This window comes from Streptomyces sp. NPDC088246 (genome assembly GCF_044741025.1).
Taxonomy (GTDB): Bacteria; Actinomycetota; Actinomycetes; order Streptomycetales; family Streptomycetaceae; genus Streptomyces.
Genome location: NZ_JBIURV010000009.1, coordinates 1 through 226395 on the forward strand (window position 1 = coordinate 1; position 226395 = coordinate 226395).

195 protein-coding genes, 8 pseudogenes and 1 riboswitch are annotated in these 226395 nt (G+C 69.7%); of the genes and pseudogenes, 83 read left to right on the plus strand and 120 right to left on the minus strand.

Annotation, left to right across the window (positions count from 1 at the left end; all coding sequences use genetic code 11):
* Window positions 1-257: 257 nt before the first annotated feature.
* The 3 genes from ACIPEK_RS14595 to ACIPEK_RS14605 all read right to left on the minus strand — a co-directional run bounded on the left by ACIPEK_RS14595 (window position 258) and on the right by ACIPEK_RS14605 (window position 1232).
* Window positions 258-569 carry a hypothetical protein gene (locus tag ACIPEK_RS14595; protein WP_401995267.1) on the minus strand — a complete coding sequence of 104 codons (312 nt, stop codon included), beginning with the start codon at window positions 567-569 and terminating at the stop codon, window positions 258-260.
* A gap of 46 nt (window positions 570-615) precedes the next feature.
* On the minus strand, window positions 616-750 hold the full coding sequence (locus tag ACIPEK_RS14600) for a hypothetical protein (protein WP_401995270.1): 135 nt from the start codon (window positions 748-750) through the stop codon (window positions 616-618).
* Window positions 751-905: 155 nt separating this feature from the next.
* Window positions 906-1232 (minus strand): hypothetical protein, encoded by a 327-nt coding sequence (locus ACIPEK_RS14605; protein ID WP_401995855.1) that lies wholly within the window; start codon window positions 1230-1232, stop codon window positions 906-908.
* On the opposite strand from ACIPEK_RS14605, the pseudogene ACIPEK_RS14610 reads away from it, so the two are divergent.
* Window positions 1122-1631 (plus strand): annotated as a pseudogene (locus ACIPEK_RS14610) (transposase); the annotation flags it as partial. The gene ACIPEK_RS14605 and the pseudogene ACIPEK_RS14610 overlap by 111 nt on opposite strands.
* 359 nt (window positions 1632-1990) lie before the next feature.
* Here the strand turns inward: ACIPEK_RS14610 and ACIPEK_RS14615 are convergent.
* Window positions 1991-3232, minus strand: a complete 1242-nt coding sequence (locus ACIPEK_RS14615) for an MBL fold metallo-hydrolase (protein ID WP_401995273.1) — start codon at window positions 3230-3232, stop codon at window positions 1991-1993.
* A gap of 100 nt (window positions 3233-3332) precedes the next feature.
* Complete coding sequence (locus ACIPEK_RS14620; protein ID WP_401995276.1) at window positions 3333-3773, minus strand: PPOX class F420-dependent oxidoreductase; 441 nt, start codon at window positions 3771-3773, stop codon at window positions 3333-3335.
* A gap of 422 nt (window positions 3774-4195) precedes the next feature.
* Here ACIPEK_RS14620 and ACIPEK_RS14625 point away from each other — a divergent pair.
* The 5 genes and pseudogenes from ACIPEK_RS14625 to ACIPEK_RS14645 all read left to right on the plus strand — a co-directional run.
* Window positions 4196-5074: pseudogene (locus tag ACIPEK_RS14625) on the plus strand (thiamine pyrophosphate-binding protein); the annotation flags it as partial.
* A gap of 235 nt (window positions 5075-5309) precedes the next feature.
* Entirely contained in the window at window positions 5310-5762 is a 453-nt protein-coding gene (locus ACIPEK_RS14630; protein ID WP_401995843.1) for a thiamine pyrophosphate-dependent enzyme, read from the plus strand.
* The gene (locus ACIPEK_RS14635) at window positions 5759-6979 is read left to right on the plus strand and encodes a Glu/Leu/Phe/Val dehydrogenase dimerization domain-containing protein (RefSeq protein ID WP_401995279.1); all 1221 of its coding nucleotides are present in this window, start codon (window positions 5759-5761) and stop codon (window positions 6977-6979) included. Before ACIPEK_RS14630 ends, ACIPEK_RS14635 begins: the two co-directional genes overlap by 4 nt.
* Window positions 6980-7144: 165 nt before the next feature.
* On the plus strand, window positions 7145-10873 hold the full coding sequence (locus ACIPEK_RS14640) for a S8 family peptidase (protein ID WP_401995282.1): 3729 nt from the start codon (window positions 7145-7147) through the stop codon (window positions 10871-10873).
* A 103-nt stretch (window positions 10874-10976) separates the two neighbouring features.
* Window positions 10977-11588: a TetR/AcrR family transcriptional regulator gene (locus tag ACIPEK_RS14645; protein WP_401995285.1), complete on the plus strand. Its 612-nt coding sequence runs from the start codon at window positions 10977-10979 to the stop codon at window positions 11586-11588.
* 19 nt (window positions 11589-11607) lie between these two features.
* Here the strand turns inward: ACIPEK_RS14645 and ACIPEK_RS14650 are convergent, their stop codons facing one another.
* The 3 genes from ACIPEK_RS14650 to ACIPEK_RS14660 all read right to left on the minus strand — a co-directional run bounded on the left by ACIPEK_RS14650 (window position 11608) and on the right by ACIPEK_RS14660 (window position 15859).
* Window positions 11608-12981, minus strand: coding sequence for an MFS transporter (locus ACIPEK_RS14650; RefSeq protein WP_401995288.1), 1374 nt, complete (start codon window positions 12979-12981; stop codon window positions 11608-11610).
* 138 nt (window positions 12982-13119) lie between these two features.
* Window positions 13120-14289: an acyl-CoA dehydrogenase family protein gene (locus ACIPEK_RS14655; protein ID WP_383072154.1), complete on the minus strand. Its 1170-nt coding sequence runs from the start codon at window positions 14287-14289 to the stop codon at window positions 13120-13122.
* A 13-nt stretch (window positions 14290-14302) separates the two neighbouring features.
* Window positions 14303-15859, minus strand: coding sequence for a long-chain fatty acid--CoA ligase (locus tag ACIPEK_RS14660; RefSeq protein ID WP_401995291.1), 1557 nt, complete (start codon window positions 15857-15859; stop codon window positions 14303-14305).
* Between the two features lie 111 nt (window positions 15860-15970).
* Between ACIPEK_RS14660 and ACIPEK_RS14665 the strand changes: the two genes are divergently transcribed.
* A complete protein-coding gene (locus ACIPEK_RS14665) occupies window positions 15971-16612 on the plus strand; it encodes a TetR/AcrR family transcriptional regulator (RefSeq protein ID WP_383072152.1) in 642 nt (213 codons plus the stop codon).
* Window positions 16613-16663: 51 nt separating this feature from the next.
* Window positions 16664-16927 (plus strand): hypothetical protein, encoded by a 264-nt coding sequence (locus ACIPEK_RS14670; protein WP_401995294.1) that lies wholly within the window; start codon window positions 16664-16666, stop codon window positions 16925-16927.
* 30 nt (window positions 16928-16957) lie between these two features.
* Here the strand turns inward: ACIPEK_RS14670 and ACIPEK_RS14675 are convergent, their stop codons facing one another.
* Together ACIPEK_RS14675 and ACIPEK_RS14680 are read right to left on the minus strand one after the other, a co-directional pair.
* The gene (locus ACIPEK_RS14675) at window positions 16958-17959 is read right to left on the minus strand and encodes a DUF6745 domain-containing protein (RefSeq protein ID WP_401995297.1); all 1002 of its coding nucleotides are present in this window, start codon (window positions 17957-17959) and stop codon (window positions 16958-16960) included.
* 94 nt (window positions 17960-18053) lie between these two features.
* Window positions 18054-18380 carry a hypothetical protein gene (locus ACIPEK_RS14680; protein WP_383072149.1) on the minus strand — a complete coding sequence of 109 codons (327 nt, stop codon included), beginning with the start codon at window positions 18378-18380 and terminating at the stop codon, window positions 18054-18056.
* Window positions 18381-18663: 283 nt separating this feature from the next.
* Between ACIPEK_RS14680 and ACIPEK_RS14685 the strand changes: the two genes are divergently transcribed.
* From ACIPEK_RS14685 to ACIPEK_RS14710, 6 genes are read left to right on the plus strand one after another with little or no spacing between them, the layout of a single operon-like run.
* Window positions 18664-19620, plus strand: coding sequence for an STM4015 family protein (locus ACIPEK_RS14685; RefSeq protein ID WP_401995300.1), 957 nt, complete (start codon window positions 18664-18666; stop codon window positions 19618-19620).
* 6 nt (window positions 19621-19626) lie between these two features.
* The gene (locus ACIPEK_RS14690) at window positions 19627-20598 is read left to right on the plus strand and encodes an STM4015 family protein (protein WP_401995303.1); all 972 of its coding nucleotides are present in this window, start codon (window positions 19627-19629) and stop codon (window positions 20596-20598) included.
* Window positions 20579-21733 carry an STM4014 family protein gene (locus ACIPEK_RS14695; protein WP_401995306.1) on the plus strand — a complete coding sequence of 385 codons (1155 nt, stop codon included), beginning with the start codon at window positions 20579-20581 and terminating at the stop codon, window positions 21731-21733. Before ACIPEK_RS14690 ends, ACIPEK_RS14695 begins: the two co-directional genes overlap by 20 nt.
* A gap of 37 nt (window positions 21734-21770) precedes the next feature.
* Window positions 21771-22586 (plus strand): STM4013/SEN3800 family hydrolase, encoded by an 816-nt coding sequence (locus tag ACIPEK_RS14700; RefSeq protein WP_401995309.1) that lies wholly within the window; start codon window positions 21771-21773, stop codon window positions 22584-22586.
* The gene (locus ACIPEK_RS14705; RefSeq protein ID WP_401995312.1) at window positions 22583-23947 is read left to right on the plus strand and encodes an STM4012 family radical SAM protein; all 1365 of its coding nucleotides are present in this window, start codon (window positions 22583-22585) and stop codon (window positions 23945-23947) included. Before ACIPEK_RS14700 ends, ACIPEK_RS14705 begins: the two co-directional genes overlap by 4 nt.
* 8 nt (window positions 23948-23955) lie before the next feature.
* Window positions 23956-24834, plus strand: coding sequence for an STM4011 family radical SAM protein (locus ACIPEK_RS14710; protein WP_401995315.1), 879 nt, complete (start codon window positions 23956-23958; stop codon window positions 24832-24834).
* 48 nt (window positions 24835-24882) lie between these two features.
* Here ACIPEK_RS14710 and ACIPEK_RS14715 read toward each other — a convergent pair whose 3' ends face one another.
* The 3 genes from ACIPEK_RS14715 to ACIPEK_RS14725 form a co-directional block, all read right to left on the minus strand.
* A complete protein-coding gene (locus ACIPEK_RS14715) occupies window positions 24883-25728 on the minus strand; it encodes an SGNH/GDSL hydrolase family protein (protein WP_401995318.1) in 846 nt (281 codons plus the stop codon).
* A 189-nt stretch (window positions 25729-25917) separates the two neighbouring features.
* The gene (locus ACIPEK_RS14720; protein WP_401995321.1) at window positions 25918-26874 is read right to left on the minus strand and encodes a peptidoglycan DD-metalloendopeptidase family protein; all 957 of its coding nucleotides are present in this window, start codon (window positions 26872-26874) and stop codon (window positions 25918-25920) included.
* Between the two features lie 5 nt (window positions 26875-26879).
* A riboswitch (cyclic di-AMP (ydaO/yuaA leader) is annotated at window positions 26880-27034 on the minus strand.
* Between the two features lie 296 nt (window positions 27035-27330).
* The gene (locus ACIPEK_RS14725; RefSeq protein WP_401995324.1) at window positions 27331-29427 is read right to left on the minus strand and encodes an alpha-galactosidase; all 2097 of its coding nucleotides are present in this window, start codon (window positions 29425-29427) and stop codon (window positions 27331-27333) included.
* Window positions 29428-29652: 225 nt separating this feature from the next.
* On the opposite strand from ACIPEK_RS14725, the gene ACIPEK_RS14730 reads away from it, so the two are divergent.
* The gene (locus tag ACIPEK_RS14730; RefSeq protein WP_401995327.1) at window positions 29653-30465 is read left to right on the plus strand and encodes a tyrosine-protein phosphatase; all 813 of its coding nucleotides are present in this window, start codon (window positions 29653-29655) and stop codon (window positions 30463-30465) included.
* Between the two features lie 23 nt (window positions 30466-30488).
* On the opposite strand, the gene ACIPEK_RS14735 is transcribed toward ACIPEK_RS14730, so the two are convergent.
* The 19 genes from ACIPEK_RS14735 to ACIPEK_RS14825 all read right to left on the minus strand — a co-directional run bounded on the left by ACIPEK_RS14735 (window position 30489) and on the right by ACIPEK_RS14825 (window position 51635).
* Window positions 30489-30656, minus strand: a complete 168-nt coding sequence (locus ACIPEK_RS14735; protein WP_164495316.1) for a DUF6126 family protein — start codon at window positions 30654-30656, stop codon at window positions 30489-30491.
* A 33-nt stretch (window positions 30657-30689) separates the two neighbouring features.
* Complete coding sequence (locus tag ACIPEK_RS14740; RefSeq protein WP_383072138.1) at window positions 30690-31298, minus strand: helix-turn-helix domain-containing protein; 609 nt, start codon at window positions 31296-31298, stop codon at window positions 30690-30692.
* Window positions 31299-31385: 87 nt separating this feature from the next.
* Window positions 31386-32783 carry an aspartate aminotransferase family protein gene (locus ACIPEK_RS14745; protein ID WP_401995330.1) on the minus strand — a complete coding sequence of 466 codons (1398 nt, stop codon included), beginning with the start codon at window positions 32781-32783 and terminating at the stop codon, window positions 31386-31388.
* Complete coding sequence (gene dxs, locus ACIPEK_RS14750) at window positions 32780-34681, minus strand: 1-deoxy-D-xylulose-5-phosphate synthase (protein WP_401995333.1); 1902 nt, start codon at window positions 34679-34681, stop codon at window positions 32780-32782. The genes ACIPEK_RS14745 and dxs overlap by 4 nt, the downstream gene beginning before the upstream one ends.
* A 26-nt stretch (window positions 34682-34707) precedes the next feature.
* Entirely contained in the window at window positions 34708-35874 is a 1167-nt protein-coding gene (ispG, locus tag ACIPEK_RS14755) for a flavodoxin-dependent (E)-4-hydroxy-3-methylbut-2-enyl-diphosphate synthase (protein WP_401995336.1), read from the minus strand.
* Window positions 35875-35878: 4 nt separating this feature from the next.
* Complete coding sequence (gene hpnH / locus ACIPEK_RS14760) at window positions 35879-36898, minus strand: adenosyl-hopene transferase HpnH (RefSeq protein ID WP_401995339.1); 1020 nt, start codon at window positions 36896-36898, stop codon at window positions 35879-35881.
* A gap of 5 nt (window positions 36899-36903) precedes the next feature.
* Complete coding sequence (locus ACIPEK_RS14765; protein WP_401995342.1) at window positions 36904-37563, minus strand: 1-hydroxy-2-methyl-2-butenyl 4-diphosphate reductase; 660 nt, start codon at window positions 37561-37563, stop codon at window positions 36904-36906.
* A complete protein-coding gene (shc, locus tag ACIPEK_RS14770) occupies window positions 37563-39563 on the minus strand; it encodes a squalene--hopene cyclase (protein ID WP_401995345.1) in 2001 nt (666 codons plus the stop codon). The genes ACIPEK_RS14765 and shc overlap by 1 nt, the downstream gene beginning before the upstream one ends.
* 107 nt (window positions 39564-39670) lie before the next feature.
* Window positions 39671-40774 carry a polyprenyl synthetase family protein gene (locus ACIPEK_RS14775; RefSeq protein WP_327271583.1) on the minus strand — a complete coding sequence of 368 codons (1104 nt, stop codon included), beginning with the start codon at window positions 40772-40774 and terminating at the stop codon, window positions 39671-39673.
* Window positions 40771-42159 (minus strand): hydroxysqualene dehydroxylase HpnE, encoded by a 1389-nt coding sequence (hpnE, locus tag ACIPEK_RS14780; RefSeq protein WP_401995349.1) that lies wholly within the window; start codon window positions 42157-42159, stop codon window positions 40771-40773. Before hpnE ends, ACIPEK_RS14775 begins: the two co-directional genes overlap by 4 nt.
* 118 nt (window positions 42160-42277) lie before the next feature.
* Window positions 42278-43198, minus strand: a complete 921-nt coding sequence (gene hpnD / locus ACIPEK_RS14785) for a presqualene diphosphate synthase HpnD (protein ID WP_401995352.1) — start codon at window positions 43196-43198, stop codon at window positions 42278-42280.
* Between the two features lie 29 nt (window positions 43199-43227).
* Window positions 43228-44148 (minus strand): squalene synthase HpnC, encoded by a 921-nt coding sequence (gene hpnC, locus ACIPEK_RS14790; protein ID WP_401995355.1) that lies wholly within the window; start codon window positions 44146-44148, stop codon window positions 43228-43230.
* A gap of 445 nt (window positions 44149-44593) precedes the next feature.
* Window positions 44594-45379 carry an ABC transporter ATP-binding protein gene (locus ACIPEK_RS14795; protein WP_401995358.1) on the minus strand — a complete coding sequence of 262 codons (786 nt, stop codon included), beginning with the start codon at window positions 45377-45379 and terminating at the stop codon, window positions 44594-44596.
* Window positions 45372-46301, minus strand: coding sequence for an ABC transporter permease (locus tag ACIPEK_RS14800; RefSeq protein ID WP_401995361.1), 930 nt, complete (start codon window positions 46299-46301; stop codon window positions 45372-45374). Before ACIPEK_RS14800 ends, ACIPEK_RS14795 begins: the two co-directional genes overlap by 8 nt.
* Before the next feature lie 107 nt (window positions 46302-46408).
* Window positions 46409-47281, minus strand: a complete 873-nt coding sequence (locus ACIPEK_RS14805; protein WP_401995846.1) for a glycosyltransferase family 2 protein — start codon at window positions 47279-47281, stop codon at window positions 46409-46411.
* A gap of 8 nt (window positions 47282-47289) precedes the next feature.
* Complete coding sequence (locus tag ACIPEK_RS14810) at window positions 47290-48075, minus strand: CDP-alcohol phosphatidyltransferase family protein (protein ID WP_189279352.1); 786 nt, start codon at window positions 48073-48075, stop codon at window positions 47290-47292.
* Window positions 48053-49114 (minus strand): iron-containing alcohol dehydrogenase family protein, encoded by a 1062-nt coding sequence (locus ACIPEK_RS14815; RefSeq protein ID WP_401995364.1) that lies wholly within the window; start codon window positions 49112-49114, stop codon window positions 48053-48055. The genes ACIPEK_RS14810 and ACIPEK_RS14815 overlap by 23 nt, the downstream gene beginning before the upstream one ends.
* Entirely contained in the window at window positions 49102-49854 is a 753-nt protein-coding gene (locus ACIPEK_RS14820; protein WP_401995367.1) for a sugar phosphate nucleotidyltransferase, read from the minus strand. Before ACIPEK_RS14820 ends, ACIPEK_RS14815 begins: the two co-directional genes overlap by 13 nt.
* The gene (locus ACIPEK_RS14825; RefSeq protein ID WP_401995370.1) at window positions 49851-51635 is read right to left on the minus strand and encodes a DUF5941 domain-containing protein; all 1785 of its coding nucleotides are present in this window, start codon (window positions 51633-51635) and stop codon (window positions 49851-49853) included. The genes ACIPEK_RS14820 and ACIPEK_RS14825 overlap by 4 nt, the downstream gene beginning before the upstream one ends.
* Window positions 51636-51909: 274 nt before the next feature.
* Between ACIPEK_RS14825 and galE the strand changes: the two genes are divergently transcribed.
* The 4 genes from galE to idi all read left to right on the plus strand — a co-directional run bounded on the left by galE (window position 51910) and on the right by idi (window position 56220).
* A complete protein-coding gene (gene galE, locus ACIPEK_RS14830) occupies window positions 51910-52890 on the plus strand; it encodes a UDP-glucose 4-epimerase GalE (RefSeq protein WP_401995372.1) in 981 nt (326 codons plus the stop codon).
* A gap of 166 nt (window positions 52891-53056) precedes the next feature.
* A complete protein-coding gene (locus ACIPEK_RS14835) occupies window positions 53057-53998 on the plus strand; it encodes a cation diffusion facilitator family transporter (protein WP_401995375.1) in 942 nt (313 codons plus the stop codon).
* 210 nt (window positions 53999-54208) lie between these two features.
* Window positions 54209-55477: a bifunctional class I SAM-dependent methyltransferase/N-acetyltransferase gene (locus ACIPEK_RS14840; RefSeq protein ID WP_401995378.1), complete on the plus strand. Its 1269-nt coding sequence runs from the start codon at window positions 54209-54211 to the stop codon at window positions 55475-55477.
* A gap of 149 nt (window positions 55478-55626) precedes the next feature.
* On the plus strand, window positions 55627-56220 hold the full coding sequence (gene idi / locus ACIPEK_RS14845) for an isopentenyl-diphosphate Delta-isomerase (protein WP_327271596.1): 594 nt from the start codon (window positions 55627-55629) through the stop codon (window positions 56218-56220).
* A gap of 39 nt (window positions 56221-56259) precedes the next feature.
* Here idi and ACIPEK_RS14850 read toward each other — a convergent pair whose 3' ends face one another.
* Entirely contained in the window at window positions 56260-56715 is a 456-nt protein-coding gene (locus ACIPEK_RS14850; protein ID WP_327271597.1) for an ATP-binding protein, read from the minus strand.
* Between the two features lie 134 nt (window positions 56716-56849).
* A complete protein-coding gene (locus ACIPEK_RS14855; protein WP_401995381.1) occupies window positions 56850-57473 on the minus strand; it encodes an HdeD family acid-resistance protein in 624 nt (207 codons plus the stop codon).
* Between the two features lie 80 nt (window positions 57474-57553).
* Here ACIPEK_RS14855 and ACIPEK_RS14860 point away from each other — a divergent pair, with 80 nt between their 5' ends.
* Window positions 57554-58312 (plus strand): enoyl-CoA hydratase/isomerase family protein, encoded by a 759-nt coding sequence (locus tag ACIPEK_RS14860; protein WP_401995384.1) that lies wholly within the window; start codon window positions 57554-57556, stop codon window positions 58310-58312.
* 11 nt (window positions 58313-58323) lie between these two features.
* On the opposite strand, the gene ACIPEK_RS14865 is transcribed toward ACIPEK_RS14860, so the two are convergent.
* Both ACIPEK_RS14865 and ACIPEK_RS14870 read right to left on the minus strand, forming a co-directional pair.
* Window positions 58324-58962: a DJ-1/PfpI family protein gene (locus ACIPEK_RS14865; RefSeq protein WP_401995387.1), complete on the minus strand. Its 639-nt coding sequence runs from the start codon at window positions 58960-58962 to the stop codon at window positions 58324-58326.
* 54 nt (window positions 58963-59016) lie between these two features.
* Entirely contained in the window at window positions 59017-59979 is a 963-nt protein-coding gene (locus tag ACIPEK_RS14870) for a GlxA family transcriptional regulator (RefSeq protein ID WP_401995390.1), read from the minus strand.
* A 134-nt stretch (window positions 59980-60113) separates the two neighbouring features.
* Here ACIPEK_RS14870 and ACIPEK_RS14875 point away from each other — a divergent pair, with 134 nt between their 5' ends.
* Window positions 60114-60977 carry a hypothetical protein gene (locus ACIPEK_RS14875; RefSeq protein ID WP_401995393.1) on the plus strand — a complete coding sequence of 288 codons (864 nt, stop codon included), beginning with the start codon at window positions 60114-60116 and terminating at the stop codon, window positions 60975-60977.
* A 124-nt stretch (window positions 60978-61101) separates the two neighbouring features.
* Window positions 61102-63528: a Tex family protein gene (locus ACIPEK_RS14880; RefSeq protein ID WP_401995396.1), complete on the plus strand. Its 2427-nt coding sequence runs from the start codon at window positions 61102-61104 to the stop codon at window positions 63526-63528.
* 135 nt (window positions 63529-63663) lie between these two features.
* Here the strand turns inward: ACIPEK_RS14880 and ACIPEK_RS14885 are convergent, their stop codons facing one another.
* The 5 genes and pseudogenes from ACIPEK_RS14885 to ACIPEK_RS14905 form a co-directional block, all read right to left on the minus strand.
* Window positions 63664-65301 carry an ABC-F family ATP-binding cassette domain-containing protein gene (locus tag ACIPEK_RS14885; RefSeq protein ID WP_401995399.1) on the minus strand — a complete coding sequence of 546 codons (1638 nt, stop codon included), beginning with the start codon at window positions 65299-65301 and terminating at the stop codon, window positions 63664-63666.
* Window positions 65302-65411: 110 nt separating this feature from the next.
* Window positions 65412-66236: pseudogene (locus tag ACIPEK_RS14890) on the minus strand (BCCT family transporter).
* Window positions 66237-66257: 21 nt separating this feature from the next.
* Window positions 66258-66407, minus strand: a complete 150-nt coding sequence (locus ACIPEK_RS14895; RefSeq protein WP_401995407.1) for a hypothetical protein — start codon at window positions 66405-66407, stop codon at window positions 66258-66260.
* Window positions 66408-66482: 75 nt separating this feature from the next.
* Window positions 66483-67790: a M14 family metallocarboxypeptidase gene (locus ACIPEK_RS14900; protein ID WP_401995410.1), complete on the minus strand. Its 1308-nt coding sequence runs from the start codon at window positions 67788-67790 to the stop codon at window positions 66483-66485.
* Window positions 67787-69799 carry a Xaa-Pro dipeptidyl-peptidase gene (locus ACIPEK_RS14905; RefSeq protein WP_401995413.1) on the minus strand — a complete coding sequence of 671 codons (2013 nt, stop codon included), beginning with the start codon at window positions 69797-69799 and terminating at the stop codon, window positions 67787-67789. The genes ACIPEK_RS14900 and ACIPEK_RS14905 overlap by 4 nt, the downstream gene beginning before the upstream one ends.
* A 210-nt stretch (window positions 69800-70009) precedes the next feature.
* On the opposite strand from ACIPEK_RS14905, the gene ACIPEK_RS14910 reads away from it, so the two are divergent.
* Together ACIPEK_RS14910 and ACIPEK_RS14915 are read left to right on the plus strand one after the other, a co-directional pair.
* The gene (locus ACIPEK_RS14910) at window positions 70010-71512 is read left to right on the plus strand and encodes a M1 family metallopeptidase (protein WP_401995416.1); all 1503 of its coding nucleotides are present in this window, start codon (window positions 70010-70012) and stop codon (window positions 71510-71512) included.
* Window positions 71513-71672: 160 nt separating this feature from the next.
* The gene (locus tag ACIPEK_RS14915; protein WP_401995419.1) at window positions 71673-72716 is read left to right on the plus strand and encodes a LacI family DNA-binding transcriptional regulator; all 1044 of its coding nucleotides are present in this window, start codon (window positions 71673-71675) and stop codon (window positions 72714-72716) included.
* Here ACIPEK_RS14915 and ACIPEK_RS14920 read toward each other — a convergent pair.
* Window positions 72679-73596 carry an oxygenase MpaB family protein gene (locus ACIPEK_RS14920; RefSeq protein ID WP_401995422.1) on the minus strand — a complete coding sequence of 306 codons (918 nt, stop codon included), beginning with the start codon at window positions 73594-73596 and terminating at the stop codon, window positions 72679-72681. The genes ACIPEK_RS14915 and ACIPEK_RS14920 overlap by 38 nt on opposite strands.
* A 290-nt stretch (window positions 73597-73886) precedes the next feature.
* Here ACIPEK_RS14920 and ACIPEK_RS14925 point away from each other — a divergent pair, with 290 nt between their 5' ends.
* Window positions 73887-74837, plus strand: a complete 951-nt coding sequence (locus ACIPEK_RS14925; protein ID WP_401995425.1) for an oxygenase MpaB family protein — start codon at window positions 73887-73889, stop codon at window positions 74835-74837.
* 450 nt (window positions 74838-75287) lie between these two features.
* On the opposite strand, the gene ACIPEK_RS14930 is transcribed toward ACIPEK_RS14925, so the two are convergent.
* The 4 genes from ACIPEK_RS14930 to ACIPEK_RS14945 all read right to left on the minus strand — a co-directional run bounded on the left by ACIPEK_RS14930 (window position 75288) and on the right by ACIPEK_RS14945 (window position 80468).
* The gene (locus ACIPEK_RS14930) at window positions 75288-76478 is read right to left on the minus strand and encodes a serine/threonine-protein kinase (protein WP_401995428.1); all 1191 of its coding nucleotides are present in this window, start codon (window positions 76476-76478) and stop codon (window positions 75288-75290) included.
* A gap of 717 nt (window positions 76479-77195) precedes the next feature.
* A complete protein-coding gene (locus ACIPEK_RS14935) occupies window positions 77196-77828 on the minus strand; it encodes a TetR/AcrR family transcriptional regulator (protein WP_383072914.1) in 633 nt (210 codons plus the stop codon).
* A gap of 283 nt (window positions 77829-78111) precedes the next feature.
* On the minus strand, window positions 78112-78588 hold the full coding sequence (locus ACIPEK_RS14940; RefSeq protein WP_401995431.1) for a macro domain-containing protein: 477 nt from the start codon (window positions 78586-78588) through the stop codon (window positions 78112-78114).
* Between the two features lie 44 nt (window positions 78589-78632).
* Window positions 78633-80468 carry an AMP-dependent synthetase/ligase gene (locus tag ACIPEK_RS14945; RefSeq protein ID WP_401995434.1) on the minus strand — a complete coding sequence of 612 codons (1836 nt, stop codon included), beginning with the start codon at window positions 80466-80468 and terminating at the stop codon, window positions 78633-78635.
* Window positions 80469-80635: 167 nt separating this feature from the next.
* Here ACIPEK_RS14945 and ACIPEK_RS14950 point away from each other — a divergent pair, with 167 nt between their 5' ends.
* Window positions 80636-81367, plus strand: a complete 732-nt coding sequence (locus tag ACIPEK_RS14950) for a MerR family transcriptional regulator (protein ID WP_401995437.1) — start codon at window positions 80636-80638, stop codon at window positions 81365-81367.
* A 21-nt stretch (window positions 81368-81388) separates the two neighbouring features.
* On the opposite strand, the gene ACIPEK_RS14955 is transcribed toward ACIPEK_RS14950, so the two are convergent.
* The 5 genes from ACIPEK_RS14955 to ACIPEK_RS14975 all read right to left on the minus strand — a co-directional run bounded on the left by ACIPEK_RS14955 (window position 81389) and on the right by ACIPEK_RS14975 (window position 88404).
* Window positions 81389-83596, minus strand: a complete 2208-nt coding sequence (locus tag ACIPEK_RS14955) for a 3-hydroxyacyl-CoA dehydrogenase NAD-binding domain-containing protein (protein WP_401995439.1) — start codon at window positions 83594-83596, stop codon at window positions 81389-81391.
* A 237-nt stretch (window positions 83597-83833) separates the two neighbouring features.
* Window positions 83834-85048 carry an acetyl-CoA C-acetyltransferase gene (locus ACIPEK_RS14960; RefSeq protein WP_401995442.1) on the minus strand — a complete coding sequence of 405 codons (1215 nt, stop codon included), beginning with the start codon at window positions 85046-85048 and terminating at the stop codon, window positions 83834-83836.
* A gap of 35 nt (window positions 85049-85083) precedes the next feature.
* On the minus strand, window positions 85084-86226 hold the full coding sequence (locus ACIPEK_RS14965) for an acyl-CoA dehydrogenase family protein (protein ID WP_401995445.1): 1143 nt from the start codon (window positions 86224-86226) through the stop codon (window positions 85084-85086).
* Between the two features lie 10 nt (window positions 86227-86236).
* Window positions 86237-87262, minus strand: coding sequence for an LLM class F420-dependent oxidoreductase (locus ACIPEK_RS14970; RefSeq protein WP_401995448.1), 1026 nt, complete (start codon window positions 87260-87262; stop codon window positions 86237-86239).
* Window positions 87262-88404 (minus strand): CaiB/BaiF CoA transferase family protein, encoded by a 1143-nt coding sequence (locus ACIPEK_RS14975; RefSeq protein WP_401995451.1) that lies wholly within the window; start codon window positions 88402-88404, stop codon window positions 87262-87264. Before ACIPEK_RS14975 ends, ACIPEK_RS14970 begins: the two co-directional genes overlap by 1 nt.
* Window positions 88405-88608: 204 nt before the next feature.
* Between ACIPEK_RS14975 and ACIPEK_RS14980 the strand changes: the two genes are divergently transcribed.
* Entirely contained in the window at window positions 88609-89799 is a 1191-nt protein-coding gene (locus ACIPEK_RS14980; protein ID WP_401995454.1) for a saccharopine dehydrogenase family protein, read from the plus strand.
* 101 nt (window positions 89800-89900) lie between these two features.
* On the opposite strand, the gene ACIPEK_RS14985 is transcribed toward ACIPEK_RS14980, so the two are convergent.
* The 3 genes from ACIPEK_RS14985 to ACIPEK_RS14995 all read right to left on the minus strand — a co-directional run bounded on the left by ACIPEK_RS14985 (window position 89901) and on the right by ACIPEK_RS14995 (window position 91098).
* Window positions 89901-90047, minus strand: a complete 147-nt coding sequence (locus ACIPEK_RS14985) for a hypothetical protein (protein WP_401995457.1) — start codon at window positions 90045-90047, stop codon at window positions 89901-89903.
* A 180-nt stretch (window positions 90048-90227) separates the two neighbouring features.
* The gene (gene mmpA / locus ACIPEK_RS14990; RefSeq protein WP_401995460.1) at window positions 90228-90371 is read right to left on the minus strand and encodes a morphogenic membrane protein MmpA; all 144 of its coding nucleotides are present in this window, start codon (window positions 90369-90371) and stop codon (window positions 90228-90230) included.
* Window positions 90372-90420: 49 nt separating this feature from the next.
* Complete coding sequence (locus tag ACIPEK_RS14995; protein WP_401995463.1) at window positions 90421-91098, minus strand: endonuclease V; 678 nt, start codon at window positions 91096-91098, stop codon at window positions 90421-90423.
* A gap of 112 nt (window positions 91099-91210) precedes the next feature.
* On the opposite strand from ACIPEK_RS14995, the gene ACIPEK_RS15000 reads away from it, so the two are divergent.
* Window positions 91211-91510, plus strand: a complete 300-nt coding sequence (locus ACIPEK_RS15000; RefSeq protein ID WP_401995466.1) for a YciI family protein — start codon at window positions 91211-91213, stop codon at window positions 91508-91510.
* 100 nt (window positions 91511-91610) lie between these two features.
* On the opposite strand, the gene ACIPEK_RS15005 is transcribed toward ACIPEK_RS15000, so the two are convergent.
* Window positions 91611-92711 carry a WD40/YVTN/BNR-like repeat-containing protein gene (locus ACIPEK_RS15005; RefSeq protein ID WP_401995469.1) on the minus strand — a complete coding sequence of 367 codons (1101 nt, stop codon included), beginning with the start codon at window positions 92709-92711 and terminating at the stop codon, window positions 91611-91613.
* A 184-nt stretch (window positions 92712-92895) separates the two neighbouring features.
* Here ACIPEK_RS15005 and ACIPEK_RS15010 point away from each other — a divergent pair, with 184 nt between their 5' ends.
* From ACIPEK_RS15010 to ACIPEK_RS15020, 3 genes are all read left to right on the plus strand, one after another.
* Complete coding sequence (locus tag ACIPEK_RS15010) at window positions 92896-93312, plus strand: SsgA family sporulation/cell division regulator (protein WP_383848488.1); 417 nt, start codon at window positions 92896-92898, stop codon at window positions 93310-93312.
* 404 nt (window positions 93313-93716) lie between these two features.
* Window positions 93717-96008, plus strand: a complete 2292-nt coding sequence (locus tag ACIPEK_RS15015) for an ATP-binding cassette domain-containing protein (protein ID WP_401995472.1) — start codon at window positions 93717-93719, stop codon at window positions 96006-96008.
* 238 nt (window positions 96009-96246) lie between these two features.
* Window positions 96247-97221, plus strand: coding sequence for an acyl-ACP desaturase (locus tag ACIPEK_RS15020; protein ID WP_401995475.1), 975 nt, complete (start codon window positions 96247-96249; stop codon window positions 97219-97221).
* 122 nt (window positions 97222-97343) lie between these two features.
* Here the strand turns inward: ACIPEK_RS15020 and ACIPEK_RS15025 are convergent, their stop codons facing one another.
* The 3 genes from ACIPEK_RS15025 to ACIPEK_RS15035 form a co-directional block, all read right to left on the minus strand.
* On the minus strand, window positions 97344-97844 hold the full coding sequence (locus tag ACIPEK_RS15025) for a tetratricopeptide repeat protein (RefSeq protein ID WP_401995478.1): 501 nt from the start codon (window positions 97842-97844) through the stop codon (window positions 97344-97346).
* A gap of 113 nt (window positions 97845-97957) precedes the next feature.
* Window positions 97958-98212, minus strand: coding sequence for a WhiB family transcriptional regulator (locus tag ACIPEK_RS15030; protein ID WP_383072897.1), 255 nt, complete (start codon window positions 98210-98212; stop codon window positions 97958-97960).
* Between the two features lie 73 nt (window positions 98213-98285).
* Window positions 98286-99086: a VOC family protein gene (locus tag ACIPEK_RS15035; protein WP_401995481.1), complete on the minus strand. Its 801-nt coding sequence runs from the start codon at window positions 99084-99086 to the stop codon at window positions 98286-98288.
* Window positions 99087-99407: 321 nt separating this feature from the next.
* Here ACIPEK_RS15035 and ACIPEK_RS15040 point away from each other — a divergent pair, with 321 nt between their 5' ends.
* On the plus strand, window positions 99408-100274 hold the full coding sequence (locus ACIPEK_RS15040) for a hypothetical protein (RefSeq protein WP_401995484.1): 867 nt from the start codon (window positions 99408-99410) through the stop codon (window positions 100272-100274).
* A gap of 63 nt (window positions 100275-100337) precedes the next feature.
* Here ACIPEK_RS15040 and ACIPEK_RS15045 read toward each other — a convergent pair whose 3' ends face one another.
* The 7 genes from ACIPEK_RS15045 to ACIPEK_RS15075 form a co-directional block, all read right to left on the minus strand.
* Complete coding sequence (locus tag ACIPEK_RS15045) at window positions 100338-101411, minus strand: LLM class flavin-dependent oxidoreductase (RefSeq protein WP_401995487.1); 1074 nt, start codon at window positions 101409-101411, stop codon at window positions 100338-100340.
* A gap of 1 nt (window position 101412) precedes the next feature.
* Entirely contained in the window at window positions 101413-102300 is an 888-nt protein-coding gene (locus ACIPEK_RS15050; protein ID WP_401995490.1) for an ABC transporter substrate-binding protein, read from the minus strand.
* Complete coding sequence (locus ACIPEK_RS15055) at window positions 102301-103059, minus strand: ABC transporter ATP-binding protein (RefSeq protein WP_401995493.1); 759 nt, start codon at window positions 103057-103059, stop codon at window positions 102301-102303.
* Window positions 103056-103886: an ABC transporter permease gene (locus tag ACIPEK_RS15060; protein ID WP_383072892.1), complete on the minus strand. Its 831-nt coding sequence runs from the start codon at window positions 103884-103886 to the stop codon at window positions 103056-103058. The genes ACIPEK_RS15055 and ACIPEK_RS15060 overlap by 4 nt, the downstream gene beginning before the upstream one ends.
* Window positions 103883-104905, minus strand: coding sequence for an NrtA/SsuA/CpmA family ABC transporter substrate-binding protein (locus ACIPEK_RS15065; protein WP_401995496.1), 1023 nt, complete (start codon window positions 104903-104905; stop codon window positions 103883-103885). The genes ACIPEK_RS15060 and ACIPEK_RS15065 overlap by 4 nt, the downstream gene beginning before the upstream one ends.
* Window positions 104906-104926: 21 nt before the next feature.
* Entirely contained in the window at window positions 104927-105949 is a 1023-nt protein-coding gene (locus ACIPEK_RS15070) for an ABC transporter substrate-binding protein (protein ID WP_401995499.1), read from the minus strand.
* 374 nt (window positions 105950-106323) lie between these two features.
* Entirely contained in the window at window positions 106324-106434 is a 111-nt protein-coding gene (locus tag ACIPEK_RS15075; RefSeq protein ID WP_383072889.1) for a putative leader peptide, read from the minus strand.
* Window positions 106435-106633: 199 nt separating this feature from the next.
* Here ACIPEK_RS15075 and ACIPEK_RS15080 point away from each other — a divergent pair, with 199 nt between their 5' ends.
* The 3 genes and pseudogenes from ACIPEK_RS15080 to ACIPEK_RS15090 form a co-directional block, all read left to right on the plus strand.
* Complete coding sequence (locus ACIPEK_RS15080; RefSeq protein WP_401995502.1) at window positions 106634-107416, plus strand: IclR family transcriptional regulator; 783 nt, start codon at window positions 106634-106636, stop codon at window positions 107414-107416.
* A gap of 871 nt (window positions 107417-108287) precedes the next feature.
* Window positions 108288-109469 (plus strand): annotated as a pseudogene (locus ACIPEK_RS15085) (DEAD/DEAH box helicase); the annotation flags it as partial.
* Window positions 109418-109840: pseudogene (locus ACIPEK_RS15090) on the plus strand (hypothetical protein); the annotation flags it as partial. The pseudogenes ACIPEK_RS15085 and ACIPEK_RS15090, both read left to right, overlap by 52 nt.
* Here ACIPEK_RS15090 and ACIPEK_RS15095 read toward each other — a convergent pair.
* The gene (locus ACIPEK_RS15095) at window positions 109732-110841 is read right to left on the minus strand and encodes a multicopper oxidase domain-containing protein (RefSeq protein WP_401995505.1); all 1110 of its coding nucleotides are present in this window, start codon (window positions 110839-110841) and stop codon (window positions 109732-109734) included. The pseudogene ACIPEK_RS15090 and the gene ACIPEK_RS15095 overlap by 109 nt on opposite strands.
* 297 nt (window positions 110842-111138) lie before the next feature.
* Between ACIPEK_RS15095 and ACIPEK_RS15100 the strand changes: the two genes are divergently transcribed.
* A complete protein-coding gene (locus tag ACIPEK_RS15100) occupies window positions 111139-113631 on the plus strand; it encodes a ThuA domain-containing protein (RefSeq protein ID WP_401995508.1) in 2493 nt (830 codons plus the stop codon).
* Window positions 113628-115859: an OmpL47-type beta-barrel domain-containing protein gene (locus tag ACIPEK_RS15105; protein ID WP_401995511.1), complete on the plus strand. Its 2232-nt coding sequence runs from the start codon at window positions 113628-113630 to the stop codon at window positions 115857-115859. Before ACIPEK_RS15100 ends, ACIPEK_RS15105 begins: the two co-directional genes overlap by 4 nt.
* A gap of 15 nt (window positions 115860-115874) precedes the next feature.
* Here ACIPEK_RS15105 and ACIPEK_RS15110 read toward each other — a convergent pair whose 3' ends face one another.
* Window positions 115875-116954, minus strand: a complete 1080-nt coding sequence (locus ACIPEK_RS15110) for an ABC transporter permease (protein WP_401995513.1) — start codon at window positions 116952-116954, stop codon at window positions 115875-115877.
* Window positions 116951-117961, minus strand: a complete 1011-nt coding sequence (ligD, locus tag ACIPEK_RS15115) for a non-homologous end-joining DNA ligase (protein WP_401995849.1) — start codon at window positions 117959-117961, stop codon at window positions 116951-116953. Before ligD ends, ACIPEK_RS15110 begins: the two co-directional genes overlap by 4 nt.
* Before the next feature lie 98 nt (window positions 117962-118059).
* Between ligD and ACIPEK_RS15120 the strand changes: the two genes are divergently transcribed.
* On the plus strand, window positions 118060-119127 hold the full coding sequence (locus ACIPEK_RS15120; protein WP_401995516.1) for an ATP-dependent DNA ligase: 1068 nt from the start codon (window positions 118060-118062) through the stop codon (window positions 119125-119127).
* On the opposite strand, the gene ACIPEK_RS15125 is transcribed toward ACIPEK_RS15120, so the two are convergent.
* The 14 genes from ACIPEK_RS15125 to ACIPEK_RS15190 form a co-directional block, all read right to left on the minus strand.
* Window positions 119110-120318 (minus strand): lytic murein transglycosylase, encoded by a 1209-nt coding sequence (locus tag ACIPEK_RS15125; protein WP_401995519.1) that lies wholly within the window; start codon window positions 120316-120318, stop codon window positions 119110-119112. The genes ACIPEK_RS15120 and ACIPEK_RS15125 overlap by 18 nt on opposite strands.
* A 22-nt stretch (window positions 120319-120340) precedes the next feature.
* Window positions 120341-121081: a hypothetical protein gene (locus ACIPEK_RS15130; protein WP_401995522.1), complete on the minus strand. Its 741-nt coding sequence runs from the start codon at window positions 121079-121081 to the stop codon at window positions 120341-120343.
* Between the two features lie 50 nt (window positions 121082-121131).
* A complete protein-coding gene (locus tag ACIPEK_RS15135) occupies window positions 121132-121662 on the minus strand; it encodes a hypothetical protein (protein ID WP_401995525.1) in 531 nt (176 codons plus the stop codon).
* A gap of 71 nt (window positions 121663-121733) precedes the next feature.
* Complete coding sequence (locus ACIPEK_RS15140) at window positions 121734-122333, minus strand: hypothetical protein (protein WP_401995528.1); 600 nt, start codon at window positions 122331-122333, stop codon at window positions 121734-121736.
* Between the two features lie 19 nt (window positions 122334-122352).
* Entirely contained in the window at window positions 122353-122871 is a 519-nt protein-coding gene (locus tag ACIPEK_RS15145; protein WP_401995530.1) for a hypothetical protein, read from the minus strand.
* Window positions 122868-124124, minus strand: a complete 1257-nt coding sequence (locus ACIPEK_RS15150) for an MCE family protein (RefSeq protein WP_401995533.1) — start codon at window positions 124122-124124, stop codon at window positions 122868-122870. Before ACIPEK_RS15150 ends, ACIPEK_RS15145 begins: the two co-directional genes overlap by 4 nt.
* The gene (locus ACIPEK_RS15155; protein ID WP_401995536.1) at window positions 124121-125365 is read right to left on the minus strand and encodes an MCE family protein; all 1245 of its coding nucleotides are present in this window, start codon (window positions 125363-125365) and stop codon (window positions 124121-124123) included. Before ACIPEK_RS15155 ends, ACIPEK_RS15150 begins: the two co-directional genes overlap by 4 nt.
* The gene (locus tag ACIPEK_RS15160; RefSeq protein WP_401995539.1) at window positions 125362-126486 is read right to left on the minus strand and encodes an MCE family protein; all 1125 of its coding nucleotides are present in this window, start codon (window positions 126484-126486) and stop codon (window positions 125362-125364) included. Before ACIPEK_RS15160 ends, ACIPEK_RS15155 begins: the two co-directional genes overlap by 4 nt.
* 1 nt (window position 126487) lies before the next feature.
* On the minus strand, window positions 126488-127507 hold the full coding sequence (locus ACIPEK_RS15165) for an MCE family protein (RefSeq protein ID WP_401995542.1): 1020 nt from the start codon (window positions 127505-127507) through the stop codon (window positions 126488-126490).
* Window positions 127504-128535 (minus strand): MCE family protein, encoded by a 1032-nt coding sequence (locus tag ACIPEK_RS15170; protein ID WP_401995545.1) that lies wholly within the window; start codon window positions 128533-128535, stop codon window positions 127504-127506. Before ACIPEK_RS15170 ends, ACIPEK_RS15165 begins: the two co-directional genes overlap by 4 nt.
* Window positions 128532-129833, minus strand: a complete 1302-nt coding sequence (locus tag ACIPEK_RS15175; RefSeq protein WP_401995548.1) for an MCE family protein — start codon at window positions 129831-129833, stop codon at window positions 128532-128534. Before ACIPEK_RS15175 ends, ACIPEK_RS15170 begins: the two co-directional genes overlap by 4 nt.
* Complete coding sequence (locus ACIPEK_RS15180; RefSeq protein WP_327271656.1) at window positions 129830-130633, minus strand: ABC transporter permease; 804 nt, start codon at window positions 130631-130633, stop codon at window positions 129830-129832. Before ACIPEK_RS15180 ends, ACIPEK_RS15175 begins: the two co-directional genes overlap by 4 nt.
* 6 nt (window positions 130634-130639) lie before the next feature.
* A complete protein-coding gene (locus ACIPEK_RS15185; RefSeq protein WP_401995551.1) occupies window positions 130640-131494 on the minus strand; it encodes an MlaE family ABC transporter permease in 855 nt (284 codons plus the stop codon).
* Window positions 131491-132480 (minus strand): ABC transporter ATP-binding protein, encoded by a 990-nt coding sequence (locus tag ACIPEK_RS15190; protein WP_401995554.1) that lies wholly within the window; start codon window positions 132478-132480, stop codon window positions 131491-131493. The genes ACIPEK_RS15185 and ACIPEK_RS15190 overlap by 4 nt, the downstream gene beginning before the upstream one ends.
* Before the next feature lie 948 nt (window positions 132481-133428).
* Here ACIPEK_RS15190 and ACIPEK_RS15195 point away from each other — a divergent pair.
* Complete coding sequence (locus ACIPEK_RS15195) at window positions 133429-134361, plus strand: hypothetical protein (RefSeq protein ID WP_401995557.1); 933 nt, start codon at window positions 133429-133431, stop codon at window positions 134359-134361.
* Window positions 134362-134899: 538 nt separating this feature from the next.
* On the opposite strand, the gene ACIPEK_RS15200 is transcribed toward ACIPEK_RS15195, so the two are convergent.
* Both ACIPEK_RS15200 and ACIPEK_RS15205 read right to left on the minus strand, forming a co-directional pair.
* The gene (locus ACIPEK_RS15200) at window positions 134900-136399 is read right to left on the minus strand and encodes a DUF6801 domain-containing protein (RefSeq protein ID WP_401995559.1); all 1500 of its coding nucleotides are present in this window, start codon (window positions 136397-136399) and stop codon (window positions 134900-134902) included.
* Window positions 136400-136538: 139 nt separating this feature from the next.
* Window positions 136539-137156, minus strand: coding sequence for a hypothetical protein (locus ACIPEK_RS15205; protein WP_401995562.1), 618 nt, complete (start codon window positions 137154-137156; stop codon window positions 136539-136541).
* Between the two features lie 773 nt (window positions 137157-137929).
* Here ACIPEK_RS15205 and ACIPEK_RS15210 point away from each other — a divergent pair.
* From ACIPEK_RS15210 to ACIPEK_RS15230, 5 genes and pseudogenes are all read left to right on the plus strand, one after another.
* Entirely contained in the window at window positions 137930-139144 is a 1215-nt protein-coding gene (locus ACIPEK_RS15210; RefSeq protein ID WP_401995565.1) for a helix-turn-helix domain-containing protein, read from the plus strand.
* 220 nt (window positions 139145-139364) lie between these two features.
* Complete coding sequence (locus ACIPEK_RS15215; RefSeq protein ID WP_383072865.1) at window positions 139365-139628, plus strand: hypothetical protein; 264 nt, start codon at window positions 139365-139367, stop codon at window positions 139626-139628.
* A 117-nt stretch (window positions 139629-139745) separates the two neighbouring features.
* Window positions 139746-139929, plus strand: a pseudogene (locus ACIPEK_RS15220) (acyl-CoA dehydrogenase family protein); the annotation flags it as partial.
* Between the two features lie 190 nt (window positions 139930-140119).
* Entirely contained in the window at window positions 140120-140947 is an 828-nt protein-coding gene (locus ACIPEK_RS15225) for a hypothetical protein (RefSeq protein WP_401995568.1), read from the plus strand.
* Window positions 140948-141005: 58 nt separating this feature from the next.
* Window positions 141006-143081, plus strand: coding sequence for an MDR family MFS transporter (locus ACIPEK_RS15230; RefSeq protein WP_401995571.1), 2076 nt, complete (start codon window positions 141006-141008; stop codon window positions 143079-143081).
* 26 nt (window positions 143082-143107) lie between these two features.
* Here the strand turns inward: ACIPEK_RS15230 and ACIPEK_RS15235 are convergent, their stop codons facing one another.
* Together ACIPEK_RS15235 and ACIPEK_RS15240 are read right to left on the minus strand one after the other, a co-directional pair.
* Window positions 143108-143557: a YchJ family protein gene (locus tag ACIPEK_RS15235; protein WP_401995574.1), complete on the minus strand. Its 450-nt coding sequence runs from the start codon at window positions 143555-143557 to the stop codon at window positions 143108-143110.
* Between the two features lie 30 nt (window positions 143558-143587).
* On the minus strand, window positions 143588-144553 hold the full coding sequence (locus tag ACIPEK_RS15240) for a GlxA family transcriptional regulator (RefSeq protein ID WP_401995577.1): 966 nt from the start codon (window positions 144551-144553) through the stop codon (window positions 143588-143590).
* 52 nt (window positions 144554-144605) lie between these two features.
* On the opposite strand from ACIPEK_RS15240, the gene ACIPEK_RS15245 reads away from it, so the two are divergent.
* Together ACIPEK_RS15245 and ACIPEK_RS15250 are read left to right on the plus strand one after the other, a co-directional pair.
* A complete protein-coding gene (locus tag ACIPEK_RS15245; protein ID WP_401995580.1) occupies window positions 144606-145022 on the plus strand; it encodes a cupin domain-containing protein in 417 nt (138 codons plus the stop codon).
* A gap of 59 nt (window positions 145023-145081) precedes the next feature.
* Window positions 145082-146575, plus strand: coding sequence for a membrane-associated oxidoreductase (locus ACIPEK_RS15250; RefSeq protein WP_401995583.1), 1494 nt, complete (start codon window positions 145082-145084; stop codon window positions 146573-146575).
* Between the two features lie 18 nt (window positions 146576-146593).
* On the opposite strand, the gene ACIPEK_RS15255 is transcribed toward ACIPEK_RS15250, so the two are convergent.
* From ACIPEK_RS15255 to ACIPEK_RS15265, 3 genes are all read right to left on the minus strand, one after another.
* Window positions 146594-147403, minus strand: a complete 810-nt coding sequence (locus ACIPEK_RS15255; RefSeq protein ID WP_401995586.1) for an SAM-dependent methyltransferase — start codon at window positions 147401-147403, stop codon at window positions 146594-146596.
* Between the two features lie 73 nt (window positions 147404-147476).
* Window positions 147477-147713 carry a DUF397 domain-containing protein gene (locus tag ACIPEK_RS15260; protein WP_401995589.1) on the minus strand — a complete coding sequence of 79 codons (237 nt, stop codon included), beginning with the start codon at window positions 147711-147713 and terminating at the stop codon, window positions 147477-147479.
* Entirely contained in the window at window positions 147713-148573 is an 861-nt protein-coding gene (locus ACIPEK_RS15265) for a helix-turn-helix transcriptional regulator (protein ID WP_327271674.1), read from the minus strand. The genes ACIPEK_RS15260 and ACIPEK_RS15265 overlap by 1 nt, the downstream gene beginning before the upstream one ends.
* A gap of 207 nt (window positions 148574-148780) precedes the next feature.
* Here ACIPEK_RS15265 and ACIPEK_RS15270 point away from each other — a divergent pair, with 207 nt between their 5' ends.
* Complete coding sequence (locus tag ACIPEK_RS15270) at window positions 148781-149239, plus strand: ATP-binding protein (RefSeq protein WP_401995592.1); 459 nt, start codon at window positions 148781-148783, stop codon at window positions 149237-149239.
* Window positions 149233-149673 (plus strand): hypothetical protein, encoded by a 441-nt coding sequence (locus tag ACIPEK_RS15275; protein WP_401995595.1) that lies wholly within the window; start codon window positions 149233-149235, stop codon window positions 149671-149673. Before ACIPEK_RS15270 ends, ACIPEK_RS15275 begins: the two co-directional genes overlap by 7 nt.
* A 51-nt stretch (window positions 149674-149724) precedes the next feature.
* Here the strand turns inward: ACIPEK_RS15275 and ACIPEK_RS15280 are convergent, their stop codons facing one another.
* Window positions 149725-150054 (minus strand): carbohydrate-binding protein, encoded by a 330-nt coding sequence (locus ACIPEK_RS15280; RefSeq protein WP_401995598.1) that lies wholly within the window; start codon window positions 150052-150054, stop codon window positions 149725-149727.
* On the opposite strand from ACIPEK_RS15280, the gene ACIPEK_RS15285 reads away from it, so the two are divergent.
* Genes ACIPEK_RS15285 through ACIPEK_RS15310 form a run of 6 tightly spaced genes read left to right on the plus strand, consistent with a single transcriptional unit; the run spans window position 150017 to window position 160730 of the window.
* Entirely contained in the window at window positions 150017-150322 is a 306-nt protein-coding gene (locus ACIPEK_RS15285; protein WP_401995601.1) for an NAD(P)-dependent oxidoreductase, read from the plus strand. The two genes, ACIPEK_RS15280 and ACIPEK_RS15285, sit on opposite strands and share 38 nt — an antisense overlap.
* 50 nt (window positions 150323-150372) lie before the next feature.
* On the plus strand, window positions 150373-154026 hold the full coding sequence (locus ACIPEK_RS15290; RefSeq protein WP_401995604.1) for a DUF4132 domain-containing protein: 3654 nt from the start codon (window positions 150373-150375) through the stop codon (window positions 154024-154026).
* Window positions 154023-155156, plus strand: coding sequence for an AAA family ATPase (locus tag ACIPEK_RS15295; protein ID WP_401995607.1), 1134 nt, complete (start codon window positions 154023-154025; stop codon window positions 155154-155156). Before ACIPEK_RS15290 ends, ACIPEK_RS15295 begins: the two co-directional genes overlap by 4 nt.
* The gene (locus tag ACIPEK_RS15300; protein WP_401995610.1) at window positions 155156-157516 is read left to right on the plus strand and encodes a DUF5682 family protein; all 2361 of its coding nucleotides are present in this window, start codon (window positions 155156-155158) and stop codon (window positions 157514-157516) included. The genes ACIPEK_RS15295 and ACIPEK_RS15300 overlap by 1 nt, the downstream gene beginning before the upstream one ends.
* Window positions 157513-158706 carry a VWA domain-containing protein gene (locus ACIPEK_RS15305; protein WP_401995613.1) on the plus strand — a complete coding sequence of 398 codons (1194 nt, stop codon included), beginning with the start codon at window positions 157513-157515 and terminating at the stop codon, window positions 158704-158706. The genes ACIPEK_RS15300 and ACIPEK_RS15305 overlap by 4 nt, the downstream gene beginning before the upstream one ends.
* Window positions 158703-160730: a hypothetical protein gene (locus ACIPEK_RS15310; protein ID WP_401995615.1), complete on the plus strand. Its 2028-nt coding sequence runs from the start codon at window positions 158703-158705 to the stop codon at window positions 160728-160730. Before ACIPEK_RS15305 ends, ACIPEK_RS15310 begins: the two co-directional genes overlap by 4 nt.
* On the opposite strand, the gene ACIPEK_RS15315 is transcribed toward ACIPEK_RS15310, so the two are convergent.
* The 6 genes from ACIPEK_RS15315 to ACIPEK_RS15340 all read right to left on the minus strand — a co-directional run bounded on the left by ACIPEK_RS15315 (window position 160727) and on the right by ACIPEK_RS15340 (window position 166858).
* Window positions 160727-162073 carry a 6-phospho-beta-glucosidase gene (locus tag ACIPEK_RS15315; RefSeq protein WP_401995618.1) on the minus strand — a complete coding sequence of 449 codons (1347 nt, stop codon included), beginning with the start codon at window positions 162071-162073 and terminating at the stop codon, window positions 160727-160729. The two genes, ACIPEK_RS15310 and ACIPEK_RS15315, sit on opposite strands and share 4 nt — an antisense overlap.
* 149 nt (window positions 162074-162222) lie before the next feature.
* Window positions 162223-163815 (minus strand): cytochrome P450, encoded by a 1593-nt coding sequence (locus ACIPEK_RS15320; protein WP_401995621.1) that lies wholly within the window; start codon window positions 163813-163815, stop codon window positions 162223-162225.
* 68 nt (window positions 163816-163883) lie between these two features.
* A complete protein-coding gene (locus tag ACIPEK_RS15325) occupies window positions 163884-164498 on the minus strand; it encodes an ATP/GTP-binding protein (protein WP_382216167.1) in 615 nt (204 codons plus the stop codon).
* Window positions 164479-164850 (minus strand): DUF742 domain-containing protein, encoded by a 372-nt coding sequence (locus ACIPEK_RS15330; protein ID WP_401995624.1) that lies wholly within the window; start codon window positions 164848-164850, stop codon window positions 164479-164481. Before ACIPEK_RS15330 ends, ACIPEK_RS15325 begins: the two co-directional genes overlap by 20 nt.
* On the minus strand, window positions 164847-165254 hold the full coding sequence (locus ACIPEK_RS15335) for a roadblock/LC7 domain-containing protein (RefSeq protein WP_093896207.1): 408 nt from the start codon (window positions 165252-165254) through the stop codon (window positions 164847-164849). Before ACIPEK_RS15335 ends, ACIPEK_RS15330 begins: the two co-directional genes overlap by 4 nt.
* Window positions 165251-166858 carry a sensor histidine kinase gene (locus ACIPEK_RS15340; protein WP_383072847.1) on the minus strand — a complete coding sequence of 536 codons (1608 nt, stop codon included), beginning with the start codon at window positions 166856-166858 and terminating at the stop codon, window positions 165251-165253. The genes ACIPEK_RS15335 and ACIPEK_RS15340 overlap by 4 nt, the downstream gene beginning before the upstream one ends.
* A 429-nt stretch (window positions 166859-167287) precedes the next feature.
* On the opposite strand from ACIPEK_RS15340, the gene ACIPEK_RS15345 reads away from it, so the two are divergent.
* Genes ACIPEK_RS15345 through ACIPEK_RS15355 form a run of 3 tightly spaced genes read left to right on the plus strand, consistent with a single transcriptional unit; the run spans window position 167288 to window position 168382 of the window.
* A complete protein-coding gene (locus ACIPEK_RS15345; RefSeq protein ID WP_401995627.1) occupies window positions 167288-167485 on the plus strand; it encodes an SDR family NAD(P)-dependent oxidoreductase in 198 nt (65 codons plus the stop codon).
* Window positions 167431-168186, plus strand: coding sequence for an IclR family transcriptional regulator (locus tag ACIPEK_RS15350; protein ID WP_401995630.1), 756 nt, complete (start codon window positions 167431-167433; stop codon window positions 168184-168186). Before ACIPEK_RS15345 ends, ACIPEK_RS15350 begins: the two co-directional genes overlap by 55 nt.
* A gap of 43 nt (window positions 168187-168229) precedes the next feature.
* On the plus strand, window positions 168230-168382 hold the full coding sequence (locus tag ACIPEK_RS15355; RefSeq protein WP_401995633.1) for a hypothetical protein: 153 nt from the start codon (window positions 168230-168232) through the stop codon (window positions 168380-168382).
* A 311-nt stretch (window positions 168383-168693) separates the two neighbouring features.
* On the opposite strand, the gene ACIPEK_RS15360 is transcribed toward ACIPEK_RS15355, so the two are convergent.
* Together ACIPEK_RS15360 and ACIPEK_RS15365 are read right to left on the minus strand one after the other, a co-directional pair.
* Complete coding sequence (locus ACIPEK_RS15360; RefSeq protein WP_327271690.1) at window positions 168694-169200, minus strand: MarR family transcriptional regulator; 507 nt, start codon at window positions 169198-169200, stop codon at window positions 168694-168696.
* Window positions 169197-170921, minus strand: a complete 1725-nt coding sequence (locus ACIPEK_RS15365; RefSeq protein WP_401995636.1) for an FUSC family protein — start codon at window positions 170919-170921, stop codon at window positions 169197-169199. The genes ACIPEK_RS15360 and ACIPEK_RS15365 overlap by 4 nt, the downstream gene beginning before the upstream one ends.
* 148 nt (window positions 170922-171069) lie before the next feature.
* Between ACIPEK_RS15365 and ACIPEK_RS15370 the strand changes: the two genes are divergently transcribed.
* Window positions 171070-171837 (plus strand): VOC family protein, encoded by a 768-nt coding sequence (locus tag ACIPEK_RS15370; RefSeq protein ID WP_401995639.1) that lies wholly within the window; start codon window positions 171070-171072, stop codon window positions 171835-171837.
* Window positions 171838-172091: 254 nt separating this feature from the next.
* A complete protein-coding gene (pcaB, locus tag ACIPEK_RS15375; protein ID WP_401995642.1) occupies window positions 172092-173459 on the plus strand; it encodes a 3-carboxy-cis,cis-muconate cycloisomerase in 1368 nt (455 codons plus the stop codon).
* 49 nt (window positions 173460-173508) lie between these two features.
* Here pcaB and ACIPEK_RS15380 read toward each other — a convergent pair whose 3' ends face one another.
* A complete protein-coding gene (locus tag ACIPEK_RS15380; RefSeq protein ID WP_401995645.1) occupies window positions 173509-174117 on the minus strand; it encodes a GNAT family N-acetyltransferase in 609 nt (202 codons plus the stop codon).
* Window positions 174118-174369: 252 nt separating this feature from the next.
* Between ACIPEK_RS15380 and ACIPEK_RS15385 the strand changes: the two genes are divergently transcribed.
* The 4 genes from ACIPEK_RS15385 (at window position 174370) to ACIPEK_RS15400 (ending at window position 177648) form a co-directional block, all read left to right on the plus strand.
* Window positions 174370-174828, plus strand: coding sequence for a hypothetical protein (locus ACIPEK_RS15385; protein ID WP_401995648.1), 459 nt, complete (start codon window positions 174370-174372; stop codon window positions 174826-174828).
* Between the two features lie 87 nt (window positions 174829-174915).
* Window positions 174916-175566 carry a DUF3105 domain-containing protein gene (locus ACIPEK_RS15390; RefSeq protein WP_401995651.1) on the plus strand — a complete coding sequence of 217 codons (651 nt, stop codon included), beginning with the start codon at window positions 174916-174918 and terminating at the stop codon, window positions 175564-175566.
* On the plus strand, window positions 175563-176207 hold the full coding sequence (locus ACIPEK_RS15395; protein ID WP_401995654.1) for a DUF305 domain-containing protein: 645 nt from the start codon (window positions 175563-175565) through the stop codon (window positions 176205-176207). The genes ACIPEK_RS15390 and ACIPEK_RS15395 overlap by 4 nt, the downstream gene beginning before the upstream one ends.
* Before the next feature lie 199 nt (window positions 176208-176406).
* Window positions 176407-177648 (plus strand): ROK family protein, encoded by a 1242-nt coding sequence (locus ACIPEK_RS15400; protein ID WP_401995657.1) that lies wholly within the window; start codon window positions 176407-176409, stop codon window positions 177646-177648.
* A gap of 230 nt (window positions 177649-177878) precedes the next feature.
* On the opposite strand, the gene xylA is transcribed toward ACIPEK_RS15400, so the two are convergent.
* Window positions 177879-179048: a xylose isomerase gene (xylA, locus tag ACIPEK_RS15405; RefSeq protein ID WP_401995660.1), complete on the minus strand. Its 1170-nt coding sequence runs from the start codon at window positions 179046-179048 to the stop codon at window positions 177879-177881.
* A 271-nt stretch (window positions 179049-179319) separates the two neighbouring features.
* Between xylA and xylB the strand changes: the two genes are divergently transcribed.
* The 5 genes from xylB to ACIPEK_RS15430 all read left to right on the plus strand — a co-directional run bounded on the left by xylB (window position 179320) and on the right by ACIPEK_RS15430 (window position 185507).
* Window positions 179320-180801, plus strand: a complete 1482-nt coding sequence (gene xylB / locus ACIPEK_RS15410) for a xylulokinase (RefSeq protein WP_401995663.1) — start codon at window positions 179320-179322, stop codon at window positions 180799-180801.
* A 179-nt stretch (window positions 180802-180980) separates the two neighbouring features.
* Window positions 180981-182258, plus strand: a complete 1278-nt coding sequence (locus tag ACIPEK_RS15415) for a VWA domain-containing protein (protein WP_401995666.1) — start codon at window positions 180981-180983, stop codon at window positions 182256-182258.
* Window positions 182258-183103: a hypothetical protein gene (locus ACIPEK_RS15420; RefSeq protein WP_401995669.1), complete on the plus strand. Its 846-nt coding sequence runs from the start codon at window positions 182258-182260 to the stop codon at window positions 183101-183103. The genes ACIPEK_RS15415 and ACIPEK_RS15420 overlap by 1 nt, the downstream gene beginning before the upstream one ends.
* A gap of 260 nt (window positions 183104-183363) precedes the next feature.
* Window positions 183364-184731 (plus strand): cytochrome P450, encoded by a 1368-nt coding sequence (locus ACIPEK_RS15425; RefSeq protein ID WP_401995673.1) that lies wholly within the window; start codon window positions 183364-183366, stop codon window positions 184729-184731.
* Window positions 184732-184970: 239 nt separating this feature from the next.
* Complete coding sequence (locus tag ACIPEK_RS15430; RefSeq protein ID WP_401995676.1) at window positions 184971-185507, plus strand: DUF4232 domain-containing protein; 537 nt, start codon at window positions 184971-184973, stop codon at window positions 185505-185507.
* 58 nt (window positions 185508-185565) lie between these two features.
* Here the strand turns inward: ACIPEK_RS15430 and ACIPEK_RS15435 are convergent, their stop codons facing one another.
* From ACIPEK_RS15435 to ACIPEK_RS15460, 6 genes are all read right to left on the minus strand, one after another.
* Entirely contained in the window at window positions 185566-187623 is a 2058-nt protein-coding gene (locus ACIPEK_RS15435; RefSeq protein ID WP_401995679.1) for a phosphocholine-specific phospholipase C, read from the minus strand.
* A gap of 240 nt (window positions 187624-187863) precedes the next feature.
* Entirely contained in the window at window positions 187864-189126 is a 1263-nt protein-coding gene (locus ACIPEK_RS15440; RefSeq protein WP_401995682.1) for a cytochrome P450, read from the minus strand.
* Window positions 189123-190436 (minus strand): cytochrome P450, encoded by a 1314-nt coding sequence (locus ACIPEK_RS15445; RefSeq protein ID WP_401995685.1) that lies wholly within the window; start codon window positions 190434-190436, stop codon window positions 189123-189125. The genes ACIPEK_RS15440 and ACIPEK_RS15445 overlap by 4 nt, the downstream gene beginning before the upstream one ends.
* Window positions 190437-190542: 106 nt before the next feature.
* On the minus strand, window positions 190543-191367 hold the full coding sequence (locus tag ACIPEK_RS15450; protein WP_401995688.1) for an SAM-dependent methyltransferase: 825 nt from the start codon (window positions 191365-191367) through the stop codon (window positions 190543-190545).
* Between the two features lie 181 nt (window positions 191368-191548).
* Window positions 191549-192610, minus strand: a complete 1062-nt coding sequence (locus ACIPEK_RS15455) for an alpha/beta hydrolase (protein ID WP_401995691.1) — start codon at window positions 192608-192610, stop codon at window positions 191549-191551.
* A gap of 24 nt (window positions 192611-192634) precedes the next feature.
* On the minus strand, window positions 192635-193894 hold the full coding sequence (locus tag ACIPEK_RS15460; RefSeq protein ID WP_401995694.1) for an esterase/lipase family protein: 1260 nt from the start codon (window positions 193892-193894) through the stop codon (window positions 192635-192637).
* A gap of 487 nt (window positions 193895-194381) precedes the next feature.
* On the opposite strand from ACIPEK_RS15460, the pseudogene ACIPEK_RS15465 reads away from it, so the two are divergent.
* Window positions 194382-195523 (plus strand): annotated as a pseudogene (locus ACIPEK_RS15465) (MarR family transcriptional regulator).
* Window positions 195524-195565: 42 nt separating this feature from the next.
* Here the strand turns inward: ACIPEK_RS15465 and ACIPEK_RS15470 are convergent.
* A complete protein-coding gene (locus ACIPEK_RS15470; RefSeq protein ID WP_401995696.1) occupies window positions 195566-196009 on the minus strand; it encodes an ATP-binding protein in 444 nt (147 codons plus the stop codon).
* Window positions 196010-196370: 361 nt separating this feature from the next.
* Here ACIPEK_RS15470 and ACIPEK_RS15475 point away from each other — a divergent pair, with 361 nt between their 5' ends.
* Window positions 196371-197228 carry a Scr1 family TA system antitoxin-like transcriptional regulator gene (locus tag ACIPEK_RS15475; RefSeq protein WP_401995699.1) on the plus strand — a complete coding sequence of 286 codons (858 nt, stop codon included), beginning with the start codon at window positions 196371-196373 and terminating at the stop codon, window positions 197226-197228.
* Window positions 197225-197410: a DUF397 domain-containing protein gene (locus ACIPEK_RS15480; protein WP_401995702.1), complete on the plus strand. Its 186-nt coding sequence runs from the start codon at window positions 197225-197227 to the stop codon at window positions 197408-197410. Before ACIPEK_RS15475 ends, ACIPEK_RS15480 begins: the two co-directional genes overlap by 4 nt.
* An 89-nt stretch (window positions 197411-197499) precedes the next feature.
* Here ACIPEK_RS15480 and ACIPEK_RS15485 read toward each other — a convergent pair whose 3' ends face one another.
* Window positions 197500-199200, minus strand: coding sequence for a competence protein CoiA family protein (locus ACIPEK_RS15485; protein WP_401995705.1), 1701 nt, complete (start codon window positions 199198-199200; stop codon window positions 197500-197502).
* A 422-nt stretch (window positions 199201-199622) separates the two neighbouring features.
* Here ACIPEK_RS15485 and ACIPEK_RS15490 point away from each other — a divergent pair, with 422 nt between their 5' ends.
* Together ACIPEK_RS15490 and ACIPEK_RS15495 are read left to right on the plus strand one after the other, a co-directional pair.
* Window positions 199623-200102 (plus strand): hypothetical protein, encoded by a 480-nt coding sequence (locus ACIPEK_RS15490; protein WP_401995708.1) that lies wholly within the window; start codon window positions 199623-199625, stop codon window positions 200100-200102.
* A gap of 170 nt (window positions 200103-200272) precedes the next feature.
* A complete protein-coding gene (locus ACIPEK_RS15495) occupies window positions 200273-202078 on the plus strand; it encodes a hypothetical protein (RefSeq protein WP_401995711.1) in 1806 nt (601 codons plus the stop codon).
* Between the two features lie 27 nt (window positions 202079-202105).
* Here ACIPEK_RS15495 and ACIPEK_RS15500 read toward each other — a convergent pair whose 3' ends face one another.
* Both ACIPEK_RS15500 and ACIPEK_RS15505 read right to left on the minus strand, forming a co-directional pair.
* A complete protein-coding gene (locus ACIPEK_RS15500; RefSeq protein WP_401995714.1) occupies window positions 202106-204238 on the minus strand; it encodes a tetratricopeptide repeat protein in 2133 nt (710 codons plus the stop codon).
* A 156-nt stretch (window positions 204239-204394) separates the two neighbouring features.
* Window positions 204395-205216: a maleylpyruvate isomerase family mycothiol-dependent enzyme gene (locus tag ACIPEK_RS15505; RefSeq protein WP_401995852.1), complete on the minus strand. Its 822-nt coding sequence runs from the start codon at window positions 205214-205216 to the stop codon at window positions 204395-204397.
* Between the two features lie 370 nt (window positions 205217-205586).
* Here ACIPEK_RS15505 and ACIPEK_RS15510 point away from each other — a divergent pair, with 370 nt between their 5' ends.
* The 4 genes from ACIPEK_RS15510 (at window position 205587) to ACIPEK_RS15525 (ending at window position 209750) form a co-directional block, all read left to right on the plus strand.
* Window positions 205587-206315, plus strand: coding sequence for a response regulator transcription factor (locus tag ACIPEK_RS15510; RefSeq protein ID WP_401995717.1), 729 nt, complete (start codon window positions 205587-205589; stop codon window positions 206313-206315).
* Window positions 206293-208386, plus strand: a complete 2094-nt coding sequence (locus ACIPEK_RS15515; protein ID WP_401995720.1) for a sensor histidine kinase — start codon at window positions 206293-206295, stop codon at window positions 208384-208386. The genes ACIPEK_RS15510 and ACIPEK_RS15515 overlap by 23 nt, the downstream gene beginning before the upstream one ends.
* A gap of 124 nt (window positions 208387-208510) precedes the next feature.
* The gene (locus ACIPEK_RS15520) at window positions 208511-208939 is read left to right on the plus strand and encodes a hypothetical protein (protein WP_401995723.1); all 429 of its coding nucleotides are present in this window, start codon (window positions 208511-208513) and stop codon (window positions 208937-208939) included.
* Between the two features lie 154 nt (window positions 208940-209093).
* The gene (locus ACIPEK_RS15525) at window positions 209094-209750 is read left to right on the plus strand and encodes a class F sortase (protein ID WP_401995726.1); all 657 of its coding nucleotides are present in this window, start codon (window positions 209094-209096) and stop codon (window positions 209748-209750) included.
* Here ACIPEK_RS15525 and ACIPEK_RS15530 read toward each other — a convergent pair.
* From ACIPEK_RS15530 to ACIPEK_RS15540, 3 genes are all read right to left on the minus strand, one after another.
* Window positions 209725-211872: an MMPL family transporter gene (locus ACIPEK_RS15530; protein ID WP_401995729.1), complete on the minus strand. Its 2148-nt coding sequence runs from the start codon at window positions 211870-211872 to the stop codon at window positions 209725-209727. The two genes, ACIPEK_RS15525 and ACIPEK_RS15530, sit on opposite strands and share 26 nt — an antisense overlap.
* A 177-nt stretch (window positions 211873-212049) precedes the next feature.
* Window positions 212050-212694, minus strand: a complete 645-nt coding sequence (locus tag ACIPEK_RS15535) for a response regulator (RefSeq protein ID WP_401995732.1) — start codon at window positions 212692-212694, stop codon at window positions 212050-212052.
* Window positions 212658-213947, minus strand: coding sequence for a sensor histidine kinase (locus ACIPEK_RS15540; RefSeq protein ID WP_401995735.1), 1290 nt, complete (start codon window positions 213945-213947; stop codon window positions 212658-212660). The genes ACIPEK_RS15535 and ACIPEK_RS15540 overlap by 37 nt, the downstream gene beginning before the upstream one ends.
* A 241-nt stretch (window positions 213948-214188) precedes the next feature.
* Between ACIPEK_RS15540 and ACIPEK_RS15545 the strand changes: the two genes are divergently transcribed.
* The 5 genes from ACIPEK_RS15545 to ACIPEK_RS15565 all read left to right on the plus strand — a co-directional run bounded on the left by ACIPEK_RS15545 (window position 214189) and on the right by ACIPEK_RS15565 (window position 217714).
* Complete coding sequence (locus ACIPEK_RS15545) at window positions 214189-214326, plus strand: hypothetical protein (RefSeq protein WP_401995858.1); 138 nt, start codon at window positions 214189-214191, stop codon at window positions 214324-214326.
* Window positions 214327-214608: 282 nt separating this feature from the next.
* Window positions 214609-215133, plus strand: coding sequence for a ricin-type beta-trefoil lectin domain protein (locus ACIPEK_RS15550; protein WP_401995738.1), 525 nt, complete (start codon window positions 214609-214611; stop codon window positions 215131-215133).
* A 725-nt stretch (window positions 215134-215858) separates the two neighbouring features.
* Window positions 215859-216482 carry a hypothetical protein gene (locus ACIPEK_RS15555; protein WP_401995741.1) on the plus strand — a complete coding sequence of 208 codons (624 nt, stop codon included), beginning with the start codon at window positions 215859-215861 and terminating at the stop codon, window positions 216480-216482.
* 9 nt (window positions 216483-216491) lie between these two features.
* Window positions 216492-216884, plus strand: coding sequence for a tyrosine-type recombinase/integrase (locus tag ACIPEK_RS15560; RefSeq protein ID WP_401995744.1), 393 nt, complete (start codon window positions 216492-216494; stop codon window positions 216882-216884).
* Window positions 216884-217714: a helix-turn-helix domain-containing protein gene (locus ACIPEK_RS15565; protein ID WP_401995747.1), complete on the plus strand. Its 831-nt coding sequence runs from the start codon at window positions 216884-216886 to the stop codon at window positions 217712-217714. Before ACIPEK_RS15560 ends, ACIPEK_RS15565 begins: the two co-directional genes overlap by 1 nt.
* 589 nt (window positions 217715-218303) lie before the next feature.
* Here ACIPEK_RS15565 and ACIPEK_RS15570 read toward each other — a convergent pair.
* The 4 genes from ACIPEK_RS15570 to ACIPEK_RS15585 form a co-directional block, all read right to left on the minus strand.
* Window positions 218304-219143 carry a RimK family alpha-L-glutamate ligase gene (locus ACIPEK_RS15570; RefSeq protein ID WP_401995750.1) on the minus strand — a complete coding sequence of 280 codons (840 nt, stop codon included), beginning with the start codon at window positions 219141-219143 and terminating at the stop codon, window positions 218304-218306.
* Entirely contained in the window at window positions 219140-220075 is a 936-nt protein-coding gene (locus tag ACIPEK_RS15575; RefSeq protein WP_401995753.1) for a RimK family alpha-L-glutamate ligase, read from the minus strand. Before ACIPEK_RS15575 ends, ACIPEK_RS15570 begins: the two co-directional genes overlap by 4 nt.
* 644 nt (window positions 220076-220719) lie before the next feature.
* Window positions 220720-222171 (minus strand): MFS transporter, encoded by a 1452-nt coding sequence (locus ACIPEK_RS15580; protein ID WP_401995756.1) that lies wholly within the window; start codon window positions 222169-222171, stop codon window positions 220720-220722.
* Window positions 222168-223115: a nucleoside hydrolase gene (locus ACIPEK_RS15585; protein WP_383079873.1), complete on the minus strand. Its 948-nt coding sequence runs from the start codon at window positions 223113-223115 to the stop codon at window positions 222168-222170. The genes ACIPEK_RS15580 and ACIPEK_RS15585 overlap by 4 nt, the downstream gene beginning before the upstream one ends.
* Before the next feature lie 426 nt (window positions 223116-223541).
* On the opposite strand from ACIPEK_RS15585, the gene ACIPEK_RS15590 reads away from it, so the two are divergent.
* The gene (locus ACIPEK_RS15590; protein ID WP_401995759.1) at window positions 223542-224594 is read left to right on the plus strand and encodes a LacI family DNA-binding transcriptional regulator; all 1053 of its coding nucleotides are present in this window, start codon (window positions 223542-223544) and stop codon (window positions 224592-224594) included.
* 228 nt (window positions 224595-224822) lie between these two features.
* Here the strand turns inward: ACIPEK_RS15590 and ACIPEK_RS15595 are convergent.
* From ACIPEK_RS15595 to ACIPEK_RS15605, 3 genes and pseudogenes are all read right to left on the minus strand, one after another.
* A pseudogene (locus ACIPEK_RS15595) lies at window positions 224823-225094 on the minus strand (RbsD/FucU domain-containing protein); the annotation flags it as partial.
* An 11-nt stretch (window positions 225095-225105) separates the two neighbouring features.
* Window positions 225106-226026: a ribokinase gene (locus ACIPEK_RS15600; protein ID WP_401995762.1), complete on the minus strand. Its 921-nt coding sequence runs from the start codon at window positions 226024-226026 to the stop codon at window positions 225106-225108.
* Between the two features lie 29 nt (window positions 226027-226055).
* A complete protein-coding gene (locus ACIPEK_RS15605) occupies window positions 226056-226277 on the minus strand; it encodes a hypothetical protein (protein ID WP_401995765.1) in 222 nt (73 codons plus the stop codon).
* Window positions 226278-226395 lie beyond the last annotated feature (118 nt).

Genomic DNA, 226395 nt, shown 5'->3' on the forward strand with positions numbered 1-226395 from the left:
TGTGCGGCGCGGGGGCGGCGGGGGGGGGGGCGGGCGGGGGGCGCCGACACGCCCCCCCCCCCCGGGGCGGGGGGGGGGGGGGGGGGCCCCCCCCCCCCCCCCCACACCCCCACATGGGCTGCTCACGGCTCGTTCTGCGGCGGCTCTGGGGCCGTCACCGGCCCGGGCGGGCCGGTTTCACGAGCCTCCCGGTCATCCCGGGGAACCCGTGTTCCCGGCCGCGTTCCACGTGCGGCCGGTTGCGAAGCGCATCCTGCTCAGGCGGAGCGTGGGGCCCGGAAGGTCCTGGTGGCCGCTACGACCGCCTTCACCAGGAGCACGTTCAGCACTCCTCCGACCAACGCATATCCGAGATCGGAAACGACCTGCCCCACAGCAGGAGGGATTCCGATGAAGGCCAGCGCGGGAGCCACCACGAAGTAGAGAAGCGGTGACGTGAGGATGGAACACGGAACGGTTATCGCAAGACAGACGAGGAACGTCACGTCCTTGTCGAATATCCCGCCGGCGTGGACCAGTCCGGCAATGAGGACCACTGCCAGATAGATCTTGATCGTTTTGATGGGCATGTTGTGCACTCTCGATGGAGGGCGGGGGGTTGTGAAACCGATGTCTTCAGAAATTCTTCTTGATGGTGTTGCGGAGGCTCTTGGCCAGCTTGTCCCAGTACGGCTTGGCTCTGGCCTGGTTGAAGCTCCGGTCGGCGATGGCCGCCAATCCTCCGAGGTAGCCCCGCACCTCCCACTTCATTCTCGCCTTCTTCTTGAAGAGGTCGAAACCTATCCAGCCTCCGCGCCCGTCCGGATGCCCCGGCCGAACGCCCAACTGGAGATGGCTCTTCGTAATGCTGTTGACCTTCACCGGGAACTACAGATGCTGGCGACGACGGGCCGAGGCGTGAACTTCTACCCCTTCTTGGTGATCTTCCCGGGGCGGCCGGGAATGGGGAAGATGGATTTGAAGTGGCTTTTCCAGTAATTGAAGGCGCTCTTGTCGCTGGTCTCTGTCTTTCCGAGGTCGTAGTTCAGGTTGCAGCTGGCGAACCCGTCGATGTCCTGGCAGTTGACGCCGTCGCAGTACGCGCAGGCGTTGGCACCTCCACCGTACTCAGGGTCCTGCTGGAAGAATCGGCCGGTTCCCGGCTCGTAGAGCTGGCGAAGGAGGTCGTGGCCCTCAACCAGAAGGTCGCCGAGCTCGACAAACTCATCGAGGCCCGGTTTCGCGACCACCACACCTTCGAGGTGATCACCAGCATGCCCGGCCTGGGTGTCATCCTCGGCGCCGAGTTCCTGGCCGCCACCGGCGGCGACATGGCCGCCTTCGGCACGTCCGACCGCCTCGCCGGTTTCGGCGGGGTCGCTCCGGCTCCACGGGACTCCGGGAAGATCAGCGGCAACCTGCGACGCCCTCAACGCTACAACCGCACACTCCAGCGCGTCCTCTACACCTCTGCGCTGTTCAGCATCCGACGGTGCGAGGAATCCCGCGGCTACGATCGCAAACGAGCCGAGGGCAAGCGCCACACCCAGGCCACCCTCACCCTCGCCCGCCGCCGTGTCAACGTCCTCTGGGCCCTCCTGCGCGACGGACGGTACTACGAGCCCGTGCCTCCCACCGCTCTCGCAGCTTGACAAACGGCATGAGGAATCGGTGCGACAGGACACCGGGTCCCGCAAAACGACGGACGAAGAATTCGACAACCCCGCGTCCACACCGCACAGGTTAAAGATCAAGTCAGTTATACGGAAGCCCCACCCCGCTGTTTTGGCCGGAAGGGTGGGACCTCGGTGTCAGGACCTGACGATCCGCGTCTCGACTTGGATGCCGGATGGCTTTCGTGAAGTGGGCAGTGGGATGTACTGCCGCGCCTCAGCAGCCCTCCCCCGTCGAGGGGGACCGTCGAGCGCCTGGATCGCCTGCTTTTGTTCGGCCTCCGTCAAATTGGCGAACACCTGTGTCATTGCGTTCAGGCTTTCATCCCTGCCCCGAGTCACCGCTCACCTGCGAGATCAAGATCGCGATTGTCCTGCCCCTGAGCCACGTCCGTTGTTTTGGGACGGCGCCAGGGGTGCGCAATCGGGGCAGCCACGGAACGCCACCAGGGATCGAGGGGAAGCCTTCCCGCGGGTTCGAAGGGCTCACCCGGCCGGGGAAATGCGGCCGGCTGCTCGGCTTCCTCGGCGGCGTCCTTAGTCCACTCGCCGGGCTCTGCCCACGGGTGCATGGAGAGGGTGAAGGTGCCCCAGTGGATGGGCATCATGACACCGTGCGGCTTGCCCCCTTGCAGGTCGAGGTGCGCCTGGATCCCCTGAGCGGGCGTCATGTGTATGTCGGGCCACCCACCGGGGAGTGGAGTACAGTCCGTGTGGTTCTTGGGCCAGTACTCGGAGTACGCGCCGATCTGGATCATCGTCGCGTCGAACGGGCCGTGTTCGGCGCCGATGTCCTTGAAGCCGGAGAAATAGCCGGTGTCACCGCTGTGGTAGATCCGGTGCTCGGGCCCCGCGACGGCCCAGGACGCCCAGAGCGTGTGCTGCTGGTTGCGCAGACCGCGGCCGCAGAAGTGCCGCGCCGGGGTGGCGGTCAGGCTGATCCCAGCGATCTTCGTGGTCTCGTTCCAGTCCAGTTCGCGCATCCGGTCGGCGGGCACGCCCCACCGCTCCAGATGGGCGCCGACACCGAGCGGGACGGCGAACACCGTGTCCGTGCCCGCGAGGGCGCGGATCGTCGGCAGATCGAGGTGGTCGTAGTGGTCGTGGGAGATCACCACCGCGTCGAGGGGTCCGAGCGCGGCGAGCGGCAACGGCACGGGGTGCAGCCGCTTGGGCCCGGCGAAGGCGAAGGGCGAACAGCGCTCGCCCCACACCGGGTCGAAAAGCACCCGTCGGCCGTCGATCTCGGCGAGCACACTGGAATGGCCCATCCAGGTGAGCCGCAGCCCGGTGGCGGGAGGTTCGGCGAGGTCGGCGTAGGTGGTGGCGTGAACGGGCATGGTGCCGACCGGCGCCCTGCGCGCCCGCTCCTCCTTGCGGAAGTAGACCTTCGCGAACTCCAGGGTGGATCCGGACGGTCTGGTCCGTGCCCCCACCGGGTTCTGGAAGACGCCGTCGGCGAAGTTGGGCGAGCGGCGGATGCGCTCCATGCGGGCACCGCCCGGATCGGCGCCGAATGCGGCGGGGCGCAGCAAACGCAGCCGGGTGCGGAGCGGAGGCAAGGGGTCAGCGCCGGTCACAGCATCTCCTGAGGGAGTCGGTGTCGTCTCATTATGGGCGGGGGGTACGACAGTGCGAGAACGGAACGGCCCGGCGGGCTGATCGCCGGACCTGGCTCCGTCAGCCACGCGGCTGCCCGTACGCGTGCTCGATGCGCAGCCGCAGTACGACCCGGCGGTCCCGGACCATCGCAGTGCGGTAGTCGTCCCAGTCGGGGTGTTCGCCCTGGACGTCGCGGTAGAGCGTGATCAGCTCCTCCACCGTCGCGTCGTGCGGATCGGCGGCGACCGGGGTCAGCTCGGCCGTGCCGTCCACGACCGTCCACGCCCAGCGGTCCGCGCTGGTGACGTGGTAGCTCGCCCGCGGGTCACGGCGGAGGTTCTTCGTCTTCGCCCGGTCCTCGGTGATCGAGACTCGGACGATGCGCTCTTCGGGGTAGTAGGAGTGATTGACATTGGACAGCTGGGGCGTGCCGTCCCGCCTGAGCGTCACGAGTACGCCGCCGTTCTCCTCACCGAGCAGCCCGAGCAGCGCGTCCTGCTGTGCATCGAATCCCGTCATGCCGAATCCAACGTCCGTGCCCGCCAGAGGATTCCGCATTCGGCCGTGCTCCCGCGTCACATCCGGCGGACCCCCGTCCGTCACACCCGTGAACGCGGCCCGCCGGCGGCGTCCCGCGGCGCCGCCGGACGGCATTCGAAGGCGCCGGCCGTCATCGCGTCCTCGGCCACCGTCGGCTGCAGCTGGTACATGGGCTTCGGCTACGGGACCGGTGTGAGGTGCAGCACTCCGCAGGCCGCTGACCGATGCGGTCCGGCCACTGAACGACGATTCAGCAGTGGCCGCATTGACAGGGGTGCCTCCACCTTCCGATACTGACCGGCGATTCAGTAAATCGACCTGTTGGTATCGGCTTGTCAGTGGAGGGAGCCGGCGTGCTCGAACAGCCGGGAAATGCGTCGCTGACCGGCGGCGAGGCCGTGGTGCGCGCCCTGGCGGCGCACGGGGTCACCAGGGCGTTCGGAATTCCCGGAACGCACAACCTGGAGATCTACCGGCATCTGGCCCCGTACGGCATCGCACATGTCACGCCCCGGCACGAACAGGGCGCGGGATACGCGGCGGATGCGTACGCACGGGTCACCGAGCGGCCCGGGGTGGCGATCACCACCACCGGGCCGGCCCTGCTCAACATCACGGCAGCGGTCGGTCAGGCGTATTCGGACAGCGTGCCGCTGCTGGTCGTGTCGCCCGGGATGCCGTTGCGCCACCCCCGGCAGCCGACCGGTCTGCTGCACGAGATGCGCAGCCAGACCGAGGCACTGCGCGCGGTCGCGGCGTTCAGCCACCGGGTGTCGACGGTCGAGGAGATCGGCTCGGCGGTGGCGCGTGCGTTCACCCTGTTCCGTACCCGGCGGCCGCGCCCGGTCCATATCGAGGTACCGCTGGATCTGCTGGAGACGGCGCAGCCCGCGGGACCGGTGCGGCTCACGCCACCGCTGTCCGCCCAGAGCCCGGCCGGGCCCTCGCTCCGGGACGCGGCCCGGGTCCTGCGCTCGGCCCGGCGGCCCGCCGTGGTCCTCGGCGGAGGGGCTCGGTCCGCGTCCGCCGGGTGCCGGGCACTCGCCGAGGCCCTGGCCGCCCCGGTCGTCACCACCGCCAACGGCAAGGGGATCGTCGACGAGACGCATCCACTGTCGCTCGGAGTGTCGCTGCACAGCCCGTCCGTACAGAAGTGGCTGGCCGACTGCGATGCGGTGCTCGCGGTCGGCACCGAGCTGGCCGAGTCCGATCTGTGGTCCGCGCCGCCGCCGCTCGTCGGCACGCTGATCCGGGTCGACATCGACCCCGCCCAGATGTACGCGGGACTGCCCGCCGATCTGGCGCTGGTCGGCGCGGCGCGCCCCACACTGGAGGCGCTGCGGGAGGCGCTGGAGGAGGCAACCGGGGAATCGGGTGCGCGGGAGGGTGCCGCCGCGGTGCGGGCGCTGCGCGCTGCACGGGACGCCGAGACCGCGGAGCGCGACGCCCGCTGGGTGCCGTATCTGCGAGCTGCACGGGCCGTGCTGGACGCCGACGCGATCTGGACCTCGGACAGTGCGCAGTGCTGCTACTACGGCGCCCTGCCCCACCTGCCCGCGCGGGCGTTATCTGCATCCGACCGGCTTCGGCACCCTCGGCTACTCGCTGCCCGCGGCGATCGGCGCGAAGACCGCGTACCCGCACCGGCAGGTCGTGGCGCTCAGCGGCGACGGAGGGCTGCAGTTCTCCGTGCAGGAGCTCGCCACGGCCGCCCAGCTGCGGCTGCCGCTGCCCCTCGTGGTGTTCGACAACGGGGGCTACGGGGAGATCCGCGACGAAATGACTGCGCGCGGCGACACCCCCACGGGCGTCGATCTTCCGTCCGTCGACCTGCCCGCTCTGGCGCGGGCGTACGGCGGCCACGGCACCCGCGCCGACACCCCTGAGGCGCTCGCCCGCGCCCTGTCCCTGGCCCTGACCACCCCCGGGCCCACCGTGATCACTGTGACCGAGGAGACCCCCCGATGACGACACCTGCGGTGTCCCATCCTACCGCCCCGTCCGCCCCCCTGATCTCGCTCACCTGGACCGACCACATCACCGGCCGTCAGGGGCACCTGGTCGTCGACCGGCTGGTGCGCGGCGTGTCCAGCGGCGGGCTGCGGATGCGGGCAGGCTGCACGCTCGACGAGGTCGCGGGGCTGGCCCGCGGCATGACGATGAAGGAGGCCCTCCACTTCAACGCCGATGACACGGGGGCCCGTTACATACCGCTCGGCGGCGCGAAGGGCGGCATCGACTGCGACCCGCGCGACCCGGAGGCTTACGGCGTTCTGGTGCGCTATCTGCGGGCCGTGCGCCCGTACATCGAGAACGTGTGGACGACGGGCGAGGACCTGGGGCTCACCCAGGACATCGTGGACCGGGCGGCGGCCGAGGCCGGGCTCGTCTCCTCGATCCAGGCCGTCTATCCCCTGCTCGACGACGAGACGGCGGCCCGGCAGCGTCTCGCCGACGCGTTCGCCGTCGAGGTGGACGGCATCGGGCTCGACGAGCTGGTCGGTGGCTGCGGTGTCGCCGAGTCGGCGCTCGCGGCGCTGGACCGGGCGGGCGTCCCGTACCGGGAGGCCCGGGTCTCCGTACAGGGGCTCGGCACCATGGGCGGGGCGACGGCGCGGTTCCTGGCGCGGGCCGGGCTGTCGGTGGTCGCCGTGGCCGACGTCAAGGGAACGATCGCCAATCCGGCCGGCCTGGACGTCGAGGCGCTGCTGGCCGCCAGGGACGGGTACGGAACGGTGGACCGCGGCGCGCTCCGGGACGGCGACCGGGAGCTGCCCGCGGACGCATGGCTGGAGCAGGAGGCCGAGATACTGGTCCCGGCAGCCGTTTCGTACGCGATCGATACCGCCAACCAGGCGCGGATACAGGCACGTTGGATCGTCGAGGCGGCGAACATGCCGGTGCTTGCGGAGGCGGAGGCACTGCTCGCGGCGCGCGGGATCACGGTGTTGCCGGATGTGGTCGTCAACTCCGGTACGAACGCCTGGTGGTGGTGGACGCTGTTCGGTGACATCGGTGCTGACGCCGACGAGGCGTTCGGGCACACCCGCCGCTCGATGCGGGCCCTGATCGACCTGATGCTGGCCCGCGCCGAGGCCGACGACTGCACCCCGCGGGCCGCCGCCCATGCCATCGTAGCCGACCGGCTGCCGGTGATGGCGCAGCGGTTCGGCTGGTACCGCTGAACCCAACTGCACTGCCGGTCAAGGCTGTTCCGGCCGACCGTCCACGTGTACGGCGTATAGCTGCCATGGCAGCTTCCCGCCAGCCCCGACCCAGCTCCAATCCGCCATGCTCCTGACACTCTCACCTCACCACCCCCTGAAAACACACGAGTTCACGAGGTGAGAATGAGACGGACCAGATGGGCGGCGGTCTGCGCCACCGCGCTTGCCGCCGCCCTTGCCGGTGGAACACTGCCCGCCGCTGCCGACAACACACCCGCCTTCGCCGCTCCGTCCACATCCCCGGGAACGGCCGGCGGGAGCAGCACCGTCACCCTGCTGACCGGCGATGTGGTGACGTACTCCGGCCGTGGGGACGGCGTACAGATCAGCTCGATCGTGCCGGGAACCGGCCGCGAGGGCATGGGCTTCACCCGCTTCCGGGCCGGGGGCCACGAGTACGCGGTACCGATCGACGCCATGGGCCAGATCTCCCGGGGCCGTGTGGACCAGCGGCTGTTCGATGTGACCGAGCTCGTCGCCTCGGGCTACGCGGATGCCGATACGGACTCGCTGCGCATCCTCGTCGGCGGTGCCGCATCGTCGTCCGGGAGCCCCGACGCCCCGAAGGGCGCACGGGTCGTCGCGGCATTCCCGACCACGCAGACCACCGCGCTGAATGTGCCGAAGAAGTCGGCCGACACCGTCTGGAAACAGCTCGGCACCCAATCGCGGGCCCGCACCGAGGGCATCGGCAAGGTCTGGCTCGACGGCAGGGTGCGGGCCACGCTCGACAGGTCCGTACCGCAGATCGGCGCCGACCGGGCGCATCGTGCCGGGATCACCGGGAAGGGCACCAGAGTTGCCGTCCTCGACACCGGCTACGACCGGGACCACCCCGATCTGAAGAGCGCCGTCGTCGCCTCGCAGGACTTCACCGGAGACGGCGATGTGCAGGACATGCAGGGCCACGGCACCCATGTGTCCTCGATCATCGCCGGTTCCGGGGCCGCCTCCGATGGCCGGTACGCGGGTGTCGCACCGGGTGCGGAGCTCGTCGAGGGCAAGGTGCTCGGCAACGACGGCTACGGCTACGACTCCTGGATCCTGGCGGGCATGCAGTGGGCCGTCGACCAGGATGTCAGGGTCGTCAACATGAGCCTCGGCTCGACCGTGGCATCCGACGGCACCGACCCGCTGTCCGCCGCCGTCGACAAGCTCTCCGCCGAGCACGGCACGCTCTTCGTCATCGCCGCGGGCAACAGTGGCGACCGGACGATCAGCGGGCCCGGTGCCGCCGACGCCGCTCTGACGGTCGGCTCGGTCACCAAGTCCGGTGAGATGTCGGCGTTCTCCTCACGCGGACCGCGTCAGGGCCGGCCCGCCGTCAAGCCGGAGATCTCCGCCCCCGGCAGTGACATCGTCGCCGCGCGTGCCGCCGGCACCCTGGACGACGCCGCCGTCACCGAGCGGTACGCCTCGCTCTCCGGTACGTCGATGGCGAGCCCGCATGTGGCGGGCGCCGCGGCCCTGCTGGCGCAGCGGCACCCCGACTGGTCCGGCGCCCGGCTGAAGGCGGCACTGATCGGCAGCGCCGCGCCGGTGGACGGTGCGACAGTCTCCGACACCGGATCGGGCCTCGCCGACGTACCGGCCGCACTGGCCACCGCGGTGCTCGCCGAACCCGCCACCCTGGCCGCCCGCACCACGTACCCGAACGCCTCCGCCGAGCCCCAGAGCCGCGAGCTGACCTGGACGAACACCACTGACAAGCCCGTGAGGCTGAGGCTCTCCGCGGGGCAGGGCGGTGCGGTGCGTCTCGACGCACAGACGCTGACCGTGCCGGCGCGTTCCTCCGCCGTCTCGACGGTCACGCTCGAACCGTCGCGGGTCGAGGCAGGCACGACGTACGGCGGTGCCGTGACGGCGACCTGGCCGGGAGGCGGACGGGCGACCGTGCCCGTCTCGATCCAGGCCGATCCGCAGACGTACACCCTCACCCTGACCGGACCCGCGCCGCGTGAGGGCAGCGAGAACACCTCGACGGGCGTGGTTCTGCAGAACGAGAAGACCGGCGCGTCCCAGCTGATCGGGCTGACAGGCACCACCCCGAAGAAGGTGACGCTGCCGCGCGGCAGTTACCGGGCCCTCGGGCACACCTGGGAGTACGACAAGGTGGGCAATACCGTCGTCGGCACCACGGCGATCCATTTCGCCCGGCGGGTGACGGTGGATCAGGACACCTCGGTCGCATTGGACACCAAGGACGCGAAGCCGGTACGGATCGGGGTGGACGACGGGTCCGCCCGGGTGACCCTCCAGTCGGCGACCGGAATCGTCTCGCGGACAGGCACCGGCTCCGGCGCCGTGGACAGCGGTCTGGTCGCGCCGAGTTCCGCCGGTCAGTACCGCGTCGAGGCCGTACCCACCACCGGGGCGGCACTGGACGGGCTGACATTCTTCGGCGGGCTCAGCTGGCAGCAGCGTGAGGTCGACGCGCACGAGCCCGGCTCCTCGGCGAACGCGCTGAAGCTGCTGCTGTCGCAGTACAGCATCTACAGCTGGCTGGGCACCGCCACGGGCGAGGTCGTCGACATCGGCACCGGGGCCGACACCGACCCGGCGGCGATGGACCTCAAGGGCAAGATCGTGCTGTGGACACCGGCGACCAGCCAGACCTCGTTCAACAACGCGCTCTACCAGAAACTGACCGACGCGGGCACGGCCGCCATCATGTACGTCGGCTACGGGCTCTCCGTCTACCGGCCGACGCCGGTGCTCCGGCTGGACGAAGCCAGCGTGCCCCCGCTGCGGGACCGGCTGGCCGAGGGGCCGCTGACCCTGACGCTCGACGGCGTCAGCACCGGGGCGGACGCCTACTATCTGCACCACTCGGTCGACGGCCGGGTCCCGGCCGGGGCCGACTGGTTCGACCGGCGGTCCGGGCTGGCCAAGGTGCGGACGACACAGCGCACCCATGGCTACCCGTCCGACCCCAAGGGCATGTACGCCTGGACCACCTGGCACGGGCTGACGCTCTATCAGCAGCTCACCCGCTACCGTCCGCCGTCCGAGCAGACGCTGTACTTCACCCCGGACGTGGCGTGGACGACGGCCACCTTCCACTACCAGTACGACGTCGGCGACCGCGTCTACCCGCTGGGGACGCTGAGCGGTCCGCCCACCGTGTACCGCAAGGACGGTGACTACCGGGACGACTGGATGTCCGCCCCCTTCAACCCGGCGCTCGGCAAGCAGGCCGGTGCCGCCCAGGTCGTCAGGGAGGGCGACAAGCTGAAGGTGGCACTCCCGGTGTTCTCCGACGCGGCCGGGCACCGGGCCGAGACGGCACCGGGTGCGGACAGCGGAAGCACGGTCCTGGCGGACGACAGCGGAAAGGTGCTGGCCCGCAACGCCGCACCGGGACGCGCCACGTTCGACCTGCCGCGCAAGGAGAGCTGGTACCGGCTGACCGTCGATGCCACGCGTACGTCGCCGGATCCGGTGACCTGGATGCTCGGGACCAGGATCACCAGCGAGTGGCGTCTGCGTTCCGGGCACGAGAACTCGGCCGCACCGGCCCGGCTGCTCGACCTCGACTACCGGCTGCCGCTCACCGGCGAGAACGCGGCCGACCCCGCAAAACCGCTCGACTACACGGTCGGTCTGTCCGCGCAGGGCAGCCGGAAGGCGCTTCCCATCGCCTCACTGAAGGTCTGGTACGCAACGGACGCCACCGACTGGAAGCAGGCCGCGGCGGCTCGCGGGGCGGACGGCCGCTGGAAGGTCACCGTGCCGGCCCTCGGGACCGCCAAGGTCGATCTGAAGTCCACCGTCACCGACACCTCAGGTGCTTCGCTGACGGAGACCCTGATCGACGCGTACAACTCCGGCTGCGCCGACACCTGGTGCTGACGGTGCAGGCCGGCGCCCCGGGCGTCGGATGAACAGGGGGCGGGGCCGTACGCGGCTCCGCCCCCGGCCTGCCCGGGCCCCGCACATTCGTTAGGGTGACGCCGTGGCAAGAGTGCGGTTGAGCGTGGCGGAACGGCGTGAGGAGCTCCTGCGCGCTGCCGTCGAACAGATCGAGGTGCGGGGGGTCGCAGCGGTACGGATCGCCGACGTGGCTGCCGTGCTCGGTGTGAGCAATGCGCTCGTGCTCTACCACTTCTCGACCAAGGAGAAGCTGGTCGCGGCCGCCTTCGCGCATGCCGCCGAGGCCGACCTCGCCCATCTGCGCAAGCTGCTGAGCCGCCGCACCAGTGCGGTACGGCGGCTGCGCGCCGCGGTCCGCTGGTACGCCCCGACGGGCCAGGCCAAGGGCTGGCGGCTGTGGATCGAGGGCTGGGCGGCCTCGCTGCGCGACCCGGCTCTGCGCAATGTGGCCGGCGATCTCGACCAGCAGTGGAAGGCGGAGCTGGCCGAGGTCATCGAAGAGGGCGCCGCCGCCGGTGAGTTCCACTGCGACGACCCGATGTCCGTGGCCTGGCGGCTGACCGCCCTGCTGGACGGCCTGGCCGTGCAGATGACGTCGTACGCGGGTCCGCTTTCCCGGGCCACGATGCTGGCCTGGACCGACGAGGCCCTCGCCCGGGAACTCGGTATCGAGCGTGCGGCACTGACGGCCTGAAACGCCTCCCCCGCCGGAATCACCCCGGCGCGCCGGCTTCCCGGCGGTCCGGGTGGGGGATGCCGAGCCGTACGGCGTCGCGTTCGGGCCGGATGGCTGCGATGGCGAAGACTCCGGCGGTGAGCATGACCGCGGCGGCGATGAGGAAGGCCACGAGGTAACCGGCCGATTCCGAGCCTGCGGTGTCGATGATGCGACCCGTGAGGAAGGGTGCGACGAGGCCGGGCAGCGTGCCCGTGGCCGCGACGATGCCGAACAGTGCTCCTCGTTGGCGCGGGGGTACGACTTCCGCGGTGGTCATGTAGTGCAGGGGGATGGCGATGGCGTGTCCGCCGAAGGCCACCCCGATCAGCACGAGGCGCGGTCCGGACGCATCGACGAAGGGGAAGACGGCCATCGCGGTACCTGCGACGACCACGGCGGCACCCTGCAGGACACCGCTGGACCAGCGGCTGGACACCCCGCGCGATTTCAGGGCGTCGACGAGCGGGGAGAGGGTCAGCAGGAGGACGAGGCTGAAGGCGGAGATGACGCTGATGGTGGTGGCCGCGCGGGCGGGCGTCATCTCCAGCTGTGTTCTCAGATAGACGGGGAGCCAGGCCTGGCTGAGGGAGAGGGCCCAGGCCGCGCCGAAAGCACTGGCTATGGAGCCGAGTACGGTCCCGTTCAGCAGGAGTCTGCGATAGGGCGGGCGACGGCGCGACGGCGCGATTGCGGCGGCCGCGGGTTCGGGGGCGTGTCCGAAGGAGCCGTCCTGCCCGAAGGGACCGTCGTGACCGAGCCTGAACCAGGCCAGGCTCCAGACGACACACACCAGCGCGAGCACCGCGTACGCCGAGCGCCAGCCGAAGTCGCTGATGAGCCAGGTGAGCAGGGGCGCCGATATGAGTGTGCCGAGAGCTGCTCCACCGATCTGGAGCGCGGAGGGCAGTCCGCGTCTGGTGGTGGGGAACCACTTGTACAGGGCGTGCATGGACATCGGGGCCGCGGGCCCTTCGGCGGCTCCCAGCAGCACGCGGCCGGCAATGAGCGTGGGAACGGTGGCCACGAAAAGGACCGGCAGTTGGGCGACGGCCCACACGATGGTCAGGGTGAACAGGAGCATCCGGCTCGATATGCGGGACGCGGTGAAGCCGACGAGCAGCCCGGAGAGGCTGAACAGGAGATAGAACGAGCTGGAGATCAGACCGTAGGTGGCGTTGCTGATGTGGAGTTCGTCCATGATCGGGACGGCGGCCAGGCCCAGGACGGACTTGTCGGCGTAGTTGATGACCATGAAGGCCACGATCAGAGCAGTGATCAGCCAGGCGCGGCGGGGGTTGTAGCCGGGTTCGGGCATGCTCGGGTGCGGGGCTGCGCGGCTGGTGACGGGCTCGGTGGGGCGGGTGACCATGGGTGACTCCTGCGCGGGTGCGGGGGTGCAGATGGGCCCAGCTGGTGTGTCGAGGGGCCGCACGAGCCTGTGCCGTGCTCGTGGGCAGGTGGTGAGCCGGTGGGCGGGCCGGGGCCCGGGAGCTCCCGGCCCGCCGGGTCACACGAGCGATTTGGCGATGGCGTTCTTGTGGATCTCGGTGGTGCCGGTGACGATGCGGAACATGCGCAGCGTGCGGAAGATCTGCTCGACCTCGTGACCGTGGGTCAGTCCGGCCTTGCCATGGATCTGTACGGCCTGGTCGGCGACGCGGAAGCAGGACTCGGAGGTGAACAGCTTGCACATGTTCGCCTCGACACCGATGCCGGCGCCCCCGTCGGCCCTGGCCGCGGTGGTCATCACCATGGAACGGGCGGCGTAGATGTCGGTGGCCATCTCGGCGAGCTTGTGCTGGATGGCCTGGAGGGCGAGCAGTGGGCGGCCGAAGACGACCCGGTTCTTGGAGTAGTCGACTGACAGGTCCCAGGCGCGGCGGGCGGCGCCGATCAGGGAAGGACAGTGCAACAGGCGGTTGAGGGTGATGCGTCCGATGCCGATGCGCAGTCCCTGTCCGATCTCGCCGAGGAGGTTCTCGGCGGGTACCCTGCAGTTCTCGAACAGGAGGTCGCCCTCCATCTGCTGGCCGGACATGGGTATTTCGCCGTCCAGCACCTGACAGCCCGGGGTGTCTAGGTCGACGAGGAAAGCGCTGTACGACTCCTCGGTGCCGGCCATTCTGACGACGACGACGGCGAAGTCCGCGAAGGGGGCGGCGGAGCTGAACACCTTGCGTCCGTTGAGGACGTAGTGGTCGCCGTCCGGGGTCGCGGTGGTGGTCATGCGCCGGACGTCGGAGCCCGCGTCGTCCTCGGTGATGGAGAAGCAGCAGGCACGCTCGGCGCGGATCACGGGCAGGAGGTAGCGCTGCAGCTGGTGTTCGGTGGCATGGTGAAGGATCGCTCCGGCACGCAGCGGGCCACCCATGTCGCCGAGGACCGAGTGGGACAGGGCGGCGCCCGAGGCGGTCAACTCCTCCTTGAGCGCGCACAGTTCGACCAGTGACAGGCCCTGCCCACCGTACTCCGGCGGCAGGTTGATGCCGTAGAAACCGAGTTCACGGCTTCGCTTCCACACCTGTTCGAGGACGGACCGGTCGACCTTGGTCTCGGGGGTGATGCCCCGTTGCTGTTCGAAGGGGATCAACTCGTCGCGCAGGTGGGTGCGGAGCCTTTCGACGAGCTCCTGCAGACGGGGGTTGTCGTCGTACGACGGTTCGAGGGTGAAGGTCATGAGTGGTGTCCGTTCAGTGCACGCGGCGTTCGGCGCCGGTCCAGTAGCGTTCGCGGATGGCACGGCGGTCGATCTTGCCGTTGGGGTTGTGGGGAAGGGCGTCAGCGAAGTCGATGGAGCGGGGCTTCTTCATGCGGGCAAGCCGGGACGCGCAGAAGTCGATGAGCCGGCTCTCCTGAAGCTCCGCGCCGTCGCGCAGGACGACGACGGCCTTGACGGCTTCGCCCCATTCGGAGTCCGGGATCCCGACGACAGCCGCCTCGAACACGTCGGGGTGCTGGTGCAGGGCGGATTCGACCTCGACGGCGTAAATGTTGAAACCGCCGGAGATGATCATGTCCTTCTTGCGGTCGACGATGAAGATGTAGCCGTCGCCACGACGCCGCGCGAGGTCGCCGGTATGGAACCAGCCGTCGTGGAAGGTCTCGGCGGTCAGGCGGGGTTCGTTGAAGTAACCGGGTACGACGTCGGGGCCCCGGACGGCGATCTCACCGATCTCGCCGTCGGCGACCTGGGCACCGGATTCGTCGACGATCCTGATCTCGGCCTCGGTGAGGGGGCGGCCGCAGGACAGCAGCAGCTCCTCGTCCTGGCCCTCGATCGCGCGCCGGTGATCGTCGGTCGACAGGAACAGCACGCCGGAGGTGGTCTCCCCGCAGCCGTATCCCTGGGAGAGCACGGGTCCGAACAGCTGCCACGCCTCGCGGATCCGCGCCGGTGACATCGGTGCGGCACCGTACATGAGCTGGCGCAGGCTGGAGACGTCGTAGGCGCCCCGGCCGGGCAGTGCGAGCACCGTATTGATCATGGTCGGTACGACGAACGCGTGTGTCGCGCGTTCCCGTTCGACGGTGGCGAGAAAGGCTTCGGCATCCCAGCGCTCCATGACCACGGCGCATCCACCGGCGAAGAAGATGCCCATCAGAGGCATGCCGGAGGCGTGGGTGACGGGGCCGGCCAGGATCTGCTTGTCCCCGGGGCCGACCCGGGTGTGCGCGTTCATCACGGATTTGCGCATCAGGGCGAGACGGTTGCCATACGTCTGTGTCGCCGCTTTGAGTTTGCCGGTGGAGCCGGAGGTGAAGTGCAGGACGGCCGTGTCGTCCTCGTCGCAGTCGACATCGACCGGCTCGCGGTGGGTGGCGGCGAGGACCTCGGCGTAGCCGGGACCGAGCTCGCCCGGTCCGTCGAAACCGATCACGCTCTTCACCTCGCTGCCCGGCACGGCCTGCCGGGCCGCCTCCACGTGGGCGGCGTCCACGAGAAGCACCCGGGCGTGCGACTCGCGCAGCAGATGGGCCACTTCCTGGACGCCGAGGCGTGCGTTGACGGGGGCGCGTACAAGTCCGGCCTTGTACAGGGCCACTTCGGTGACGACGAGTTCGGCGCGGTTGGCCGCCAGCGTCGCGACGCAGTCTCCGGCCGTCAGGCCGAGGGCGCGCAGCGCGGCGGCGAGCCGGTCACTGTGCTCGTCGAGGGCGGCATAGGTGAGCCGCGTGCTGCCGCAGACGACGGCTTCGGCTTCGGGATGGTGGCTGCTGGTCCTGCGCACATATCGCCCGAGGTTCATGACGACTCCGTAACTGAACAGACTGTCTGTTAACGATCTCGATGGCGGGAAACGTAACGCGCGGCAGCCTGCCGGTCAACGGTTCGAAAGGAAGACGCAATAATCCAGGGCATGAAGACTGCAGGTGACCGCCGCGTCCGCCGCACCCACCGCGCCCTGCGCGCGGCCCTCGTCGACCTCGTCCTGGAGAAGGGATTCCACGCGCTCAGCGTCGAAGAGATCGCCGAGCGCGCCGATGTCGCCCGCGCGACCTTTTACGCGCACTACCGGGACAAGGAGGACCTGCTCCTCGGAATCGTCCGGGATCTGGCAGAGGACCGCGAGCGCCTCCTGCCCGCAGTCGAACAGGCGCAGACGCAAGGCTTCACCGGCCTTCCGGTGCTCTACATCTTCCGGCACGCGGAGCAGGAAAGACGGGTCTACCAGGTCATTCTCCGAGGAGAGGGCGACGGGCGCGCCCTGCGCGAGTTCTCCGCGATCATCTGCAAGCGCGTCGAGACCGTCTTCCGGGAGCGCGCGGCGCAGCTCGGCGTCACGCCACGCATCCCGTTCGACGTCATCGCCCGGGCCTGGACCGGCGAGCTCATCGGCGTACTGACCTGGTGGGTCGAGAACGACACCGGTTACAGCGCCGCAGAGATCACCGGACACCTCCGGGACCTGTCCGTGTACGGCCGTGTCTGGGCCTCCGGACTCGCCCCGTCCGACGCCCCGGGCGCCTTCGACCCTCCGGCGGCCGAGTCGGGCGCATAGGTCTGCCGACCGGAACGGGCCTGGCCACGTTTCTGGACACGCTGTACGGTAATGCTCAGTTGGCAGCACCGACAGGAGTGGGCGCATGACCGAAACACCTTCGCTGACCGAGCTGACGACCTCTGGTGGGTCCTGAACGACCCCTACGAGTCCTTCATGGCCAGCGGCATCCACGGGCAGCGCCTGTTCATCTCCCCCAAACTGGACCTGGTCATCGTGCACTTCGCCTCCCAGGTCATGTCGCCCTCGGTCCCCCCGGCGCCGCTGGTCCAGGCCTTCATACGGATCGGCACCCACCTCGACGCCGGGATCTGAAAGGCGCTCCGCCTGCTCGGCCGACGAAGATCAGGTCTGGCGCAGGGGTGCGTATGCATCCCCCTGAAGTCCGAAGGTCCAGGCCACACCTTCCTTCGCGGTCCTCATGCCGGGCGGCACCCGGAGCCAGTAGGTGCGGTGGGTTCCGTCCGGCTCCGGGGTGGAGTTGACGACCTCGACCATCACCACGTCCTCGTCGCCGTCCAGCGCGATCCGCCAGAGGACGCCCGTCTCGTCCCGATGGACCGGCTCGGCGCCCGACTCGGTGAGGTAGCGGTCGTAACCGTAGAACTCCAGCATCACGCGGCGCAGTTCCGCGTTCTCCTCCTCACGTATCCGCTCGGCGGTCAGGGAGTTCAGTTCCGCGAGGAATTCGGCAGGCACGGGCATGCCCCGCCAGGCGTGGAGCGCGAAACCGTCGCGGTAGGCGAGCGCCGGGCCGTCCCCGCGGTCGAGCCGGCCCGCCTCGTCCCGGTGGAGCGCTTCGGGGCGCTCGCTGATCACCACTGCACGCTCGTACGGCCACCACCAGCCCGCGTGCCTCGCGACCTCGGCCAGACCGTCAAGCCGCTCGCCCCGGCCGTCGAACGCGGCGAGCCAGGCCGCGTCATGCTGACCCAGGACCGCGTCGAGCAGCACCAGCCGGACATCGGACTCGTCCTCGGGGCGTTCCGTGAGGTCTGCTACGACACCGGCCCTGATCCGCTCGGCGAGCGCCGCCGTGGTCTCCCAGAGCTGCGCCCCCGTGGCGGACCACAGGGCGGACCAGCCCGCCGGGCCCAGCTCGTCGTACATCCGGCGCCGCTCCTGCGCCCAGGGCCGGGTCCGCACCTCGTCACGCACCGAGCGTCCGGCGTCGACGAGCTTCTCGACGGCCTCCACGGCGGCCCTGGGCGAGTCGACCCAGACGATCCGCTCCGGCTCGGCAAGTCCTGCACTGCGGTAGGCGAGCCGCAGCCCGTCCTCGGCCGCGGCCCGGTCCGCCGCGCCGGTCGCCGCTGCCACGGCCCGCCATGAGTCCACGTACTGCATCGGTCTTCCCCGTTCCCTGATTCCATGTCGTTCGGTGTTCTGTGTCTGCGTGCTCCGGCACGCTGATCCGCTGCTGCCCGGGGGCCCGGCGGCGTCAGTCCGCGACGATGCGGACCGCGCCCGGGGCGTACTCCCGCTGGCGCACCACTCGGTACCAGCCCTTCGACAGCGGTATCGCCGCGTGCTCCTCGTGAACCACCCGCCCGCCTTCGGGGAGATGGAGCAGCATCGGCCCGAAGGCACCCGCCTCGCGCATCAGCCGGCCCGGCCCCTGAACCGCATGGGCATGGCCGGTGACCTCGCCCAGCGCGAGGACCATCCGCCCCCGGCCGTCCCTCGGTTCGCCCGGCGCGTCCGCAAGATGCGCGGGCACCGCCGACTCCTCCAACGACACGATCAGTACATCGCCCTGCCGGTACACAGAAGTCTCCCCTCGATGGCCGCACCCGCTGTGCCGGCCACGAGGAAAACGCTAGAGGGAGGGTCTGACATTGATACTCGTAGCGGGTTCCGGTGGTCGTGGCTCAGGGTCTGACTGACGTCCTGCTGGGCTGTCCTGCGAGTGTTCTGTCCAATCGATCGGCGACCGGCTCCCACGGTCGTCGGTGGACATGTCACGGACCGTCCCCGGTCACGCCGTTGTCAGTGCGGCTTGATAAACCTTGCGGACATCAGCCGTCCCCCAGTACCAGGAGCGCAGGGTCATGTCCGGTGTGGACCATCTGCACGAATTGCTCGGCCTTCCCGCCGTCGACTTCCAGCACGCGACGAAGGAAACACCGGTGCAGGCCGCCGATGCGGCGGCCTGGCGCATCACGGTCGATCCGTACGACGACGAGTGCGAGATGACCTGGGAGGAGGCGTTCCAGGCGTTTATGACGGCGGTTGACCCGACCGGTGTGCGGGCGCTCATCATCGGTCAGTGGGGCGAGTCGTACGAGGAGACGTCGTCCTACCCGATCGATCTGGTCATCGCCGCGGCAGACCGGCTGACCGCGCTGGAGGCCGTCTTCGTCGGCGACATCACCCCGGAGGAGAACGAGATCTCCTGGATCGAACAGTCCGATGTCACCGCACTGCTGACCGCGTTCCCCGGTCTGCTGGAGCTGGGCGTGCGCGGCGGCACGGGTCTGGTCTTCTCCCCCACGAAGCACGAGCGGCTGCGTTCGCTGACCATCGAGACCGGTGGCCTGCCGGTCGGAGTGATCCGCGGCATCCTGGACAGCGAACTGCCCGCGCTGGAGCGGCTCGACCTCTGGCTCGGCGTCTCCGCGTACGGGGGCGACGCCGATGTGGCGGACCTGGCACCCCTGCTCTCCGGCTCCCGCTTCCCCCGCCTCCGCCACCTCGGTCTGCGCAACAGCGAGGTGCAGAACGAGATCGCGGCCGCCGTCGCGGGTGCCCCGGTCATCGCCCAGCTCCGCACCCTCGACCTGTCGCACGGCACGCTGGGTGACGAGGGCGCGGCGGCGCTGCTGGACGGCCAGCCGCTCACCCATCTCGAACGGCTGGATCTGCACCACCACTTCATGACCGAGCCGATGGAGCGCCGGATCACTCAGGCGCTGGAACCCCACGGGGTACAGGTCGATGTGTCGGAGCGCGAGGAGCCCTGGGGCGGCCGCGGTGCCGAAGGCCGCTACACCGCGATCTCGGAGTGATGCGCGATGACTGACATCGAACACCCGGAGGTCTTTCACAGCCTGCCGGTGCTGACCCTGCCGGGGCCGGCCGAGCCGAGCACCGCGCCGCTCCCGGCGGCCGACGCGGTCGCATGGCGGCTGGAGAGCGCCTGGCGGGACAGTCTGACGTTCGCCGCGCTGTGGCAGCACTTCCTCGACACGGTCGACACCTCGCGGGTGCGGGCGCTGCTGATCGGTCCTTGGTGGCAGGAGGAGTACGAACCCTTCGCGCCCGTCGTCGAGCTGCTGGCCGGTCATGCGGATCGCTTTCCGGCCCTGAAGGCGCTCTTCCTCGCCGATGTCGTCAGTGAGGAGTGCGAACTTTCGTGGCTCGAGATGTCCGACATCACCCCGGTGATCGAGGCGTTCGGACAGTTGGAGGAGTTGACGGTACGCGGGTGCGGCGAGCCGGCCGGCGGCAGGGAGACGCTCGGCCTGCAGCCGGTGCGGCACAAGGCGCTCAAGTCTCTGCGGTTCGAGTCGGGCGGACTGCCGTCCGGCATCGTGCGGGCGATCGGAGCGTCGGAGCTGTCCGCGCTGGAGCACCTCGAACTCTGGCTCGGCGTCACCGAGTACGGCGGGGACGTGACGGTCGAGGACCTCGCGCCGCTGCTGTCGGGTGCGGTGTTCCCGGCACTGCGCCATCTCGGGCTGCAGAACAGCGAGATCCAGGACGAGATCGCGGCCGCGGTTGCCTCCGCCCCGGTCGTCGCACAGCTGGAGTCGCTCTCCCTCGCGATGGGAACCCTGGGCGACGAAGGCGCCCAGGCGCTGCTCTCGGGCCAGCCGCTCACCCACTTGACCACGCTGGATCTGCACCATCACTACATCAGCGACGCGTTGGTGGACCGCCTCAGCAATGTGCTCGGTTCCGACCGGGTGAACGGCGAGATCCATGAGGTCGAGTACTGGGATCCGGAAGAGGACGACGACCGCTATGTCGCCGTCTCCGAGTAGTACGGGCGGCCCGGCGCCGCGCTTCGCCGTCGTGGGTGTGCCCGGCAACCGCCGGGTCGCACTCTTCCAGGACGCCGTGCGCGCCGCCGGGCTGCCACCCGCGCGGGTCGTGCCCTGGCTGAACGTCCTGCGCGGCGAGGCCGCATTCCGGCCGGGCGAGACCGTACGGATGGACTCGCCCGGTGAGGACGCCGAGGTGGAGCGGCTGCTCCGGGCGGTCGGCGATCCGGCCAGGGTCGAGGGGACCGCCCTGTGGTACGCCCGGTTCACCTCGGCTGTACGGGCAGTGGCGCGGACGGCAGCCGCTTCCGGTGCCGTTCTGGTCGACGACCCCGGCGATGTCGCGGTTCTGTTCGACAAGCGGCTCTGCCATGCCGTGCTGGAGGGCGCCCAAGTGCCCGTACCCGCGTCGCCGACCTCGGGGGCCGCGGCCACCGAGGTGCGCGACTGGGCCGACGTACGCGCCCGGATGGCGGCCCATGGCATGCCCCGGGCCTTTGTGAAGCTCGCGCACGGCTCGTCCGCCTCGGGGGTCCTGGCCGTGGAGACGGCCGGGCCGGGCCGGGTCAGGGCGACCACATCGGTGGAGCGCGACACGGCCGGTCGGCTCTTCAACTCGTTGCGGGTGCGCCGCTGTACGACGGAGCGGGAGGTCGCGGCGATCGTCGACGCACTCGCACCTGACGGGCTGCACATCGAGCGCTGGCTGCCCAAGGCCACCCAGCGCGGCCGCGCGGCGGATCTGCGGGTCGTGGTGGTGGCCGGCCGGGCCACCCATGCCGTCGTGCGCACCAGCCACTCCCCCATGACCAATCTTCACCTCGGTGGCGAGCGCGGAAGTCTCGACGACGTCCGCGCGGCCGTCGAGGCCGCCGGCGGCAGCTGGGCCGAGACCCTGGCCGTGTGCGAGCGGGCAGCGGCCTGTTTCCCGGACACGCTGTGTGTGGGCGTCGATCTGCTGCCCGCGACGGGCTGGCGGCGCTTCGCCGTCGGCGAGGTCAACGCTTTCGGCGATCTGCTGCCACGGCTGACCGGACTTCCCGGCAGCGGCGCCGAGGGCCTGGACACCTATGGGGCGCAGGTCGCCGCCGTACTGAACAGAGCAAGGAACCACCGTGCAACCGCCATCTGCTGACACCGCGCCCGCCCCCGCGGACGCCCGGAACCCCGACATGAGCGAGATCGTGGGCAGCCACGACCTGCTGCTCATCACCCTGGACACACTGCGCTACGACGTGGCGGCGGAGCTCGCCGCCACCGGACGCATCCCGCATCTGGCGCGCCATCTGCCGGACGGTGTCTGGGAGAAGCGGCATGCGCCCGGCAGCTTCACCTACGCATCCCACCAGGCGATCTTCGCGGGATTTCTGCCGACACCGGCCGGCCGGGGGCCGCACCCCCGGCTGTTCGCTGCGCGTTTCGCGGGCAGTGAGTCCACCGCTTCGGGCACCTTTGTCTTCGACACCCCCGATCTGCTGTCCGGCCTCGCCGATGCGGGCTACCGCACGGTCTGCATCGGCGGCGTCGGCTTCTTCAACCGGCAGGGGCCGCTCGGCTCCGTACTGCCCGGCATGTTCCAGGAGAGCCACTGGGAACCGGAGTTCGGCGTCGCGTCGCCCACTTCCTTCGAGGCGCAGGTGGCCCGTGCCGAGCAGGTGGTCGCCGAACTCCCCGCCGAGCAGCGGCTGTTCCTCTTCGTCAATGTGGCCGCCATGCACCAGCCCAACTGGTTCCACCAGCCGGGGGCCACGCGCGAGGCGGGCGATTCCCGCGCCACCCATGCCGCCGCCCTGGAGTACGTCGACGCCCACATCGGCCGGCTCTTCGCCGCCGCGAGCAGCCGCCGACGCTGTTTCGCCATCGTCTGCTCCGACCACGGAACGGCGTACGGGGATGACGGCTACACCGGTCACCGGCTCGGTCACGAGTCCGTCTGGACCGTTCCGTACGCGCACTTCTTCCTGGAACCGGGGGTCACCGCACCATGAGCCGCACCACGACCGTCGCACAGACCACCCGCCCGTACCAGAGCTATGTCTACGCCTATCCGCACAAGACCGCCTATCGCCCTCTGACCGACCGGCCGGCGTTGCGCGAGCTGTGGGCGGGAGAGCGCAAGGACGCGCTCTCGCTCTATCTCCACATACCGTTCTGCGAGGTCCGCTGCGGCTTCTGCAATCTCTTCACCCGGATCGGCGCTCCCGACGAGCTGACGACCCGGTATCTCGATGCTCTGGACCGGCAGGCCACCGCCGTCCGCGACGCGCTGGGAGACGCCGAGCCGGTGCGTTTCGCAGCGGCGGCGTTCGGCGGAGGCACTCCCACGTTCCTGACCGCGGCGGAGCTGGAGCGGCTCTGCGACATCGCGGAGAAGCGGATGGGCGCCGATCTGCGGTCCGTCCCGCTGTCGGTCGAGACGTCTCCGTCGACCGCGACGGCCGACCGGCTGGCCGTCCTCGCCGACCGCGGGACGACGAGGATCAGCATCGGCGTGCAGAGCTTCGTCGAAGCCGAGGCGCGTGCCGCTGTGCGACCGCAGCGCCGCGCGGATGTGGAGGCGGCGCTGGACCGGATACGTGATGCCCGCATCCCGATCCTGAACATCGACCTGATCTACGGCATCGACGGGCAGACCGAGGACAGCTGGCGCACCTCACTGGACGCGGCGCTCGGCCGGCAGCCGGAGGAGCTGTATCTCTATCCGCTGTATGTCCGCCCGCTGACCGGTCTCGGGCGGCTCGGCGCCGACGGCGAAGCAGCCGCGGACGCCGCCTGGGACGAACGGCGGCTGCGGCTGTACCGCACGGGCCGCGACCATCTCCTCGCCCACGGCTACGAGCAGGTGTCCATGCGGATGTTCCGCCGCGCCGACGCCCCGCGGACGGACGGCCCCGACGACTACGCCTGCCAGACCGACGGCATGATCGGGCTGGGGTGCGGCGCCCGTTCGTACACCTCGAAGCTGCACTACTCCTTCGACTACGCCGTGAAGATGCGTGAGGTGCGGGCGATCATCGACGGCTACACCGCGACCGAGGACTTCTCGCGCGCCGAGGTCGGACGGTACGTCGACGGCGACGAGGCGCGCCGCCGCCACCTCCTGCAGTCCGTCCTCCAGGCCGAGGGGCTGCAACCGGCCGACTACCGGAAGCGGTTCGGCACCTTTCCGGCCGACGACTTCCCCTCTGAACTGGCCCGGTTCGAGGAGCGCGGCTGGCTCGACGCGACGGCCGGGGCGTCCGGCCCGCTGCGGCTCTCCCCCGAGGGCCTGGCCCACTCCGACGCGCTGGGCCCCGAGCTCTTCTCCCCCGGCGTACGGGCCGCGATGGCCGCGTACGAACTGAAGTGAGCGCGCCCATGGACCTGACCATTCTCTACCGCGGTCCGCTCGCGTCCTGCGACTACGACTGCCCGTACTGCCCGTTCGCCAAGCGGCGCGACAGCCGGGAGCAGCTGCGCGCCGACCGCGCCGCGCTGGAGCGGTTCACGGCGTGGGCCGCGGCGCAGACCGGCGACCGGATCTCGGTCCTGTTCACCCCGTGGGGCGAGGGTCTGGTCCGCTCCTGGTACCGGCGTGCGCTGGTCGAGCTGGCGCAGTTGCCGCACATCGGCCGGGTCGCGATCCAGACCAATCTCAGCACCCGCACGGGGTGGCTGGCCGAGGCAGGTGACGCCGGACGCGAGAAGATCGCGCTCTGGTGCACGTACCACCCGGGGCAGACGCCGTACGAGCGGTTCCTCACCAAGTGCCGGGAGCTGACCGCGCTCGGCATCCGCCACAGCGTCGGTGTCGTCGGCCTCGACGACCATCTCGCCGAGGCGCGGCGGTTGCGGACCGCCCTGCCGGACGAGGTCTATCTCTGGGTGAACGCCGCGGAGGGGCACACCTATACGGACGAGGAAGCGGATCGGTGGACGGGCCTCGACCCGCTCTTCCCGTACAGCCGGCATCCGCACCGGTCGGCCGGGCTGCCGTGCCGGACGGGCGAGTCGGTCATCTCGGTGGACGGCGACGGCACGGTGCGGCGCTGCCATTTCGTCCCGGCGGAGCTCGGCAATCTCTACGACGGGAGCTACCGGCGCTCTCTCGGCCCGCGGGCCTGTCCGCTGGCTGTCTGCGACTGTCACATCGGCTATGTGCATCTGGAGACGCTGCCGCTGTACGACGTCTTCGCGGGCGGTGTGCTGGAACGGATACCGGCGTCCCCGTTGTCGCCGCTCGCCGGACCGGCCTGAACCTCCGGCCCGTCCGGCGAGCGAGGGCGCTGCGGTGCCGGACGCCGCCTAGAGCGGCAGGAGATCCGGCCGCTTCGCCTCGACATGGTCGCCGGAGGACTCGCCGCGCAGCCGCCGGCCGATCCACGGGACCAGGTACTCGCGCGCCCAGTGGATGTCGTCGCGCCGTACTTCGAGCGTGCCGCGCTGTGCCTGCGGGGGCCATTCCTGGTCGGGGTCGGCCGGCACATCGATGCCGAGGACCTGGGCGGCGCGCAGCGCGACCCTGGTGTGTCCTTCGGGCGACAGATGGAGCCGGTCGCCGTCCCAGGCGCGCCTGTCCTGGACGGACCGCAGCGACCACAGGTCGAGGACCGGGCAGTCGTAGCGGTCGGCGATGGACCGCACATGGGCGGTGTAGGTGGCGATCTTGCCGCGCAGATGGCGCAGCACGGGAACGCCTCGGGTGTCGAAGCCGGTGGTGACCAGGACGGTGCCGACCGATTCGGTCAGCTCGGCGACCGCGCGCTCGAAGCGCTCGGCCACGTCGTCGGGGTCGGTGCCGGGCCTGATGATGTCGTTGCCGCCCGCGCAGAAGCTCACCAGGTCGGGTGCGAGCTCCTTGGCGCGCGGCACCTGCTCCTCGACGATCTGGTCGAGGAGGCGTCCACGTACGGCGAGATTGGCGTACCTGAAATTCCCGTGAGTGGAGCCTTCGGTGCTCGTCCCCGCATCGGAGTCCGGGAGCTGGTCCGCGAGAAGTACCGCGAAACGGTCCGCCCAGCCGACGAAGGTTCCGTCCGGGCCGGGGTCGCCGACTCCCTCGGTGAAGCTGTCGCCAATCGCTGCGTACGACCCGATGACGCCATGTCGGTTGATGACGCCACGTTGATTTTTTCTCGAATCGTCTGCCACAAACGCTTATCCTGCACCGCCGAATGTGACCTACGCGACCGTATTAAGGGGTTGACGGGTGGTGAGATAGACCACCCGGTCAGGTTTTGGTAAAGGGGGAATAAGCAGAAGGGGCGGTGCGCCGCCGCGCACCGCCCCTTCTGTGTTGCTCAGTTCATGCTTTGTTGCTCAACTGCCCGGCCGTTCGGCTCAGACGTAGATGCCGTGCGAAGCCAGGTAGGCGATCGGGTCGATGTCCGAGCCGTACGCCGGGCCCGTGCGGACCTCGAAGTGCAGGTGCGGGCCGGTGGCGTTGCCGGTGGCGCCGGAGAGGCCGACCTGCTGACCGGTGCTCACGGCCTGACCCGCGGAGACGGAGATCGAGGACAGGTGACCGTACTGCGAGTAGTGGCCGTCGGCGTGCTTGACGACGACCTGGTTGCCGTAGGCACCGCCCCAGCCGGCGGTGACGACGGTGCCGGAGGTGATGGCCTTCACGCTGGTGCCGGTGAAGACGGGGAAGTCGATGCCGGTGTGGCTGCCGCTGGACCAGTTGGAGCCGGAGGCGCGGTATCCGGTGGTGTGGTTGCCGGGGACCGGGTGGCTGTAGCCGGAGCTGTTGCTCTGTCCGGCCGGGGCGGAGGTCTTGGACTCCGTGACCGTCGAGACCTTGACCGGGGCGGACTTGGCCGGGGCGGACTTCTCCACGATCGACGAGGGCACCGAGGGGGCCTTCGACGGGAGGGCCGCACCGGCGCCGGCGCCGGTGGACGCGGCGTCACCCGACGCCTTGCCGCCGAGCGTCAGCTTCATGCCCGGGAGGATCAGGCTGGGGTCTTCACCGACAACCTTGCGGTTGTCCTGGTAAAGCTTCTGCCAGCCGCCCTTGACCTTGTGCTCGGTGGCGATCTTCGACAGGTAGTCGCCGGAGACGACGGAGTACGTCGTGGTGGCGGCCTGCTTCTGCGCGACCGGCTTGGCCGGGGCGGCGTGCGTGGCGGCGGAGGCCGACTGCGGCACGGCGGTCGGGGCCGACTGCGGCGCGGCCTGGGCACCGGTGGCGCCGAGCAGCGGCAGTGCGATGACGGCGCCACCGGCGCCTGCGGCGGCGATGCCACGGGCGATGGCGCTGGACTTCGTACGACGATGCTTACCCGATATGGGCATGACGTGCTTCCTCTCCGGCGCCTGCGAGGTGAGCTGTCGGGTTCGGGCTGGAGATGCCCGGCCGCGCCGAGCGCGACTTCACCCCTAGCCGGCCGGATTTCTCCGATCGGCGGCCTACCTGGTTCCCCCGCTCCTGCCACGCGATGAGTGGGTGCGAATTCCGGGCGGCGGCAGGATTAGGCGGTCCGTCCGGATTGACGGTGACCGTAAGCGAGTCGGGACAGCGATAACAAGCCACTGGTTCCGCACCGGAATCCGCGCTCGGAAATCGGCGCGGAATTCCGGTCACACTCCGTGGATTAAGGATCTTGCCTTTCCGTGCCGCGCACGGAATACCCGACTGCCCCGCCAGCACACACCGTCACGGATATGATTCCGCTCACGAGAAGGCGACCATCTCCCATATAAGCGGGGCATATTGAGTTAAATGCACCTATTACGGACACGTCGCGCTCATCATTCGCGTCGGAGCCTCAGCACCCTCGCATCGAGATCCCCCCGAAGCCCGGTGTGCAGCCCCTGATGCAGCAGTACCGAACCGTGGTGCACCGCCCCCGTGTCCAGGCAGGTATACGTCGCTGCGGGGTCGATCCCGCGCAACCGCAGGGCCGGGGGCCGCTCCCCGTACCTCTGCGCCTCCAGCCACATCAGGACCACGGTCTCGTCCCCGTGGACGTACTGGACCGCGCTGAGTCCGTCGCGCGGGGCGCGCAGCCGGTACAGCGCGCCGTGCTGCACCACCGGCCGGATCTCCTTGTAGAGATCCACCCAGGTCCGCGCCTCGGCCAGCTCGTCCTCGCTCCAGTCGGCGAGGTCCCCACCGACCCCGAGCACACCGGCCATCGCGCTCACGAAACGGAACCGCAGCGAGCTGACCCTGTCGTTGAGCTGGACATTCGGGCTGTCGGTGACCCAGGCGGCCATCACCCGGGCCGGATGGATCTGACCGAAGCCCTCCTGGATGGTGAGGCGGTCGAGCGGGTCGGTGTTGTCCGAGGTCCACACCTGGTCCGTACGGGACAGAATCCCCAGGTCGATCCGGCCACCGCCGCCCGAGCAGGACTCGAAGGCGACGGAGGGGTGCGCGGCCCGGAGCCGGTCGATCAGCGCGTACAGGGCGTCCACATGCTCGACCCAGAGCTTCTGCTGATACTCCTCACCCGGCCAGCCCGCATCGGTGAAGCTGCGGTTGAAGTCCCATTTCACATAGTCGACGGGCGTACTGGAGAGCAGCGTGTCCAGTTGCTCCCACAGATAGTCCTGCACATCGGTGCGGGCCAGATTGAGCACCAGTTGATTGCGGAACTCAGTCCGCGCCCGCCCGGGAAAATGCTGCACCCAGTCGGGGTGTGCGCGATAGAGATCGCTGTCGGCATTGACCATTTCCGGCTCGACCCAGATACCGAACTGCATGCCGAGTCCGTGCACTTGGTCGGCGAGCGGCTTCAGTCCGCCGGGAAAGCGGTCGGGATTCGGCGTCCAGTCGCCGAGCCCGGCCCGGTCGCTGGTGCGCTGCCCGAACCACGCGTCGTCCACGACGAACAGCTCGACGCCCATCACGGCGGCGCGCTCGGCGAGGGCGCGCTGCTGCTCCTGCGAGATGTCGAAGCCGGTCGCCTCCCAGGAGTTGTAGAGCACCGGCCGCAGGCTCTGTGCGTCCGGGATCACATGGGCCAGCTGCCAGGCGTGCCAGGCCCGGCTCGCCCCGCCGAACCCCTCCGCACTCCACAGGCCGGCGAAGACGGGGGTGGTGTACGACTCGCCCGGCGCGAGCAGCAGCAACCCCGAGTCGTCGTAGCCGGCGCCGCCGGTGATCTGTACGAGCCCATCGGGGAGCTGCTGTACGGAAATCCGCCACGACCCGGACCAGCCGAGCGCGCAGCCGTACACCTCGCCGCTCTCCTCGGTTGCCGCACCGTCGGCGTCGAGTGCGACCCACGGCAGGTACTGGTGCCCGGTGTGGCCGCGCCTGCTGGAGATGACACTCTCGCCGTACGTCAGCTCCGCCCGTGCAAGCTGCGACTCCGCCGCCCAGCGTCCGTGCAGCCGGCTCAGCCGCCAGCCGTCGCGGGCGGGCAGCACCCAGGCTGCCGCGTCGGCGCGCAGCAGTTCCAGCGGCGGACCGTCCGGCCCGGCGTGGGCGACGTTGGCCCAGCGCTCGATCACATCGGAGTCGTCCCGCATCCGGTAGTGCAGGGTGAGGACGAGCCGGTGCACCGAGTCGGTGAATCCGATACGGAGTTCGTCTCCGTCCACCGTGGCGTCGGCAAAGGCCCACTCGGTACCGCGGACCTCAGGGGTGCGTACCGAGAGGGCCGGGCGGACGAACCGGGGGCCGCCCTCCACGGGGTACTCCTCGCGGCCGTCGAGCTGTGACTCGAAGCCCCTGAAGGGTGGCTCCGGTGCTGCGGCCAGGGCCTCGGCCGCAGTAAGGGGGATCCGCGGCCCCCAGTGCAGATGGACCAGCTCGTCCCGCTCGGTGAGTCGCAGTGCGTAGCTGCTGCTCGCCCCGGTGAGCAGCCAGGTCCGGCCCTTGTCGCCAGTCTCGATCATCGCATCCCCACATTCCAACAGTCCCGCACATCATCGACCATTGCCGGTGGGTGGGCAACGGCCTTGCAAGGAATTCACCGGGCGGATTTGCCGCAGGAGTACCGGGGTTGGCGGAAGTATCGACAAGCAATGACCAAGATGATTGCCTGAGGAATCAATGTCGTATCGTCGCGGGAGTGGCCTTGTCGGCGACTCGCGCCGGCGCCAGACACTCCAGGAGTCACTGTGACGCAGCAGTTGCCGCAGATCCCGTCGACGGAACCCGAGCTGGCGGGTGTCCGGAACTTCCGCGATGTGGGCGGACTGCCCACCGTGGACGGCCGGCGGGTGCGGTACGGGCGGCTCTTCCGCAGTGGTCACCTCGCGCACGCCACCGCCGAGGACGCCGCCTTCCTGGGCGGTCTCGGTCTGCACACGGTCTTCGACTTCCGCAATGCGGCCGACCACCGGCTCGACGGCCTGGATGTGGAGCTGCCTGGCGTACGGAATGTGAGCATCCCGCTCTCCGACCCCGCCGACGGCGCCGAGTTCTGGCGGATGGTCCGCGACGGCGACCTCGACCAGCTGCGCTCGATCCTGGCCGACGGCAAGGGAACGAACCGGATGATCTCCTCCTACCGCGCGATCATCCGGGACCGTACCGCCGAGCACAGCCGGGTTCTGCACGCCCTGGCCGAGGACAGCGTTCCCGCGTTGATGCACTGCGCGGCGGGCAAGGACCGGGCCGGTCTGTCGATCGCGGTGTCCCTCCTCGCGGTCGGTGTCGAGCGCGACGCCATCGAGGCCGACTACCTGAAGTCGAACGACGCCCACCGCCGCTACAAGGTGCGCCGCAACGACACCTCGGCGGACGGCATGTCGGCCGAGGTGATGGAGCTGCTCAATCCGCTCTTCGGCGCCCACGCCGACTACCTCGCGGCGGCCTTCGCCACCATCGAGGAGACCTGGGGCAGCACGGACCGCTACTTCTCCGAGGGCCTGAAGCTCACGCCCGAGACCCGTGAGCAGCTGCGCGGCCGGCTCCTCGACGAGGCATAGCCACACCTGCCCGTCGGCGGTGGTCAGCCCTTGCCGGCCACTGCGAAGAGCAGGTAGAGGAAGGCCGCGAAGATGTGTCCGGCGATGAGGTAGGCAAACAGTCGGATCACCACGCCGCGCGGAAACTTCCGCTCCTGGGCTTCGTAGTTCTTCTTGGACCCGAGCGGGTCGAAGTTCTCTGAATCGGACATGACAGTCCTCTCTGGTGACCGGACGGACCGGTCTCAGCGATGGTGGATGCCGCTGCCGAGGCACAGCTCGGCGGCGGGGCTCTGCAGCAGGGTGTGGACGAAGAGCAGCTCGGCACCGTCACGGTCGACGGCCGCGATCCGGTGCGGGGTGAGCGAGTCGAAGTGCGCGCTGTCACCGGGGGCGAGATCGTGCACGGTGTCCCCGAGCGTGACCCGGAGGTGTCCGGCGAGCACGTACAGCCACTCCTCGCCGGGATGGACGCGCACGAGATCACCCTGTGCGCCGTACGGAACCCGGACGCGGAGCGCCTGCATCGCCCGGCCGGAGCCGCCGGCCTGCTGATACATCCAGCCGTCGGCCTCGGCCCCCTCGTACTTCCCGCCGCGGATGACCGCCCCCCGTTCAGGGGGCGTCTCGCCGAGCAGTTCGGAGACCGTCGTACCGTAGATCCTGGCAAGACCGAGGAGCATCGGCAGCGAAGGCTGCCGACGGCCCGTTTCGAGCCGGGAGAGATGGGCGGGTGAGAGCCCCGCCCGCTGAGCGGCGGTCTCCAGGGTGAGACCACGGCTGCGGCGCAGATCGCGCAGGCGTTGCGCGACTCCCGGCAGCTCGTCGGCCACCCCTCCGTCTGGAGTGTTCATATACCCATTGGGCCAGGAACTTTCCTCGGAGGCAAATTTCTTGCCTCCGAGGTAAATGGGGTAAACCTTGCAGGGCCGCCCGCGGGATCAGCGGTTGGCGACGGCCTGTTTCACCAGCGTCCTGCCGAAGTCCCACATCAGCCCACCGCCGCTGTGCGCCTCGTCCATCACCGCGGTGAACGCCGTGACGAACCGGTCGACGTCCGGCTCCCCGATCACCAGCGGCGGAATCAGCTTGATCACTTCCAGTTGATCGCCCGAGACCTGGGTGAGGATGCGGTGCTTCTGCAGCAGAGGCACCACCACCATCTGCGCGAAGAGGCCCTTGCGGGCCGCCTGCAGCATGGTCCAGCGGCTGCGCAGCTTCAGTGACGACGGCCGGCCGAACTCGATGCCGATCATCAGCCCGCGCCCGCGCACCTCGTGCAGCAGCTCATAGCGGTCGACCAGTGCGGCCAGCCGCGCGCGCAGCAGATCACCGGTGCGGCGCGCACCCGCGACGGTCTCCTCATCCTCCATCACCGCGAGGACCGCGAGCCCGGCCGCCATCGCCTGGGCGTTGGAGCCGAAGCTCGCGGAGTGGACCAGGACCCGGTCCATCGACGAGTAGACGCGTCTGAAGATCCAGTCCTTGCCGAGGGTCGCCCCGACCGGCACATAGCCACCGGAGAGAGCCTTGGCGACACAGACCAGATCCGGTTCGACACCCTCCTCGTGCTGGTACGCGTAGAAGTCGCCGGTCCTGCCGAGGCCGGTCTGCACCTCGTCGGCGATAAGCAGTGCCTTGTGCTTGTGCAGCAGTTCCTGCGCATCCCGCAGGAAGCCGGACGGCGCTGCGTGGACGCCCTTGCCCTGGATCGGCTCGACGACCAGTGCCGCCACATCACCGCGCTTCAGTTCACGGCGCAGTGCGTCGAGATCCCCGAGCTCTAGGGCGGTGTCCGGCAGCAGCGGTGCGAAGCCGTCCCGGAAGCCGCTCTCCCCGTTGACCGAGAGCGAGCCGGTCGTCAGCCCGTGGAATGCGTGGGTGCAGTAGAGAATCCTGGGCCTGCCTGTGGCGTACCGGGCGAACTTCAGGGCGGTCTCGACAGCCTCCGTACCGCTGTTGCCGAAGAAGACCCGGTCCAGGTGCGGGCTGTGCATGAGCAGCTTCTCGGCCAGCAGCCCGGGCAGCGGTTGGCAGTCGAAGCGGGTGAGATCGGCGAGCGAGGCGTCCAGGACGTCGTGCAGGGCCTTGCGTACGACGGGGTGGTGCCGGCCGAGGCCCATCACGCCGAACCCGGCGAGCATGTCGAGGTAGTCGTTGCCGTCCGCATCCCAGAAGTGCGCGCCCTCGGCCCGTTCGTAGACCTTGTCGAAGCCGATGGTGTGCAGCATGCGGGGCAGCTGGTGGTTGAGGTATTTCGTGTGCAGCTCGTAGCGCTCGCCGCCGCGCTCCGCGAGGAGCTGTGCCAGGTCGAAGCCCTTGGGCCCGTCGTCCTTCATGCCCCGCTCTCCTCGCTCCTTGTCGCTGCTTCCCTGCCGGCCAGTGCGGCGCTGATGCGCCCCGCGACCTCGACAGGGGTGAGCCCGATGTCGGCCAGCACTTCGGCGCGCTTGCCGTGGGCGAGGAACTGATCGGGGATGCCGAACGTCCGCAGCGGTACGTCGACCCCGGCATCCCGCAACGCCTGCCCGACCGCCGAACCGACACCCCCTGCCCGGCTGTTGTCCTCGACGACGGCGACCAGCCGGTGCCGTTCGGCGAGCGGGGCCAGCTGTTCGTCGACCGGCTTGACCCAGCGCGGGTCGACGACGGTGCAGCGGATGCCGCCGCCCGCCAGCAGGTCTGCGGCCTTCAGACAGACCGGGGCGAGCACACCGACGGCCACGAGCAGCACATCGGGGTCGTCCGCCCGGTGCAGTACGTCCATTCCGCCGATCCGGTCGATGGCCGGGATCGGCTCCCCCACCGACTCCTTGGGGAACCGGATCACGGTGGGTACGTCGTCGATGTCGACGGCCTCGCGGAGCTCGGCGCGCAATTCGTCGGCGTCGCGCGGGGCGGCGATCCGCAGCCCGGGGACGACCTGCAGCATGGACATGTCCCACATTCCGTTGTGCGAGGGCCCGTCGGGACCGGTGACTCCGGCCCGGTCGAGGACGAAGGTCACCCCGCACTTGTGCAGCGCGACATCCATCAGCAGTTGGTCGAAGGCCCGGTTGAGGAAGGTGGCGTAGACAGCGACGACCGGATGCAGTCCGGCGGTGGCGAGTCCCGCTGCGCAGACCGCCGCGTGCTGCTCGGCGATCCCGACGTCCCAGACCCGGTCGGGGAACGCCTCGGCGAACTTCGTCAGTCCGACGGGGTGCAGCATCGCCGCGGTGATGGCCACGACATCCGGCCGCTCCGCGCCGATCGCGGCGATCTCGTCCCCGAACACCGAGGTCCAGGAGGGCGCTCCGGACGGGGCGAGCGGTGCGCAGGTCAGCGGGTCCATCGCGCCCACGGTGTGGAAGCGGTCGGCCTCGTCCCGGAGCGCGGGCGGGTAGCCACGGCCCTTCTCGGTGAGGCAGTGCACCAGCACCGGGCCGTGGAAGCGCTTCGCCCGGTGCAGTGCGGATTCGACGGCCGCGATGTCATGGCCGTCGATCGGCCCGACGTACTTGAGCCCGAGGTCCTCGAACATGCCCTGCGGGGCGAAGGCGTCCTTGAACCCCTTCTTCGCGCCGTGCAGCGACTCGTACAACGGCTGTCCGATGACGGGCGTCTGCTGGAGCACGCCCTTGCCCCAGGAGAGGAAGCGTTCGTATCCGTCGGTGGTGCGGAGGGTGGCGAGGTGGTTGGCGAGGCCGCCGATGGTGGGGCCGTAGGAGCGTTCGTTGTCGTTGACCACGATGACCAGCGGCCGGTCTCTCGCGGCCGCGATGTTGTTGAGCGCCTCCCAGGCCATCCCGCCGGTGAGGGCCCCGTCACCGATGACGGCCACGACATGGTCGCTCCGCCCCAGCACCTGATGGGCCTTGGCGATGCCGTCGGCCCAGCCGAGGACGGTCGAGGCATGCGAGTTCTCGATGACGTCGTGCTCGGACTCCTCGCGGGAGGGGTAGCCGGAAAGGCCCCCCTTGCCGCGCAGCTTGGAGAAGTCCTGCCGCCCGGTGAGCAGTTTGTGCACATAGCTCTGGTGCCCGGTGTCCCACAGGATGCGGTCCACGGGCGAGTCGAAGGCCCGGTGCAGGGCGATGGAGAGCTCCACCACCCCCAGGTTGGGCCCCAGATGACCGCCGGTCCTCGCCACCGCCCGGACGAGGAACTCTCTGATGTCCTCGGCGAGTTCTTCGAGTTGTGCTTCGCTCAGCGCCTTGAGATCGTGCGGCCCCCGGATGCTCTCCAGAATCGTCACGCTCGGGCCCCCTCTCTGGTTCCGTTTCAGCTCACGGTGACGGCGGGAACCCCCGATGGTGTCCCCGCGTCGTCCATGCCCTCGGCGATCTTCAGGGCTTCTTCGATCAGCGTCTCGACGATCTTCGACTCGGGCACGGTCTTGATGACCTCGCCCTTCACGAAGATCTGCCCCTTGCCGTTCCCGGAAGCGACACCCAGGTCCGCCTCACGGGCCTCACCCGGACCGTTGACGACACAGCCCATCACGGCCACCCGCAACGGCACCTCCATGCCCTCAAGACCCGCACTGACCTGATCCGCCAGCTTGTACACATCCACCTGCGCCCGGCCGCACGACGGACACGACACGATCTCCAGCCGCCGCTGCTTCAGATTCAGCGACTCCAGAATCTGCAGCCCGACCTTGACCTCCTCGGCCGGCGGCGCCGACAGCGACACCCGGATCGTGTCCCCGATCCCCTCACTCAGCAGCGCACCGAACGCCACCGCCGACTTGATCGTCCCCTGGAACGCCGGCCCCGCCTCCGTCACCCCCAGATGCAGCGGATAATCGCACTGCGCCGCCAGCTGACGGTACGCATTGACCATCACCACCGGATCGTTGTGCTTCACCGAGATCTTGATGTCCCGGAAACCGTGCTCCTCGAAGAGCGACGCCTCCCACAACGCCGACTCCACCAACGCCTCCGGAGTCACCTTCCCGTACTTCTTCAGCAGCCGCGCATCCAGCGAACCGGCATTCACACCGATCCGGATCGGCGTACCCGCATCCTTCGCCGCCCGCGCGATCTCCTTCACCTTGTCGTCGAACTGCTTGATGTTCCCCGGATTCACCCGCACCGCCGCACAGCCCGCATCAATCGCCGCGAACACATACTTCGGCTGGAAATGAATGTCCGCGATCACCGGAATCTGCGACTTCCTCGCGATCGTCGCCAGCGCGTCCGCATCGTCCTGCGTCGGACACGCCACCCGCACGATCTGACAGCCCGACGCCGTCAGCTCCGCGATCTGCTGCAACGTCGCACCGATGTCCGACGTACGCGTCGTGGTCATCGACTGCACCGACACCGGCGCATCCCCGCCGACCGCAACCGACCCGACCCGGATGCGCCGCGAGTGACGGCGCATCGCGAGCGGCCGGGCCGGCAGCTCGGGGAGACCCAGTGCGACCGGTTCTCCAGCGGTCATGACGTCACCCGTTCCCGGAGACGGTTTCGCGCATGGCGCGCAGGGATTCCTTCAGCGATCCCATGGTGGCGAGGACGGCGGTGGGCTCGTAACCGCAGTGCGCCATGCAGTTGGCGCAGCGCGGGTCCTTGCCCCGGCCGTACTTGTCCCAGTCGGTCTCCTCGATGAGTTCGCGGTACGTCGGGACGTACCCGTCACTCATCAGATAGCAGGGCCGCTGCCAGCCGAAGAGCGAGTAGTTCGGGATCGCCCACGCGGTGCACGGGAAGTCCGCCTTGCCTTCCAGGAAGTCCAGGAACAGCGGCGAGTGGTTCAGTCGCCAACGGGACCGGTTGCCGCCCGCGAACGACTTCTTGAACAGTTCTCGGGTCTGCTCGACGCCGAGGAAGTGCTCCTGGTCGGGTGCCTTCTCGTACGCGTAGGCGGGCGAGATCATCATCTCGTCGACCTTCAGATCGTCATTGAGATAGTTCAGGACCTCGATGACGGTCTGCGGGGTGTCGGTGTTGAAGAAGGTGGAGTTCGTGGTGACCCGGAAGCCACGGCGCTTGGCCTCCTTGATCGCCGCCACCGCCTCGTCGAACACGCCTTCCTTGGCGACCGATTCATCGTGCCGTTCGCGCAGCCCGTCGATGTGCACTGCGAAGGCGAAGAACGGCGACGGGGTGAATTTCTCGATCTTCTTACGCAGCAGCATCGCATTGGTGCAGAGGAAGACGTACTTCTTCCTTTCCACCAGCTGCCGCACGATTTCGTCGATCTGCGGGTGCATCAGGGGTTCGCCGCCCGCGATGGAAACCATCGGGGCGCCCGATTCCAGTACCGCACCGACGGCCTGGGCCACCGGCATACGCTGCTTCAGAACTCCGGCCGGATGCTGGATCTTCCCACAGCCCTCGCACGCCAGATTGCAGGCGAACAAAGGCTCCAGCTCGACAATGAGCGGGAACTTGTCCCGCTTGCGGAGCTTCTGTTCAATGAGGTACGTCGCAACCTTGATGGTCTGGCGGAGCGGCATGGCCATCTAGCTCACCTCCTGGGGAGCAGCAGAGATCGGTGCCATTCGTAGAAAGCCGGTAGGACGGCACGGAGAACACGGAAAGCCGATATTCCACCGCGTATCGTGCCGATGCGGACGAGCTCATGCCCGGGAGCGTCCACGACCACCCGTACGGCGGCAACCGGGCGTGGCCCGGACCGCAGGGCGGCGCGGAGAGTGGCGGCGGACTCCATGTCCACCGCGATCGCTCCGGTGGCCCGCAGCTCGGCCCGCTCATGTCCGCGTACGACATGGGAGGAGCCGGTCAGCGGACCGGTGTGGACGGTGCGGCCGGGCACCGCACCGGCGAGGGCCTCGGCAAGCAGGCCCGTGCCGGTGCAGACCGTCGAGTCCCCGGATTCCCTGGTCTCGGCGGCGACCACCAGGTCCCCGGGGTGCATGCCGGGTGACAGCCCGGCGCAGAATCCGGAGGCGAGCACCGCTGTGCCGGGCGCCCGGTCCTGACCGAGCGCCCGTGACACGGCCGCCTCCGCGGCCTTGGGGCCCATGCCCGTACGGAGTACGGTCACCGGGCCCGGCGCGTCACCGGCCCTGCCTCTGCCGCTGCGCAGGGCGAATTGCTCGATGCCGAGCGCACAGGCGATCAGCAGCGGCGCTGCGGGGCGGGCCGGCCCCGGACCATCGCCCATCAGGCCCCCTTGCGGGTGACCGTGCGGTCGGCGAACGGTTCGCCATACACGTACCGTCCGAGTGCGGTGAGCGGGAAGACCTGTCGGTAGAGGTGGTAGTTGATGGAGAAGTCCCAGGGGAAGCCGGTTCCGGTGAAGTACGGCTCGTCCCAGGATCCGTCGGCCAGCTGCGTCTCGCTGAGCCAGGACACTCCCCGCTGCACGGCCTTGTTGTCCCGCCGTCCTGCGGCAAGCAGTGCGAGCAGTGCCCACGCGGTCTGGGAGGCGGTCGAGGCGCCGTGCCCGATCCACTTGTCCTCCTGGTACGAGCGCAGGTCCTCGCCCCAGCCGCCGTCGTCGTTCTGTACGGACTCCAGCCAGCCGACCGCGCGGCGGATCGCCGGATGCGTGACGGGCAGTCCGGCGGCCACCAGTGCGGGCACCACCGACCCTGTGCCGTATACGTAGTTGACGCCCCAGCGGCCGAACCAGCCGCCGCTCACGTCCTGTTCGGCGAGCAGCCACTCGACACCGCGCCGGGTGGCGGGGTGCCCGGACCGCCCCTCGACGGCGAGCATCTCGACCACGTGCCCGGTGACATCGGCGGACGGCGGGTCGATGACCTCACCGAAGTCGCAGAAGGGCAGCCGGTTGGGGAACGCGCTGGTGTTGTCCGCGTCGAACGCGCCCCAGGCCCCGTTGCGGGACTGCATGCCGAGGTTCCAGCGCACTCCGCGCCTGATGGCGGCCTCTATGCGTGCCTTGTCGGGGTGGCGGACCCGGCGCAGCGCGAGGACCACCTCCGCGGTGTCGTCGATGTCCGGGTAGTTGTCGTTGTGGAACTCGAACGCCCAGCCGCCCGGGTTGAGCCGGGGACGGCGCACGGACCAGTCGCCGGGCCGCACGATCTCCTCGCCGAGCATCCAGTCCGCGGCCTTCACGAGCGCCGGGTGGTCCGGGCTGACCCCGGCGTCGGCGAGGGCGATGGTGGCGAGGCAGGTGTCCCAGACCGGGGACTGACAGGCCTCGATCATCCGGGCGCCGTCCTCGCGCCAGACGGCGAAGCGGTCGAGCGAGGCGAGTCCGGCCCGCATCACCGGGTGGTCCAGGTCGTAGCCGAGCAGGTGCAGGGCGATGACGGAGTACACGGCGGGCGGCTGGATGCCTCCCCAGCAGCCGTCGTTCTCCTGGCGTTCGATGATCCAGCGGGCCGCGGCGTTCATGGCGGTCCGGCGCAGCTTGCGAGGTGCGATCCGGTGGTACGCGTGCAGCGCCTTGTCCAGGCGCTGGAAGACTCCGTCCCAGCTCGCCGCCGGAGCGGCGGACCTGGGCGGGTTCGGGTGGCGTGGGTCGGTGTGCAGCTCGTCGAGGGCGAAGGGGGCCGGGCGTACCGGCCGTTTGGCCGAGACGATGGTGAGCGGCACGATGGTCTGGCGGGCCCAGCAGCCGAAGTCATAGATGTTGAGCGGAACCCATTTGGGAAAGAACATCAGCTCGGGCGGGAGTTCCGGCAGGTCGTCCCATTTCCACCAGCCGAAGAGGGCGAGCCAGATCCGTGTGAAGACGCGGCTCGCCGCGATTCCGCCCTGTTCCCTGATCCATCCCGAAGCGCGGGCCATATGCGGTTCGTCCGGCCGGTCTCCGGCCAGCCGCAGTGCCACGTACGCCTCGATGGTGGTGGAGAGTTCGCCGGGGCCTCCGTGGAAGGTGGCCCAGGTGCCGTCGCCGCGCTGTTCGCCGCGGATGAAACGGCCGGCCGCCTGGACGGTGGCCTGGTCCTGAATGCCGAGGAACTGACGGAGCAGCAGGTCCTCGGCGTCCATAGTGACGTTGGTGGCAAGGTCGCCCTTCCACCAGCCCTGCTCGTCCTGCCTGCCGAGGAGATGCTCCACCGAGCGTTCCGCGGCCCGCCGCGCGGCGGCGAGTACGTCGTCCGCGACGATGGTTGTATCGGTCGGATTACTGGCCGAGGCTGCGCGGGGGCTCACAGCCCCGGTGCTTCCGTCGGTCGTCGCTGTCATGGCTTCCCCTTCGTGCAGTTGTTCCTCTGCTGTGCTGGGGTCTCCGTCGGCCGGCGCCCGGGACGGACACCGGCCGGCGACTGCGAGTCATATGGAGCAGATGGCGATCATCTCTTTCGTACGACGACGAAGTCCGCGAGCGCTGTGAGCTGCGCCCGCACGGTTTGCGGCATGTCGACCCGGTGCAGTGCCTCAATGGCGACCGCATGCTGTCGACGGGCCTCCTGGGCGGTCCATTCGCGGCCGCCCGCCTCCTCGATGAGCGCCGCACGGGCGGCGAACTCCTCTTCGGAGAAGCTGTCGAAATCACTGCTCTTGGCGTCGGCGGCGAGCAGTTCGCCGAGGCGCTCCGAGGCCGGTCCGCCCGCTGCGAGCGCGGCGACGACCGGCAGGGACTTCTTGCGCTGGCGCAGATCGCTCCAGGTCTGCTTGCCGGTGGACTCGGGGTCGCCCCAGATGCCGAGCAGATCGTCGACGGCCTGGAAGGCGAGGCCGAGGTGGTAGCCGTATGCCTCCAGGGTGTCGGCGGTCCGGTCGTCGGCGCCGCCGAGGACCGCGCCGATGGAGCAGGCGCAGGCGAGCAGGGCGCCGGTCTTGTTGCCCTCCATCTCCAGGCACTCCTCGACGGTGACCCGCTCGCGGTGCTCGTAGGAGATGTCCTGGGCCTGCCCGTCGATGAGCTTGCGGGTGGCGACGGTCAGCCGACGGGCCGCGCGGCCCGCCTCGACGGTGCCGAGCTCCAGCAGGATCTCGTTGGCGAGCGCGAAGAGCGCGTCGCCGACCAGGATCGCCTGGGCGGGGCCGTGCACCTTCCAGACGGTGTCGCGGTGGCGGCGCTGTTCGTCGCCGTCCATCAGGTCGTCGTGCAGCAGCGAGAAGTTGTGCACGAGTTCGACGGCCACGGCGCCGGGGATGCCGGCCTCGGCGGCGGCGCCGGCCGCCTCCGCGGACAGCAGGGCGAGCGCCGGACGCACGGCCTTGCCGCCGTCGCCGTCGGAGGGCCGTCCCTGGGCGTCGATCCAGCCGAAATGGTAGGCGGCGACGGTGTCCATGGGTGGTGCGAGCCGGTCAACGGCGGCCCGGAGCACCGGCGCGGAAAGGGCCCGTCCGCGCTCCAGAAGCGCGGTGACGTCCGTGGTGTCGGCCACGGTGTCGAAAGCCGGATTCGCCGGGGTCACTGACTCTCCTCTTGTTCCGGTGGTACTGCTCATGCCGCCTCCTGCAGCGGATGTTCATGGGTGCGGCCGAGCGTCCGGAGCGCGGCGTCCGCTGCGCTGAACCCGCTGCGGACGGCACCCTCCATCGTCGCGGGCCAGCCGGTGGCCGTCCAAGCTCCGGCCAGACTCAGGCCGGGAGTACGAGTGCGGGCGCCGGGCCGCAGTCGGCCGACGCCGGGGGCGGGGGCGAAGGTCGCCGTGCGCTCCCGGGTGACGAAGAAATCCCTGATTCCGGCCCCGCGTGCGGCCGGAAGGAGCCGCTCCAGCTCGGGCAGGTAGCGCTTTCGCAGCTCGGCAACGGGGAGGTCGATCTCCTCGTCCGCGGCGGACTGGGACACGGCGAGGTACTGCCCGGGGCCGGTAAGACCCGAGGCCTGAGTGCGGTCGAAGACCCACTGGACCGGGGAGCCGAGCGCGGCGAAGAACGGGCGGCGCAGTACCTTGCGGTCGTAGACCACGTGCACATTGAGGATCGGCGATGTGCCGATGTCGAGCAGCCGCTCCGGCTCGTCGAGTGCGCCCTCGGGCAGCAGGTCGTGGGTCTCGCGCTGCGGGACGGCGAGGACGACGGTGTCCGCCTCGATCCGTTCACTGCCGGTGTCGACGATCCAGCGGCCGTCCTCCGTACGGGTGATGGAGGATGCCTTCGTACGCAGCTCGGTGCGTACCCCGGCGGAGTCGAGAGCCTTGCGGGCCAGTGTGTCGTGCACCTCGCCGAGCGGCACGCTCGCCCATCCGATGTCGGCGGCGCCGGGTTCGGAGAGGAGTCCGGTCTTGAAGACCTTCGCGGCAAGGGCCAGCGAGGAGTTCGGCGCGGTGGCGTTGAGTGTGGCGACGCCCACCAGGTCCCAGAGGGCCTCGATGGTGCGCGGCGACTGCCCGTGACGGGCGAGCCAGCTGCCGAAGTCGACGGCGTCGAGCGCGGGGTCGTCCGGGTCCAGTCGGCCCAGCGCCAGTGCGGCGCGTCCGACGCTCGCCCGCTCGGTGAGCGAGAGATGCGGATAGCCGGCGAGTCCGGCGGCTAGGTGGAACGGCACCGGCAGTGCGTTGCGGCGCAGCCGTCCCAGCCGGGGGCCAAAGGGGCGCCCGACATCGAGAACAGGCACGTCCAAACGGTTTTGCAGTGGTGCCTGCCGCGTCCCGTCCACGCGGTCGAGGAACCAGCGGTAGGCGGTGCAGCAGCGCAGATAGACATGCTGTCCGTTGTCGACCGTCAGTTCGCCGCGCCGGAAGGAGAAGGCGAGTCCGCCGAGCCTTGGCCGCCCTTCGAGAAGGGTCACGTCAAGCCCGGCGTCGGCGAGACGCAGGGCCGCGGTGATGCCGGCGAGTCCGCCGCCGATCACGACCGCGCGGGAGGAACGCGGGGCGTCGTCCGTCATGCGTCCTCCTTTCGCCAGGTCACTTCAGTCAGGGACGCGTCAGTACACCAGGGGGTTGACCGCTGATCGAAGCGACTCACCGTGATGCGCATGTTGCACGAGATGTCCGTACGGTGCATCAGACACGCCCCCTGGCCGTGCGGCGGGAGATGTATCGCGCGTCGAGGCCCGACAGTCCACGCACCGCGACATACGCCTTCTCGTGGCCGGGCAGCGAGACCCGGCCGCGCAGCACCGCCTCGGGGTCGCGCTCGATCCGGTCGAGCAGCCGCCGGTAGATGCCCGCCATGGCCGCGACGCAGGCGCCGCTGCGCCGGTCCAGCATGGGCAGCAGCCGGTATCCCTCGGCGAACAGTGCGCGGGCACGGCGTACCTCGAAATGGACCAGGCCGGCGAAGTCGGCTCCGGGCGGCGGGGTGGCCCGATGGAAGCCTGCCGAGCAGCCGAACTTGGCGAGGTCGTCGGCGGGCAGATACGTACGCCCGTTGCCCGCGTCCTCGCGTACGTCGCGCAAGATGTTGGTCAACTGGAGCGCGAGGCCGAGCGTGTCGGCGTACTCCGCGGCCCGGTCGGCGCCGGGCGCGCCCGGTTCCGTACCGAAGACGCCCAGACTGAGGCGGCCGATGGCGCCCGCGACACAGCGGCAGTAGACCTTGAGGTCGTCCCAGGTCTCGTACGTCGCACCGCGCACATCCATCAGCACGCCGTCGATGAGTTCGTCGAGCCCGCCGAGCGGGAGCGGGAATCTGCGCGCGGCGTCGGCGAGCGCGACGGCCACCGGGTCGGTGTCGTCCTCGTCGATCACGCCGTCGCGGATCCGGTCCAACAGTGTGCGGGTGCTCTCCAGGCGGGTCCGCTTGGCCTCCGGCTCCAGCTCGCCGTCACCGATGTCGTCGACACGACGGGAGAAGGCGTACAGCGCCGACATGGCCTGCCGCTTCTCGGCCGGCAGCAGCCTGATGCCGTACGCGAAGTTACGCGCCTGCTGTCCGGTGACCGCCTCGCAGTAACTGTATGCGGCCTGTACCGGTGCCGACATATACGTCGTCTGTCCCTCCACGGTCCGGCTCACCCCTCTCTACGCGCTCTTCGCAAGACAACTCCCACTTCGCGCAGCAGGCTGGGCTTAGTGGGCTTGGGCGGTCCGGGCAGTACGTCGAACCCGGCGGCCGCGATCGCGGTGAGGGCGGCACGCCCCCCTCCCACGAATCCGGCGAGAAGCAGCTTGAGCCTGCCGTGGACGCTACCCACCAGGGGGGTGCCTTCATTCAGCAGTTCCCGAGCGCGTTCTGCTTCGTACGCAACCAGTGAACGCACCGATGCGCCCCCCGACGGGGCGGCCAGATCGGTTTCGCGGACATGGAACCGGGCCATGTCGTCCGCGGGCAGATAGATCCGGTCGCGGCCGAGGTCCTCGGTGACGTCCTGGAGGTGCTCGACGATCTGCAGGGCCGTACAGACGGCGTCGGAGCGGCGGATGCGTTCGGGGCTGGCGGTTCCGGTGATCTGCAGGACAAGCCGGCCCACGGGATTGGCGGAGAGCTCGCAGTAGGAGACGAGGTCCTCGTACGTCCCGTAGCGGCGGACCTTCTGGTCCTGCCGGTTCGCCTCGATGAGGCCGAGGAAGGGATCGGGAGTCAGCGCGCAGCGCCGCACAGTGGGGCGCAGGGCACGCAGCAGGGGGTGGCGCGGGCCGTCGCCCGCGCTGTCGAAGACCCGGTGCAGATCGGCCTCGAAGGCATCGAGCATGGCGAGCCGGTCCTCGGTCTGCGCCGGGTCGAGCCCGAGATGGCGGGCGTCCGCGCCGCCGGGGGCGAGATCGCCGTCGCCGATGTCGTCGACGAGACGGGCGTAGCCGTAGACGGCCATCAGGTCGTCGCGCCAGGCGCGCGGCAGAAAGAAGGGTGCTACGGGGAAATTCTCGTCCGCGGCCTTGTCGAGGGTGCTGGGCACGGCGGCATCGGGGTGCACCTGCTGGGTACGGGTCACCACCGACCGCCCGGCGCTGGGACGGCGTGAGCACCTCGGAGCTGGAGATTTTCCGTCATAGCCGTCACATCTCCCGTTCTACACTGCTGACCTAAAACATCCCATTCCGGACACGCCGCCCGCTCTACCGAGTGCGGAGCACGCCGCCAGGCCGTATGGCCAGGCACTATCGCCCCACTTGCAACGAATCAGCACCGCTACAGCTTACGTTGTACAACGCTCATCGATACGCCGGGGTGTTACGCGCAGAAGAACAACGCGCCCTGCCCCGCCAACCTTCCCCGTGCGCAAGGAAATTGACGTCATCCGACGGGAGGAGATCTTGTGCTGGGCGTACCGCCGGGGGTGGTGGCCGCCGCCGGGAGTCCACGATCCGGACGCCGAGGTGGCCTCCGCCGGAACTCTCCGGCGGAGGCCACCTCGGCGTCACGAGACCTGGGAGCAGCTATTTCCCGGTCTCGCGCTCGTACGCCTTGAGGACCTCGTCCGTCGGTCCGTCCATCAGCAGCTCGCCCTTTTCCAGCCACAGCACCCGGTCACAGGTGTCCCTGATGGACTTGTTGCTGTGGCTGACCAGGAAGACGGTGCCCGCTTCCTTGCGGAGCTCCCTGATGCGCTTCTCGGAGCGGATCTGGAACTTGCGGTCACCGGTCGCCAGCGCCTCGTCGATCATGAGGACGTCGTGGTTCTTCGCGGCGGCGATGGAGAAACGCAGCCGCGCGCCCATTCCGGAGGAGTACGTCCGCATCGGAAGGGTGATGAAGTCGCCCTTCTCGTTGATGCCGGAGAAGTCGACGATGCCCTGGTAGCGCTCGCGGATCTCCTCGCGCGACATGCCCATCGCGAGACCGCCGAGCACCACGTTGCGCTCGCCGGTCAGATCGCTCATCAGCGCCGCGTTCACACCGAGCAGCGACGGCTGGCCGTCCGTGTACACCTTGCCGTGCTCGGTCGGCAACAGACCGGCAATGGCCCGCAGCAGGGTCGACTTGCCGGAGCCGTTGGTCCCGATCAGGCCGATGGCCTCGCCCCGGTAGGCGGTGAAGGAGACTCCGCGGACGGCGTGCACCTTCCGCACACCGCGCGACTCGCCCTTGCCGCGGCGCAATATCCGGCTCAGTGCCGCAGTGGCGCTGCCCTTGCCTCCGCCCGCGCCATTGACCCGGTACACGATGTGCACATCGTCGGCGATGACGGTGGGGACGCGCCCCGAAGTGTTGTCGTCAGCCACGGCCGTACCGTTCCTCTGCCTTCCAGAAGTACACAAAGCCCACGACGCCGACGAGGACCGACCAGGCGAGCGCCACGACCCAGATGTGCGACGGCAGGTTCTCCGAGCCGTAGCCGTCGATCAGCGCGAAGCGGATCAGGTCCATGTAGATGGCCGCCGGGTTGTACTGGAGCACGTCGGCGATCCAGTCCGGCTTGTCCTTGAGCATCACCGGGATGGAGAACATGACGCCCGACGCGTACATCCAGGTCCGCATGATGAACGGCATCAGCTGGGCGAGGTCGGGGGTCTTGCTGCCGAGCCTGGCCATGATCATCGCCAGGCCGGTGTTGAAGAGGAACTGCATCACCAGCGCCGGGATGATCAGCAGCCAGGAGGGACCCGGATAGCTGCCGAAGGCGACGGCCACGACCGCGAGCACGATCATCGAGAACAGCAACTGCTGGAGCTGCTGCAGCGAGAACGAGATGGGCAGCGAGGCGCGCGGGAAGTGCAGCGCCCGGACCAGTCCGAGGTTGCCGGAGATGGCCCGCACACCCGCCATCACCGAATTCTGGGTGAAGGTGAAGACAAAGACACCGGTCACCAGGAACGGGATGAAGATCTCCTGGGTCATTCCCTTCCTGGTACCCAGGATCAGCCCGAAGATCAGGTAGTAGACCAGGGCGTTGAGCAGCGGTGTGGCCACCTGCCACAGCTGGCCGAGCTTCGCCTGGCTGTACTGGGCGGTCAGCTTCGCCCTGGAGAACGCCATGATGAAGTGGCGGCGGCCCCAGAGCTGTTGGATGTACTCGAAGAGCCCTGGCCGGGCGCCGCTCACCGTCAGGCCGTACTTGGTGGCCGTCTCGGCCGCGCTCAGGCCGTCGTCGGCGGATGGTGGGGTGCTCAGTGCGACCGCACCATCATGGGTTGTGTCACTCACCAGATGAAACTCTCGTATTCAGGATGCGCAGCCAGTCGCGGGCGCGGCTCGGAGCGGACAGGTCCCGTGGAGAAAACGTACGACTCATGCTCTCAGAGGAGAGCCTCTCAGATCACGGGAGGGCGGCCTAGTCTGGTCAGCCGCCATACCGTGCGCCACCTCATCGGACGGCGGGTTCCGCACGGCGTGGACCAGCCTTCCCGGAAGCCGCCGAACCATGCCTTGAGGGCCGGCCCGGAGGGCTTGCGCAGCAGGGTCAGCAGCAGCCACACACCCAGGTAGACGGGGACCAGCGGCGCCGGCAGATTGCGCCGGGCCAGCCAGACCCGGTTGCGGGCCACCATGCGGTGGTACACCGCGTGCCGCGACGGGGCGGTCGTCGGATGGTTGAGAACCATGTCCGCGCGGTAGTCGATCATCCAGCCGGCGTCCAGTGCCCGCCAGGCGAGATCGGTCTCCTCGTGCGCGTAGAAGAACTGGCCGGGCAGCGGCCCGACCTCGGCGATGACCTTGCTGCGCACGGCGTTGGCGCCGCCGAGGAAGGTCGTCACGCGCGAGGAGCGCATCGGGTCGGAGGCACGCAGCCGTGGCACGTGGCGGCGCTGGGTGACGCCGGTGTCGGGGTCGGCGATACGGAAGCTGATGATGCCCAGTTCGGGATCGGCCTCGAACGCCTGTCGGCACAGCTCGGCGGTGTCCGTGAGCGGCAGCAGTCCGTCGTCGTCGAGGAAGAGCAGAGCGTCCACATCGGCGCCGGACGGGCCGAAGGCCTCGATCCCGACGTTGCGACCGCCGGGGATGCCGAGGTTCTCGGGCAGCTCGACGGTGCGTACACCCGCGGGGACGTCCGGTACGGGGGCGCCGTTGCCGACGACCACCACTTCGATCCGGTCGCCGTCCTGCTCGGCGACCGAATCGAGGAGGGCGCGCAGCTCTTCGGGGCGGTTGCCCATCGTGATGACGACCGCGCCGAGCTTCATGGGGGTGCTCACTTCAGCCTGCTCGACGCCAGGATCGACACGAGGTGCAGAAGGGTCTGGACGATGGCGATGCCGGCCAGGATCGCGATGCCGAGACGGCTGAAGAACAGGTCGCCGTGGACCACATCGAGGATCGCGGCCACCAGAATGAAGAGGCTGGCCTCGATGCCGCCGACGAGGCGGTGGAACTTCAGCGCGGCAGCGGCGCGGCGGGCGAGCGCCAGGCCGGAGGAGCGCGGCACGGACGCCTCGTCCTTGACGGCGGGCAGTCCGCTGCGCTGACGGGCGACGTCGACCAGGTCGGTCTCGGCCTTGATCAGGATCGCGCCGAGCGCGGCGAGCGTCCCGAGGAACGCCCACAGCCAGTTGGTCGAGGTGCCGTTCTGGTGGAAGACGTCCGCACCCCGGATGCCGAAGCCGACCAGAAGAGCCGCCTCGCAGAGGTAGTGGCCGATCCGGTCGAGGTAGACACCGGTGATCGAGGTCTGCTTGCGCCAGCGGGCGACCTCTCCGTCGACGCAGTCGAGCAGGAGATAGATCTGGAACAGCACGACCGCGAGGATAGCGCCGGTCAGCCCCGGGATCAGCAGGGCTGCGCCGCCTATGACACCCACGACCACCATGAGGTAGGTGAGCTGGTTCGGCGTGATCTTCGTGTTCACCAGGTACGGGTCTATGTGCAGCGAGATCTCCCGCATGTACATGCGCCCGGCCCAGTGCTCACCGCTGCGCCGGTCCTTCACACCGTCCGGGTGAACGACCGGGCGGAGTTCAGCTACTGATGGTCTTGGCATAGTCGGCGTACGCGTCCCTGATCTGGTCGGTGGACAGGTTGAGGTGTTCCAGGATCGTGAAGCGTCCCGGGCGGGTCTGCGGGGCGTAGTCGACGGCCCTGACGAACTCGTCGGCGGTGAAACCGATGTCTTCGGGCAGGACGGGCAGACCGTGGCGGCGCAGTACGTAGGAGAACAGCCCGGACTGCTCATGGGCTCCGCGCAGATGCATCGCGAAGGCAGCGCCGAGGCCGACCTGCTCGCCGTGGCTCGCGGCCCGCTTGGGGAAGAGCAGGTCGAAGGCGTGGCTGATCTCGTGGCAGGCGCCGGACGACGGGCGGGTGTCGCCGCTGATCGAGATCGCGATGCCGGAGAGCACGAGCGACTCGGCGAGGACAGTGAGGAACTCGTCGTCGGCAATGGTGCCGGGGTGGCGCAGGACGGCTTCGCCCGCCGTACGGGCCATGGCCGCGGCGAGTCCGTCGATCTGCTCGCCATTGACCTGGTGCGAGAGTTCCCAGTCGGCGATCGCCGAGATATTGGAGATCGCGTCACCGATGCCGGAGCGTACGAAACGGTCCGGGGCATCGCGGATGACGGAAAGGTCGATGACCATCGCGATCGGCGTCGGGACACCGTACGAGCCGCGGCCGTTGTCATTGTCCAGCGTCGCGACCGGCGAGCACAGGCCGTCGTGGGCGAGGTTCGTGGCGACGGAGACCAGTGGCAGGCCGACCCGGGCCGCGGCGTACTTCGCGACATCGATGATCTTGCCGCCGCCGAGGCCGACCACGGCGTCGTACCGCTTGCCCTTGATGTCGTCGGCCAGCTTCACGGCCGCGTCGATGTTGCCCCCGGCCACGCAGTACCAATCGGCGCCGGGCAGCACCGGCGAGAGCTTCTCGCGCAGCGCCCGCCCCGAGCCATCGCTTATGGCGATGGCAAGCCTGCCGGAGTTGGAGATCCGCTGGTCGGCAAGGAGACCGGCCAGATCGTCCAGAGCGCCGCGGCGGATGTCGACCACGACCGGGGACGGGATGAGCCGGGTCAGTACTGGCACGCGATCTCACGGCCCTTCGCGAGGTCGTCGTGGTTGTCGATCTCGACCCACGTCACTTCGCCTATGGGGGCCACGTCGACGGTGAAGCCGCGGTTCACGAGCTCCTGGAAGCCGTCCTCGTAGTAGAGGTCGGGGTCGCGCTCGAACGTCGCCTTCAGGGCGTCGGCGAGCTCCGCGGCGGCCTCCGGTTCGATGAGGGTGACGCCGATGTACTCACCGGTCGCGGTGGCCGGGTCCATCAGCTTGGTGATGCGCCGCACACCCTTGTCGCCCTCGGTGATGACCTTCATCTCCTCGTCGGCGAGGTGCTTCACCGTGTCGAGGGCGAGGATGATCTTCTGGCCGTTGCCCCGGGCGGCGAGCAGGGTCTTCTCGACGGAGACCGGGTGGACGGTGTCGCCGTTGGCCAGGATGACGCCGCGCGTCAGGACGTCACGGGCGCACCACAGGGAGTAGGCGTTGTTCCACTCCTCGGCCTTGTCGTTGTCGATCAGGGTGAGGCTCACGCCGTACTTCGCCTCGAGCTCGGCCTTGCGGTCGTACACGGCTTCCTTGCGGTAGCCGACGACGACGGCGACCTCGGTGAGGCCGATCTCCGCGAAGTTCGCCAGCGTCAGGTCCAGGACCGTCTTCGCAGCGCCGTCCTGTTCAGGGCCCACAGGCACGAGAGCCTTCGGAAGCGTGTCGGTGTAGGGGCGCAGACGCCGTCCTGCACCGGCTGCCAGTACGAGGCCGATCATGCGGGTTCTCCTTCGTCGTGTACGGCGGGTGCTCCGGAGGACACCCAGAAGCGGATGGACTCCACGAGCACCACCAGTGCCACAGCCACCGCGAGAGCGGTGAGCGCCACGGTGAACGCTGAATGCTGAGTGAGCACGGCGGCGAGTACGGCCACCACCAGAGTGCGGCCCTCGTGCCCACCGATCGTGCGTACCAGCCACTGGGGCGGCGCGCCGGTGCCGCCGCGAATGCGGTACACCGTGTCGTAGTGATGGTAGGCGACGGCCGAGACCAGCCCGAAGGCTGCGGGAAGGGCTCCCGCGACATCGCTGCGGGCGGCGAGAACGAGGATGGTGCAGTACTCCGCCGCCCTGAATATCGGGGGTACGAGCCAGTCGAGGGCGCCCTTGAGGGGGCGGGCCACGGCCATGCCCGAGCAGATCGCGTAGAACACCGCGGCAAAGATCATCTGCGTGCTGCCGAACGGCTGCTGGAGGGCGGCGGCGATCAGTGCCCCCGCGCCGACGAGCGCGATGACCGGTGCGCTCCAGGCGCCCCCGATCCGGGGGCCCCGTGCCGCCACGATCTGGGCGATGGGACCGGAGTCGGCCAGGTCGGCCAGTGCCCGGGCGGCGCGGTCGGTGCGCTGCGCCTTCCGGGTCAGCGAGCGCAGCAGGCGGCCCGCGGTGGTGTAGCAGGCCGCGAAGGCGCAGCCGATGAGCAGGGCGTAGAAGACGATCCGGGGCGTGGTCACCGCGGTCAGCACCGCGATCATCGCCCAGCGCTCGCCGATCGGCAGCACTATCATCCGGCGCAGCCAGACCGTCCAGCCGACACTGTCGAGCCGGTCGGAGAGGGCTGCCGTGGGGCTCGAATTGGCCACCGCGTCATGGTTCGCCTCGTTGAACGAGAAGTCGATGACATGGCGGCAGGCCTGGAGCACCATCGCGCCGAGGGCCAGTGCCCATACGTCGTCACCGCCGCGGGCGGCGCCGAGCGCGAGGCCTGCGTAGTACGCGTACTCCTTGGCCCGGTCGAAGGTGGCGTCCAGCCAGGCACCCATCGTCGAGTACTGCAGCGAGTAGCGGGCGAGCTGCCCGTCGGTGCAGTCCAGGACGAAGGAGAAGAGCAGTAGCAGTCCGGCGGCGATGTAGCCGCCGCGGGTGCCGGTCGCCGCGCTGCCCGCCGCGATCAGCGCGGTGAGCAGGGATGCGGTGGTGACCTGGTTCGGAGTGAGACCGCGGCGGGCGCACCAGCGGGCGATGTAGCGGGAGTACGGGCTGATGAAGAACGTGGTGAAGAAGCCGTCGTGGGCCTTCACGGCGCTGCGCAGCCGTACCGCCTCGTCGTCGACTGCGGTGACGGCGCTCTGCGCGGTGGTGCGTGCGGACTCGTCGGCCGGGACGGCGGCGACCAGCGAGCCGAGCTCGGGGCGCTGCACAGCGGTGCCTTCCGCGTCCATGGTGACGGCGAGGCGGCCCGGCACGGTGCGGTCGGTGACCGTCGTCGTGGTCGCGCCCGGGCCGGTCGGGACGCCCGCGCCGACGGCCGCGGCGGTGGTGCTCAGAGCGCGGACGAGCGCGGGGCGCGCCTCCGGCTGCGCGGTGAGCGCACCGGTCACGGTGGCGGCGGGGAAGCGCGGGTCGGTCAGCCCGAGCCGGAGGGCATGGACATGGCCGACGAAACGGGGGTCGACCAGTGCGACGCGGCGGTCGGCGGGGACGGCCGAGAGCAGCAGTGCGGCCTCGGTCACATCGGCGGCGATCTGTACGTCGAAGCCCAGTGACCGCAGATCGTCCACGAGCGACGATCCGGGTACCGGTGCACCGGTGAGGATGGCGGTCGACAGACGAACTCACTCCTTGGTGCTGACGGGGCCGGCGCGCGACATTGAGGCCCACAAGCGGGCCGGCGGCACGTCGGCAGAGGCTATCGGATGAACGGAAGCGGGAGTTCACTGCCCGTTTGTGCTCCGTTCGGGGTGGACCGGCATCATGCGACGCCGTCCGCGATCATCATCGTCGATCCCCGCCTCGGCTGACAAAACGCGATGGCATACACCTAGGCTGACCCGCATGACATGGCTGATCACAGGCGGAGCGGGATATATCGGTGCACATGTAGTGCGGTCCATGGCGGGTGCCGGTGAGCGGGTGGTCGTCCTCGACGACCTTTCGACCGGTGTCGTCGAGCGGCTCCCGGCGGATGTTCCACTGATCCGGGGCTCGGCCGCCGACCGTGCGCTGCTCGACCGGGTGCTGGCCCAGTACGACGTGAGCGGTGTGGTGCATCTCGCAGCGAAGAAGCAGGTCGGCGAGTCCGTCGAGAAGCCGTTGCTGTACTACCGGGAGAACCTGGCCGGGCTGACCGTCCTTCTGGAGGCCGTCGTCGCCGCCGGTGTGCGGCGCTTCCTGTTCTCGTCCTCGGCCGCGGTGTACGGCGTACCGGATGTGGAACTCATCACCGAGGACACTCCGTGTGTTCCGATCAATCCGTACGGTGAGACCAAGCTCGCCGGGGAGTGGCTGGTCCGGGCGACCGGGAGGGCGCACTCCCTGTCCACCGGCTGTCTGCGCTACTTCAACGTGGCCGGAGCGGCCGCGCCGGAACTGTCGGACACCGGTGTCTTCAATGTGATTCCGATGTTCTTCGACCGGCTGACCCGCGGCGAGGCCCCCCGGATCTTCGGTGACGACTACCCGACACCCGACGGCACCTGCATCCGCGACTACATCCATGTCGCGGACCTCGCCGACGCGCATCTCTCCGTCGCCCGGAGGCTGGCCGAGCAGGACGCCGGGGACCTGACCGTGAACATCGGCCGCGGCGAGGGCGTCTCGGTGCGTGAGCTCGCCGATCTGGTGGGCGAGGTCAGCGGCCGGCCGGAGAAGCCGGAGATCGAGGCGCGCCGCCCCGGCGACGCGGCAAAGGCCGTCGCGTCCGCCGTCCGGATTTCCGAGGAGCTCGGCTGGACGGCCCGGCGCGGGGTACGCGAGATGGTCGAGTCGGCCTGGCAGGGCTGGTGCCTGCACCACCCCGAGGCACGCGGCAACTGAGCCGTCAGCGATCGCCCCACAGCCCTGACCTGCAAGCATTTCCGCAGGTCAGGGCATATGACAACGGTGTTCAGTGCCGTGTTGCCGGATACCCCCCACCCGTAGTTCACTGGCAGTGCTCGGGCGGATCGCGTCCGAGTCCGCGAGACGACCGGGAGGCGTCCCCATGGGGGCAGGGCACGACCACGGGCACACACACGGCGGACCACCGCCCACCGGCACGGCAGCTGCCGCATACAAGGGACGGCTGCGGATCGCGCTGTGCATCACACTCACCGTGATGGTCGTGGAGATCGTCGGCGGACTGCTCTCCGACTCACTCGCCCTGATCGCCGACGCGGCCCATATGGCGACCGACGCCCTGGGTCTGGGCATGGCACTGCTGGCGATCCACTTCGCCAACCGGCCGGCCGGGCTCAATCGCACCTTCGGCTTCGCCCGCGCCGAGATCCTCGCCGCCCTGGCCAATTGTCTGCTGCTGCTGGGTGTGGGCGGCTTCCTGCTCTTCGAGGCGATCCAGCGCTTCATCACCCCGGCCGAGACCAGGGGCGGACTGACGATCGTCTTCGCCCTGGTCGGCATGGTCGCCAACATGATTTCCCTGTCGCTGCTGCTCCGCGGCCAGAAGGAGAGCCTCAATGTGCGCGGCGCCTATCTGGAGGTGCTCGCCGACACACTCGGCTCGTTCGCCGTGCTGATCTCGGCGGGAGTCATCCTGGCCACGGGCTGGCAGGCCGCCGACCCGATCGCCTCGCTGGTGATCGGCCTGATGATCGTCCCCCGCACGGTGAAGCTGCTCAGGGAGACGCTCAATGTGCTGCTGGAGGCGGCGCCCAAGGGCGTCGACATGGCTGAGGTACGTGCCCACATCACCGCCCTGCCCGGAGTGCTGGACGTCCATGACCTGCATGCCTGGACGATCACGTCGGGAATGCCGGTGCTCTCCGCCCATGTGGTGGTGCGTCAGGACATGCTCGACTCGATCGGTCACGAGAAGCTCCTCCATGAACTGCAGGGCTGCCTCGGTGTCCACTTCGACGTGGAGCACTGCACATTCCAGCTGGAGCCGAGCGGCCATGCCGAGCACGAGGCCAGGCTCTGCCACTGAACTGCCGTTCAGCAGGGCCGTGTAGGGTATTCGCCGAGGTGTATGGGCCTCCCCGTGTCCGAGAGAGGAGCTGAGGTTGATGACCGTCGCGACGGCGCCTGCCCGGCGCAGCATCCGGTCCCTCTTCATCTCCCGGGTTCTCGGCTGACGCCCCGACTCGCACCGGGTCGACACGTTGGCCGGAGCCCTCACACGCAAGGGTTTCCCACGTTGACCGACAACGATCACGCCATCCGTTCCGAGGCGTTCTTCTCCCTGCACCACAACCTGCCCCGGCAGAGCCCCGGCTCCGATGCCACCACCCGGCGGCTGCTGGAGCTCACCGGCCCGTTGCCACGCCGTCCGCGCGTCCTGGACCTGGGCTGCGGTCCCGGCCGCGCCGCACTGCTGCTCGCCGCCGAGGCGGGCGCCGAGGTGACCGCCGTCGACCTCCACGAACCGTTCCTCGACGAACTGCGCGAGGCGGCCGAAGCCCGTGGGCTCGGCGACCGCATCCGTACGGTCCGGGCCGACATGGCCGAGCTCTGCGGCCCCGACTTCCCGGACGGGTCGTTCGATCTCGTCTGGGCCGAGGGGTCCGCTTACATCATCGGTTTCGACACCGCACTGCGTGACTGGAAGCGGCTGCTCGCCCCGGGCGGCTCCCTCGTCGTCAGCGAGTGCGTCTGGACGACGGACACGCCGACGGACGAGGCCCGCGCCTTCTGGGAGCAGGAGACTGCGCTGCGCCCCGTGGCGGCCAACACCGCGGCAGCCGTGGCGGCCGGTTACCACGTCCTCGGGGTGTGGGTGCAGCCCGACAGCGACTGGGACGAGTACTACGTCCCGCTCGCCGAGCGTGTCGAGGCCGCCGACACGTCGGCTCCCGGTATGGAGTGGGCGCTCGCGGCGAGCCGCGAGGAGCTGGCCATGCGGCGCGACCACGGTGCGGAGTACGGCTACGCCTGCTACGTACTGCGCCCTGCCGACCCGCGCTGGACGACCCGGCCGGAGACGGCGGCGGACATCGAGGCCATGCACGCGGTCAATGCCGCCGCGTTCCCGACGCCGGACGAAGCAGCTCTCGTCGACGCGCTGCGCGCCGATCCGGCGGCCTGGCTGCCCGGCCTCGGGTACGTCGCGCTGGACGGCCCGGACGGCGGGATCGCGGCGTACGCGCTGCTGACCCGCTGCCGGGTCGGGGACGCGCCGGTGCTCGCGCTGGCCCCTGTGGCGACGGCCCCGGACCGTCAGCGGCAGGGCGCCGGACAGGCCGTGGTGCGGGCCGTGCTCGACGCGGCCCGGCTGCGGGGCGAGCCGCTCGTCCTGGTGCTCGGTCATCCCGAGTACTACCCGAAGTTCGGTTTCGTACCGGCGTCCCGGTACGGGATCCGGCCGGGCTTCGACGTCCCGGACGAAGCGATGATGGCTCTGGTGCTCGACGACTCCGCTCCGGTGCCGCGGGGCACGATCCGTTACCCGGCGGCTTTCGGCGTCTGACGTGCCGTCCGGCCCCGCCGTGCCCCCGGGGTGCGGTGGGGCCGGACATGCCAGGACCCCGAAGTGCGGACAAGCGGCTTTTGTACGGCAGACTTGAGCGGACTCGACGGGACCGGCGCACGGGGCCGGGACCATAGCGAAGGATGGGTATGCCGACCACACCAGCCACCGCGGCGAACAGCTCGTCGAACGGCACAGCAGAAGCGATCATGCTCGAACTGGTCGATGAGAACGGCACCACCATCGGTACGGCGGAGAAGCTCGCCGCCCATCAGCCGCCCGGTCAACTGCACCGGGCCTTCTCGGTGTTCCTCTTCGACGAGCAGGGCAGGCTGCTGCTGCAGCGCCGCGCGCTCGGCAAGTACCACTCCCCCGGTGTCTGGTCGAACACCTGTTGCGGCCACCCCTACCCGGGTGAGGCGCCCTTCGCCGCCGCCGCCCGGCGTACGTACGAGGAGCTGGGGGTTTCTCCCTCCCTGCTGGCGGAGGCGGGCACGGTCCGCTACAACCACCCCGACCCGGCCTCCGGCCTGGTGGAGCAGGAGTTCAACCATCTCTTCGTGGGAATGGCGCAGGACCAGTTGCACCCGGACCCGGAGGAAGTCGGCGAAACCGCGTTCGTGACAGCCGACGAGCTGACCGAGCAGCATGCCCGGGCGCCGTTCTCGGCCTGGTTCATGACCGTGCTGGATGCCGCACGACCGGCGATCAGGGAGCTGACCGGACCGTCCGCCGGCTGGTAGCGAGCGGAGGGCACCGGGTGCCGCAGCGAATGCGGGTGGTCAGAGCTGCGGGCGCAGCGGCAGTGCCGCCCAGATGATCTTTCCGCCGCCTGCGGTGTGTTCCACATCGCAGGCGCCGCCCGCTTCCCGGGTGATCTCCCGGACCAGGAGCAGGCCGCGCCCGCCGGTCTGCGCGTAGTCCGTCTCCAGGGCCGTCGGACGGTAGGGGTGGTTGTCCTCGACGGACACTCTGACCCATTCCGCGCCGACGGCCACCTCGACGGCGAGTTCCGGCGAGAGCAGCGCGGCATGTTTCACGGCGTTGGTGACCAGCTCGGAAACGATGAGCAGCAGGCCCTCGGCGATGTCGTCGTCCATCGGCACGCCCTGGCGGTTCAGCAGGTCGCGTACAGCGTGCCTGGCCTGCGGTACGGAGACGTCCACGGCCGGGGCGGTGAACCGCCAGACTCCCTCGTACGACACGGGCCGGGCGGGGACACTCCCGCGGCTCTCCATAGTCCGGTACCCGCTCTCGACTCGATGGTGACTGCACATCGAGTACAGAGTGCGGGGCGTAGTTGGCCCGGGCCGTGCTACTGCACAAAAGTCGACTTCTATCGACAGGTTTTGACCGGACAAGCTCGAAACCATCAGCTCCTGGACCGGTCCTGATCCTCGCCGGTGGGCGCGTCCGGCAGCTCTCCGGCCACTTGTTGATCCGAGACCATGGAGACGATACGGCGGCCGCCGACCCCGATCGCGATCAGGCCGAGCCCGTCGAAGAGCAGCGCCAGCGAGAAGAAGAGGCCGAGCACGTAGAGGCTGCTGTGCGGCCAGTCGAAGAGCACCAGCAGCCCCAGCAGCAGGCCGAAGGCCCCTTGCAGCAGCGTCCAGCCGAACTGCGGACCACGCACCACGACGCTGCCCACCAGCCGGAACACCCCACCGGTCAGGAAGAGCAGCGCGGCGAACATGGTCAGCGCCTCGGCCGTGCCGTGCGGATGGCGCAGGACGACGACTCCGGCGGCGATGTTCAGTGCGGCCACCACGACGCCCAGCCAGAAGTAGTTGGTGCCGCGGGACTCGATGGCGTGGAGCAGCCCGACGAGGCCGCCGATCAGCAGAAGCCAGCCGAAGAGGAGCATCGAGGTCAGCGTAGCGACGCCGGTGTAGACGAGGCCGACCAGCCCGGCCACGACGAGAAGGGTGCCGAGCAGCGCCAGCCGGCCGAAACTACGGCTCAGCTTCTTGCCCTCGGCTGCGGGATCGGCCACGGGAAGCTCCTCACGGTGCGTGCCTGTCCGGGGACCCCTTCTTGATCATAGGTTCGAACCGTACGGATAGCATCCGGCGCATGGACCGTACGGAACCCCGGCTGGAGCACACCGTCGCGGGCGGTGTCGCCACTGTCGTCATCAGCAACCCCGCCAAACGCAATGCGATGACGGCCGCGATGTGGAGCGCGCTGCCCGGTCTGCTGCAGCGGCTGGCCGCCGACCCTGCGGTCCGGGTGCTCGTGCTGACGGGCGCCGGCGACACCTTCTGTGCCGGTGCGGACATCTCCTCGCTCCGGGATCCGGCGGGCGATCCGCAGGCGCTCGCCCTGGTGGCCGAGGAGGCGCTGGCCGCCTTCCCCAGGCCGACGCTGGCGGCGGTCCGCGGCTACTGCGTGGGGGGCGGCAGCCAGCTCGCGGCCGCCTGTGATCTGCGGTTCGCCGAGGATGGTGCGTCGTTCGGCGTGACACCGGCCAAGCTCGGGATCGTGTACGCCGCGTCGTCGACCCGGCGGCTGGTGGCGCTGATCGGGCCGGCCGCCGCGAAGCATCTGCTGTTCTCGGGAGAGCTGATCGACACCGCACGGGCGCTGCGGACCGGTCTGGTGGACGAGGTGCTGCCGGCCGGTGAGCTGGACAAGCGGATCGACTCGTACGCACGGACCCTGGCAGCACGCTCGCAGCTGACGCAGGCGGCGGCGAAGGAGTTCGCCACAGGACGCGAGGACCGGGACGCCTACTGGGCGGAGCAGGCGCGGCGCAGCGGCGACACCGCGGAGGGTGTCGCCGCGTTCCTGGAGCGGCGCGCGCCGCGCTTCACCTGGACGACGGGGTCCTGACGCCCCCTCGGCTACTGCTCGAGGACGAAGCGGCTCTTGGTGCGGAACTCCTCGACCAGTGCCGCCGGGGCCTTCGCCGGTGAGCCCGCGTCGTACGGCGGCTGCGGGTCGTACTCGGTCAGCAGTTGTACGGCCATGGCGTGCTCGTCGTTCGCGATCCGGCCGAGCAGGGTGAGCCCCATGTCGATGCCGGACGAGACGCCCGCTGCCGTGACGTACTTGCCGTCGACGACAACGCGTTCGCCGGTCGCGTCCGTGCCGAAGCCCTTCAGGATGTCCAGCGCGAGCCAGTGCGATGTGGCGCGGCGGCCCTTCAGCAGTCCGGCCGCGGCGAGCAACAGCGAACCGGTGCAGACGGAGGTGGTCCAGGTGCTGGTGGCGTCGGCCGTGCGCAGCCAGCCGAGCAGTGTCTCGTTCTCCATCTGGTCGCTCTGGCCGGGGCCGCCGGGGACGACGATCACATCCGGTGCCGGTACGTCGGCGAAGGTCTTGTCGGCGACGAGCGCGAGGCTGCCGTTGTCGTTGCGCACGGGTCCGGTCCGTTCGGCGACGAACACGGTCTCGGCGCCGGGGGTGCGGGCGAGCATTTCGTAGGGGCCCACGGCGTCGAGTGAGGTGAAGCGGTCGAAGAGGACGATGGCGATCTGCATGGGGTTCCTTCTCGTCGGTCGGTGACGTCGGTCGGACGTCGGCGGAGCGGTCGGTCAGCCGATGGCGGGCTGGGTCCGGAAGCGTCGGCGGTATTCGGCGGGTGCCGTGCCGAGGGCCTTGATGAACGCGCGGCGCATGGCCTCCGGGGTTCCGTAGCCGCAGGCGCGTGAGATGCCGGTTACGCCATCGGTGGTGTCCTCCAGCAGCCGACGGGCGTGTTCGAGGCGTACCCGGTCGACGTAACGGCCCGGTGTGAGGCCCGTCTCGGCCTGGAAGGCGCGGGCGAAGTGGCGGGGCGAGAGGCGGGCACGGGTGGCGAGCGCCTCGACGGAGAGATCGTCGCCGGGGTGCTCGGTGATCCAGTGCTGGACCTCGCGCAGCGGTTCGCGCCGGGCGGTCTGGGCGGTGAGCTGGGCGCTGAACTGGGCCTGGTTCCCGGGTCTGCGCAGAAAGACCACCAGGTGGCGGGCGACGGTGAGCGCGATGTCCCTGCCGTGGTCCTCCTCGACGAGTGCGAGGGCGAGGTCGATACCGGCGGTGACTCCGGCGGAGGTGGCCAGCCTGCCGTCGCGTACGAAGATCGGGTCCGGGTCGACCTCGACCGCCGGGTAGCTGCGGGCGAGGTGCTCGCAGACCGTCCAGTGCGTGGTCACCCGGTGCCCGTCCAGCAGTCCTGCCGCGGCGAGCAGCAGCGCACCGGTGCAGACGGAGACGAGCCGTTCGGCGTGTGCGGCGTGGTCCCGCAGCCAGCCGACGAGCGCCGGGTCGGGGGTTCGGGTGCCCTCGCCGCCCGGGACGAGGAGGGTGTGCGGCGGTTCGGCGTCGGCGAGGCCGCCGTCCGGGACGAGGGTCAGGCCGCTGCTGGTACGGACCGGGGCGCCGTCGAGGGAGGCGGTGCGCAGTTCGTACCCGGCCCCGGGGAAGTGGGAGGCCCCGGCGAAGACCTCCACCGGGCCGGTCACATCGAGGCTCTGGACGCCGTCGAAGAGGACGACGAGTACGGATCGCTGCGTCATGACTGCCATCCTGGGCAACCAGGAGCAAGGCCGCAATGACGAAAAGCCCACCTTTTCTGCCATGTCGGGGCTCGCACGGATTGGGCGTCGCCCCGGGGTTACGGGACGTACCGACCAGTCGGTAACGTTCTCGTATGAGTACTCTGCCGCCGCGCTTTGGACGCCGCTGCCACAACGCCATCAACCCGTTGCACTCGACGGTCTACTTCTCCCCCGACCTCGGCAAGGAGCTCGCAGAGCTCGGCATCGACGACTCGAACGCCGCCTACTTCGCCGCGCGCGGGGCGGCGCTGGGCGCCGTCGGCCCCGGCACGGTCACCGCGGCCTTCTACAACTTCAACCACGACCTCGTCGCCCGGCACCTGCCCGCCATATGGTCCGTCGCCTCGCCGCAGGCGGTCCTGGACGCCCGGCTGCGCGCCGCCGACTCCACGCTGCGCCGACTGCTGGGCGAGGAGATCATCACCTCCCCCGAACTGGCCGAGGCGGCCGGACTGGCGCTCCGCGCCGCCGAGGCGTGCACCCGACACGCCCGGCCGCTCTACGCCGCCCATGCCGATCTTCCGGTGCCCGAGCAGCCGCATCTGGCGTACTGGCACGCGGGGGCGCTGCTGCGCGAACACCGCGGCGACGGCCATCTCGCAGCTCTCCTCGCTGCCGGTCTCGACCCGGTGGAGGCCCTGGTCAGCCACACGGCGACCGGTAAGGGAATGTCCCCGCGCTGGGTCCTCGCCACCCGCGGCTGGCGCCGCAGCGACTGGGAGGAGGCCTCCGAGCGGCTGCGCGGGCGTGGACTCCTGGACGGCGAGGGCGAATTGACGGAGGCGGGTGTCGCACTTCGGGCGGATCTGGAGGACGCCACGGACCGGATGGACCAGGCCCCGTACGAGCATCTGGGCGAGGAGGGTGTGGCGCGGCTGACCGAGCTGGCGCGCGGATTCCTGTTCACGGCGGCCTCGGCGGGCGCATTCCCGGCCGATCTGATCGGCAAGGGCTGAGCCGCCGACCGGCGGACAAGTGGGGTGGTCGGGCGACACGGCGCCCGACCACCCGGCACAATGCAGGCGAAGGGGCCCCGCCCCGGTAAGCACAGCCAGTACGAGAAGGCGAGTCGGTAGAACCGTGACGACGTCCATCGAAGGCAGGATCGCCGAGGAGCTCGGCGTACGCGAGCGGCAGGTGAAGGCGGCCGTCGAGCTGCTCGACGGCGGGTCGACCGTGCCGTTCATCGCGCGCTACCGCAAGGAAGCGACCGAGATGCTCGACGATGCGCAGCTGCGCACGCTCGAGGAGCGGCTGCGGTATCTGCGGGAGCTGGAGGACCGTCGTACGGCGATCCTCGACTCGGTACGCGAACAGGGCAAGCTGGACGAGGCGCTGGAGGCGCAGATCCGGGCCGCCGACACCAAGGCGCGCCTTGAGGACATCTATCTGCCATTCAAGCCCAAGCGGCGCACGAAGGCTCAGATCGCCAGGGAGGCGGGGCTCGAACCGCTCGCCGACGGCCTGCTCGGCGACCCGTCGGTGGAACCGCTCGCCGCCGCAGCCGCCTTCGTCGACGCCGACAAGGGCGTCGCGGACGGTGCGGCCGCACTGGAGGGGGCCCGCGCCATCCTCACCGAGCGGTTCTCGGAGGACGCCGATCTGATCGGTGAGCTGCGTGAGCGCATGTGGTCGCGCGGGCGGCTGGCCGCCAAGGTGCGGGACGGCAAGGAGGAGGCGGGGGCGAAGTTCGCCGACTACTTCGACTTCACGGAGCCGTTCACCGCGCTGCCCTCGCACCGGGTGCTCGCGATGCTGCGGGGCGAGAAGGAGGACGTACTCGACCTGGTCATGGAGCCGGAGGAGCCCTCCGAGACGCCCGGCCCTTCGACGTACGAGAGCATGGTCGCCCGGCGCTTCGGGGTCGGCGACCGCGGCCGCCCCGGCGACAAGTGGCTCGGCGACACCGTGCGCTGGGCCTGGCGGACCCGGATCCTGGTGCACCTCGGTATCGATCTGCGGCTGCGGCTGCGTACGGCGGCGGAGGACGAGGCGGTACGCGTCTTCGCGTCGAACCTGCGCGATCTGCTGCTTGCCGCGCCGGCCGGGACTCGGGCCACGCTGGGGCTCGACCCCGGTTTCCGCACGGGTGTGAAGGTCGCCGTCGTCGACGCGACCGGCAAGGTCGTCGCGACGGATGTCATCCACCCGCACGTCCCGGCGAACAAGTGGGACCAGTCGCTGGCCAGGCTGGAGCAGCTGGTGAAGGCCCACGCCGTCGACCTGATCGCGATCGGCAACGGTACGGCGTCCCGCGAGACCGACAAGCTCGCCGGTGAACTCATCGACAAGCACCCCGAGTTGAAGCTCACCAAGGTGATGGTGTCGGAGGCGGGCGCGTCGGTGTACTCGGCCTCGGCCTTCGCCTCGCAGGAGCTCCCCGACATGGACGTGTCGTTGCGCGGCGCCGTCTCGATCGCGCGGCGGCTGCAGGACCCCCTCGCAGAGCTGGTGAAGATCGACCCGAAGTCGATCGGTGTCGGCCAGTACCAGCACGACCTGTCCGAGGTGAAGCTGTCGCGCTCGCTGGACGCGGTCGTCGAGGACTGTGTGAACGGTGTCGGTGTCGACGTCAACACCGCGTCGGCTCCGCTGCTTTCACGGGTCTCGGGAATCGGATCGGGGCTGGCCGAGAACATCGTCGCGCACCGTGATGCGAACGGGCCGTTCCGGTCCCGCAAGGCACTCAAGGACGTGGCGCGGCTGGGCCCGAAGGCGTACGAGCAGTGCGCGGGCTTCCTGCGCATCCGGGGCGACGATCCGCTGGACGCGTCGAGCGTGCACCCGGAGGCGTACCCGGTGGTCCGGTCGATGGTGAAGCGGACAGGCAGTGACGTCGCCTCGCTGATCGGTAACACGAGTGTGCTGCGGTCGCTGCGGGCCGACGACTTCGTGGACGAGAAATTCGGTCTGCCGACCGTTACCGACATCCTGAAGGAGCTGGAGAAGCCGGGGCGTGACCCGCGCCCCGCGTTCAAGACGGCCACCTTCAAGGAGGGCGTCGAGAAGATCGGTGATCTGGCGTCCGGGATGGTGCTGGAGGGCGTCGTGACCAATGTCGCGGCGTTCGGTGCGTTCGTGGACATCGGTGTGCATCAGGACGGCCTGGTGCACGTATCGGCGATGTCGCGCACCTTCGTGAAGGACCCGCGGGACGTCGTGAAGCCGGGCGACATCGTGAAGGTCAAGGTTATGGATGTCGACATTCCGCGGAAGCGGATCTCACTGACGCTGCGGCTGGACGACGAGGCGTCGGCGGGGGGCGCGTCCCAGGGCGGCGGGCCCAGGCGGGAGCGGGGCGAGCGAGGCGGCCAGGGTGGTGGCCAGGGTGGCCGGCCGCCGCGGCAGCGGCAGGGGCAGGGCGGTCAGGACCGGGACCGGCGCGGTGGCGGTGGCGGTGGCGGCGGCTCTGCCCGTCCGGCGCCGGCGCCGGTGAACAGCGCGATGGCGGATGCGTTGCGGCGGGCCGGGCTGGCGGATCCGAAGCAGGGCGGTAAGAGGGGCTGACGTCGGGGGTGGGTGGGGGTGGGGTGCGGTCCGCTGTGCGGGGCCCTCCCTCCCCCGCCCCTTCCCGAAGCCGTGGCTCAGCCCCGGACCCAGCTCCTCAAACGCCAAACGGGCTGACAATGCCCGAGGAGCCCCTCACAGCTCCTTCACCTTGCCGTCCACCACCTCGACGCGCCTCGTCGTCCGTACCGCTTCCAGCATTCGGCGGTCGTGCGTGACCAGCAGCAGCGTCCCCGTGTACGACTCCAGCGCCGATTCCAGCTGCTCGATCGCGGGCAGGTCGAGGTGGTTCGTCGGCTCGTCCAGGACGAGGAGGTTGACGCCCCTGCCCTGGAGCAGGGCGAGCGCCGCCCTCGTGCGTTCGCCCGGTGAGAGTGTCGTCGCAGGACGCGTCACGTGGTCCGCGCGCAGGCCGAACTTGGCGAGCAGCGTGCGGACTTCAGCCGGTTCGGTGTCGGGGACGGCCGCGCAGAACGCCTCCAGGAGCGACTCCGAGCCATGGAACAGCTTGCGCGCCTGGTCGACCTCTCCGACCACCACTCCCGAGCCGAGCGTCGCGTGCCCGGCATCCAGCGGCAGGCGGCCCAGAAGTGCGGCGAGGAGGGTGGACTTGCCCGCCCCGTTGGCACCGGTGATGGCGACCCGGTCCGCCCAGTCGATCTGCAGGGATGCCGGGCCGAAGCTGAAGTCGCCGCGTACGACCTGCGCTTCGCGGAGAGTTGCCACGACCGAGCCGGAACGGGGTGCGGCAGCGATCTCCATCCGCAGTTCCCACTCCTTGCGCGGCTCGTCGACGACATCGAGCCGTTCGATCATGCGCTGCGTCTGCCTGGCCTTCGCGGCCTGCTTCTCGCTCGATTCGCTGCGGAACTTGCGGCCGATCTTGTCGTTGTCGGTGGCCTTGCGGCGAGCGTTCTTGACGCCCTTGTCCATCCAGCCGCGCTGCATCTGCGCGCGGCCTTCGAGGGCGGAGCGTTTGTCGGCGTACTCCTCGAACTCCTCACGGGCATGCCTGCGAGCCCGCTCGCGCTCCTCCAGATAGGCCGCGTATCCGCCGCCGTAGAGGTTGATCTGCTGCTGGGCCAGGTCCAGTTCGAGGACCTTGGTGACCATACGCATCAGGAATTCGCGGTCGTGGCTGATGACGACCGTGCCTGCGCGCAGCCCGGAGACGTAGCGTTCCAGCCGCTCCAGGCCGTCCAGGTCGAGGTCGTTGGTGGGCTCGTCGAGCAGGAAGACGTCGTAGCGGGAGAGCAGGAGGGAAGCCAGGCCCGCGCGGGCTGCCTGGCCCCCGGAGAGTGCGGTCATCGGCAGGTCGAGGCCGACGGTCAGTCCGAGGTCGGCGGCGACCTCCTCGGCGCGCTCGTCCAGGTCCGCCCCGCCGAGAGCCAGCCAGCGTTCCAGCGTCTCGGAGTACGCGTCGTCCGCGCCCGGCGCCCCGTCGACGAGAGCCTGCGTCGCCTCGTCCATCGCGGTCTGGGCGTCGGCGACGCCGGTGCGGCGGGCCAGGAACTCCCGCACGGTCTCCTGCGGACGCCGCTCCGGCTCCTGCGGGAGGTGGCCGACGGTGGCGGTGGGCGGGGAGAGCCGCAGCTCGCCCTCCTCCGGCCGGTCGAGTCCGGCGAGCAGCCGGAGCAGGGACGATTTACCGGCACCGTTGACACCGACGAGACCGATCACATCACCGGGCGCGACGACGAGGTCGAGTCCGGCGAAGAGTGTGCGGTCGCCGTGTCCGGCGGCGAGGTCTTTGGCGACGAGAGTGGCAGTCATCAGGGTGTCGATCCTAATCGGCGGCCACGGAGGGCGGAGCAGCCCGGCCGGTCACGGTTCGCGGAGCAGGTGCGGGCGCGGGCGCGGACGGTGGGGGCGGCGGGCCGTCGTCAGTCGTCCTGTGGGCTTGGTGGGCTTGCGGGGCCCGGCCTGGGGCCCTGGCCCTCGTGGAGCCCGGTGGTGATCCGGCTGCCGCCCGGGCCGATCCGGATCTCGAAGTCGCCGGCATACTTCGCGTGCCCTTCGATGACCGCTGGTTCGACGGCTTCCACGCCGAACTCGTGTCGTACGATCAGCGGGTCCTGACGCAGGTCCCGCATCAGCGCCACACACATAACGATCGTCACGAAGGTGAACGGCGCGGCCACCAGGATCGTCAGGTTCTGGAGTCCGGCGAGCGCATCGCCCTCGCCGTTGCCGATGAGCAGCATGATCGCCGCCACCGCTCCGGTGACCACGCCCCAGAACACGCCCCAGAAGACGACGATCCACTTGGCCGGTTCGAGGATGCCCTTCCGGGAGAGCGTGCCCATCACGATGGACGCGGCGTCCGCGCCCGAGACGAAGAAGGTGCCGACCAGGATCATGACCAGCAGGCTCATCGCCGTTGCGATCGGGAACTGCTGGAGCACTCCGAAGAGCTGGGCCTCCTGGGTGACGGCGGTGCAGAGCTTGCCGCCCTCCTGCGGGCTGATCGTCGTACCGCCGAAGATCGCGAACATCAGGCCGATGCCCATGCCGACGCTGGACATCATGGCGACCCAGGACACGGTGTGGAATTCGGGCTCCTCCCCTTCCTGCCCGAGTGCGATCTTCCCGTAGCGGCTGATGGCGAGTCACAGGGCGAACACCACGAAGCCGGACGCGGCGAGCATGAAGGCCCAACCACCATTGTGGATCGGAGCGTTGAGCATGGAGCTGGAGGAGTCCGCCAGCGAGTCGGCGGCCGCGGCTCCTCAGACCACGAAGGCGGGAGCGAGGACGGCGGTGACCGAGAACACCACCTGGTCGGCCGTGGGGTGCCGGTCCCGGTCCGGGGCACCGGGGAGGTCCGCCGTCACCGGCAGATCCCCCCGGCCACCCATTCGCTGTTCGTCCAGCGACACGAATGGCACCTTCCACGGACGGCCGCGATTTCACTCTCCGTAGACAGTGCCACACGTGGCGCTCACCTCATGGGATCAACAAGCTGTGTCGGCTTGACCGTTTGTGAGGTGATATGTCGCCCGCTCGTCCAGGAGGAGCGGGATCAGATTCCGGGCCTGCTGCCGCAGCGGTACGTACGCTCCGTCACCGTCGGGCCGGGAGGTGACGCCGTGCAGGGCGAGTTCGTCCTTGATGTCGTCGAACTGGGCCTTGGTGAGCCGGTATCCGCACGGCGGGTCCTGAAGGACCTGACCGGCTTGGGGTGACTCGTTGTCGGCGCCGCCGAGATAGATGGGACCGCGGTCCTTGAGCCCCGCGGCGCGGGATGCGGCGGTGGCGGCCTCGATCCGGCCGCGCCGCTCGTCGGTGAAGGCGAACAGACCGTCCAGTGCGGCGAGTTGCGAGTTCACGCGGCGTCGGCTGTTGAGTGCGGGGTCGGCCTTCTCGGCGTCGGTGAGCGCGTCGACGCGGGATTCGATGAGCAGGCCGACGGCGTGCTTGATACCGGAGGTGTTGCGCAGGATGCGCTCCTGTCCGTCGCCCGCGGTCTGTTTGATCGGCTCGCCGGTGACCGGGTCGGTCCAGATGCCGTAGAGGCCGCTGCTGTAGCCGGCTTCCTTGGCGGTGGGGCGTACATACCCTTCGGCGAGGGTCTGCGATTCACCGTGCACCCGGTCGGAGGCGTTGAGGTTCCGGGGCCACAGGACGAAGAGGTCCTTGTCGTAGTACGGCGGGGTGGCCCCGTACTCGTGCAGGTCGTAGATCACATCGGGCTTCCGGTCGCGGATGACCGCCGCCATGGCACGGGCCTCGGCGGTCTGCAGCGCGATGTGGTCGCGGTTGATGTCGACGCCGTCGGAGTTGCCGCGGGTGTTCGCGGCGCGCCCGTCGGGGTTGGCGGTGGGCACGACGAGGACATTGGTACGGGAGAGGAAGGCGCGGGTCGACCGGTCCTGGGCATAGGCCAGATCGCGAATGGTCGTCAGACACGCTTCGCGGCCGGACGGTTCGTTGCCGTGCTGACTGCAGATCAGCAGCATCGTGTCGGCGGTGGGTCGGTGGTTGCCGATGCGGACGAGCTGGAGCGGGCGGCCCTGCTTCGTCGTGCCGATCCGGTCGACGGAGACCCGGTCGCTGCCCCGGTCGACGGTTGCCAGGAAGGACTGTTCCTCCGGCTGGCTGGTCCAGCGGGCCCCGTTGCTGATCTCGAAGCCGGTGCGGGGCTGGGCGTGCGCGGCCTCGGCAGGCACGGTGACCAGGGGTACGGCCAGAACGGCGGCCGCGACCGTCAGGACCAGGTTACGGCGGACGGGCCGGCGGGCGGACGGGATACGGGGTGTCATGAGCGGCTGCCTCCCGGGATGCGATGGGCGGGACGCGGCGGCGCCACGCCCTCGGAGTGGACTGCGCGGGGGGTGGCTGTCGCGGGTGCGGAACCCGCGGTGGCACGTACGAAGGCTCCGGCGCCGCCGACGAACGGCAGCTTCGCGGACGTACGGGCCAGGTCGAGGGTGAGCGAGGGCTCGGAGTCCGGCGGGTCGATGAGGTCCCGGTCGGTGCCGGCGACGATCAGGGCGAGGCGGTGTCCGGCCGGGACGACATGGTCGGTGGCCGCCAGATCGATGGTGATCGTGTAGGCCCTGCCCGGGGTGAGGGGGCGACCGTGTCCGGCGGAGGCGTAGGTGCCGAGGTCTGCCCAGCCGCGGCTGATGACGGTCAGGTCGACCGTGACTGTGTCGGCCCGGGTGTCCTTGAAGCAGGAGCTGTCCCCGGTCGTGCTCGCGCCCCAGCAGGTGCGGTCGTCGAGAGTGGTGATGCCTTCGCCGGACGATCCGTAGTCGCGGACGGTGTCGGGGCCGATGTCCACGAGGACCGCGGAGAGATGGGCGGTCGATGTGGTCGGGGTGGCGGTGACGGTCACCGTGGACGATCCGGAGAGCCGAAGGTCCCGGGTGAGCGGCGCGGTGCGGAATCCGGCCTTGTCGCCCGTGGTCCGGTCCAGGTCGGCGGCCCACTCCGTCTCGCTCTGCGCCGGATCGTCGGTGAACGTCTCGCCGGCGCCGGGACGGGCGGGCTTCAGGGCGAGGGTGCCGACGCCGGGCGCACTGCCGGAGCCGGGGCGCACGGTGGTGGTGTGCGTGGTGCGGGGCGGCCAGACCCTGTCGGTGGACCACTGGTCGGGGTGGCGTTCGATGTCGGCCATCGGTTCACGGTCGATGCCGTTGTCGTAACCGAGGAGGTAGTGGTCGAACCAGCGGTGCAGTGTGTCGACCCATTCGGCGCGCCGGTAGTCGAACGGGTCGACGTGTCCGGTCTGCGAGAGCCAGATCTTGCGCTCCACGCCCTGGTCCGCGAGGGCGTCCCACCACTGGCCGAGATGCTTGGCGCGGACGTTGAGGTCCTGCATGCCGTGTACGGCGAAGACGCTGGCCCGCACTTTGCGGGCGTCCTTCACGTAGTCGCGGTCGCTCCACAGCTTCGTCAGGTCGCCGGTGCGCGGCGCCTCGTCGACGAGCTGCTGCTGGACGGCGGCGCAGCGCCCGCGCGCCTCGGGGCTCTCCACATAGTCGGAGAGCCAGTCGGGGCCGCTGTTGTAGAGAGGGGCGCCCTGGGCGAAGTAGTAGTCGTACCAGGACGAGATGGCGCTGATCGGCACGATGGTCCGCAGCCCGTCCACTCCGGTCGCCGCGACACCGTTGGCGATGGTGCCGTCATAGCTCTTGCCGATCATTCCGGTGCGGCCGTTGGACCAGCCGGCCGTGGCGCGGTCGCCGCCGGTGCGGGTGGTGTATCCGCGGGCGCGGCCGTTCAGCCAGTCGATGACGGCCTTGGCTGACTGCACATCGGAGCGGCCGCCGACGTCGATACAGCCGTCGGAGCGATTGGTTCCGGCCAGATCGACGGCGACGAAGGCGTAGCCGCGCGGCACGAAGTAGTTGTCGTAGTAGAGGGGGAACTGGACGGGTCGGCCGTCGGCGTCGTACGTCTTGAGCTGGCTCTCGTTGCCGCGGCCGCAGCAGGAGTAGTAGGGGCTGGCATCCATGATCACGGGAATCTTCCGGCCCTGCAGGGCGGGTTCGCGCGGCCGGACGACGTCGACGGCGACGCGGTCGCTCTTCCCGTTTCCGTCGCCGTCCAGCCCGGTGTCGACCCAGACGGATTCACGGACGGCGTTCTCGTACGAGTAGACGGGCCTGCTCTCCAGGGGTCCGGATTGCTGGGCGCTGTTCTCCGGGGGCCGTGCGGCGCCCTGTGCACCTGCCGGTGAGAGCAGGACGGTCATCAGGGCGGCGACGGCCGCCACCACCAGCGATCTGTACGTCAAGCGGGTGCCCCGCGCACGTATCGGCATGGGCGGAAGGTACCCCGGTCAACTCCTGTGCAACAGGGGGCGATCAGTGGTGAACATTACGTGCCCATGCCGTATCGCTACCGTGTGCCATGTCGGCCGAATGACGATCATGTGACAGCTATGGCCATGGACACGACTGATGCGACAGTCGCTGAATAGTGTCGACGTGACGGTTCGAAAGATCATTCGCCCCGACGAATTGGAGCATTCGTGCACCGCAGATTCATCGTCCCGAGCGCACTCGCGGCCTCCCTGCTGCTGGCGATCCCGGCCTCGGCCGCCGAAGGCACCGCGGGCGCCCCGGGCATCGGCGACCCCTACTACCCGGCCAGCGGCAACGGCGGCTACGACGTTTCCCACTACGACCTGCGGCTGAAGTACCAGCCCGCCACCGACCTGCTGGAGGGCACGGCGACGATCCTCGCCACGACCACCCAGGAACTCTCCCGTTTCAACCTCGACTTCGGGCTGGACGTCTCCGAGGTGCGGGTGAACGGCAAGAAGGCCGGTTACGCCAGGAGCGGCGAGCAGGAGCTCGAGATCACCCCGGCTGCAGCCCTGGCGAAGGGCAAGGCCGTCTCGGTGGTCGTGCGGTACGCCGGAAAGCCGTCGGAGGTGAAGATCAACGGCTGGACCTCCTGGGTCCGTACGCCGGACGGCGCGGTGGCCGCGCAGGAGCCGGAGTCGGCCGCGTGGTGGTTCCCCAGCAACGACCACCCGCTCGACAAGGCGACGTACGACATCTCGGTGTCCGTGCCCGACGGCACCCAGGCGATCAGCAACGGCACGCTCCAGTCGCAGAGTTCGAAGCTCGGCTGGACCCGCTACAACTGGCGCTCCGCAAAGCCGCAGGCGACGTATCTGACGACGCTGGCCATCGGCAAGTTCGACATCACCACCGACACCACGTCGGACGGGCTGCCGGTCGTCAACGCGTACAGCAGGGATCTCGGCGCCAACGGCGGTGCGGCACGCGCCAGCATCGAGCGGACCACCGAGGTCGCCGAGTGGCTGACGGAGGTCTTCGGACCGTATCCCTTCGATGCGCTCGGCGGTTACTCCCCCAATGTGAAGAGCGGTTTCGCGCTGGAGACGCAGACCAGGCCCTTCTACAGCCCGAAGCAGTTCGCGAACGGTGCGAACGTCTCGGTCGTCGTCCATGAGCTGGCGCACCAGTGGTACGGCGACAGCGTGTCCCTCAAGGGCTGGAAGGACATCTGGATCAACGAGGGCTTTGCCCGCTACAGCCAGTGGCTGTGGTCGGAGAAGGAGGGCGAGGGCACCGCGCAGGAGCTGGCGGACTACACCTACGCCCAGCATCCGGCGGACGACGCCTTCTGGACGGTGAAGCCGGGCGACCCGGGCCCCGACAACCAGTTCGACGCGGCCGTCTACGACCGGGGTGCGCTGGCGATCCAGGCGCTGCGCGACAAGGTGGGCGACAAGACGTTCTTCGAGCTGCTGAAGGGCTGGCCGGCCGAGCATGCCTACGGGAACGCGAGCGTGGGGGACTTTGTGACGTACGCGGAACGGGTCTCGGGCCGGCCGCTCGCCGACTTCTTCGACAGCTGGCTGTACCAGCCGACGCGGCCTCAGGCCCCGGCGGCGGTCGCGGCGCGCTCCTTGCGCACAACCACGCAGCCCGCGCAGCCCGCGCAGCCCGCTTCATGGAAGCAGATCGCGGCCACGAACACGATTCACGACCACCGCTGACGGTCCGCGGATCGGCTCCGGTCACCGTCGCCCCGCTCTCCTCGGCGGGGCGACGGTGACCGGCGGACAGCCGGGGCGGACGGTTAGGCTGATGGCGTCGGTGCTGTCCGGCCGGCCCCGGCCGTATCCGGCCCGATCCCGCGCGTACGAGGAGCGTCCCTTGCCCGGTCCGACCCCCGATTCCCCTCGCGATGTCCGCCCCACACTGGAAGCCGTGGCAGCCCTCGCCGGGGTCTCACGGGCGACGGCCTCCCGCGTGGTGAACGGCGGGGCGGGGGTGCGGCAGCCGCTCGTGGAACAGGTACGCAAGGCGGTCGACGAGCTCGGCTACGTTCCGAACCACGCCGCGCGGACCCTGGTCACCCGGCGCAACGGCGCGGTCGCCGTGATCATCGACGAGCCGGAGTTCCGGATCTTCTCCGACCCGTTCTTCTCCCAGCAGATCCGCGGCATCAGCCGCGAACTGAACGTGTACGACGCCCAGTTGGTACTTCTCATGGTGGAGGGAAGCGGGGACTTCGACCGGGTCGCCCGCTATCTGGCCGGCGGCCATGTGGACGGCGCGCTGGCGTTCTCGCTGCACATGGACGACGAGCTCCCTTCAATCATCCGCCGGTTCCGGGTGCCCACGGTCTACGGCGGCCGCCCCGGCCGGCCGGGGGCTGCGTCCGAACTGGCCGTTCCCTACGTCGACTGCGACAACCGGGGCGGCGCAGCGGAGGCCGTACGCCATCTCGTCTCCCTCGGCCGTCGGCGGATCGCGCACATCGCCGGACCGCGCGACCAGACATCGGCACTCGACCGGATCGACGGCTACCGCGATGTGCTGCCCGAAGGCGATCCCGCACTGCTCGCGGAAGGCGACTTCACCGTCGAGGGCGGTGCACGGGCGATGACGCAACTCCTTGAGCACCAACCCGATCTCGACGCGGTCTTCGCCGCCAACGACCTGATGGCCTCGGGTGCCCTGCGGGTGCTGCGCGAGCGTGGTCGCAGGGTGCCGGAGGAGGTGGCCCTGGTCGGCTTCGACGACATGGTGTCGATAGCCGAGACCACCGAGCCCCCGCTGACGACGGTCCGTCAGGACATCGAGGGAATGGGCAGGTTGATGGTGCGGATGCTGATGCGGCGGCTGAACGGCGATGGCGACGAGCTCGAGTCCGTGATCACGCCGACCCAGCTGGTGCGCCGGGCTTCCGCCTGAGCTTCCCGTCGCCCCGGACGGCCTCGCGGTGCGCCACCCGCGCCCGGCGCGCGTACGGCAGATAGCGCAGCCGCTCGGGCAGCGCGGGCACGACGCGCCGAACCACCCCGCAGAACCGCCGCAGCTTCCGCTCCTGCGCGTCCGTCCACTCGAGCCCGATCGCCGCCCGTGCGTCCGGCGGCATCAGCCCGATGGTCACGAAACGGCGGAACCGGGCCAGTGGCGGGAGCAGCACCGGCCACAGCGCCTTCAGCAGCAGCCGGACGGGCAGCGGCCCACGGTCCGGCGGAGGTACGGGGCGGTCGGTGGCGATCAGGTCCTCGACGACGACGGTCAGCTCGATCTCGTCGGCGAGCACCTTTCGGAAGTACGGCCAGAATTCCTCGATCGTCTGCGGCATGTCCCGGTCGTGAATGCCGAGAATCCTGCCCACCTGGAGCCACTCCCGGTACAGGGCCCCTTCCTGCGCGTCGGTGAGCGGCCGGACGAGATAGCGCGCGGCGTGCTGGTAGACGGGGAAGCCCGTGGCGTGCACCCACGCATAGTTCGCGGGGGACAACGCATGGTAACGGCGCCCCCGGGTGTCGGTGCCCTGGATGGTGCGGTGGAGCTTGCGGAGCCTGCGGCCTTCCTCGGCGGCCGCCTCGCCCCCGTACACCCATAGCTGGAGCGATCGCAGCGACCTCTCGCCGCGCCCCCATGGGTCCGTACGGAAGACGGAGTGTTCGTCGACGCCCGCACCGACCGCCGGGTGGGCGACCTGGAGAGTGAGGGCGGCAGGCAGCATCAGGAGGGCGCGGATGTCGCCGGAGAGGCTCCAGAGCACGCCGCCGGGCGGCGGCGGGGCGGGTATGCCACCTCCAGCTGCTTCGGTGTTCATGCGGTGCTCCCGACGGTCGACGGGGCGTGCGGCTCGGCGCCCGCCCCTTGTGCGATCCAGTATGCGATCGCTTCCGGGCCGGTGCGCACGGGCCCCTGGGATGCCTTCTCCGGCGCCTGCGCGTCGACGGTGCTGACGCGACTGATGAAACAAGTCGATAGTATTTGTATCTTTGACTCCTCGGATTCGACGATCCATCAGATTCCTTGTAAATCAATGGAGTTGGGCAAAAGAGGAGACGAAAGAAGCAGGGCTCGCACGAACTCGGCACCCGGACAGGAGGGCGCACCATGGGCCGTTACAGCCGTCTGCGCGAGATCCGCCGGATGGATCCCGCGCGCGATTACGCCGAGATCCTCCGACTGATCTCGCAGTACGAGTTCCCCTGGGACTACCGGCAGGGCGTGAGCGTCGCGTTCCTCCGCGACTACGGAGCCCCCCGGATCTCCGTGCTCCTCGACCGCACTCAGGAGTTCGAGCGGTCCGGGCAGAAGCGGTACGACGACACGGTGCTGCTCGGGTACGAGATGGCCGCGGACGGCTTCGACTCCGAGCGCGGCAGGGCCGCGGCGCGTCATCTCAATCGGATCCACGGCAAGTACCGCATCCCGAACGAGGACTTCCTCTATGTCCTCGCGACAACGGTCGTGGGCCCGAAACGCTGGATCGACCGGTTCGGCTGGCGCCCGCTGTGCACGCACGAGGTCCAGGCACTGGCGGAGGCCGGCCGGAAGACGGCGGCGATGATGGGCATCGAGGGGGCTCCTGAGTCGTACGAGGGGTTCGAGCGGCTCCTCGACTCGTACGAGGAGCGGATGTTCGCGTACGACCCGGCCAACCGACGGGTTGCGAACGCCACGTTCCGGATCATGGCCGGCTGGTATCCGCGGCCGTTGCGCCCCCTCGTGGCGCGGTTCTCGCTCGCTGTGCTGGACGAGCGGCTGCTCGTGGCGCTGGGCTTCCGTCCGCAACCGCACTGGGTGCGGTCGTCGGCCGCGGGAGCTCTGCGGCTGCGTGCGCGTTGCGTACGGTGGCTGCCGGCCCGGCCGCACTGGCTGCCCTCGCGCCCGCAGCCTCGTTCGTACCCCTTCGGCTGGCGGCTCGACGACCTCGGCCCGCACTGGGCGCGCAGCCGTCCTCTGGAGCCCCTGCCCGACGAGACGGGCTCCCTCCCCACCGCCGACGGCTCCAGGGCGATTCTTTCGGATCATCCGAGGGCCCGGCCGACGACGGACGCGTGAAGCCGCCGAGACCCGCTCGGCGGTCGGCCCGGAGGCAGTCGTCGTACCGGCCGCGTACATGAACCCGCTGGTGACACGGTCGTCACCCGAGGACCGCATCTCGACGGAACCGCAGGGACAAAGCGCCACGTGATCAGCCGGTTCCGGCTGTGATCCAGACGAAGGGACCTAGTAGTACTGCAACCGCATCTGGAGGTTGTGGCCTCGGCGTTTGCGGAGGCATAGGCCAGGAAGGTGCCGATCTTGAAGGTGTGGCACTGCCTGGCGCGTTTCAGGGCGCCCGGGAAGGCCGACAGGGCCATCAGGGTCCCGGCAGCGGAGGTGAAGTGCCCCTTGTCCTTGCCGTCGTCGTAGCCGCTGAACCCGACCCGGCGCCCGACATCGGGAGGCCCGTGGGAGGCCCGTGGGAATCCCGGGCAGCGGCCGGCCGTACGGGGCGGCGTGCGTGCGTCAGACGAAGCACTCCAGGATCAGCGGCAGATCCTTCAGCCACTCCTGGAGGCGGGCCCGCCTGCGAGCGGCGAGCAGGGACTGGTGGGTGGTGCCGTTGTGGAGGCGGACGGTGACCTTGAGGTGTTTGGGGCCCTCGACCGCGTACTCGACGGTGCTGATCTCCGCCCAGGTGAACGCCTGGTCCCCGGCCTTCGAGCCGAGCACGACACCCCCGGCGTCGACCAGGAGGGAACTCTCCGGGGCAAGCGCCACGAAGGCGAGGTCGCTGTCGTCCGGTGCGTCGCCCACGGGGGCGGCCTCGGTGGGCGCCTGGTGCAGGGGGACGGCGCTGGACGGTGCGTAGGCGGGCAGCGGGGGAATCGCCACGGTGGGGGAGTACGTCGTACCGTCCGGCACCAGCAGGTCCAACACGCCGTCCGGTGTGGGCCGTTGGTCCGGTTCCTTGGCGAGGCACGCCGCCAGGACCGGCCGCAGGCCGTCCGGCACCGCGGCCAGGTCCGGTGCCTCGTGCACCGACCGGTACATCAGGCCCATCGGCGTACCCGCACCGAACGCGCTGCCGCCCGCCGCCGCGACGAGCACCGCCCCCAGCGCGAACACATCCGCGGCGCCGCCGACCTCAAGCCCCTGCGCCTGCTCGGGCGCCAGGAACCCCGGCGTCCCGAACGCCACACCCGTGGCCGTCAGACGGGTCGACTCCAGCGCCCGCGCGATGCCGAAGTCCAGGACCCGCGGGCCGTCCGCGGCCATGATGATGTTGCCCGGCTTCAGATCACGGTGCACCAGGCCGCAGCCGTGGATCGCCACCAGCGCCTCGGCGAGCGCCGCGCCCAGCTGCCGCAGCCGCGCCTCGTCCATCGGCCCCTCGGCTTCGAGCAGCGCGGCGAGCGTGGGCCCGGGAACGTACGCCGTGGCCAGCCAGGGCGCCACCGCCGCCGGGTCCGCGTCCACCACCGGGGCGGTGTGGAAGCCGCCCACGCTGCGCGCGGCCGCGACCTCGGCCCGGAACCGCTCCCGGAAGTGCGGGTCGGCCGCGAGCTCCGGGCGCGCCACCTTCACGGCCACCGCACGCCCGCCGCGCGAACGCGCGAGATACACGGTGCCCATCCCGCCGGCCCCCAGCTCCCGCTCCACCGCATACCCGCCGATACGATCCGGCAGGCCCGCACCGTTCACCCCGTACCCCATGCGCTGTAAGCCTTCCCCTGTGCTCGGCGCATCAGTATGACTCAGCGCCCGGGGCCCCGGCGCCGCGGGGCCCCGGCGCCGCGGGGCCCCGGCGCCGCGGGGCCCCGGCGCCGCGGGGCCCCGGCGCCGGTGGTGCGGGCGGTACGGGTGGTACGGGTGGTACGGGCGGTGCGACGGTTGCCCTGTGACGAGACCTTCACGGCTGTGTCCCGGCTGTGTGCCACCCGTCGGTCGGCCGAAAATCGATGATTAGCCTGGCGACGCTCAAGGGACCCCTGGGGGACGTCGGAGCAGCTGGACGGAAGTGGGAACAGACATGGGCGGTCGTGACGGACACGTGGTGTCAGCTCAGATACTCAGGCCGGCTGGGACCGGGTTGGGGCTGGCCGTCTTCGGGGCCGGTGTCGTGGGGTGCGGTCCCGAGGAGGAAACGGATATTTCGGCGGGGGTAAGAGCGGTGACACCTTTGCCACCCCTCCGCCGGGCACCGCGCCCGAGCCGCTGTGGCGGGCGGCTGCCGCGAACACCAGCCTGTCCGGCAACGAAACGCTCGCGGTGATCGGGAACGTGGCCTGGTGTCGGGCGACGGGCGAAGCGGGCATGGAACCCGGCTATCCCCTCGGACCATGACTCGACCTGCTCCATCGTCAACGCATCAGCACACAGTCACATCAACGACAGCGACCAAGACCCGTCACGCCAGATGCGGTTGCACTACTAGCCCGCGGCAAGCAGCGGCACCAGATATCGGCGTGCGAACGCCCGCACCTGCGCGTCGTCGTCGAGCTCGAAACAGCTGACGGGGTTGAGGAGGAAGGAGACCGTGATCCGCACCATCAGCTCGGCGACCGGTGTCGGATCGCTCACCGGCCGGCCTTCCGCACGCCGGGCATGGCGCAGCCGGTCGGCCAGGTACTCACGGATGGCGAGGAAGGCCGGCCCGCTCTCCAGGGTCAGAAAGGGAAGCATGGTCTCGGGCTCCAGCCTCAACAGTCCACCGATGAGCGGATGTTCACGAATGTGCCCGAGGACGGCGGCGAAACCCTCGACGAGCCGGTCCTCCGTCGTGGGCAGTGCGGCGACCGCGTCGTCCACTTCCACGACGAAGCGCCGGTACTCGCGCAGCAGACAGGCCGAGACCAGGCTGTCCTTGTTGCCGATCCGCCGGTACACGGTGACCCGCGAGACCCTGGCGCGTTTGGCGACGTCATCGACGGTCGAACGGCGCAGCCCGAAGGTCATGAACTGCTCACGCGCGGCGTCGAGGATCTGCTCGCTCAGCGCGTCGGACGGCGGCGTCTCGCTGAGCGCCCGGGCCAGCAGCGTCTCGCTCGTTCTCGGTGCCGCCATGGGCCCTCCCCGTTCCGCCGCTTCCACCCCACCATAGAAGCCGATACACAGTGACCTGCCCCGTTTCTCTGTAACTCTCCCCCGCTCCAGGGCTCTTCCCCCTGAAGGCTGCCCTGCACTCCGCAGGGGGCGCCCGGCGCGAACGAAGACGCATGGACACCGGCTGCGCGCCGGGTGTCCCGCGGGGTCGTCCCGCACGGTTCAGATCCCGGCCGGCCTGCGGCCCGCCACGCAGCAGCGAACCGGCCGACCGTCGCGAACCTCTGCTCCGGATGGCAGTGCACTAGTCGAAGTCATACACCGTCACCGCTATTCCCCGGCTCAGCAGCCGCTTCTCTATCAGCGGCTCGATCCGGGACCACTTTCCGCCCGCCAACCCGCAGCCGATCCGCGGCATATGGACCGGAGCCGCCAGCTCGACGGCCCGGTCGGCCACGGCCCCCAACGCCGTGTCGATCGCCTCGTAGCGCACGGGTACCCCCTTGCTGCCCGTGCGCATCCCCCGCTGGCCCACCATGTTCGCCACCCAGAGGTACGGACTCACCTGGACGAACTGCGTCGCACCCAGGGCGAAGTCGTTGTCCGCGCGCTCCCGGTGCCAGTGGCGGTAGGCCGTCTCCGGTTCGGGCCAGCGGCGCGAGACGGCCAGGACGAAGCCCTTGCCCCAGCCGCCCAGGTCGTTGCAGACATGCGCGATCAGCCTGACGCCCTTGCCCTGTGGGGCGGTGGCGTCCCCCCGTACATACGTGATCTCCGACATGACACCAGCGTAGGAGCCACCACTGACAAGTGCCCGGGACCCGGTCAGTCCCGGCCGCCCTCCCCGTACAACGCGTCGATCAACTCGCCGTACTTGTCGCGGATCACCCGTCGGCGCAGTTTCAGCGAGGGGGTCAGCTCGCCTGTCCCGGGGCCCCATTCCTCCGGGAGCAGCCGGTAGCGCTTGATCTGTTCCGTGCTGTTGAGCCGGGCATTGGCCGCCTCGACCGCTCGGGCGATCTCCTCCCGTACGGCTGGATGGCCGGCCAGTGCGGACGGATCGGCGTCGATGCCGTGGGCCGTCGCCCAGGCAGGCGCCGTCCCGGAGTCCAGGACCAGCAGCGCGACCAGGTAGGAGCGGCCGTCGCCGTGGACGAGGGCCTGGCCGATCAGGGGATGTTCCTTGAGGGTGTTCTCGACCAGGGCCGGCGAGACGTTCTTGCCCGTCGAGGTGACGATCATTTCCTTCTTGCGGTCCTTGAGCCAGAGGTAGCCGTCCTCGTCGATCCGGCCGATGTCCCCGGTCGCGAACCAGCCGTCCTTGTCGCGGGCGTCGTCCACCGTCCCGTCGGCGCGCAGATAGCCGGTGAAGACCGTCTGCCCGCGCACCAGGATCTCGCCGTCCTGCGCGACCTTCAGTTCCAGGCCGCCCAGGGGCCGCCCCACCGAGCCGAGCCGGAAGGCGGACGGGCTGTTGCAGGTGCAGACCCCGACCGTCTCGGTCAGCCCCCACGCGTCCATGATCACGATGCCGAAGCCGGCCCAGAAGCGGACCACGTCGAGTGGCATCGGTGCGGATGCGCTCGTCGCCCACGCCAGCCGGTCCAATCCGGCCGGCGCCAGCAGCGGGTCCAGGATCGTGGACTTGGCCTGCTGGTAAGCGGCTTCGAGCGCCGCCGGCGGCTGTTCACCGCGCTCCCGGTACGCAACATGCTGCCGGGCCGTCCCGCCCGCGGCATCGACCGCCGCACGCTGCTCCCCCGGCAGGGTGGCAAGGGCGGCCTGCAGGGAGGCTGCGAGCTTCTCCCAGACTCGCGGTACGCCGAAGAACTGGGCCGGGTGCAAGGCTCGTGCCGTGGCCGCGACGGCTGCCGGGTCGGAGCAGAGATGGACGTGCGAGGCGCGGAGGACCGGCAGATAGATGCCGAGCATCCGCTCCGCGATATGGGCGAAAGGCAGGTAGCAGACGTGCTCGACGTGGTCGGGGAGCTCGACGACCCGGTCCAGCGCGAGGGCATTGAGGACCACGCTGCGGTGGGTGACCGGGACGGCCTTGGGATCGCCGGTCGTCCCGGACGTGTAGACGACGGTGAGCAGGTCGTCGGCGCGGGACTCCCGCCAGGCCTTCTCGAACTCGTCGGGCCGGTGCAGCCGGGCGCCCGTGGCCGGCAGTGATCCGTACGCACGATGGGGTCCGGCCTCGGCCGCCTCCACGACGACCAGCTTCTCCAGCCGTACGGTGTCCTCCGCGAGCAGCGGCTCCCAGCGCTCCAGTTCGCGGCTGCCCTCGACGATCGCGAACCGGGCGCGGCTGTGCCGGGCGATGTGCGCGATCTGTTCGGGGGCCGCGGTGCCGTACACGCTGACGGGGACCGCCCCCAGGTGGGTGAGGGCCAGGTCGGACAGCCAGTGTTCGGGCCGGTTGCCCATCATCATGAGGACCTGTTCGCCACGCTCCACACCGAGTGCGCTGTAGCCGGTGGCGAGTACGGCGGTCCTGCGCCGTACCTCCTGCCAGGTGAGGGTCGTCCATTCCGTTGCGTCGCCGCCGGCCCGCCAGGAGAGCGCGGGGCGGTCGCCGTGGTCCTCGGCGTTGCGCAGGAGGAGAGCGGGCAGGGTGAGTTGCCCGGGTTCCGCGGGGAGTCGCAGGATCGTGGTCACGGCCGCCTCCTGTCACCATCGGCCGGACCGTGCGGGTCCGTACCGGAGGGGGACTGCGCTTGGATGCTGCCGGACACTTTCACAACAGTGGTGAGACAGCAATACTGTTGAACCTGATTGGTGCAGACGCAGCAGTTCGCCGCTGGGTCGGAACGCGAGGAGCAGACATGGCGACCGGGACCGAGGACCCGACGCTCACCGTCGACGAGCTGGCGGCGCGCGCCGGTGTCACCGTACGCACCGTGCGTTTCTACAGCACTCGGGGTCTGCTGCCGCCTCCGGTGATCGGGCCGCGTCGCGTCGGGCACTACGGGCATGAGCATCTGTCCCGGCTCGCGCTCATCGAGGAGCTCCAGCACCAGGGCATGACGCTGGCCGCGATCGAACGCTATCTGGAGCAGCTGCCACCGGATCTGAGCGCACACGATCTGGCGATCCACCGGGCGCTGGTGGCGTCCTGGGCGCCGGATTCGGCGGAGGACGCGACGCGGGCGGAGCTGGAGCGGCGTGCGGGGCGGGCGCTGAGCGAACAGGACATAGCGCGGTTGGCAGCCATGGGGGTGCTGGAGCGTGCGGAGCCGGCCGATGGCAGCTACCGGGTGGACCCGGGGCTGCTGCGGCTCGGGGTCGAGCTGCTCGGTGTACCGATCGCGCACGAGACGATTCTGGCCGCGCGCACGGTACTGCTGGAGCACTCCCGGTCCGCCGCGCAGGAGCTGACCCGCCTGTTCCGGGACGAGGTGTGGGATCCGTACCGGGAGCGGGAGTCGGACCCGGAGCATGTGGCGGCGATGAAGTCGCTGTCGGCCGATATGCAGCCGATGGTGCTGCAGGCGCTGGTGACCGCGTTCCAGCGGTCGCTGAAGGAAGAGCTGCGGGCCGCGTTCACTGCGGAGTGAACGCGGCCCGGGGTGCTGCTGTCAGTCGTGGAAGGTCTCGCCCTTCTCGGCCTTCTCCAGGAGCAGCGCGGGCGGCAGGAAGCGGTCGCCGTACTTCTCGGCGAGCTCCCGGGCGCGGGCTACGAAGCCGGGCAGGCCGCCCTCGTAGCCGTTGATGTACTGGAGTACGCCGCCGGTCCACGGCGGGAAGCCGATGCCCATGATGGAGCCGATGTTGGCGTCGGCGACGGAGATGAGGACGTTCTCCTCCAGGCAGCGGACGCTGTCCAGTGCCTCGGAGAACAGCATCCGCTCCTTCATGTCGATGAAGGGGATGTCCGTGTCCGGCTTCGTGCCGTGCTCACCCGCGGGACGACCCCCAAAACCCCCGAAATGCTCCCGCAGGCCGGGCCAGAGACGGGTGCGCCCGCCGGCCTCGTCGTACTCGTAGAAGCCCGCGCCGCCGCTGCGTCCCGGGCGGTCGAACTCGTCGACCATCCGGTCGATGACCGCGTCCGCCGGGTGTCCGGCCCAGGTGCCACCGGCCTCCTCGACGGCCCGCCTCGTCTCGTTGCGGATCTTGCGGGGCAGGGTGAGGGTCAGCTCGTCCATCAGGGAGAGCACCTTGGCCGGGTAGCCGGACTGTGCCGCGGCCTGCTCGACCGATGCGGGCTCGATGCCCTCGCCGACCATGGCGACGCCCTCGTTGATGAACTGGCCGATGACGCGCGAGGTGAAGAAACCCCGGGAGTCGTTGACGACGATCGGCGTCTTCTTGATCCGGCGGACCAGGTCGAAGGCGCGGGCCAGGGCCTCGTCGCCGGTCTGCTCACCCTTGATGATCTCGACCAGCGGCATCTTGTCCACGGGCGAGAAGAAGTGCAGCCCGATGAAGTCGGCGGGGCGCGAGACGCCCTCGGCGAGGACGGTGATGGGCAGGGTCGAGGTGTTGGAGCAGAGCAGGGCGTCCGGCTCGATGATGTCCTGGACCTCCTGGAACACCTTGTGCTTGAGCGCCGTGTCCTCGAAGACCGCCTCGATGACGGCGTCGCAGCCCGCCAGATCGGCCGGGTCGCCGGTCGGGGTGATGCGGGCCAGCAACTCCTCGCGCTCGGCCTCGGTGGTACGGCCCCGGGAGAGCGCCTTGTCGAGGAGCTTCTCGCTGTACGCCTTGCCCTTGGCGGCGGCCTCCGCGGAGATGTCCTTGAGGACGACGTCGATGCCCGCGCGGGCGCAGGAGTACGCGATGCCCGCGCCCATCATCCCGGCGCCGAGGACGGCGACCTTGCGGACCTGGCGCTCCTCGATGCCCTTGGGGCGGCTGGCCCCGGAGTTGACGGCCTGGAGGTCGAAGAAGAACGCCTGGATCATGTTCTTCGAGATCTGGCCGGTGACCAGCTCGGTGAAGTAGCGGGCCTCGATGGTCAGCGCGGTCTCGAAGTCGACCTGCGAGCCCTCGACGGCGGCGGCCAGGATGTTGCGGGGCGCGGGCATCGGGGCGCCCGCGATCTGCTTCTTCAGGTTGGCCGGGAAGGCGGGCAGATTCGCGGCGAACTTCGGGTTGGAGGGGGTGCCGCCGGGGATCTTGTAACCCTTGACGTCCCAGGGCTGCTGGGATTCGGGGTGGGCGTCGATGAAGGCGCGGGCCTTGTCGAGCATCTCCTCACGAGTGGCGGCGACCTCGTGGACCAGGCCGTTCTCCAGGGCGCGCTGCGGGGTGTACTGGGTGCCCTGGAGGAGGACCTTCAGCAGTGCGTCGGCGATGCCCATGAGGCGTACGGTGCGGGTGACACCGCCGCCCGCGGGCAGCAGGCCGAGGGTGACCTCGGGCAGGCCGATCCGGGAGCCGGGCGCGTCGAGGGCGACGCGGTGGTGCGATGCGAGCGCGATCTCGTAACCGCCGCCGAGCGCCGCGCCGTTGATGGCGGCGACGACGGGGATGCCGAGGGTCTCGATGCGGCGCAGCGAGTTCTTGATGGCGGTGCCGGTGTCGAAGGCCTGCTGGGCGTTCTCGGGACCGACCTTGATCATGTCCTTGAGGTCGCCGCCCGCGAAGAAGGTCTTCTTGGCGGAGGTGTAGATGATGCCGCGGATGGAGTCCCTCTCGGCCTCGGCGCGGTCGGCGATGGCCGCGATGGAGCCCTTGAAGGCCTGGTTCATCGTGTTGGCGGACTGGTTCGGGTCGTCGAGTACGAGGGTGACGACGCCGGTCTCGTCCTGTTCCCAGCGGATGGTCGTGCTCTCGGTCATTGCTTTTCTTCTCCGTAAGTGAGGGGCCGGCGGTGGGTGGCGTGGGTGAAGGAGCGGGGCCGGGGTGCGTGGATCGCAAGGCGGAGGACCGGTCCATGGCGAATGGGGCCTCCCCTGCTCGAGCGAAGCCGAGAGCTCGGGGAACATGGTGAGGGACGACAACGCCGCGAGGCGCGTGCCCCGGCCCCGCGACGCCACGCCACCCACCGCCGGCCCCTCCCGGGTGGCCGGGGACGCTCAGAGACGCTCGATGACGGTGGCGATGCCCATGCCGCCGCCGACGCAGAGGGTGGCGAGGCCGTATCGCTTCTCGCGCCGTTCCAGTTCGTCGATGAGGGTGCCGAGGATCATCGCGCCGGTGGCGCCGAGCGGGTGGCCGAGCGCGATCGCGCCGCCGTTGACGTTGATCTTGTCGAGGGAGAGCCCCATGTCCCTGGCGAAGCGCAGCACGACGCCGGCGAATGCCTCGTTGATCTCGACGAGGTCGATGTCGTCGATGGTCAGCCCGGCCTTGGCGAGGGCCTTGCGGGTGGCCGGCGCGGGGCCGGTCAGCATGATGGTGGGCTCGGAGCCGGAGACGGCGGCGGAGACGATCCGGGCGCGCGGTGTGAGTCCGTACCGCTCACCGATCTCCTTGTTGCCGATCGCGACGAGCGCGGCGCCGTCGACGATGCCGGAGGAGTTGCCCGCGTGGTGGACGTGGTCGATCTTCTCGACCCAGTGGTACTTCTGCAGCGCGACCGCGTCGAAGCCGCCCATCTCACCGATCGCGGCGAAGGACGGCTTGAGCGCGGCGAGCGAGTCGGCGGTGGTGCCCGGCCGCATGTGCTCGTCGTGGTCGAGGACGACGAGGCCGTTGCGGTCCTTGACGGGGACGACGGAGCGCGCGAAGCGGCCGTCCTTCCACGCTTCGGCGGCGCGCTCCTGGGAGAGCGCGGCGAACTCGTCGACGTCACGGCGGGAGAAGCCCTCGATGGTGGCGATGAGGTCGGCGCCGACGCCCTGCGGGGCGAAGCCGGTGGCGAAGTTGGTCATCGGGTCCATCGCCCAGGCACCGCCGTCGGAGCCCATCGGGACGCGGGACATCGACTCGACGCCGCCCGCGAGGATCAGGTCCTCCCAGCCCGAACGGACCTTGGCGGCGGCCAGGTTGACGGCCTCCAGGCCCGAGGCGCAGAAGCGGTTCTCCTGGACGCCCGCGACCGAGTCCGGGAGGCCGGCCGCGATGGCGGCGATCCGTGCGATGTCGGAGCCCTGGTCGCCGAGCGGGCTGACCACGCCAAGGACGATGTCGTCGATGGCCGCCGGGTCCAGGCCGGGGAAGCGGCTGCGGATTTCGTGGATGAGGCCGACGACGAGGTCGATCGGCTTGGTGCCGTGCAGGGCGCCATTGGCCTTGCCGCGGCCGCGCGGGGTGCGGATCGCGTCGTAGACAAACGCTTCGGTACTCAAGACAGCAGCCTTTCGAAGGTGTTGTGCGTCAGGGGTCAGGCGAGCAGCGAGCGGCCGATGATCTCCTTCATGATCTCGGTCGTGCCGCCGTAGATGGTCTGGATACGGCCGTCGGTGAACGCCCTTGCGACCGGAAATTCCGTCATGTAGCCGTAACCGCCGTGCAGTTGGAGGCAGCGGTCGGCGACGCGTTTCTGCAGCTCGGTGGCCCACCACTTGGCCATCGCGGCGTGAACGGCGTCGAGCCCACCGTCGGAGTGGTCGACGATGCACCGGTCGATGAAGGTGCGGGTGACGGTGCACTCGGTGGCCATCTCGGCGATCTCGAACCGGATGTGCTGGAGCTTGGAGAGCGGCCGTCCGAAGGCCTCGCGCTCCTTGACGTACTGCGTGGTGATCTCCAGCAGATGTTCGGCGGCGGCGATTCCGGCGACCGCTATGCCGATGCGCTCCTGCGCCAGGTTGGTCATCAGATGGATGAAGGCGCCGTCCCGCTCGCCGAGCAGATTCTCCTTGGGGACACGGACGTCGTTGAAGAACAACTCGGCGGTGTCCTGGGACTTCTGGCCGATCTTGTCGAGGTTGCGGCCCCGCTCGAAGCCCTCCGCACCGCGTTCGACGACGATCAGCGAGAGCCCCTTCGCACCGCCCTGCGGAGTTGTCTTCGCCACGACGACCACCAGGTCGGCGAGGATGCCGTTGGAGATGAACGTCTTGGAGCCGTTGAGCAGCCAGTGGTCGCCCCTGTCCTCGGCGGTGGTGCGGATGCCCTGGAGGTCGGAGCCCGCGCCGGGTTCGGTCATCGCGATGGCGGTGATGATCTCGCCGCTGCAGAAGCCGGGCAGCCAGCGCCGCTTCTGCTCGTCGGTGCCGAGGCCGGTGAGGTAGGGGCCGATGATGTCGTTGTGCAGCCCGAGCGCGAGTCCGGGGGCACCGGCCCGGGTGAACTCCTCGGCGAGGACGGCGCTGTAGCGGTAGTCGGTGTTGCCGCCGCCCCCGTACTCCTCGGATACGGCGAGGCCGAGCAGTCCCTGCCGGCCGGCCGCGAGCCAGGCCTCGCGCGAGACGATGCCGTCCTTCTCCCACTGTTCGTAGTGTGGGAGGACCTCCTTGGTGAGGAAGGTACGGACGGTCTCGCGGAACGCGTCGTGCTCCTGGGTGAAGATCTGCCGCTGCACTGCGAGCCTCCTAGAGCCAGTTCTTGACGGTGGAGATCAGCCGGGCCGGTTCGGGGCCGACGGGGGTGACGTTGAGCATCGTCACGCCGGCCTCGCGGAAGACCTCGATGCGGTCGCGTACGTAACCCTCGGGCCCGCACAGCGACATGAGCTCGCAGAATTCGTCCGGGACGGCGGCCTCGGCCTCCTTCTTCCTCCCACAGAGGTAGAGCTCCTGGATGAGTGCGGCTTCCTTCTCGTATCCGTAGGCGACGGCCAGGTCGTTGTAGAAGTTCTTGCCCCTGGCGCCCATGCCGCCGACGTACAGCGCGATCTGCGGGCGTGCCCGATCCCGGAGCGCGGCGGCGTCGTCTCCGATGGCGAGGAGTCCGCCCGCGACGGTCCGGAGGGGGCCTCGTGCCGGGTCGCGCTTCGCCGCGCCTTCGGCGAGAGCCGTGCCCCACACCTGCCGGGCCTTCTCCGGAATGTAGAGAGTCGGCAGCCAGCCGTCGGCGATCTCGGCGGTCAGCCGGACATTGGCGGGGCCCAGGGATGCGATGTAGAGCGGGATCTCCTCGCGCACCGGCCGGGTGAGGATCTTCAGCGGTTTGCCGAGCCGGCCGCCCTTCTCCTTCGGCAGCGGCATGTCGGTGATGCCGTGGTGATCGATGATCTCGCGGCGCCAGATCCGGCGGCAGAGTTCGACGGTCTCGCGGGTCCGGCCGAGCGGCTTGTCGTACGCCTTGCCGTGCCATCCCTCCACGACCTGCGGCCCGGACGCGCCGAGCCCGAGCAGCGCCCGGCCGCCGGAGATCGCGTCGAGTCCGGCGCCGGTCTGGGCGATCAGGGCGGGGGTGCGGGAGTAGACGTTGAGGATGGCCGCACCGATCTTCATGCGTTCGGTACGGGCGGCCAGATAGCCCATGAGGGTGGGCGAGTCGAAGCCGTACGCCTCCGCGACCCAGACGGCGTCGAGTCCGGCGGACTCCAGGGCTGCGACCTGGTCGCAGGCCTCGCGCGGGTCGCCCGCGTAGCTCAGCGGCAGGGAGAGTTCCATCAGTCGGCAGTGTCCTTCCGGGGCCGGTGCATGCTCGGTACGTCCCAGTCGCGGGCGACGTCTTCGGTGTCCGCGCCGGGCTGCGCGGGTCCGCTGCGTACGGAGACGGGTGTGGCGGAGAAGCGGGGTGCGGGGGCGGGCTGGGTGAGGCCGCCGTGTTCGACGAAGGTGGAGCGGGCGGCGATGTGCGGATGGCGGGGCGCCTCACGGAGCGAGAGGACGGGGGCGACGCAGGCGTCCGTGCCCTCGAACACCTCGGTCCACTCCGCGCGCGTACGGGTCCTGAACCGGTCGGCGACGAGCGTGCGCAGCTCCTCCCAGCGGGCGATGTCCGCCCGGTCCGGGGCCTCGTCCTCGATTCCGAGGAGCTTGCTGAACTCGTCGTAGAACCGCTGCTCCAGCGGGCCCACCGCCATGTACCGGCCGTCGGCGGTCTCGTACGAACCGTAGAACGGGCAGCCGCCGTCCAGGAGGTTGGAGCCGCGCCGGTCCTGCCAGCCGCCGGCCGCCAGCATGCCGTGGATCATCGTGGCGAGATGGGCGGCGCCGTCGACGATCGCCGCGTCCACGACCTGGCCTGTGCCACCGGGCGTCCGGGCGAACTGGAGGGCGGCGAGGACGCCGACGACGAGATAGAGCGAGCCGCCCGCGTAGTCGCCGACCAGATTGGCCGGGACGGTGGGCGGCTCACCGGGCTTGCCGATCACGGAGAGGGTGCCGGTGAGGGCGATGTAGGCGATGTCGTGCCCGGCTCGTTCGGCGAGCGGTCCGTCCTGGCCCCAGCCGGTCATCCGTCCGTAGACGAGTCGCGGATTACGGGCCAGCGCGGCGGCCGGTCCGACACCCAGGCGTTCGGCGACGCCCGGCCGGTAGCCCTCGATGAGGATGTCGGCGCGCTCGACCAGATCGAGCACCTTCGCGGCCCCGTCCTCGGCCTTGAGGTCGACGAGCACGGAGCGTTTGTTGCGGTTGGTGAGGTCGTACGCGGGGTCGATGCCGAGCCCCGGGCCGCCGGGCCGGTCGACCCTGACGACATCGGCGCCGAGGTCGGCCAGGAGCATCGCGGCGAACGGGCCGGGGCCGATGCCTGCCAGCTCGACCACGCGCACGCCTGCCAGCGGGCCGTGCTCTGTCGTTGCCATCAAACCCCCAGCGGTGTGACACAACTGATGTAACAGCGATGATGCTAAGAAGGCATCGCGCTCCGCACAACCCTTTGGGCCGAGCAAGCGCTTAGTTCTTTCCCCTGGATCCTCCCCCACGATCGCCGCCCGGCTGCACACCGCCACGAACCCCTCCGCTAACCTCTGCCTGCCACATCGGCGCCGGCCCCTGCGGAGGCACTCGTGAACAGGCAGAACGGGGCGCAACGCCCCTATGACGTAGTCCTCTTCGGTGCCACCGGCTTCGTGGGTGCCCTCACCGCCGAATATCTCGCCGCCCACGCACCCGCCGGCTGCCGCTGGGCCATGGCCGGACGCAATCGGGCCAAACTGGAGCGACTACGCGAACGTCTCGCCGCGATCGACCCGCGCTGCGCGGATCTCCCGTTGCTGCACGCCGACGCCGACGACGAGCACTCGCTGCGTGAACTCGCCGAATCCGCCCATGTGGTGGCCACGACGGTCGGCCCCTACGTCTGGTACGGCGAGCAGCTGGTCGCGGCCTGTGCCGAGGCCGGGACGGACTATGCGGACCTCACCGGCGAGGCGGAGTTCGTGGACCGGATGTATCTGGAGCATGACGCGCGGGCCCGCGAGTCGGGAGCTCGGCTCGTGCACGCCTGCGGATTCGACTCGGTACCGCACGACCTCGGGGCGTACTTCACCGTCCAGCAGCTGCCGCAGGACGTGCCGCTGACGCTCGACGGATTCGTCCGCAGCAACGCCGTCTTCTCCGGCGGTACGTTCGCCTCCGCGCTCACCGCGATGGGCCGCGGCCCTCACATGCTGCGCGCCGCGCAGGAACGCCGGCTCCATGAACCCCGTCTGGTGGCCCGCCGCGCCCGCGCCCGGCTCGGCGCCCCGCACTTCAGTACGGAGACCGGCACCTGGGCGCTGCCGCTGCCGACGCTGGACCCGCAGGTCATCGAGCGTTCGGCGCGGGTGCTCGCCCGGTACGGCCCCGACTTCCGCTACCGCCACTTCGCCTCCGTGGAGCATCTGCCCGTGGCGCTGGGCGGCGCGGCCGCGATCGGCGCCCTCCTGGGTGCCGCGCAGGTACCGGCGGCGCGGTCCTGGCTGATGGACCGGTACGAGCCGGGCGAGGGCCCGGACGCGGAGCGCAGGCGGCGCAGCTGGTTCACCGTGCGCTTCGTCGGCAGAGGCGGCGGGCACCGGGTCTTCACCGAGGTGTCGGGCGGCGACCCCGGCTACGACGAAACGGCGAAGATGCTCGCCGAGTCCGCGCTCTGCCTCGCCCTGGACGAGCTTCCGTCGACATCGGGGCAGGTCACCACGGCCGTCGCGATGGGTGACGCACTGCTGGAGCGGCTGCGCGCGGCCGGGCTGCGTTTCCGGGTCGCGGCGGCTCACTGAGCGGACCGGCGCCCAGCCGGGGTGGGTGCGGTCGGCATGCCGGTGTCCGGCCGCCCCGGGCGGGGTGGCCGGACACCTGTCCTGCCTTCTGCGGATCGGGGTCAGCGGGACCAGCCGCAGCGCACATGGCGGCTGTGTCCGGCGTTGCCCGGGCCGAGCACCTCCTGCGCACCGAGCTTCTTGCAGGCCGTCATGAGCTGCTTGTGCGGGGGCCCGAGGCCGTCAAGGCGGTGCAGTACCTGCTCCACAACGCGGGGGTGCCGGCCGACACCACCGGCGCGTACACCGTCTCGACCATGCGGTCGGTGAAGGAGTTCCAGGCGTCCCGGGACCTGCCCGTGGCAGGCATCGGGGACGCGCGCTGCTCAACGCCCAGGGCCCGGACCAGCACAAGTAGCCGCGGCGGCGGGGCGGCGCGCCCTCTCTGGTCAGAGTGCCCAGGACACCAGCGTGCAGACCATCGAGACGGCCCAGACCGCTCCCGCGAGCATGCCGAGAGTCATCCCCACCGCGACCCGGCGCTGAGCGAGATAGACGGTTCCTGGTCGTGTGGACGTTCGATGTTCGGTCATGTGTACCAGTCTGCACGTCACGATCGACGGGCGTTATCCGTACACATACTCAGGCGGTCGCTTCCCGCAGGGCCTGACGGCAGAGCGCGTCGGCCCTGCGGGTGGTCTCCGGCTGACGGAAGTCGCGGGCCAGCAGCAGGGTATGGGCGCAGGCGTTGTCCAGGCCGGTCCGGTGCCCGACGGAGACGAAGACCGGCTTGATGCCGTCCTGGGTCCGCAGCGCCCGGCCCACCTCCTCCTCGCCGTCGAGCAGCGGCGACCAGTCGCCCCGGCGGGGGCCCGGCTGCTCGTACGAGAAGGTGAACGGGTTCTTGGCGACGCCGATCACTGGCAGTCCGGTGAGTACCCCGAGGTGACTGGCGAGTCCGAAGCGGCGCGGGTGCGCCAGGCCGTAGCCGTCACAGACCACGAGTCCGGGGTCGGTCGGCAGGGATTCCAGCGCGGCCAGCACGGTCGGGATCTCCCGGAAGGCAAGGAGTCCGGGGATGTACGGGAAGGTGACCCGGCCGACGGCAGTGGCCTCGGCGACCACGTCGAGCGTCGCCTCGTCGAGGACGACCGCTGCCGCCACGACGACATCGCGCTCGTCGTCATAGGCGACGTCGACCCCCGTGACCCGGCCGGTGCCGGACGGCGGGCCGGGTTCGTCGAGCACCACCCGGGGGCGCAGGGCGTCCTGAAGGGCTCGGGCTTCGGCCTCGTCGGCGGGCATCGGGAGCGTTGTCATAGTGCTGACAAGTTTAGGCAACGGGCGCGGCGGGCGGCTCGGCAGCGGGCCGGTCGGGACTTCGCGGACACGGCCCGGGGCCGGCGCGCCCTCGTCCCGTAGCCTGGAGATCATGTTCGTACTCGAGTTGACCTACACCGCGCCCGTCGAGCGTGTCGACGCGCTGCTGCAGGACCATGTCGCCTGGCTGGACGCGCAGTACGCGGCCGGGGTGTTCATCGCGTCGGGCCGCAAGAACCCGCGCGACGGCGGGGTGATCCTGGCCGTCGGGGACGACCACGCGCAGATCGAGAAGATCGCGGCGGAGGATCCGTTCACGGCACAGGGCGTGTGCACATACCGGATCACGGAGTTCATCGCGACGAAGACCTCGGACGAACTCGCCCCGTACCGGCAGCAGTTGCCCGGGTAGCGGGTATTCGCAACCCGGGTACCCGGACACCGCTCCTCGATCGCCGGACGGGCCGGAGCGGCGATCCTCCCGACCCTGATCCGATGGGCGCCTCTCCTGACTAGAACCCCGCGCGTGCCACTCGTCCACTCTCGCCCGCGGCCCAGCAGCCGCCGTCCGGTGTGCAGTCGACCGTGTCGTACGACCCCGTTTCGACCGTGCGCCAGGTGCGGCCGCCGTCCACGGTGAGGTCCGTGCCGGTCGGCCCGACCGCCAGCGCACCCGACCTGCTGTGCGGGAGCCAGGCGACGCCCGAGCGGTAGGCGGCCGGCGGGGTGGCGGACTGCTGCCAGCTGCGGCCGGCATTGCCCGTCACCGCCGCAGCGTTCGGTGACGGCAGGCCGGCCCGGTAGTCGCCGCCGACCGCGATGCCGTGGTGGCGGTCGCGGAAAGCCAGGCCGAAGACGCCGCGTGCCGGGTCGCCGGCCGGGATCGTGGATTCGGTCGCGGTCCAGGTCAGCCCTCGGTCGGCGGAATGCAGCACCCGTGCCGTGGCGGCGCCCCCGGTCGCCAGCCAGACATCCTCGGAACCCGATGCGACCAGGCACTGACCGCTGGCGGCGAACCCCGCCTCACCGGCCTGGGCTTCCGGCATGCCCGCGCTGGGCAGCACCCGCCAGCTCCGGCCGCCGTCAGCGGTCGACAGGATGCGGTACTTCCCGTCGACGGGATCGCTCATCGCGAGTCCGTGCCGGCTGTCGAAGAAGGTGAGGCAGTCGTAGAAGGCGCGGGCATCGGTGTTACGGAACGACTCCGTCCAGGTCGCTCCCCCGTCGTCCGTACGGAACACCCTGGAGGCCTCGCCCTCCCCGATGGCCAGTACCACCGCACGCCGGGCGTCAAATGCCTCGATGTCACGGAACTCCAGCGCCTCCTGAGCCGCACCGGGCGGTGACACATCGCGCCAGTGACGGCCGCCGTCCGAGGTGCGCAGCACCGTGCCCTTCGAACCCGCGACCCAGACGGTGCGACGGTTGACGGCGGCGAGGCCGCGGAAGCGGGCGTCGGTCCCTGTCTCGGTGAGCGTCCAGGCCGGCCGTTCGCCGGGCCGGTGCCGCTCCCCCGGCGCAGCCGCGGCTGCCGGTGTGGCCAGTGTTGCGGTCAGCGCCGCCGCACAGAGCCCCCATGACATCAGTCGTCTCGTCTTCCCCTTGACCCTCATGGCGCTGGAAGCTAGCCCACGAGCTGTGCTGCGTCCAGGGTGCACCGGCGGTGAGTGGGCACTCGATCGGCGTGGCGGCGTGCGGTGATACAGCTCACGCCATCTTCCGATGCACGGATGAGGGAGTTTGGTCGTCTCCATCAGTGCCGGGAGCCGTTCATCTGGCCGAGAAAGGGAGCAGGTCTTGTCCACCGTTATCGAGCAGTCCGTGCAGGCCCGCATGGTCGCATCCGCACCGCGGATGGAGACCCTTCCCGCCACCCTGCAGTACGACCGGAGGGACCCGTTCGCCGTACGCATGGCGTTCCCCGCGACGGCAACCCTGGAGGGCACCGATGTCTCCTGGGAGTTCTCCCGCGAGTTGCTCGCGGCGGGAGTGGACGCGGCCGCCGGTGTCGGGGACGTGCGCATCAGGCCGTTCGGATATGACCGCACGGTCCTGGAGTTCCATGCCACCGAGGGAATCGCGATGGTGCACGTCCGCACCGCGGAGCTGCGCCGTTTCCTCGAGCGGGCGCAGGAACTGGTGCCGGCCGGCGACGAGCACCGCTTCCTGGATCTCGACCGGAGCCTGACCGATCTGCTCGGCGGGGCCTGCTGACGGCACGTCGGGCGGGAGGCGATTTCGTACGGCGCAGGTGGCACTGCTGCCCGGCAGGAGTTGAGTGACATCACGGCCGAGGAGGGACGCGCGGGAGTGTGATCGGTGGGGGACGAGGTCGGTGCGGGGTCACCGGTGGAGTAAGGCCCAGGCCTTGCAGCCGCCGGACGAGGTCAGCGCGGGGGTCAGTCCCCAGTCCCCGCCGTGCGGATCGACCGCGGCTGCCGGCAGCCACATGCTCCGCCCGGCCCGGCCGTGCACCGCGCCCCCGTGCGCGTCCGCTCCGAGTACGCCGACAGCCCTGAGCGCTCCGCCGACGGGGGCCGGCCAGGCCCCGCAGTAGATCCCGATCGCCCGGAAAATCCAGACAGAAGCTGTCCGGTATCGCGGTTAGCTTCGGCGGCATGGATCGGAACACGGACCGGAGCATCGTCATCACCGGGGCACGCGCGAACAATCTGCGTGATGTCTCCCTCACCGTCCCCAAGGGGCGGATCACCGTCTTCACCGGAGTCTCCGGGTCGGGCAAGTCGTCGATCGTCTTCGACACCATCGCCGTGGAATCGCAGCGGCAGCTGAATGAGACCTTCACCTGGTTCATCCGGAACAGGCTGCCGAAGTACGAACGGCCCCATGCCGACGTCATCGACGACCTCTCCGTGGCAATCGTCGTCGACCAGAAGCCGCTGGGCGGCAATGCCCGCTCCACCGTCGGCACGATGACCGATATCTGGTCCGTGATCCGGGTGCTGTTCTCGCGGTACGGGACGCCGAGTGCGGGCCCGGCGACCTCGTACTCCTTCAACGACCCCGGCGGGATGTGCCCGGAGTGCGACGGCGTGGGGCGCACGGTCCGCCTCGACATCGACCGGGCGATCGACGTCACGAAGTCGCTCAACGAGGGTGCACTGCTGCTGCCGGGGCTCTCGGTGGGCAGCTGGGAGTGGCAGCTGTACGCCGGTTCGGGACGCTTCGACAACGACAAGCCGCTCGCGGAGTTCACCGAGGAAGAGCTCCAGCTCCTGCTGTACGGCGGCGGGTTCACCGTCCGGCTGGAGCTGAAGTCGACCTCTGCGGACATGCGGTTCGAGGGGATCGCCGAGCGGTTCACCCGGCTCTTCCTCAATCGGGACACCGAGGCGCTCTCCGAGCGGCGGCGCGAGGCCGCCCGGCGTTTCACGACCGAGTCGGTGTGCGCGTCCTGCGGCGGCGCCCGGCTGAACGCGGCCGCGCTGGCCACCCGTATCGACGGGCTCTCCGTGGCCGACTACGGCAGGATGGAGGTGGCCGATCTGGTGGGCGTCCTGGCCGGGATCGACGATCCGGTGGCCGGTCCGATCGCCTCGGCCGCCCGCGAACGGGTGGAGCGCCTGGTGGGCATCGGGCTCGGCTATCTCAGCCTGGACCGGGAGACCACCACGCTGTCGGGCGGCGAGGGGCAGCGACTCAAGATGGTCCGGCATCTGGGCAGTTCACTGACCGGGCTGACGTTCATCTTCGACGAGCCGAGCGTGGGCCTGCATCCGCGTGATGTCAGCAGGCTGAACGATCTTCTGGTACGGCTGCGCGACCGGGGCAACACCGTCATCGTCGTCGAGCACGACCCGGATGTGATGGCTGTCGCGGACCACATCGTCGACATGGGCCCGAGAGCGGGCACCGACGGCGGACATGTCGTGTTCGAAGGCCCGGTGGACCGGTTGCGCGAGGCGGACACCCTCACCGGCCGGTGCCTGCGCCACCGGACACCGCTCAAGGAGACCTTCCGCTCCCCCACCGGACGGCTGCCGGTGACGGACGCCGCGCTGCACAACCTCAAGGGCGTGGACGTGGCGTTCCCCGAAGGTGTGCTGACGGTCGTGACCGGGGTGGCCGGATCCGGCAAGTCGACGCTGGTCTCCCGGGTGTTCACGGCGGCGTACCCGGACGCGGTGGTCATCGACCAGGGGGCGATCACCGCGTCGTCCCGCTCCACGCCGGCCTCGTACCTCGGAGCACTGGACTCCATCCGCAAGGTCTTCGCCAGTCAGAACGGCGTCGAGCCCGGCCTGTTCAGTTTCAACTCCTCCGGGGCGTGCGGGCATTGCTCGGGCCGCGGCATCATTTTCACCGATCTCGCATTCATGGACCCGGTGACCACCACCTGCCAGGTGTGCGAGGGGCGGCGCTTCCAGGACCACGTGCTGAAGCACCGGGTGGGCGGCGCGTCGATCGTCGACGTACTGGAGATGACGGCCGCTCAGGCGGCCGAGCTCTTCGACGACCGGGCACTGCTGCGGAAGCTGCACACGCTCGACGACGTCGGCCTGACCTATCTGACACTGGGGCAACCGCTCAGCACGCTCTCCGGCGGCGAGCGCCAGCGCATCAAGCTCGCCACCAGGCTGCACCGGACGGGCAGCGTGTACGTCCTGGACGAGCCGACCACCGGACTGCACATGGCGGATACCGGCACGCTCGTCGACCTGCTGGACCGGCTGGTAGACGCGGGCAACAGTGTGATCTGCGTGGAGCACAACCTCGAGGTGCTCAAGCGCGCGGACTGGGTGGTCGACCTCGGCCCCGAGGGCGGCAGAAACGGCGGCGAGCTGGTCTTCGAGGGGACCCCGGCGGCGCTGCTCGGCCATCGCACATCGTTCACGGCCGAGTATCTGCGCCGGGATCTGGCCCTGGAGCGCCCCGGCGCCGGGACTTGAGGGCGATTCTCCGACTCCACAGAGACCGACACGGCCACATATTGGTGGATATGAGGGAGTTCAGTACGCCCGGCAGCCGGGCAGGCCGTCGACCTCCACACCCCCGCGACCTGCGTGCATAACGTTACGTAATCGGGCATCGGAGGGGCGGGCTTGGCGATGGCCTTACTGCCGCTTTAACCTACGGTCTCGTAACCTACGTGTCCGTAGGTAATTCTCCCGTCCCCAGGAGTCCCCCGTGACGATCACCGCTCCCCACCTCGGCAGCCCGAAGGCGTGGACCGACGCCCAGCTGCTGTACGCCCTGGAAGAGGTGGTGGAGAAGGAGCTCAACCGCCATCTCAAGGTCGCCAAGGACTGGATGCCCCACGAGTACGTGCCGTTCTCCGATGGGCGGAACTTCCCCGGCGTCTTCGAGGACGGTGAGGCCTGGCAGGCCGATCAGTCCAAGGTCACCGACATCGGCAAGATCGCGCTGGTCGTGAATCTGCTGACCGAGGACAACCTCCCCAGCTACCACCACGAGATCGCCTCCCTCTTCGGCCGCGACGGCGCGTGGGGCACCTGGGTGCACCGCTGGACCGCGGAGGAGGGACGGCACGGCATCGTGATGCGCGACTATCTGCTCACCTCGCGCGCCGTCGACCCGGACAAGCTGGAGCAGTTCCGGATGGCGCACATGGCGGAGGGCTTCGAGTCCGACAACCGTCACTCGATGCTGCACTCCGTGGCGTACGTCGCCTTCCAGGAGCTGGCCACCCGTGTCTCGCACCGCAACACCGGCCACCAGTCGGGCGACCCGGTCTGCGACCGCATGCTGGCGCGGATCGCGACCGACGAGAACCTGCACATGGTCTTCTACCGCAACCTCCTCGGTGCGGCCTTCGAACTCGCTCCGGACCTGACGATGCAGGCCGTGCGCGATGTCGTCGTCAATTTCCGGATGCCCGGTCACGGCATGCCGGGCTTCGAGCGGGCCGCCGCGCAGATGGCGATCGGCGAGATCTACAACATGCGCATCCACCACGACGACGTGATCCAGCCCGTGCTGCGCTACTTGAAGGTCCTCGACATCGACGGCCTGGGTCCCGACGGCCTGAAGGCGCAGGAGGAGCTGGGCCTGTACATGGGCGGCCTGGACAGCGAGGCGTCGAAGTTCGACGAAAAGCTGGCGGCCCGCAAGGCCCGGGTGGCAGCGCGCGCCCTGGCCTGACGGCCCGCACGGCTGTCATCGGCCGCCGGCCGGGCCACTGCTCCGCAGCCCTGTCCGGCGGCCGAGGGCCTGTCCGACCCCGATCCGCCGGACGGGCCGTGGGGCACAGCGCCCCGCCGGGCTCACATCGTTTCGTGCAAGTCCTGCGCGTAGTGCTCGATCGCCCGTCGATACTGCCGCACATGCGGGTCCTCGCTGGTGGCGGCGAGCAGTCTCAGCAACAGTTGCATGGACTCATGGTGCTCACCGGTGTTGAAGAGCGCCATGGCGAGGAACGTCCGCAGCGCCCCGTCATCGGGGAACCGCTCGACACCGCTGCGCAGGACCTCGACGGCTCTCTCGTACTGTCCGAGCACCCGATGGGTGCTTCCGAGGCCGAGCAGCGCACCCCGGCGGTCCTCCTCCGACAGCCCCGTCCCGTCCAGGCAGCGTTCGTAGAACGGCACGGCCTCGGCTTCCAGACCGAGCACATCGTGGACCCAGGCGGTCTGGTAGGCCACTTCGGCATCGGCGGGGAAGGCGGCGGAGAGGGACAGCAGCTGCTGTCGGGCCTCCTCCGGCCGTCCGTCGGTGCGCAGCCGCACCGCCGCCGCGAGCAGAGCGTTCCTGTCGTGATCATTCATGCGGACATCGTCCCAGGCCGGCAGGGCCCGTCCGGCCGTGGGAGCTCCGGCCCGGACGCGCGGGTGCGGCCGGCGCCCCGGGCGGACCGGATCGTTGCGCGGGCAGGGTGGGTTCAGGCCCGTTCGCGACCGGTTCTGCGCAGCCGGTCCCGCTCCTTCTCGGAGAGGCCGCCCCATACGCCGAAGCGCTCGTCGTTGGCGAGGGCGTACTCCAGGCAGGCCTCGCGCCCTTCGCAGGCGTTGCAGAGCTGCTTGGCCTCACGGGTGGAGCTGCCGGGAGCAGGGAAGAAGAACTCGGGCCCCGCCTGCGCGCACAGCGCTGTCTCCTGCCAGACGAACGCGGGGTCGGACACGGTGTTGATCAGCATGGAAGTCACAGTGCCCGGTCGCGATAAACGACTGATCAACACTTCATCAATGCGGCGCGCCGATGGCTTCCGGTCAGCCTTCCGGCGTCTGCGCGCTCTTGATCAGAGCGAATTCCGCTCCGTCCGGATCGGCGACGTCGGCGAACTTGCCCACGCCCTCCATCTCCATCGGTTCCAGCGTCAGTTTGCCGCCCAGCCGCTCCACGTCCGCGACGGCCGCGTCGCAGTCGTCGACCTCGAAGTAGGGCAGCCAGTGCGGCCCGGCGACCGCTTGTGCCGCAACGGCGTTGAGCGGCACCAGACCGCCGAAGCTCGCGTCCTCGCCGCCGCCCTTGGTCCGGATCACCGTATAGGACCCGCCGCCTCCCGGGAACGGCACCTGCGCGGTCTCCCATCCGAACACGGTGTCGTAGAACGCGGCGGCCGCCGGGACGTCCGGTGTGTACAGCTCGGCCCAGCACAGGGAGCCCGCGACACCCACCACACCGAGGCCCGGATTCTCCTTCGGCTCCCAGATACCGAAGAACGCGCCCGCCCGGTCCTTGAAACCGGCCATCCTGCCGAAGTCCAGGACATCCATCGGGGCAAACGGCACCTCGCCGCCGGCCTGCTCGACCGCTTTCGCCGTGGCGTCGGCGTCCGACGACTGGAAGTACACGGACCATGACGCCTTCGCCTGCTCCTCGGTGACCGTCATCGCGCCCCCGGCCGTCCTACCGTCCAGCATGAACATGCCGTAGCCGCCGGTCTCCGGGCCTCCGGCCAGATACTCCCAGCCGAAGAGACCGGTGTAGAACGCGATGGCCCCGTCGAGGTCGGGCGTGCCCAGATCGATCCAGTCGGGCGCTCCGTTGACAAAACGGGTGGTGAGCATGGTGAGCTCCTTCGATGAGGCCCGTTCTTTCGGTGGCAGGGATCCGTCCTGACGTTCCGAGTCTTGCACCGGGCACCGACAACCGCAGCACGCGGCCTGCGGGCGGGCCGCGCTGCCGTACGCCGTACAACGGCGGCACACGGATGGCGAATATCCGCCGCCGCATTGCGTACGAGCGCCGGCCCCATGGATGATCTCCCCCATGACCACCAGAAAGGCTCATGCCTCGTAGGCGCCCCTTCCTCCGGCCCTCGGCCAACGCGCCGCCGGTCCCTGCGGATGTCCGCAGCCGACCGTTCACGCAATCTGCCGAGGAGCACCATGCAGTCCGTCCGTCTGACCGAGTACGCCCGCATGCCGCGTACATACAGACGACTGCACCTGTTCGACAGCACCGTCGATGCCCACGGCCGCGCACACTGGCTGTTCCGCGAGCGCGCGCCCGGGCCGGGACCGGTCGATCCGTACGACGCCGTGGTCGTCACCGCGGACGATGGCCATGTGTACGAGACCCATCTCAGTGCGGTCCAGCCGCACTGTCCCAAACTGGACGCCCTGCCGGACGGCGGCTTCGTGCTCGCGGATGCCCGCAGCAAGACCGACGAGCAGCATGTGCAGGTCTTCGACGCGCTCGGACGGCCGTCGTGGACGTTCCGGATGGGCGACGGTATCGAGCATCTGCTGGCCGACGTGTCGGGTGATCTGTGGGTTGGCTACTTCGACGAGGGGGTGTACGGGAACGACCCGCTCAGCCACCCAGGTCTGCGGCGCTGGAGCAGCACGGGCGAACCGCTCTGGTCGTTCGGCCCCGGGCCCGGACCGATCGACATGTCCGACTGCGTGGCGCTCAATGTGGACGGCACGACGGCTTGGGCCTGCCCGTACATGCACTACCCACTGATCGAGGTCCGCCCCGACGGCACCGTAAGGGTCCGTACGACGCGGATGAGGGGCGTGCGCGGCATAGCGCTCGATGGCGAGCGCGTGGCGTTCCTGCACGGGGTGGGCACGCTGACGTACGGCCGGATCACTGAGGCGACCGTCGAGCCGGAGCAGGAGTCCGCGCAGCTGGTCCGGCCCGACGGCAGCGCGTTGGCGAACAATGGCACGGTGTGTCGCGGCACGCGTATCCACGTCCGGGAGCGGAAGGGGACGGACTGGTGGGTGCTCGACATCGCCAGGAGCTGACGAAACAGGGCCGATACCGTACGGCGGCCCCCGGCCACCGTACGGAGCATCGGCCGCCGCGTGTCAGCCCTTCACCCCCAGCGCCGGAAGCACCGTCTCCGCCACCCGGTATGCCTCCTCCAGCAGCGGATTGCCGGAGAGGATGAAGGTGTCGACGCCCAGGTCCTCGAACTCCTTGAGGCGTTCGATCACCTGGGCCGTCGAGCCGACGACCGCGGTACCGGGGCCGGGGCGGAAGAGGCTCATGCCCGGCCACATGTTGGGGTGCACCTCCAGCTCCCGTGCGTGCGCGGGGACCTTGCCGCCGTGCTGGCGGAACTGGCGCTGCCAGCCCACCCCGTCCTCTCCTGCACGGTCGCCGAGTTGACGGGCGTACGTCGCGTCGCTCGTGACGTCCAGGAGCCGGTCGGCCGCCGCCCAGGCTTCGTCCTCCGTGTCGCGGACGATGAGGTGCAGGCGCAGTCCGATCCGGAGTGTGCGCCCGTACGCGGCGGCGCGCGCCCTGACCTTCTCCAGTTTCTCCTTGAGCAGGTGCGGCGGTTCGCCCCAGGTCAGGAAGGTGTCGACGTGCTCGGCCGCCATCTCGATACCGGGGTCGGAGGAGCCGCCGAACCAGAGCGGGATGTGCGATTCCTGGACCGGCTTCAGCTCTCTGAAGGAGGCGCCCGCGTTCTTCAGGTCGTAGAAGCGGCCCTTGTGGTCGAAGACCTCACCGGCCGTCAGCCGCTTCACGATCGACCAGTACTCGGCGCTCAGTTCGTACCGCTCGTCGTGCTCCACGTGGAGTCCGTACTCCTGGAGCGACTTGGTCGAGCCGTTGACGACGTTGAAGCGGAGACGGCCGCCGAAGAGGGTGTCGAAGCTGAGGGCCATCTTGGCGAGCAGGGTGGGCGAGATCAGGCCTGGGTGGACGGCCAGCAGGGGCTTGAACCTGGTGCTGGTGGAGGCGGCCAGCGCGCTGCCGAGCGGCCAGACGTCGTACAGGTCGGTGGCGAGCAACGCACCGCTGTAGCCCAGGCGTTCGACCGTACCGGCGAGCTGGGTGAGGTAGCCGAGGTCCACGGGCCGCCGCCCTTCGGGCTCCCAGGGGTAGGCGCCTTCGCGCGGGATGACGTACCAGAGGACTTCGGTCGCCATGTCACGCCGCCTTGTCCGCGGCGGCACCGGCCCGGGCACGGGCGACGGTGACCGGCCGGTCGATGAAGCCGGTGCGGTGGAAGATGTCGGCCGCTTCCTGCTGCTCGGCGATGAAGGCGTCCGTGACGGGCTCGATCTGCCAGGGCAGGGTGCGCAGCGCGGTCTCCCAGTCGTCGGCGGATCCTCCGAGGTCGGCGGCGGCGATCGCGGCCGCCTGGCGGGGATGGGCGGCCGCCCAGTCGTCGGCGCGCTGCAGGGCACGGGTGAGCGCCTCGATGACTTCGGGGCGGTTCTCGGCCAGGTCGCGGCGGGCGAAGAAGACGGAACGGTCGGTGATGACATCGCCGGTACGGACGAGGGTGCGCAGCCCGCCGGTGCGGCGGGCCGCGGCCAGCTGGGCGCCCTGCGCGACCCAGGCGGCGATGGCACCGGTGCGCAGCAGCTCCTCGCTGTCGTCGTTGCCGCGTACGGCGGTGATGTCATCGGCGTAGGAGAGCCCCGCGTCGTCGAGCGCCTTGGCGATCAGATGGGTCTGCCAGGAGCCGATCGCGAGGTGGACGGTGGTGCCCTTGAGGTCCGCGATCGTACGCACGGGGCTGTCCTCGGGGACGAGGAGCGCACCGTGTTCGGGGCGCGGGGCGGAGACGGCGGTGTACACGATGTCGTGCCCGGCGGCCTGGGCGGTGACCGGCGGGGTGGAGCCGGTGCCGCCGAAGTCGATGACGCCCTGGCTGAGGAGTTCGCCGGTGCGGACGCCGTTGGTGTACGGGTGGAAGACGACGCTCTCGCCGAGCGGGGCCAGTTCCTCCTGGGCGAGGCCGAGCCGGGAGAGGTGGTACAGGTGGTAGAGGGACGGGTTGCTGCTGTGCACACCGATGGTGATGGTCATTCAGGTCACTCCGGCTTCGGTACGTTCGGGGGCTGTTGCGGGTTGCTGGGTCGTCTCGACCCCGAGGTCGTCGAGGAGTCGTCGGCGCAGGGCTGCGAACGCGGGGTCGCCGGGGTCGCGCGGCCGGTCGACGGTGACGGGGTCGTCCGTGATGAGCCGGCCGTCGCGCAGGACGGCGACCCGGTCGGCGAGCCGTACCGCCTCGTCGACGTCATGGGTGACGAGGAGGACGGCGGGCCGGTGCTTGCGGCACAGCTCCCCCACCAGGTCCTGCATCTTCAGCCGGGTCAGGGCGTCGAGTGCTGCGAACGGCTCGTCCAGCAGCAGCAGTTCGGGTTCGCGCACCAGGGCGCGGGCGAGCGCGACCCGCTGGGCCTCGCCGCCGGAGAGGGTGGCGGGCCAGGCGTCGGCATGCCGCTCCAGGCCGACTTCGGCCAGGGCACGCAGCCCGTGCTCGGAGCGGTTGCGCGGCAGGGCCACCGTCACATTGGCGAGGACTTTCTTCGACGGTACGAGGCGGGGTTCCTGGAAGACGACAGTACGGGCCTGAGGGACGAGGACCTCTCCCCCGTCGGCGCCGTCGAGTGCGCCCAGGATGCGCAGCAGGGTCGTCTTTCCGCTTCCGCTCGCGCCGAGCAGGGCTACGAACTCGCCCCGTGCGATGTCGAGTCGCAGTCCGTCGAGCACGGCACGGTCGCCGAAGACGCGGCGCAGTCCCCGTACCCGCACCGCAGGTGAATGAGGGGTCCGATCGCTCATCGGGTGGCTCCCTGCGGGGTGCGCCATGGCATCAGCATGCGTTCCAGCAGCCGTACGACGATGTCGGCGGTGAGTCCGAGCAGCCCGTAGATGAGGATGCAGACGGCGAGGATGTCGGTGCGGGCGTAGCTCTGCGCCTGGGACATCAGATAGCCGATGCCGGCCGTAGCGTTGATCTCCTCGGCGGCGATCAGTGCGATGACGCTGAGTGTCATGGAGAGCCGCAGCCCGGCGAGCAGGGACGGCAGGGCTCCGGGAAGGACGACTTCGCGTACGAGAGCGAGCCGGCCCATGCCGAAGCTGCGCATGGCTTCGATGAGCTTCGGGTCGGTGTTGCGCACCCCGCTCGACGTGGACACATACATCGGGAAGGTGGTGGCGACGGCGATGAGCAGGATCTTCGCGGTCTCGTTGATCCCGAACCAGACCATGAACAGGGGCACCAGGGAGAGGAACGGGATGGTGCGCAGGGTCTGGAGGGAGGAGTCGAGGAGTTCGTCGCCCAGGCGCGTGAATCCGGTCGTGATGCCGAGGGTCAGCCCGGCGGCGAGCCCGATGAGGAGGCCGAGTCCGGAGCGGGTGAGGGAGGTGGTGAGCGCGTCGGTCAGCTGCCCATTGCCCCACAACTCCCCGACCGCACGCAGCACTTCGGCGGGCGAGGCGAGTACGTCGGGGGTGAGGAGGCCGGTGGCGGATGCCGCCCACCAGAGTGCGAGGAGGGCGAGGGGGCCAAGCGCCCGGACGGTCATGGAGTAGCTCCGGCTGCGGACCCCCGGCCGTTGGGAGCGTGGCCGGACGAGGCCCGGATGCAGGGTGGTGTCGCTCATTTCAGCTTCTCGATGTCGAGGAGGTGGGCGGCGACGTCGACCTCGGTCGGGGTGACCTTCTGCTCGGCGTAGAAGGCGGCGACGGCCTCGAAGCGCTTGATGTCCTCGGGTCCGATGGGGCGGACCGTGCCGCCCTTGCGGGTGAAGTCGGCCTGGACCTCCTTGGCCTTGCCGGTGACGGCGGTCGGTCCGACGTCGGTGAAGACGTTCAGGTACGCGGCCGGGTTCTGCTTCTCCTTGGCGCCGGCTTCGCGGAGGTACTGGTAGAGCGCCTTCACTACCTTCGGGTGCTGCTCGGCGAAGCCCGTGCGCACGGCGTTGAGGCTGTAGTTGTCGGAGCCGATCGCGGCGCCGTCGGCGACGAAGTGCGCCTTGCCGCTGCCGATTTCGGCAACGGCGTAGGTCGCCCAGACGGACCAGGCGTCGACCTTGCCCGCGTTGAAGACGGCGGCTGTCTGGTCGGGCCGCAGATAGACCCGCTTGACCTTGTCGGCGGGGATACCGGCCTTGGCGAGGGCTTTCAGCAGCAGGTATTCGCCGGTGCCGCCCTGGTTGACGGCGACCTTCCTGCCGACCAGATCGGCGACCGATTCGATGCCGGAGCCGTTCTTGACGAGTATTCCTTCACCCGCCGCGTCCGGGTCGACCGCGGTGAAGAACTTGAAGCCGGGGCGCTGGGCGAGCGAGGTGATGCCGGAGGTGATGGAGCCGGTGGCGATGTCGAGCTGGTCGGCGTTCATCGCCTGGGCGGCCGGGGCGAACGGCCCGGCGCTGCCGGTCCACCGCACCTTGGCGCCGGCCTTGGCGAGCGCCTTGTCGAGGCTGCCGTCCTTCTTGCCGAGGGCGAGCACACCGGAGTTGCCGGGGTCGGGGATGCGGATGTCCACCGTGCCCTTGGCGCCAAGACCATCACTGCCGCTGTCGGCCTCGGAGGTGCCGCAGGCGGTGAGGGCGAGGAGTGCGGTGATCGTGAGGAGCGCAGGGGCGATGGTCGTACGCAGTGGCCGGGGAAGGTTCATGGTGTCGGGGGTCCTCATGGCTCAGGGGGCAAAAAGCGGGGAGACGGCGGGACGGGAGGCGGTGAGTGCGATGGCGCGGCGCAGTGGCTCGGGGTCGGCCCAGGCCGTGACGTCGACGGATTCGGGCAGGAAGCCGTGGGCCCGCAGCCCGGCCTCCTGCTCGGCGAGAAGGGCGAGGCGTTCCGGGCAGAGGTCGGGGTGGAGGTTGAGGTGGGTGCCCGGCCGGTAGGCCCCGGCGACTCCGTCGGCGCCCGCCCCGGTTTCGGCGCCGAGGATGCGGGCGACCTCGCCGGGCTGTCCGGTGGCCCAGTCGGCGGCCCTGAGCAGGACGGCGAGGAAGCGGTCGACGAGGTCGGGGTGGTCGTCGAGCAGCTGCTGGTGGACGGTGATGGGTCGCGGGGTGCCGTTGTTGATCCGGAACCGGCGGTCGGCCAGTTCGTCGAGTTCGACGGCCACCTCGGCGCCCGCCCGCCGTGCGGCCTCGACGGCCAGCGCGCCCTTCACATACACGGCATCGACGTCACCGTGCCGCAGCGCCGCCAGCTCGGCGGCCCACTGGCCTTCTGATTCCGAGGCGGGTACGTCGACGACGGTGGCGTCGTCCAGTGCGAGTCCGGCGCAGGCGAGCGCGCCCTCGAAGCCGCGCAGTGCCATGGCCCGCCAGAAGTCGATGGCGATGTCGTGCACGGGAACGGCGAGCCGCAGCCCGCGCAGGGCGTCGACGCCCCGGATGCCGGAGCCGGGCCTGACCAGTACGGTCTGCCGTTCCTCGATCCAGGTGAGACCGATCAGCCGGGTCCGCTCGCCACGCGAACGGGCCCACAGGGCGGGGACGTTGCCCCCTTCGCGAAAGAGTCCCGGCAGCGCGTGGGTGAAGTGGGCGGCACGGTCGGCATCGGGCGCGGCGTCCTGGAGGGAGCGCACCATGATGCCGTCGGGCGCGAACTCTTCGGTGAGCCAATGCCGGTCGGCGGCGATGCCGGTCGCGGTGGGTACGGGACAGCGGGTGAACCAGAGCGTCCGGGGCAGGACGGCGTGTGTCATGGAGTCTTCCCGAGGGGTCGGCGAAGCAGATGGTGTCGTGGCGCGTGGCACGTACGTCAGGGGTGCGGGCACCGCGTACGGCGAAAGAGCTCCGCGCCGCGTCGGAAACGCGGCGGGAGTAAGACCGACCGGCACATGGGGGGTGGATGAAGGAGCGGGGCTGGGTGCGTGCAGCTGCAAGGCGGAAAAAGGGAGTCAACGCGAAGGGGGTCCCCCCATGCCTTCAGCTATGGGGGAGTTGGTGACTGACGACAACGCGGGAGGGGGTCCCCCTGGCCCTTAAGGCCTTGGGGGGGCGCGTGCCCAGCCCCGCGACGCCGCCCCCCCATGTGCCGGTCGGTCTAAGGAACGGAAAGCGGGGGAAGGGAAAAGGGTCAGCGACAGGTGGCGCTGGAGACCCGCGCCAGGTCGATGTGACGGCGCAGCGTCAGGACGAGCAGGACCGGAGCGGCGTGGGCGGGGGTCACGGTTCGGCGACCGGCCATGGCACTGCTCCCTTCTGCTCGGCGGTGGTGACGTGCAGCAGCCTGCCATGGACTCGCCTCGACTCACAACTCGCTGCCCATGATGTGGGATTGAGCATGAACGGACTGTTTCACAGTCCCGGTTTCCTCTTTCTCAACTCCCGTAATGTGGCAACTACATGCCCCGCCTTCCCCCCTCACGAGCGGAGAGTGACCTGATATGACCGAGGCCGCGACAATGCGTGCTCCCGGCGGAGCGCAGGCGGTACAGCGCGCCCTGGACGTCCTGCACTGCTTCCACGACAACGGCCCCGACCTCAGCGCCTCCGACCTCGCCCGCCGCCTCGGGCTGTCGGTCTCCACCGCGCACCGTCTGGCCCGCACCCTGTTCGGCGCCGGCTTCCTTGAGCAGGACGCCCGTACGTCCCGCTACCGGCTCGGCCCCGCCGTGACCGAGCTGGGCCGGCTCTCCTACCACCAGCGCGGTCTGCATCTGGCCGCCCCGGAGCTGACCGATCTCGCCGAGCGCACCGGCGCCACCGCCGACCTGGCACTGCGCAGCGGCCCCCACGCCGTGATCGTCGCCGGTGGTTCGGTCACTCCGAAGATGGGGCTGCGCAGGCCACTGCACTCCACCGCGCTCGGCAAGGTGCTGCTGGCCTGGGCCCGGCCGGGCGAGGGCGGACCCTCCTCACTCCCTCCGCTTCCCGCGTTCACCGACCGAACGATCGTCGAACCGGCCGCACTGGAGACCGAGTTGACGAAGGTACGGACGGACGCCTATGCGCTCAACGACGGCGAGTCGGCGTACGGGGTACGCACCCTGGCAGTCCCGGTGCTGGACGGCGCCGGGTATGCGCGCTTCGCTCTCGCGGTCAGGGCCACGCCGTCGGTGATCACAAAAGCGCGCACCGAGTGGTTCCTGTCGCAGGCCCGCTCCTGTGCGCGGGCCCTGGAGGTTCTGCTGCTGTCCCCGGCGGAACGCCGACCGCCCACGCCCTGAACCGAAGGCACTGTCGGCGCCGCGTGGCACGATATGAATCGGTCGGGGCAGGTGCCGGGCAGGACGGCAGCCGGGCTGCGCGGACAGAGGAACGTACATGACAGAGGCCGGACCGACGGAGGCCGGGGCGTCCACGGGACGGGACGCCCGGGAGCTGCTGGCGCAGGCCGAGCGGCTGCTGGACACGGCGCGCGCGGTGCTGGCCGATCATGCCCGCGCCGTCGATGCGGTGCACGCGGCGCTGACTCCGCTGCTCGACTCCCTCATCCGTCACGAACTGTCGGCCATCCCGGTCTCCAGACTCAAGGACGTCACCGAGGGCAGACTGCGGCTCGGCGCGGTCGAGCAGGCCGGCTTCACGACCGTCGGCCAAGTCCACGAGGCGAACCGTTACGAGCTCCGCCAGATCCCCGGGGTCGGCGCTCAGACCGCAGACCAGGCGCTGGCCGCGGCCGGGCAGATCGCCCACGCGGTACGGGACACCGTCGCGGTCCGGATAGACGTGGACACCCCGGACGAATCCACGACCGCGCTGGTCACCGCACTGCACCGACTGGTCGAGGCCGGACCGGACGTCCGCCGGGCCGTCGTTGCGGCGGGCCGGCTCATCGGACGTCTTGAGCCCTTGCTCGCCGCGGCTGGGCCTGCGCGGGGCCGGCTGCGCATGCTGTTCACCCGGCGGCAGGCCCGCGCCCAGGCGCTGGAGGCCGTCGCCTCGGTACGGGCCGCCGTCGCCGAAGCGACTGCGCGCGGGCTTCCCCTGCTGTTCGGGCAGGTGTCGGTCGATCTGCTGCGGGACGCGGAGTCGGATGTCGCCGCGTGGGTCGATTTCGAGCTGCGCTCCGCCGAGTACTACAGCCTGCTCGCCGAGATGTCGGGCACCAACCCCGACCGGGACGCGGCCGAGGGGTTCCTCCCGTCCGGGATCGCGCACCGGGTCCGCGGTCTGCGGCTGGACGACGCCCATCTGCGCGTCTCCCTGCGCGGCTACCAGTCGTTCGGCGCCCGGTTCGCGCTCGCGCAGAAGCGGGTGATCCTCGGCGACGAAATGGGGCTCGGCAAGACCGTCCAGGCCATTGCCGCGCTCGCGCACCTCTCGGCGCGGGGCGAGACACACTTCCTGGTGGTCTGTCCGGCGAGCGTGCTCATCAACTGGGCGCGCGAGGTCCGTTCCCGCTCCACCCTGCGCGCGCTGCCGGTGCACGGCCCCGAGCGACACGGCGCCTTCGCCGAGTGGCGCGAGACCGGCGGGGTCGCGCTCACCACGTTCGATGCCCTGCACACCCTGCCGGCCCCCCGGGACTGCGGCATGAGGCCCGGCATGCTGGTGGTCGACGAGGCCCACTACGTCAAGAACCCCGAGACCCGCCGCTCCCGGGCGGTGTCCGGCTGGACGCAACGCACCGAACGGGTGCTGTTCCTGACGGGTACGCCGATGGAGAACCGGGTCGAGGAGTTCCGCAGCCTCGTCCGTCATCTTCAGCCCGAACTGGCGCCCTCGATCCGCACCACCCATGGAGCCGCCGGTTCGCACGCGTTCCGCAGGGCCGTCGCCCCGGCCTATCTGCGGCGCAATCAGGAGGATGTGCTGACCGAACTCCCGGCGCTGGTGCAGGTCGATGAGTGGGAGGAGTTCAGCGAGGACGATCTCGATGCCTACCGCGCGGCGGTGGGCGCCGGGCAGTTCATGCGGATGCGCCGGGCCGCGTACGCCCGGCCCGCCACATCCGCGAAACTGAACCGGCTGCGCGAGCTGGTCGCAGAGGCCGCGGACAACGGCCTCAAGGTCGTCGTGTTCTCGTACTTCCGAGAAGTGCTCCTCACGGTCGAACAGGCCCTGGGGACGTGTGTGTTCGGGCCGCTCTCGGGGAGTCTCCCGGCTGCCCGGCGCCAGGAGATGATCGACCGGTTCGGTGCCGTCGAGGGCCATGCCGTCCTGCTGAGCCAGATCCAGGCGGGCGGTGTCGGACTGAACATGCAGGCTGCCTCCGTCGTCATCATCTGCGAACCGCAGATCAAGCCGACGATGGAGCACCAGGCGGTGGCCCGCGCCCATCGGATGGGGCAGATACGGACCGTCCAGGTGCACCGGCTCCTCGCGGCCGACAGCGTCGACGAGCGGATGCTGAACATCCTGGCCCGCAAGGAGCGGCTGTTCGACCTCTACGCACGGCGCAGCGACGTCGCCGAGACGACGCCGGACGCCGTGGATGTGTCGGACGGGGCTCTGGCCCGACGCATCGTCGAGGAGGAACAGCTGCGCCTCGCCACCGGAACGGCCGAAGCAGCCGGAGCGGTGTCGGAGAACTGACTGCTCAGGACCCGTGCGTCGCCGGGTCCTGGGCGGCCGGCTCCTTCGCCGTCTTGCCGGGCGCGGTCTTGTCCGGCGCGGTCTTGTCCGGCGCGGTCTTGTCCGGCGCGGTCTTGTCCGGCGCGGTCTTGTCCGGCGCGGCCGTGTCGTGGGTCATCATGTCGTGTGGGTCGTACCCCGGCACGGTGCCGTCCGCCTTGGCGACCAGCAGCAGTCCGGCCATACCCATGTCGGAGTGGCTCTGCACATGGCAGTGGTACATCCAGGCACCGGCGCCGACGTGTTCGCCCGCGATGACCTGAAAGCCGAAGGAGTCCGCCGGGCCGACGATCTTTGTGTCGATCACGCGGCTCGGGTCGTCGGGGCCGCTGAGCAGACCGGTCCGGTTGTCCGCCCAGCGATGACCGTGGACGTGGAACGTGTGGTAATAGTCGCCGTGCGTGATCATGACCACTTCGAGCCGGTCCCCCACCGTGGCCTCGAAGTCAGGTGCCTCGTGGGCCGCCTTGTTGTTGATCGTCATGTCGTTGAAGACGATCGTGATCGTCTTGTCCGGCAGTATGTCACCCTTGCGCCGGACAATCAGCGGACCGTACAGGCCCTTCCGGATGCCGCCGGTGCCGTGATCCGTACCGACGACATGGTCGTGGTAGTGCCAGTAGCCCGCACTGCCCGGCTGCCAGGTGCCGTCCTTGCGCCGGCCCGGCGCATGGGTGCGCCAGGTGTACGTGCGGGTGCCGCCCGGTTCGACGATGCTCTTGTTCACCCGGGTGCCGTCGCTCGCGATGTCGTAGTCGACGCCGTGCGCATGAAGGCTGGCCGGCACATCCATGGTGTTCTCGAACTCGATGTGCAGGGTGTCGCCCTCGTTGATCTCGATGAGCGGCCCCGGGACCGATGCCTTGCCCTTCTCCAGGCCGTATCCCATCCGACCGTCCGCCAGCTTCTCCGCGTACAGCTTGAGATGGCGGACGACACCTCCGGCCGGGGCGGTCTTGGGCGGGGGTTCCGCCGAGCTGGCCTCGATCGCACCGAGCGACAACGATGTCACGCCGGTGGCGGCCGCCACCCCACCGCCGACCAGAATCCGCCGGTTGAAGCTCCTTCTGTCCATGTCGAACTCCCCACTGCACTAAGGAATTTACGGAGTTTTTGCGAACTTGCCCAGAACGCGGAGACTGCGTAGACCGCGGAGATTACGGAGGTTACGGGGATTGCGGCGGCTTCAGAGGTAGCAGAGGTTGGCGGGGCACACGTGCCCCCCGGACGGCCCACACCGTAGCCGGGGGATCTTCGTTTATCCACACCCAGGACAAAGTTCGTGCCATTGCTGCCATAGCTATTGGCGAGCCGCGAAAAGAGGTCTAGCTTCATCCGCTGTTGCAGTGACCAAAGAGGGGTGGGTGACCACATGCAGCGCACACCACATCACAGGTCCAGATCGCGACGCGGACTTGCGGCGGCTCTGGCGGCCGGCGCACTGACCGCTTCCCTGCTCGGCGGCAACGCCGCCAGCGCCAGGCCCTATCCGGAACCGCCACGAAGTATGGCGACAACGTTGTCCCTGCCGTCGCCGCCGGGTGGTGCCAACGTCAAGGTGCTGGTGTTCCACGCCTCCGCCACCGAGGAGTCCCCGACCGTCGACGCCGGGATCGCGGCAATCGAGAAGATCGGGCTCACCGGGCCGGAGGCCGGTCGGTTCAGGACCGTCGCCACGGACGACCCGGCCGTCTTCACCAACGGCAAGCAACTCGGCAAGTACAACGCCGTCGTCTTCCTGACCGGTGGCGGCGATGTGCTCGACCCGGAGCAGGAGGCGGGTCTCGAGGCGTACATGGAGGCGGGCGGCGGATTCCTCGGCATCCATGACGCGGCGCGCACCGAGCCGTACTCGGACTGGTTCACCGGTCTGGTCGGGGCCCGTCCGGCGGCCGGCAGCCCAACCAACGTACAGCGTGCGACGGTTGAGATCGGAGACCGGCAACACCCGGCGACCAAGAACCTGCCGCTGGAATGGAAGCGCCCGGACAAGTGGCTGAACTGGACGAAGAATCCGTCCGGTGATGTACACACCGTGGCGCGCGTCCGGGAGATCACGTACAAGCCGGGCGCGGGCGCCAACGGCTGGGACCACCCGGTCTCCTGGTGCCGGGACTACGACGGCGGCAGGTCCTTCTACACGGCGATGGGCGGTACGGTCGACAGCTTCGCGGAGACCGACTTCCGCGACCATCTGCGCGGCGCGCTCGACTGGACGACGCGGATCTCGCAGGCCGACTGCAAGGCGACGATCAACTCCAACTACAAGGCGGAGCGCGTCACCCAGCCCAATCAGCCGGGCCGGAACGACCAGATCGGCGAGCCGCACGGCCTGGTTGTCGCCCCGGACGGACGGGTGCTGTACATCGGGCGCGGTGGCGCCGACAGCAGCAAGCCGGTCGTCACCGACTGGAACAACCCGGACATCGGCAAGGGTCTGGGACAGATCCATGTCTACGAGCCGAAGACCAAGAAAGTCACCCTCGCCGGTGAGCTGACGATCTTCGGCAACAAGGGTGGCGGCGACGAACTGGTCAAGGTCGAGGAGGGGCTGCTCGGGATCGAGCTGGACCCGGACTTCGAGAAGAACGGCTGGGTGTATCTGCACTACACGCCCCACTCGAAGATCGACCGCGACAAGCAGATGGCAGTGCGTCAGGTCTCCCGTTTCACCCTCGATCCAGCCACCAACAAGCTGGATCTGTCCTCCGAGAAGGTGCTGCTGCACTGGCCGGTGCAGGTCCACAGCTGCTGCCACGCCGGCGGCGGGATGGCGTGGGACTCCAAGGGCAACCTGTACATCGCGACCGGTGACAACAACTCCTCCGGTTTCAGCGACGGTTACTCCGGAAACAACCCGCAGCCGAACTACAAGGGCGTCTCCTTCGCCGATGCCCGGCGCACCGCGGGCAACACGAACAACCTCAACGGGAAGATCCTGCGGATCCACCCCGAGGACGACGGCACGTACACCCTGCCCGAGGGCAATCTCTTCACCGGCAAGGAGCCGGACGAGGGCGGCGGCAGGACCCGCGGCGAGATCTATGTGATGGGGGTGCGCAACCCGGCCCGGATCTCCGTCGACAAGACCACCGACACGCTGTACGCGGGCTGGGTCGGCCCCGACGCGGGCTCGCCGAGCACCACCTGGGGTCCGGCCAAGTACGACACGTTCGCCGCGATCACCAAGGCGGGCAACCACGGCTGGCCGTACTGCATGGGCAACAAGCAGCCCTACCGGGACCGCAATCTGCCCGACCCGGGCAAGCCGCTCGGCTGGTACGACTGCGACCACCCCAAGAACGAGTCTCCGAACAACGACGGCCTGGTGAACCTGCCGCCGATCACGTCCAACACCATCTGGTACTCGCCGCAGGGCGGTGGTGTGGACTACCCGCGCGACGCGAACGGCATCCCGAGCTACAAGGTGGAGGAGCAGAAGCAGCTGCTGCCGTGGCTCAAGGGCGGCGGTCAGGCCACGATGAACGGCCCGGTCTACCGGTACGACGCGGCGAGCACCAGCACCGACAAGTGGCCCTCCTACTGGGACGGCAAGTGGTTCGTCGGTGACTTCTACGACGACACCCAGCCGCGGCACGCCGTGCTCACCGACCCGAAGACGGTCGGCAAGGGCGGTCTGCCCACGCACGCCGAGTCCCTGAAGAAGATCATCCCGGTCGGCGCGGACGGCATCCGCAACCTGATGGACTGGAAGTTCGCCCCGGACGGTTCGCTGTATGTCCTCGACTACGGGCGCGGCTTCTTCACCTCCGACTCCAAGTCCGCGCTGTGGCGTGTGACATACAAGGGCGGCGGTCCGACCCCGGCCGCCGAGGATCTGGCCAGGAAGGCGGCAGTGCAGTGAGACACCGATCGATCTTCTCGCGACGGCGGTTCCGGCCCGCCCGGTTGTGGCTCGCCCTGCTGGGTTCGTTCCTGATGATGCTGGGGCTGACCTCGACGGCGGCCTACGGCCGTACGGTGGAGCCCGCCGCTGCGGCGGCCGACCAGGTCCTCACCTGGACGGCGGGCGACCCCATCGACCACTATCTGTCCGCTCCGAAGACCGCGGTGGCCGGCAAGGCGACCATCGTCTTCGAGAACAGCGCGGCGACGGGCAACACCACGGGGATGCCGCACACCCTGACGTTCAGCGTCTCGGACCCGGAGTTCAACAACGACGTCACGCTGAACATCCTGGCCAACCCGGCCGACGACCAGGGCGGCAAGCACACCGCCGAGGTCACGCTCTCCCCCGGCCGTTACTTCTACCACTGCACCATGCCGGGGCACGAGGCGATGCAGGGCATCCTCACCGTCACGGACGGCGGCGGTACGGACACCACCGCGCCCGAGACCTCGGCGAAGGTCGACGGCGACAAGAACGCCGACGGCGCGTACATCGGTCAGGCGACGGTCACTCTCTCGGCGACCGACGACAGCTCCGGTGTCGACACCGTCGAGTACGCGGTCGGGGCGGACGGCGCCTGGCAGCCGTACACCACACCGATCGTGGTGAACGAGGTCGGGACGCACACGATCCGGTACCGCGCCACCGACAGGGCGGGCAACACGGCAGCGGAGAAGTCGGTCGGCTTCGCGGTCGCCGCGCCGCCGACGGACGACAAGACGCCTCCGGAGACCTCGGCGACCGTGTCCGGCGAGAAGGACGACCAGGGGCAGTACCTGGGGATGGCGACGGTCACCGTGACCGCCTCCGACACCGGGTCCGGCGTCAACACCATCGAGTACGCGATCGGGGCGGACGGCGCCTGGCAGCCGTACACCGCGCCCGTGATGGTGCACGAGACCGGCACGCACCAGGTCCGCTACCGGGCCACCGACAGGGCGGGCAACACGGCGGCCGAGAAGTCGGTCGGCTTCACCGTCGTCGCACCGCCGACGCAGGACAAGACGCCGCCGGAGACCTCGGCCAAGGTGGAGGGCGACAAGAACTCCGACAACGCCTACATCACCAGCGCCAAGGTGACGGTCACCGCGACCGACGCCGAATCGGGCGTGGACAGGATCGAGTACTCGCTCGACGGCGGCCCGTACCTCGTGTATACCACCACCGTCATCGTCGACCGGGTCGGCTACCACACCGTCGCCCACCGGGCGACGGACAAGGCGGGCAACACCTCGGTGGCGAAGCAGGTGTCGTTCACCGTCGCGGAGAGCGGAGGCGTACCGGCGCCGAACTGCCCGGAGTTCGACGAGCGGCTCACCGTCATCGTCGGCACCGTCGACACCGGGGTTCCCAACCGCATCACCGGCAACCGCTGCACGATCAATGAGCTGATCGAGGACGAGAAGGACTGGTCGTCGCACGCGCTGTTCCTCAAGCACGTCGACAGCGTCCTCGACAAGCTGCTCGCCGCCGGTGTGATCGACGCACGCGAGCACAAGAAGATCTACCGGGCGGCCAAGCAGTCGGGGATCGGCAAGCCGGGCCAGGACGAGGGCTACACGAAGCTCTTCGACGGCACGGCGGCGTCGTTCGCCAAGTGGCAGCAGGTCGGTGGCGGCAAGTTCGGGCTCAACGCGGACGGGACGATCACCAGCTCCACCACCGTGGACGGCATGGGCATGCTCTGGTTCCCGGGCCGGCAGTACGGCGACTTCTCGCTCAAGCTCCAGTGGCGCGACGACGCCCCCGGCACCGGCAACGCCAACAGCGGTGTGTTCGTCCGCTTCCCGAACGTCCACGACAACCCGGAGGAGTCGCGTCCGGAGTGGGTCGCCATCAAGTACGGCCATGAGGTGCAGATCCTCGACCGTCCGGACGGCGACATGTACAAGACCGGCTCGATCTACGGCTTCGACCGGATCGGTCTGGCCGGCGCCGGCGTCACGTCCAAGGGCACCTGGAACGACTACGAGATCCGGGTGGTGGACCAGCACTACTCGGTCTACCGCAACGGTGTCCTGCTGAACGAGTTCGACAACAACGGCGGCCAGGTCTTCGAGCCGCCGCGGGGCGACGACCCGGGCACCGACGGCCGGCGGTACGCCTCCGGTTACATCGGACTCCAGGTCCACAGCACCACGGACGTGGTCTCGTACCGCGACATCCGGATCAAGGAGCTGTAGCCGGCCCGCGCACCATCAGGTGGCCGTGGCCGCATGCTGAGGCATGTGGTCACGGCCTTCCGGGTGCCGGTGGCGCCATACCCAGAACACCGTGCAGGAGACCAGCGCCCAGCCGGCGAGGACCAGGTACGGGAAGACCCGCTGGTGCCCCTGGTAGTAGACGGCGGCGTGCTGGGCGTTGACCGAGGCGCCCGGGGGAAGCCAGCGGCCGATGAAGCCGAGCACCGACGGCAACAGCGGCCAGGACACCGCGCCACCGGAGGACGGGTTGCCGAGCATCACCATCAGTCCCCAGGTGGGGATCATCGCCCAGCGCCCGATCAGGACGTTGAACATGTTGAAGACCATGCCCGTGGTGAACATGGTGAAGGCGAGGATCATCCACGACTGGACGAACGGCAGGTCGACGGAGTCGAGCAGCCAGTCCACCACGGCGGTGATGGCGAACCCGCCGAGCAGGGCGTAGGCGACGGTGAACCCGATCCGCTCCAGGGGCTCCAGCGCCTTGGCGTGCACACTCAGCTGGATCGCGCCGAGGAACCCGACGACCACCGCGGCGAGCGAGATGTAGAAGAGAGCGAGGCCGCGCGGGTCGCCCCGCTGCAGGGGCTTCACATCCGTGACCTTCACCGGCACATGGGCCGCTTCGCCCACCTTCAGCGTGGACTCGGCGAGCAGCTGGGCGACCGAGGCTCCGGACGCGCTCGCGACGTCCAGGCCGACCCCGTCGTTCTCGGACCGCAGGACGGCGAAGACCTTCTGCTCCTCCAGCGCGATGCGGGCTTCGGCTCCGGTGGCGTACTCGTGCAGTACCAGCGAGGTGTCGAGCGCGCCCTCCAGCCGGTCGAGGAAGACCTTGTCGCGCAGGGTGTCGAGGTGGCCGACCACCGCGGCCGGGATGTTGCGCGGGGTCGGGTTGGCCATCGCGTACGTGTAGGAGCCCGCGAAGAGACCGGCCGCGGCCGCGATGATGAACAGGAGCACAAGGGCGGGCAGATACGGGGACGCCTTGAACGCCGCCCATCGGTCACCGCGGGCCGGGGGCCGGGCATGTTCCCCGCGCGGGGTGACGGGCTCCAGGCCGGGTGCGCTCATGCATCGCCGTCCTCGTCGCGCCGGGCCCTGCTCGGCTGGACCCGTTTCGGTTCGCCCGGCATCTTCGGGTATTCCGGCGGGTACGGCATGTCGCCGAGACCGCGCTCCCGCTCGTCGCGGTCCGCCAGCTCCAGCAGCCCGTCGAGCCGGAAGGCGTGCTCGTCCATGTCCGCGTGCACGTCACCCACCTCCGCGTAGCGCTTCGGCATGGTCCTGATGTCGAAGTCGCCCGGTTCGGCGTCGTCGATCTCCTCCCAGCGCAGCGGGGCGGAGACCGGGGCGTGCGGAAAAGGGCGTACGGAGTAGGCGGAGGCGATCGTGCGGTCGCGGGCGGTCTGATTGAAGTCGACGAAGATCCGCTCTCCGCGCTCCTCCTTCCACCAGGCGGTGGTCACTCTGTCCGGCATCCTGCGTTCCAGTTCGCGCCCGGCGGCGATGGCGGCGCGCCGGACCTCGGTGAAGGTCCACTGCGGCTCGATGGGGACGAAGACATGGATGCCCCGGCCGCCGGAGGTCTTGGGCCAGCCGCGCAGACCGTGGTCGTCGAGCACGGACCGCAGCTCATGGGCGGCCCTCACCGCGTCGGCGTACTCCGTACCGGGCTGTGGGTCGAGGTCGATGCGCAGCTCGTCCGGATGGTCGGTGTCGGTGCTCCGGACCGGCCAGGGGTGGAAGGTGAGCGTGCCGAGGTTGGCCGCCCAGATGACGGCCGCGAGCTCGGTGGGGCAGATCTCGTCGGCGGGACGGCCGCTGGGGAACGCGATCCTGGCGGTGGGAATCCAGTCGGGGAGGTTCTTCGGGGCCCGCTTCTGGTAGAAGAACTCGCCTTCGACACCGTCCACGAAGCGCTGGAGGGTGGTCGGCCGATTGCGCAGGGCGCGCGTGATGCCGGGGCCCACGGCCAGGAAGTACTCGGCCACGTCCCTCTTCGTGTAGCCCTTCTCCGGGAAGTAGACCTTGTCCGGACTGGACAGCCGTACGGCCCGTCCGTCGGCTTCCAGCTCCACCGCTTTTCCCGCTGCACCCATGACGGTCACGGTAGGCCTGGCTCACATACGCCGCATATCGGGAGACGTATGTCCACCCATGGGCAAGAATCGGGGCCATGGATCTGCCGGTGATGCCGCCTGTGAAGCCGATGCTCGCCAAGTCCGTCTCGAAGATCCCGCCCGGTATGCAGTACGAGGCCAAGTGGGACGGCTTCCGCGCCGTCGTGCACCGCGACGGCGACGAGGTGGTGATCGGCAGCCGCACCGGGAAGCCGCTCACCCGCTACTTCCCCGAGCTGGTCACCGCCGTCCGGGACAATCTTCCGCCGCGCTGTGTGATCGACGGCGAGATCGTGATCGCGTACGACGGCCGGCTGGATTTCGACCGGCTCAGCGAGCGCATCCACCCCGCCGATTCCCGGGTGCGGCTGCTCTCCGAGCAGACCCCGGCCAGTCTGGTCGCCTTCGACATCCTGGCGGTGGGTGACGATTCGCTGCTCTCCATCAGGCAGTCCGACCGGCGCGCCGTTCTGGAGGCGGCCCTGTCCGGTGCGTCGGCCCCCGTCCATCTCGCACCGGCGACCACGGACCCGGCCCTCGCCCAGGAGTGGTTCGAACGGTACGAGGGCGCGGGGCTCGACGGTGTGGTCGCCAAACCGCTCGATCTGCCGTACCGTCCCGACACTCGGGTGATGTACAAGATCAAGCACGAGCGGACCGCCGACTGTGTGGTGGCGGGGTACCGCTTCCACAAGAGCGGCCCCGTCGTCGGCTCGCTGTTGCTCGGCCTGTACGACTCCGATGGCGTACTGCAGCACGTCGGAGTCTGTGCGGCCTTCTCGATGAAGCGGCGCGAGGAACTGGTCGCGGAGCTGGAGCCGCTGCGCATCGAATTCGCCGGCCATCCCTGGGCGGCCTGGGCGGACGCCGAGGCGCACGAGCGTGCCCGGCTGCCCGGGACGCCGAGCCGCTGGTCCGGGAAGAAGGACCAGTCGTGGGTGGCGCTGCGTCCCGAGCGGGTCTGCGAGGTGGCGTACGACCACATGGAGGGCGACCGTTTCCGGCACACCGCCCAGTTCCGCCGGTGGCGGCCGGACCGCACCCCGGACAGCTGCACCTACGCGCAGCTGGAAGAGGTGGTGCGGTACGACCTGGCCGAGGTGCTGTCAGCCGGCGGACGCTGAGCCCGACCGCGTGGCGCACGGCTCCTCGCTCGTTCCCGGGTCGGGCGACGGGGACTCGGTGGCTCCGGCCGAGTCGGTCGGGTCGGGGGATGCGGAGTCCGTCGGGCAGCCGGGTGCCGAGGTACCGGGGTCGGGGCTCGACGTGCCGGGGTCCGGGGAGGCCGGTCCGCTGCCGGTCGGATCGGGGGAGCCGCCCGGATCGGTGGGGTCCGGGGAACCGGTCGGGTCCGGGGAACCGGTCGGCGATTCGGAGGGCTTCGGGGACGCCGATGACGAGGGGCCGGGCGAACCGCCGGGCTGCGGGCCCACGATGATGCCGCCGCCCGGGGCACCGGGGCCGCCCACCGGGTGCGTCGGCTTGTTCGGTCCGCCCGCGCCTGGGCTCTTCGGTACGGGGCCCTTGCCGTCGGCCACCGGGTGGACGCCCTTGCGGTAGAACTCCAGCCAGGACAGCACGGTGCGCAGATAGGTGTCCGAGTGGTTGTAGCTGAGGATCGCCCGGTCCAGATCGGCCTTCACCGACAGATCGCGCGGTCCGGCACACAGGTAGTACCCGGCGGCCAGGGCGGCGTCGTAGACGTTGCTCGGATCGCGGCGGCCGTCGCCGTTTCCGTCCTTGCCCCAATGGGCCCAGGTGGAGGGGATGAACTGCATCGGGCCGACCGCCCGGTCGTACGTCCTGTCACCGTCGTACGCGCCGCCGTCGGTGTCCGGGATGTTGGCGAAGCCCGCACCGTTGAGCACCGGCCCGAGGATCGGGCTCAGCGTCGTGCCGTGGGCGTCGACCCGTCCCCCGCCGGCATGGCCGGACTCGACCTTGCCGATCGCCGCGAGTAACTGCCACGGCAGATGGCATCCGGGGTCGGTGCGGCCGAGCGCGCTCTCCGCCTTGCGGTAGGCGGCGAGCACCGTGGCCGGGATGCCCGCCTCGGCCCAGGTCCGGGCGGCGGCCGGGCTCTGCTTCACACCCGCCTTCGGCGGCTGAGGCGATTGCAGCGGCGGCAGTTCGGTGTGGTACGAGTCGTCGTTGGGCACGTGCGACCACATGACCTCGTCGGCCTCCTGGCGCTCCTTCGCGGTCTGTTCATGGCGGACGAGTCCCGGTGCCTGGGACGCGGTGAGTGCGGCCATCGCGGCGACCGCGGCTGCCGTGCCGCCGATTCCGCGGCGGATGGTGCCGTTGAACCTCATGCGTGCTCCCCTCGCCCCCGGGTCACTGGGTGAACGTATCGATGGCGGAGATCCGCCAGGTGCCGCCGCGGCGAACAGCGTCCACGGTGAACATGGCCGCCGCGTAGGTCGTCTCGTCCGACTTGCCGGTACGGGTGTTGCTCTGGTCGGCGAAGATCAGCAGCCGGGCCCGGTCGCCGTCGAGGAGTTCCACACCGCTCTCGGTGACGGTCGTGGTGAGGACGAGCTTCTGCTTCGGCGCCTGCGCCCGCACCTCCGCGAGCATGTCCTTGTGCTGCTGAACGGCCTTGCCGACCAGGTGAGTCCGCGCCGCCTGCTCGGACTTGGCGGTGGCGGCGTAGTTGTACGAGAAGACCGCACCGACCGCCTCGGTGATCTGCCCCTTCACCTCGCTGGTACGGCTGATGTCGGTCAGTGCGGTGTTCCGGCGGCTCGCGTCGCCGCGCAGCCCGTCGGCCGCGGTGAACGACCAGGCGGCGAAGGCGCCGAGGAGGACGGTGAGTGCGCAGAGCACGGCAGGGAGCCGGATCCGCAGGCGGGGCACTGTGCGCGGCTGTTCACCCCGCGCCTCGCCCGCCTCCTCTTCCTCCGTCTGCTCCGTGTCTCGGGAATCCGATGACTCCTCGAGGTCCGGCGTGACCACGGACTGCTGCTCGTCCTCGCCGGTCCGCCCTTTCCTGCGCGGTGGTGCGGTCGTGCGCTCCGCGGCGGCCACGGTCGCCAACCGGCGCTGACGGTTCACGAGGTGGCGGGTCGTCGACATGTCCGGAGTTCCTCTCGGTGATGGAATGGATCGGATGGGGCCCGGCGGCTTCAGCCGGCCGTGTTCCCGACCGGCGCCTGACCGAGGGCACTGAGCTTCCACCCCTCGGACGTGCGGGTGAGCCGGCCGAGCATCCGGCTCTCCTTCACCGCGGGCTTTCCTTTCGGTGCCGTCACGGTGATCCGCAAGGCCACCATCACCGATGCCTTGCCGGTCCGGTCGTCGAGTTCGGTGACCGCACCGGACAGCACCTTGGCGGTGCTCAGGGTCTTCGCCTCCTGGATCTGCTTCTCGAACCCGCTGCGTCCGTCCACGAGTTGCTGGTGCAGATCGCCGGTGGTGGAGTCCTCCCAGCTGTCCAGGCCCTGGTCCAGCTTCTGATGGTCGAGCGTGTTCAGGTTCTGCACGGCCTGCTCGCCCGCCGCCAGGGCGTCGTCGCGGGTCTGCCCGTAGCCGGCCGAGTCGTCGTGCGCGGCCCCGTACCAGGACCAGCCGCCCCGGGCCGCGCTGCCGGCCGCCAGGGCCGTCAGCACGATCGCCGCCACCACCAGTGGGTTCTTCGTCGTCCGTACCCGTGCCATTGCTGTCTCTCCCTTGCCGGCTGAGCTGAGCGGTGGATGCCCGATGGGCTGTGGCTGTGGCTGTGGCCTGGCTATCTGGAGGTGATGTCCACGATTTTCCAGTGCCCGTCCCGGAGTTCGGCGGTGACGGAGAGCTGGGCGGCCGCCGTGGTGGCGGGCTTGCCCCGGCGCTCGTAGACCTGGTCGAGGAAGACGAGAAGATGGGCGCTGGTACCGGAGAGCCGGCTGACCCCGGCGCGTACGACATGCGTGGTGAGGGTCAGCTTCTGGTCCCTGGACTGCTTCTCGACCTGGCCGAACAGAGCCGCGTACTGCCGCAGCGCCTTTCCCCCGAGGAGCTGCTTCGCGGACTCCTTGGTGCCTGCGGTGTCCTGTGGACCGTACGAGAAGACCTTGCCCAGTGCGCTGCTCACGTCGCCCACGACGCGGGTCGTCGCCTCGGTGTCGCTGAGCGCGAGATTGTCGGTAGCGGGAGTGTCCCTCATCTGCTGGGCCCCGACGAAGAATCCGCCTCCCGCCACAACCAGGGCGACGACCAGCAGCACGACCGCGGTGCGCCGCAGGTGGCGGGTGGCCGCGGACACCCCGGCCTCGTCGGGCTCGTCCCCGGTGGTCTCCGGGCTCCTGGGCTCCTCCACCTCGGCTTCGGTCTTCTCCTCGGTGCTCACCATCGCCGTCCTCCCCCATGCCTCATGCGGCACCCACCGGAATCGCGGTGAGTGCTTTGACCTTCCAGCCGTCCGGGGTACGGGCGAGCGTGGCCTCGAACCGTTTGCGCTCGGTGCCGGCCCCGCCGGTGCGCGGTGTGACCCGGACGTCGACGGCAGCGATCAGCTCGGCCGTACCCGCGCGTTCGTCGAGCGCGGTGAGCGCCACGTCGGTGACGGTGCCGCGGGCCGTGCTGCCGCTCTTCCTCAGGTCGTTCGCATCCTTGCTCCGGGTCCGCTTCAGCTGGTCGTGCAGCGGCCCGGTGGAGACATCGAGCCACTGCCGCAGCCCCGCGTCCACGCTCGTGGCGTCCTTGCCGTTCAGACTGTTCAGGCGGGCGAGATGGTGCTTGCCCGCCGCCAGGGCCGCGTCGCGGCTCTTCGCGTAAGCGAGGGTGTCGTCGCCACGCGCCTGTGTGTACGCCGAGACGCCGAAGGCGCAGATCAGTACGGCGGCGAGCACGACCGCCCAGCCCATGAGACCTCTGGTACGGGGGTTCACTCGCCGGCCTCCAGTCCCAGCAGCCCGGCCATGCCGTTCGTGGCGGGTGACGTGTTCGCCGTGGCCCCGAGTACGCCCGGCAGGGTGCCTCCCGCGTCGGCGCCCAGGAGCATCGAGCCCGGTTTGGCGGGTTCGGGTACGGCTGGGCCCTTCGGCGCGTTGGCGCTGCCGCGTACGTTGATGCCGGTGCCGGGTGAGGAGGTGCACCGCGCCTTGGTGTTGACCTCGGGACCGGTTGTCGTGTCGAGACCGTTGCGATAGGTCGTGCCGCCGTATCCGTCGGTGCAGGGCAGTGGTTCGAAGAAGGTGACCGACATACCGAACCGGGCGCCGCCCTCGTCCACGGCGCTCGCTCCGGCCGCGGCGACCGCGGGCAGTTTCACGAGGAGTTCCTCGATGCCGCGCTGCCGGGTGACGGCGACCTCGGACGTGGTGAGGAGGTTCGCGACGACGATCCCGAAACCGGGGTCGAGATCGCGCAGCAGTCCGCTGATCTGCTCGGTCGCATCGGGCGCGGCGGCGATCAGCTTGCGGAGGTCCGTGTCGGAGCCCTTGAGCTGGGCTGCCAGCTCCTTGGCCCCGGAGGCAAATCCCTTGAGTGCTTCGCCCTGTTCGGCCTGGGTGCGCAGCACGATCTCGCCGTCGGCCATCAGCTTGGTGTTGGTGGGCAGTGCGTCGTCGGCCGCCTGCACGAAGTCGCTGCCGGTGTCCAGGAGGACCTGGAGGTCGTCGCCGCGCCCGTCGAACGCGGTGCCGAACTCGTCGACCACGGTCCGCAGCGATTCCAGGTCGACGGAACCGGCGAGGTCGTTGACGCTGGTGAGGACATTCGTCACCGGTGCCGGGACGGTGGTGGCGGCATGGTCGATGACCGAGCCGTTCTCCAGGTAGGGCCCGTCGGTGCGGGTCGGCCGCAGATCGACGTACTGCTCGCCGACGGCGGAGAGGTTGGCGACGACGGCCTTCAGGTCGTCGGGGATGGGGGGTGCGGACTTGTCGATGCGCAGCTCGGCCTCCACACCGTCGTCGGTGAGTTCGATCGGGCCGACGCGGCCCACGGAGACTCCCCGGTAGGTGACGTTGGAGTGGGTGAACAGTCCGCCGGTCCGGGTGAGTTGGACCTTGACGGTGTAGTAGTCACGCATGCCGATGTAGTGGCCGAGGTCGGCGTAGCGGACACCCAGATAGCCGAGCACCAGCACTGCGATGATCAGGAACGAGATGTTCTTCAGCCGGATGGCGAGGGTGATCATCCGTTGCTCCCCTCCGAGGCCGAAGGCGTGTCCGCCGGTTTGTCCGAAGATCTCTGGGACGGCTTCCGGGAGGGCGTTCCGGACGGCGTGGTCGTGGTCGCTCCCTCAGTGGTGATCGAGGGAAGAGGCAGTGGCAGTCCCGAGCCGGCCGATCTGGCCGTTGCCGGTGTACCGGTCGCCGTGTCGGCGTCCGGGTCGTAGGGCGGGATGATCTGTGTCCCGGGGGCGGCCGTCATGTCCAGGTAGACATTGAGGTAGTCGCCCTTGACACCACGCAGCACCTCGTCCGTGAACGGATAGGTGAACAGCACCTGGAGGGAGTCCGGCAGGTCGTTGCCGGAGTCGGCGAGCGCCTCGAGGGTGGGGGCGATGGCCTTCAGGTCGGCGATCGTGTCCGCCTTGCTCTTGTTGACGGTGTCGACGGCGACGGTGGAGAGGGTGTCGAGTGCGCGCAGCATGGTGAGGAGCGAGCCGCGCTGCTTCTCCAGGACCTTCATCCCGGGGCTGAGCCCGGTGAGGACCTTGCCCACGTCCTGTCTGCGGGTGGCGAGGGTGGTGGAGAGCCGGTTGACACCGTCGAGTGCCTCGGTGATGTCCTTCTTGTGGTCGTCAAGGTTGGTGACGAGGGTGTCGACGCGGCTGAGCATGGACCGGATCTGCGGTTCCTGCCCGGCCAACGCCTTGTTGAGTTCGGTCGTGATGGTCTTGAGCTGGTTGATGCCGCCGCCGTTGAGGAGCATCGACAGGGCGCCGAGGACCTCTTCGACCTCGGGGTTCCGGTTGGTGCGGGTGAGCGGGATCTTCGCACCGTCGGTGAGTGTGCCCCGGGCGGTGCCGGTCGCTGGTGGTGAGAGCTGGATGTACTTCTCGCCGAGGAGGCTGGACTGTTCCAGGTGGGCGTACGCGTTGGCGGGCAGTTCCACCTTCCCGTTGACGCGCATGGTGACCCTGGCCTGCCAGCTGTCCGGGGCGAGGGAGATCTTGGTGACGCGGCCGACGGAGACGTCGTTGACCTTCACCGAGGACTGCGGGGCGAGGCTGAGTACGTCCGCGAAGTCGGCGGTGATCTCGTACGGATGGTCTCCGAGGTCCGCGCCGCCGGGCAGCGGCAGCTGTTCGATGCCGCTGAGCCGAGGGGCCTCGCAGCCCCTGACGACGAGAACGCAGCAGAGGCCGAAGGCGATCAGGGTGGCCGCACCGGTGGTCGCGAGGGCCCCGGGTCTGCGGAGGGTACGGCTCATCGGTTCGCCCCCTTGTTGTTGTTCGTCGTTGTCCGGGTGCCCTCCGGCGTGCCGTAGACGGTGCCCACTGCCGGGAGCGGCAGCGAGGGCAGGGCCTTTCGCCGTTCGGCGGTCACCGGGGAGAGCCCTTCGAGACTCACGGTGGATTCGGTGAGCGGCCCGCCCATGCTGAGCTCGTTGAGGTCGGTCCGGCCGTTGAGGGTCCGGTTCGTCGGGTCGTACGCGTTGATGACGTTGCCCGCGGAGAGCGGCAGCGTGTCGAGGGACTCGGCGAGCGAGGCCCGCTGGTCGACGAGGGTCTGGGTGAGCGGTACGAGGGCGTCCACATTCTTCTTGAGTGCCCCGCGGTTGTCCTGGATGAAGGTCTTGACCTGGGCGAGTGCGGTGCCCAGCTCCTTGAGCGCGGCACCGAGGTTCTTCTTGTCGTCGGCCAGGAAGCCGGTCACGGAGTTCAGCTGCTGCTCGGCGGCACGCACATTGCCGTCGTTCTCCTTCAGCATCGTGGTGAAGGTCTGCAGGTAGGACAGTGTGTCGAAGAGGTCCCCGCTGCTCTTGTCGAGGGTCTTCGTGGCCTTGCCGAACTGTTCGATGGAGTCCCCGATGTCCTTGCCGTTGCCCTTGAGGTTCTTGGCCCCGGTGTCGAGGAGCCCGGCGAACGCGCCTTGGGCGTTCGCCCCATCCGGTCCGAGCGCGCCGGCGAGGTCGGTGATGGACTCGTACAACTGGTCCACCTCCACGGGCGTGGCGTTGTTCGCGGCGGGCAGTTCGGCACCGTCTGCCAGGACCGCTCCCCCGCTGTAGGCGGGTGCGAGCTGGATGTACCGGTCGGCGACGAGGCTGGGCGCGACGACGACGGCGTGCGCCTCCTTGGGGACCTTGATTCCCTTGTCGACGCGCAGGACGACCTTGACCTCCTTGCCGCGCGGTTTCACCGATTCGACGGTGCCGACCTTCACACCGAGGATCCGGAGGTCCGATCCGGCGTAGACACCGGTGGCCTGGTCGAAGTACGCGGTGACGGTCGTCGTTCCTTCTTCGTCCAGGGCCATCACCCCGGTGGTGGCCGCCACGGCCACGACGGCGAGGCCGGCGCCGATGCCGACGATGCGCGTGAGTCTCATGTCAGCTGCCGCCTTCCTGCTTGGGAGGCATACACCCGGTCGCCGGTGGTGTGCCGGCGGGCAGGTAGTTCTTCGGGACGACACCGCAGACGTAGTTGTCGAACCAGCGGCCGTTGCCGAGGGTGTTGCCGACGAGCCTGTTGTACGACCCGGCGAGCGACAGCACCTTGTCGAGGCTCTTGCGGTTCTTCTGCAGGACCGCGGTGACCCGGCTGAGCGCGTTGAGCGTGGGCTTCAGCTGCTTGTTGTTGTCGGCGACGAGCCCGGTGAGCTGGGTGCCCAGATCACGGGTGCCGGTCAGCAGCAGATGGATGGAGTCGCGGCGCGCCTGGATCTCGCCGAGGAGCAGATTGCCGTCCTCCAGGAGGGTTTCGAAGCTGCTCTTCTTGTTGGCGAGGGTCTTGGTGAGCTGTTTGCTGCCCTTGAGGAGGGTGGCGAGCTGCGCGTCTCGCTCGGAGACGGTCCTGGAGAGTGCGGAGAGCCCGTTCGCGGCGCTCTTCACGTCCGGCGGGGAGTTCTTGAACGTGGCGGAGATCGTTTCGAAACTCTTGGCGAGCTGTGCGGTGTCGATCTCCCCGATGGTCTCGCCGAGGCCGTTGAACGCCTGGGTGACGTCGTACGGGGATGTGGTGCGGCTCGCCGTGATGCGCTCGTGCGGGTCCTGCGGGGCGTCGCCGAGCGGATCGACAGCGAGGTACTTCTCGCCGAGCAGTGTCTTGATGGCGATGCCGACGGTGCTGGAGTTGCCGATCCAGGCGTCCTTGACCCGGAAGGTGACCTTCACCTTGGCGCCGTCGAGGGAGATCCCGGTGACCTCACCGACCTTCACTCCGGCGATCCGTACTCCGTCCCCGTCGGCGAGCCCGGCCGATTCGGTGAAGTCGGCGCTGTATGTCGTACCGCCGCCGATGAAGGGCAGCGAATCGGCGCGGTAGGCGGCGAGTCCGACGAGGGCCAGGACCAGCAGGCCGACGATGCTGACGGCGACGGGGTTGCGTTCCCGTACGGGCTTGATTCTCATGACAGACACCTCGGCTGGGTGATCTCGATGCCGGTGGGCGGTGTGCTGCCGTCGCTGGTCGTCACACCGCTGATCCTGGCCTCGCAGAGGTAGAGGTTGAGCCATGAGCCGTACGAGGCGAGGCGGCTGATCGCCGCCATCTTGGCCGGGGTCTTCTCCAGGAAGTTCTCGATCTTCGGCGAGTTGTCCACCAACCGGTCGGAGAGGCGCCCGAGTTGCTTGATGTCGTCCTTGAGCGGCCCCCGGCCGTCGTTGAGCAGGTCCGCGGTGACGGTGGTGAGCGCGCCCATCGCGGTGACCGCCCGGCCGAGCGGTTTGCGGTCTCCGGAGAAGCCGGTGACGAGCTTCTGAAGGGTGACGACGAGGTCGTCGAAGCCGGCCTCGCGGTCGTTGACGGTCTTCAGGACCGTGTTGAGGTTCTTGATCACCTCGCCGATCACCTTGTCCTTGGCGGCGACGGTGCCGGTCAGCGAGCCGACGTGCTGCAGGATGCTGTCGACGGTGCCGCCCTCGCCCTGGAGCACCTGGACGATGGAGCCGGCGAGTTCGTTGACGTCCGGCGGGGAGAGCCCTTCGAAGAGCGGCTGGAAACCGTTGAAGAGCTGGGTGAGGTCGAGTGCCGGGGTGGTGCGGGAGAGCGGAATGGTCGAGCCGGCGGTGAAGCTCTCGCCGACCGGGCCCGCCCCCTGGTCGAGGTCGATGTACCGCTGGCCGACCATGTTGAGGTACTTGATGGACGCGGTCACCGACGCCGGGAGCTTCCGGCCCTTCTGGACGCTGAAGCCGACCTCGGCGAGCCGCCTGTCGGCGACCTCGACGGATTCGACCTGCCCGACCTTGACCCCGGCAATCCGGACGCTGTCGCCGACGATCAGTCCGGTCGCGTCGGTGAACCGGGCTCTGTACGCAACGGTGCTGCCGACGCCCGTGTTGGCGATGGACAGGGCCAGCACGGTGGTGGCCAGGACCGTGACCAGGATGAAGACGATCGATTTCGCGAGTGGCCCGGCGAGGGAGCGGCGCTTCACTTGAGCTTCACCTCCGCACCGCGGAAGGCCGGACCGATGAGCACGCTGCTCCACTCGGGCAGGCTCTGCGGCTGGATTTTCAGTGAGGGAGCCACCAACTCGTTGACGAGCCGGCTCTCCTGCGGGGAGTTGGGCATGCCGAGGGACGCGTCCGCTGCCGCCACTTCTTCGGGGGCGCCGGGCGCGGAATCCGCCCGGGTGTCCTGGCCGGCCCCCGCTCGGGCGTCCGCGGTCGGCACGGCATTGCCGACGTAGGGCAGGGAGTAGCAGTGCGGTCCGCCGGTCGCGTCGTAGACCGGGGTGTCCTTCCCGGCCACGTACTTACCCTTGGAGGGCACGGTCTTCAGCGTGACGTGCAGACCGGGTTCATCGGTGCCCTTGCCGAGTGCCTTGTCCATGGCCGGGACGAACCCGGCCATGGTACGCAGGGTGCAGGGGAATTCCGACGAGTACTTCGCGAGGGTCTCCAGCGTCGGTCTGCCTGTTGCGGAGAGCCGGATGAGGTTGTCCTTGTTCTTCCGCAGGAAGGTGGTCGCGTCCTGGGCGGAGGCGGTCGTGGACCCGTACAGGTCGGCGAGCCCGGCCTGCTGTTCGGCGAGGGTGCCGCTGGTGGTGGTGAAGTCGGTGAGCGCGTCGAGGACGTCCGGCGCCGCATCCGCGTACACGGTGCTCACCTTGACGAGTTCCTTGATGTCGGCATTGAGCTTGGGAAGTTGGGGGTTGAGCTTCTTCAGGTGGGCGTCGAGCGTGACCAGGGTCTCGCCGAGTTTGTCGCCCCGCCCTTCGAGGGCCTGGGAGACGGCGGTGAGGGTGGCGGAGAGCTTCTGCGGCTGTACGGCGGTGAGCAGCGGCAGGACGTTGTCGAGGACCTGTTCCAGCTCGATGGCATTGGTGGAGCGGTCCTGCGGGATGACGGCCCCCGCCTTCAGCGACTGCACGGAGGGAATCTCCGGCGGTACGAGTGCCACGAACCGTTCCCCGAAGAGGGTGGTGGGCAGCATCTGGGCGGTCACGTCGGCCGGGATTCGGCCGAGTTTGCCGGGTTGGATGGCGAGGGTGAGCCGGGCCCCGTCCCCATCGGCCTCGATGTTGCGGACCTGGCCGACGACGACGCCGCGCAGTTTCACATCGGCGTTGTCGTGCATCTCGTTGCCGACGGTCCCGGTCCGTACGGTCACGGTGGCGTCGTGGGTGAAGTCCTTGTTGTACACCGCGACCGACACCCACACGAGTACGGCGGGGACGAGCAGAAAGCTGACTCCGGCGAGCCTGCGGCGTACCGTCTGCGTGTTCATCATCCGGCCACCTTCACGGTCGTCGTGGCGCCCCAGATGGCGAGCGAGAGGAAGAAGTCGGTGACGCTGATCAGCACGATCGCGTTGCGCACCGACCGCCCGACGGCGATACCGACCCCGGCGGGCCCGCCCTCGGCCCGGAATCCGTAGTAGCAGTGGGCGAGGATCACCATCACGCTGAAGATCAGCACCTTGAGAACCGACAGCAGTACGTCGTCCGGGGAGAGGAAGAGGTTGAAGTAATGGTCGTACGTCCCCTCCGACTGCCCGTTGAACAGGACGGTGACGTAACGGGACGCGACGTACGACGAGAGCAGCCCGATCGCGTACAGCGGGACGATCGCGACGACTCCCGCGATGACCCGGGTGGTGACGAGGTAGGGCATGGATCGCACGCCCATCGCTTCGAGGGCGTCCACCTCTTCGTTGATCCGCATCGCGCCGAGCTGGGCGGTGAAGCCGGCGCCGACGGTGGCGGAGAGAGCGAGTCCGGCGACGAGCGGGGCGATCTCACGGGTGTTGAAGTAGGCGGAGATGAAGCCGGTGAAGGCGGAGGTGCCGATCTGGTTGAGAGCCGCGTACCCCTGGAGACCGACGACCGTCCCCGTGAAGAGCGTCATCGCGATCATCACGCCGATGGTTCCGCCGATGACACCGAGGCCGCCGCTGCCGAACGCGACTTCGGCGAGGAGGCGCTGCACCTCTTTGAGGTAGCGGCGCAGGGTTCGAGGGATCCAGATCAACGCGCGTATGTAGAAGGTGAGTTGATCGCCTGAGCGATCCAGCCAGCCGAGCATGGACATCTTCTCTCAGCTCCCCTTCGCGGGGACGATCTGGAGATAGATCGCCGTGAGGACCATGTTCACGAAGAACAGCAGCATGAAGGTGATGACGACGGACTGGTTGACCGCGTCGCCGACGCCCTTGGGACCGCCGCGCGGGTTCAGCCCGCGGTAGGCGGCGACGATGCCCGCGATGAACCCGAAGATCAGCGCCTTGAACTCGCTGATGTAGAGGTCGGGCAGCTGGGCGAGGGCGGAGAAGCTGGCCAGGTACGCGCCGGGGGTCCCGTGCTGCATGATCACGTTGAAGAAGTAGCCGCCCAGGGTGCCGACGACGGAGACCAGGCCGTTGAGCAGGACGGCCACGAACATGGTGGCCAGGACACGCGGGACGACGAGGCGCTGGATGGGCGAGACGCCCATGACCTCCATCGCGTCGAGTTCCTCACGGATCTTCCGCGACCCGAGATCGGCGCAGATCGCCGATCCGCCCGCTCCGGAGATGAGCAGCGCCACGATGAGCGGGCTGGCCTGCTGGATGACGGCGAGGACGCTGGCGCCGCCGGTGAAGGACTGGGCGCCGAGCTGCTCGGTGAGCGAGCCGACCTGGAGGGCGATGACCGCGCCGAACGGGATGGAGACGAGGGCGGCGGGCAGGATGGTGACGCTGGCGATGAACCAGAACTGCTCGATGAACTCCCGTACCTGGAAAGGTCTTCGAAAGACCGCGCGGGTCACGGACAGGGCGAGCGCGAACAGCTTCCCGGTCTCGCGCAGCGGTGCGAGCAGCCTCGTCGGCTGTTTCTGCACGGGGGCCTGCCGCGGGGGCGTCGCATCGGTGGTGGGTGGCTCGGGGGGCCGCACCGGATTCTCGGCCGTCACGGGCGTGCACCGCCGGCGGCCGGGGTGTAGCTGTTCATGATGGCCGTACGGGCGGCCTCCGGGAGCTGGCCCATCATGCCGAGGACGCGCTCCCGGCGGCGCTGGACGGCCTGGCGGACCGGCATCCCGGGCGAGGGTTCCAGCTGCGGTACGACGGTCCGCGGGCCTGAGCTGTGGTCGTAGGCGCTGCCGTTCAGCTGCTCGGCGGCGAGAGTTGCGGCGTCCTTCTCCTCGGACATGCCGATGGGGCCTTCGCGGCGTCCGGAGAGGAACTGGGAGACGACCGGCACATCACTGGTGAGCAGTACCTCACGCGGCCCGAAGGTGACGAGGTTGCGGCAGAACAGCATCCCCATGTTGTCGGGGACGGTCGCCGCGATGTCGAGGTTGTGGGTGACGATCAGCATCGTGGCATCGATCTGCGCGTTCAGATCGATGAGGAGCTGCGAGAGGTAGGCGGTGCGGACGGGGTCGAGTCCGGAGTCCGGCTCGTCGCAGAGAATGATCTGCGGGTCCAGGACGAGCGCACGCGCGAGACCGGCCCGTTTGCGCATGCCGCCCGAGATCTCACCGGGCAGCTTCCCCTCGGCACCGAGGAGCCCGACGATGTCGATCCGCTCCATGACGATGCGGCGAATCTCGGATTCCCTCTTCCGGGTGTGCTCGCGCAGGGGGAAGGCAATGTTGTCGAACAGCGACATCGATCCGAAAAGGGCACCGTCCTGGAACATGAGCCCGAAGAGTTTACGGGTCTCCATGATGTCTCGTTCGGGACTGTTCACCATGTCGACGCCGTTGATGAGGACGCGACCGCGTTCGGGCTTCAGCAGGCCGATGATGGATTTGAGGAAGACGGTCTTTCCCGTACCCGACGGGCCGAGCATGACGCTGACCTCGCCGGCGGGGAGCGTGAGCGACACATCCTGCCAGATGTTCTGCTTGCCGAAAGACTTGGTAAGGCCTTCGACAACTACTTCGATTCCCATCCCACCTCCTGCATGCGCTCACGAAGTGACAGAAGTGCGCCAAGGGGCGCACGTTAAGTTCACCGGCACCGCCAGGACAAGCCCTTGAACAGCCAATTCGTGAACGACCGGCCCACTTGTCATCCAGTGACAAACTTTCACTCAAATCTTGTAAAGAACTGCGCACTCGCAACAATCGGTGCAGGCTGGGGCCGCCCGGCCCAGGGAGGCCGGAGCCGGGGGACCCCGGAGTGAGAGCGCCGCCCCGCCCGGAAGTACGGAACTGGGGGCTCCCGGGCAGGGAATCCCGGCGTGGGGAGCCACGACGGAGTTCCTTTCCTGACGGGTGAGCAATCTCCGGACCTACCACCCGAGTTGCTGACGAGGGCGACGTTACGGCCGAGTAACCTGGCCCGCAATACCGGTTCTCCAAGTTTTCGCGAGCCCGCATCGAGCCGTCGGGTTCTTTGCATTGTCTGAGCAGGAGCCCAGGGGGATTTATCGGTAAGTGACAAGTTCCTCAGCCCTGGTGGCGAGACCTCAGCGATCACGGCCGGCCACCCAACGACCGTCCGGACCGGCGCGAACGCACAAGCGGGAGCCTGAATTCCGTATAGGTCGCGAGTCGCGACGGCAATCGAGTTCCGCCCTGGGTCCATGCGCACAGATTGACAAGGCGCCCTTGCCCAGTACTCACTCTCTGACGAGAAGTCACATCCGTGGGCAGATTCTCAAACGGCGGGATTGTGCACCAGTGTTTCTCGCCAGTAACCTCACGGCTCGGTGAATGGGGGGTCCGAATCAGCATTGCTCGCTGCGGACCCCGGCACCCGCATTCCGCACACCTATGGTCTGCGCACCCCTCACGCCATGACCGAACCATGCCGGCTTCGGGGCGCCGCAGGCAGACCGAGCAACTCCGGACTCACCGGGCCGCCTCGATGACGGCTGCCTCAAAAAGGGGAAGACATGAGATCTGGTTCGAACCGGGCGCGCGTGGGGCTGTTGGCCTCGTTCACCGCACTCGCCGCCTTCGCGTCCATGGGGTCGGCCACCGCCGCCACGAGTCTGAACGGCAACTGGGCGCCCTTCACCCGCTGTCCGGTGGACGCTCCCGCCATGCTGGCCGCCGACGGGGCGACCGACACCGCCGTCTGCGTCTCCTCGCACTCGGCGAGCGGCTCCATCAAGCTCGGCAACACCGTGGTCCCGGTGGGCGCCAGCGACCTCCAGGTCGGGGTGGTCACGCATCCGGGCGGCGGGGCGACCGTGGTCTCACCTCCGGGCGGCGCGCTGGTCGCCGACTCCGCGCAGATCCCCGGCGGGCTGCTCGGCCTGATGTGCCCCAGCGACATTCCCGTGATCACCGGCATCTGCAACCAGCTGACCGACAACACTCTCAACCGGGTGACCGCCACCATCGAGTCCGTCAACAGCCCCAGCGACTTCCAGCTCCTCGCGGGAACCACCACCGGAAAGCCGATCATCACGCTGCCGGTACGGATCCACCTGGAGAACCCGTTCCTCGGCAACTCGTGCTACATCGGCTCCGCTTCGAACCCGGTCCTGCTCCGCCCGCAGAACCTGACGCGCCCGGCCATCAGCACCCAGCAGTTCGCCGGCGACGGCACCACCGACGCGACCGGTCCCATGGGCCGGATCAGCCTCGTGGGTGCCAACCAGACCGATACGACGTACGCGGTCCCGGGGGCCAGCGGCTGCGGGCTGGGCCTGCTCAACTGGGCGGTGAACCTGAAGACCGGGCTGCCGTCCGCCTCGGGCAACAACAACGTGGTCCTCAACAACGCCCAGACGTATGTCGCGACGATCAACAACCCCGGCAGCGTCGCCCCCGACGCGGGCAAGCTGCTGTCGCAGTACTGGCACTCGGCGGCCCAGTAGCCGTCGGCCGAGCCCTACCCGACGCCCCGGTGGGGTCACGCTCCTGTTGGGAGGTGGCCCCATCGGGGCGTTGAGACGCGTCGGCCGACAAAGAGGGCTCTGCCGACGGCTCACCGCACAGGACACGGTCCCGGACCACCGGGTCGGGTCGGGTCGCGTCGCGTCGGATCGGGTCGGCAGCATCCGGTCCCACCGGATCGCGGAAGAACAACCCCTCACGCTGGAGAACGACCTCGACGACGCGGCGCTCGTCCGTGGTCGCGCAGGCTTCGGCGGTTGCGGCCAGGAGCATCCCGGAGTTGAGGACCCGTCCGGGCTCGATGGTGCCGCCGAGGACTGCGGGAAGGAGTTCCCCGGTGCGGTCGCACGCGGTGACGACACCTCCGCAGACGCTGATGCCGGCGCCGAGCGCAGTGTCCGCGGGGAGTTCGGGCCACCGGCGAGCCTGGCTACTGTGGGTGCCGACGGCGCAGAGCCCGAAGACCGGGGCCGGCCGTTCATGTCGGGCAGGACGTACGTCCTGCCCGACATGAACCGGTCACGAGTCCGTACCGGGCATCTTCGGCATGGTCGGCGGGCAGAGGTTATTGGGTGAACTCGGAATACATGTCGTTCCCTGGTTCATGCTGATCAGGTTTCCGGGGCCCGAGATGGATGCCGTGAACAAGGCATCGAGGTCTTCCTCACCCGTTCCGCAGCCGGAAAACGGCGGAATGTCCACCTTTCCCTCCAGCAGACCTCCTGAGTAGACATTGACGTACTTCGCCCCACCGTTGAGAACCACCTTGTAGGGCCTGACGGTCCTGCAGTTGCTTCCCACGTCCAGAGGGGTTCCATTGACCTTCACGTCGTGGAGGCGCAGGCTCTGCTTGAAGTAGGCGGTGGAAAAGGCGATTCTCTGGGCGCCCGAACCAATGTTCCCGGTGGAGATGGTCATCGGACCGTTCTCGAATTCCACCTTCGCGCTCACCGGCTGGAATCCGAATGTCAAAAAGGTCGATTCGGCATCCGGAAGCTTCAGATTTCCGAGCGAGTCGAGACGGGTGTAGGCACCGCCCTTGGCGCTGGGAGCACGATTCGACGTGTGCTTGATCGCCATGACGCTGATCAATGCCGGGGTGCGGGTGGGGTCGTTCACGATCATGGCCCCATTCAGCTTGAGTACATTGGCGATCCCGACCGCGTAGGCGCAACCGAAGGTTCCGCCCGTGGGCACGTCGGTCTCCCTGGTGGGATCGCCCGGAGGTGCCTGCGGTGCCTCGCTCGAGTCCATCTCCCCCGTGGCCTGCTCGACCGGGCACGGATCGGTGTCCTGCGCCGGGGTGTCCTCCGGCTCGACCATGATGCCGTCACCGGGCCTCTCGCCCGAGTCGCCGTGCTCCGCCGGGCCGGGTGTCCCTGACGTTTCGGCATCCGGCCCGCCCGGCACCGAAACGGTCGCAAGGCGTCCGTCCTGCCCCTCGGCCGGTTCACACGTCACTGTCTCCGGAGCCGACTCGCTCTCCTGGCCCAGTGCCGCCGCGGAGCGAAGGGCGATCCTCAACTCCCCTGCGGTGAACCGGACCTCACCCGGAGCGCCTACCGTCACCGACGGGACTTCGCCCGAGTGGACCATCCTCACCGCACCGTCGGGCGGAAGCGGGGTGCCCGGAGCGCCGAGGTCCGCCCACTGCGCCTGAACCGACTGATCGTTCTGCGCCACCTCCACCGTGAGCATCGCCGTGCTCACCACCGCATCGGCACCGGCCGGGAGCAGCCCGTCGAGATCGGTCCGCGACAGCACCACGGCAACCGTCGCGGGCCCCGGCTGCACGGGCCGGCCGACCTCGCCCGTGGCCGGCACTCCCACCGAGACCTCGACCGTGGCCGCCACGGCCCCGCTCTTCGGTCCGCAGTCGTACGCGAGGGTGACCGGCTTCGTGCCTTCGTCCGCGACGGAGCCGGGTCCGGACAACAGCCCGGCAAGGAGGGCGACGCTCGCGATCGAGGCAAGCCGCATCGACCGCCTGCTGCCCCTCACGGGTGTCTTTGTGTTCATGCCGACGCTGTCCTCCACCTCGTGCGTGCTGCAACTGATCTGCTGCGGCGCCGTCACCCACGACGCCGGAAACGAGAAGGACGGGCCGACGGCGGCAGCATCTGCTCACCGTCGGCCCGTACCCACGCGCTTCCCGGTGCTACGGGGTGGTGATCACCGGCGACGTACCCGTCGATGTCACGGTCACGTGGTACGAGGCGTTGAAGCTGGCCACATCACCGTTATTGATGAGACCGAGGCAGCTGGCGTTGGACGCGACCAGGTCGGTGCCCGAGCCGTCGATGACAAGGTCACCGGTGTTGTTCTGGTAGCGCCCGTAGACCTTGCCCGTGAAGTCGGCACTGCAGCCGATTCCGGAGATGTGGGCCGAGATGGAACTCACGCTGGCATCCACCCAGTTCGAGTTGGAGGCGTTCGGCTTGACGGCGTTGATCAACCACGGCGTCGTCTTCATCGTGACATCGAAGGGAATGCCACCGACCGTGCAATCGGTGAAGGTGATGTTGTTGATGTTGGCGATACCGTTGCCGGTGGCACTGGACGCCTGGAGGACTCCGGCCTTCACGTCGGAGGACGCACACTCCAGTGACGCCAACGGTACTTCCAGCGTGGGGAAGTCGGCGTGCGCGGTGTAGGCCCCCGACGGCGTGATCGTCCATGTCGTCGCGGTACCGGCCGAGGCCGTCGACACCGTCATCCCGATGGCCGCACCGAGGGCGGCGGTTACAACTGCGGCTCTGCGTGCAAGGGTGTTCACGGATCTGTATCCCTTCAGGATATGCGGCCCGGCGCCGGAGCTCGCCTCCGGCCGGATTCGGCGGAACTCGCGGGGCGGGGTCACAGGACAGAGAAGTGGCAGTCCGACCTGACCGACTGCGCGACCACTTGCGTTCGGCGGAGACGCTACGGGCGAGTAATGTTGCACCGCAACACTCGGGACGAAGAATCTCCGAAAGCACTCTTCCCGGTCAATATTTTGTTCCGACGCGAGTACGGTCTCCTGGATTCTTATCCAGAAGTGAGTGGTTCCGGCCCGACGGCGGTGCGTCGCACGCCCGCCGGATCGACCGATCGGCGCCGGGCCCTCCGGCAACTCCCCACGTCAAATCCCCTGCCGCGAGACGATGCCAGTCCCTGCTGGCATGCTGCACGACCGCCCGTTGCGCGGGCCCTTGACTTCGCCGCGCCTGCACAGTCGAATTATCACGGGAATACCGATCGCGACTCGCTCCCCATTACAGGTGACGGCCGTACAAGGATTTCCCGGCGCTCCGGGAATTCCTTGTCACCCCGCGCCGAACCCCGTTGCGGGCCCGCTCCGGCCGCCGGAACTCCGGCCGTCCCGGGGCATGTGCGGCCCGGCCCCGGCACGGCAATACGTGCCCCTTGCATCTCGTGCTGTCACAACTGTGTCCACGCGCCACTGCTTGGACTATCTTCAGCAGCCCACGTTGGTACGCACCTGACGGCTTGGGAGCGCTCCTCCCACGGCCCACCCCCATCGGGCGCCGGAGAGCAAGGGATGCAGACATGCCGGGAGTTGTACAGCCCTCGGACCTCGGAGAACCACTGGGACCGCTGCCGCAGGAGTTCGCCGCGATCGTGCGGCCCGAACTCCCCAGCCTGATCAAGGAGATCGGGCTGGAGGTGACGCGCGCCTACCCCGAATATGCGCGACTGCTCGACGGTCCCTACGGCCAGGGCATCCGGGTCGGCGTCGAGCAGAGCATCTCCGTCTTCGTGGACCAGGTCGCCGAGCCGGCCGCTCCCTCCGCACTGCGCGACGAGATGTGCCGCAGGTTCGGCAGGTTCGAGGCGTACGAGGGCCGCAGTCTGGACCAGTTGCAGGGCGCGTACCGACTGGGCGCCCGGATCGCGCTGCGCCGGGCCAAGAAGGTGGGCAGGCGCTACAACCTCTCCCCCACGATGATGCTCACCTTCGCCGATGCCCTCTTCTCGTACGTCGATGAGCTCGAAGCACTTTCCCGCGAGGGCTACTTGGAGGTCCGGGCGGCCTCCGGCGACCACACGGACACCCTTCGGCGGCGTCTGCTGCATCTGGTACTCGCCGGCCGGCCCGTGCCCCGTACCGCCATCGCCGAACTCTGTGAGCAGACCGGCTGGGTACTGCCCGACGAGGTGACTCTCGTCGCGGTACGCCCCTCGGCGGAGCTGGGGCGGCTCGGCGCCGACCGCGACGTCCTCGTCGACTTCACCGACCCACAGCCGCACTTACTGATCCCGGGACCGTTCGACGAGATGCGAAGACGCATGCTCGATCACGCGCTCCCGGGTGCCCGCGCCGCAATCGGCCTGACCGTTCCCACCGCCCTCGCCTCGGACTCGGTCCGCTGGGCCCGTCGCGTGCTCGAACTCGTCGACGCAGGCGTCATCGACGACGCACCGGTCATCCTCTGCGAGGACCACCTCATCACCCTGTGGCTCCTCTCCGACCCGGTCCTCCTGGACCAGCTCGCACGGCGTGAACTCGCCCCGATGGCCGGTATCAGCGCCAATCGGCGCGAGCGGCTGACCGAGACCTTGCGGATCTGGCTCGACACCCGTGGCACCGCCGCCCGGATGGGCGAGCTGCTCGACGTACACCCGCAGACCGTCCGCTACCGGATGCGCAATCTGGAATCCATCTTCGGCGAGCAACTCGTCGACCCCGAGTCCCGGTTCTCGACCGAGGCCGTGCTCCGCGCAATGCGGCTGCGTGCGCGCGGCGACGACACACCACTCTGACCGGCGCAGCGCGGTCCCCGACCCGAGCACGTTCCTCACGCGGAGTCAACTTACTTACGCGTAAGGGGAAATAGCCGGTCACTCCCAAACGGTTGCCACACGGAGACGTTCTCAACGAGAAACCCGGAAGTGCGTCCCGTACATATGGAGAAGTCGGCCGCCCACTCGGCGGCCGCACCGAGAACCGCCTCCTGGCCGGCCATCCGAGAGGGAACCCCCCATGACCGCCTCGCACCTCCTCGTCCCCGTGCCGATCCCGGACCGGGTCGCCGCGCTGATCGGGTCCTGCATCCCGCCGCACATCGTGGAGGCGGAGTTCGATGCCGAATGCGCCGCGCGCGAGGTGCGCAGGTTCCGCGGCCCGCGGCTCTGCGTCGAGGACCAGGCCGACCGCGAGCAGTCACTCGCCGAGCTGGCCCGCGCCAACAAGATCCTCGCCGCCCACCACCCCCGGCTGCCGGTGCGCCCCGGCAGCTCCTGGTGAGCCGCCCGCACTTCCCCCACTCCGCTCCCGCCTTGGCGAAGGGGCGGCGCGCCCCTACCTTTGTCTCGCCGGCCTCGGGCCTGACCCGCTACTTCGACATCCCGAAGGCCTGAGCCCGTGAGCTGCTTCTCGCTCGCCCTCACCGAGGAGCAGCAGGATCTGCGCAACTGGGTGCACGGCTTCGCCGCCCAGGTCGTCCGCCCCGCGGCCGCCGAGTGGGACGCACGGGAGGAGACCCCGTGGCCCGTCATCCAGGAAGCCGCACGGATCGGCCTGTACGGCTTCGAATCCCTCGCGGCCCTTGTGGCCGCATCCGGGTCACCGCCCGGATTAGGACCGGCCGCGCCCGGCGTGAGAATGTCGGGCAGTGGCGGCGATTGCGATGCGGTCGACTCGTCCGGGGCGAACCTCATCACCTCCGGGACCGTGCCGGGCAACGCCGTCGACGTCATTGATCCACTGTCCGCCGACACACCTCATGGGGGAACGCCATGCCCGCCGGCCCGCGCCCGTCCGTCCTCTTCGTCACCGACCTCGCCTACGAGGCCCGCGGTCGCCGTTACTGCGACGAGGACATCTATCTGACGTCGCGGCTGCGCGAGGAATTCGATGTCGCGCTCTGTCACCCCCGGGACGCCGGCGCGCTGCTCGACGGTTTCGACGCGGTCGTCGTGCGCAACAGCGGTCCGGTGCTGCACTACCAGGAGGCGTACGACGCGTTCTGCGCGCGGGCGCGGGAGCTGGGCGTACGCGTCTACAACCCGCTGCACGGCCGCGGGGACATGGCGGGCAAGCAGTATCTGGTCGATCTGAGCCGGGCCGGATACCCGGTGATCCCCACGGTGGACCGGGCGCCGGATCTGGGGCTGCTGCCCGCGGCCGCGGAGTACGCGGTCAAGCCGAAGCTGGGGGCGGACTCGGTCGGGCTGCGGTTCATACGGGAGGCCGCGCTGCCGGAGGGCGAGGACGGCACGCTGCTCGTCCAGCCGCGGATCGACTTCCGTTACGAGATGTCGTTCTACTTCATCGACCGCGACTTCCAGTACGCGCTGTACGCACCGCATCCGGAGCAGCGGTGGGTGCTGGAGCCGTACGAGCCGAGCGCGGAGGATCTGGGGTTCGCCCGGAGTTTCGTGGAGTGGAACAGTCTCGGCCATGGCATCCAGCGGGTCGACGCCTGCCGGACCGCAGCGGGCGAGCTGCTGCTCGTCGAGTTGGAGGACCTCAATCCGTATCTCTCGCTGGACCGGGTGGCGGAGCCGGTGCGGGAGGCGTTCGTGACCCGTATGAAGGCTTCCGTGCGGGATCTGCTGGCCTGACGCCACGTCCGGCCGTCCCCCACATGCGGGGGACGGGGGCCGGTGTGAGGGTGCAAGCGTGACCACTGCCAGCGAGACCGCCCCCGCCGCGCAGAGTGCCGCCGCGCCACCCGTACTCGATCCGCGCCGCAGGAACATCGTCTTCGCAACGATCGTGCTGGGGATCCTGCTGGCCGCCCTGGATCAGACGATCGTCGGCACCGCACTGCCGACGATCGTCTCGGATCTCGGCGGCGCCGCGCATATGTCCTGGGTGGTCACCGCGTATCTGCTCGCCGAGACGGTGGCGACGGTCCTGGTCGGCAAGTTCGGCGACCTGTTCGGCCGGAAGATCATCTTCCAGCTGTCGGCGGTCATCTTCATCACCGGCTCGTTCCTGTGCGGCCTCGCGACCAATATGACGCTGCTGATCATCTGGCGCGGACTGCAGGGAATCGGCGCGGGCGGGCTGATGGTCACCTCGATGGCGCTGATCGCCGATGTGATCCCCTTGCGCGAGCGCGGCAAGTACCAGGGTGCGCTTGGTGCGGTCTTCGGGGTGTCGACGGTGATCGGGCCGCTGCTGGGCGGGCTCTTCACCGACCATCTGAGCTGGCGCTGGGCGTTCTACGTCAATGTGCCGATCGCGATCGTGGTGGTCATCGCCGCCGCCCGGACGATCCCGTCGGTGAAGGCCGCCGGGCGGCCCGTGATCGACTATCTGGGCATCGCGATGGTCACGGTCGGCGCGAGCGCACTGATCCTGGCGACCAGCTGGGGCGGCAATGAGTACGCATGGGGATCGCCCGTCATCATCGGTCTCTTCGCGGGCGGCGCCGTGGCCCTGGCGCTCTTCTGCCTCGTGGAGTTCCGGGCCCGGGAACCGATGCTGCCGATGCGGCTGTTCCGGAATCCGGTGTTCACCGTCTGCTCGATCCTGAGCTTCATCGTGGGCTTCGCGATGCTCGGCGCGATGATCTTCCTGCCGACGTATCTGCAGTACGTGGACGGCGATTCGGCGACCCTGTCGGGTGTGCGGACACTGCCCATGGTCATCGGGCTGCTCGTCGCCTCGATCTTCAGCGGCAATGTGGTCTCCAGGACGGGCCAGTACCGGATCTTCCCCGTCGTGGGCTCGCTGATCATGGCGGTCGGGCTGTTTCTGCTCTCCCGGATGGGCCCGGACAGCGGAGTGTGGCTGGAATCGCTCTACATGCTGGTGCTCGGTGTCGGCATCGGCCTGTGCATGCAGGTGCTCACGATCGCGGTGCAGAACACGGTCGACTACTCGGATCTGGGTACGGCGACGTCGGGCGTGACGTTCTTCCGTACGCTCGGCAGCTCCTTCGGTACGGCGGTCTTCGGCACCATCTATGCCAATGTGCTGAAGCCGAATCTGACCGACGGCGTCGCGGCGGCGACCCGGGCGGGCGGCGACCCCGCGGTGCTGGCGAAGGCCGCGCGGAGCCCGCACGGGCTGCACAGTCTGCCGGCCGCGCAGTCCGCGCCACTGGCCCGGGCATACGCCGACACACTGCACACCGTGTTCCTGTGGACGGTGCCGGTCGCGGTCCTGGGGTTCGTCGTTGCGCTCTTCCTGAAGCAGGTGAAGCTGCGCGACACGGCGCGGGTCGGCTCGACGGACATGGGCGAGGGATTCGCCCAGCCCGGCGCCGGTGACTCGGCCAGGCTCCTGGAATTCTCCGTGGCCAAAATCCTGCACGGAGCGGGCCGGGACACGGCACGGCGGATCGTCGCGGAGTCGGACACCCGGCTGGACATGGCAGGGGCCTGGGCGGTGATGCAGGTCGAGCTGTTCACCCGGTTGGTCGGCCATGCGGGCCTGAACCTGATCGCGACCCGGCACCGGCTTCCGCCGGAGGTGCTGGTGCCGGTCTTCGACCGGATGATCGAGGAGGGCTATCTCACCGGCGACGGTCACCTGTTCATGCATACGGCCGCCGGGAGCCGGGAGGCCGCGGCGATCAACGACGCGTCGGCGCGGTGGCTCAATGAGCGCCTGGACGAGAACGGGGCACGCCCGGACGACCGGCAGCTGCGGGCGGCGGTGGATGTGATCGCCAAGCGGTTACTGGCGGAGGACCTGACGCAGGAGCTCTCGCCGGAGAAACCGCGGGTGGCGGCCGCCATCTGAACGGGCCCGGTCACCGCGCGGCCGGGTCAGTCGACGAAGACCGCCGTCGAGTACACCCAGGCCCCCTCGTACCGGACGAAGCGGCTCTTCTCGTGGAGCGATTCCGGCCGCCCGTTGTCGGTGCAGTGCGCGCGGAAGGTGACCGTACCTGTGGTGTGGAACGCGCTGCCGTCCGTCGTCTCCAGGATCTCCAGGCGCACCCACCGCATCCCGGGATCGAAGTCGACGGCGGGCGGCCGGGTGTCGGGGTGCCAGGTGCGGAGCAGATACGCCTCGTTCCTGACGACGAATGCGGCGTACCGGGAGCGCATCAGCGCCTCGCAGGTCGGCGCTGCGACGGACCCGGCGTGCAGGCGGCCGCAGCAGTCGGCGTAGGTGGCGGGCAGGCCGCACGGGCACGGCGACTCCGCGGTGATCGCGGGCGTCCGCGTTCTGGCGGTGGCGGACCGTTTCGGTCGGGTGGTACGTCGTGACATGCGTCCATTGTCACCTGCGGCCCGGCCGGTTCAGCCGGCCGGGGTGAAGCGGCGACGGTACTGGCTGGGGGTCAGTCCGGTGCGGCGGCGCAGCTGGGTCCGCAGATTCGTCGCCGTGCCGAGTCCGCTGGTGCGGGCGACCACGTCGAAGCGTTCCTCGCCGCGCTCCATCAGCCGGCAGGCGAGGGTGATCCGGCGTTCGGTCAGCCAGCCGAGCGGGGTCGTGCCGAGCTGGGCACGGAAGCGGCGGTGCAGGGTGGCCGGGCTCACGGCGGCGCGGGCGGCGAGGCCGGTCACCGTGAGGTCCGTGCCGAGGTGCTCCTCGGCCCAGTCGAGGAGCGGGCCGAGCGAGGTGTCGGAGACGTCGGGCAGGGGGTGCTCGACGAACTGGCGCTGGCCGCCGTCACGGTGGACCGCGAAAACCAGACGGCGGCTCACAGCGGCCGCGATCTCCGCGCCGTGGTCGGAGCGGATGATGTGGAGACCGGTGTCCAGGGCGGCGGCGCTGCCGGCTGCGGTGATCACCCGGCCGTCGTCGACGAACAGCACATCGGGGTCGAGGTGGACCTGCGGGTGGCGGGCGATGAAGGCGTCGGCCCAGCGCCAGTGGGTGGTGGCCCGTCGACCGTCCAGCACTCCGGCGGCGGCCAGCGTGAACGTACCCGTACAGAAGCTGACCAGCCTGGCTCCCCGGGCGTCCGCGCGTCTGATCGAGTCGAGGACGGCCGGATCGGGTTCGGTCTCCGGGTCGGGGCGGTTCGGCACGATGACGGTGTCGGCGCGGTCCACGGCATCGAGCCCGGCGATACCGGAGAGCTGGAAGAGACCCTGGTGCATGCGCACGGTCGGGGTCTCGGCGCACAGCTCGAATTCGTACCAGGGCACGGGCAGCTCGGGACGGCGCAGCCCGAAGAGTTCGGTGGCCACGCCCATCTCGAAGGGGTTGGAGCCGGCCGAGACGATCATTGCGACCCGGTGCGAGGATTCTTGCGCCATATGCGATTCCTAGCACTCACGGAGGGCCCGGCCAAGGCCGAGGATGGGGATCATGAGCAATGACACGACGAAGACCGCGCCCGGCCCCATCCTGCTGAGCGATGCACTGAAGACGTTCGAGGCCCTGTGGAGCCCGCGGATCGTGGCCCGCGTCAACGACTACGACGTACGGATCTCCAAGGTCCGCGGTGAGCATGTGTGGCACGTCCATGAGGACACCGACGAGTTCTTTCTCGTGCTCGACGGCACGCTGGACATCCAGTTGCGCGAGACGGACGGGGAGCGGACCGTCACTCTCGCCCGTGGCGCGGTGTTCGTCGTTCCGCGCGGGACCTGGCACAAGCCGTCCGCCGCCGACGGGGCCTCGGTCCTGTTCTTCGAGCCGTCCGGTACTCCGTCGGTGGGCGACCGGCACGACGAGGTGCCCGGCCATGTGGATGTGACGACCGGCCATGCCCTGGGCAGCTGAACGGGGCGGTGACCCGGCGGGGTTGACACTGTGACGGGCCGCGGGTCAGAGTCCCGCCGATGGAGATCACCGAGCTGACCCCCGCCGAACGCCGCGTACGGGATGCCTTCCCGCGCGGCGTGCCCGTCGACTTCCGTACGGGCGTGGAGACCGAGGACGACCCGGAGACCGGAGCCGGCTGGGGGCCGGAGCGCACGGTACGCGGCGAGGTGCTGCGGGCCCTGCTGATCAGCGGCCGGCAGGAGGACGGCGAGGTGGCCGCGCTGCGTGTGATGGGCGCACGCATCTCGGGCACCCTGAACGTGCGGTATGCGACGGCCGAGTACGCGGTGCTGCTGGCCGGCTGTCACTTCGAACAGGCGCCGAATCTGTACGGGGCGCAGCTGCGCCAGCTCAACCTCAGCAATTCGGTGCTCCCGGGCCTGGCCGCCGCCACCGTCCGGATCGACGGCGTACTGAGGCTCACGGACTGCCGGATCTCCGGCCCGGTCCGGCTCGGCGGTTCGAGGATCACCCAGGCGTTGTTCCTCGACCGCACCCGGATAGGGGTGAACGCCGACGGTTCGACGGCGGACAACGACGAAGCGGTAGCGGTCCTCCAGCTCAATCATGTGATCGCCGGGGACGACATGTGGCTGCCGGCACTCGTCGTGCACGGCGAGTGCCGGCTCGACGGTGCCGCCGTCACCGGGCAGGTCCTGCTGAACGACGCCGAGTTGCTGAATCCGGGGGCGACCGCCCTCCAGGCGGAGACGCTGACGGTCGGCACGGATGTCCACGCGATGCGGATCCGGGTCGAGGGGCGGACCAATGTGCGCGGCAGCCGGATACCGGGGCAGCTCAACCTCGCGTACGCGCGGCTTTCGAACCCCGGCGGCGTCGCCGTGCGTGCCGGCAGTTGCACGGTCGGCGAGCTGTGGCTCCGGGAGGCCGCCCCGATCCGGGGAAGGGTGAATCTGCGCCACGCGCAGATCGATCTCATCCACGCCCACCCTGCGGTCTGGCCGCGCGATGTCCGACTCGACGGGCTGACGTACACCACTCTGCTCCCCCATCTGCCCGCCGAGCAGCGGCTGCCGCTGCTCGGGCGCGAGGAGGAGGGATACGTTCCATACGCGTACGAGCAGTTGACGGCGGCGTACCGGCGGATCGGTGACGACGACGCGGCACGTACCGTGCAGCTCGCCAAACAGCGCACCCACCGCGCCACCCTGCCGGGATACGCGAGGGTGTGGGGGTATCTGCAGGACGTCACCGTGGGATACGGCTTCCGGCCGGTGCGCGCGGCGGCCTGGCTCTTCTCGCTGCTGCTCATCGGGTCGCTGGCGTACGGACTGCACCGTCCGCCGCCGCTGAAGGCCGGCGAGGCCCCGCCGTTCAGTGCGTCCTTCTACACCCTGGATCTGCTGCTGCCGATCATCGACTTCGGGCAGGAGAAGGCGTTCAACCCGCAGGGCTGGTACCAGTACCTGTCATATCTGCTGATCGCGGCCGGGTGGCTGCTCGCGACGACGATCGCCGCGGGCATCACCCGGTCGGTCAGCCGTCAGTGACGGCGCGGGGCCGGGCGGTCAGGCCTTGCGGGCTACGCCGGCGTAGCCCGGGATCGGCTCGTCGCCGGGGACGTCGATGGCCTCGCCGAGTTCCGGATGCCAGTCCGCGGAGAGCGTGACACCCGGCTCGACGAGTTCGAGTCCGTCGAAGAACGTGGTGAATTCGGCGTGGGAACGCAGGCGCAGTGTCATCCCGCGAGCCTTGTACAGGGCGGATGCCTGCGCCGCACGCTCGGGGTCGAAATCCCCGGTGGTGTGCGAGAGAATCAGGTAGCTGCCGGAGGGGAGCCGCTCGACCAGGCGGTCGACGAGTTCGGCCGCGCCGTCCTCGTCGTCCAGGAAGTGCAGCAGGGCCAGCAGCGACAGCGCGATCGGCTTGCCGAAGTCGAGGACCTTGCTGGCCTGCTCCAGGATGACTTGCGGCTTGCGGGCGTCCGCCTGGATGTACTCGGTGGCGCCCTGTGGGGTGGAGCGCAGCAGGGCCGCCGCGTGTGCGAGGACGATCGGGTCGTTGTCGCAGTAGACGATGCGCGCGTCCGGGGCGGTCCGCTGGGCGATCTGGTGGAGGTTCGGCTCGGTGGGGATGCCGGTGCCGATGTCGAGGAACTGGCGGATGCCGTTCTCGGCCAGCCACCGGGTGGCCCGGTGCATGAAGGCCCGGTTGACCCGGGCCATGTCGCGCCCTCTGGCGTCGAGGGCGAGCAGCTGCTGGGCCATCTGTTCGTCGACCGGGTAGTTGTCCTTGCCGCCGAGGAACCAGTCGTACATCCGGGCGGGATGCGGCTTGCTGGTGTCGATCTCGATGGCTTGGGGTTCGTGCCCGGTCATAGCGCGCTCCATGGGTCCATAGGTCGGCGAACAACAAGAGTGTGGGGCGGGGAGGGACTCCGGTACTGCGGATTCAGGTGAGAAGGAAGTCCGCCTGGCCGGACTTGGCCCCCTGGATGAAGGCGGCGATCTCACGGTGGGAGTAGATCAGGGCGGGGCCGTCGGGATCGGCGGACTGGCGCATGGCGACTCTGCCGTCCGACAGCTTCATGGCTTCGACGCAATTGCCTCCGTTCCCACCGCTCCACGGCTTGTACCAGCCCTCGGAGCCGAGTTCGGCGGCCGGCATGCCGTTGTATATGGGTTCCATCACAGCTCCTTGCGGAAGTCCCGGAGGATTTCCTTCGTGCGTTGTGCAGTTGCGGCCTGAGCCGCCATGCGGTCCATGACTTCGAGGTAGGAGGCCACCTCGGGGCGCGCGTCGAAGTAGACGGCTCCGGTCAGGTACTCGCTGTAAACCATGTCGGGGAGTTCAGGGACGCCGAAGCGGAAGAGGACGAAGGGGCCGTAGGTGCCCGGATGGTGACCGGTCGAGAATTCCGCAATCTGCAGCGTCACATGCGGCATCTCGGTCGCTTCGAGCAGCCGGTCGATCTGTCCGCGCATGGCGTCGACGCTGCCGACGGGACGGCGCAGCACCGTCTCGTCCATCACCACCCACAGCTTCGGGGAGTCCGGCCTGGTCAGCAGGGACTGACGCTCCATCCGCAGCGCCACATGGCGTTCGATGTCCTCGGGCCTGGTCTGGCCGACGGCTCCGGTGCGCATCACCGAGCGCGCGTAGTCCTCGGTCTGCAGCAGTCCGGGGACGAAGTGCGGCTCGTACATGCGCAGGAGGCTCGCGGCGCCCTCCAGGCTGACGTACATGCTGAACCAATCGGGCAGCACATCGTGGAAGCGCTGCCACCAGCCAGGTTTATTGGCTTCCTCGGCGAGCTCCACGAAGGCGTCGGCCTCGTCGTCGGCGATCCCGTACGCCTTCAGCAGCAGCTGGACGTAGGGGATCTTGAGAGCGACCTCGGCGGTCTCCATCCTGCGTATCGTCGCAGGTGCGACCCGCAGCACCTTGGCAGCCTGGTCACGGCTCAGGCCGACACGCTCCCGCAGATCCTGCAGGCGTTTGCCGAGAACGACCTGACCCACGGTCGGGGCGGACCGCGGTTCGCTCACTTCAGACCTCCCGATGCGCTGTTTGCCAGCAGTCTGCCATGCGCAGGCCGTCCAAGACAGAACCACTCTGAAATTTTCAGAGTGCCCCTTGCCAAGTGTTCTCGACAGGGGGAGAGTTGGTGAGTGAACCAGTTCACGTAGTCACGGCCGCCCTCATTTGCGTGGGACCGCGGAGTGTGACGCAGCCCCCACTGTGAGGAATCGGTTGTGGCACCTGGCAGCGCGCTTATCCCCCGGCTCATGGATCTCAGACCCGGGACGGAAGCGCTCCGGTACTGCTTCGCGCTGCCCGCGCACCCCGAGTCGGTAGCCGGTGCACGGCGGCTGACGAGGGCTCGGCTCGGCGAGTGGCGGCTGGACGAGGACACGCACGAGGCGGCGATCCTGATCGTCTCGGAACTGGTCACCAACGCGGTGGTGCACACCGAGAGCGCTCGCGTCGTGTGCGAGCTGCACTACCTCGACAGACGGCTTCGCATAGCCGTACAGGACCAAGGACATCAGCCCGGCGGGCCGCAGCTGTGCCGCACCGCCGACGACGAGCACGGACGCGGCTTGCTGCTCGTCGACGCGATGAGCAGCTCCTGGGGTTCCCGCGACGCGGGCAACGGCTCGGGCCGCATCGTCTGGGCAGAACTGCCGCACGGCTCGGAGCGGTCATGTTGAAGAACGCAATGTCCCACCTGCTCGGAGCACGCCGCTCCCGTGAGCCCCAGCGAGCCGTCGCCATGGGCACAGTGCAGTTGTCACTGCCCCCCGCGCTGTCGGCGAGCCTGGGCTGCGACGCGGTGGGGGTGCCGTCCCGGTACGGCTTCCGGCTCATGTCTCATCTGCCACGCACCGGTTGCGTCTTCGCGGACGCCGACCGCTGGTGGTGGATCGTGCCTGCGGGCTCCGACCTCGATCTGGACTGGCCCGCGCAGGCCGCCTATGCGAAAGGGGCCCGTGTTCCGGCAGTACGGCCCCGGCTGATCCACCAGCCCGACAACCGCACGCCGTACACCCCGCCCATCCCGCTCTTTCTGATGGTGTGCCAGCTCACCGGTGTGACGCCGTCGTGGGCACCGTCCGGCGGGGCACGCGCCGTCTCCGCTCCCTGACGCAGCGGGAGGGAACGGGGTTCCCTCAGGAACCCCGCCCCCTCCGCTCGCTCACTTACGGAACGTCAGCCAGTCGACAGCGGCGACCTTCGAGGTGCCCGCCGCGACGAGATGGACGTCGTGCGTGCCGGTGACGGTGCGCAGCAGCTTCACCGACTGCTCCTGCCAGGTATCAAAACCGCCGGTGGACCTCACCGGCAGCACACCCACGAGCGGGCCGGCCGGGCTGTCCAGGCGCACGTGGAGCACCCCGATGTGACCGTCTCCGGCCGCCGCGAGGCGGGCCGTCAGCCGGTCCGTCCCTGGTGGGACGCTGGTCGGCACTGCGGCGCTGACGGACGAGGTGGCGGCCGGCCGGATCAGCGCCGTACTCGACGTCACCGATCCGGAACCCCTGCGGCCCGACAGCCGGCTTCTCGATCTGCCGGGCGCCTTCCTGACGCCGCATCCGGCGGGCTCACCCGGCAATGAGCTGGAACGGCTCGGGAGTGCGGTGGTCGACGAGGTGGAGCGGTCGGTCCCGGGACTGCCATGGCTCGCTCCGTACACAGGGAAGAGCTCTCACACAGCGGTTGACCTGCTGCTTCACTCACCGGACACCTCGGTCACGCTGCGTTGTCAGTGGTCCGTTCTACTGTGGCACCACTGATCGAAAAGCCCGCGGCAGGCGGGCTGTCCGGGTGTGAAGGGGGCGGGACTGTGCGCCGCTGGGAGTACGTCGAGGGCAGTGCCTCGAAGTTCTGGGAGACCGAGGCCGAGGGTGCCGTGGTGACGGTGCGCTACGGGCGATGCGGGAGCGACGGGCGTACGCAGACGAAGGAGTACGCGTCGGCCGAGGCCGCGTCGGCGCAGGTCCGCAAGACGATCGCGGAGAAGGAGAAGAAGGGGTACCGCGAGGTGGGGGCGTCGACTGCGGGCGCCGCAACGACAACAGGGGCTGCCGCGGCGACTGCGACCGCGCCGGGCGCGGTTCCCGGAGCGGACACTCCTGCGCTTCCCGGAGCGGAAGCTCCTGCTCTGCCCGACGAGGACACCTTCGTTCTTCCCGCCAACTGGCGGCGGACGCTCCATCCCCGGCGCGGTGGCGTGCACCGGGTGCCCGGCAAGGCGCGGAAGGAGACGCTCGACAAGGTCGGGACCCGGATCGTCGAAGAGGCGTCCTGGATCAAGGAGTTCGTCGACGCGCCGCGTTCGGATGCCGGGCTGGCCGACCATCTGCGGTCGCATGCCGCCGGAAGCCCCTCGCCGGTCGGAGCGGCCGTACTGGCCTCGGTCGTCCAGCTTCCCGTGCCCGACTCCGCGTGGGCGGACCACTGGTCCGAACACTACGGTCTGCCGTTCGCCGCACGGGCCGCGGTCGAGCTGTTCTCGGTCGACGCCGACTGGCACCGGAGCGGGCACCGGCGGGGCGAGCCCCGGCTGCAGGCGCTCGCAGGCCCGCGCCACGCGTACTGGGCGAGGGATCGCCGATTGCCGATGGACCGGGTCCGTGCGCTGCTCGCCGTGGCCGACGAGGAGACCTACCGGGCGACGGTCGAGGTGCTGGCCAAGTGCCGCACCGACGCCCTGCGCAAGATCATCGTCTCCTATCTGGTGCCGAGTGAGACCGACTGGGTCGACGAGCTCTGCGCGGATCCCGAAGTGAGCGCGGAGCAGGACCGCACCCTGCGCACCATGGTGTTCAGCTCACTGAACTCGGCCGACCAGATGACGCGGCTCCCCTACCGGCCGGTCTTCACCGACGGCGTCGCATTCATCGCGACGGTCGCCGAGGGCATCGGACCGGCGATCGCGCCACTGCTGGCCGACTCCCTCAACGGCAACCACTACTACTCCGACGGCGTGAAGCTCACCGCCAACTCCCTGGCCGAACTCCCCACCGACGAGGCCTTCCTCGCTCTGCTCGCCCACGCGGACTCGAAGCACGTCCGCCCCGCTCTCCTCGATGCCATGCGCCGCTATCCGGTGCGCGCGGTGCGGCTGCTGGCCGCCGAGGTTCGCGGCAGCTCGGCCGCTTCGTCCAGCCGGACGCTTCAACTGCTGCGCGGTCATATCGGCGCCCACCACGAACTGCTCTCGCTCGCACTCGCACTCGGGGAGCTGGACGCCGAGGTCGTGGAGATCGTCGAGCCGCTGCTCAACCCTGCGGACCTGATCGCCGACGCACTCGTGGACGCCCTGCCCACCGTGCTGACGACGCCGCCGTGGTCCCGGCCCCGCACCCCTGCCAAGGTCGCGGTGGTGACGGGACTGACCGCGGTGTCCGAGCCCTCGCTGGAGTGGCTGCCCGGGGAGCAGGCGGCATGGGCGGCCAGCTCCTCCTGGTACACGGCCCGGCACAGCGACGGCGACTGGGAGAAGGACACCGCCACCCTGCATCACGACCTGGCTGCGGGCGGTCTACGGCCGGCCTGGGTCTTCGTGCACGGGCCCGAGGAACTGGTGGCCCCGCTGCTCGCCACCTGGGATCCGACCGACCTGTGGGACGGCGAGGACACCTTCAAGCCGATCGCCGCCCGCTTCGGCCTCGCGACGCTGCCACTGCTGCTGCGCGCCGTGCCCCGGCAGCCCGGTGTGCTCGCCCCGCTGCTGCTCCCGTTCGTCGATGCGCAGGTCGCCCGGCACATGGCGGACTGGGCGGCACGGCTCAAGTCCACTGCGGCGACCGCACGTTCCTGGTTCACCCGGCACGGCGTCGCGGCCGCCCCGCTCCTGGTGCCGGACGCCGTGGGCAAGGCGGGCGCCGCACGGCGCGCCGCCGAACAGGCACTGACGCTGATCGCCACAGTGCACGGCGACACCGTGGTGCGCGATGCCGCCCGGGCGTACGGCACGCAGACGGTTGCCGCGGTGGAGGCGCTGCTGGTCGCGGACCCGCTGGAGCGGGCGCTGCCCGCCAAGATGCCTGTGCTGCCGGGCTGGGCTGAGCCCTCGCTGCTGCCCCAGATCACGGTCCGCTCCGGCGGTGCGTTGCCGGTGCAGTCGGTGCGCCACGCCCTGACGATGCTGGCGCTGTCGAAGCCCGGCGAGGTGTACCCGGGGGTCGCTTCGCTCGTCGAGACGGCCGATGCCCCTTCACTCGCCGAGTTCGCATGGGCCCTCTTCGAGCAGTGGCAGCTGGCCAATCTGCCCGCGAAGGAGTCGTGGGCGCTGCACGCGCTGGGACTGCTGGGCAACGACGAGACGGTCCGCCGGCTCACACCGGTCATCCGGTCCTGGCCCGGTGAGGGCGCGCACCACCGGGCGGTGGAGGGCCTCGATGTGCTGGCGTCCATCGGCACCGACGTTGCGCTCCTGCATCTGCACGGCATCTCGCAGCGGGTGAAGTTCAAGGCGCTGAAGGCACGCGCCCAGGAGAAGATCGCCGAGGTCGCCGCAGGGCTCGGGCTGACCGGGGAACAGCTCTCCGACCGTCTGGTGCCGGACTTCGGTCTGGACGCGGACGGTTCGACGGTCATCGACTACGGCACCCGTTCGTTCACGGTCGGCTTCGACGAGCAGTTGCGGCCCTATGTGCTGGACGGCGGCGGCAAGCGCCGCAAGGATCTGCCGCAGCCCGGCGCCCGGGACGACGCGGAGCTCGCCCCGGCGGAGCGCAAGCGGTTCATGGCGCTCAAGAAGGATGTCCGGACGATCGCCTCGGACCAGGTGCGCCGACTCGAGGCCGCGATGGTGACCGGGCGTTCCTGGACGGCCCAGGAGTTCCAGGAGCTGTTCGTCGGTCATCCGCTGCTGTGGCATCTGGTACGCCGACTGGTGTGGCTGAGCGGGACGGACGACGGCGTGCGCACGGCGTTCCGGGTCGCGGAGGACCGTACGTTCGCCGACGCGGAGGACGATGTCTTCGCCCTGGCCGACGACGCGACCGTGCGGCTCGCGCACCCGCTGCATCTCGGGGAGGAACTGACCACCTGGTCCGAGGTGTTCGCCGACTACGAGATCCTTCAGCCGTTCGCGCAGCTCGGACGCACCGTGTTCGAGCTGTCCGAGGAGGAGAGGTCGGGTTACCGGCTCACCAGGTTCGAGGGGCTCAAGGTGCCGACCGGGAAGGTCCTGGGGCTGGAGCGGCGCGGCTGGGAGCGCGGGGCGCCGCAGGACGCCGGAGTGGAGCGCTGGATCTCCAAGCGGCTGGCCGACGACTGCTATCTGGTGATCGCGCTGTACGAGGGCATCGCGGTCGGGGTGGTCGACATGTTCCCCGACCAGATCCTCGAAACGGTCTGGCTCGACGGCCAGCCCAGTGATCACTGGGACAGTCGCAGCCACCCGCACCGCTTCGCCGGCCTGGACGCGGTGACCGTGTCCGAGCTCCTCGGCGACCTGACGGAACTCACCGAGGGCGTCGCATCATGACCGTGAACGAGACGCGCGTCGAGGCACCGGACGGCGGTCCGGCTCCGGTACAGCGGCCGCCGGCAGAGGTGCGGTATGCCGAGGAGCTGGCCGCGCTGCGGGCCGGCGACCGTGATCCGCGGCCGCCGGGCTGGGAGTTGAGCCTGCGCGCTGCGCGCCGCTTCGTCATCGGTGACGCGGACGCGGGTATCAGCCGGAAGTTCGTCGGCAATCCCTCATTGGTGGACCGGGCACTGGTGACACTGGCGACAAGCCGTGGGCTGATGCTGGTCGGTGAGCCGGGCACCGCCAAGTCGCTGCTGTCCGAACTGATCGCGGCCGCGGTCAGCGGGGACTCGACCCTGACGGTGCAGGGTGGCGCGGCCACCACCGAGGACCAGATCAAGTACGGCTGGAATTACGCACTGCTGGTCGCCGAAGGGCCCTCCACCCGCTCACTGGTCCCGGCTCCGATGCTGCGTGGCATGGCGGAGGGCAGGCTGGTGCGGTTCGAGGAGATCACCCGCTGTCCGCTGGAGGTGCAGGACTCGCTGTTGTCGCTGCTCTCCGAGCGGGTGGTGGCGATCCCTGAGCTGACAGGGCCGGACGGCATGGTCTTCGCCCGGCAGGGCTTCAATGTCATCGCGACGGCCAACACCCGGGACCGGGGCGTCAATGAGATGAGCGCGGCGCTCAAGCGGCGGTTCAACTTCGAGACAGTGTTCCCGATCCCCGACCTGGACACCGAACTGGCGCTCGTCGAGGCGGAGGTGACCACTCTTCTGCGGCGTTCGGGAGTGGAGCCGCCGCCGGACCGGGATGTGCTGGAGGTCCTGGTCGGTACGTTCCGGGAGCTGCGTGCGGGGGCCGGCGGGAAGGGCGGACCCGGTGGGGGCTCGGACCGTCCTTCGGCGGTGATGAGTACCGCGGAGGCCGTCTCGGTCGCCCATGCCGTGGGCGTACGCGGCTGGTTCCTGCGCGGCGAGCCGGGCAGTGCCGCCGACGTGGTGGCGTGTCTGGCGGGGACGGCGGCCAAGGACAGCCCGGAGGACCTGGCCCGGCTGCGCCGCTATCTGGAGCAGCAGGTGCCGCGCCGTCGCAGCCCGGCGTGGCAGGCCCTGTACGACGCACGCCATCTGCTGGCCGGCTGATGTCCGCGGTGTTCCTGGGGGTTCGTCACCACTCCCCCGCCTGCGCACGGCTCGTCGAGCGGACCATCGAGGAGCTTCGGCCCGCCCAGGTGCTGATCGAGGGTCCCGCCGAGATGAACGGACGGCTGGACGAGCTGCTGCTCGGGCATGAGCTGCCGGTCGCGGTGTTCAGCCACTACCGCGACGGGCAGCGGTCCGCGACGTCCTGGGCGCCGCTCTGCGACTACTCGCCCGAGTGGGTCGCGCTGCGGGCGGGGCGGGCGGCCGGGGCGCAGGTCCGTTTCATCGATCTGCCGGCCTGGCACCCGGCGTTCGCCGAGCGCACCAACCGCTATGCCGATGCGGAGGTCCGCTACGCGGAGGCGACGAAGCGGCTGTGCCGGCAATTCGCGGTGGACTCCTCGGACGCCTTGTGGGACCGCCTGTTCGAGGTCGAGCCCGACGGCGGTCTCGCCGAACGGCTCGACGCGTACTTCGCGCTGGTGCGCGGGGACGCGGAAGCCGATGCCGGCGACCGGGCGCGCGAAACGTACATGGCGGCGTGGGTCCGGGCGGCGGTCGCCAGGGCCGGGGACCGGCCGGTGCTGGTGGTGACCGGCGGCTTCCACCAGCCCGCGCTCCAAGCGCTCACCGGATCCGGCGGGGAGAGCGCTGCCGGCGGCGACGGCTGGGAGCGGGGCGCGGACGGGTGGCCGGTGGTGCCCGCCCCGCCGGACGGGGCCATGGCCGGGAGTTTCCTCGTGCCGTACTCCTTCCGGCAGTTGGACGCCTTTGCCGGGTACCAGTCGGGGATGCCGTCTCCCGGCTACTACCAGCAGGTGTGGGAGGCGGGCCCCGAAGCCGCGGCGGACGGCTTGCTGCGTGTGGTCGTCGAGCGGCTGCGGGCACGCAGATTCCCGGTCTCCACCGCCGATCTGATCGCCGCGCGGAGTCTGGCCCAGGGGCTCACGGCGCTGCGCGGCCATCCGCGCCCCGCCAGGATCGATGTGCTGGACGGTCTCGCGGGCGCCCTGATCACGGACGACCTGGACCGCGCGCTCCCGTGGACGAGCCGGGGCCCGCTGACGACGGGGGCCCATCCTGCGGTCGTGGAGATGGTGGCGGCCTGCAGCGGCGACCGTACCGGGCAACTCCATCCCCGCACTCCGGCGCCGCCACTGGTTCACGATGTGGCGGCGCAGCTGGCCGGACTGGCGCTCGACGGCGGTCCCGAGGCCTCGTACCGCCTCGATCTCATGGACGCCACCGATCTGGAGCGCAGCCGGGTGTTGCACCGGCTGCGGGTGCTGGGGATTCCCGGTCACGGGCGGACGGCCGGTCCCGAGCACGGAATCGACCCGGTCTTCACCGAACGCTGGGAGGCGCGGTCGGTCTCGGGACGCGAGGCCGCGCTGGTGGAGGCGGGGGCGTACGGCGCGACGCTGTCGGAGGCGGCGGCGGCCACACTCACCGAGCGCACGCGGGACGCCGCGGCCGAGGCCGATGACCTGGCCCGGGCGCTGTTCGACGCCGTGCTGTGCGGGATGGACGGGCTCTCCGGGCAGTTGCTCGGTGACCTGGCCTCCGGCGTAGGCGAGTTGAAGGACGCCGGATCGCTCGGAGACATACTCTCCACGGCCCTGGGACTGTGGCGGCACGACCGGGTGTTCGGGGTGGCGCACGGTCCGCTGCTCGCCGCTGTGATCGACGGGGCGACGGGTCGGCTGCTGTGGCTTCTGGAAGGGGCGCGCGGTGCGTCGGGGGTGGATTTCCCTCGTCTGCGGGCCGTGGTCGCGGTGCGCGACGCCCTGCTGCACGCGCCGGAGTTGCTCTCCGTCCCGTGGGAGACGGCGGCCGCGATCGCGTGGCGGATCAGTGGCGATCCGGGGGCACCGATCGATCTGCGCGGGGCCGCGTTCGGACTGCACCGGGCCCTGGCGCAGGCCCCGGACACCTCCGGGGACCCGGCCGAGACGGTACGTACGATCGTGACGGCCGGTACTGATGCGCTCGGCGACTGGCTGGCCGGACTGTTCGCGCTCGCCCGCGACGAGGTGACGGGCGCGGTGCGGAACGAGGACGGGGACGAGCGCGGCGGTGGCACGGAGTCGCTGATCGATGTCCTGGACAGCCTGGTCTGCGCGCTGCCCGACAACGAATTCCTGTCGGGTCTGCCCGCTCTGCGTCAGGCCTTCGCATTCTTCCCGCCACGCGAACGCGACCGGATCGCCGCTCGTCTGTTGGAACGTCGCGGGGTGCGCGGCTCGTCGCGTTCCCTGCTGCGGACCACCGAGGACCCGCTGCTGATCGCCCGGGCCCGCTCCCTGGAGGAGTCCGTGTCCCGACTGCTGGCCCGCTATGAACTGGGAGCCACCCCATGACCACGCCCGAACACGTACCCGGCCGGGCACCCTCGCCCGGGGAAGGAGCCGACACGGCTCCCGACGCCGGACTGGAACGCTGGCGGCTGGTCCTCGGTTCCGCCGCCGAACGGCACACCGGACCGCTGGGGCCGGACAACGCCGGCCGGGATGCCGCACTCGACTGGCTCTACGGCCGCGACCCCGACCTCGCCGGACGCGGTGTGCGCCGCTCCGGCACCACCCCCCGCCAGGGAGGTGACGGCCCGTCCGCCGTGACCGCGGTCGACTGGCTCGACGACATCCACCGGCTCTTCCCGAAGGAGACCATCGAGCGCCTGGAGCGGGACGCCGTCGAACGGTACGGCATCCAGGAGATCGTCACCGACCCCGCGGTGCTGGAGCGGGTCGAGCCGAGCCCCACCCTGCTGCGGGCCGTGCTGCGCACCAAGCATCTGATGAACCCGCAGGTGCTACGACTGGCCCGGCGCATCGTCGAGTCGGTGGTGAAGCAGCTCCTGGCCAAGCTCCGGCCGGAGATCCGGCGGGCGTTCCACGGCACCCGCTCCCGTAGACCCAGCCGGGTGCCGCTGGCGAGGGACTTCGACTTCCGGCAGACCGTACGGGCCAACCTCGCCCACTACCAGCCGGCCGAGCGGCGTCTTCTGATCGAGCGCGCCCACTTCCACTCCCGCACCCAACGCCATGTGACGCAGTGGCAACTGATCCTGCTGGTCGACCAGTCGGGCTCGATGGCCGGATCGGTGATCCACTCGGCGGTGACCGCCGCGTGTCTGTGGGGCCTGCCCGGCCTCAAGACGCACCTCGTCGCCTTCGACACCCAGGTGGTGGACCTGACCTCCGATGTGACCGACCCGGTGGAGCTGCTGATGCGGGTCCAGCTGGGCGGCGGCACCGACATCGCGCGGGCCGTGGAGTACGGCGCGGGTCTGGTGGAGAATCCGCGGCGCACGATCGTCGCACTGATCACCGACTTCTACGAGGGCGGCGACCCCTACCGGCTGCTGCGCACGGTGCGGGCGCTGGTGGAGCAGGGCAGCACCGTGCTGGGGCTGGCCGCACTCGACGAGGACGCCAGCCCCGAGTACGACCGTGAGCTGGCCGGACGGCTCGCCGCGGCCGGGGCACACATCGGGGCGATGACGCCGGGCCGCCTCGCCGAGTTCGTCGCGGAGAGGCTGGGCCGATGACCGACACCACGAGCGGCGCCGTCGCCGCACGCCCCGATCTGCTCGCCCTCACTGCGGACACGCTCGCGGCACTGGTCAACCGCGGCCTGGTCAAACGGGCCACGAAGGAGCTGGACGCGGGCACGGTGCCCGCTCTCACGACCGACCCGGACACCACGGTGCGAGCCCGCTTCGACGACGGCACCACCACGGCGCTGCCGCCCGGCACGGGTCTGGACGACGGCGACTGCAGCTGCGCCGCACCAGGGGTGTGCCGCCACCTCATCGCTCTGGTGCTGGCCTATCAGCGCGGGGCCGAGGCCGGGACGGACAACGCCCCCGGCCCCGTGACCGACTGGTCCCCCGGCAGCACCGACGACACGGCCTTGACCGAAGCCGTCGGCGCCCGTCCGCTCGCCGCGGCCCGCCGCGCCTTCGAGCGGGGTTACGCCGCCGTTGTGCACCGCCCGTCCCCGGACCATCCCGAGCCCCGGGTCGAACTCCCCACCTGCACGGTGCGGTTCCCGGTCCCCGGCGAGATCGCGTACGCGCTGACGGATGCGGCAGCCGTGCTGCGCGGCGAGATGGTGGCGCTCGCGGTATGGGCGTTCCGGGCCGCCGACGCGGCGGGGACCGACGAGCGGTCCGTCCCCGTCCAGGTCGGCGGACGCGCCACCGCCCCGCCCACGGCCGGGCCCGCGCTCGACGCGGCCGTCGAGCTGGCGGGTGAGCTGCTGGCGGAGGGCGTGGCCCATGTCGGACCGGTCCACGGCGGAGCCCTGGCACGGGCCGGTGCCGGGCTGACCGCCGAGTCACTGCACTGGCCCGCGGGTGCGCTCGCCGAGTTGACGGACCAGCTCACGGCCTACGCCGACCGCAACGCCCACTACCGCCCGGAGCTGGTCGCCGCCCTGCTCACCGAGTTGTACGCCCGCAGGCGGGCCGCCGCGCTCCCCGGCGTACTGGGCACCCGCGAGGCGGGGGACACCCCGCTGCGCCGGGTCCGGCTCACCTCGCTCGGCTGCCGTGTCCACGGCACACCGCAGTCCCTGATCTGCGAGGTGTATTTCGCTCATCCCGGGGCGGGCACCGTCCTCGTCCTGCGAAAGACCTGGACGGCTGCCGAGGGCAAGGAGCTCACCGGCCATCTGCTGTCCACCCGCCGCGTCCTCGCCACGCCGCTGAGCTCACTGGCCGCCGGAAGCCTGGTCAGCGAGAGCGTGCGGCGCACGCCGAGCCGCGCACTGACGATCGCCCGGGGCCGGCTGGGCACGACGACCATCACGCCCGTCGGCGCCGCCTGGACGGAGCTTCCGGAGCCGTTGCTCGTGCGGGATCTGTCCGCGCTGACGGCGGGCTGGGAGGGCAGGCCGCCCCGGCTGATCCGGCCGCGGATCGAGGCGGAGGCGGTCCATGTCGTCGCCCTGGCACAGGTGGAGAGCGTCGGTTACGACCCAGCCGAGCAGCGCCTCGAAGCCGTCGTGCGCGATGCCTCGGGGACCCCCGCGCTGGTGACGTCGGGCTACCGGCCGGAGTGCCCCGGTGCGTTGGACGCCCTGGCCGACGCGCTGGAGGGTGGCGCCACGCACGTCAGTGGTTCGGTGCACCGCTCCGGTGGTGGAATCCGGATCGATCCGATCGCGGTGCTCACCCCGGCCGGAGTGGTCGTGCCCGATCTCGCGCCCGGTGACGGTTCCACGGCGTTGGCAGCGGCGGCTCACCGTCCGATCGATCTGCTGACGGCGGTGCTGGACGAGGCGATATCCGCCATGTCGGCGGTGTCGCACAGCGGACTGCGCCATCTGAACAGCCCCGCCCGTTCGCGTATCGACGAGGCGGCGACCGCGCTGTCACGCACCGGCCTGACCCGTGCCGCGACCCTGCTGCGCGCCTTCCTCGACGCTCAGGACGACGGGGCCGCGCCGAACGAGGAGGGCCTCACCGCCCGCTCCGACGCGTGGCTGGAAGCCCAGCTCCATCTCCTGGTCAGCAGCGAACTCCGCTCATCCCAGACGGAGTTCGCGGCCGCTTCGGCACCCTCCTAGGGCCGGTTCAGATAGGCGAGCCCGGGATGGGCTTTCGTGTACCCGTCGAGGAGTCGTCCGGCCACGGTCACCGAGTCGACCAGCGGGTGCAGCGCGAAGGCCTTCACGGCGGCGGCGCGTGAGCCGCTTTCCGCCGCATGCAGTACCGCCCGCTCGACGGCCTTGACCGCGGTGACCAGCCCGACGGCATGATACGGAAGCGGGTCGACGGCGACGGGACGGGCGCCGTTCGCGTCGACCAGGCACGGCACCTCGATGACGGCGTCCGCGTCGAGTACGGAAAGCGTCATGCGGTTGCGGACGTTGAGGATGAGCGAGGTCCGTTCGTTGCGGGCGACGGCCCGCATGAGGGCGAGGGCCACCTTCTCGTAGCCGCCGGACTCCAGATCGCTCTCGTCCCGCTCGCCGACGCCGGCGACCTCGCGGTTCTCCGACATATAGGTGGCTTCGCGTTCGGCGCGGGTGCGGTCCCAGGCCGGCAGTGCGGGGGCGGCCGGGTCCTTCACCCGGGCGTAGAAGCCCTCCTGCTGCTCACGGAGAAAGGCGCCCCGGGTCTGCTCGGCCTCCTGGTAGGCGCGGACGGCTTCCCGGTTGAAGTAGTAGTAGTGCAGGTACTCGTTGGGGATGGCGCCCAGCGACTGCAGCCAGTCGGCGCCGAAGAGTCTGCCCTCCTCGAAGGAACCGAGAAGCTCCGGGTCCGCCAGCAGCCGCGGGAGTTCGTCGCGGCCGTCGACGTGCAGTGCGCGGACCCAGCCGAGATGGTTGAGGCCGACGTAGTCGATCCGGGATCGGTCGGGGTCGGCGCCGAGCACCCGGGCGATTCGGCGGCCGAGGCCGACCGGGGAGTCGCAGATGCCGATGACCCGGTCGCCCAGGTGACGGGACATGGCCTCGGTGACCAGACCGGCCGGGTTGGTGAAGTTGATGACCCAGGCGTTCGGGGCGAGCCGCGCGATGCGTTGCGCGAGGTCGACGGCGACGGGCACGGTGCGCAGCCCGTACGCGATGCCGCCCGCCCCGACCGTCTCCTGGCCGAGTACGCCTTCGTCGAGGGCGACCCGTTCGTCGGCGGCCCGTCCTTCGAGGCCGCCGACGCGGATCGCCGAGAAGACGAAGTCGGCGCCGCTCAGCGCTTCGTCGAGCTGGGTGGTGGCGGTGACGGCGGGCGCGTCCGGGACGTTCGCGGCCTGTTCGCCGAGCACCCGGGCGATGGCGGTGAGCCGGCCGGCGTCGGTGTCGTAGAGGGTGACCGCGGTCACGCGGCCCTCGGCGTGATCGGCGAGCAGCGCCCCGTACACAAGTGGAACCCGGAATCCGCCGCCGCCCAGAATTGTCAGCTTCACGCTTCCGCATGGTACGTGGGCGGGCCCGGCCGGGGCCCGGGCGACTCCGGACGGCAGCTCTCCACCGGCGCCGACAGCACCCGGCCCGGAGGCCGCGGACCTGCGGGTCCGCGCCACCGGGCCGGTGATTCGTCTCGGCTCCCACCGGTTCAGTTGCCGCTCCACCAGCGCGAAACGACCCGCCACAGCCTCGCGGGTGCGGCTTGCCTGCGCTGCTGCGGGATCCGGCCCGCGGCGGACCGCCCGGCGGACGTGCCACCGGACTCGCCGGTCACCGTCGCAGTGGACGTCACACCAGACGCACCAGACGCACCAGACGCACCCATCGAGGCAGGCGCCGGTGCCGCGCCGGGAGTGCGTCCGGGTGTGGGGGCGGCGTGCCGGACCGTGGGCTGCACCTCCCAGTCCTGGCGCGGCAGGTTCGGCCTCCCCATGGACGGCGGTTCCTTGTCGTCCTGCGGCTCACGCGCGGCGAAGTCCGCCGGAAGCTCCACCAGGTGCCGGCCCATGATGTTCCCGATCCAGCTCAGCTCGCTCTCGTCGACGGCGAGTTCGAGGTCGGGCAGCCGCATGAGCACGGCGTCGACACCGACGTCCGCGATGGCGCGTCCGATGTCCTGCCCCGGGCATTCATGGGGGCCGCCGCTGAACGCGAGGTGGGCGCGGTTGCCTTCCATGTCGGCGTTGAGGTCGGGCCGCACCAGCGGATCGGTGTTGGCCGGTGCGATGCCGACGATCAGGGCGTCGCCCGCCTTGATCTGCTTACCGCCCAGTTCGGTGTCGCCGACCGCCCAGCGGCCGAAGACCGCAGTGAACGGCGGTTCGTCCCACAGGGTCTGTTCGACCGCTTCGGGCACCGTCATATGACCGCCGCTGAGCCTGGCCCGGAAGCGGGGATCGGTGAGCACCACGCGCAGGACGTTGGCGATCAGGTTGGCGGTCGCCTCGTAGGAGGCGATGAGGATCAGCCGCAGATGCTCGCTGACCTCCTGGTCGTTCATTCCTGCCGGATGCTCGACGAGCCAGGTGGCGAAGTCGTCGGCGGGTTCGCGCCGGCGGCGCTGGACGAGCCGGGTCAGTGCCTCGAGGACGTAGGCGTTGCTCGCGACCGCGGTCGCCGTACCGCGGGTCATGTCGCGGGCGGCCTGGACCATCCGGTCGTTGTACTCCTCGGGCATGCCGAGGATCGCGCACATCACCATCATCGGCAGCCGCTCGGCGAACTGGCTGACCAGGTCGACGCGGCCTTCCTGGCAGAAGTCGTTGACGAGCCGGTTGCTGTAGCGGTTGACGTGGCGGCGCACCCCGCGGGTGTCGATGCGGCCCATGCTGTCGGTGACCGCGCCGCGCTGGCGTTCATGGGTGGCGCCGTCGGCGAAGACACAGACCGGCTGCCAGGTGAAGATCGGGGCCAGTGGGTGGTCCGGAGCGACCGTGCCGTCCTGCAGGGCCCGCCATCGCCGGGAGTCGCGGGAGAACTGCGAGGGGGTACGGGTCATGTGCAGGTTCTCGCTGTGCCCGAGGACCAGCCAGACCGGTACGTCTCCGTGCAGCAGTACGGGGGCCACGCTGCCGTGTTCGGCGCGCAGTTTGTCGTACAGCCCGTGGGGGTCCCGCTCGGCCTCCGGGCCGTAGAGCCGGCGCAGTCCGCCGGGGCCGACACCGAGGCCGTGGGCCGGGCACTCGGGGGGCGGAAACGGCCCCTGAGCCGCTCCGGGCTCGTAATGGAAGGGGGTTGTCACGATCGCTCCAGGGATCAGGATTCCAAGGACCAGACGGATGGGACGCGCGGGGGGTGTGTGTACTGCTGTCAGGCGAGCGGGAGGGCCAGACTGTGCAGATAGCGCATCAGCGTCATCAGTACGTCGCGGCTGGAGGCACGCAGCCGGGCGTCGCAGTCGATCACCGGGACCTCCTCGGGGAGGTCCAGAGCGGCACGCAGCGCCTCGACGGGGTGTTTCGGGGCGTCGGGGAAGGTGTTGACGGCGACGACGAACGGCACGCCGCGCTCCTCCAGCCGCCCGATGACGTCGAAGCTGACTTCGAGGCGGCGGGTGTCGATGAGGACCACCGCGCCGAGGGCACCTTCGAACAGGCCGTTCCACAGGAACCAGAACCGCTCCTGGCCCGGGGTGCCGAACAGATAGAGGATCAGTTCCTCGCTGATGGAGATCCGGCCGAAGTCCATGGCGACGGTGGTGGCGGTCTTGCTCTCCACCCCGAAGTTGTCGTCCACGCCGACTCCGGCCTGGGTCATGGTCTCTTCGGTGGTCAGCGGCCGGATCTCGCTGACGGATCCGACCATGGTCGTCTTGCCGACCCCGAACCCTCCGACGATCACAACCTTCACCGCGGCTGTCGCCGTGGTGGGAAGGACGTCCTCGCGCCGGGGGCCGGTGATCGTGTCAGAGCTTCTGAAGTCCATGCATCACCGCTTCGAGAAGGGACCTGTCCGGGAGAGTGGCGCGGACGATGGGTGCGCGCGATTCGATGAGTTCGGTCGCGAGGAGTTCCGTGAGGAGCGATGTCACCACGCTGAAGGGCAGCCCGAGGTACGCCGAGATCTCGGCGACGGATAACGGCGCCTGACAGAGCCGCAGGATCACGGCCTGCTCGGGCTGGACCGTCGGCGTCGGCTGGGCCTTCGCGACGACCATCGTGACCAGGTCGAGCGGCGCCCGCTCGCTGCCGTCGGGATCGCCGGTGATCACGTACAGCCGTTCCGGGTCGCTCAGTGACGGATCGGCCTTTCGGCGTTCTCGTCGGGGAGAATTCATCCGGCCTGCCCATCATGGCGCGGCGGGCTCGTCAGATGGGCGCCGATCCTGACGACCATGTCGCGCATCCGCGACCCGACGAGCCCCGCGTCGACCGTCTCACCGGCAAGGACCGCGAGGTACGCTCCGGTTCCGGCGGCCATCAAGTAGAAGAAGCCGCCGGTGACTTCGATGACGACGAGGCGCATGAGGCCGTCGCTGTAAGGGATTTCGGAGGCGACGGCGGCGGCCAGGCTCTGCAGCCCCGCGCAGGCCGCCGCGAGGCGGTCGGCGACGTCGGGGTCGCCGCCGTGCCGGGCGATGCGCAGACCGTCGGCGGAAAGCACCACGATCTGGTGGATGTCCGGCACGTCGTCTGCCAGTTCCTTGAGCATCCAGTCCATATTTCCCCGCTGCTGGATCACTTCAGGTCTCCCTTGTCCCAGGCGTCGTCAGAGTCTTCGTCGGTCTTCGGCTCCTGCGGCACACCGTTGACGGCGTTGGTGAAGGCCTCCAGCCAGAGTCCGGGGGGCTGCGCCTTGCCGCTGTCGTTCCCCTGGCCGTGGCCGCTGGTGTGGCCGTTGCGCTGTCCTGCGGTGGGGTCGACGGCCTGCGCGGGGAGGTTGTGCGACCCCAGGGGTGCGCGGCCGCGGCTGCGGCGTTGCGGGAGACCGCCCGCGGTCCACTCGGTCACCACGGGGACGTCATCCTCCATGGCGGCCGCGGGGATGGCCGGCCGGGTGACGGGTGCGACCGGTCCGGTGGCGGGGCGCTGGGCCACGGGGCGGGGCTTGCGGCGTGCCGGCACGACGTGCTTCATCGCCTCCTGGTCGATGTCGCTGGTGGGCCTCGATGTGGCGCCGATGCCGTGGGCGATGCCGGGAGCGGGTCCGGTGGTGATCATGGCGCGGGGCACGATGAGTACGGCGCGGACACCGCCGTACGCGGACTGCCGCAGCGAGACCTGGAGGTCGTACATCCGCGAGAGGCGTCCGACGACTGCCATGCCGAGTCGCGGGGACTCGCCGAGGTCGTTCATGTTGGAGCCGGCCTGGGCCCTGGCGAGCATGTTCTCGGCTCGCGCGCGGGCCTCCTCGCTCAGCGAGACGCCGCCGTCCTCGATCTCGATCGCGATGCCGGTCTGCACCTCGACGGCGGTGACGTGCACCCGGGTCTGCGGCGGCGAGTAGCGGGTGGCGTTGTCGAGGAGTTCGGCGCAGGCATGGATGAGCGGTTCGACGGCCGTGCCGATGATGGCGACCTTGGCGATCGAGTGCAGATCGACGCGCGGGTACTCCAGGATGCGCGACATGGCGCCGCGCAGGACGCTGAACAGCGGTACGGGCTTGGGCCATTGGCGACTTGGGCGGGCGCCGCCGAGTACCGCGATGGAGTCGGCGAGACGACCGATCAGCGCGGTGCCGTGATCGATGCGGAGCAGGTCGTCGAAGACGTCGGGGTTGCGCCCGTGGTGCTCCTCCATCTCCCGCAGTTCACTCGCCTGGCGGTGGACGATCGCCTGGACGCGCCGGGCGACGTTGACGAAGGCGCGCTGCGCGGAGTCACGCATCGCCTCTTCGTTGTCGATGATGTTCAGCACCGTGTAGACGAGGGTGCGCTGGGCGTCGGGCAGGTCGCGGTACAGCTCGTCCGCGTCGACGACATCACGGAGCACCTCTTCGGGTGAATTGCCCACGCGCAGCCGGTGGATGGCGGCCGGCAGGAGCTCCTTGCTGATCCGCACGGTCTCGTCGTCGTGTGTGGCGATGCGCCGCTCCAGGTCGACGAAGCGCCGTTCGTACACCGCACGCTGGGTGCGCAGATCGCGTGCCCGGCGGGCGAGTTGAAGGGTGAGCGCGGCGACCACGACGGTGGCGAGCGCGCCGCACCAGACGACTGGTATCCGCGCGGCCGCGGAGACCAGTGCCACCGCGGCGGCGGTGGCACCGCCCATCAGGAGCACGGGCAGCAACATGGCGCGAACGACGGGGGTTTCTCGTTCGATCGGCGGTGATTCAACACGAACCATCTAAAACCTCTGGCGGTTGATTCGGGAGGTATAAGCGCTTGCAGGACACTCGGGAACAAGCGCTCGAATTCATATCAACTCGACTTCGCTGCGCGTGAGCTTAGTCAGATCGGAACAGTGCTTCGGCACATTCACCCAACCCCCTGCGCGAGCGCTCCGGCGGTAATACACTCACGAGTTTTTGCACGCACCGCCTCCGCGCGTACACAAGGAGTGACAAGTGAGGGGAACTCGCGAGGCAGAGCACTCCTCGTACCTCGCAGAGGGACAATCACAAAGGCACTTGGAAGGCCGATTCGAGCACTCTTACGTAAAAAGTGCGGCAAATGGAGAAGTAGCCGAATGACCCGATCCCGGGACCGATCCATTCCGTACCACAGTGAGGGACGTGGGCACATGTGATCGAAGCGGATCGAAAGGAGCACATTCATGACTGAAGGACGGGTGCACGGCAAGGTCGCCATAGTGACGGGCGGTGCGGGTGGTATCGGTGCGGTGATCTGCCGCGTCCTCATCGCACAGGGCGCGACGGTCGTCGCCGCCGATCGGAAACGAAGAAGAACGGACACACCATGGGGCCGACGCGGGGCTACACCATCGAATCGCTGGACACCGGGCTCCGGCTGATGCAGCTGTTCCTCACCCATGACACGCTGACCGTCTCCGAGGCCGCCGAGCTGCTCTCCATCGGGCGGTCCACCGCCCACCGGGTGCTCAGCACCCTGGAGGGACGCGGCTTCGCGATCCGGGACTCCTCAGGCCGCGGCTATTGGGCCGGTCCCGAACTGGTACGGCTCGGCCGCCCGGCGGGCTTCGGCACGGCCGTCCGCGAACAGCTCGGAGCGGTACTGGACGACGCGGTACGGCGCACCGGTGAGACCGTGCAGAGTGCGGCACTGATCGGCGACCAGATCGTCATCACCGACGGCCGCGAGTCGTCGCACCCGGTGCGGGTGATGCTGGAGACGGGCCGTACGCATCCCGCCCACGCCACCTCGGGCGGCAAGATGCTGCTCTCCCGGATGACGACGGAACAGGTCTGCGCCCTCTACCCGCAGGAGGAGCTGCCGGAGGTCACCCCGAACACCCTCACCTCGCGGTCCGCACTGCTCGCGGAGCTCGACGAGATCCGCTCCTGCGGATACGCCCTCAGCCGCGGGGAGTCGGTCCGGGGCATGAACGCCGTCGCCGTTCCGCTGGCCGGGGCGAGCTGGCGGGACCGGCTGGCCCTGATGGCATCGGCGCCCGCCGACCGCGGCGACGACGCGGCACTCATCCGTCGCGCCGAGGAACTGCGCCGGTCCGCCGCCCTGTTGGGCGCACTCTGAAGCGGGCTCCGGTTTCGGGCACGGTCTCGCGTTCTCGGGCGGGATGCAGCAGATCACGGCCGCGGTGACCGCCGAGGCACCCGAGTCGCGCGGGGCGGTGCTCGCGACGTTCTACACGATCGTGTACGCGGTTCTCGGGCTGCCGGCCGTCGCTGCCGGACTGCTGGTGACGTACCGGGGATGGCGCGGCCGATGAACGAGTTCGCGCTGGCCGCCGCCATGGTGTGTGTGCTGATCCTGGCCCTGCGTCCACGGGTGAGCAGGCGCCCGGAGCAGGTCGCCTGAGGGCCTGCTCCGGGGCCTGGCACCTCTCGAGCTGTCAGCGCGCCGGGACACTCTCCGGCGCCGTCGTCATGGCAGCGCGCTTCATGCGGCGGACCTCAGCAGCGACGTACCGATGTCCGCGCGGGATTCATTTCCGGCGCCGCCGGCCCTGCGGCGCTGCCCGGCAGTGCGGTGCTGCCGATCCCGGCCGCGGGCCGACCCGGCGGAGTCCCGGCCGTCGGTTCAGCGCCGGGCACCGCCGATGCGTCCCTCCAACTGCACCAGCAACTCGCTGAGCTGGGTGCTGAGCCGGGCACGGGACTGCTCGTCGAGACCGGACAGCACCATGCGTTCGTACGCCAACTGCCGGGGCAGCAGCCGGTCGACCAGGTCGCGGCCCTCCTCGGTGAGGCGGACATGGGCGACACGGCGGTCGCGGGCGTCGCTGCGGCGGTCGACGAGCCCACGCTCCTGAAGGACCCGCAGACGCTTCGTGACGGCGGCGCCGGATGAGAACGTCTCCCTGGCCAGCTCGCCGGGGGTGAGTTCGCGGTCGGTACGGCGTACGGCACCGAGCAGGTCGAACTCGGCGCGGGTCAGGCCGGCGGCGCGCAGCGGGGCGTCCTCCGCCTGCTGGAGCAGGGCCGCGCAGCGGTTGATACGGCCGATGAGTTCCATCGGTCCGGTGTCCAGCTCCGGGTTGACGGCCTGCCACTGCCGCACCACCGAGGCGACGATGTCGTCGGTCACACCGCTCCGTTCTCCTGGGCGGGGGCGATCAGCCCCTGCCGTGTTGCTGTCGCCGCGAGCGTACGGTGTCCGGCCTGCTCGGCCGCGAGGACCTGCTCCTGGGGCAGGGCGCGCTGCCACCATTCGCCCGCTGCGGTGTCGTCGGCCTCGCGCAGCTCGACGAGCGATCCGGTCAGCCTGCGGCGCGCGGCGTCGAGAGCGGCGGGCGTGGGCTGCGGGGCGGCGAGCGCGTGTACGGCGTGGGCGCGGGCCCGGTCGGTGGCGGCCAGGGCCTTTTCCAGGCGTCCGGCGGCCCGGCGGTTGGTCACCAGCATGGCGGCGAGGATGCCCACGCCGGCGCCGATCACCGTGTCCAGGACCCGGTCGCCGATGAGCTCACCGGCCGGGTGGGTGCCGCCGAACTCCAGGACCAGCAGGGCCATCGGCGTGACGGCGATGGAGCCGAGCCAGTAGTTGCGGGTGATCAGGGCCTCCGCCGCGAAGCCGAAGAACAGGCAGAAGCCGATGAGGGCCAGTGGTCCGGTTCGGCTGACCGGGAGGACGGCGGCGAAGACGAGGACGCCGAGCAGATTGCCGAGGGTCCGCTGGAGGGCCCGGTTCCAGGACAATGTCACATTGGCCTGGTACAGGGAGGCGGCCGTGACGATCGCCCAGTAGGGCCGGCCGACGCCGGCCGCCTGGGAGACGTATCCGGCCAGGGCGCAGCCGATGAGCGCACGGGCGCCGATGGGGAGCAGCGGGGAACCCGGCGCAAGGCTGCGCAGCAGTGCGCGGCGGGCGTCGCGGCGGCTTCGTGTGCGCCGGGCGGCCCGTTCGGCGTCGATGCCGAACAACTCATCGGACGTGCCGGGGGCGGGTGGCGGGGTGGGGACGGGTCCGCGGGCACGGGTCTGCCGGGCCCAGACGCGGAGCCGTTCGGGGCCGGGGGCGGAAACGGGGGCAGTGGCGGGAGCGATCGGGGAAACGCCGTGGACGCCCCCTGCGAGGGCGGCCTCGGCGTGGACGACGAGACGTTCGAGAGCCCGGCGTACGGGCGTGGGGTGTCCGGCGGCGAGCAGCGCCTGCCAGGCCGCGTGCACGGCCGCGACCGCGGCGCGCCGGGTGCGATGGCCGGGGGCGGTGACGTAGGCCGCGGCCGCGTCGAGTGCGCGGGCGGTCGCCCGGCGCTCCGGACCCTCCCTGCGGATCACCGCGGGGCCGACCGTGACCAGCCAGGAGATCACGCCCGCGGCCAGGGTCAGCGCGAGGTGGCCGGGTACCTGGCCGAGGTGCTGCGGGGCGAAGAGTGCGGCCGAGGTCACGAACGTGAAGATCACCGGCCCGGGCGGGCCGATGCGGGTGGCGTCGCAGAGCATCTTCTGTCCGGCGGCGAGCAGTGCGCCCACCGCGATCAGCACGGCGGTCGATCCGGTGAGCGAGGCCGCGACGAGGGATATCGCCATGCCGATGACCATGGAGATGACGACTCCGGCCACGGCTCGGGCGCGGCGGGCGTACGGCAGGCTGTGGCCGTACAGCGCACAGAGCGAGCCGGCCATCGTGTACATGACGAGGTCGAGCCGGTCGATGGCGAACAGCAGCAGATCCGGTACGGCGGTGGCGACGACCACGCTCAGCGCCGGTTTGAACCACATGTCCGAGGGCCGGGCGAGGCGCAGGGGGGCGGCCAGCGGGAGTCTGCGGACCGGGGGCTGCCGGAATCGGATGCTTGTATCGCTCACCCAAATACTTTAACAGGTATTACACCTGTAAAACAATTTCTTCCATGACGCCGCCGCGGCACTGATGGCCGCCCCCTCCGCGAACCCATAGCGTTCAACCGCACGAGGACAGACAGGCATGTGCCGATGCACCCACGAAGGAATCCGAATGAAGCTCACCAAACCGGTGCCCAGCGGTCCCTGCTGGATCGAGCTGAGCACCCCCGACATCCCGGCTGCCAAGTCGTTCTACGCGGCACTCTTCGGCTGGCGCTCCGAGACCGATCCGCGCGAGGAGGCGGGCGGCTACACCATGGCGCACCTCGGCGATGCGCGAGTGGCCGCACTGAGTCCGGTCTACCAGCCGGGACAGCCGCCCGCCTGGACGGTCTCGTTCGCCAGCGAGGACACGGACGCCACGGTCGAGAAGGTGAAGTCGGCGGGCGGCTCGCTCCTGGTCGGCCCGATGGACGTGTTCGACCAGGGCAGGTTCGCGGTGGTCGCGGATCCGTCCGGTGCGGTGTTCTCGCTGTGGCAGGGCCGTGCCTTCGCCGGCGCCGAGCGGCTGAACGACCCGGGCGCGCTCGGCTGGGTCGAACTCATCACCCGGGAGGCCGACCAGTCGCTCGCTTTCTATCCCGCGGTCTTCGGATGGACGGTGAACACCGCTTCGGAGGGCTACACGCAGTGGGGCGTGGCCGGCGAGGATTTCGGCGGCATGCTGATCATGGACGACAGGTTCCCGCCGGAGGCGCCACCCAACTGGCTGCCGTATTTCGCCGTGACGGACGTCGACACGGCGGCGGCCACCGCGCAGGGGGCGGGTGGCGAACTGCTGATGCCCCCGACGAGCGTTCCGGACGGACCTCGGATCGCGGTGGTCCGGGATCCACAGGGTGCGGTGTTCGGTATCCACCGGGCGGGCGACGAGGGCTGAGCCCTGTCGTCGGAGCCGGACGCCGGACGGGGCCGGCTGTCGACGGACGCCGACGGGCAATCGGGTGGCAGGGGCCCTGCCGACGGGCGGGGTCCCGTACCTCTTGGTCGCCGTTCCGGCAGGTGACACGCTTTTGGAGTCGCTGGACGCCGAGCTCCGGGCCACACTGATCGCGACACCCACGTAGCCGCGTACCCACCGGTTCGACATCCACCTGCAGGGGGACGGCGAACGGTCTTCCTGGAGTTCAGCTGATGTACGAGAGCGATGTCGGACTGCTCGCCCCCGGGCGGGCCGGCTCACCCGCCGAGACGGCCACCGGCGACAGCGCCTTTCTGCAGGCGATGCTCGACGCCGAGGCCGCGCTCACCCGCGCCCAGTCCGTCTGCGGGCTCGCCCCCGCCGAGGCCGGGCGGGCGGTGACCGCGGCGGCCGACGCGAGCCGATTCGATGCGCGGGATGTGGCGCTGCGCGCACGTGCGAGCGGCAATCCGGTCACCCCGCTGGTCTTCGACCTGGTCGCCGCAGTGGAGGAGGACGTCCGGCCGTACGTGCACCGGGGCGCCTCCAGCCAGGACATCCTCGACACGGCCGTCATGCTGGTCGCCGCCCGGGCCCTGGCACCGGTGCTCGACGATCTGGCACGGTCCGCGGAGGCGGTGGCACGGCTCGCACTCGCACATCGCAACACCCCGATGGCCGGCCGTACGCTCACCCAGCACGCCGTGCCGACCACCTTCGGGCTGAAGGCCGCCGGGTGGCGCGCACTGATCCTCGACTCACGGGACCGGCTCTCGGCCGTACGGGAGTCGCTACCCGCGCAGCTCGGTGGCGCGGCAGGAACGTTGGCCGCCTTCAACACCTTCACGCCCATCGACGAAGCCGAAGTCGCCGCCGACGACGGCCGGGGGCTGACCGTGCTCCAGGCATTCGCGAACGAACTCGGTCTGGCCGAACCGCTGTTGCCGTGGCTCAGTCTGCGTACCCCGATCGCCGATCTGGCGGGCGCGCTCGCCTTCACGGCAGGTGCGCTCGGCAAGCTGGCGGCCGATGTGCTCACCCTGTCCCGTACCGAGATCGGCGAGGTCACCGAGGGGAAGGGCGGTGGTTCGTCCACCATGCCGCACAAGGCCAACCCGGTGCGCGCCACGCTGATCGCCGCGGCCGCCCGTCGCGCCCCCGGCCTGGCGGCGACGCTGTACGGCTCGCTCGCAGCCGAGGACGAGCGGCCGGCCGGGTCGTGGCACGCCGAATGGGAGCCGCTGCGCGAACTGCTGCGGCTCGTCGGCGGGGCCGCCTACGACGCCGCCGAACTCACCGACGGACTGCGCGTCGTCCCGTACGCCATGCGGGAGAATCTCCAGCTCACCGACGGGCTGATCGTCTCGGAGCGGCTGGCCGCCGTGTTCGCCGAGCGCATCGGCCGCAAGCGAGCCAAGGAGGTTCTGGTGAGCGCCGCCGCACGGGCCCGTGCGGAGACCACGGATCTGGCCGATGTCCTCGGCGATGTGCTGGACGAGGAGCCCGAACTTGCCGGTCTCGATCTTTCCGATCTGGCCGAACCCGCCCGGTACACCGGCTGCGCAGGCGCCCTCACCGACCGTGCGCTGGACCGCAGATGACCGCACTCGTCGTCCGATTCCCGGTGGCGTCGCTCATTTGCTACACCGGTCAACGAGGGACGCCGTCCCCGCGGATCCGGGCATGGACGTGCATGTCGTGCCAGCCGTCGGCATGCAGATGGCCCCGGCGCCTGGTGCCCTCCAGGGCGAAGCCCGCTTTGGCCGCCACTCGGCAGGACGCCTCGTTCAGCACGGAGTGGGCGAGTTCGAGGCGCTCGAACCCGATCGCGTCGAAGGCCCAGCGCGCCAGCACCGAGACGGCTCGGGGCGCGACGCCGCGTCCGCGGGCGGCCGGCAGCGTCCAGTAGGCGCATTCGGCTTGGCCGATGGCCGGCGTCAGGGAGCGGAGCGCGACCCGGCCGAGCACTTCCTCGGCTCCGTCAGCCGAGCTTGCGGGGTGGACGACGGCCCAGTGGGCTCCGGTCTCGCAGTACCAAGCGCTCTGCCACTGGTCGATCCAGTCGCGCGCCTCGTCCTCGGAGTCGGCCCGGCGCAGATGCCAGCGCTGGATGACCGGGTCGGCGAAGGCGGCGAGGACGGCCGGCGCGTCCGCGTACCGCCACGGCCGCAGGAGCAGGTCGTCGGCGACGGGCAGAGCGGGTTGTACGGAGTCCGCGAGGCGCCCCGGAGGGATATGGGGCGGCACCAGGTACGGCATGGGCGCATCATCGCACGGGGCAGAACCCGTGGGCGCTGCACGATGACACCGGACTTGATGGACTTCGCCGGGCGGGTCAGCAGGAGCTGCCTGGGGAGCGCCGTGCGGATCCGGATACCGGCCCGCAGATACGTTCGAGTGCGTTGTCACCGGAGCACACTGTCCCGCCCCTCCGACAACGGCGGCCGCATCCCCTACATCCACAGCATGCACCCCTCGTTGAAACTTCACGCACCACGTACGATGGCGGGGATGAACAGGCTGAGCGAACGGACGCACCGACGACGGCAGAGCGCCCACGCGTCGGCTGTTCTCGGCTGGCTGTTCGTACTGCTCGCCATGGTCTCGTGCTGTTCGGTCGCGGCCGCGGACTCGTCCGCGCACCGGATGGCAGCCCCGGGCTCGGCCTCGCACCAGTCCGGTACCCGTACCGCAGCCGCCGCCCGGGCCATGACGCCCGCGCATCACGTGGTCGTACGGACCGTAGTGGCCGATGCCCCTGAGGACCGGGGCATGGGCAGTTCCTGCCACGGAACCTCCGAGCATGCGACACCCGTCGTACTGTCCGGCCAGGGCGCACCCGTGGCACTTCCCGGCGTAACCGCCACAGCCCCCGTCGCCCCGCTCACCGGCGCCGCCGCGATCCGCGGCCCGTCCAACGACGCCGTGCGGGAAGTCGACCATCTGCGTCTGCAGGTTCAACGGATCTAGAGGCAGGGCCCGTCCCCGGGACACCGAGGACGTTCTCCCGCATGCCCTCAGCTCCATCAGTCTTACTGAACCGAAGGACGACTCTCCATGGCTTCCGCCAAGAAGCAGAACACCCCTGCCGCCGCACGCCGCGCCAAGCTGGAGGAGGCCCGCCGCAAGGAGCGGGCCCGCGAGCGGCGCAGCCGCATCATCACCCTCACCGCCTCCGTCGCCGTGATCGCCGCACTCGTCGCGGGCGGCGGCTACCTGATGTCCGCCGCCAACGACAAGGAAGAAGCCGAGGTCGAGGCCAAGTCCTCGCCCGTGCAGGGCGAGCGGACCTGGGACAAGCTCTCCCAGAACCACGTCGAGAAAAAGGTCGACTACCCCATGAACCCGCCGGTCGGCGGCGATCACAACCCGGTGTGGATGAACTGCGACGCCGATGTCTACACCAAGGCGATACCGAAGGAGAACGCCGTCCACTCCCTTGAGCACGGCGCGGTCTGGGTCACGTACACGAGCAAGGCGAAGCCGGCCGACATCAAGAAACTGGGCGAGCGGGTCGAGGCAACGCCCTATTCCCTGATGAGCCCCGTCGAGAACCAGGCCGCCCCGCTCATGCTCAGCGCCTGGGGCAAGCAGGTGACGGTGACGAATGCCACCGACGCACGCGTGGCGCAGTTCTTCACCAAGTACGTGCAGGGTCCGCAGACCCCGGAGCCGGGCGCGGCCTGCACCGGCGGGGTCGCCCAGTGACGTCCGCGGTCCGCTCCTCGCGCCCGATGATGATGGCGGGCGGTGTGGTGCTGCTGCTGGCGCTGGGCCTGGTCGCGCTGATGCTCGTACGGCCGTCGTCCTCCGCGGGCTCCGCCGCACCGACGGCCGCACCCTCGGACACGTCCGCCGATGTCGGGTTCGCGCGCGACATGTCGATCCACCATCAGCAGGCGGTCGAGATGTCGTTCATCGTGCGGGACCGTACGTCCGACGTGGCGGTACGCCGGCTCGCGTACGACATCATCAACACCCAGGCCAATCAGCGCGGCATGATGCTCGGCTGGCTGGAGATGTGGGGCCGGGCGAAGTCGTCGAGCGCACCTCCCATGGAGTGGATGGGGCACACGGTCACGCCCAGGGGCGACGGTTCGCTGATGCCGGGCATGGCGACCGACACCGAACTCGACGCACTGCGGGTGGCGAAGGGCAAGGACGCCGAGGTCCTCTTCCTTAAGCTGATGACCGCGCACCACCGTGCCGGTGCGGAGATGGCACAGGCGGCGGCCGCGGCGGCCGGGACAGGCGAGATCAGGAATCTGGCGGCGGGCATGGTCCGGGGCCAGCAGTCCGAGATCGCACTCATGGCGGACATGCTCAAGGAGCGCGGTTCGACGGCCTGAGCGTCGTACGTTCCGATGGCCCCTGCGGGCGCGCGCACGGGTTCACCTTCACCGGCGGCCCGTTCGCAGCGGGTTCTTCCTCCTGCGAACGGGCCGCCCCGGCGACGAGACGGCGAACGGCGTCAGGACTTGCCGGTCGCAAAGGCTCACCAGCGCACAGGACTGATCGCACAAGGGATCGCATAGGCTCGGATCCAACATGAAGAGCAACCTCACACCGCTGGGGCCCAAGGCCGACAAGGACACCGTGCGCCGGAGCAACCTCAGTCTGGTGCTGCGGGCCGTCCGCGACGAGGGCGAGGCCACCAGGGCCGGGGTCGCCGCGCGGGTGGGGCTGACCAGGGCCGCGGTGTCCTCGCTCGTCGAGCAACTCATCGACATCGGGTTCCTCACCGAGTCCGGCAAGACCTTCAGCGGGCAGGCGGGTCGCCCCGGAACCGCGCTCAAGGTGGCGCGCACGGGGCCTGCCGGGCTCGGTGTGGAGGTCAACATCGACTATGTGTCGGTATGTGTCGTCGATCTGGCGGGCACCGGCCGGGTACGGCTCACCGAGCACCTCGACAACCGCGGCGCGCCGCCCGCGGAGGTGCTGGCGCGGGCGGCCGGGATCGCGGCGCGCACCCTGGAGTCGGCGCGCGAGCAGGAACTGTTCCCGGTCGGGGTGGCGCTCGCCCTGCCCGGTCTGGTCTCCGGGGGTACGGTGCGCCAGGCGCCCAACCTGGGATGGAATCAGGTTCCGGCCGAGGGACTCTTCGCCGCTTCGCTCGCCGCCGAGCAACCCGGTCGCGAGGCGCTGCCGGTGAGTTCGGAGAACGAGGCCAATCTGGCGGCGCTCGCCGAGCTCTGGTTCGGCGGACTCGACACGGTCCGCAGTTTCCTCTATCTGACGGGCGAGATCGGCGTCGGTGGTGCCCTGGTCATCGACGGTGAACTCCTGCGCGGGGCGCACGGGTTCGCCGGGGAGATCGGGCATGTGGTGGTGGACGCGGAGGGACCGCAGTGCAGGTGCGGCTCGCGCGGCTGTCTGGAGCAGTACGCGGGCCAGGCGGCGCTGTTGCGAGCCGCCGGGATCCAGGAGTCCGGCAGCGGCTCCGGGGTGGCCGAGCTGGAACGGCGCGCCCTGGCCGGGGACGAGCAGGCGGTGGCCGCTGTCGCGGAGGCCGGCCGGATGCTGGGGCGGGTGCTGTCGGGGACGGTGAATCTGCTCGACCCGGACGCGGTGGTGCTCGGCGGGATATACCGGAACCTGATGCCGTGGCTGTCACCGCCCGCCGATGAGGAGCTGACCTGCCGGGTGGTGTCCGGGCTCTGGGCCCCCGGGAGCGGCCGTCTGCGCGCCTCGTCCGTGGCGGGTGACGCGGCGCGGGGCGCTGCGGCGCTGGTGACGACGGGGGTACTGGCCGACCCGGCGGCGTACGCGGACGGCCGGGAAACCGGCTGATCCGCCCCTGCGCGGGTGCGGACCAGGCAACCGGCTGATCCGCCCCTGCGCGGGTGCGGGCCGGGCAGCCGGCGACTGCACCTGCACGGGCACGGGCCGGACAACCGGCCGATCCGCCCCACCGGTTACAGACCGGACCGCCGGCCGGCTCCACGCGAACGCGAAAGGGTGTGGGCCGGACATCTGGTGTCCGGCCCACACCCGTGGCCCCGCGTCGCTGCGGGCCGGGATCAGCGAACCCCGAGCAGGTGGTCCATCGCCAGCTGGTCCAGGGCCTCGAACGCCATGCCTCGTTCCGCCGCCGCGTTCACGTCGAACTCCTCGAACGCCGACCGGTCGGCCAGCAGCCCGGTCACGCCGTCCTCGGCAGTGGGGCGGGCCAGCTCGTCGAGCCGGGACGCGCGCAGCGCCTCCCGCACGGCGGGGTCGGCGCGGAAGGCGGCGGCGCGCTCCTTGAGGATCAGGTAGTTGCGCATGCAGCCCGCGGCCGAGGCCCAGACACCGCCGTAGTCCTCGGTCCGCGGCGGCTTGAAGTCGAAGTGCCGCGGCCCCTGGTAGCCGGCCGTCTCCAGCAGGTCGACGAGCCAGAACGCCTGGCGCAGGTCACCCGCGCCGAAGCGCAGGTCCTGGTCGTACTTGATGCCGGACTGACCGTTCAGGTCGATGTGGAAGAGCTTGCCCGCCCAGAGTGCCTGTGCGATGCCGTGCGGGAAGTTCAGCCCGGCCATCTGCTCGTGCCCGGTCTCCGGGTTGACGCCGACCAGCTCCGGGCGCTCCAGACGCTCGATGAAGGCGAGGGCGTGACCGATGGTCGGCAGCAGGATGTCGCCGCGCGGCTCGTTCGGCTTGGGCTCGATGGCGAACTTCAGGCCGTACCCCTGCTCGGTGACGTAGTCGCCGAGCAGGTCGAAGGCTTCCTTCATACGGTCGAGAGCGACCCGGATGTCCTTGGCGGCGCCGGACTCGGAGCCCTCGCGGCCGCCCCAGGCCACATAGGTGGTGGCGCCGAGCTCGACCGCGAGGTCGATGTTACGCAGCGTCTTGCGCAGGGCGTAGCGGCGTACGTCCCGGTCGTTGGCGGTGAACGCGCCGTCCTTGAAGACCGGATGGGTGAAGAGGTTCGTCGTCGCCATGGGGACGACGAGCCCGGCCGCGTCCAGCGCCTGCCGGAACCGCTTCACGATCCCTTCGCGCTCGGTGTCCGTCGAGCCGAACGGGATCAGGTCGTCGTCGTGGAATGTCACACCATACGCACCGAGCTCCGCGAGCCTCTGCACGGAGTCGACCGGGTCGATCGCCGTGCGGGTCGCATCGCCGAAGGGGTCGCGCCCCTGCCAGCCCACCGTCCACAGCCCGAAGGTGAACTTGTCGTCGGGCGTGGGCGTGAAGCGTTCCGTCATCGTCTGGCCGCCTTCAGTGCTGTCGGGTTCCATGACCGGTCGAGGTGGCCGAACCCTATTTGTTTACTGTCATGACTAATCATGCACCGAGTGCGTCGGGCACGTAACCCCCCATAGCCCGAAATCCGGAGAGGTCGCTGTTCCCGGCGGGATCGATCGCGTAATTTGTTTTCCGTACGATCAAATTTCTGTGGCGGCATCCCAGCAACCACACCCGGAAGCGACGCATGCCCCGCAGCCACCTCCCCGCAGCAAAGGAATGAGGTCACCCATGCCGCCGCGTACCGTCGTCATCGGTGTGGACAGCTCCACCCAGTCCACCAAAGCCGCCTTCGTCGACGCCGGAACCGGCCGGCTGCTCGCCGTCGGCCGGGCACCGCATGTCGTCACCGGCGAGGCGGGTGCCCGCGAGAGCGACCCGGAGGCGTGGTGGCGGGCACTGTGCGACGCCGTCGCCGCCGGTCTTGAGGAGTCCGGCGTCGCCGCCTGCGCCGTGACCGGTATCGCGGTCGCCGGACAGCAGCACGGGCTGGTCGTCCTCGACCGGACGGGGCGTCCACTGCGCCCTGCGATGCTGTGGAACGACACCCGCTCCGCGCCGCAGGCCGCCGCCCTCACCGCGGCACTGGGCGGGGCCGAGGCCTGGACCGCGCGGACCGGATCCGTACCGGTGGCCTCCATCACCGCGACGAAGTGGCAGTGGCTGCGGGAGAACGAACCGGAGAACGCCGCCGCGGCCGCGGCCGTACGCCTCCCCCACGACTTCCTGACCGAACGCCTCGCAGACAGCGCCGCCACCGACCCCGGTGACGCCTCGGGCACCGGCTGGTACTCGACCGATACCGGTGCGTACGACCCCGAACTCCTCGAACTCCTGGGTCTGGACGTCTCGTTGCTGCCCGAGATTGCCGGGACCGGCGCGACCCGAATCGGTTCGCTGACCGCCGAAGCGGCCGCTGCGCTCGGCCTGCCGGACGGAATCGCCGTGGCCGCGGGCACCGGGGACAACATGAGCGCCGCCGTCGGTCTCGGACTGGGCGGCGCCGGACTGCTGGACCACCCCGTCCTCAGCCTCGGCACCTCGGGAACGGTCTTCGCCGCCTCCCGGACACGGCCCGCGTCGACGGCACTCTCCGGCTTCGCCGCGGCGGACGGTACGTACCTCCCGCTGGCCTGCACCCTCAACTGCACGCTCGCCGTGGACAAGGTCGCCGCACTGCTCGGCCTGGAGCGCGACGACGCGGCCCCCGGCGGCGAGGCGGTGCTCCTCCCCTACCTCGACGGCGAACGCACCCCCGATCTGCCCACCGCCTCCGGCCTGCTCACCGGGCTGCGGCACGACACCACCCCGCAGCAACTCCTGGGCGCCGCCTACGAGGGCGCGGTCTTCACCGTGCTGCGTGCCCTCGACGAACTCCTGCGGGCCTGCGGCCTCGACCCGGCCGACCCCGAGGTGGCCGCCCGGCCGCTGCGCCTGATCGGCGGCGGCGCCCAGGGGCACACCTGGGTGGAGACGGTACGGCGGCTCTCCGGCCGGCCGGTGATCGTGCCCGGGAGCGGCGAACCGGTGGCTCTGGGTGCGGCCGCACTGGCCGCCGCCGCGGCAACCGGCGAGGACCCGGTCGCGATCGCCACCGGTTGGAACATGGGCGAGGACACCCAACTCCCCGCTGTACAGCGGGACTCGGCAACCTGGGCGCGGGTCGGCTCGGCACTGGAGCGGGGCGCGGGCCCACTGCTGGGCAGGGCCTGACACCCGTACACCCAACACACCCTGACCGCTGCACAGCCCTGCACGCCTCAGCCCGCCCCACACACCCCGCAAGGGGCACTGACTGGCTGTCATTTCCCCTCGACCGGTCCCGGGCGACGACCCCCGGCCGTCTCCGGACCGGTTTGGGGAAGCGAAGCGATCTTCACTAGTATCCGGCGATGATCATAAGAAAAAGGCTGACGGTCGGGGTGGGCATCCTGCTCGCCACCCTGACCGCCGGGCTCGGTTCGGCGCTCCCCGCCGCAGCTGATGAAACCCCCACCAAAGCCTCCCCCAAGGTCGAGCTGGTGCTCGACGTCAGTGGCTCCATGCGGACCCGTGACATCGACGGCCAGTCCCGGATGGCCGCCGCGAAGCAGGCGTTCAACGAGGTCCTGGACGCGGTGCCCGAGCAGGTGGAGCTCGGCATCCGGACGCTCGGCGCCAATTACCCCGGCAATGACCGGAAGGTCGGCTGCAAGGACACCAAGCAGCTCTACCCGGTCGGCCCACTGGACCGCACCGAGGCGAAGACCGCCGTCGCCACCCTGGCCCCCACCGGCTGGACCCCGATCGGCCCGGCCCTGCTGGGCGCCGCCGACGACCTCGAAGGCGGCGACGCCACCCGCCGGATCGTGCTGATCAGCGACGGCGAGGACACCTGCGGCCCGCTCGACCCGTGCGAGGTGGCACGTGACATTGCAGCCCGCGGCATCCACCTCGTCATCGACACGCTGGGCCTGGTGCCGAACGCGAAGATCCGCGAGCAGCTGACCTGTATCGCCGAGGCCACCGGCGGCACCTACACCGCCGTCCAGCACGCCGATGAACTCTCCGGCCGGGTCAAGCAGTTGGTCGACCGGGCCGCCGAGCCGGTCGTCACGCCGGTGGCGAAGGAGGGCGCGGACCGCTGCTCCGCCGCACCACAGCTCAAAGCGGGTCTGTACACCGACCGGGAGAAGTTCGGCGAGCACCGCTGGTACCGGGTGGATGTGCTGCCCGGGCAGGAACTGCGCGCCTCGGTGAGCGTCTTCGCAGACCGTGCCGTGAACAATGACTACGGCGTGCTGCTGCGAGCGGTGACCGTACACGGCCGGGAAATCGTCCGGGGTTCGGAGTCGGGCACCGGTCGCACCGATGCGATCTCCTCCGGCCTGCGCTACCCGAAGCCCGAGCAGGACGACACGGACAGCGGCGACAAGCCCGCCGCCGAGACCGTGTGTCTCCAGGTCAGCAACTCCTACTCGGCCCCCGCCTCGGTGAAGACCACGCCGGGCATGCCCCTCGAGCTGACCGTGGACCTGGTGGACGCCCCGGACGACGCGGCCGACGTCGCCGCGTTCGGTCTAGGCCGCGGCTGGTGGCTGCTGGGCGTACTGGTTCTCACCGGACTGGTCGCGGGTCTGCTGACCGGCTGGATCTCGCGCTGGCGCATCGCCGTCTGGAGGACCAACTGATGCGTACGACACGTGTACTCGCGGGTGCGCTGCTGACCGGCCTCGCCCTGCTGACCTCGGCGGGCGCCGCCGCGGCCGACGACTCGTCGGCGAGCCCGAGCCCGAGCGCCTCGGACGACGGGTCCGGCCCCACCGAGGCCGGCACCACCTTCCGTACGGCCACTGCGGTCCAGCAGAACCAGCGCGCCACCGCCGGGGCGTCCGCGGGTGACTACCTGTACTGGGTGTTCCCCGCCGACGCGGGCCAGCGGGCCACCGTCAAGGCGAAGATCACCCTGCCGCAGAGCGCCACCCGGCACGGCGCGTCGACCTGGCAGGTCGATGTGTACGACGGGCTGCGGCGCCGCCAGGCCTGCATGTACGGCCGCCAGACCGGGAAGGCGGCGGCCGACGCGTCGAGTGTCGAGCTGACCTGCGTGCTGCGGACCGTCCGCGCCTGGTCCGAGCCGTGGGCCAACGACCCGCTGCCGGGCAGCTACTACGTACGCCTCACGGTCGTCGACCTTCCCTCGGCGGACCTCGGTCTACCGGTGCAGACCGAGGTCGAGGTCACGGCGGCCGACAAGGGCGGCGCCGGGGATGTGGATGGCACGCTCGCCGAGCCGCTGCTCCCCGGTTCGTCCTTCGTCGAGCAGATCTCGACCGGCTCGGCCGCCAGTGCCGACGGCTCGCCGTCCACGGTGTGGCGCGGCAGTGAGCCCGAGGACGGCTGGGCCTCCGGCTGGTGGACCGACCGCTGGCTGTGGACGGTCGGCGGCGGAGTACTGGGGGCGCTCGCGGCCGTCTTCGGCTACTCCCTCACCCGCGGCAACGGCCGCCCGTCCCGGGTCCCGCCGGGCGTCTGACCCGCACATCGCCAACGGGCTCCGGACCACGAGCCCACCGGACCGCACCGCCGGACGGGCCGAGGACCCGGGCCCGTCCGGCGACGGCGGCCACATCCCGTCGACCGCCCAGCCGCCCGTACGTTCTCGGCACGGCGGACGCTACCCTCGACAACTCACGTATCGCACAAGGCTGATGACACTTTCCACGCCGTGCGGTACTGCTGAAGTCAGGTCGCTGCGCATCACGTCGGATGCGCCACAAGGGAGCGGAGACTTTCATGTCCACGGAGACCGGCCCGGCCGTCGATGCCGAGCCGCGAGGCCACACGATCGTGCCGGGCCCGAAGGGGCTGCCGTTTCTCGGGAACCTGCCACAGTTCGGAAAGAATCCCCTCGCCTTCTTCGAGCGACTGCGTGGTCACGGCGACATGGTCGGCTGGCGATTCGGCCCCAACCCGTGTGTGTACATAGCCGATCCGGAGTGCATAGGCGAGCTGCTCACCGAGACGGAACGCACCTTCGACCAGCCCGCACTCGGTATCGCGTTCCGGACCGTGCTGGGAAACGGCGTTGTGGTCGCCCGCGGTACGGACTGGCGGCGGAAGCGGTCGCTGGTGCAGCCTTCCGTACGCCCCAAGCAGGTGCGCTCGTACGCGGCGACGATGGCGAGCAGCACGGTGGAGCTGGCGGACACCTGGTCCGGCGGTGAACGCATCGACATCAAGCGCGAGATGGCGGCACTGACGCAGAAGATCGCGGTCCGTACGATCTTCGGCGTCGACACACCGGCCGACGCCGATGCGATGGGCCGGGCGATGGATGTGGCGCAGCAGGAGATCGGCAAGGAGTTCGCCGGTATCGGCGCGCTCTTGCCGGACTGGGTGCCGACACCGGGCCGGGCCAGGATCAGGAGAGCCGCCGCGGTCATCGACGCCGAGGTGGACCGGGTCGTCGCCCGTCACCGCGACGGCGGGGACGATCGCCCCGATCTGCTGAGCCGGCTGCTGACCGCGGTCGACGAGACGGGTGCGCACCTCACGGACCAGGAGATACGCGACGAGACGGTCACCCTGTACATCGGTGGGCACGAAACGACCAGCTCCACTCTGGTGTGGGCCTGGTATCTGCTGTCACACAACCCGCGGACGCGCGCCGCGCTCACCGAGGAACTGGACCGGGTACTCGGCGACCGTGAGCCGGAGTTCGACGACTATGCCCGGCTGACGTACACCCAGTCGGTGGTCAAGGAGACCCTGCGCCTCTACCCGACGATCTGGCTCGTCACCGGCGTCGCCAAGGAGGGTGCGCGGATCGGCGGTGTGCCGATGCCGGAGGGCACCCGGGTGTGGACCAGTCAGTGGGCGACGCACCGCGACGAGCGGTGGTTTCCCGAACCGGAGGAATTCCGTCCCGAGCGCTGGGATCCACAGGAGGGCGACGGCATCGCGGAGTACGCCTGGTTCCCGTTCGGCGGCGGCCCCCGGGTCTGCCTTGGCACACGGTTCGCGATGGTCGAGGCGGTGCTGATCCTGGCCGTACTGGCACGGCGTTTCGAACTGGAGGTGGACCCGGGCACCGTCAACCCCGTACCGACGCTGACGCTGCAGCCGGACCGCGAAGTGATGGCGACGGTCCGGCCGCGGTAGCGGCGTACGGGGTGGGGTGGCCGCGGCGGTCTCCCCCACCCTCGCCCAGCGCCCCGTTCCCCGGGCAGCACGCCAACGCCCGGGCGAATGGGTGCGTGGCAACGCCGGACATATCGAACCAATATGTCCGATCTGTCGCGAGGATCGGGGTATACCGGTCACACTGGCGATGTCGGCCTCACCGACCGCGGGGCCGTCCGGCCGCATCCGCAGGCTGTCGATCCAACGGGAGAAACACCATGCGTCTCCGCTCCGCTCTCACCTCCGCACTCACCGTCGCAGCCGCCCTGACGCTGACCGCCACCGCGGCGTCGGCCACGACCGGCAGCACCGCCACCCGGGCCGTCAGCCTCCCCGGGATCTGTCCGGAGAAGACCCTCGATGTGCATGCCTCACCCGGCGGGCAGCGGAACGTCGCCCGTATCAGCGTCACCAACCATGGCGACCGGGCCTGTGTCGTGGACCGGATCCCGACGATCACCTTCCGGGGTCTGGACGGCTCCGCCGAAGCCGTGCCGCCTGCCGGGAGCGGACCCTACGTCCTCGCGCGGGGCGAGCGAGCATACGCCACAGTCCGCACTGCGGACCCGGCGGCCACCGAAGGGCATGTCGTCGGCAGCCTGTCCGTCTCGGCCGACCCCTCCCACCTGGGCGTCACCTTCCGTGCGGCCACCGTGGGCATGCCCAGGGGTGTCCATGTGTGGGTGCCGGTCACCACGCTCTGGCAGGAGTCGCGCGCTGCGGCGGACAGCGCCCTGGCGGACGCGTTGGGCTGACAGGCGGGGCGGGGGCATGGGCACCCGCCCCCCGCCCCGGCCCCGCCCGGACTGCGGTTCAGCCGGTGATCAGGGCCGGATCGCTCGTACCCGCCTCGCCCGTCTCGACGTGGCCGGCGAAGCGGCGCAGGAATGTGGTGTCCGTGTCGGAGACCACCGAGATGTCGTACCAGCGGCTGCTCCCCCGCAGGTCCACCGAGTGGGTCACGGTCGCGCCCGCGCGTACCGTGAACGTCTGGACCGATCCGGTGTATGCGTCGCGCACCGTCAAATGGACGTCCCCGGAACCAGCATGATTCATCGTCAGGTCAAGATGCCCGTTGGTGGCGTTGTGGCGGGCGGTCACCTCGGGCCCCGCCGTCCGGCCGGGCCCCTTGAAGGTGCGGAGGAAGCCGTTCGGACCGTACACGCTGAGGTTGGTCACACCGCTCGAATATGCCGTGTTCCAGGCGTCGGAGAGGCTCTTGCCGGCCTCGGTGGTGTACGTCCACGGTCCGTCGGTACGGTTGGCGGACGTCACCAGGAACTGCGCCCCGGCAGCGCCGCCACCGCTGAAGGTGAGGGCGTACTTTCCGGTGGCCGGGTTCGCCGAGCCGTCCACGAACGGCGCGTACGGGAGCGGCCGGGTGGGCCGGGAGCCCGGTTCCTGTTTCGGCATGCTGCCGACGGCGGGCGGCGCGGGCACGTAGTCGGGGTGCCGGTTGCGGTCCGGGGGCAGGTACCCGGCCGTGGAGGGCAGGGCGACCGGGGCGGTGTCCGTACGGCCGAAGTCGAAGGCTGAGGTGAGATCACCGCAGATGGCGCGACGCCAGGGCGAGATGTTCGGTTCCTTCACCCCGAAGCGGCGTTCCATGAACCGGATGATCGAGGTGTGGTCGAAGACCTCGGAGCAGGAGAACCCTCCGGTGCTCCACGGCGAGACGACCAGCATCGGCACGCGCTGCCCCAGACCGTACGGGCCTGCGGCGTAACCTATCCTGCCCGCAAAGTAGTCGGCGGAGGTCGCCACGGTGGACAGCCCCTGCGCGGCCCCGGAGGGCGGGTACGGCGGCACGATGTGGTCGAAGAAGCCGTCGTTCTCGTCGTACGTGATGAACAGGGCGGTCCTCCCCCACACCTCCGGGTTGGACGTCAGCGCGTCCAGCACCTGCGCGATGTACCAGGCACCGTAGTTCGCGGGCCAGTTGGGGTGCTCGGTGAAGGCTTCCGGGGCGGCGATCCAGGAGATCTTCGGCAGGGACCCGGCCTTCACATCGGCCCGGAGCCTGTCGAAGAGCCCGTCGCCGTTCTTGGCGTCGGTCCCGGTGCGCGCCTTGTCGTAGAGGGGGTCGCCGGGCTTGGCATTGCGGTAATTGTTGAAGTAGAGCAGCGAGTTGTCACCGTAGTTCCCACGGTATGCGTCGTTGATCCAACCCCAGGACCCGGCGGCGTCGAGCCCGTCGCCGATGTCCTGATAGATCTTCCAGGAAACCCCGGCCTTCTCCAGCCGTTCGGGGTACGTCGTCCACCCGTACCCTGCCTCGTCGTTCCCGAGCACGGGGCCGCCGCCGGTGCCGTCGTTCCCGGTGTGTCCCGTCCACATGTAGTAGCGGTTGGGGTCCGTGGAGCCGATGAAGGAGCAGTGGTACGCGTCGCAGACGGTGAACGCGTCGGCGAGGGCGTAGTGGAACGGAATGTCCTCGCGGGTGAGGTAGGCCATCGTCGTCGCCGACTTGGCGGGGACCCACTGGTCGTACTTGCCCTTGTTGAACGCCCAGTGACTGCCCGCCCAGTCGTGGTTGAGGTCCTGGATGAACTGGAGCCCGAGGTTGTCGGCCGTGGGCCGGAACGGCAGCACTTCCTTGATGCCGGACGACTGGTGCCACACCGGCTTTCCGCTGGGCAAGGTCACCGGACGCGGGTCGCCGAAGCCGCGTACCCCCTTGAGCGTGCCGAAGTAGTGGTCGAACGAGCGGTTCTCCTGCATCAGCACGACGATGTGCTCGACGTCCTCAAGGGTGCCGGTGGCGCCCTTGGCCGGGAGGGAGGCGGCGCGGGCGATGCTGTTGGACAGCATGGTGAAGGCGGCAGTGCCTCCGGCGAGTTGCATGAAGCGGCGTCGGTCGAGTTCAGCCATGGGTGAGGACCTCTGTGGGGTGAGGAGGTATGGGGGCGCAAGCGACTGGAGTGTTCCAGAGTCCGCCGGGCTGCGAAAGAGCGACGTGGTGTGGGCACGGTGGCGCTCCGCCGAACAGCAGCCGACGAATGGGCGTGCGTGGCGGGCGCGGCCGCGGTGGCCTGTCCGGCCCCGATCCCCGGACAGGCCGGAGGGCCGCCCGGACGGTCCGGGCGGCCCTCGGTGTCTCCTCGATACGCGTCAGCCGTGCAGCAGGACCGGGAACGCTTCCATGTCGTTCTGCGTCATCACCGGCAGCTTGCGGATCTCCTCGTCCGCAATGGCCAGCCGCAGTCCGGGGAAGCGCCGGAACAGTGCGGGCAGGGCAATGCCGGCCTCCACACGGGAGAGCGCCGCTCCGGGGCAGATGTGGGGGCCGTGACCGAAGGTCATGTGGCGGATCGGGGTCGGCCGGGTGATGTCGAAGGCATCGGCGTCCGGTCCGTGCTGCTCGATGTCGCGTCCGATGGCGCGGTAGGAGATCACCACGCCCTCGCCCTGCGCGATCACGTCGTCGCCCACCTGAATGTCCTCGGTGGCGAACCGCATCAGCAGATGGGTGGTGGGGGTGTCCCAGCGCAGCGTCTCCTCGATGACCGTCTCCCACGGGATCTCGCCGTCGAGAACCTTGCGCAACTGGTCGGGGTGGCTGAGCAGGGCCCGTACGGCATTCAGGATCAGCCCGATGGTGGTCTCGTGCCCGGCGGCCACCATCGCCTTGAGATTGCCCACCACCTCTTCCTCGGTGAGCTGCTCCCCGCCTTCTTCGGCGAGGATGAGCGCACTGGTGAGGTCGTCGGTCGGCCGTGCGGTCCTCTCGCGTACGAGGGCGGCGTAGAAGACGTGCAACTCGGCCAGCAGCGACAGGCGTTCCTCGTGCGGTGTGAGCATGGAGAAGAACGCCTTGTACCGCTTCGTCAGCATCGGGTGCTCGGCCTCGTCCACCCCCATCAGCATGCCGACGACCCGCATCGGCAACGGCTGCGCGAACACGGACTTGAGGTCGACCGCACCGCCCTTGTTCTTCTCGCTCTGCTCGGCGAGGGCATCGAGCAGTTCCTCGGTGAACTTCTCGATCTCCGGGCGTATCTCCTCCAGCCGGCGCGGTGTGAGTGCCTGGGAGGTCTTGGTACGCAGCCGTCGGTGCTCCGACCCGTCCACGGTGAACATGGAACGCCCGGCATCGATCATGCCGATCAGCGGCCAGGCGTGCGTGACCTCCCCGCGCTGCCAGAGCCCCCAGGCGTCGAGATCCTTCACCAGGCGGGGGTCGACGAGCAGTTGACGGGCCACGGCATGCCGGGTGATGGTCCAGGCCGGAACGCCGAGCAGTTCGATCCTGGCGAGCGGACCGGCGTCACGCAGCCGCGCCGTCTCACCGTCGAGATCCTGGACCAGCGGGTCGATGACGACGACCCCGCCACGCGAAGTGGCCTCTTGGGCAGCAGCGTGCGGGCAGTTCAAGCGAAGTCTCCTGTCGGACGTGCGGGGGTGAACCGGACGGGCAGCGCAGTCATCCCACGCAGGAAGGCGGACTGTCGCCGGACGAGCTCCTGCGCCGGCACGGACAGCTCCAGGTCGGGCAGCCGGTCGAGCAGCACTTCGATGCCGGCACGGGCGGCGATCTCTGCGATCTCCTGGGCGGGGAAGGGACAGCGGTATTCGCCGTGGCTGAACGCCAGATGCGCGCTGTTGCCTCTCTGGCCGGAGATCCCCGCCGTGGTCGAGAGATGCTGCCGGATGTGCGGATCGGTGTTGGCGGCGCCCAGACCGAGCAGCACCATGTCACCGGCGCGGATGCTCCTGCCGCCCAGCCGGGTGTCACGGACCGCCCAGCGACCGGCGAGGATCTGCGTCGGACCCTCCTCCCAGAGCACCTCGTTCATGACCTCGGCGACACTGTGCCGTCCGCCGGAGAGCGCGACGGCGAACTGATCGTCGGTGAGCATCAGCCGCAGCGAGTTGCCGATCCAGTCGGCGGTGGTGAGGTGCCCCGCGGCCGTGATGGCCATCAGGTCGAGCACGTACTCCTCATCGGTGAACTCGCCGGGGTATGCCAGCATCCGGGAGGTCACATCGTTCCCGGGCACGGCCTGCCGGGCCGCCAACAGCCGCTGCATGTGCTCCCCGAACCGCAGATGAGCCTCCTGCGCACCCGGTCCGCCGTCGGCGAGATCCCTCAAAACGCCGGCGATCAGCGCCCCATCCTCATCGGGGAAGCCGAGCAGACGGGCGAGGACGAGTACGGGGAGCGGTACGGCGAAATCGGCGATCAGATCGGCCGTACCGCGTTCACAGAACCCGTCGACGAGCCGGTCGGCCAACTGCTCGCAGTCTCCCCGGAGTTCGAATGGCTCGACCTCTTCCAGGGCCTGCCCCACCATCGCGGCGTGACGCCGGTGCTCGGCCCCCGCTGTGAAGTAGATGGACGGCATCGGCCGGCCGATCATCGGCAACAGCGGCCAGTCGTCCGGGATGTGCTCCCACTGATTCCACAGTCCGACGTCCCTGGGGAACAACTCGCCGTCACTGGTCACCTGGTGGAGTTCGCGGTACCCGATGACCAGCCAGGCAGGAAATCCGCCGGGCAGCTCGACGGGCACAACGGGCCCGTGTTCGCTTCGCATGGCGCGGTAGACGAGATGGGGTTCGGTGTGGAACTCGGGACCGCTGAGCCGTACGGCGGACGCAACGGCGCTCGCTGGGCAACCTCCGCCAGGCGCCGACACGGGGACGGACGAGCGCTCGGGCACACCGGATGCGGGCATCGTCATCGTGCGGACTCTCCTGTGCCGAAGGCTTCGCGCGTTGTCGTCGGACGATCAACGCGGCTTCACTATAGGGTTCACGTGCGGCCCGACGCCCGACAGCGCCTGCGCGTCAATCCTTGACGCCTATTCCACCAAAGGCATCGACGTCGGCGGGCACGCTCGCGCTGTCGGCGTCGGGCCGCCACTCACTGAGCCGGACGAAGCCGGGGTCGAGGATCCGCAGCCCGTCGAAGAGCGTGACGATCTCGCCGGGCTCGCGGACGTAGTACGGCACCGCGCCGCTCTCGATGTATGCCTTCTCCGCGGCGATCATGCCCTCGCTGGTACGCGTCCCGTCGTACACCACGAGGTGGCTGCCGGACGGCAGGCCCGCCATCAGCCGGCCCACCACCTCACGGGCCCGTGAGAAGTCGCCCGCGTGACCGAGTATGCCGAGCAGCATCAGGGCCACAGGCCGGTCGAAGTCGAGTGTCTTCGCGGCCTCGGCAAGGATGACGTCCGGCTCGTAGAGGTCGGCATCGATGTAGTTCGTGACACCCTCGGGTGAGCTGGTGAGCAGCGCACGAGCGTGCGCCAGCACGAGCGGGTCGTTGTCCACGTACACGATGCGTGACTCGGGGGCGATGTCCTGGGCCACCTGGTGGGTGTTGTCGGCAGTGGGCAGACCGGTCCCGATGTCCAGGAACTGCCGGACTCCCCGATCCTCCACCAGGTGACTCACCGAGCGGCGCAGAAACTGCCGCCCCGCTACCGCTACGTCGACAAGGCCCGGGAAGAACGTCTTGATCTGGTCACCGATCTCACGGTCGACCTCGTAATTGTCCTTGCCGCCGACGAAGTAGTTCCAGAAGCGGGCGGAGTGCGGCCTGGTGGTGTCGATCCGATCCGACACCGGCGTGGCAGGCAGGGTGACGGATGACTGCTGCTCGCTCATGGAGACCTCCGGACGCGAAAGTGATCAAGCTATGGCCTCAACCTACCTGGGCATCAGGAGAGTTATGGGCATATGCGTTTTCGCCAACGTCCCGCGGCATCAGTCGGGCCAACCCACCCACCTCGGCAAGCAGCTCACGCGGCGGCTGATCCAGGTCCTCGCGGGGGACAGCCCGGCCGCTTCACCGGCCCGCGGTGAGGGTGTCGAGGAGGGCGGCGGTGAACTCCTTGGGTTTGTCGATGTGGACGGCGTGGCCGGCGTCGGGGATGGCGGTTTCGCGGACGGGGCCGCCCGCGGCGGCGTAGCGATCGAGTGCGTGGCGGGTCTGCGCGACCATGGGTTGGGCGGGGCAGTGTTCGGCGCCGGGCCAGCCGGGGACGGCGCCGAGTGCACCGAGGTGGGCGAGGTCGAAGAGCGAGGTGTCGGAGACGATGAGGTCGTCGGTGCCGCGGATCCAGCCGATGGGCGGTTTGGGGTCGATCCCGTGCAGGTCGTCGATACGGAAGTGGGTGGGGGCCATGGCGTTGAGGACACCTCGGGGGCCGGGGGCGGTGCCGGGCCAGTGGTCGCTGGGACAGGTGTCGCCGGGGTACTGGTCGTCACCGGTGCGGGTGGAGAGCATGGCGTCGACGAAGGTGTCCTCAAGGGCGGGGCGGAGCGGCGGTTTGACGTAGCTGGAGGCAAGGACGGCGCGGGGGGAGAGTGGCGAATCCTCGCTGCGGTCGCCTTCTTTGAGGCGCTGGACGAATTCGGGGTTGACGGTGCCTGCGCCGGAGCCCGCGCCGTCGGGGTGGTTGAGTCGGCCGTCGGGACCGTGGGTGCCGCCGAAGCCGTAGGGGGAGACGGGGTTGACGAGGGTGAGGCTACGGACGGCAGTGGGGTGATCGCGGAGCTGTTGGAGGGCGATGCCGCCGCCCATGCTCCAGCCGACGAGGTGGACGCGGTCGAGGGCGAGGGCGTCACAAAGGGCGATGAGGTCGTCGCTGAAGTCCCGGACGCCGCGGGTGGCGTCGACGGGGAGGGGATCGGTGTCGCCGAAGCCTCGGAGGTCGACGGCGAGGGGGCGGTAGGGGTGGGGCAGGTCGAGCATGGTCTGCTGCCAGAAGGTGGCGTCGGAGACGTTGCCGTGGACGAAGAGGACGGGCTCGCCGGTCCGGTCGGGGAGTTCGAGGAGGTTGAGGGTGAGCCGGGCGGTGGTGATCCGTCGAGCTCGGACGCCGGGCAGGAGTGTGGGCGGGGTCATGGTCCGTCCTTCGGTGTGGCGGGCTCAGCCGAGCCAGGCGGCGATCTGGGCGCTGGCGGAGGAGTGCCAGCCGAGTTGGAGGTGGTTGGCGGTGGAGATGAGGGCGGTGCCGGCAACGTTGGCGATGCCGGTGCGGTCGAGAGCGCTGTCGACGAAGACCACCCCGTCGCTGGGTCCGCGGTTCTCGTTGTAGATGCCGAGGACGCTGGGGGATCCGCCGGCGAGGAGGTAGGTGGCGACGGAGCCGGGGATGCCTGCCTTGTGGAGGGGGGTGATCAGGGAGCCGGCGTCGATGGCGGTCTGGATGCCGCTGCCGGAGGTGTAGAAGCCCTGGCCACCGTGGTAGGTGGTGTACCAGTCCTGTTGGGTCATGTCGATGCCGTAGGTGGCGTCCCAGCGGGCGAGCATCTGGCGCTGTCCGGGATAGACGTCGTAGCCGTTGGTGGGGGCGAAGGCGAATTCGGGGTGGGCGGTGTAGGTGCCGTAGCAGGTCATGTTGAGGTGGGGCGAAGGGGCGTTGACGCTGCCGCCGCACTGGGGCCAGATGCTGAAGTCATGGGCCCAGCCGTGGGCATAGGGGTAGTCGTAGCCGCCGTTGGGGCCGCCGAGGGTGATGAGGCGGCGTACGTCTCCGGCATAGGGGCGTCCCCAGGTGGGGCGCAGTGAGGAGACGTAGGCGCGGGTGGACATCTCCCCCTTGCTCCAGCCGACGAGGTCCACCTGGCTGACGCCGAGCCGGTCCTTGATGACGGCTATGGCGTCGCCGACCTGCTGGGCCTGCATCAGGTTGTCGCCCTGCTTATGGGCGAAGTTGACGGCGAAGACGCGGTAGCCGCGGGCGGCGAGGTACTGCATGAGTCCGGTGTTGGGGCAGGAGGCCGTACCGCAGCCGTAGCCACCGGCTTCGCCGGGGTTGGCCCAGGCGCGGTCGGCGTTGTCGTTGGCGCCGTGGACCAAGAGGACGGGGGTCTGGTGACTTCCGCTGTTCCAGCCGGGGGCGGAGTAGAGGAGGAAGCGGCCGGAGTAGGGCTGCTTGACACCGCCGAAGAAGGTGCGTCGCTGACCGTCCTGGTCGCCGCGGCCGTCCTGGGGGTACTGCTCGGCATGGAAGCCGCTGGTGGTGTCGAGGTAGCGGTCGACGCGGTCCCAGCCGTTGGCGACGGTGGTGTATGTGGCTTCGAGGGTGAGGTAGCCGGGTGGGGCGGCGTGGGCCGGTGTGGTGGCTGCTCCGAGGCTCAGCAGTGTGAGAAGCAGGCCGAGCAAGGTGCTCGTTGCTCTGCGCATCGCGGCTCTCCCGTCCGGGGGGGTGGACTCGGTGGTTCGAGTCCGTCACGGTAGGACGGTGCGGGGGACCTTCCCATGGGGTGGGCAGCCATAGGTACGGGGCGGAGGAGTGTGTCGTGCCGCCATGTGCCGGGTCTTGTAACCCGGGTCTCGTAACCCGCGTTACGGCACCGCCCTCCTCACTCATTCGTGGGTAGGCCCCAGGGTCTTCGGCCGAGTCCTGAGCTTCGGGATCCGGGCGCCGGGACACGAGCGGCGAGACCCGGGCGCCGGGATCCGAGCGCCTTCTTTGACCGGCGGGGTCATAGGGGGGTGGGAACCCCCCTGACCTCCCCGACCCGTAACGGCGAGCAAGTACGACTAATCGTGACCGGCTTGCGACACGCAGTCGCACCTGCTTACGGTGCCGCCACAACAAAACGACCCCGACGCGGTGTTACGAGCACCATGCCGGGGTCTCACCCCAAGATCGAAGGACCCCGATCTCGTGGCTACCGAGAACCTTAGCGCCGCCCTGCCCGCGCCCGCATCCTCGCCTCCGTACCCGATGGCCAAGCCCGGCTACGGCAAGCGGTCCGTCCCAAACCAGCTCCCGCCCCGCGCCGATGACTTCGCACTGCTGCCCCCTCGCGAGGGCTACATCGCCGGATTCATCGACCGCCTGCCCGAAGGCGCCGCGATGAGCGTGAAGACGCTCGCGAAGCAGCTCCCGCTCTACGGCCAGCAGGCCGTCAGCACCGCCCTGACCGCCCTGTCGGTGGCCGGTCATCTGCGTCGCGGACCTTCTGGACCCGCGCCGCGCACGACAACGAGTGGTGGGCCGCCTACCTCGCGGCCGAAGCGGGCCAGGACATCGTCCCGGCGGAGATCCAGGAGTTCGCAGCCGAGGCAGCGGCCACGACCCAGCCGCCGCCTTGGGCCCCGGACGAGACCCTGCCTCCGGCACCTGCATCGGAGCCCGTACGCGGCGACGCTCCGCAGTCCGCGCCGCCGACCGCCGTCGATGCCCTGCCCCCGTCGCCCGTCCCGGCCGCATCTCTCCAGCCCGCCCGCGTTCCGGCTGTCGTACCGCAGCAACGGAGTGCGACTCCCCCGCAGACACAGCCGACACCCACACAGTCCCCGGCGCCCTCCTCGGCCCCGGGCCCGGAGCGCCCCTCCGCCGCCTATCTGGCGCTGGCCCAACTCGGCCGCACAGAACCGCGCCTGGCACTCTCCGCAGCCGACTGCACGGTGTTGGAGGAGCTGGCCGCGGGCTGGCTGGCGCAGGGCGTGACCCCGGACTACCTCGTCCGGTCCCTCGTCGCCGGGCTGCCGGACGAGGTCAACTCACCGCTGGGCTTCGTCCGCCGCAGGCTCCGCGACAAGATGCCACCTCGCCTGCCCGCCACTGCCGCCCCCACCGCCCAGGCTGCTCATACCCCCCGCGTGATGATGGAGTGCACCCAGTGCGGTGTCCCCGGCCGCCCGGAAGCACTCCCCGACGGCCTCTGCCGCGCCTGCCGCCGGCCCGCTTCGGGGCCGAATACGCCCCCGGCCCCGATGACCGGCCACGTCACCGCACCCGTCACAGAACACGATGTACACGGTCTCGTCGCCGAGCTCCGCGGCATGCTCAAGTCCCCCTGAACCGGCCAGGAAATGGGCAAGCACAGCCCCCTGCCTGCGCCCTCAGCAGAGCACTTCGGCCCACACGCACTTCGTGCAGGCATCGAGAACCGCGCATCCCCAGCGGCTCGCGTACGCCTCAACGAGCAGCAGGCCGCGCCCGGTCTCGTCGACCGGATCGCAGGGCTTCGGAGCTGTAGCCGGGAGGAGGCGTTCGGGACGTGTGTCGGTCACCTCGATACGGACGGCCTCGGGCAACAACCGCAGCGTCAGCCGGAAGTCGCGGCCCTGCAGACGCCCATGGGTGATCGCGTTGGACGCGAGCTCCGCCGTGACGAGTGCGACGGCGTGCGCAGCGGCCGAGTCGTGCGGAGCTCCGCGCCACTCGGTCAGTTGCTGGACTGCGAGGGTACGGGCGAGTCGTGCACCGCGGCGGGTGCTGCTGAGCCGCAGTGTGGACTCGGTTGCCGGACGGGATGGTTCCGCCAGTTGGTTCGATGGATTCACCCCGTCATGATTTCCCCGGAAGACGCCTCCGACCAGGGATTACTCCCGTACGGCAGACAGGGGTACGGAGAGCAGGGCCACTGGGCGGAACGATGTACGGACGTCGGACAGGTCAGGTCCGTATGGCTGGTGCCGGGCAGTTCCCGCTCGGGAACGTGTCGGGGCAGTGCGTTCCGCAGACCGCCGGGCCCGCGGCCGCTGGGCACGTTCACCGTCCGCGCCGGACTGCACGCAGATCGCCGGACTCCGTACGCTCAGTCAGCGTACGGGCACGTTCGGTGGATGGTACGCGGCCTGATGTCTCATTCTGGGTGAATTGAGCGCGGGAAAATCACGCGCCTGCACCTGGAGGTGGCCGCGTATGACGACCGACAACGCCGTTGTGGCAGGGGCGGATCGGGAGGAGCGGGAACCCGACCCCTCGGACAGTCTGCGGACTTTCGGGGCCGTCGTCCAGGCCCTCCGCGAACACGCCGGGCTCAGCCGGACCGACTTCGGCACGCACGTGAGGTTCTCCAAACACACCGTGGAGTCGGTGGAGTTGGGGCGCCGCATGCCGGATGACGCGTTCGTGGAGCGGGCGGAGGAGGCACTCGGCAACACGGGCGCGCTGAGAAAAGCTGCAGCCCATCTGACGCGCGGCGAGCCGGGACTGGCGGCCTGGTTCCGCAGGTGGGCGCGGCTGGAGAAGGTTGCGGTGAGCCTGTGCACCTACGAGTGCAGGCTGGTGCCGGGGTTGTTGCAGTCGGACGAATATGCGCGGGCGGTGTTCGAGGGCACGATTCCGTTGCTGACGGATCAGCAGCTGGAAGCCCAGCTCGCAGCGCGGCTGGAGCGGCAGAAGATGATGCACGAACGACCTACCGTCCCGTTCAGCTTCATCGTGGAGGAGCATGTCCTCCGGCGCAGGTTCGGCCGTACGGAGCAGATGCGGGACATGCTCGACCGCGTACTGGAGCTCAGCGCTCCGCGTAATGTGACGTTGCAAGTGGTGCCGTTGGAGGCTGGGTTACACGCGTGCCTGGACGGGCCGTTGCAACTCCTGGAGACTCCGGAGAGGCGCCGCCTCGGGTACTCCGAGGGGCAGCAGAACGGACGGCTGATCACCGATCCGAAAGAGGTGAGCCTCCTTCACCAGCGCTATGACACACTGCGTTCGCAGGCCCTGAACCCCAAGGAATCACGGGGCCTACTGGAGCGACTGCGAGGAGAGCTATGACCACGACGGAACTCGCCTGGTTCAAGTCCAGCTACAGCGGCAGCCAGGGCGACAGTTGCGTAGAAGTCGCTGTCGCCGAGCAGGCCGTCCATGTCCGGGACTCCAAGGACGTGTCGCGACCGCACCTCGCCATTGGGCCGGACGGATGGGCGCGGTTCGTGAACTCCGTAACCCGCGGCTGATCAATCGCACCATGCCGCGGGGCCGGGGGTACCGGCTCCGGGCCCCGGGCACGGCTCGTCGGAGCGACGAAGCACGGATCAGACGCGCGTCACCAGAAGTCGCCGCTCGCGGAGGCTCGGTGGCTGCGTACATCAACGAGCCATCGGGCCTGGGCCGCATGCGCAGACGGCACCGGGCGATCCAAGTGGTCCAAGACCTGGGCGTACAGAGGGTGGACACGATCCGCTCGGGCCGCGACAAGAGCCGAGAGAAGCGGCCTGCCGTGTGGGGTCATGCGGTCTGTCTCGACCAGGACGGACACCTTGTCATCCGGGTGGAGACCGGGCAGACGGTCATCGAGCCGACTGCCGAGATCCATCCATGTGAGCGGTCGGGAAACCCGTGCTGCCATGCGCAAGGCAGGTCTGATCAGGTCGGCACACGCCTGGATCTCGCGGAAGCTCGGCCGCGCGATGAGCAGATTCGCATGAGCCCGCCACGCGGCTATACGAGATGTGAGGTCGGAGGCCGGTGGGCTCCACATCGCCGACACACAGGCCCCTGCCTCGCGGAGCACCGACTGAAGCTGATCCAGGTGGAGGTGGTCGCCCACGAGATCGAGGTGGTCAAGGAGTCGCACCAACCGCCTGCCGGCCGGCTCGTCGTCCCGGGAAAGCAGCTGCGCCGGCGTGACGGCCGTGGTCTGCGGAGCGGCGTGGACCGGTGCCTGTTCCACGACTGGGCGGGGGGCTGCCTCAGCCCCATCACCGAAGACCGTGCGAGCGCGGAGCCGTCGGCTGGGCGCCGAGAGCGATTCTCCGTCCCGGCTGCCATCGCGGGCGGTCTCAGGAAGCAGGTCGCTTCCCGGTCCTCTCCTGCCTGCGGATTCCGTGGGTGCTGCCTGCTCTGTCTCGACTGTCAGCGGAGCGGTTGGCACGCGGGCGTCGGCCTTCCCGCGCGGGGCAGCGGAACTTCGGGGTTCCTTGCCGCGCTGGACGAGGCCACCGGGGGTGAGAGCGAGGCCCGGAGTCTGGATGCCGAACGAGGTCATGCGGCAGGCGGAAAGGGGAACCCATTCGACCGGGGTGTCGGGATACTGGGTTCCGATCTCCACGACGCGCGTGGCTCCGGACGGTCGACATCGGATGCGAAGGGCGTGACCCTGCCGGTCCACCTGCCAGTTGGCCAGCATGCTGTCCGGACCGAAGAGCCACTCGATGCCTGCCCATTCGCTCCGGAGGCGAGAGTCGTCCGCCTCCCACAACGCCTGGGACTTGACGGCGAGCTGAACGCGGAGCAGCCGTGGCCGCCGGCCGAGGGTGTACAACACATCGACCCGCTCGCGAAGCGACTGGCCCTTCTGCTTGTAGCGGGGCTGAACACCTTTGCACTTCTGCTGCTTCAGCCAAGTGACGAGAGCGCGCCCCATGTAGAGGTGATCCGCGCTGGCCTCGTTCGTCGCGCTTCGTCGGCAGTGCCCTGAACCGATGTGGGCGAAGTGGCACTTCTTGTCACGGTACTTGCGCGCGGCCAGCTTCTTGCCACAGCCGCCGAGAAGCCTGCCGCAGTAGAAGTCCTTCTGCGGGTGGAGGCAGATGAACCTGTCGTACTCCACCACGTCCATCGGCAGATAGACCGGCGAGTCCGCCCCGGGAGAACCCGATACTGCCGTCTGGACTTTGCGGGTGTCCTCTTCATCGACGGGCAGGGGCATGGCGTACTCCGGGCGGATGCGGTGGGGCGGGGTGAGGGCGGAGGTGTAGTTCTCGCCGTCGACCAGGGGGTTTTCAAGGGTAAACCCGACGGCCATACGGTCGTACTCGACGAGGATGAGGCCCTTGAACCGCAGTCGACAGAAAACCCGTAAGAAACGGCAATGATCTTCTGCGATTCCTCTTCCTATGTCCGCACGAAATCGAAGACTGCCCAGGCACCGCGCCTGGCCGCTGACCACCACCGACATCAACGAGTGTCTCGGCACCTACATGACGCGCGTCACGGATACGCGCGGCTCACAACGAACCCGAGGGGCCGCACCCGGGAATCAGGCCCCCGCTCCGCATCGGGGTGCCGGGGTGCCGGGTGTGTCGGGGTATCGGACCCAGGGGTCTCTCGGGGTTGTCACCCACGGGATGTCGGGGGTTAATCCAGTCGCCCGGACGACGCCGGCTCCGTAGGTTCTGCGGTGGAATGAACCCGCCGCTCCACGCCACAGCCCACGGAGGCCCGCCAGTGACCGCCCCATCGCGCCGACAGACGCGCACCCTTCACCCGCTCGTCGCGGCCTTTGTGCGGTTCGTCGTGTGTGGTGGCGGTGTCGGGCTGGCGTCGAGCGGGGCCCTCGTGCTGCTCAGCGACCGGATACCGATGGCTGTCGCCAATGCGCTGGTCACCGTCGTTTCCACGGTGATCGCGACCGAGTTGCACGGGCGGGTCTCCTTCCGGAGCGAGCGGAAGGGGTGGGGGGTCCATCTTCAGTCCGGGGTGACGGTCGCCGTGAGCTATGCGTTCACGACGGGGGCGCTGCTCTGTCTGTACGCCGTGCGGTCCGAGCCCTCGGCCCTGGTCGAGCAGACGGTCTATCTGTCGGCGTCCGCTCTGGCGGGGACAGGACGGTTCGCGCTGCTGCGGGTCGTCGTCTTCGGCGACCGGAAGCAGACCCAGTCGCGCGATGACTCGCTGAGCAAGGCTGCGCTGGCGATGGCTGCGTGAGGGGTGGCGCCAGGGGCGTCCCGTCGGATGCGCGTCGCTCCGTCGCCCCCTGTCGGCTCTGCTCCGCCCCCTTGGTCGGCGCGATGGGTCGCGCTGGTTGACTATCGTGGCCGGTCGCGCGGGCGGCATGGGTCCCACGGGGTGGGCCGGGGCGGATGAGGGGCGTACGGATGGAGAACGGGCGGACCGGGTGGTTGCGGGTGCCGGTGGGGGATGATGCGGCGCGGTGGGCGACCCGGGGGAAGTGTCTGCGGGTCCTCGTCGTCGTGCACAACGTGACCGCCGCGACCCGGCTGCTCGATGTGCTGCCCCTGTTCGACGACGACTGGCGCGTCCAGCTGCTGGTGACCTGTACGGGCTCGTCGGCGTTCGCGGCCGGCACGGCCGAGTTGCTGGCCGACACCGGAGTGCCGGTCCTGCCGTGGGAGCAGGCGACCGAGACAGAGGCGGACCTGGTCGTCTCCGCCAGTTTTGGCGGCCAACTGGACGTGTTTTCAGGGAAGTTGGCGATCCTGTCGCACGGTGTTGGATACACTAAGAGGCTGGCAACACCGGACACCGGACACCGGACACCGGACACCGGGGCGGGGGCGGCGGTGCCTGCGCCCGTTTTCGGGCTTGCGCCGGAGTGGCTTCTGTCGCAGGGCGCCCCTGTCGCGGACGCGCTCGTCCTCTCCCATCCCGAGCAGTACGAACGGTTGCGTATCGCCTGTCCCGAGGCGGCGCCGACAGCCGTACTCGCCGGGGACCCCTGCTTCGACCGGATACTCGCCGCCCGGCCCTATCGCGAACGCTTCCGCCGTGCGTTGGGTGTGCGACCTGGGCAGCAGCTGGTCCTGCTGAATTCGACCTGGAACTCCGAGTCCCTCTTCGGTGATGGCGGGAGCGACGGTGACGTCGTGGCTGCGCTGCTGGACCGGGTCTCTGCCGAGTTCCCCGTGGACGAGTACCGGTTCGCCGCCGTACTGCACCCGAACATCTGGCACGGCCACGGACCCGGTCAGATCCGCGCCTGGCTCGATCGCGCGCGGCGCGGCGGGCTGGCGCTGATCGATCCGCTGAAGGGGTGGCGGCAGGCTCTGCTGGCCGCCGATGCCGTGATCGGGGACCACGGTTCCGTCACCTACTACGCTGCCGCCCTCGGCACTCCTGTGCTCCTGGGGGCCGCGCCGCTCGACGCCCTCGATCCCGATGCGCCGATCTCCGCGTTCATGCGGGAGGCACCGCGGCTCGACCCCGACGTATCACTGTCGGCGCAGATCGAGAGACTCATCGGGCGTCACCGGCCGTTGTCGGGGCCTGCCGGGTTCACCACCTCCGTGCCGGGTGAATCAGCGGTCCGGTTGCGCAGGCTCTTCTACTCGATGATGGGTGCGCCGGAGCCCGGTTGGCCGGCTTCACTGAAGCCTCTCCCGCTGCCCGACTACGAGGCCGGAACGGCCACCGCCCCCTTTCACGTACTGTCGCAGGTCCTCGGGCCGGGAGAGGTCGCGGTCAGTCGCCGGGCGGGCCCGTGGCCGATGGTGGGCCCGGATCACGACGGGGAACTGCATGTCGCCGTGCACGAGGACACCCGTGACGTGGATCAGTTGGATCTGGCGGATGTCATCTTCCGGGACGGGGCACCCGACGACCCGCGCTTCGGCTCCCCATCGGACTGGACCGCCGAAGTGCTCCGGCGCCATCAGGGCTGTTCCCTTGCGGCCTATGTGACCGGGCCGTCCGCGTGTGTGGTCAGGGTGCGTGGCGAGGAGCCGCTCCGGGTGGTGGCGGCGCCCAGCGCCGATGCGGGAGGCATGTCCGGTCTTGACCCCGCCGCGTACGCCTCTGCCCTGTACGCCTGGCTGGCCACCGGCAGCCCCGGCGCGGCCACAGCCGACAAGCGCCTCACGCAAGCGATGGCCGACGGGCTCTCCGTGCGGACAGGTACGCGGCTTCACCGCGTGCGGGTTGCTCCTCTGACACCTCCGGAATGACGGGGATGTCAGAGGCGGGAAGAGCGTTTACGGGGTGACGCAGCGTTCTCTCATGCGTCGCAGATGCGACAGGTGGTACTCCGCGCGCTGGCCGTCGAGCGTTGTGATCGCCTCGTCGATCAGGGGCAGTGCCGCTTCGGTGTCCTCCTCGTCCAACCAGGTCTCGGCCAGATCGGTGAGCGTCCGGGCCGTGTTGTACGTATCGCCGCTCGCCCGGAAGTGGCGCAGTGCGGTCTGCAGCCTCTCGCGGGCCTCCCCGCCTCGTCCGAGCCCGCGCAGGGCTCGGCCGCGATGGCGTTCCAACAGGGCCTGAGCACGCGGCAGGTCGGCGGTTCCCTCGTCATGGGCGCCCATCGTGTTCAGGATGACGCCCGCTTCGTCGAAGCACTCGTACGCCTCCTGGTAACGCCACTGCCGCAGCCTGAGCAGTCCCAGGAACTCCACGGCCGAGGCGTGGCCTCGCTTGTGGGCGGCCGACTCCTCGGCCCGCGCAGCCGCCAGTGTCTCCGTCTCCGCTTCCTCCCAACGCCCCAACTCGGTCAGCGAGTGAGCCAGTTGGGCGTGGAGCGCTCCGGCGTCGAGACTTCCCGGGAGATGGGCGTCGGCGAGACGCGCTCCGATGCGCAGCGCCGGCAGCAGCATCTCGTGGTGGCCCGCCTTGAGCTGCAGCGGCCACAGGGAACGGCTCAGACGTACGGCGGTGTCCGGGTCGCCGGACTCCTCGGCACAGCGAACGGCCTCGACCAGATTGCCCAGCTCCGCGAGCAGCGCGTCGAGGGCGGCGCCCCGGTCCGCGTACCTCTGCCCGATCCGGTCCTCGTCGGGTGCCGGGACGCGCCAGCTCTCCGGGAGTGCCTGGTGGGCCGCCGATGTCGCCAGGTCCGCATAGGCGAGCAGCGTGCGGGTGAGAGCTGCGGAGCAGGCCGCGATTCCGTCCTCGCGGATCGCTGTCGCCTCGGCGTGTGCGCGGACCCCGGAGCGGTAGTGGTAGCGGCCGTTGTCGGTTCCGCTCCGGCTGCGTTCCAGGAGCATCCTGTCGGCGAGATCCGCCAGGAGTTGTGCCGTGACCGCCGGGTCCTGGCCGGTGGCCCGCCCGGCCGTCGCGGCGTCGAAGGCGGGCCAGCTGCGCAGTGCCATCAGCCGGTACAGCTTGGCGGATTCCGGCGTCAGGAGCTGGTAGTTGTCCTCCGCCGCCCCTTGTACCGGATCGCTGTCCGGTGCGGCCTGACGCGGTGGAAGCGTGGGGGCACAGAGCCGGTCCGCTGCGGCGCGCAGGGCGTACGGCGATCCGCCGCATCGCGCGAGCAGCGCAGGCAGCGTGGCGCGGGCTGCGGCGACGGTGGATTTGTCGGTGATATCGGTGAGCAGACGCACGGCGTCCCTGTCCGTGAGCGGACCGACGGGAACCCGTACGGCGTCGAGGCCGGGGAACGGGGTCCGGGCGACGACGATCGTGAACACCCCGGGCGCCGACGTGAGGAACGGCCGGACCTGCGCTGCGGAGTGCGCGTGATCGAGCACGACCAGGAGTTTGCGGTCCGCTGCGCAATGACGGAAGAACTCACCGAGCCGGTCGGTGGCGGTCGGCATCTCTTCGTCCCGTGCGCCCAGTTGGCGAAGCAGTGTGCGCAGTACGGTTCCGACGCTGCGTGCGCTCCCGGCGCCCCCGCCGCCGAGGTCGGCATAGATCTGGCCGTCCGGGAAGAGCCGGGTCGGCCGGGATCCGAAGTGCACGGCGAGCGTGCTGGAACCCATGCCGTCCGGGCCGTGCACCAGGGCGAGCCGGGGCCTTCCGTCCGCGCGGCGGGTTGCCTCTCGCTGGAGTTGCTTCAACGCTTCCTTGCGGTCCGTGAAGAACCTTATGGAGGCGGGGAGGTGTGACTGCGCGGCTCGGACCGGATTCGGTCCTCCGTGCACTCTGGACGCGAACGCGCTCCAGGAGGCCGCGAGTTGCGGGTTCGTACGGATCTGCTCGTAGACCATGTGGGCCACGTCGTCCCGTTCCTCCGGGGCGACGGGCGCGGGGACCTCCCGGCCGACGATTCTCCGTACGACGCCGCCGGTCGACTCCCAGGCCCACTTGCCGGCCTCGTTGGCCATCCCCGAACCAACTGCGCCGAGTACCGCCGAAATAGCCGCCACCGAAGTGGGATCGAGCATGTCGCGCACTCCTCGTTCCCGGTGTTCCGCGCGGTGCGCCCTCCCCGGCACCGCCGCTTCCACCGTCCGGATCAACGTTAGCGTCAGACGGGTCGATATCCCTTGGACATGGCAATGATGATCGTCCTGGCCCGACGCCGGAAATCCGCCCGCCCCTCAGGGCGCCTTGAACAGCTCCGGGAAGCGGGGAGCGAGCCAGGGCTTGCGGCCCCAGGCGAGGACACGGCCGCGGGCCATGGCTCCCCATGGGTTGCACCGGCCGAGCGCCATCAGGAGGAAGGTGACCGGCTCGATGAGGATGGTGCAGTCCGGGCGGGTGGGCTGCTGCGGGGTGACGGATACGACGCCGCCGGTGAAGGTGACGCCGAAGCGGGCTCCGCCCCACAGGCGGATCGTGTAGCGGGCGGTCAGCCGGCCGATCGCAGTGGCATCGGTCACCCGGGGCATCGCCGTGATCATGAACGGCAGCGACAGCTCGACGCGGGTGCGGTCGAGCATGTGCGGGCGGCCCACCGCACGGGCGAGGTCGTAACCATGGCCGAGCATGTGTGTCAGCAGGTACGAGCCCAGCACCGCCTTGCTCATCGGGCCCAACGGGGTGACCACGTTCGCGCCCGTCGTGCACCGGTCCACCGCCGTGAGGTACGCGTCCGCGTGCGTCACGATCATCTCGGCCAGCGGATCGGCGTCCCGCTCCCCGAAGCCGGCCAGCGCGCGCTCATTGGCCTCGGCCAGACTCTGCGGCGTTCCGTCGCCGTAGCTGCGTTCCTGCCCGGCCGCGATGTCGGCCATCAGCTCGTTGGCCTGCGCCAGATGCGCTGCCGCCTGCCCGAGGGTCCACTCCGAGCCGGGCACCGGAACGCCCGTGTCGGCAACCCCGCGCAGCACCGCGGCGATCTCCTCGGCAGTGGCGCGTATCGCCTCGCCGAGCCCTTCGGGCAGCGTGCCTCGTACATCGTGTCCGGTCACTGATTCCACGTTTCTTCCCGCCTCGACCGCATCTGTGCGCCGGATGCGCGCAGCCCGGCCGCGGACCTCGTCACGGATCACCCACGGTGCCCGCGGTACACAAGACCAGGTGGCGGGGCCCGCGACAAGAGCCGGAGCACCGGAATCGGAACCATCGGCCTCCCCCGCGCCGGAACGCGCGATCAGGGCGGAGCAGAGCAGAATGACGGCACAGACACCGGCCACCCGGGAGACGGCGGAGCCGTCGCTGCCGGAATGCTGGCCGCACGCCGAGCCGACGCCCGCCACCGCGAGCAGCCAGCCGGCCACGAGTCTTGTGGCGCAACCCGGCGGTCCGGCGCCACGAGGGGCCTGGGTGAACTCATCTACGATCGTCCGCGTGTGCGCAAACGTCATAGTCGCAGAAGACGACGAGAAGCAGGCCGAACTTGTACGCCGTTATCTGGAACACGAGGGCCACGCGGTCACGGTCGTCGGGGACGGCCTGACGGCCCTCGCCGAGGTCCGGCACCGGGAGCCCGATCTGCTGGTGCTCGATGTGATGATGCCGCGGGCCGACGGCCTGGACGTGGTGCGTGTGCTGCGCGCCGAGCACCGGGAGCTGCCGGTACTGATGCTGACGGCCCGCAGCACAGAGGACGATCTGCTGCTGGGTCTGGATCTCGGTGCGGACGACTACATGACGAAGCCGTACAGTCCGCGTGAGTTGATGGCGCGCGTACGGACGCTTCTTCGTCGCACCCGGCGGGTTGCGGCAGGTGTCGATCCCGCCGCGGACGAGGTACTGACGGTAGGTGCGCTCGTGGTCGATCCGGCCCGGCACGAGGTGTCGGTCGAGGGCCGGTTCGTGGAGTGCACGCCCGGTGAGTTCCGGATTCTCTGCGCCATGGCGGCCGAGCCCGAGCGGGTCTTCACCCGGCAGCGGCTCCTTGAGGAGCTGCACGGCTTCGACCGGTACATCAGCTTTCGCACCGTCGACGTGCACATCATGAACCTGCGCAAGAAGATCGAGCGCGCACCGCGCAGGCCGGCCCGGCTGCTCACCGTCTTCGGTGTCGGCTACAAGCTGACGGACCCGGCGAGGAATGCTTCGCGTGCGTCGTCGTAACCGGGTGCGTGGTGTGCCCCTTCGACGTGAGCAGCGGGCGCGGCTGCCGCTCCGCAAGAGTCTGTTCGGCCGTCTACTGGCGGTATCGGCGCTGGTGGCGGCGTGTTCGGTGGCCGCCACGGCCTGGCTTGCCGTACAGACCACCTCCGGCGCCATCAAGCAGGAACAGGGTCAGAACCTCACCGCCGACGCCCGGATCTACAACACCCTGCTCGGATACGCGGCGGCTCACCCCACCTGGGACGGCGTCGACAGCACCGTGCGCGACCTGGCGCGGCAGTCCGGTCGGCGGATCGCCCTCACCACCGAGCAGCGCCGGCCACTCGCCGATTCCGCCACCCGGCCGTCCCCGCCCGCCCTGCCGCCCGAGGCATCGGCGATCGTGGATCCGCTGTCCGTGGACACGGCGCTGTCCCAGACGGTGGGCCGGGCCGGCGTCACGGCCGACCGTGTAGACCCGCGGGCCGTCGGGCCGTTCCGGCTGCCCGCGGCCGAGCGTACGGCGCTGCAGCGTGCCGCCGACCGGAGTGTGGCGTGCCTGAATCGGTCCGGGGTCGCGGCGGATGTGGTCCGGGGCCCGAGTGGGCGCCCGCGCATCGAAGTGGTGGGCAACGATCCGGACCGGGTGCACGGCACCAGGTGCGCATCCGACACATTGGACGAACCGACAGCGACCGAACGGAAGGCGCTGGGGGCGCTCAATCAGCTCGCCGATGCCTGCCTGAAACGTCAGGGCCGCACGGGCGTACAGCTCAATCTGGACCTGTCCTGGGGCGGCGGTCCCGAGCCGATGCCCAGCGCCGGCGTCTCCACCCCGTCGCCCGCTCCCGCGCCGAGCGTCCGCACCGGCGACGACGACCGGGCCACCGCATCCTGCGTGGGCACGGCCCGTCGTGAGCAACTCAGTTCCTATGTCGCCTCGCCCGCACTGCTGTTCATCGGCGACGAGGGCGGCACGACCGTGCCCGGCTTCGACCTCTCCCCGGCGAACACCGCGAAGATCGCGGGTGCCGCGGCGCTCGTCCTGGCGCTCACCGTCGGAGCCACCGTGCTGGCCGGGGCCCGGCTCGTACGGCCGCTGCACGCCCTCACCGGTGCGGCACAACGGATGCGGGACGGGGAGGACTCCGCGCCGGTGCTGGTCACCGACGACAACGAGATCGGGCGGCTCGCCGCGGCCTTCAACGACATGTCGGCCCACCGCACCCGCCTCGAAGGACAGCGCAAGGACATGGTCAGCGACGTCGCCCATGAACTGCGCACCCCGCTGAGCAATATCCGCGGCTGGCTGGAGGCAGCGCAGGACGGTCTGGCGGAGCCCGACCCGGCGTTCATCTCCTCGCTCCACACGGAGGCCGTTCAGCTGCAGCACATCATCGACGATCTCCAGGATCTGGCCGCGGCCGACGCGGGTGCGCTGCGGTTGCACCCCGAGCCGGTACGCATCGAGGACGTTCTGAGCCAGGTCGCCGCGGCCCACCAGGCAGGAGCGGAGACGGCTGGAGTCACGTTGGCCGTCCTCACTGCGACGGCCGGCGCTCCCGGTCCCGAGCTGACTGCCGATCCGGTCCGGCTGCGTCAGGCCATCGGCAACCTCGTCTCCAACGCGGTGCGTCACACTCCGGCCGGTGGAAATGTCACATTGCATGCGTACGGCTCCGAGTGCGCGGACCAGGTCGTGGTGGACGTCACGGATACGGGCGGCGGCATCTCGGCCGAGGATCTGCCCCATGTCTTCGACCGCTTCTGGCGCGCGGAGAAGTCCCGCAGCCGCCGCACCGGCGGCAGCGGGCTGGGCCTGGCGATCGTACGGAAACTCGTCGAGGCGCACGGCGGCTCGGTGAGTGCGGTGAGCGTCGAGGGGCAGGGTTCGGTGTTCACGCTCCGGCTGCCGGCAGATCCTGCGCAGACGGGGTCGGGTGAGTGGGGAGAGGCTGGTGGGTCGGGCGAGTCCCAAGGAGCGTCGACGAGCGTGTCGGGGAGCGCGGCAGGCGGCTGCGAGCGCGGGAACGGCGCGGGCGGACCCGAACGTGCCGTGGGCGGCCGTGGAAGCGGTGCGGGCCAGGCCTGATGCGATGACCACAGCGATCTGACAGTTTCTTCATAACTTCACGCCAGCCTGTCGGCATGCCTTGCGCCCGGTGCGAACCGGCTTCCGGGCACCACCGAGGCCGACCTGGAATGGAGCCATGCCCATGCCCCACCGTCTGTCCCTGCGTACCGCCGTCCTTGCCGCTGTCGCGGCCGGCGCGGTACTCGTCCCGTCGACCGCGGCCTTCGCCGACAGCACGCCCACACCGAAGCCGTCCGTCGAGCGGTCCGCCGCAGCCGCCCCGGCCGGTGTCACCGGCGCGCCCGCGCGGGGCTCGGAGCCGTCGGTTGCGCCCCGTGGCGGTGTTGCCGCGGGCGACAGTCCCGCCCCGGCCGTGGTCGAGCCTTCGGCCGCGGGCGAGCGTCCCGCTGCCGCCGCTCCGCGCGGTGGCGTCGCCGCGGGCGAGCGACCGGCCGGGACCTCGGGTGACAGCACCACCGCCCTTGCCGGGTCGGCCGCAGCCGCCCTTCTGGTCGCGGGAGCGGGAACGGTCGTGCTGCGCCGCCGCTCCGCCGCACAGCAGGGTCGCTGAAACTGCCGACGCGTCAGTCATGTCACGGCAACTGACATGCACGGCAATGTGACCGCGCACGACAACTGACCGTGCACAGCGGTTGACCTTCTCTCGTGGCGCCGCCCGTCCCGGGCGGCGCCACTGCCCATCTCCGTCCCGTTCTGGAGCCCCCATGTCCCGTACGCCCATGCCGCTCTGGCATGTCGCACTTCCGGTGCTCGCCTGTCTCGCTCTCACCGGCTGCTCCTCCGGCGCCGTGGATGCCTCGTCCGCCGCGTCACACGCCGGCGGCAGTTCATCCGGCGCCCCGGGCTCTGTCAACTCTCCGATGGACACGGGGCCCGAGGGGACGCAGAAGCCCGAGGAGTCCGGGAAGCCGAAGTCCGCGGCGAGCCCCATCAATGTCAGCATCCCTTCGATCGGGGTGAACAGCTCGCTGATGCGGCTCGGTCTGAACGAGGACGGCACCGTCCAGGTCCCGCCCGCCGAGAAGGGCATGACGGTCGGCTGGTACACCGGTGGCGCCGTCCCCGGCGAGCGTGGCGCCGCAATCCTCATCGGGCACAACAACACCCGCTTCGGGAAGGCCGTCTTCCACGATCTGAAGAAGATCGGCAAGGGTGCGGACATCGCGATCCGCAACAACCGGGGGGCGGAGATCCACTACAGGGTCACCGGCACGGAGACCGTCAGCAAGAAGGCCTTCCCGACCAAGAGGGTCTACGGCGCCACCGACGAGCGCGTCCTGCGTCTCATCACCTGTGACGGCGCATTCGACGCACAGGGCCACCCCGTGGACAACCTCATCGTGTACGCCGCCCGGAGCTGACGGCGACCGCGACCGCCTCCCTGGGCGCGTCGTCGACGGTCTGCGCTGCCGTGTCCCGGCCCACCGGGCGGCCCGGCCACCAGAAGGCGGGGCCGACGTCGAGGGCGAGCGCCGGCACGAGGACGGAGCGGACCAGGAAGGTGTCGATCAGTACGCCGATCGCCACCACGATGCCGATCTCGATGAACGCCACCTGTGGAGCGCTGGTGAGGGCGGCGAACGTCGCCGCGAGGACCGCGCCCGCGCCGGTGATGACCCCGCCGGTGGAGGTGAGGCCGGACAGGACCCCGCTCCGGTGGCCCTGGTGCCCGACGTCCTCACGGATGCGGTGGATGAGGAAGATGTTGTAGTCGACGCCGAGGGCGACCAGGAACAGGAAGCCGATCAGCATGACCTGGATGTCGACAGCGGGGAAGCCGAGGACGTGCTGGAACAGCTGCCAACTGATGCCGAGTGCGGCGAAGTAGGAGAGCACCACGGTCGCCATCAGCAGCACCGGCGCGACCAGGGCCCTGAGCAGTGCGATCAGGATGACGAAGACCACGACGAGCACCAGCGGGATGACCACCCTGCGGTCGTGTGCCTGCGCCTCGGCCTTCTCCTGGGCCATGGCGGTGGGACCGCCGACCCGTGCGTCGGCTTCGGGGATGTCATGGACGGCGGTGCGGATCCGGTCCACGGTGCGAGCGGCGCCCGAGCTGTCCGCGTCCGCCTTCAACACGGCTTTGGTGTCGGCGAGTTCACCGTCGGCGGAGATGGTGGCGGGCACGACCTCGAAGACCCCGTCGATGTGCTTCAGTGCCTCGGCGACCGCCGGTGCGGCCGCGGCCCTGCTGATCACCTCGGCGGGCCGGCTCTGCCCGGCCGGGTAGTGGGCGGCGAGGAGTTCCTGGCCGGCGATCGAGCCGGGCCTGCCGATGACGAGGTGCTCGTCGTCCAGCCCGGTCCTCAGGCCCAGGGAGCCGAGTGCCAGCACGGTGAGGACGAGGGCGGAGCACGCCCACACCAGACGCGGGCGCCGGGCTATCCGGCCGCCGATCCGGTCCCACAGCAGGCGGTCGGCGTTCTTCGCGGTGGCCCCGGCGCGCGGCACACGGGGCCAGAAGACCCATCGGCCCAGCAGGACGAGCACGGCCGGGAACAGCGTGGTCATCGTGGCAAGTCCGCAGACGATCGCAACGGCACCGCCCGGGCCGAGCGTGTGGTTGAACCCGACGTCGGCCCGGGTGAGGCAGAGGAGCCCGATGCACACGGTCGCGGCCGAGGCGGCGATGGCCGGTACGGCCCTGCGCAGGGCCGTCCGCATGGCGTGGTGCCGGTCCTCATGGATGCGCAGCTCCTCGCGGTAGCGGGCGAGCAGCAGCATCGCGTAGTCGGTGCCCACGCCGAAGAGCAGTGCGGTGACGACGATCTCGTTCCCGCCGCCGACGGTCAGATCGAACCCCTTGGCGAGCAGGGCGGAGACCGCCTGGGTGGTGAGGAAGGAGACACCCACGACGAGCAGGGGCAGTAGCCACAGGATCGCGCTGCGGTAGGTGATGAGCAGCAGCGCGGCAACCACCACGACAGTGATCAGGGTGAGCGCACGACCTGTGGACTCCCGGGCGTCCGCGGCGTCCAGGGAGTTGCCCGCAGGCCCGGTCAGCTCGGCCTTCAGACCGTCGGGCCGGTCGCTGGTGGCGCGGTCGCGCACTTTCTCGGCGTTGTCCGCCAGCGCAGTGCTGTCCTGCTTGTCGAGGGGGACCAACGCGGTCAGGGCCCTGCCGTCCTCGGAGGGCCGTGCCGGTTCGACGATTCCTGCCGCCAGGGTGGCGAACTCCTCGATGTCGGACGCGACTTTGGCCCGGTCCTGCGCGGTGAGTCCGCTGTCGCGGACGTAGACGACGATGCCGAGCGAGATCCTGCCCTCGTCGAAGCGGTCGGCAAGCCCGGCCACCTCGGTGGACTCGGCTCCACGGGGCAGTTCGACGGTGAGACCGTCCTTCTCGAGCTCCGACAGCTGCCCGGCGAGCGGCACCGCAGCCACCACGACGATCAGCCAGACAACCAGCGTCAGCCACTTGCCCTTTCGTCCGCTCGGCAGTCTCAGGAGCCGGTCGGCCCAGTCGTGCGGTCCTGGCATGGGGGACTCCTCGTCCATGAGTGGGAAATGTGCCGTGTGTTCCGGCCCGGTGCGGGCATGACTCAGCGGGCGCAGCGAGCCGTTACGGCTGTGCGGCGCCTGTTCGGCGAATGGCATGGCCGCGGCATCGCGACGCCGCGACCACCGCGTCTGTTTCGCTGCCGACCCGGCAGGGTGTCAGGAGTTCAGATAGGCGAGTACGGCAAGGACCCGGCGGTTGTCGTCGTCCGACGGCGCCAGATCGAGTTTGGTGAAGACGCTCGATGTGTGCTTGGTGACGACCTTCTCGCTCACGCCGAGCCGGCCGGCGATGGCGGCGTTGGAACGTCCTTCCGCCACGAGTCCGAGCACCTCGTACTCCCGTGGGGTGAGCCGGGTGAGCGGTTCGTCCCGGGCGTTGCCCCTGAGCAGTTTTGCCACCACTTCGGGGTCCATCGCACTGCCACCTGCCGCGACCCGGCGGACGGCATCGACGAAACGGCCGCTGTCGAAAACCCGGTCCTTGAGCAGATAGCCGGCTCCTCCCGTGCCGTCGGCCAGCAGCTCGCGGGCGTACAGTTGCTCGACGTACTGCGAGAGAACCAGCACCGGGAGTCCGGGGATCCTGCGCCGTGCCTCGATGGCCGCGCGCAGTCCCTCGTCGGTGAAGGTGGGCGGGAGCCGCACATCCACCAGTGCGACATCCGGCCGGTGCTCGACCAGTGCGTCGAGGAGTTCCGGGCCGTTGTCCACTGCGGCGGCGATTTCGAAACCGTGGGCCGTCAGAAGCCGGACGAGCCCCTCTCTCAGCAGGAAGAGGTCTTCGGCGAGAACAACGCGCACGGGATCTCCATCGTGGTCATGGTCGGTCCGCCCTGAGGGCTGTTGACGGAAAGCACTCCGTCGAATGCGGCAATTCGGCTCTCGATTCCGCCCAGCCCTGTTCCCGCCGATACCGTCGCGCCACCGCATCCGTCATCGCCCACACTGATGCGCAGGGCCTCGCGCTCGTGGCGGATATCGATCCAGACGTGATCGGCCCGGGCGTGCTTGGCCGCGTTGGTGAGCAGTTCACTGACCGCGAAGTAGGCGGCAGTCTCCACCGGGGCGTCGAGCCGGCCCGGCAGATCGACGGCGACATCGACCGGCAGCGGGCTGTCCAGCGCCAAGGCGCGTACGGCGTCGCCGAGTCCCCGGTCGGAGAGGACCGGCGGGTGAATTCCCCGTACGAGGTCACGGAGTTCACCGAGCGCCTTGGAGGATGATTCCCTGGTCTCCAGCAGCAGTGCGCGGGCGGCTTCGGGGTTGGTGTCCAGCAGTTGACCGACGGCGTCCAGGTTCATTCCCATCGCGACCAGCCTGGCCTGTGCGCCGTCATGCAGATCGCGTTCGATCCTGCGGAGTTCGGCGGCCTGACTGTCCACCACTGCCCCCCGGGTGCGGGTCAAGTGTCCGACGCGTGCGGAGAGTTCGTCATCGATCCGCGGACCGAGCAGCTTGCGGGTGAAGCGGGCGTGGGCGGTGAGCAGCAGGGGTCCCGTCCTGAGTCCGAGCCAGATGAAACCGAGACCGAACAGGGGCATCAGCCAGGTGCGTACACCTCGTTCGCCGCTCACATCGATCAGTCCGGCGTAGTGGTCGTGATAGCCCGCGGAGACGAGGGGGTCCCAGAGGAACGGGAGAACCAGACCCTCAAGTCCGTACACCAGCAGCGCGGCGGGAAGCAGCGCGAGGACGGTGCCGATCACGGGGTCGACGATCGTCCAGAGCGTGTCCCGCAAGGTGGCCGGGTCCTGGAGCAGTCGCAGGCAGTGCCCCCAGCGTCCCGCGAGGCCTGGCCTCGGCTCGGGCAGTTCACGGTATGGCTGCGCGATCGTCACCCCGGACCAGTCGCGGGCCAGCCTGCGGGAACGGTTGGCCAGCTTACGGACGGCCGCCACGACGACGGGGAGCAGCAGCACACCTACGCCGAGGCCCAGAGAGGCCGACGAGAACACCATGAGCGCGAAGAGGGCCGCCTGCGGCACTTTCTGTGCGGCCAGCGCGAGCCCGCGCAACGGCGGCTGCCAAAGTGCGGGTGATGCGACCCTCTTCATTCCGGCCTCCTCCTGCGGGCTCCCTCGATCCCGTCGGAGATCAGTCTGCTGTGAGGAGGCTTCGGAAACATTGGGCCTGCCACCCCGGTTCGAGGGGGGACCTAGGCCCCCTGTCTTCATCCGGGGAAGCACGCACCGGGCCCGGGGTGTGCAGGAGGCGGCCGGCCCGGGTCGCACCGAGGGCGGGAAGCGCCCGGATCGGCACCGTGCCGGACCCCTCCGTTGCGTCGCGGTCATCGGTGTGAGCGACGGTGCGCTGCCGTACCCGCGTGCGGTGACCCCGGCCGACATCGACCGGCTCCAGCACGATTCCGGCCCCGGGATCAATGGAACCACGGTCGGCGCTGAGAAGGATCAGCGCACCTCGCTGACGACGTAAGGATGGATGTTCGCCAGCGAGCCCGCGTCGACCGGAACGGCCCGCCGGGGCGCGAAGCCGCCCGCCCTCCCCATCACGACGGTCGACGACCCCGCTCTGCCGGAGACATCACCGTGATCTTCCTATGACTCCTGCGGATGGGTGATCCTGCTTCGCTCTAACGGGGGGTGCCTGGAGATATCCGCTACCGGCGGCCGACAGCGGCACCCACGATGCATGGGCACCGGCTGCCGGTCTCGTGGCGGTGCTCTCGGTTCCCCTCCAACGATTGGGATTGTGCTCATGGCTTCGCTCCTTTCTCCTCGCTGCCTTGGCTCCCTCACTGGCGCGGCGCTCATGCTCGCCCTCGGCGCGGGGGTGCCGTCCTCTGCGGCGGCTCCCGCGTCCCAGGCTGCCAAGGAGGTGTGCCTGGACGCCGGCAACACCCGCAACAACGGTGATCACGTACGCATCTGGCACTGCGTCAACCACACAAACCAGCGGTTCGTGATCGCCAATGGACAGATCAAGGTTGAAGACACGATCGGCACCGGCAAGGAGATGTGCCTGGACGCCGGCAACACCCGCAACAACGGTGACAGGACCAAGATCTGGGCGTGCGGCGGCACCAACACGAACCAGAAGTGGATCGTCCGCAACGCGCAGATTGTGCTCGCCGACACGGTGGGGAAGAGCCAGGAGATGTGTCTGGACGCCGGCAACACCCGCAACAACGGTGATCACGTGCGCATCTGGCAGTGCGTCAACCACGCAAACCAGAAGTGGGTCATCCAGCGGGGTCACATCAAGGTCGCGGACACGATTTGATCGGATCCTCAGCCGCCTCGGCCCTGGCCTCCCAGGGCCGAGGCGCGGTGAGTGGTTCGGTGCTTCTTGGCTCCGCCCCGGGAGCGGAAGGTGACCCGGCGTCGTGAAGCAGGCGGACCGCGAGCCCGAGCCGGTTGTGCGCCCGCCACTTGGTCTGCACCCTCCCGGTCCGCGTCGCCCAAGAAGAAATGCCGCTCCAACTCCACACGAGATGGCGCCTCGTGAAAGGCCCCACCGGGCCGCCCGCTCATCCGAGTAGAACTCGACCGCCACAACAGCTCTCCGAAGGTCGACAACAACGACCCGCGAAGGCTCCGATGCCGGATCACTCCAGGTCAAAGTGCCAATCAGCGCAAAGAAGCCTTAGCGCACGATCTGACACGGATGTTCCTACCGACGCCAATTGCATCGGATGCGAATACGCGACATCCGCCCTGGCGGCAGCGCATGACGGGCGATCAGCGGTCAGGCCGGGGCGGGGGCCTGCTTCGACGCCCGGTTCCACCGTAGCGACGCCGTCGCGACAGTAGGCGGCTTCTCACTCCTTCGAGCGACTGAGCTGCGAAAACGCTCCCGGCTCGCATTGGATGCGAAATTCTCGCATCCAATGCGATGGACAGAGAGTGAGGATCGATGGGTGGGGATGGTCTCGCGCCGGGGCCTGCCCGGCTCCAGCTCGTTGACGGTCCGCCGTTGCTACGGCCCGACGAGCAGGTCTTCGAGGCGTGCTTCAGGGCTGGCGCAACCAGCAGCTCGCGCGCAATCTCTCGCTCGGATACATCGAGGACCAGGAACGTACGGTCCGCTCGTTCGCCCGCCACACGGATGCGATGCCGTGGGAGTGGCCCCCTCAGCATGTGGACGACTGGTCGGCCGGCCTGCGGGCCGTCCACGGCTGCGTCCGCTCCACCCTGCGCAACTACCAGGGTTCGGTGCGGCTGTTCTGCGACTTCCTGACCAACCCGGCCTACGGCTGGGTTGAGGAGTGCATGCGCCACTTCGGTACGCACCCGGTGCAGGTCGTCCACGAGTGGAACGCCGCCACGCACGCCGACGAGGCAGAGGGCGAGCCCGAGCGACGGGCCTTCACCCGGCCCGAGCTGGAGGCGTTCTTCGACTACGCCGACGAACAGGTCCTGCGGGTGCGGGGCAAGGGCCGCAAGGGATGGTTGCCGGCCTTCCGGGACGCCGCGCTGTTCAAGACCACCTACGGCTACGGGCTGCGTCGGAACGAGACGCGGATGCTCGACCTCACCGATTTCGGCCGTAACCCGGAAGGCCCGGAGTTCGGCGACTACGGCACTCTCCAGGTCCGCTACGGCAAGGCGAAGAAGGGTTCGCCGCCCTAGCGCCGCACCGTGCTGACGGTCTGGCGATGGGCACCGGAGATCATCGAGGAGTGGATCAGCGAGGTCCGGCCCGGTCTGCGCCACTCCACCGGCCCGGCCTTGTGGCCGTCCGAACGCGCCCGGCGAGTCGGCCTCCAGCGGCTGGACTCCCGCTTCGCCGCCTACCGCGACGCGCTCGGTCTCGACCCCGCGTTGGAGTTCCACTCGCTGCGCAGGTCCTACATCACTCACCTGATCGAAGACGGCTTCGATCCGCTGTTCGTCCAGCACCAGGTCGGCCACGACTACGCCTCCACGACCGCTATCTACACCTGCGTCTCCTCCGACTTCCGCGCCCGCACGCTGCGTCGCGCCCTGGACGCCACGATCGAGGCCGCTCTGCGGCCGGGAAGGACTTCGTGATGCCACGCCAGATCAGCTACCGGTGGCGACTGCGTGAACTCATGACTGCCCGCGGCATGTTCACCGTTGCCGAGCTGATGCCGCACCTGACCGAACGCGGCATCACCCTCTCCTCCTCTCAGGTCCACCGCCTGGTCTCCGGCACCCCCGAACGGCTGTCCCTGCCGGTGCTGGCCACCCTCTGCGACATCCTGGACCTCGCCTCCACCTCGGACCCTGAACACGTCCGTCTGACGACCGACGACGTCCTCCGCGACGACACCCACGTCTTGCTGCGGCTCGGTGAGCCTCCCTCGCCGGTCCCGGAACCCGTCGCGTCGCTGCTGCTGGACTACATCACCGCCCTGCCCGGCAGAACAGCCGCAGTGAACGCGGAGTCCCGCCGGCTCTTCCCCGGCCGCCGGGCGAACCAGCCGATGCACCCGGGCACCCTGCGGGACGGACTACGCGGACTCGGCGTTCCCCTCCAGCGGGCACGGACCTCATCGATCCGTCACCTCGTCCTCCAAGCCCCAGCTCCCGTCATCGCCAAGGCTCTCGGCTACCACGACAAGACCACCACCCGCCTGGTCACCGAAGCCGGAGGGCACCTGGGCCCGCTACGCCCCTGGCGACCACACACGGTGACCCCAGATCCATCAAGAAGAGCACGAGGAGCACCCCAGTCGGTTGGGCTGCACATCATCCCTGCCCGACGCCCCTGTCGAGCAGGCCCAGAACTGAGTACAGCGAGATGGAGAGGGTCATCCATACGACGAATGCCCCACCACCGCAGAGCACTGCGCGTGGCATGCTTCCGTCCGCTGCCCAAGACAGCACACCAGCGATGACTGCGACTAGCAGGGACAGGACAGTTGCCAGGGCGACGAGCAAGAGGCGCGTCAAAGGTCCGGAACTCAACGGCCGACATCCTTCTGTGAGGGTGGCCGTTCCGAGACATGCCGTCTCAGCTCGACCACCGAAGCACGATGGTTGGCTGAGACGGTGTAACCCCTGGGAAGCGGCGGACCGTTATGGGTCCGCGCAGCCGCGAGGTCACGCCCTCAATCAGTTCTCGGATGATAAGGGACTCCAGGAGAGCACGCCAGAGTGTGGTCAAGAGCGAGGGTCGTCGGCCATCGCTCAGGGTGACCGCAGGGGTGACCCTGGCAGAAATACGCGACACCTCAACATGCGAGCCCACCAGTCTCAGACCCCGGGACGGGGACGCCCTTGTCCCTGAGGGCCAGGGCGAAGGTGAGCATGTCGTCGATGACCTTGGGCCGTCCGCCGTGGTTGCCGTCGGTAGCGTCGGTGGGCTCAAGCCCATCGGCGCTCAGCGCCGACGTGCCGTTGATGCGCGATCGCTGAGGGGCGCCGGTCTCTTCCGTGCCGCAGATACCGGGGTCGCTTCGCCAGCCCCGGTATCTGCGGGGTGTGTCAGGCCTCGTAGGCGGGAGGGCCGGGCCGGGGGCGTCGCAGTGCCAGGGCTGCCAGCGCCGCGGGGGCGCCCTTCGGTCCTCGGATGCCCGGGAAGGCGTTGATGTCGACGATGACGGGCGCCCCCTCGCGGTCCAGCAGGTCGACACCGTAGACATCCAGGCCGAAGACCTCGCCTGTGTGGTGGGCCGTTTCGGTCCAGGCCGGCGGCAGGTCACGGACCAGGGGCGCAGACTGCGCACCGTCCGGCGGGGCGCCCACCGGTGCGGGGCGCACCCCCGCGAACACCTCCCCCGCGATCACCCACAGCTTGTGGTCCCAGCCGCTGTTCGCGACGAACTCCTGCAGGACGACAGGCTCGTTGGGCCACTTGGCGGCAAGGTCCCGTAGCTCGGCCGGGCCGTCCACGCGGGCGACAAGGTCCGCGCGCCGACTGTGGCGGCTCTTGACCATGAGCGGATAGCCGCTCTCCGGCCGCTCCGCTCCGTGGAGGGCTTCGGACAGCGCGTCCAGGGTCCTGGTCCGGGGCATCGGCAATCCCGCGCCATCGGCCACGGTGGCGATCCGGCTCCTGTCCTGGCACAGCTCCGTCGCGGCAGCGGAGTTCACCACCCGGGCACCGTGTGCTTCGAGGAATCGGGCAAGCTCCAGTGCCCGGGGGGTATGAGCCTTGAGGAGGTAGACGTCGGCGAGATCATCCGGGATCACCAGTTCCGACGGGGATACGGTTCCGGTGTCCGGGTTCAGGAACGTCACCCGGTGCTCCGCCTCGATCAGTGCGGAAGAGGCTGCGGCAAGCAGCGGATGAGCCGGCTTGTCGGTCAGCAGACACACCCTCATATCTGGGCGGCTCCCGGTGCGGCCGCCAGCATGTCCGCTTCGGGGTGCGGGTGGGGCTGTCCGTGGGGGATCTGCGGCTGCGCGGGAATGCGCGGAGCAGGGGCGGGCACGCCAGTCCTGGCAGCGCCGCCCGTCCTGGCCAGGTCGAGGACGGCTCCGGCCAACCGGGATACGGCGTCGGGAACCTGACGGAAGCTCGGGAAGTCGTTGATGTCGACGATCACGGGGCCGTCGGGGCCGAGCACCACGTCGATGCCGTACAGATCGAGGCCGAAGACCGCTCCCACCTTCGCCGCCGCTGCGGCCACCTCGGCGGGCAGGGGGACGGCTCCCTCGTCGACCGGCCCGTCCGGGTGGAGCGGGGAGCGGCGCAAGGTCGCGTGGAACTCGCCCGCGAGACAGTAGACCTTCAGGTCGGAGCCCGGGTTGGACACGTAGGGCTGGGCGATGAGTTGGCCCTCCCCCGCCTGCTCCGCATCCGCCAGCCGCCCGGGGTCCGACACGAACCGTACCCCGCGCCCCGAACTGCCATCGGCGGGCTTGACCACCAGGGGGAAGAGCTCCTCGGGAACGTCCGCGAACAGCGTGGCCCTCGGTGCCGAATAGGTCACCGGAACCGGTAGCCCGTGCTGTCGCGCGATGACCGATGTGAGGACCTTGTCGCGCACCGCGCGGATCGACCGCGCATCGTTCACCGTGGTCAGGCCCACAGCCGCTGCGGCCTCCAGAAGGGTGAGCCCGGGGCCGCCGGACACCGTCTTGAGTACCCAGGCGTCATGGGTCCCCGCCCGCACCTCTTCCGAGATCCGCAGTAGTGAGCCTCCGGGGCGCACCACGTCCACCTGGTGTCCCCACGACGACAGTCGTCGGACCACGTCAAGCGGCATGCCGTCATGCCGGTACAGCTCTTCAACGAGGAAGCAGAGCTTCATCCCAATACCCCTCGGTGCCCCCATGACTGATGAGGGCACAACGGTGCCTTGCGGTGCTCTTCCGAACACCACCAAAAGGGCAACGCTACGTCACGCCCGCCCCAAAGCAACCGCCACCGGGTACTACTGATGGTGCGTTCGCTCATCCAAACAGATCTTCGTCGGGCGCGGTCACGGAGTGGATGGCCTTGCACCGGCCGAGTCCGCCGCCGGGTCACGGAGTACGGATCTGTCTTGTGGGGGCCGACATCGTGGGGCGCACGGGCCGACCCGCGGGTGTCCCCGGGGTCACGAGAGGGATGGGTTGGGCGAGTGGACCATCAGTACCGTCGACGGTTCACCGGGATTCTCACCGCATGCGTCAGCGCATACACATGATGGGCCGCTCCCGAAGAGGGATGCGGCCCATCAGCTGCGCGGAGTGCGCGGTGATCGCGCCAGAAACCGCGGTGACCACCGCGCAGACCCGTCGTCCGCGATTCGCACGCCTGGCGTCTGCCGGCCTTCGTCAGAAGAAGACGCCGCGCAGCAACAGGACGTTCGCTCAGCGTGCCGTGAACAGCCCCGGGAACTCAGCTTTCTACCGGCCGAGCTGATCCCGCTGCCCCGGCGTCGGCAGTGTCACGCCGGGGCAGCCGCGGCCGTCAGAGTCCGTCTTCCGCCGCCACCGGCTTGGGGATCAGGAAGGACGCCACGGTGGCGAGACCCAGCATGATCACGCCGGCGATCATGCTGGCGATGTAGCCGTCGGGTGATGCCGGGTCGGCGGGCTGGACCGCCGTCTGGACCGCGTAGAGCGCCGCGAAACTGAGCCCGGCACCGAGGTTGAACGCACCGGCGTTCAACCCGGGCAGGAATCCGGGGTTCTCGCGCGGGGACAGCACGATACCGAGGCCGTTGAGCATGATGTTGCCCACGCCCGCGTAGGTGATGCCGACCAGTAGCGAGGCCACGAGCAGCAGGGCACGCGACGGGTCGCCCAGGGTGAAAATCATCAGGACGACGGAGGCGGCCGCGCCGATCAGGCCCAGACGCAGGATGCGGCGGTAGCCGAAGGTGGCGGCGAGCCGGCCGGCGACGGGCCCCATGGCGAGCCCGGCCAGCGCGTACGGCGTGAGCGTCCACCACGCGGACTGTTCGGCGGACATGCCGAGCCCGGCGTGAGCGTCCTGGGCGAACGCCGGGATCAGCCCGTTCATGACGGCGAACACGCCGGTCATGGTGAGCACGGTGGTCAGCAGCGTCGCCCAGGTCGCGCGCTGCCGCAGGTGCCGGGTTGCGACCAGCGGGTGCCCGCTCCTGCCCTCGGTCCGCCAGAACAGGGCGAAGGCGATCGCGGCCACGACGACAAGGACGGCGAAGAGCAGCCAGTTCGCGGCGCCGAGCTTTCCGGCCTCGTTCAGCGCGATCAGCAGTGCTCCGACCGAGACGACCAGGAGTGTGACGCCGGGCCAGTCCATCCGGGACGCGGCGTCCGCCTTGGACTCCGGCGTCATGGTGGCGACCAGAACCGTGGCGATCGCCGCCACTACGGCCATCACCCAGAACACCGAGGCGAAGCCGTGGTTGTCGGCGAGGAACCCGCCGGCGAGGGAGTCGACCCCGGCGATGCCACCGTTGACGGCGGTGATCACGCCCAGCAGGGTGCCGTACTTCTTCGGCTCGGTGACCTCGACCCGCAGCATGATCAGGCACAGCGGCACCGTAGGCCCGGACACGCCCTGGATGATGCGGCCGACGAACAGCATCGGCACGTTCTGTGCCAGCGCGGCGACCACGCAGCCGACCGCCATGAGCACCATCATCGCGACCAGCACCCGGCGGCGGCCGACGATATCGCCCAGCCTCGGCAGGAACAGCGAGAACAGGGCCGCCGAGGTGAAGAACGCGGTCTGGGTGAGGCCGATCTCGGCCGTAGTGGCGCCCAGGCTGTCCTCGATGCTCTTCAGGGCCGGGCTGAGCATGCTGGCGTTCAGCTGGAAGGCGAAGCACGCCACGAGGAGCGCGGCGACCAGCACGCCCACCCGGACCGGGCGCCGGTCGGTGACCGGCGGCGGCCCGCCCGGGACGGCTCGGGTATGGGTGAAGACGTTCATTCGGCGCCGTCACCAATCCGCGTCAGGGCGTCCACGACGAGGTCCCAGAAGCGCTCGTGGTCGAGCTTGACGGCGACCTGGGTGTGGCAGTCGGGCGGGGCGGGCGCCCGGAAGTCGGTCACGGTCATGCCGAGGGTCAGCCCGCCGGTGAGCTCGATGTCCACCGGAGCCTTGCGCACCGTCATGACGGTCGGGTCGATGACGTAGGCGACCGCGCACGGGTCGTGCACCGGAGGGTGCTCGAAGCCCTGCGACTCGAGGTAGGTGGCGCCGAAGAAGTCGAGGAGCTCGCCCACGAACGCGGCCGGCTTGGTGCCGACCGCGGCGATCTTCTTCCGCACGTCCGGGGTCGCGAGCGCCTGGTGGGTCAGGTCGAGACCCACCATGGTGACCGGCCAGCTCTCGTTGAAGACGATGTGCGCGGCCTCCGGGTCGATGATGATGTTGAACTCGGCGACCGCGCTCCAGTTGCCCTCGTGGTAGCCGCCGCCCATCAGCACGACCTCGCGGACGCGGGAGGCGATGCGCGGCTCCTTGCGTACGGCGAGCGCGATGTTGGTCAGGCCGGCCGTGGGGACGATGGTGATCTCGCCCGGCTCATGGGACATCACCGTGTCGATGATGAGGTCCACGGCGTGACGTCGGTCCAGCTCCAGGGTCGGTTCGGGCAGCGCCGGGCCGTCGAGTCCCGACTCGCCGTGGATCTCCGGCGCCGTCTCGATGGTCCGCACCAGCGGCCGCGGACATCCCGCGGCGAAGGGAATCCCGGTGATACCGGCGATACGCGCCACGGACAACGCGTTGCGCGTCACCTTCTCCAGCGTCTGGTTGCCGACCACGGTGGTCACGGCGACCAGATCCACATCCGGGTTCCCGTACGCCAGGAGCATGGCGATCGCGTCGTCATGCCCGGGGTCGCAGTCGAGGATGATCTTTCTGGCCATCGGAAGAGCCCCTTCGCTCAGCTGAACAGTTTGAGATGGATCTCGGCCAGCGCCACAAAAAGGGCTACTGCACAGAGTGCGCCGGCACGGTCCCCGACCGCCGTCGCGGTCCACGCCGGCATGCGGCGCCGACCCGCGGGCGGGCAGCGAGACGAACAGGTACCGCGCACTCTTCCTTGATCACGCGGTGGGAAAACGATCTGGGAAATCGTTCTCCGAAGACTTTGCGCACCGACGCCCACGATGTCAATGGGTGAAGCCTTATCTCACGTTGTGACCCGTTTGGGGTGGCGGATCGCAGTCTGGGCACGGGGAAAGGCCGGTGATAACGTTTGCCGCCTCCCCACGGGCATCCGCCCGCTTCACGCGGCCGGACCAGACGAACAGGGCAGGCGATCCGAAGTGGCGGAAGTAACACTGCGAGACGTGGCTCGCCTGGCGGGCTGTTCCGTCGCCACGGTGTCCCGGGTGCTCGTCGGCAACCGCCCGGTCGGCGCGGAAACCGCCCGGCGGGTACGCGCGGCCGCCGACAGTCTCGGCTACCGGCCCAATCACGTGGCCCGTGCCCTGCGCAGCCGCTCGACAGGCACCATCGGCCTTGTCCTGCCGCAGATCACCAACCCGTTCTACCCGACTCTGGTGCGGGAGCTGACGCGCGCGCTGCACGTCCACGACCGTGCCGTGATTCTCGCCGACTGCGACGACGACCCGATGACCGAAGCGGCCCGGATCAACGCCTTGCTGGCCCGTCAGGTCGACGCCCTGCTGGTCGTCCCGGTCGACGAGAAACGCAGCGTGGCCGCGGTGACCGACGCGGCGGCCCGGGTGCCGCTGGTACTGCTGGACCGAGGCTGCGGCCCCGGCGTCGCCGACTCGGTGGTCGTCGACAACGCCGCCGGCATAAAGCTCGTACTGGACCACCTCGCAGCGTCGGGGCGTCGCCGTCTGTGCTTCGTCGGGGCGGCGGGCACCGCCTCGGCGGCAGTCGAACGCCGCGCCGCGTACGAGTCCGGCGTCGGCGCACTGGACCCGCGGGCGCCCGGACGTGTCGAACTCGGCGAATTCTCCGTCGAGTGGGGGCGTGCCGCGGTGGACCGGGTCCGCGCGCACCGCCCGGACGCCATCGTCTGCGCCAACGACCTCATCGCCATCGGTGCGCTGCAACGACTGCGACAGCTGGGAGTGGACGTCCCGGGCGAGATCGCCGTCACCGGCTTCGACGACATCCCCATGGCGAGCCTCACCGACCCTGGCGTGACCACCGTCCGCCAACCCGTCGCCGAACTGGCCGCAGAAGCCGCCCGGTTGCTGGACCGGCGGCTGGCCGGAGAGAAGGCCGGCCCGAGCCGCACGGTACGACTCGGTCCGGAACTCATCGTCCGCGGCTCCAGCACGACGGACTGCACCGATCCGGCCGACGCCGCGCCCGGCGCCGCCCCGGCGTGGGCCCGGGAATCTGCCGGAAACCCGGCGTCATGACCGCGACTGGAGCCCGGGGCTGACGGGTTGCCGCCCCGGGCATTCACAGGAGCCGCGGCCCCTGGGAGACAAGGAACGGGCGGCGCAGATCTTCCGGCGGTGTCCAGCGGTTGCCAAGGTGTCTTCCGGGAGCGGGAGGCGTCGACGGCGCACAGCAGTCGACCTGCCGCGTGGCGCCGCCCCTCCAAGGCGGCGCCACTACCCGTCTCCGCATCTTCCTGGAGCCCCGTGCGGTACGTGGGCGAGTACGGGGCGGCCCTCGTCCAGAAGCTGCGCGGCCTCCGGGTTGCCCCCCCGTACCTCGTGTGCCGCGGTTGCGCCCTCCACGACCAGTTGGTCCAGCAGTCCGTCGAGCACCTCGGCGAACGAAGTGACTCCGGCCCGGAAAGCCATGTCGACCAGGCGCGGGCAGGCCGGAATGTGCATGCCCACGCCGCTGATCAGCACCTTGTCACCATGCCCAACTCGGCGGGCACCCCGGCGAGATGACGGTTGAGCATTCCTGCCTACTTCACAGCGCGGAGACTTCCGCTGCGCTCGGGTAGGACTCCTGCGCGCCCTGCCGGGTGACGGCCGCCGCACCGACCCTGACGGCGAACGCGGCGGCCTCGGCGAGTTGCTCTCCCAGGCCGAGCCGCCAGGCCAGGGCGGCGGTGAACGCATCGCCCGCCCCCGTCGTGTCCACAGCCTCGACCTTGGGGCTCGGTACGGGTACGACGTCACCCGTACGGCCGTCGGCGACGAGCGCGCCCGCCGCACCCAGCGTGACCACGACCGACTGCGGGCCGAGCTTCAGCAGTGCTCGCGCCCACTCCTGAGGCGTGGCGCCGGCGGCTTCCCCCAGCATGTAGCGCGCCTCGTGCTCGTTGACGACCAAGGGGTCGCAGGCGGCCAGCACGTGATCGGGCAGGGGTGCGGGCGGGGACGGGTTCAGGACCAGCCTGGTACCGAGTGACATGACACCGACCACCTCGGCAACCGTCTCCAGCGGAATCTCCAGCTGTACGGACACGACCCGCGCCGCCTCGAAGAGGGGTCCGGCCGCCCGGATGTCCTCCGGGGTCAGCCGGGCATTGGCCCCCGGCGACACCACGATGCTGTTGTCGCCGGAGGGGTCCACGGTGATCAGCGCGACTCCGGTCGGTGCCCCGCCCACGAGGACGCCCTCGGTGTCCACTCCGGCCGCCCGCTGCGAGTCGAGCAGCAGGCGGCCGTGGGCGTCATCGCCGACCCGTGCCAGCAGCGCAGTGACGGCCCCGAGGCGGGCGGCGGCCACCGCCTGGTTCCCTCCCTTGCCGCCCGGGTGGACGGCAAGATCGGAACCGAGCACGGTCTCACCGGGTGCCGGACGACGTTCGACACCGATGACCAGGTCGGCGTTGGCCGAGCCCACAACCAGCAGGTCGTACCGGTAGTGGTCGTTGACGTGCATTGTTCCTGCTTTCCGAGGTCGGACGCTGCTCAGGCGCTGTTCGGGAGAAGTCGGCGACATTCTTCTCGGTGACTACCTTGAACCGGCACCTTCATCATGCTATCGACCTTCTTGCCCTTGCGGCCCGCGCCGCTTTCTGCACGGCGATCCTGCCCAGTTCCTTCGGCTGCGACTTCGGCCGCCTTCGCCTCCGCCTGGGCGCCCTCCTTCATCTGTACGAAGAAGGGGCTGTTGAGCATGGACAGCGACATGCCCGCCTTCGTATTGCCGCCGGGCGAGCCGGAGTCGGATTAGGCATGATCAGAACGCACGCGTCGAGGCTGAGCGCCTCGGCGATCTCCACCATCTGCAGCCGGGCGATGCCCAGTT

What these genes read in the sequence shown, in the direction of transcription:
- ACIPEK_RS14595 (WP_401995267.1), bottom strand. Translation starts at nt 569, where the DNA reads ATGCCCATCAAAACGATCAAGATCTATCTGGCAGTGGTCCTCATTGCC.
- ACIPEK_RS14600 (WP_401995270.1), bottom strand. Translation starts at nt 750, where the DNA reads ATGAAGTGGGAGGTGCGGGGCTACCTCGGAGGATTGGCGGCCATCGCC.
- ACIPEK_RS14620 (WP_401995276.1), bottom strand. Translation starts at nt 3,773, where the DNA reads ATGACGGGATTCGATGCACAGCAGGACGCGCTGCTCGGGCTGCTCGGT.
- ACIPEK_RS14635 (WP_401995279.1), top strand. Translation starts at nt 5,759, where the DNA reads ATGACGACACCTGCGGTGTCCCATCCTACCGCCCCGTCCGCCCCCCTG.
- ACIPEK_RS14640 (WP_401995282.1), top strand. Translation starts at nt 7,145, where the DNA reads ATGAGACGGACCAGATGGGCGGCGGTCTGCGCCACCGCGCTTGCCGCC.
- ACIPEK_RS14650 (WP_401995288.1), bottom strand. Translation starts at nt 12,981, where the DNA reads ATGGTCACCCGCCCCACCGAGCCCGTCACCAGCCGCGCAGCCCCGCAC.
- ACIPEK_RS14655 (WP_383072154.1), bottom strand. Translation starts at nt 14,289, where the DNA reads ATGACCTTCACCCTCGAACCGTCGTACGACGACAACCCCCGTCTGCAG.
- ACIPEK_RS14660 (WP_401995291.1), bottom strand. Translation starts at nt 15,859, where the DNA reads ATGAACCTCGGGCGATATGTGCGCAGGACCAGCAGCCACCATCCCGAA.
- ACIPEK_RS14665 (WP_383072152.1), top strand. Translation starts at nt 15,971, where the DNA reads ATGAAGACTGCAGGTGACCGCCGCGTCCGCCGCACCCACCGCGCCCTG.
- ACIPEK_RS14670 (WP_401995294.1), top strand. Translation starts at nt 16,664, where the DNA reads ATGCTCAGTTGGCAGCACCGACAGGAGTGGGCGCATGACCGAAACACC.
- ACIPEK_RS14675 (WP_401995297.1), bottom strand. Translation starts at nt 17,959, where the DNA reads ATGCAGTACGTGGACTCATGGCGGGCCGTGGCAGCGGCGACCGGCGCG.
- ACIPEK_RS14685 (WP_401995300.1), top strand. Translation starts at nt 18,664, where the DNA reads ATGTCCGGTGTGGACCATCTGCACGAATTGCTCGGCCTTCCCGCCGTC.
- ACIPEK_RS14690 (WP_401995303.1), top strand. Translation starts at nt 19,627, where the DNA reads ATGACTGACATCGAACACCCGGAGGTCTTTCACAGCCTGCCGGTGCTG.
- ACIPEK_RS14695 (WP_401995306.1), top strand. Translation starts at nt 20,579, where the DNA reads ATGTCGCCGTCTCCGAGTAGTACGGGCGGCCCGGCGCCGCGCTTCGCC.
- ACIPEK_RS14700 (WP_401995309.1), top strand. Translation starts at nt 21,771, where the DNA reads ATGAGCGAGATCGTGGGCAGCCACGACCTGCTGCTCATCACCCTGGAC.
- ACIPEK_RS14705 (WP_401995312.1), top strand. Translation starts at nt 22,583, where the DNA reads ATGAGCCGCACCACGACCGTCGCACAGACCACCCGCCCGTACCAGAGC.
- ACIPEK_RS14710 (WP_401995315.1), top strand. Translation starts at nt 23,956, where the DNA reads ATGGACCTGACCATTCTCTACCGCGGTCCGCTCGCGTCCTGCGACTAC.
- ACIPEK_RS14720 (WP_401995321.1), bottom strand. Translation starts at nt 26,874, where the DNA reads ATGCCCATATCGGGTAAGCATCGTCGTACGAAGTCCAGCGCCATCGCC.
- ACIPEK_RS14725 (WP_401995324.1), bottom strand. Translation starts at nt 29,427, where the DNA reads ATGATCGAGACTGGCGACAAGGGCCGGACCTGGCTGCTCACCGGGGCG.
- ACIPEK_RS14735 (WP_164495316.1), bottom strand. Translation starts at nt 30,656, where the DNA reads ATGTCCGATTCAGAGAACTTCGACCCGCTCGGGTCCAAGAAGAACTAC.
- ACIPEK_RS14740 (WP_383072138.1), bottom strand. Translation starts at nt 31,298, where the DNA reads ATGAACACTCCAGACGGAGGGGTGGCCGACGAGCTGCCGGGAGTCGCG.
- ACIPEK_RS14745 (WP_401995330.1), bottom strand. Translation starts at nt 32,783, where the DNA reads ATGAAGGACGACGGGCCCAAGGGCTTCGACCTGGCACAGCTCCTCGCG.
- ispG (WP_401995336.1), bottom strand. Translation starts at nt 35,874, where the DNA reads ATGACCGCTGGAGAACCGGTCGCACTGGGTCTCCCCGAGCTGCCGGCC.
- hpnH (WP_401995339.1), bottom strand. Translation starts at nt 36,898, where the DNA reads ATGGCCATGCCGCTCCGCCAGACCATCAAGGTTGCGACGTACCTCATT.
- ACIPEK_RS14765 (WP_401995342.1), bottom strand. Translation starts at nt 37,563, where the DNA reads ATGGGCGATGGTCCGGGGCCGGCCCGCCCCGCAGCGCCGCTGCTGATC.
- shc (WP_401995345.1), bottom strand. Translation starts at nt 39,563, where the DNA reads ATGACAGCGACGACCGACGGAAGCACCGGGGCTGTGAGCCCCCGCGCA.
- ACIPEK_RS14775 (WP_327271583.1), bottom strand. Translation starts at nt 40,774, where the DNA reads ATGAGCAGTACCACCGGAACAAGAGGAGAGTCAGTGACCCCGGCGAAT.
- hpnE (WP_401995349.1), bottom strand. Translation starts at nt 42,159, where the DNA reads ATGACGGACGACGCCCCGCGTTCCTCCCGCGCGGTCGTGATCGGCGGC.
- hpnD (WP_401995352.1), bottom strand. Translation starts at nt 43,198, where the DNA reads ATGTCGGCACCGGTACAGGCCGCATACAGTTACTGCGAGGCGGTCACC.
- ACIPEK_RS14805 (WP_401995846.1), bottom strand. Translation starts at nt 47,281, where the DNA reads ATGAAGCTCGGCGCGGTCGTCATCACGATGGGCAACCGCCCCGAAGAG.
- ACIPEK_RS14810 (WP_189279352.1), bottom strand. Translation starts at nt 48,075, where the DNA reads ATGCCAAGACCATCAGTAGCTGAACTCCGCCCGGTCGTTCACCCGGAC.
- ACIPEK_RS14820 (WP_401995367.1), bottom strand. Translation starts at nt 49,854, where the DNA reads ATGATCGGCCTCGTACTGGCAGCCGGTGCAGGACGGCGTCTGCGCCCC.
- galE (WP_401995372.1), top strand. Translation starts at nt 51,910, where the DNA reads ATGACATGGCTGATCACAGGCGGAGCGGGATATATCGGTGCACATGTA.
- ACIPEK_RS14835 (WP_401995375.1), top strand. Translation starts at nt 53,057, where the DNA reads ATGGGGGCAGGGCACGACCACGGGCACACACACGGCGGACCACCGCCC.
- idi (WP_327271596.1), top strand. Translation starts at nt 55,627, where the DNA reads ATGCCGACCACACCAGCCACCGCGGCGAACAGCTCGTCGAACGGCACA.
- ACIPEK_RS14850 (WP_327271597.1), bottom strand. Translation starts at nt 56,715, where the DNA reads ATGGAGAGCCGCGGGAGTGTCCCCGCCCGGCCCGTGTCGTACGAGGGA.
- ACIPEK_RS14860 (WP_401995384.1), top strand. Translation starts at nt 57,554, where the DNA reads ATGGACCGTACGGAACCCCGGCTGGAGCACACCGTCGCGGGCGGTGTC.
- ACIPEK_RS14865 (WP_401995387.1), bottom strand. Translation starts at nt 58,962, where the DNA reads ATGCAGATCGCCATCGTCCTCTTCGACCGCTTCACCTCACTCGACGCC.
- ACIPEK_RS14870 (WP_401995390.1), bottom strand. Translation starts at nt 59,979, where the DNA reads ATGACGCAGCGATCCGTACTCGTCGTCCTCTTCGACGGCGTCCAGAGC.
- ACIPEK_RS14875 (WP_401995393.1), top strand. Translation starts at nt 60,114, where the DNA reads ATGAGTACTCTGCCGCCGCGCTTTGGACGCCGCTGCCACAACGCCATC.
- ACIPEK_RS14885 (WP_401995399.1), bottom strand. Translation starts at nt 65,301, where the DNA reads ATGACTGCCACTCTCGTCGCCAAAGACCTCGCCGCCGGACACGGCGAC.
- ACIPEK_RS14900 (WP_401995410.1), bottom strand. Translation starts at nt 67,790, where the DNA reads ATGACACCCCGTATCCCGTCCGCCCGCCGGCCCGTCCGCCGTAACCTG.
- ACIPEK_RS14905 (WP_401995413.1), bottom strand. Translation starts at nt 69,799, where the DNA reads ATGCCGATACGTGCGCGGGGCACCCGCTTGACGTACAGATCGCTGGTG.
- ACIPEK_RS14920 (WP_401995422.1), bottom strand. Translation starts at nt 73,596, where the DNA reads ATGAACACCGAAGCAGCTGGAGGTGGCATACCCGCCCCGCCGCCGCCC.
- ACIPEK_RS14925 (WP_401995425.1), top strand. Translation starts at nt 73,887, where the DNA reads ATGGGCCGTTACAGCCGTCTGCGCGAGATCCGCCGGATGGATCCCGCG.
- ACIPEK_RS14930 (WP_401995428.1), bottom strand. Translation starts at nt 76,478, where the DNA reads ATGGGGTACGGGGTGAACGGTGCGGGCCTGCCGGATCGTATCGGCGGG.
- ACIPEK_RS14935 (WP_383072914.1), bottom strand. Translation starts at nt 77,828, where the DNA reads ATGGCGGCACCGAGAACGAGCGAGACGCTGCTGGCCCGGGCGCTCAGC.
- ACIPEK_RS14940 (WP_401995431.1), bottom strand. Translation starts at nt 78,588, where the DNA reads ATGTCGGAGATCACGTATGTACGGGGGGACGCCACCGCCCCACAGGGC.
- ACIPEK_RS14950 (WP_401995437.1), top strand. Translation starts at nt 80,636, where the DNA reads ATGGCGACCGGGACCGAGGACCCGACGCTCACCGTCGACGAGCTGGCG.
- ACIPEK_RS14955 (WP_401995439.1), bottom strand. Translation starts at nt 83,596, where the DNA reads ATGACCGAGAGCACGACCATCCGCTGGGAACAGGACGAGACCGGCGTC.
- ACIPEK_RS14970 (WP_401995448.1), bottom strand. Translation starts at nt 87,262, where the DNA reads ATGGAACTCTCCCTGCCGCTGAGCTACGCGGGCGACCCGCGCGAGGCC.
- ACIPEK_RS14975 (WP_401995451.1), bottom strand. Translation starts at nt 88,404, where the DNA reads ATGGCAACGACAGAGCACGGCCCGCTGGCAGGCGTGCGCGTGGTCGAG.
- mmpA (WP_401995460.1), bottom strand. Translation starts at nt 90,371, where the DNA reads ATGACCGAACATCGAACGTCCACACGACCAGGAACCGTCTATCTCGCT.
- ACIPEK_RS14995 (WP_401995463.1), bottom strand. Translation starts at nt 91,098, where the DNA reads ATGACAACGCTCCCGATGCCCGCCGACGAGGCCGAAGCCCGAGCCCTT.
- ACIPEK_RS15000 (WP_401995466.1), top strand. Translation starts at nt 91,211, where the DNA reads ATGTTCGTACTCGAGTTGACCTACACCGCGCCCGTCGAGCGTGTCGAC.
- ACIPEK_RS15005 (WP_401995469.1), bottom strand. Translation starts at nt 92,711, where the DNA reads ATGAGGGTCAAGGGGAAGACGAGACGACTGATGTCATGGGGGCTCTGT.
- ACIPEK_RS15015 (WP_401995472.1), top strand. Translation starts at nt 93,717, where the DNA reads ATGGATCGGAACACGGACCGGAGCATCGTCATCACCGGGGCACGCGCG.
- ACIPEK_RS15025 (WP_401995478.1), bottom strand. Translation starts at nt 97,844, where the DNA reads ATGAATGATCACGACAGGAACGCTCTGCTCGCGGCGGCGGTGCGGCTG.
- ACIPEK_RS15030 (WP_383072897.1), bottom strand. Translation starts at nt 98,212, where the DNA reads ATGCTGATCAACACCGTGTCCGACCCCGCGTTCGTCTGGCAGGAGACA.
- ACIPEK_RS15035 (WP_401995481.1), bottom strand. Translation starts at nt 99,086, where the DNA reads ATGCTCACCACCCGTTTTGTCAACGGAGCGCCCGACTGGATCGATCTG.
- ACIPEK_RS15040 (WP_401995484.1), top strand. Translation starts at nt 99,408, where the DNA reads ATGCAGTCCGTCCGTCTGACCGAGTACGCCCGCATGCCGCGTACATAC.
- ACIPEK_RS15045 (WP_401995487.1), bottom strand. Translation starts at nt 101,411, where the DNA reads ATGGCGACCGAAGTCCTCTGGTACGTCATCCCGCGCGAAGGCGCCTAC.
- ACIPEK_RS15050 (WP_401995490.1), bottom strand. Translation starts at nt 102,300, where the DNA reads ATGACCATCACCATCGGTGTGCACAGCAGCAACCCGTCCCTCTACCAC.
- ACIPEK_RS15055 (WP_401995493.1), bottom strand. Translation starts at nt 103,059, where the DNA reads ATGAGCGATCGGACCCCTCATTCACCTGCGGTGCGGGTACGGGGACTG.
- ACIPEK_RS15060 (WP_383072892.1), bottom strand. Translation starts at nt 103,886, where the DNA reads ATGAGCGACACCACCCTGCATCCGGGCCTCGTCCGGCCACGCTCCCAA.
- ACIPEK_RS15065 (WP_401995496.1), bottom strand. Translation starts at nt 104,905, where the DNA reads ATGAACCTTCCCCGGCCACTGCGTACGACCATCGCCCCTGCGCTCCTC.
- ACIPEK_RS15070 (WP_401995499.1), bottom strand. Translation starts at nt 105,949, where the DNA reads ATGACACACGCCGTCCTGCCCCGGACGCTCTGGTTCACCCGCTGTCCC.
- ACIPEK_RS15075 (WP_383072889.1), bottom strand. Translation starts at nt 106,434, where the DNA reads ATGGCCGGTCGCCGAACCGTGACCCCCGCCCACGCCGCTCCGGTCCTG.
- ACIPEK_RS15080 (WP_401995502.1), top strand. Translation starts at nt 106,634, where the DNA reads ATGACCGAGGCCGCGACAATGCGTGCTCCCGGCGGAGCGCAGGCGGTA.
- ACIPEK_RS15095 (WP_401995505.1), bottom strand. Translation starts at nt 110,841, where the DNA reads ATGGACAGAAGGAGCTTCAACCGGCGGATTCTGGTCGGCGGTGGGGTG.
- ACIPEK_RS15100 (WP_401995508.1), top strand. Translation starts at nt 111,139, where the DNA reads ATGCAGCGCACACCACATCACAGGTCCAGATCGCGACGCGGACTTGCG.
- ACIPEK_RS15110 (WP_401995513.1), bottom strand. Translation starts at nt 116,954, where the DNA reads ATGAGCGCACCCGGCCTGGAGCCCGTCACCCCGCGCGGGGAACATGCC.
- ACIPEK_RS15120 (WP_401995516.1), top strand. Translation starts at nt 118,060, where the DNA reads ATGGATCTGCCGGTGATGCCGCCTGTGAAGCCGATGCTCGCCAAGTCC.
- ACIPEK_RS15125 (WP_401995519.1), bottom strand. Translation starts at nt 120,318, where the DNA reads ATGAGGTTCAACGGCACCATCCGCCGCGGAATCGGCGGCACGGCAGCC.
- ACIPEK_RS15130 (WP_401995522.1), bottom strand. Translation starts at nt 121,081, where the DNA reads ATGTCGACGACCCGCCACCTCGTGAACCGTCAGCGCCGGTTGGCGACC.
- ACIPEK_RS15135 (WP_401995525.1), bottom strand. Translation starts at nt 121,662, where the DNA reads ATGGCACGGGTACGGACGACGAAGAACCCACTGGTGGTGGCGGCGATC.
- ACIPEK_RS15140 (WP_401995528.1), bottom strand. Translation starts at nt 122,333, where the DNA reads ATGGTGAGCACCGAGGAGAAGACCGAAGCCGAGGTGGAGGAGCCCAGG.
- ACIPEK_RS15150 (WP_401995533.1), bottom strand. Translation starts at nt 124,124, where the DNA reads ATGATCACCCTCGCCATCCGGCTGAAGAACATCTCGTTCCTGATCATC.
- ACIPEK_RS15155 (WP_401995536.1), bottom strand. Translation starts at nt 125,365, where the DNA reads ATGAGCCGTACCCTCCGCAGACCCGGGGCCCTCGCGACCACCGGTGCG.
- ACIPEK_RS15160 (WP_401995539.1), bottom strand. Translation starts at nt 126,486, where the DNA reads ATGAGACTCACGCGCATCGTCGGCATCGGCGCCGGCCTCGCCGTCGTG.
- ACIPEK_RS15165 (WP_401995542.1), bottom strand. Translation starts at nt 127,507, where the DNA reads ATGAGAATCAAGCCCGTACGGGAACGCAACCCCGTCGCCGTCAGCATC.
- ACIPEK_RS15175 (WP_401995548.1), bottom strand. Translation starts at nt 129,833, where the DNA reads ATGATGAACACGCAGACGGTACGCCGCAGGCTCGCCGGAGTCAGCTTT.
- ACIPEK_RS15180 (WP_327271656.1), bottom strand. Translation starts at nt 130,633, where the DNA reads ATGTCCATGCTCGGCTGGCTGGATCGCTCAGGCGATCAACTCACCTTC.
- ACIPEK_RS15190 (WP_401995554.1), bottom strand. Translation starts at nt 132,480, where the DNA reads ATGGGAATCGAAGTAGTTGTCGAAGGCCTTACCAAGTCTTTCGGCAAG.
- ACIPEK_RS15195 (WP_401995557.1), top strand. Translation starts at nt 133,429, where the DNA reads ATGAGATCTGGTTCGAACCGGGCGCGCGTGGGGCTGTTGGCCTCGTTC.
- ACIPEK_RS15200 (WP_401995559.1), bottom strand. Translation starts at nt 136,399, where the DNA reads ATGAACACAAAGACACCCGTGAGGGGCAGCAGGCGGTCGATGCGGCTT.
- ACIPEK_RS15210 (WP_401995565.1), top strand. Translation starts at nt 137,930, where the DNA reads ATGCCGGGAGTTGTACAGCCCTCGGACCTCGGAGAACCACTGGGACCG.
- ACIPEK_RS15215 (WP_383072865.1), top strand. Translation starts at nt 139,365, where the DNA reads ATGACCGCCTCGCACCTCCTCGTCCCCGTGCCGATCCCGGACCGGGTC.
- ACIPEK_RS15225 (WP_401995568.1), top strand. Translation starts at nt 140,120, where the DNA reads ATGCCCGCCGGCCCGCGCCCGTCCGTCCTCTTCGTCACCGACCTCGCC.
- ACIPEK_RS15235 (WP_401995574.1), bottom strand. Translation starts at nt 143,557, where the DNA reads ATGTCACGACGTACCACCCGACCGAAACGGTCCGCCACCGCCAGAACG.
- ACIPEK_RS15240 (WP_401995577.1), bottom strand. Translation starts at nt 144,553, where the DNA reads ATGGCGCAAGAATCCTCGCACCGGGTCGCAATGATCGTCTCGGCCGGC.
- ACIPEK_RS15245 (WP_401995580.1), top strand. Translation starts at nt 144,606, where the DNA reads ATGAGCAATGACACGACGAAGACCGCGCCCGGCCCCATCCTGCTGAGC.
- ACIPEK_RS15250 (WP_401995583.1), top strand. Translation starts at nt 145,082, where the DNA reads ATGGAGATCACCGAGCTGACCCCCGCCGAACGCCGCGTACGGGATGCC.
- ACIPEK_RS15255 (WP_401995586.1), bottom strand. Translation starts at nt 147,403, where the DNA reads ATGACCGGGCACGAACCCCAAGCCATCGAGATCGACACCAGCAAGCCG.
- ACIPEK_RS15260 (WP_401995589.1), bottom strand. Translation starts at nt 147,713, where the DNA reads ATGGAACCCATATACAACGGCATGCCGGCCGCCGAACTCGGCTCCGAG.
- ACIPEK_RS15275 (WP_401995595.1), top strand. Translation starts at nt 149,233, where the DNA reads ATGTTGAAGAACGCAATGTCCCACCTGCTCGGAGCACGCCGCTCCCGT.
- ACIPEK_RS15295 (WP_401995607.1), top strand. Translation starts at nt 154,023, where the DNA reads ATGACCGTGAACGAGACGCGCGTCGAGGCACCGGACGGCGGTCCGGCT.
- ACIPEK_RS15300 (WP_401995610.1), top strand. Translation starts at nt 155,156, where the DNA reads ATGTCCGCGGTGTTCCTGGGGGTTCGTCACCACTCCCCCGCCTGCGCA.
- ACIPEK_RS15305 (WP_401995613.1), top strand. Translation starts at nt 157,513, where the DNA reads ATGACCACGCCCGAACACGTACCCGGCCGGGCACCCTCGCCCGGGGAA.
- ACIPEK_RS15310 (WP_401995615.1), top strand. Translation starts at nt 158,703, where the DNA reads ATGACCGACACCACGAGCGGCGCCGTCGCCGCACGCCCCGATCTGCTC.
- ACIPEK_RS15325 (WP_382216167.1), bottom strand. Translation starts at nt 164,498, where the DNA reads ATGGACTTCAGAAGCTCTGACACGATCACCGGCCCCCGGCGCGAGGAC.
- ACIPEK_RS15330 (WP_401995624.1), bottom strand. Translation starts at nt 164,850, where the DNA reads ATGAATTCTCCCCGACGAGAACGCCGAAAGGCCGATCCGTCACTGAGC.
- ACIPEK_RS15340 (WP_383072847.1), bottom strand. Translation starts at nt 166,858, where the DNA reads ATGGTTCGTGTTGAATCACCGCCGATCGAACGAGAAACCCCCGTCGTT.
- ACIPEK_RS15345 (WP_401995627.1), top strand. Translation starts at nt 167,288, where the DNA reads ATGACTGAAGGACGGGTGCACGGCAAGGTCGCCATAGTGACGGGCGGT.
- ACIPEK_RS15350 (WP_401995630.1), top strand. Translation starts at nt 167,431, where the DNA reads ATGGGGCCGACGCGGGGCTACACCATCGAATCGCTGGACACCGGGCTC.
- ACIPEK_RS15355 (WP_401995633.1), top strand. Translation starts at nt 168,230, where the DNA reads ATGCAGCAGATCACGGCCGCGGTGACCGCCGAGGCACCCGAGTCGCGC.
- ACIPEK_RS15370 (WP_401995639.1), top strand. Translation starts at nt 171,070, where the DNA reads ATGAAGCTCACCAAACCGGTGCCCAGCGGTCCCTGCTGGATCGAGCTG.
- pcaB (WP_401995642.1), top strand. Translation starts at nt 172,092, where the DNA reads ATGTACGAGAGCGATGTCGGACTGCTCGCCCCCGGGCGGGCCGGCTCA.
- ACIPEK_RS15380 (WP_401995645.1), bottom strand. Translation starts at nt 174,117, where the DNA reads ATGCCGTACCTGGTGCCGCCCCATATCCCTCCGGGGCGCCTCGCGGAC.
- ACIPEK_RS15385 (WP_401995648.1), top strand. Translation starts at nt 174,370, where the DNA reads ATGAACAGGCTGAGCGAACGGACGCACCGACGACGGCAGAGCGCCCAC.
- ACIPEK_RS15390 (WP_401995651.1), top strand. Translation starts at nt 174,916, where the DNA reads ATGGCTTCCGCCAAGAAGCAGAACACCCCTGCCGCCGCACGCCGCGCC.
- ACIPEK_RS15400 (WP_401995657.1), top strand. Translation starts at nt 176,407, where the DNA reads ATGAAGAGCAACCTCACACCGCTGGGGCCCAAGGCCGACAAGGACACC.
- xylA (WP_401995660.1), bottom strand. Translation starts at nt 179,048, where the DNA reads ATGACGGAACGCTTCACGCCCACGCCCGACGACAAGTTCACCTTCGGG.
- xylB (WP_401995663.1), top strand. Translation starts at nt 179,320, where the DNA reads ATGCCGCCGCGTACCGTCGTCATCGGTGTGGACAGCTCCACCCAGTCC.
- ACIPEK_RS15415 (WP_401995666.1), top strand. Translation starts at nt 180,981, where the DNA reads ATGATCATAAGAAAAAGGCTGACGGTCGGGGTGGGCATCCTGCTCGCC.
- ACIPEK_RS15420 (WP_401995669.1), top strand. Translation starts at nt 182,258, where the DNA reads ATGCGTACGACACGTGTACTCGCGGGTGCGCTGCTGACCGGCCTCGCC.
- ACIPEK_RS15425 (WP_401995673.1), top strand. Translation starts at nt 183,364, where the DNA reads ATGTCCACGGAGACCGGCCCGGCCGTCGATGCCGAGCCGCGAGGCCAC.
- ACIPEK_RS15430 (WP_401995676.1), top strand. Translation starts at nt 184,971, where the DNA reads ATGCGTCTCCGCTCCGCTCTCACCTCCGCACTCACCGTCGCAGCCGCC.
- ACIPEK_RS15435 (WP_401995679.1), bottom strand. Translation starts at nt 187,623, where the DNA reads ATGGCTGAACTCGACCGACGCCGCTTCATGCAACTCGCCGGAGGCACT.
- ACIPEK_RS15445 (WP_401995685.1), bottom strand. Translation starts at nt 190,436, where the DNA reads ATGACGATGCCCGCATCCGGTGTGCCCGAGCGCTCGTCCGTCCCCGTG.
- ACIPEK_RS15450 (WP_401995688.1), bottom strand. Translation starts at nt 191,367, where the DNA reads ATGAGCGAGCAGCAGTCATCCGTCACCCTGCCTGCCACGCCGGTGTCG.
- ACIPEK_RS15455 (WP_401995691.1), bottom strand. Translation starts at nt 192,610, where the DNA reads ATGACCCCGCCCACACTCCTGCCCGGCGTCCGAGCTCGACGGATCACC.
- ACIPEK_RS15460 (WP_401995694.1), bottom strand. Translation starts at nt 193,894, where the DNA reads ATGCGCAGAGCAACGAGCACCTTGCTCGGCCTGCTTCTCACACTGCTG.
- ACIPEK_RS15475 (WP_401995699.1), top strand. Translation starts at nt 196,371, where the DNA reads ATGACGACCGACAACGCCGTTGTGGCAGGGGCGGATCGGGAGGAGCGG.
- ACIPEK_RS15480 (WP_401995702.1), top strand. Translation starts at nt 197,225, where the DNA reads ATGACCACGACGGAACTCGCCTGGTTCAAGTCCAGCTACAGCGGCAGC.
- ACIPEK_RS15485 (WP_401995705.1), bottom strand. Translation starts at nt 199,200, where the DNA reads ATGGCCGTCGGGTTTACCCTTGAAAACCCCCTGGTCGACGGCGAGAAC.
- ACIPEK_RS15495 (WP_401995711.1), top strand. Translation starts at nt 200,273, where the DNA reads ATGGAGAACGGGCGGACCGGGTGGTTGCGGGTGCCGGTGGGGGATGAT.
- ACIPEK_RS15500 (WP_401995714.1), bottom strand. Translation starts at nt 204,238, where the DNA reads ATGCTCGATCCCACTTCGGTGGCGGCTATTTCGGCGGTACTCGGCGCA.
- ACIPEK_RS15515 (WP_401995720.1), top strand. Translation starts at nt 206,293, where the DNA reads ATGCTTCGCGTGCGTCGTCGTAACCGGGTGCGTGGTGTGCCCCTTCGA.
- ACIPEK_RS15520 (WP_401995723.1), top strand. Translation starts at nt 208,511, where the DNA reads ATGCCCCACCGTCTGTCCCTGCGTACCGCCGTCCTTGCCGCTGTCGCG.
- ACIPEK_RS15525 (WP_401995726.1), top strand. Translation starts at nt 209,094, where the DNA reads ATGTCCCGTACGCCCATGCCGCTCTGGCATGTCGCACTTCCGGTGCTC.
- ACIPEK_RS15530 (WP_401995729.1), bottom strand. Translation starts at nt 211,872, where the DNA reads ATGCCAGGACCGCACGACTGGGCCGACCGGCTCCTGAGACTGCCGAGC.
- ACIPEK_RS15540 (WP_401995735.1), bottom strand. Translation starts at nt 213,947, where the DNA reads ATGAAGAGGGTCGCATCACCCGCACTTTGGCAGCCGCCGTTGCGCGGG.
- ACIPEK_RS15550 (WP_401995738.1), top strand. Translation starts at nt 214,609, where the DNA reads ATGGCTTCGCTCCTTTCTCCTCGCTGCCTTGGCTCCCTCACTGGCGCG.
- ACIPEK_RS15565 (WP_401995747.1), top strand. Translation starts at nt 216,884, where the DNA reads ATGCCACGCCAGATCAGCTACCGGTGGCGACTGCGTGAACTCATGACT.
- ACIPEK_RS15570 (WP_401995750.1), bottom strand. Translation starts at nt 219,143, where the DNA reads ATGAGGGTGTGTCTGCTGACCGACAAGCCGGCTCATCCGCTGCTTGCC.
- ACIPEK_RS15575 (WP_401995753.1), bottom strand. Translation starts at nt 220,075, where the DNA reads ATGAAGCTCTGCTTCCTCGTTGAAGAGCTGTACCGGCATGACGGCATG.
- ACIPEK_RS15580 (WP_401995756.1), bottom strand. Translation starts at nt 222,171, where the DNA reads ATGAACGTCTTCACCCATACCCGAGCCGTCCCGGGCGGGCCGCCGCCG.
- ACIPEK_RS15585 (WP_383079873.1), bottom strand. Translation starts at nt 223,115, where the DNA reads ATGGCCAGAAAGATCATCCTCGACTGCGACCCCGGGCATGACGACGCG.
- ACIPEK_RS15600 (WP_401995762.1), bottom strand. Translation starts at nt 226,026, where the DNA reads ATGCACGTCAACGACCACTACCGGTACGACCTGCTGGTTGTGGGCTCG.
- ACIPEK_RS15605 (WP_401995765.1), bottom strand. Translation starts at nt 226,277, where the DNA reads ATGTCGCTGTCCATGCTCAACAGCCCCTTCTTCGTACAGATGAAGGAG.